This is a genomic window from Rhizobium sp. M10, assembly GCF_002531955.1.
In the GTDB taxonomy this organism is placed as follows: Bacteria; Pseudomonadota; Alphaproteobacteria; order Rhizobiales; family Rhizobiaceae; genus Rhizobium; species Rhizobium etli_C.
Genome location: NZ_NWTA01000015.1, coordinates 1 through 206,642, shown reverse-complemented (window position 1 = coordinate 206,642; position 206,642 = coordinate 1). Strand labels below are relative to the sequence as shown.

The window sequence follows — 206,642 nt, the reverse complement described above, 5'->3', positions numbered from 1 at the left end:
CGCTCTCGAGCTTGATGCCGAGGTCTTCGGAGATCACGGTGCCGCCCGTCAGGATGGCGATGTCTTCGAGCATGGCCTTGCGGCGGTCGCCGAAGCCAGGAGCCTTGACGGCAGCGATCTTCAGGCCGCCGCGCAGCTTGTTGACGACGAGCGTTGCAAGGGCTTCGCCTTCGACGTCTTCGGCGATGATGAGGAGCGGCTTGCCGGACTGGACGACGGCTTCGAGGATCGGCAGCATCGATTGCAGGTTCGAGAGCTTCTTCTCGTGGATCAGGATATAGGGATCCTCGAACTCGACCCGCATCTTGTCGGCGTTGGTGACGAAATAGGGGCTGAGGTAACCGCGGTCGAACTGCATGCCTTCGACGACTTCGAGTTCGGTGTCGGCGGTCTTGGCTTCTTCAACCGTGATGACACCGTCATTGCCGACCTTTTCCATCGCCTCCGCCAGGAAGCGGCCGATTTCAGCATCGCCATTGGCGGAGATCGTGCCGACCTGGGCGATCTCGGAATTGTTGGAGATATTGCGGGCGTTGGCCTTCAGTTCCGCGACGATGGCGACGACGGCGAGATCGATGCCGCGCTTCAGGTCCATCGGGTTCATGCCTGAGGTAACGGCCTTGGCGCCCTCCTTGACGATCGCCTGGGCGAGGACCGTCGCAGTCGTGGTGCCGTCGCCGGCGATGTCGCTGGTCTTCGAAGCGACTTCGCGGACCATCTGGGCGCCCATGTTCTCGAACTTGTCTTCGAGTTCGATTTCCTTGGCGACCGAAACGCCGTCCTTGGTGATACGCGGCGCGCCGAAGGACTTGTCGATCACGACGTTACGGCCCTTCGGGCCAAGGGTCACCTTCACGGCGTTGGCCAGGATGTCGACGCCGCGCAACAGCTTCTCGCGGGCTTCGACGTTGAATTTGACTTCTTTAGCAGCCATGTCCTCACTCCTTCATAGGCAGCTAGCATTGACCACGTCCTGAGGGTTCAGGCGGCCTGCTTTCCTTCGCTCTGGGCTTCGATGATACCCATCACGTCGCTTTCCTTCATGATCAGCAGGTCTTCGCCGTTGATCTTGATTTCCGTGCCGGACCACTTGCCGAACAGGACGCGATCGCCGACCTTGACGTCGAGCGCCTGAATCTGGCCGGCATCGTTGCGGGCGCCGGGACCGACGGCGATGACCTCGCCTTCCTGCGGCTTTTCCTTGGCGGTGTCGGGAATGATGATGCCGCCCTTGGTCTTTTCCTCGGAATCGACGCGGCGGACGAGAATGCGGTCATGAAGCGGTCGGAACGACATGTCTTCCTCCATCGACAAACAATGATGACGTTGTTCGCCAGACCGGACCGGATGACGAGGTCCGGGTGGGTGCAAGGTCGCGCGCCTTGCGGGATTGATCTGGTTCGATGGTTTTTCGATTTCAAGGGGCGGCGCAGAAAAATTAGCACTCGCTGCCGGCGACTGCTAATGGCCCTGCGGGGAACAGAAGACCGGCTGCTGCGTTCGAACTAATGACGATGGTCGTCCCCTCGTCTTGAAGACGCGTTCAAAACTGTGCTCCGGCTTGAATCCGGATTTCGGCGTTCCTAGCTCTCAGGCGATCGAGGCTCGATGAGCTCGATCACCGTCACACGTTCTTTTAGGCCCACGTTCTTTTAGGCCCACGTTCTTTTAGGAGTGAGTGACATGGAAGAGAAGACCAATATAATCAAAGACCTCACTATCGAGGAACGCGAGGAAATCTTCGTCGACATCGCTCGTACGCTGGAGGATACGGCGCGCGAGGCCCTCGTCGAGGGCAATATGCACTTTGCTGTACTGTCGAACAACATGGCCGAAGCGATCCGCGTCAACGCCGACGAACTCGCCCGGGACGATCCCGAGAATGCCGAGCGCGTATTGCTCCAGGCGACGGCGATGATCTCGCAGTTCGAGGCCGTGCACCCTTATCGCATGGTAAGCATGGCCGTTCACTGATTGACCCGCTCAAATCAATCGCCGGCGTGCGGAACTCTCACAGCTGGCGAAGGTTAATGGATCACAGCATCGAGAGGTGATCCATGACGACTTCGAAAACCAACACACCACCCGAAAGCGGAACCGACGACGCGCGTTCCTTCGACACGCAACGGGCCGAGGTCTATCGCCAGAATGCATCGGACGCAGCCCGGCGCAATGCGAGTTCGACATCGGATCGCGACAGCGGCACCGAAACGCCAAGCCTGAAACTCGCGAAAGAGTATCTGAGCCTCGGCGGGCGCCGCCGGTCCAAGATCGACGACAACATCACCACTGTTCGCCAATGGGAGGTGGATCCGCCGGCGGCCGAACGCTTCTGGCAGGAGCGGGTGGAGACGCTTTCAAAGGCTGAGCGCAAGCAGGTGGAGGATTTTCTTCCCACCATCAACACGCCTTGAAACACGGCCGCTCGAGGCGAAACCAAACTGCGAGGTCTGGTCGGACCTGGAGAAGATCATGGCCACAGACAAACACGAACAGATACGCCGGCGGGCCTACGAAATCTGGGAGGCCGAAGGCCGCCCCGAAGGGGCGGACCTGCGTCATTGGATGCAAGCCTGCGACGAGCTGGCCGGCGAGGACGAGGATGAGACGCTGCAGGACCTGCTCGATCAAGACGACAGGGACGACGCGGCGCTGCTTCAAGGCGCCGGGGAAAGCGGCGATCTCGATCGGCCACGCCCCGGATTTGGTCAAGTGTCCGGGGCGACGCCGCCCGATATCGAGATAACCACGGGGGAGAAACCTTCCCGGCAAAAGATCAGAGAGACCGAAGGACCGTAATCGTCATGCAGCATCTCGACCACGCCATGCAGATCGCCATGGAGGCACATGACGGCCAGACGGACAAAACCGGACGGCCCTTCTTCGAGCACTGTCAGCGGGTCGCGCTTCTCGTGCCGGGCGACGAGGCGCGAACCGTCGCCTACCTTCACGACGTCGCCGAAAAAGGCAATGGCTGGACGCTCGACAGGTTGAAAGAGGAAGGCTTCCCGTCGGCGATCATCTCTGCGGTGGATGCATTGACCCGGCGGCCCGACGAGCCGGACGAGGAATTCGTCAGGCGTGCGGCAGCAAACTCGCTCGCTTTGCCTGTCAAGTGGGCCGATCTCGAAGACAATCTACGCCAAGCCGAACAGGCCGGCAAAGACAAGCAAAAATATCAAAGCGCCCTGGATCTGCTACGCGATATCGAGAACGGACAATAGTGTTCCCTTCCGGTGGCCGCAGCGAAGGTCCGGCCGGCAAGAGGCGTTCGTGTCGCTATTTCTGACGCGGCTGCCGCAAGCCGGCGCCGGCAGCGATCTGGCCGCCTTGGCGCCTGGCGGCAGCGGCTTCGTATAGCGTTCGCGCCGCATTGCGGATTTCCTCCTGCATCGCCTGGTCTTTCTCGTATGCCGCATGGCTTGTCGCGTAGGGTTCCCAGTAACCAATATAGCGGTCGATTTCGGCAAGCGGGCCTGCTGGTACAAGATCCATCGATCTCAGCCAGTCCGAAAGGTTCCTGCGGACACCTTCTGCACCTTCCGTGTCACCATGAACGACGACGGAAAACAGGCGGCCTTCCAGATGGCGGGGATAGGGCCATCCGTTCATCTCCAGCTGTTTTGCCTGGTCGGCATGTTTCCCATGGGTGCTCGTCGGATCCGGGTTGCCGCCGTCGGCACAGACAAGCCGGTCGATCATCAGCTTCAGGGATGACGGCGCCTGATACCAGTGCACCGGCGTGACGATCATGATGCCGTGCGCCTCGACCCACATCGGATAGATCTCGTTCATCCAGTCATGGATCTGTCCGAGCGAATAGTTGGGATAACAGGAACAGGGCCAGTGACAGAGAGCCGCCGCCGTGGAGAAGCAGGCTTTGCACGGATGGATCTGCCGGCCGTATTCCGAGGCGAGCCGGCTCAAGTCGAGGATCTCGATCTTCACATGGCGCTGCTGTTCCAGCACCTCCCTGGCGATGTCGACCATGCGGTAGCTCTTCGAAATCTCGCCCGGGCAGGTGTGTTCGCTGCGCGTCGAGCCGTTGACGAGAAGCAGACGGGTCGGCCCGTTCGGATCGTCATGCCGCTTTTGCGCGTCACGGATGGCATCGCGGGCCGCCAGCCAGTCTTCAGCCAGATCATAATCGGGATCGGCGAAGCCGGGGCCGGCCTTGCGGGTCTTCGGGCTTTTTCGCGAATTTGCGTAGGCTTCCCAGGCTGCCGACGCGAGTCGCGTAAGCTCTTCCTGCAATTTGCCGTAGGCCGGATCCCGAAATTGATTGAGAAAGCGCCGTTTGAATTCATGTTCGTCGAGCCGCGGGCTGGGACTGCCCTTGCGCGGTTCGAGATCGGAGGCTGAAGTGGCAACGTTGGCTGGCATTGGGACCTCCTGAAGCCGGTGCTTTGCTGAACGCACCGGCAGATACTGTGTTCCCGGCATGCCACCGATGGGCCGATGCAAGCGGAGCGTCGAGCGCTAAACTCTTCAGGATTTCAAGAAGTAGCCGCCACCCGCTAACCATTTCCTGACCATGAAACAGGCCACCATGGCATGCCGACCAGCGGTAAGTCGCTTATTAACTCATACGACCTATAGTCGCGGCCACTTGGGCGAACGGGGGAGTAGTCTTGTCCGACGAGCTGCACATGATCTCTGCAATGGGTGGTGCGTTGACGGGCCTGCCCGGACTTGGCGATTGCCTTGATCAACACGATATCGTGCTCAGCGTTCACCTCGATCGAGATGAATTTCACGAATGCGTCGCCAAGCGGCCGTTGCCCAACCTTATCCTGCTCGACGCCCTGTCGCCGGAGGGACGCGGTCTCGAAGACTGCCGGCGTCTCAAGGAAAACGCCGTAACGCGTGATATCCCGGTGATTATACTGGCCTCGCCGCAGGACGAGCAAAGCAAGATTGCGGGGTTTGCCGCCGGTGCGGTGGATTGTGTCTCCAACCGCGTGTCCGCCGCCGAGCTCGTCGCCCGCATCAAACGACATATCGAACTCGGCGCGGCGCAGGCGCGACTGCAGCGGCGCAACGAGCAACTCGACACCGCGCTTGCCAGCATGGGACAGGGCGTGTGCCTGTTTGACGAGGGCGGCCGGCTGCTCCTTTCGAACAATCGTTATGCTGAGGTTTACGGACTCGATTCCGCCGTCATCCATCCGGGGCAGTCCCTGGAAGACATCCTGAATCTGAGACATGAGGTCGGTGCCGTTCCCGCCACTTCGACGTCGGACTATCTCGCCTGGGCCGAAGCGACCAATATGGGCGACGTGCCCCAGGATTGGATCAAGGAACTCAAATCCGGCCGGATCATCCGCGGCTATCATCAGCGGACGCCGGGAGGCGGCTGGGTATCGACCCATGAGGATATCACACAGGCTTGGTTGGCGGAAAAAGCCCTTGCAGAGGCGCACGCCCAGGCCGAACGCGCCGAGCAGGAGGCGCGGGCGGCGCATGCCCGGCTTCTGGCAGCCTTCGAAGTCGTCCCGGAAGGCCTCGTCCTGTTCGACGCCGAAGACCGCTTCGTGCTGTGGAACCGACGATACGAACAGCTTTACGCCGAAAGCGGCGATATGCTTGTCAAAGGGATGCGCTTCAAAGACCGCCTGCGTGCAGGCCTCGAACGCGGCCAGTATCCGGAAGCGGTTGGGCGCGAAGAGGAATGGCTTGAGGAGCGGCTGGCCCATCATGCCGAGCCCACCAGCAAACACGAGCAGCGTCTGCCGGGAAACCGGTGGATCCGGATCGAGGAACGCCGGATTTCCGAAGGGGGCAGCGTCGGCATCCGAGTCGACATCACCGATCTCAAGATGCAGGAGGCGTCGTTCAGGCTGCTGTTCGAAGGCAACCCGATGCCGATGTGGGTGTATGACCGCGATACCCTGAAGTTCCTCCATGTCAACCAAGCCGCCATCGATCATTATGGCTATCGTCTGGAGCAGTTCCTGACGATGACGCTGCGTGACATCCAGGCGCCGCAGGACGCCGGACGGGTCACGTCTGCCGTCTTCGACGCCGAGGATCCAGCCGCCACGACCTGCTCCTCCCGCCACCGCAAGGGAGATGGCGGCACCATTGAAGTCACCGTCTATTCCACCTGCTTGAACTACAAGGGCAAGGCGGCATCGCTGATGGCCGTCGTCGACGTCACCGAGGCCAAGCGTGCCGAAAAGGCATTGCTGCAGCACCGCGATACGCTTGAGGAGATGGTGCGCTCCCGCACTGTCGAACTGGCGCGGCAGACGGAAGAACTCGAACGCATGCTCGAACAGGAAAAGCAGATCAACGAGTTGCAGCGCCAGTTCGTCTCGATGGCGTCGCATGAGTTCCGCACCCCGCTGGCGGTGATCGACGGCGCGGCGCAGCGGCTTATTCGCCGCAAAGAGGCGGCGACGCCGGAATTCCTGGCCGAAAAGGCCGACCAGATCCGCAGCTCGGTTTCCCGTATGCTCGAATTGATGGAAAGCATCCTTGCCGCCGGGCGGTTGGATCATGGCCGGATCACCATCGTACCCAAGCCGTGCTCAATTGCCGAAATCATCGAAACCTGCAGCGCGCGTCAGGAAAGCATCCGGCGATCCCATCGCTTTCTGCTCGAACTCGACCGGATTCCTCAGACCATTTATGGTGATCGCCCCGCGCTCGATCAGGTCTTCAGCAACCTGTTCTCAAATGCCGTGAAATACGCGCCGGAATCTCCCAATGTTCACGTCACAGGGTGGCAGGAAGGAGAAAGCGTCTGCATCACCGTCCGCGACGAAGGCATCGGCATCGACGCCGACGACCTCCCGAAGATGTTCCAGCGTTATTTCCGCGCCAGAAGCTCCACAGGCATTGCCGGCACCGGCATCGGTCTCAATCTCGTCAAACAGATCATCGAGCTTCACGGGGGCACGATCGAGGTGGCGAGCAGCCGCGGGAATGGCACGATGTTCACCCTCAGGATACCGATCGGTGCCGAGATGTCGGATGAATTGCGCGTCGCTACGCGATAGCAAGCCGGGCGGCCCGTCATAAAAAAACGTCAGGCGGTCGACTGCATTGCCTATCGCTTACCGTGCGGGAGAGGGGGTCCAAGATGAACGACCGGCACCCATTTGATCTCGAGACCTATCTGCGGGACATTGCAATCAGGCCGTGCTTTATCTGCGGCCTGGTCAAGGGTGATCCCGCTTTCTTTCATCATCGCATTTTCGAAGACGAAGAGACGATCATCTTCCTGAGTAAATATCCGACCCTGCCCGGTTACTGCCTTGTCTGTCCGAGGGAGCATCGCGAGGATCTGGCGCGGGATATGTCGACAGATGAATATCTTCGGCTGCAGGAGAAGGTGCACGTTCTGTCTCGCGCCCTTAAAAGCGTGTTCGACGCCGAGCGAATTTACGTCCTTTCACTCGGCAGCCAGCAGGCTAACAGCCATTTGCATTTTCACGTCGTTCCCTTGCCGCCGGGCGTACCTCTCGAGAGGCAGCAATACCACGCGCTGATGGCAGAACACGGCGTTTTGCAGATGCCGGACGATCAAATGGCGGAGTTAGCCCAGCGGATCGTTGCTGCGTATCGTTCGGAGCTGTCTGATCGCCGTTAGGCCTCACGCCGCGGGGAGGGCAAAGGCCGGTACGCGTTCGCCGTTCTCGCGGAAGCGCCGCTCCAGCTCGTCTAACTCCGGTTGAGCCGGCGGATTGCTCAGCGCCATCGCCCAATTCTCGCCGATCGGCAAGGCCATCGCTGTGGTTGCGAGTAGTGTGGTCCCCGGGGCGATTTCGCCGCGCAGCTGCGGCAGCACTGTCTTGGCATAAATGAGGTTGGTGTTTGGTATCGAGCTCATCGCATGCCCGACGCGGGGGGACGGCGACAGATCGATGATCGCGCTGACGTCGGTCTGGCCGTACCAGACGGCGCTGCCTTCCCTTGCATCGGACCGGTCGGCATTAAAATCGGCACGTTCGATCGCAAAGCCGCCTTCGATGGTGCTCAGCGCCCGCGGTGTGGTTATGCGGTGAATGCGGATGTGCCAGGGGTTTGCGGGGATGAGCCAAGTCTCGATGGCGACATCATTCCAGGGGCGCCAGCGCGAATAGAGCCGGTCGCCCGCTATCAGCGCTTCTTCGAGGGTTTCGCGCATGCGGAAATGAACGCCGTCGTCGGAGAGGCCGAGCATGCCGTCGAAGCTGGCGGCGGCAAAGTTCCGGTCGTCGGCCTCGATGTTGAAGGCATAGCGGGTGGAGTAGGCGAATTTCGAATATTTCTCGTTTGCACCGCGCATCTTGTCGTGCTGCTGGCCGGAGGAGAGCACGACGACATTTCCCGGCGTATGCATGGCGACCATGCCGGCCGGCTTCAAAGCCACCGGCTCTGAGAATTCCGGCTGCGGCGCTTCTTCGGCGGCCCAGAAGGGGTGATCGTGGGGAAGGGCGAGCGGCAGGAAGAATTTCAGCGCCCAATAAGGCGAGCCGGGAGAGTTATAGCTCTCGCTCATCAGAAGGTTCGGGTAGCCGTAGCCGATGGAGAGAACGCCATCGCGGTCGGCAATCGGCAGCGCCGACCACCAGCGGATATGGCGCATGTAATAGCCCTTGATCTCCGCCCAGGGCAGTGCTTCGAGGCCGCCAAAGGCAAGCGCGCCCCAGAAGCCGCCGGCGGCGAAGCGGTAGGTCTGGCTGCGGCCGAAGGCAAGGGCAGCGCCATCGGGGCCGAACCAGTGGCGGATATCCCGGGCGAAGATTTCGGCGCGATGGCGGAAGCGCTGCTTGCGCGCCTCGTCGCCGGGCGCCAGCACGGTGTGGATCAGGCCGTAGAAATGCATGGCGAAGGGGATGTAGTGATCGACCCGCCGGACCGGCCCGTCGCGATACCAGCCGTCGCCGAGATCGAAGGCTTCCAGTTCGTCGAGATAGGCGACGGTTTTGCCGTGGTCGAACGCCACACCGACACGCTCCAGCCCGAGATCGATGAGGACGCGGAAGAATTTCCAGTTGTTGTCGATAAATTCCAGGTTCCGCGCGGCGACAAGATAGGCGGAGACCGTCTTCTTCTCGTTGTCAGCAAGCGGCTCCCAGATATGTTCGGGCACCAGCGCCAGCGCAAAGCCGACGGCGGCAAGCTCGACCAGCCGCTGGTTGCGATCGGCGAGATCACCCCAATATTCGGGATGGGCGGGATTGGTGCCGTTTGCGAGCCCCTGCCGATAGAGATCCCAATGCGGAAAATGGCCGCCGCCGGCGGCGAGCGGAACGATGCCCCAGAGCGGTCGTGCAAATCCCTCCAGATCCGCTGCCGCCCGGTCGAAGATCGCGCCAGCAGCGCCCAGGCGCACACGGGCGCCGCCTTCGGAGAAATAGGGCAGGAGCGGTTTGAAGAGGTCGATGACGGCCTTTGCCAGATCGTCGCGCGTCTTCAGGGGATTGCCGGAAAGCGGATTGGCCCGCGCAGGATCGTAGATCATCATCAACTCGGAATTTCGTAAAAACAGATTCGGCCGCGGGGCCGATGTTGACCCGCGGCCGTCGGTATCTTGTGAGGCTACTTGATGGCTTTCACGCCTTCAGTCATCTCCTTCAGACCGTCATCGACGGAGGTGTTGTCGGTCATGATCGCGTCATGGGCGCGGTTGAGCACAACCTCGATCTTCGCGGCGTTCGGATTGACGGCCATTTCCAGATAGGCTTTGGCCGGTATCAGCGCTTCCTTGCTGGCCTCATCCTGCGGGAAACCGGGCGTCGAGGCGATTTTTGCGCTGACATCGGCGGTCTTCAGCGCCGGGAAGGTGCCGGTCGCCGCGATGACGGCCGCGCCCTCCGGGCCGGTGACGAACTTGATGAAATCGAGCGCGGCATCCTTGTGGGCGGAATTGGCGTTAACAGCCAGCCCCGAGATCTGCGCAGCCGTCGTGCCGGCGGCCACACCGTCGGGATGCGGGAACTTCACGATGCCCCAGTTCTTGCTCTTCGATTCACCCGACTTGACCTTGGCGATCTGGGTGCCGACGAACCAGGTGCCCATCGGCAGCATGCCGATCGTGCCGTTGAAGAAGAGCGCCGAATAATGCGTATTCGATGTCTTCAGGAAGGCATAGGAGGGAATGGCGCCATCCTTCTGCAGGGTGAGCGCGCGCTCGTACCAGGGCTTCAGGAAGGCGTAGTCGCCATCAACAAGCGTATGTTTTCCGTCGAGGATGCCGGGCAGCTGGACGGTCGAACGCCAGGTGTGCAGCAGCGCGCCATAGGTCTTGTTGGTGCCCATGCCGCCTGCGAGCTTCTCGGCGGTCTCGTCGAACTGCGCCCAGGTCATGTCGTTGGTGGGGTAGGGGACGCCGGCTTTGTCGAAGATGTCCTTGTTGTAATAAACGATCCAGAAGTCGGAGCGGAACGGCAGCGAATAGATCTTGCCGTCGATGGTCAGCTCTTCGATCAGGCCGCCATAAGGCGCCGGATCGATCTTCTGATCCTTCACGAAGCCGCTGAGATCGGCGATGTTGCCGGCGCGCACCAGATTGGTATAGCCCGGCACGTCCTTGATGGTGACGATGTCGATATCTTTCGAGCCGCCGGTCAGCTGGGTCGAAATCATCTGCTGGTAGTCCTGCGAGCCGAGATCCATCGGCTCGAACTTCACGTTCGGATGCTTAGCCTGATAGGCCTCGATCAGCGGCTTGTAATAGGCGGTCTTGTCCCAGTCCCACAAAGCCCATTTGAGCGTCACGGCGTCCTGAGCAAGTGCTGCGCCGGCTGTCGTCGCGGCCAGAGTGAAACCTGCCACGGCAAGTTTCACCGTCCTCCCGAATTTGTCCAAATACATTCCTGTTCTCCTTCCCTGGATCGTCTCTGGATCAGTTATTTTATGAAGTGTCGGTGCGGCCGCATTGCCTCTGGCAGGTCCAGAACCAACACCACTGCCCGATGGACGCCGAATGCGACGGCGAACATTCCGAGTGAAAAATTCAAGGTCGCCGGCATGAACACGGAAACCGGATAGAAGAGGATGTGCGCCAGCCACAGGGCGGCGTTGACGGCGAGCGCGGCAAGCGCCGGGAGTGGGCGGGCGACGGAGGCGAGCGCGGCGAGGCGAAGGAGCCGCGGCACCGGCAGGTCGCGCATTACCATCAACACGATGAGATGGCAGGCGAGCACGGCGACGAAGGCGGTGGCAACAAGCGCGACCGCTAGCGGTGCGGCGAGCATCAGATTGTCACGCGCGCCGGCGCCATAGGTGACGATCGCATGGACGCCGATCGCAAGCGCGCCTGCCAATGCCAGGCCCCAGGCGGTGGCGCGCCAGAAATAGCGCAGGAATGCTTCGGTGTAGTCACGCAGGAGATAGGTGTTGCGATCTTCGACGAAGGCGACCGAGACGCGGGCCATGGCGGCGAGTGCTGCCGGCAGCGTCACCACGAAGAGCGAGGCCAGGATGAACAGAATGTTGAGCTTGACCATCTCCCACCATTCGCGGGCGAGGATATCGGCGAACAGGGCAAGGCCGGTCTTCGCAGGCGCATCCTTCGGAATGCCCGGCCCCTCTTTCGTCCACATGTCCCGCAACCACTGCATGGCCGTCTCCCCAGGCGCTCAGTAGAGAATCGATCGTTCGGTTTCCTTGTCGAACAGCTGCGCATTGCTCATGTCGGCGACCAGCGTCGCCTCCTCGCCGATATCGGGCCGGAAGCGCGGCGATACGCGCGCGATGAGATTGCGCCCGCCGGCCACCATGTTCAGATGCACTTCCGAGCCCATCGGCTCGGCAAGTTCCACCACCGCCTTCACAGGGGCCAGGTTCTCGGCCGGAATGTCGGCCGGCGGCAGTTCGTGGAAGTTTTCCGGGCGGATGCCGAGCACCAGTTCGCGGCCCTCGTAGGGAGCGATCCTGCTCTTGTCGAAATGCGCAGGCAGCGGCAATTCGCGGCCGTCGAAGATGGCGACGTAGCCGTCACCCCGGCGCTGAATGGTCGAGGGCAGCATGTTCATCTGCGGCGCGCCGATGAAGCCGGCGACGAACATGTTGACGGGGCGGTCGTAAAGGTTCTGCGGCGTGTCGACCTGCTGGATATGGCCGTCCTTCATGACGACGATGCGGTCGGCCATCGTCATGGCTTCCACCTGATCGTGAGTGACGTAGATGAAGGTGGCGTTGAGGCGCTTGTGCAGCTTGGTGATTTCTGAGCGCATCGTGCCGCGCAGCTTGGCGTCGAGATTGGACAGCGGCTCGTCGAGCAGGAAGACGGCCGGGTTGCGCACCATGGCGCGGCCGAGCGCGACGCGCTGGCGCTGCCCGCCCGAAAGCGCTTTCGGCTTGCGGTTCAGGAGATGGGTGATGTCGAGGATCTTGGCGGCATCCTGCACCTGCTTATCGATGAAATCGCGCGAGACTTTGCGCAGCTGCAGGCCGAAGGCCATGTTCTTGTAGACGGTCATATGCGGGTAGAGCGCATAGTTCTGGAAGACCATGGCGATGTCGCGGTCCTTGGAGGGGACGTCGTTCATGACGTCGCCGCCGATCCGGAGTTCGCCGCCGGAAATCTCCTCAAGCCCGGCGATCATCCTGAGCGTCGTGGATTTGCCGCAGCCGGAGGGGCCGACCAGGATGATGAATTCCTTATCGGCGATCTCAAGATCGATATCGTGGACGACGGTGAGCGCGCCGTAGGATTTGTTCAGCTCTTTAAGCGAAATGCTGGCCATCGGGTTCTCCTGACGTCACCAATAGGAAGACCAGCGGCGCGAAAGGCGCGTCAAAGCTTCCATGTAATAATAATCTCCCCAGGAGACGCACTCGTCGACGCCCTCGCCGCGGCAGGTGTTGAAGGGCGATTTCTTCGAATAGGTGGCGTGCAGCACCAGTCCGTTGGAGACGGTGGGATCCTTGACCGCATAGTGATCGGCAAGGCTCTTCACCATGCGCCGCGCCAGCATGCGGTAGCGCGCGGCGGTATCGGCATCGACGAGATCGGCCATCTCAAGCAGGCCGCAGGCGGTGATCGAGGCGGACGAGCTGTCGCGCGGCTCGCCGTCGCCATCGGAAAAGACGAGATCCCAATAGGGCACCATGTCGGCCGGCAGCCGGTTGAGATAGAAGGCAAGCAGCCGGTCGAAGGTCTGGCGGTATTCCTCGATCCGCTCATAGCGGTAGGAGAGCGCCATGCCCGCGATGCCCCAGGCCTGCCCGCGCGCCCAGAAACTGTCGTCCCGGTAGCCCTGCTTGGTGGCGCCGCGCACCGGTGCGCCGGTGACCGGGTCCATGTAGAAGGTGTGATAGGTGGAATCGTCCGGCCGCACCGAATGGGCGAGCGTGGTGCGGGCATGTGTGAGCGCGATCTCGCGGTATTTTGGGTCGCCCGTCTCGCTGCTGGCCCAATAGAGAAGCGGCAGGTTCAGCAGGCAGTCGATGATGTAGCGGTATTCTTCCGGTCTGCCCTTGCGGCCCCAGGCCTGGATGAACTGGCCGATCGGCTGAAAGCGCTCGATCAGCTGGTCGGCGGCCAGGATCGCGGCCTTGCGGCCGTCCTCGTCCCCGACGAGTTTCCAGGCGGCGATGCAGGAGGGCGAATACAGGAAGCCCATATCGTGATGATCGGTCTCGATGCGGTTGACGATCCGATGCAGGAAGGACTGGACCTGGATCTGCGCGGCATGCCGGAACACCGGATCGCCGCTATGCTCGAAGGCGAGCCACATCTCCCCCGGCCAGAAGCCGGCCGTCCACTGGTCGTTGGCAACGGCGGGATAGACATTGTTGACGCTCGAATGGTTCTGCGCAGCGTAAGTAAACTGAGGAAGGTTGCGCCTGACCTGCGCGACGGCGAGATCGAGCGCGGCGTTCACTTCCTTGTCGGTGATCGGCTGCGGGGCGACTGTTGAAACGGCATTCATGGCTTTAACCCTTCAGTCCCGTCGAGGCGATGCCCTCGACGAAGAAGCGCTGCAGAGCGAGGAAGACGATGAGAACGGGCACGAGGGCGACGACGGAGGCCGCCATGATCAGCCCGTATTCGGCCGAATATTGCGAGATGAACATGCGCAGGCCGATCTGGACGGTCTTCAGTTCGGTCTTGGTCAGATAGATCATCGGCCCGAGGAAATCGTTCCACGTGCTGACGAAGGTAAAGATCGTCAGTGTCGAGAGGGCGGGCTTCGAGAGCGGCAGCATGATGCGCGCCCAGATCTGATATTCGTTCATGCCGTCGATGCGTGCCGCCTCGCAGAGCTCGGTCGGGATCGACATGTAGAATTGCCGCATCAGGAAAACGCCGAAGGCGGTGAAGGCCTGCAGGCAGATCAGCGCCAGATGCGTGTTGTTGAGGCCGAATTCGCGCATCAGCAGGAATTGCGGCACCATATAGACCTGCCAGGGCATGGCGATGGTGGCGATATAGCCGAGGAACAGCGTGTTTTTGTAGGGGAAATTGAGCTTGGCGAAGGCGTAGGCGGCAAAGCTCGACGTCAGAAGCTGCAGCAGCGTGACGATGATCGTCAGTTTCGAGGTGTTGTAGATGAAGAGCGCAAGCGGGATCTTCGTCCAGATATCGACGTAGTTCTGCCATTGCGGCTGCGACGGTATCCATTCGATCGGGAAGGCGAAAACGTCGCGGCTGAGCTTCAGCGATGCCGAGAGCATCCAGGCGAAGGGCATCAGCATGACAACCGTCACCGTGATGACGATCGCATAGAGGAGGACCGTTTTGACGGTGATCTTGCGTCCGGCGATCCTCATGCCTCGTCCTCCCTCTGGCGGCGGAACTGGAAGACCGTGACCGCGAGCACGAGGAAGAACAGCACCAGCGAAATCATGCTGGAATAGCCGAGATCCCAGGAAATGAAGGCCTCGTTATAGATGTGGTAGACGAGGACGAGCGTCGAAGTGCCGGGGCCGCCCTGGGTGATCATGAAGATCTGGTCGAACACCTTGAAGGACTGGATCGTCAGCATGACGGTGACAAAGAAAGTGGTCGGTCCGAGCTGCGGCACGGTGACATGGATGAATTTCTGCCAGGAATTGGCGCCGTCGAGATCGGCGGCCTCGTAGAGTTCGGAATTGATGCCCTGCAGCCCGGCCAGGTAGATGACCATGTAATAGCCCATGTTCTTCCAGATGCCGAACAGGATCACCGTCACCATCGCCCAATGTCGGTCGGCCGCCCATCCCGGCATGTTCTTGGGGTCAAGGCCGAGCGTGTAGAGGATCATGTTCACCGGCCCCATCTCGGGGTTGAAGATCATGTTCCAGACGACGGCGACGGCGACCAGCGAGGCGACATAGGGGAAGAACATCGCCGTGCGGAAGAAATTGCGCCCGGCGATCTTCTGGTTGAGGAGGACGGCGAGGCCGAGCGCGCAGAGCAGCGTCGCCGGCACCGAGGCGACCGTATAGATGATGGTGTTCCAGAAGGCCGCGACGAAGGCCTTGTCGTCGAACAGCCGCCAGAAATTGTCCAGTCCGGCGAATGTGATCGCATTCGAGCCGTCCCAATGCATGAAGGCGAGCGCGAAGGCGAAGAGGATCGGGCCGAGCGTGAAGACGGCGAAGCCGATGAAATTCGGCGCGATGAAGGAATAGGCGACCAGCGCGCTGCGGATCTTGCGCTGGCGCTTGGACAGAACCGCGACCTTCCGGCGTGGAGTTGCCGGGGCGCCATCCCTAGCGATGACCGAATTCGATATGGACACCGATGCTTCCTCCTGGTCGGCATTCTGCAGCTGGCGGCTTCTGGGCTTCTCTAGCCTAAATCCAGAGCCGTTCGGGCGGATGGGTGCCGCCTGTTCTTCCTCCTGCCAAGGACATAGCACATCTCCGGTATTGGTCAAACAAGTTCTGAATAGATCATACAAATTTTATGGCAAGCGCCAAAAACATATGATAGGTGGGGTGAAGGCCAGACGCCCGTCGATACTTTTCCAGTGCGGGGAGGGACATGTTCAGCGAGATTTCAGGCGCGTTGCCGGACATCCTCGGCGATTTCACGCCGGGAGCCGTCTACTCCGATCGCGAGAGATGGAAAGCGGTGCCGCAGGCCGTGCGGGACGTGGTCGTCCGCGACGCCGAGGCCGCGCTTGCGCGCGCATGGTCTTTGATCACGGCCTCGGATTACCGGGAATATACGGCGACCGGCAATCGTTCGCGTTTCGAGGAGCTTTATTTCACCCGGCGGCGGATGCTCAACGATCTGGTGCTGGGTGAACTCGTCGAAGGGAGCGGGCGGTTCCTGCCCAGGATTGTCGACGGCGTCTTCCTGATCGCGGAGGAAAGCGGCTGGCAGCTTCCGGCGCATAATGCCTATGGGCGCGGCGGCCCGCGTCTGCCGCTGCCTGATACTTCGCAGCCGGTCGTCGATCTCTTCGCCGCCGAAACGTCAGCCCTTCTGGCAACGATCGTCGCCTTGCTCGGCGATGCGCTCGACGGCATCAGCCCGGAGATTGCGGCGCGTGTGAAACGCGAGATCGAGGCCCGCATCCTGACGCCCTATCTCAGCCGGCATTTCTGGTGGATGGGCAGCGGCGACGAGCGGATGAACAACTGGACCGCCTGGATAACCCAGAACATCCTGTTGACCACCTTCTCGCTGAAGACCGATCAGCCGACGCGCCGCGCCGTCATCGAAAGGGCGCTCGGCAGTCTCGACGCCTTCCTGAAGGACTATGCCGAGGACGGCGCCTGCGAGGAAGGCGTGGTCTATTACCGCCACGCCGCTCTCTGCCTGCACGGCGCGCTGACCGTGCTCGATAGCGTCGCGCCCGGCCTGTTCGACGGGATCTGGCGGCAGCCGAAGATCCGCAACATGGCCGAATATATCGCTCATATGCATGTGGCCGGCCGCCATTATTTCAACTTCGCGGATTCCTCCGCAGTGGTCGAACCCTGCAGCGCGCGCGAATATCTGTTCGGCAAGGCGGTCGGCTCCGAAATGCTGGCGGCCTTCGCCGCGGCCGACCGGGCTGACGCCGAGAGCCCGCACCTGCCGGGGGAATGGAACCTCTGGTATCGCGTGCAGGAATTGCTGACCGGGCCGGCAATTCCGAAGGCCGAGCCGAATGCCGCGTCCGGGCGGGATATCTTCTATCCCGGCATCGGCCTGTTCGTCGCGCGCGACGAGCAGTTTTCGCTGGCGGTCAAGGGCGGCAACAACGGCGAGGGCCACAATCACAACGATGTCGGCAGCGTGACGCTCTACAAGAACGGACGTCCGTTCCTCATCGATGTCGGCGTCGAGACCTATACGGCCAAGACCTTCTCGCCGCGGCGTTACGAGATCTGGACGATGCAGTCGGCCTATCACAACCTGCCGACTTTCTCCGGTGTCATGCAGTCCGCCGGCGAAGCCTTCGGCGCAAAGGATGTCGAGGTCGAATTCGCCGAGGCGAGCGCGCGCATATCCCTCGATATTGCAGGCGCCTATCCCGAGGAAGCGCAACTGCGCAGCTATCGGCGCGTGGTCTCCCTGCATCGGGACCGGCACGTGGAGATCGTCGATACCCATGACGGCGACCGGCCGGCGGTCCTGTCGCTGATGACGTGCCTCGCGCCTGTTGTCACCGAAAACAGGATCGATCTTGCCGATCTCGGCAGCATTTTTGTCGACGGCGCCGGGGAAATCGAAATCGACGAGATCGAGGTGAATGACATGAGGCTGAGATCGGCCTGGCCCGAGAAGCTCTACCGGCTGCGTCTGCCGCTTGCCGGCAAGCGCCTGAGATTGCGGATAAATTAAAAAGCTAGAGCATGATGTCGTCCGAAAACCGCTTACAGTTTTCGGCATCATGCTCTGAGGAGGTCGAGCATGGAATTGACGCTGAAGATCGTGGATGCCGATGGATTCGTGCGGGCAAGTTCCACAGGGCGGGACGAGACCTTCCTGGTCTATCGCCAGGATTATCGCGAGGGCGACTGTGTCGTCGTCGAGGCTTCCGAACCCGGACATCTCTTTCTCGCTTTGGACAGCGCAATCCACCCCGGTTTTGTCTACATCAGGGAAGGCGCCTACTCGCTCGCCGTGCCTTTCGGCGATAAGCGCAAGTCTTATTCGCCGAATGCCTTCAAGGGCGATATTCACCGGCTTTCGGCAAGAAAGGCGCGGCCCGACGAACTCGCCCAGCGGCGCAATCTCGCTCTAAATCCCTGGGACGATCATGCCAATCGGGCGCTCTTCCCTCATGCGCGCGCTAATGTCGAGACCCGCGGCGAAGCGGTCTTTGCCGCGCGCAACGCGATCGACGGCGAAAAGGCCAACGACAATCATGGATTCTGGCCTTACACCAGCTGGGGCATCAATCGCGATCCCGAAGCCGCGCTGACCGTGGAGTTCGGTCGGCCGGTGCGGATCGACGAGATCGTCTTCTACCTCCGCGCCGATTTCCCGCATGATTCCTGGTGGGAAGAGGCGAGCGTCACCTTCTCGGACGGCAGAACCTCTTCCTTTCCGCTGGTGAAATCCGGCACGGCGCAGCGTTTTTCCATCGAGCCCTGCACTGTCGAATGGGTGGAACTGCACGGGCTTATCAAGGCCGAGGACGGCTCGCCCTTTCCCGCACTGACGCAGATCGAAATCTGGGGGACGGAGGCGCTCGGCGTTGCAGCCGTTGCTGCCGAAGACGAGGCCGGGCCTGCCGCCCTTTCTCTTCCTCTATGAACCGAACGTCGGCCTCGGCCGTGCCGCGCTCGGCGGGCTCTCGTGCAGCCGATTCCATGCTCGGCGCAACTGTCGGGCAGAGCCGAAGCCTGAGCGCATCGCCACGGCCTCCATATCCAGCCGAGAGCCGGCGAGCATTTCGCGGGCGAGAGCCACGCGCATGCGGTTGACGAAATCCGTGACGCTCATGCCGGTCTGCTCGTTGAACAGCCGCGAGAGGTTCCGCGGACTGGCGCCGCTGAGGCGCGCAAGCGAGGCGACCGACCAGTCGCGAGTGGGATCGGCGGCAACCGCATCCTGTGCACGGTGAATGACCGGATGGATATGGTTACGGCCTTCGAGCCAGGGCGAAAGCTGCGGGTCCGCGCCGCCGCGCCTGAGATAGACGACGAGATATCGCGCCACCGCAAGCGCGCAGGCATGTCCCGCCGCTTCGGCGACGATATACAGCATGAGATCAATGCCGGCGGTGATGCCGGCGCTGGTGAGACGCTCGCCGTCCTCGACATAGAGCCGGTTGTCCCGGATGCGGGCGGTGGGCGCGAGCCTGGCCAGATCCTCCATGCAGCCGTGATGGGTGGTGCATTCGCGGCCATCGAGCATTCCGGCCTCGGCGGCGAGCAAGGCGCCGGAGCAGATCGAGACCAGCCGATTCCCCGGGCGGACGGCGCGCTTCAGCCATGCGACGATCGCAGCCTGCGCGGCGCGCTCCTGCTCGTCCCAGGGACGGTTGTTGTCCATGGGCGCGTCGGCGCTGCCGGCGATGACGACAAGCGCCTGATCTGGCAAGCGCTCCGGCAGAGCGGCGACACCGGTGACGGCGAGGCCGATCGAGCTGCCGACCGTTGCCGACGGGCCGATATAGGTGACGCCGAAGCGCACCGCCCGCTGTTCGATGTTCGCCTTGCGCAGCACTTCGATCGGACCAGCGACGTCGAGCAGCAGCACGCGCGGCGGCACGACGACGAAGACGGGGATATCGAAGGGCTGCGCGGCGTCAGTCATGCGGAGAGCAGCTCTGCGCGCCCTGCCAACGCCTGTTCGACGGTGGCGATCCTGGCGAAACGGCCCGACAGGACCAGTTCCGTGCGGCCCCGGATTTCTCCAGCGCTCCAGGTGCGTCCCCCCGCGTCGGTCATCGGGAAGGTGAGGGTCGATTCGCCGACATAATCGACCTGATAGCCGAGATCCGATGCGTGGCGGGTGGTGGTCTCGCAGCATTGTTCGGTGCGGATGCCTGAGACGATGATGCGACGCACGCCATTCTCGATCAGCCAGACGTCGAGCCCGGAGCCGACGAGAGCGCTGTGACGGCTCTTCCTGAAGGTCGCGTCGGCGGCGATCCTGAGCGGGGCGAGCGTTTTGACAAAGCCCGAGCTTTCCGAAAACGGCCCGCTTCCATCGACATGGAAGATCTGGATGACGGGTATTCCTTTGGCCACCGCGCCGTCGATCAGAGCCTGCTGGCGATCGATATAGGCGGATGCGAGGCTTTCATCCCAACAATCGCGCTGCCGGAAGGACTCCTGAGCGTCGATGACGAGAAGGATGGTTTCATGGTCGGACATTTCTTGCTCCGTGGATGTTGATCATGAAGCCATATTCGGCGATCCAAGGACAGAGGAAAATGCACGCGCCGGACAAATAGCGGACAATTCGCGCCAATGACGGCTGAGGACACTCTGATACTCGGAGCGGCAGGCGATGTCGAATGTAGCCGGTCTCCCATGCGCGCGCTTCCGCGAGCCCCTCCGCACGTGCTAAGGGGATCGGATGCGACTGCTTGTGGTGGAGGACAACAAGGATCTGGCGGCCTGGCTGGGCAAAGCCCTGCGGCAGGCGCAATATACGATCGACATTGCCTATGACGGCGAAGACGCGGAACATCTGCTCAAGGTGGCGGAATATTCGGCGATGATCCTCGACCTTTCGTTGCCGAAGCTTGACGGATTGACGCTTCTGAAGCGGTTGAGACAATCAGGCAATAAGCTCCCGATCATCATCCTGACCGCCAATGCAAGCCTGGACGGCCGCGTGGCGGGGCTCGACAGCGGCGCCGACGATTATCTCGCCAAACCCTTCGAAATCGCCGAACTCGAAGCCAGGATCCGCGCGGTGGTGCGCCGCGGGCAGGACCGGGCATCGTCCGAGATCACGGTCGGGAACCTGCGCTTTTCCGGCGGGACGCGGCAGTTCTTCGTGGAGGGCGAGCCGCTGCAATTGACGCCGCGCGAATATGCCGTTCTCGAGCAGTTGGTCATGAAGCTGGGCAATACGGTCTCGAAGGCCGCCCTTTCCGAAAGCGTCTTCGGTTTCGACGACGAGGCGGATCCGAGCGCCATCGAAATCTATGTCCACAGGCTTCGAAAGAAGCTCGAGGCCAGCTCGGTGCAGATCGCGACGTTGCGCGGCCTCGGCTATCTCCTCAGACATGTTCAATAGCGTCTATAGCAAGATCGGCGCCGCCTTCGGCCGGCTCAGCCAGAGCCTCAGGGTGCAATTGCTTTTCCTGGTGCTGCTGACGCTGTTCGGCGCGATCGGCTTCAATCTCTACGACAGCTTCTGGTCGGCCGATGCGACGGCGAAATTGGTGACGGACCGCACGCTCCTGGCCTCGGCCCGTGTCATTGCCGAGGCGGTGCGCGTCGATGAGGGCGGCAATGTCCAGGTCGATGTGCCGCCCGCAGCGCTCGAGATGTTCGATACGGGGTTCGGCGACCGCGTCTTTTACCAGGTCATCACCGTGTGGGGTAATCTGGTGAGTGGCTTTCCCGACCTGCCGCTGCCGGCCGCCCAGCGCGTCGGCGAGGATCGCGCCTTCCACGGTGCCGATGTGCGCGTCCTGATGCTCGACCATCCCGTCGTCGGGCTTCCCGAGGACGGCACGATCTCCGTGACCGTTGCCGTGACGCATAACAGCCAATATGCGATGCGCAGGCAGCTGTGGCTTTCGGATTTTTCGAAGCAGTTCGTGCTCGTCTTCCTGGCGAGCCTGGTGACCATCCTCGGGCTGCAGCGCGGCCTGGCGCCGGCTTTGAGATTGCGGGACGCGGTGCGAGCGCGCGGCCGCAAGCGTCTCGATCCGCTGCCGCCGGAGATGGTGCAGAGCGAGCTGCGCCCGCTCGTCCATGCGCTGAACGACCATATGGAGCGCGTCCAGAACCAAATGGCCGCGCAGCGGCGGTTCGTATCGAACGCGGCGCATCAGCTCAGAACGCCGCTGGCACTGATTTCGACGCAGGCGAGCGTGGCGGCCCGCGAAGGCGACGCGGCTCGTCGCGACGAGGCGCTGGCGGCGCTTCGCGCCAGCACCCGGCAGATTTCGCGCCTCGCCGGCCAGCTCCTGACCTTGTCGCGGGCTGAGCCGGGGAGCCGGCGCCCGCGCGGCGACGTGACCGATCTCAGCAAGGCCGCCCGCGAGATATTGGAAGCGCATGCCGAAGAGGCGCTGAGGCGTAATATCGATGTCGGCCTGGAAGCGGACGGCCCCGTCATCGTCGAAGGTGACGGCACCATGCTGCGCGAAATGCTGGTAAACCTCATCGACAACGCGATCCGCTATAGCGGTGCGGATGGACGAGTGACCGTCTCGGTCGGACAGGCTGACGGAAGCGCCGTCGTGACCGTGGAGGACAGCGGGCCAGGCATTCCCGAAGCCGAGCGTGAACAGGTCTTTGAACGCTTCTACCGGATCATGGGGACCGAAAGCGAGGGGAGTGGCCTCGGGCTTGCGATCGTCCGCGAGGTGGTCGAAGGCGCCGAAGGTTCGGTGTCGCTCAGCGATGCGGAAGGCGGCGGTCTGGTGGTGACCGTGCGGCTTCCGCTTGCTTAAAGGCGAAATGCTTCCATAAAAAGCGCCGGATCTGGCGCCCAGGAACTGGTTTATGGCACCCCTCGCTCTCTACCCGGCGTCATCCTCGGCCTTGTGCCGAGGATCTGCTGCCCTATCGACCGGAGCAGATGCTCGGCACAAGGCCGAGCATGACGAAGGGAAGTTGGCCGAGTTTGCCATCAAAAAACGAAGGCCGGGCTTTGCGCCCGGCCTTCCCTTCGATCTGCCTTGGGAGGGAGGCCGATCTGGTTACTGCGTATCGAGCTGCTGCTGCGGGCGCCATTTCGCCAGACGGTTCTCGATCAGCGTCATGATGTATTCGGCAACGAGTGTCACGACCATGACGAGGAGGATTGCCGCGAACATGCCGGCGGCGTCGAATGTGCCCTTGGCGATCGAGATCAGCTGGCCGATGCCGAAACGGGCGCCGACGAATTCGCCGACGATCGCGCCGATGATCGCGAAGCCGAAGGAGACGTGGAGGCTCGCGAAGATCCAGCTCATCGCCGAGGGAATGACCACCGTACGGGTGACCTGCCAGTCCGAAGCGCCGAGGATGCGGGCGTTGGCGATCATGTTGCGGTCTGCCTCGCGCACGCCCTGGAAGGCGTTGGCAAAGACGACGAAGAACACCATGATGAAGGCGAGCGCCACCTTGGACGGCAGGCCGAGACCCATGATCATGATGAAGATCGGCGCCAGCACCACGCGGGGGATCGAGTTGATCGCCTTGATGTAGACCGAGAAGATATCCGACAGGAAACGGTTGCGGCCGAGGCCGATGCCGACGAAGACGCCGGTGATCGAGCCGGCGAAGAAGCCGATCAGCGCCTCTTCCATCGTCACCCAGAGATTATACCAGAGCGAGCCTTCGGTGGTTCCCTCGGTCGCCCATTCGTAAAGGCGCTCGAGAACGCCGCTCGGGCTCGAATAGAAGAACGGGTCGATCCACTGCATGTTGGAAGCGAGCTCCCACATGCCGATGACGAAGACCAGGATGGCGATCTGCCAGAAGCGCACCAGCGTGTTGCGCCGGTGCATCGCCTTCAGCGCGGAGGCTTCGATTTCGGCATCTGACGTGCCCGGGCGAAAGAGAGCGGCCGAACCGGCCTCGAGCGTGATGTGTGCCATGATATCCTCCCTCAGGCCGCTTCGCTTGCGCGGCGGTAGCTGGTCTCGACCTCTTCGCGCAGGTCTTCCCAGATCGTCTTGCAGTAATCGATGAAACTCTGCTCGTAGCGGATCTCCGATACGATGCGCGGCCGGGGAAGATCGATCGTATAGACCGACTTGACCGTGGCCGGGCCGGCGGTCAGCACATAGACCTTGTCGGCAAGCGCCACTGCCTCTTCGAGATCGTGGGTGACGAACACCACCGAAGCCTTGCGCTCCGCCCAGAGCTTGAGGAGTTCCTCCTGCATGACGGTGCGGGTCTGCACGTCGAGCGCCGAGAAAGGCTCGTCCATCAGCAGGATCTCAGGCTCGTTGATGAAGGTCTGCGCCAGCGAGACGCGCTTGCGCATGCCGCCGGAGAGCTGATGCGGATAGTGGTGCAGAAACTTCGAGAGGCCGACGCGCGCCAGCCAGTCGCGGGCGCTCTTTTCCGCCTCGGCGCGCGGCTTGCCGCGGAACAGCGGCCCGGCCATGACGTTGTCGATGACATTCTTCCAGGGAAAGAGCGCGTCGGTCTGGAACGCGAAGCCGACACGCGGGTCGATGCCGGTGATCGGCCCGCCCATCAGGCGGACTTCGCCGGCGGAGGGGCGTGCGAGGCCGGTCACGAGGTTGAGCGTCGTCGACTTGCCGCATCCGGTAGGGCCGACGACGGCGACGAACTCGCCGCGGGCGACCGTCATGTTGAAATCCCGCAGTGCCGTGAGCGACTTGCCGGTCGGCGAGACGAAGCGGCGGCTGACATTGATCAGCTCGATCGCCGGGACCTGTCTGTTGTCCTGTTGCATGGTGATACCTGAGGCGTGCTTTCAGGGCGCGCACGCAATGCCCATGATCGATCGGAGGCCGCTCCCGCTTGGGAGCCGGGAGCGGCGCGGCTGACTTACTTGACGTTCTTGACGAATTCCGTCGTGTAGGTCTTTGAAAGATCGATCTGTTTGCCCTTGACGTTCTTGGAGAATTCCGACAGCACGGCGAGCACCGTCTTCGGGCCGTCTTCCGGCATGACGCCATCGGGCGTAAACATGCCCTTGCCCTCTTCGAGAGCCTTGATGTAGCCGTCCTTGTCGCCGACATAGAAATCCTTCGGCATCTTGTCGGCGATTTCGGCGGCGGAATGCGTATTGATGTATTTCAGCGTCTTGACGAAGGCGTTGGCGAGCTTCTGCGCCTCTTCCTTATGTTCGTCGACCCAGGACGTTTCCATGTAGAGCGAGGCGGCCGGATAGGTTCCGCCGAGCGCCTTGCGGGTCGCCTCGACCGTGCGCATGTCGACGAGAACGCTCGCTTCGCCTGTCTTGACCAGGCGCGAGATGGTCGGCTCGGTCGTCATGCCGGCCTGGATCTGATCCTGCTGCAACGCGGCGATGAAGGTGCCGCCGGCGCCGACGGGAATGGTGACGACATCGCCGGGCTTCAGGCCAGCCTTGGAGGCCATGAAGAGGGTCAGGAAATTGGTCGAGGAGCCGAGACCAGTGACGCCGAGGCTCTTGCCCTTGAAGTCGGCCGGCGACTTGATCTCCGGATGCTTGCTCGAGACCATCTCGACCTCGCCCGGCGCCTGGCTGAACTGGACGATGGATTCGACGAATTTGCCTTTGGCTTGCAGATCGACGCAATGGTCGTAGAAGCCGACGACGCCCTGGACGGCGCCTGCCAGCAGCTGATTTTCGGCATCGACGCCGGCCGCTTCGTTCAGAAGCTCGACATCGAGACCCTCGTCCTTGAAGTAGCCGAGGGATTCGGCGAGCTTGGCGGGCAGATAGATCTGCTTTTCATAGCCGCCGACCATGATGGTGATCTTGTCGGCCGCATGGGCAGCTGTTGAAGCAAAGGATGCCGCGGTCAGCAGCGCGGAAAAAGCGACGGTGTGAAAAAGGCTGCGTGAAGAACGCATGGAAAACTCCTCCTAATGGTTTACCCGCATCGTCGTCTCGCCACCTTTGACCCGTGTCTCCTCCACGATGCTGCCCTTTCCTATGACGCCGAAGCTTTCAACTAGCTTTCAGTTGCAGACGGGTAGACAGCCCGTCCGTGCCGTATGCGGATAAGGGCTGCGCAGTATCCGCCACAATAGACGCGGTGACGCAATCGGCCAGCAGATTCGCTTGCTGCGGCTGGATGAAGGATTACCTCGTGATGCCCAAAGAGCTTGCGGCGCTTGCCGCCGCCCTCAGCTGGTAAAGCTGCGCAGATCCTTCAGCAGGTTGCGATACCTCGCCTGGCTGCCGACCAGATGCTCGCGCATGGCGTTACGCGCGGCCTGATCGTCCCTGTCGGAGATCGCGACGATGATCGCTTCATGTTCGCGATGGATCAGCTTGCGGTAGGCGGTCTGCTCGGCGGTGCGGGTTTCCGGGACGAGCCGCGACTGCGGGATGATCGCCGAGCCCTGAGATTCCAGAAAGTGCTTGAACAGCGGATTGTTCGTCGCCTCGGCGATGGCGACGTGGAGTTCCAGGTCCGCCTCGCGGATGGATTGGTCCGTCTCGATGCAATGGAGGATTTTCCGGTGGCATTCGAAGATCGCCTCCTCCTGCGCCGGCGAGCGGCGGAGCGCGGCAAGTCCCGCTGCCTCGATTTCGACGGGCGTGCGGATCTCCAGCACTTCGAGATCGGAAGCGACGCGGGCCTTGTCGACCTTCCGGCCCGACAGCGCCGGGTCGGGGCTGATCACGAAAATTCCGGCACCCTGGCGCACCTCGACCAGCCCGTCGGATCGCAGCGCGGCCACGGCCTCGCGCACCACGGTTCGGCTGACGCTGTGCGTTTCGGTGAGTTCATGCTCGCTCGGAAGTTTGTCGCCGGCGGCATACTGGCCGCTCAAAATGGCTTGCCGAAGGCTTTCGCCGACCCGTGAGACCAGCGACCCCGAGCCTCTGCCGCGATCCTTCCCCTGCATAGCCACGCCTTCACCCCGCATCGGCCTTGATCCGGATGCCGGCGGCACTCCGAAATTTACGATTCATCACACATGTATGACAAATTTTCGGATCTTTCAATGGCGAGGGGCAAGTCTTCACAGCCGCCTGGTCGACTCCCCCCGCACGAATCTCGGCGTCAGGATGAAATCCCGCGGTGGTTCGGCGGCGGCCTCGGAGCTTGATATTCTTGCCAGCAGCCGCTGCGCCGCCAGTTCGCCGAGCTTTTGCGCATCCTGCACCACCATGGTGATGCGCGGCGTGATGACATTGCTCCAGGGCACGTCGTCGACCATCGCCAGGGATACGTCCTCTGGGCAGCGGAAGCCCATTTCCTGCATCACCTGCAGCGTCGCGAGCCCCATCATGTTGTTGGCGCCGATGATGGCGGTCGGCCGGTCGCGGCGGGTGAGCAGCCGCATCGCCTGCGTATGGCCGCCCGTCCTGGTATAGCCGCCCTCGGTGACCAGCGAAGGATCGACATCGACGCCGGCGGCCGCCATCGTATCCATGAAGCCCTTGAGCCGTTCGTCGGCGGTGTGCAGGCCGCTCGGGCCGGAGATGAAGGCGATGCGCCGGTGGCCGAGCTGCAGCAGGTGCTCGGTCAGGATGGTCGTCGTCAGCGGATTGTCGGAGCCGACGAAATCGCGCTCTGCACCTTCCACCTTCTGGTCGAACATCACGATCGGCGTCTTGAAGTCGCGCAGGAAGGCTGCGTATTCCGCGCCGTGGCCGTTTGTCGCCAGCGCAATACCGGCGATCTTTTGCGCTTCCATCCGCTCCAGCAGCGCCCGTTCGAGGTCGGCGCGGCCGGAGGAGTCGGCGATCAGGACGAAATAGCCGTGGTCGAGCGCCTGATGCTCGATCTCGCGGCGGATATCGCCGAAGAACATATTGCTGAGATTGGCCGACACGAAACCGATGAGCGAGCTGCGCCCGCGCGCCAGCGTCTGGGCCACCGGATCGATGCGGTAGCCGGTCGATTTGATCGCCTGCTGGATGCGGTCGAGCGTCTCGGCGCCGACCCGCTTCGGGCTGTTGAGCGCAAGCGAGACGGTCGAGATCGAAACCCCCGCCAGGCGCGCGACATCTCGTATGGTCGTCATATCTATCGAACCGGTTCTAAAGCTTTCCTTTTGTCAGATTTCTTTCGTCTGCGCAACTTATCCTCCATGATTAGCCAGAATGTGTGTCGATTACAATGGGTTTCACGATTTCAGAAATTCGGCTTGACAGGCAAGGGATCAAGCAAGATGATCAATTACCGAACCGGTTCGATATGATGTCGAGCCGGAAAACAGGGAGGAGAAACCTGTGACGAGTTCGGAACGCTGGCCGGAAAAGCCTGAATCGTTAGGGGCGGGCAAGCACGCCTGGTTCAGCCATGATCGCCTTGGCATGTTCATCCATTGGGGGCTTTATGCTCTGGGGGCGCGGCATGAGTGGTTGAAGAACCGCGAAGAGCTGAACGACGACCATTATCAGCGCTATTTCGAGAATTTCGATCCCGATCTCTACGATCCCAAGGCCTGGGCGCGCCGCGCCCGGCTTGCGGGCATGAAATATGTCGTGGTGACGACCAAGCATCACGAAGGCTTCTGCCTCTGGGATAGCAAGGTCACCGATTACAAGGCGCCGAACACGCCCTGCGGCAAGGATTTGCTGACGCCGCTGGTCGAAGCGTTTCGCGCCGAAGGGCTGAAGATCGGCTTCTATTATTCGCTGCTCGACTGGCACCATCCCGACTTTCCGATCGACGTCCACCACCCCTTGCGCAACCATCCCGATGCCGAGGCGCTGAATTCAGGGCGCAACATCGCCAATTACGCCGCCTATATGCGCGAACAGGTGCGCGAGCTTCTGACCGGCTTCGGCCGCGTCGACATCATCTGGTTCGATTTCAGCTATCCCGGCCGCGAATATCGCGGCCTGCCCGGAAAGGGGCGCGCGGACTGGGAGAGCGAGCGGCTGCTGGAACTGGTGCGTGAGCTGCAGCCCGAAATCATCGTCAACAACCGACTCGACCTGCCGCCGGGCAAGCTGCCCGACGTGACGACGCCGGAGCAATATACGCCGCGCGTGGCGCCTGCCATCGCCAGCCAGGGGGTGCTCTGGGAGGCCTGCCATACCTTCAGCGGCTCCTGGGGTTATCACCGCGATGAGGACAGCTGGAAGAGCCCGGAACAGATCATCCAACTGCTGATCGATTCCGTTGCGCTCGGCGGCAACCTCCTGATGAATGTCGGCCCGACCGGGCGGGGCACGTTCGATGCCCGCGCCGTCGCGGCCCTCGAGGTCTACCAGAAATGGATGGAGGTCAATGGGCGCTCGATCTACGGCGCCGGTCCCTCCCAATTTCCGGTGCCGGCCGGCTGCCGCTACACCCAGCGCGGCAACCGCCTCTACCTGCACGTCTACAACTGGCCCTATCGCCACATTCATATCGAAGGCCTCGCCGACAGGATCGCCTATGCGCAGTTCCTGCACGATGCCAGCGAAGTGCGCTGGCTCAGCCAGACGAAAGACGTGGATTCCAATATCGGCGTGATGGTGCCGGAGGGCATGATCACGCTCGAACTGCCGGTCCGGCGACCCGACGTTACCGTCCCGGTGATCGAGATCGTCCTCAAGGCGTGAACTCGGTCGCACTCGCGTGTTCATTGCGTCATGGAGGGAGGAGAAACCCATGAAGGTTCTGAAGAAAACGCTTTTGCTTGCCGCAATCGGCGGCAGCCTCTTTGCCACAACAGCATCGGCCGAGCAGGTCAACCTGACCTGGCAGATGTGGACCGGTTCCGATGCCGACACCAAGGGCTGGCAGCACCTGGCCGATATGGTGACCGCCAAATATCCCGATATCAAGGTAACGCTGACGACGACCGGCTGGGTCGACTACTGGACCCGCCTGCCGGTGCTGGCGGCGTCGGGGCAGCTCGCCGACATCGTTTCCATGCAGTCGCTGCGCATGCCGAATTTCTATTCGCTGCTCGAGCCTCTGAACGACCGGATCGCGGCCGACAAGTTCGACGTCGGCGCCTTCACGCCCTCGATCATCGGCGGCATGTCCGTCGACAAGCAGCTCTACGGCCTGCCTTACGATGTCGGTCCATGGGTCATCTATTATAACCAGGATGCGCTCGAAGCCGCCGGCGTTCCGCTGCCGAAGCCGGGCTGGACGCTCGCCGAATTTACCGATGCCGCCAAGAAGCTGACCAAGGACGGCAAATACGGTTTCGGCATCACGCCCCAGAACTATTCGGTCCTGGCCTCGGCCTGGGGTGACAAATATGTCAATGATTCAGGAGAGCTCGACCTTACCAATCCGAGCGCCATCGCCGCTGCCGACCGGGTGATCGGCTTTGCCGCCAAGGACAAGATCGCACCGCTGGTGCCGTCGAGCGCCGATGCCGGCACGGTCATCCAGGGGCGGTTCAATTCGGGCAATGTCGCCATGTATGTCGATGGTCCCTGGTCGATCATCGGCATGAAGGACAAGGCGAAGTTCAAGATCGGCCTCACCACCCTGCCGCGCGATGATGCCAAGGACCTTGCTGCCGTCACGGCCGGTTCCGGCTTCGGCATCGCCACGACGAGCAAGAACAAGGATGCGGCCTGGAAGGCGATCCAGGTGCTGACCAGCCCCGAGGCGCTGCAATATCTCGCCGAACAGGGCCGCGCGCTGCCGGCCCGCACGGCCTCGCAATCCTCCTGGTACAAGGTGGCGGCCAAGGACATCACCAATGGCGGCGAGGCGCTCGATTATTCGCTGGCGCATTCGGTGCCCTATGTGATCACCAACAACTGGGCGGCGGTGGAAAACCTGTTCAACCAGTATTTCCCGCCGGCCTTCGGCGGCAGCGCCGACGCCAAGCAGACGATGGAGTCCATCCAAAGCCTCGCGCAGCAATAGAGCGCGGCGGCAGGAATTGCCGCGCATGGAGGAAGAGATGTCGGAAAGCGCCGTTGCCGAAATCAGCCTGCAGCCCGGTCGGCCTCGGCGCTTCCTGAAGCCGGAAACGCAGACGGCCATGCTGTTCCTGCTGCCGAGCTTCCTCGGCTTCATGATCTTCATGGCCCTGCCGATCCTGGCGTCGCTGGCGCTGTCCTTCACCAACTGGCAGCTGCTGACGACGCCGTCCTTCGTCGGCTTTCAGAATTATATCAAGCTCTTCACCGTCGATCCGGCCTTCTACACCATCCTCGGCAATACGCTGTTCTTCGCGGTCGAATACCTGGCGGTGAATATCATCGTCTCGCTGACGCTGGCGGTGTGGATATCGAGCCTCAAGCGCGGCAAGGCGATCTTCCGGGTGATCTTCTTCCTGCCGACCTTCACGCCGACGATCGCGGCCTCCGTGGTGTGGCTGCTGATCTTCACGCCGGATGGGCTGGCCGACAGCATCATCCGGTCACTCGGCCTCGGCCTGCCGAATTTCCTGCTGAGTTCGAGCTGGGCCATGCAGGCGGTCGTGCTCGTCACGCTCTGGGCCAATGTCGGCTACAACGTCGTGATGTTCAACGCCGCGCTCGACCTGGTGCCGAAGCACTATCTCGAGGCGGCGATGATCGATGGGGCAGGGCCGTGGCGGCGCTTCTGGCGTATCCGCCTGCCGCTTATCTCGCCGACGGTCTTCTTCGCCACCGTCATGACGGCCATCACCTCGCTGCAGGTTTTCGACGAGATCTTCGCCATGACGCGCGGCGGCCCGGGCTCGGCGACCGCCACTCTCGGCTTCGCCATCTACCAGAAGGGCTTCACCAATTTCCAGATGGGCTATGCCTCGGCGCTCGCCTGGGTGATGTTCGTCATGATCATGGCGCTCACCATCCTGCAGTTCCACATGCAGCGCAAATGGGTGCATTATGACGATTGACGCGACCTCACGGCATCCGCACTCCCAGTCCCGGAACCGGCACCGCATCCTGCGGCGCATCGGCACCTTCTTCAGCTATGCCGGCCTTTCGCTGGTCGCGCTGCTCTTCCTCTTTCCGTTCTTCTGGATGGTGTCGAATGCGGTGCGCTCCAATACCGAAGTGCTGGCCGTGCCGGTGCGCATCCTGCCTGAGGAATATCAGTGGGGCAATTTCGTCGAGGCGCTGGTTTCGCTGCCCTTCGGCACCTTCCTAATGAATTCCTTCATCGTCGCCTGCGGTGTGACCGCGATCGTACTCGTGGTTTCCTGCCTCTCGGCCTATGCTTTCGCGCGCCTGCGGTTTCCCGGACGGGAAGGGCTGCTGCTCACCTATCTCAGCACGCTGATGATCCCGCAGGTGATGCTGGTCATCCCGCTCTTCCTGGTCGTCAGCAAGCTCGGCTGGATCAACACCTATCACGGGATGATCCTGCCGGTCGCCTTCTCCTCTTTCGGCACCTTCCTGCTGCGGCAGTTCATCCTCGGCATTCCAAAGGATCTCGACGAGGCGGCGATGATGGACGGGGCGTCGCGCCTGCGCATCCTGGTCACCGTCATCGTGCCGCTCGCCATGCCGGCGATCGGCCTGCTCTCGCTCTTCACTTTCATCGCCCAGTGGAAGAGCTTCCTCTGGCCGCTGATCGCCACCAGCGGCCTCGACAAAGCCACGCTGCCGCTCGGGCTCACCTTGTTCCAGACGCAGCAAGGCACCTCCTGGAATTACATCATGGCCGGCGCGACAATATCCATGGTGCCGGGCGTCATTCTTGCCATCGTGCTGCAGAGGGTGATCTACAAGGGCATCACCGTCGGCTCCGGTTTCGGCGGACGCTGATATTTAAAAACAAAGACTTGATGCCGTCACTTCAAATCCGGCTTGACCTGTTTCAAGTCCAGCCGTGCGCCGCTGCAAGATTCCTATTCCCCGCGTTACTTCTCGTTTCCGCGCGCAAAGTAAAATTTAACCATGATTTGAAATAACGCATTCATATCCGAATCGCATAGGGGATTTCATGAAAACCGCGACGCTTGCATCCATCGCCTTGGCGATATCGGTCTCTGTTGCCAATGCGCAGACGATCGGGGTTTCGATGACCAATCTCGACAAGTTCAGAGAGATGCTTGTGAACGGCGTCGTCTCGCACGGGAAGACGATATCAGGCCTCAAGCTCGTCACCCAGAATGCCAATGGCGACAATGAGCTGCAGAAGAAGCAGGTTCAGCAGTTCGTCGCCGACAAGGTCGATGCCATTATCATGATGCTGTCTGATGGCGATCTCGGGCCGCAAATGACCAAGATCGCAGCGGATGCCGGCATTCCGCTGATCTACATCAACACGACACCCTCCAATCTCTTGGACTTGCCGGACAATCAGGTCGTTGTCGCCTCCGATGAGAAAGACTCCGGTACGCTGGAGACGAAGCAAGTATGCTCTCTCCTCAAGGGCAAGGGCCGCGTCGTCGTACTGATGGGCGAGGTTTTCCATGTGGCCGCCCGCACCCGCACCCAGGACATCGCCGATGTCATCGCGACGCCGGAATGCAAAGGCCTTGAGATCGTCGAGCAACAGGCGGCCTATTGGTCGCGCGATTATGCCGATCAGCAGATGCAGGAATGGCTGGCGGCCGGCGTCAAGTTCGACGCCGTCATCGCCAACAATGACGAGATGGCGCTCGGTGCGATCCGCGCCATGAAGAAGGCCAATATCCCGATGAAGGACGTCGTCGTCGCCGGCGTCGACGCCACCGACGATGCACTCGCCGCGATGGTGGCCGGCGATCTCGACGTGACCATTCTCCAGAGCGCCGTCGGGCAGGGTGCCGCCGCCGTCGAGGCTGCCGTCAAGCTCGTCAAGAAGGAGAAGGTGCCGCGCGAAAACAACGTGCCCTTCGAGCTCGTCACCCCTGAGAACATTGCGCAATACCTGCCGAAGAGCCAGTGAGCATAAGAGGCCTATGATGTTGCATTTCTGGAATAAATTCGGCATTCGCGCGCAGATCACCGCAGGCTTCGTGCCGTTGATCCTGCTGATGAGCCTGCTGACCGTCAGCGCGATCTCCGGCATGAACGGGCTCGCCGCGATCTTCGCCTCCTATCGCGCAACGGCCGGTCAGAGCCTCGCCATCTCGGATTACAGCGAGAAACTGCACGAGATCCAGATGTCGGCGGAAGCCTTCCGCACCACGCCGACGCAGGCCGTCGTCGACAACTTCCGCGCCGGTGTGAAGGCATTCGAGGCGGACGATCCGCGTTTTGCCGGCAACAAGGACCTGCAATCCGGTCTTGCGGTCATCCGCCAGGATATCGCCGCCTATGGCAAGGCCTTCGAGCAGATCGTTTCCCTTCAGGCCCGTCGCGACCTGCTGATCTCCAAGGTCACCGAATTCGGTCCCTGGACCAGCATCGCGCTCAACGATGTCATGCGCAGCGCCTGGCGGCAGAACGATGTCGCCTTGCTGCACATGACGGGAGCGACGCTGGAAGCCCTGAACCGCAGCCTCTATTTCTCCGAACGCTTCGTGCATTCCGAGGATTTTGCCGCTTACGAAACGGCTCAGGCAGCACTCGCCAAAGCCGTGGCACTCAACGATGCCGCCGCCAAGGCCGCGAAGGACGAGCTGCAGAAGAAGCGCTTGATGGGCGCCGGCCAGCTCATGCAGAATTACACCGCCCGTCTCGGCGACATGAAGGAAGTGCTGCAGGCTTCCGGCAATATCCGCCAGACGCAGCTTGGCGTGCTCGCCCCGAAAATATCAGGCGAATTTAGGGATTTGCAGGCCACCGTGACCGGCGCCCAGAAGAATCTCGACGGTTCGGTCGAAGCAACCGTTGCCTCCGCGACGAGCGCGACGCTGGTCATCAGCGGCTTGCTGATCGTCATCGGGCTCGTGCTCTCCTATTTTGTCGGCCGCTTGATTTCCTCGGCGGTGCGCGGGATGGCGCAGTCCATGGAGCAGCTCGCCCGTGGCGACGATGCGATCGTCATCACCGGCGTCGAGCATCGCCACGAGCTTGGGGCCATGGCGCGTTCGCTGAAGGTTTTCCAGGAGACCGGACGCGCCAAGCTGATCGCCGAAGCCAATGCCGAACGCGCCCGCCTCGCTGCCGAAGAAGAGCGGCTGCGCCAGGAAGCCGAGCGGCTCAGCGATGCGCAGGTGATGGAGCATGCGTTCCGGCAGATTTCCGTCGGCCTCGACGCGCTGTCGAAGGGCGATCTCACCGTCCGCGTCGGCGAAGTCGACCATCGCTATGTCAGGATCAGGGATCACTTCAACAATTCGGTCGCGAGCCTCGAGGAAGCGGTCGACTCCGTCATTCGCGCGGTTGCCACCATCCGGTCCGGCCTTGCGGAAATCTCCACTGCTTCCAACGATCTTGCCCGCCGCACCGAGCAGCAGGCAGCGTCGCTGGAGGAAACGGTCGCGGCGCTGGGTGACGTGACCCGCGGCGTCAACGGCACGGCCGAGGGCGCCAGCCGCGCTCAGGCTGTCGTGGCGACGGCCCGCACTAACGCCGAAAAGGGCGGCGAGATCGTCTCGCGCGCCATTGCCGCGATGACGGAAATCCAGAACTCATCGTCGAAGATCGGCAACATCATCAGCGTCATCGACGAGATCGCCTTCCAGACCAACCTGCTGGCGCTGAATGCCGGCGTCGAAGCGGCGCGCGCCGGCGAGGCCGGCAAGGGCTTTGCCGTCGTCGCCCAGGAAGTCCGCGAGCTCGCCCAGCGCTCCGCCAACGCGGCACGGGAGATCAAGGAACTGATCTCCACCTCCTCGGCGCAGGTCAAGACCGGCGTTGAACTGGTCGGCGAATCCGGCCTCTCGCTCGAACAGATCGTCGAGCAGGTCACCGCCATGAACGCGACCGTGGCCGAGATCGCCGTTGCCGCCCGCGAGCAGGCCACCAGCCTGCGCGAGGTCTCGGCCGCCGGCGACCAGATGGACAAGGTGACGCAGCAGAACGCCGCGATGGTCGAGGAAACCACGGCCGCCGCCCAGAGCCTGACGCACGAGACCGAAAGCCTCGCCGAGCTGCTGCGCCGGTTCAGGACCAGCAGCGGCCGGGCATCGGACCACCACCGCCATTACGCCATGGCGTCCTGACCGCCGGAGCTATCATCATAGCCAACGGCTCAATGCGAACGTTCTCCGGAGGCGGCGACGCCTTCGGACATCGCTTCAAAGTGTTCCGAACTGCACCTGCAGCTTCCCGGACCGGCCGGCGCGGTAGAGGCCGGCGACGGCTTCAGGCAGCTTCTCGAAACCCTCCACGAGGTTGGTGACCGGTTTCAGTCTTCCTGCGAACATCAGCCGTGAAAGATCATCCTCGGCTTTCAGGCGTTCATGGGCGAAGTCGGTGACCATCCAGGCTTCGGCCTTGATATTGCGCCGGAGCAAGATTTCTTCGACCCCTTCCGAAATGCCCATCATCCGGCGTATCGAAGGCGCAGGCGCTCCGGCTGCCGGACTTTCGCCGTAGAGCGAGGCCGCCGAGCCGTAGGAGAACATGCGGCCGTTCATGTTCAGCCGTTTGAGGACGGCCTCGGTGACGCGCCCGCCGACCCCGTCCGAGAAGAAGTCGATGCCTTGAGGGAAGCGGCTTTGCAGCTCGGCATCAAGATCATCGGCCTTGTAGTCGATGCAGTCGTCGATCTCCAGCGTATCAACGATCCAGCCGCACCGGTCTGCCCCACCCGCGAAGCCGATGACCCGTGAGCCTGCAATTTTCGCCAGCTGCGCCGCGATTGATCCCACCGAGCCACTCGTGCCCGCTACGGCGACCTGATCGCGCGGCATTAGCGGCCCGCATTCGCGCAGGCCGAAATAGGCAGTCAGGCCTGATGTGCCGAGCACATTCATCAGTACCGAGGGCGACCACATTTTGACGAGTGCGGGCCTGAATGCATAAAGGAAGGGCGAGCTGGTGCCGTTGGCTGTTTTCACCAGCTCGCTGACCGCAGGGTAGCCGACCGCAGCGTCAGTGCTCGATACCGGCTGGTATTCTTGCCACCCGGCCTGGCAATGGATCACGTCGCCTTCGTTGAACACCGGATCGCGCGACTTCACGACGACGGCGCAGGCGAAGTTCGTGGAGTCGGTCGAACCGACTTTCGTGCCACCGGCAGCCATACGTTTGCGTGTGGCGGAATGGATGTTGGCAAGCAGGACCCGCACAAGCGCCTGTCCTGGCGCTGGCTCGGGTAGAGGTACCTCCCGCAGCTCGAAGTGGCTCGGCTCAAGCGATCCTTCAAGCGGTTTTGCAAGCACCCACTGGCGAAATGTCTCGGCCAAATCTGATCTCTTTTGTTACTGCGTTTCTGAATTGCGGCAGCAGGTCCGCATGCCACGAGAAACGAGGATGCTCGTTCGAAGCGGTGAATGGGGGGAGCGTAGCGGGTGCTATATTTTGCGTCTAATGAATGATACGCATTAGCGTTATGCAGAAAACGGATTTTCGTAATGTCGACCTGAACCACCTTGTCGTGCTGCGTCTGCTGCTGGAAACACGCAGCGTGACCCTCACCGCCAGGCGGCTCAATATGAGCCAGCCGGCCGTAAGCCGTGCACTGGCAAGGCTTCGCATGCTGCTCGGTGACAAGATTCTGCTGAAAGGAAAGTCCGGAATGACGCCGACGGCTCGGGCCGAAAGCCTGATTGATCCGCTCGCGAGCTTGCTCAATCAGTTAGAGAGCTTCGTTGCGCCATCTGCGTTCGATCCCGGAACCACGCAGCGCCTGTTTCGCATTGCCATGACGGATCACGCCGCGATCATCATGCTTCCCAGCCTGATGTCCATGTTCGCTCAGGAGGCGCCGAATGCGGTCATCGAGATCGTGCCGTTCACAAACGACACGTTCGTGCAGCTCGGAAGCGGACATATCGACCTTATCCTCTATACCGATCATCCGGTCCCGGAGGGGCTGATGACCCGCTCGCTGTTTGAAGAAAGACTGATCTGCTTGATGAGCACACGCCACCCGCTGCTTGCCGGGCGCGAGAACGGATCGCAGCGGAGTTTGACCCCCGAGGAGTTTCTCGCCTACCCGCACGCACTTGTGAGCGTTCCGGGCCTGCCCAGGAGCCATGTGGATGAGGTGCTTGCCAGGCAAGGCCTGGAGCGGCGTATCGCTCTCAGGCTCCCTTATTTCGCTACCGCCGCGTTCGTCTGCGCGGCGTCCGACCTTATCGTCGTGCTGCCGAGCCGGGTAGCATCCACGCTCGCAGCCGGCAGAGACCTGACACTTGTCGAGCCACCGCTGGAATTACGCGAATTCGGCTACCGGATGGTGTGGCACAGGCGCGTCCACGAAGACCCCGGAGCGATTTGGTTGCGGGACCTCATAGCAGCAAGCGTTCGAAGTTTGTAAGGTTCACGGATGCGATCACAGCATGCGCTGGGGGCGACATCGAAATCTTCAGGACTGGGAGGATGCATCCTGTCATGAAGGTGCTTTCGCACAAGAAGCGGCGGCAGGGGGCACAGGCGCAAGCGGTTGACGTCGCGTCAGTGGCTTCCGGATGTCGGAGCGTGCGGCGTGCCGGCGATGCTTCTGCGGACATGGCGAACCGCGGTCCAGACGGCGAAGAGCACGAGTGGGATGGCGCCGAGAACGGCGAGTTTCGTCACATGAGGGTCGACACCCAAGGCAGAGATGCTTTCGAGGCTGATCTTCGCCAGGCCAATAGTATAATAGGTGATGGCGATGACCGAAAAGCCTTCGACCGCCTGCTGGATATGCACCTGGATGCGCGCCCGCTCTTCCATCGAGGTCAGCAATGAGGCGTTCTGATCTTCGAGCTGAACCTGCACGGTGGTCCTGAGCAGGTCTCCGGCCAGGCTGACGCGTTCGGCCAGTTCGTCGAGGCGCCGTTCTGCCGCATAGACCGAGCGGACAGCCGGTTGGAAGCGCCGGTCGATGAACGTACCCAGCCTCTGCCTTTGTTCGACCCGCTCTTCTCGAAGCTCCGACAGCCTGCTCGCCACGATCTCGGCATAGGCTTTCGTCGCGCCGAAGCGGTGGCGGGCAAGTGCGGAGAAGTTGAGCACATCGGAGGAGAGCCTCGTCACCTCCGATAACAGCGCCTTGTCGACTTTGACGGCGCTCTGCATATGGACGATCAGGAGATCGAGGCGCTGGTCGAAGGCGGAAAGCTTCGACACGGTCTCGCGCGCCATCGGCAACGCCAGCAGCGCCATCATCCGATATGTCTCGATTTCCAGGAAACGCCGGACCATGCGGCCGGTGCGATAGGCGTTGAGGTTGCGGTTGAAGAACAGGAACTCGAGGAAGCCGCTGTCGGTCAGTCGAAAGTTCGAATGCACCTCGGCGTCGCCGCCGCCGACCCGCGAAGCGACATAGTCGAGCTTGGGTTTTTCCAGGATGCGCCCGTCCTTTTCGTCGCGCACCAGCACGCGCACGGCCGCGATGACCTTGCCGCCAATCTGGCTGCAGCAGGCTCGAAAGGCTTCCGGCGGGTTGCTGCCGGGTTCGGCCGATGCCGGCACGACGAAGGTGAGGGTCAGAAACTCGGTATGGGCTTCCCATTTCAGCCGGCCGTCGCCGACGCGGCCGATGCCGTGGTTGCCCTCGCCGGTCGTGGTCACATCTTCCAATCCCGGCAGGGAACCGGGCAGCGAGGGAGGGCCGTTCTCGCCGACGATGGCGACGTGCCAGACATCGGTGTCGCCATCGAAATAAAGCGACGGGCGCGCATGGAGCTCGTTGTGAAGTTCCCTTCGCAGCGGATGCTCGGAGCCGAGTGGCATGGAGATGCACCTCAATGGGCTGGACTGCCGCCGGTTTGCCGGCTTCAGTAAGTTGAGCCTGACGCCGGCGCGCCGCGCAGGCCGACACGCCTATAGCCGCTCGCGAAGTCCGTGTCACGACACCAAAGAACCATCCCTCCTATCCGCGCCGATCTGCCGCGGCGGCTAGCTGATCGAAAGAGGCGGCCAAAAACGATCAGCCACGGCCTGTTGCGAGGCCGTGGCTGATGCAGCGCGCAATCTGTGGGAGACAGGCGCGGCCGGTTACTTGTTGGCGGCGAGCGCCACGTTGACCTTGTCGACGTCCGCGCTCATCGCCTTGAACGTGTCTTCAAGGGAAAGTTCGCCGACGATCAGCTGGCTCATCCGCTGGACGATGAGCTGATAGATGGCGGACGAGCCCTTGAGGCGTTCGAGGTCGCGGGCTGCCTTCGGCGCGCTGTTGCGGGCCGAAAGGAAGACGGCCATGGCATCCTTGGCATTCTGGCTCTCGAGCTTGTACTGCGGATCCTTGATGTCGGCGCCGGTCAGGATGACGTAGTTTTCGGCGATTTCACGCTGGATCTTTTCAGAGCCGAGGAACTCGATGAAAGCGGCGACAGCCTCAGGATGCTTGGTGCGCTTGAAGCCGACGATCGCGGTGCCACCCGGCATCGCATAGCAGCCGGCATCGCCGCAGGGCGCGCTGATCGCCGTCCAGTCGAAGGCGTCGGCGATCTTCTTCTGGAACGGATTGACCATCCAGTTGCCGGCGAGATAGGTCACGACATTGCCGTTGACGAACTCGTCACCCATGTTCTTGTACTGGGTTCCGCCGGCAGCCCCCCACATTTCCTTCGGGAAGGAGCCGTCCTTCGTCCAGTTGTAGAGATCGGTGATGTAGTGCTTGGCGGCATCGTCCGGGAACGAGAACTTGCCGTCCTTGACGTAATTCGAGCCGTAGGAGAAGGCCGCGCCGGAGAAGCGGTGGCCCGAGCGGTCCATCGTGAAGGGGATCTGGGCGCCGGTCGCCTTGGCGACGCGAGCGGAAGCTTCGACGATGTCCTTCAGCGTGGCGGTCGGCTTCGGAAGCGGTTCTTTCGCCTGCTCGAACAGCGTCTTGTTGACGAAGGGCAGGTTGAAGGTCTGCGACGCGACATAGCCGTTGATCGAATTCGGATCGTTGACGCCGGGGAAGCGAAGCGTGTTCAGGCTGTCGCCGTGCAGCTTGGCGAAGCCGTCGGGATCTTTCATCAGCGGGCGCATGTCGAGGTAATAGGGCGCCAGCTGCCAGTCGGTGATCTTGGCGATGTCGGGACCTTCGCCGATGGCGAGCTGCACCGGCAGCTGCTTGGCGACGGCATCATAACCCGACGAGACGAAGTTCACCTTGATGTCGGGATGCGCGGTCTCGAATTCCTTGCTCAGCGCTTCCATCCGCTCGACGTAAGCCTGGTCGTCGTCGGTGAAGAGAAAGGTGATCGTCTGGGTTTCGGCCATGGCCACGCTGGACCAGGCGAAAGAAACGGTGGCCAGCGCCAGTGCGAAAGCCCCTGAGAGATAGGTTTTCATTTTCATCCTCCCATGAAAACATTTTCATCAATCGCGGCATCAGCCATCGATAAGTGAATTTCATATACTTGACATTCGTCCCGTCAAGCTATTTTCTAAGCGAATAGCGATGTTTTTGAGCAATTTTCAGAAATAACGCGCCAAAATCACCTAATGAAAATATTTTCATAGGATTGCGGAGGAGGCGATCTGTGAAAACGGAAAGCATCAAGCAGCCGGACGACATGGCGCCAGCATACGGCGTGGCCGAGGGGCAGACGATCACGGCATGGGCCGTTTCCGCCCTCATCGAGCGCTATTTTCCCGGCGAACCGGCCCCGGCCGAAGATCGCGTGAACTATCGTTTCATCAACGGTTTCGTCGATGTCGGCGACCTGCCGTGCCGCAAGGCCTTCTGGTCCAGCATGGTCGGGCGGGCGCTGGAGCCGGACACGTCCTGGCCGACCGAAAGCCTCTATCTTCCCGGTTCGAACCGCCGCGTCGAGTTTACCAGCTTCTGGCATGTGCCGACCCATGTGCAGCGATGGCTGAAGGGCACGTTCAGGACGGAAGCCCCGCGCACACTCAAGCTCGCGCTCAAGACCTGCGGCGGTGTCCGCATCTGGGTCAACGGGCAGGAAGCCGTGCGTTTCGAGCCCTTCAAGCGCAACGTCGAGAGCGCAACCGAGATAGCGCTGCGGCTGGACGCCGGCGACAACGAAATTCTCGTCCATACCGAAGATCTGGCCGAACGCGATACGACGTGGTTCTTCGAGCTCGAAATGCTGGACAAGGAACCGCTCTGCGTGCTGCTGCCGGTAGCACTCGATCAGGACGAGGTGCGCGAACTGGAAGCGCTTTCGCGTGGGGTGCGCCCGGCGCGCGACGTCTTCGTCAACCAGCCGCTGGAGATCATCTTCGACACGGCGCCCGAGCGCGACCTGCCGGTCGAACTCAAGGTCGTCGGCCATGGCCATGAGCGGCCCGTTCTCGTCCATTCGAAACTAACGCTGCGTGCCCATCAGGGCCGGCTGATCGCGGAGGATGTCTGCGGCATTGCGGATGGTTATCACGGCATCCACATGACGATCGGCTCCGGGCCAGGCTCGGTCACCCGCGTCATCGATGCCGCCTTCATGAGTAGCCTTTCGCCATTGCCGGCAGAGGCATCGCTTGCCGCCCGCAAGCGCCAGGCGCTGGAATATAGCGCCCGCTTCGGCGCCAACCGCGCTGGGCGGCTGATCGCGATGATGGAAACCGGCCATCTCGATCCGGAAAGCTTCGACCGCATCGTCGACGCGACGCTCGCCTCCATCGATGCGCGCGAGGATTGCTCCGATTTCATCATGGTGCCGCTCCTGTGGCTGCTCGGCGCCTATGGCGACCGGATGCCGGAGGCGACGGTCGAACGCATCCGCCGTTCGGTCCTCTCCTACCGCTACTGGGTCGACGAGCCTGGCAATGACGCGATGTGGTTCTGGAGCGAGAACCATGTGCTCTGCTTTCATACCAGCCAGCTTTTGGCCGGGCTTCTCTTGCCGGACGCGATCTTTTCGGCCTCGGGGCGCACGGGACGGCAGCAGGCGGAACTCGCCGTCGAGCGGCTCGGGCGCTGGTTCGACAGCGTCGAGGCGCATGGCCTGGCGGAGTGGAATTCGGCCGCCTATTATCCGATCGATTTCATCGGTCTCCTGGCGCTGGAGCGCTGGGCAGAGAGCGGGATTGCCGATCGCGCCCGCGGTCAGATCGACCTCATCTTCCGCATGATCGCCCTTCATACACTGGCCGGCGTTCCGGCCGGCTCCCAGGGGCGCGCTTACGACAAGGAGCTGCGCGCCGGCCCGCTGACCGAGCTTGCCCCCTTCGCCCAGGTGGCCTTCGGCACCGGCTGGCTCAACAACGGCGTTGCGGCACTGACGATGTTCTGCGCCGGCGATTATGAGCCGCCGGCCGATCTCGCCGAGCTGGCTTCGCTGTCGCGGGGGAGAAGCGTCGAGGCGCGCTACAGCCAGGGGCTGGAGAGCGGAAAGCTCGTGCTCTTCAAGAACGAGGCGGCGCACCTTTCGACGGTCGTAGATCACAAGACCGGCCGGAAGGGGCACCAGCAGCACGTCCTCGACATCAAGCTGGCCGGCCATCCGATGGCGAGGCTATGGGTCAATCATCCCGGCGAGGACGATCCGTGGGGCAATCAAAGGCCGTCCTACTGGGCCGGCAACGGCATCCTGCCGCGGGTTGCCCAGCATCGCGATATCGCCCTGCTGATCGAGGACACAAGCGACGCGCGGCATGCATGGACGCATGCCTATATCGGCCGCGACGGTCTCGACGATCTCATCGTCGAAGACAAATGGCTGATCGCCCGGTCGGGCAGGGGATTTGCAGCCCTCTGGGCGTCTAACGGCCTGGAACTGATCGCCGATGGGCCGACCGCCGGCCGCGAGGCGCGCTCCTACGGGCCGCTCGGCGGCTGGGCGGCCATCGTCGGATGCGGCAATGGCGACGCCTTCAAGGCCTTCCTCGAACGCCTTTGCCAGACAACGGTTGCCTTCGACCCTGCGCGCCGCCTGCTGACGCTGACGCCGCCGGGTGGCGCGGCGCTCTCTCTTTCCTATGCCGACGGCCTTTCCATCGGCGGCAAGCCCCGGCCGTTCACCCATGATCAGCCGCACCCGATCCTCACCCACGACAGTGCTGCCTCCGGCGCCGGCACTGACGGACCCTTCTATTCCTGAAACATAGGTCTCCAGCATGAACACAGCATCTGTCGATAACGCCGCCCTCCTGACGACGATTGATCGCGTGGCAACGGCTTTCAGCCGGCTCCGAGGCATCAAGGAAGGTCTCGTCAGTGGAAGCGCCACCTCCGGAATCCAGTTCGACGAGTGGGACTGGGAAGTCGGTGTCGGCCTTTACGGCTTTCTCCGACGCGCAATCTCCACCAATGACCAGAAGGCGCTACAGGAGCTCGTCGTCTGGTACAGCGGCCAGATCGAGCGCGGCCTGCCGCCGCGCCAGATCAACAGCACGGCGCCGATGCTGCCGCTCGCGATCCTTGTCGAGCATGTCGATCGTCCGGACTTTCGCGCCCTCGTCGAGGACTGGGCCGAATGGCTCGTCAAGGAATTGCCGAAGACGGAGGAGGGCGGCTTCCAGCACGTCGTCAAGGAACGCCTCAACGACGGCGAATTGTGGGACGACACGCTGTTCATGGCCTGCCTGTTCCTTGCGCGCGCCGGCGTGCTCTGCAGGCGCAACGACTGGATCGACGAGGCCGTCTACCAGTTCGTCATCCACACCCGCTATCTCTCCGATCCCGTCAGCGGGCTCTGGTATCACGGCTGGACCTTCAACGGCCGGCACAATTTCGCCAATGCCTTCTGGGCCCGCGGCAATGCCTGGATCACCGTCGCCATTCCCGAACTCTTCGATCTCGTGCCGACGCTCGGCGAGAAGGACCGGCGGTTCCTGTCGAACGTCCTCGTCAGCCAGGTGCGTTCCCTGAAAGCATATCAGCGGCCGGACGGCATGTTCACGACGCTGCTCGACGATCCCTCTTCGCCGCTGGAAACCTCGGCCACGGCGGGCATCGCCTACGGCATTTTGCGCGCCATCGATGCCGGCATTCTCGGCGAGAGCGACAAGGTCCATGCAGAGCGCGCGCTGAAGGCCGTGCTGGCCCAGATCGACGAGGAGGGCGTCGTCCACGGCGTTTCGGACGGCACGCCGATGGGCCATGACCTCGACTTCTACCGGCGCATTCCGAACCTGCCGACCCCTTATGGCCAGGCGCTGACCATGCTGCTGCTGACCGAAGTCCTTATCGAGAGCGGCCGACGCCAATGAGTGCCACCTCCCTCGTCACGATCGAGGCATTCGACGGCGACAACACCGATCGCCTGCAGACGGCAATCGACACTCTTTCAGCTTCCGGCGGCGGACGCCTGGAGCTCCTGGCTGGCATCCACCTCTGCCAGGGGCTCCGGCTCCGCTCTGGCGTCGATCTGCACCTGGCGGCCGGCGCCATCCTGCGTCCCATCCCCGACTATGCGGCCTATGCGCATACGACCGTTTCGGTGATCGCCGAAAAATCCGATCGCGGCATGATCGTCGCCAAGGATGCGCGGCGGATCGGCCTGACGGGGGAGGGACGCATCGAAGCCGGCTGCGAGAGCTTCATCATCGGAGACGACGAGAGCGTCGGCACCTTCATTCCGGCCGAATTCCGTCCGCGCGTCGTCGTCTTCGAAGGCTGCGACGAGGTCGAGATCAGTTCCATCACCATCAGCCGCTCGCCGATGTGGACGCTACATTTCGTCGGCTGCGCCGATCTTGCCGTCCGCAACGTCACGATCGAAAACGACCGTCGTCTTCCCAATACCGATGGCATCGTGCTCGACGCCTGCCGCGGCGCCGTCATCGAAGATTGCAGCATATCGACGGCCGACGACGGCATCTGCCTGAAGACCAGCATCGGGCCTGACGGTGTGGCCATCGGGCGATGCGAGAACATTCTTGTGCGCCGCTGCGCTGTTCAGAGCCTCAGCTGCGCGCTGAAGATCGGCACGGAAACGCATGGAGATGTCAGCAATGTCGTATTCGAGGACTGCAGCGTTTCGTCTTCCAACAGGGCGCTCGGCATCTTCTCCCGCGACGGCGGCCGAATATCGAATGTGAGGTTTTCCCGGATTGCCGTAGAGTGCGTGGAAACACCGGATGGTTTCTGGGGTTCGGGCGAGGCGCTGACCGTCAACGTCGTCGATCGTATCGCCGAGCGGCCTGCGGGCGCCGTCGAAAATCTCATCGTCGAAGACGTGACCGGCCGCATGGAAGGGGCGATCACCATCATCGCGGCCGCGCCGGCAGGCATCCGCAATGTGTCGCTCGCCCGGATCGCCATCGATCAGCAGCCCGGGCAACTCGGCACCGGGCGGAGCTACGACCTGCGTCCGACCAATGCCGATCTCGCGCCGAAGGCCGATGGCGGCGGACGGGCCAATGCCTGGACCCGCGGTGCGGACGGCCGCGTGATCGGCCTGCAGGACTATCCCGGCGGTATGCCGGCCGCCTACGTGGCCGGCGTTGCCGGGATCTTAATGAAAGAGGTGCGGATCAATAGGCCGACACCGCTGCCGCAAGGCTGGAACGCAATCGACGTCGTCTTCGAAACGGCGGCACCCGATGGGAGTGGGGCATGGCAGAACTGAAACTTTCCACCGTCAACAAGTCGTATGGCTCCGTCAAAGTGCTGCATGACGTCGAACTCGATATCAAGGACGGCGAGTTCGTCGTCTTCGTCGGCCCGTCGGGATGCGGCAAGTCGACCCTGCTGCGCGTCATCGCCGGCCTTGAAGAGGTCACGTCGGGCGGAATCGCGATCGGCGGCCGGGACGTCAGCGCCCTTTCGCCGGCCGAGCGCAAGATCGCCATGGTCTTCCAGTCCTACGCGCTCTATCCGCATATGAGCGTCCGCAAGAACCTCGCTTTCGGCCTGGAGAATCTGAAGTTCAAGCGCGCCGAAATCGAGGCGCGGATCGCCGAAGCCGCCAGGATGCTGGCGATCGAACCCTATCTCGACCGGCGGCCGAAGCAGCTTTCCGGCGGCCAGCGCCAGCGCGTGGCGATCGGCCGGGCGATCGTGCGCGAGCCTGACATTTTCCTGTTCGACGAGCCGCTTTCCAACCTCGACGCGGCGCTGCGCGTCCAGACCCGGGCGGAGATCACCAAGCTCCACCGCGAGATCAAGACGACGATGATCTATGTCACCCACGACCAGGTCGAGGCGATGACCATGGCCGACAAGATCGTCGTGCTGCGCGCCGGGCGGGTCGAGCAGGTCGGCGCACCGCTCGAACTCTTCGACCACCCGCGTAATCTCTTCGTCGCCGGCTTCCTCGGCTCGCCGCGCATGAACATCATCAAGGGCAAGGTCGCCGCCATCGGCGAGAGCGGTGTCGTCATCGATGTCGTCAGCGGCGGCAGGATCGTCAGCGATGTCGATCCCAAGGGCATCGCCGTCGGGCAGGATGTGCTGGCCGGCATAAGGCCCGCGCATTTCTCCCGTTCCAGCGAGAGCGGTCTGCCGTTCGTCGTCCAATATCACGAAGGCCTCGGCACCGAGACCTATGTCTACGGCAATCTTGCCGGGCAGGAGGAGCAGATCATCATCCATGAAGCCGGCCATTTCGCACCTGTTCAGGGCGACCGGATCATGATCGATGCCGATCCGGCCCGCGTTCATCTGTTCGATCCCGAAAGTGGCCTGGCTTTTGCCCGCCGATCGGGGCAGGGGAGGCGCTGACCATGGCTGCTGCTGCATTGTTCTCCCAGGCGGGCGACACGGCGATGAAGGTGGTCGAGGCGCCGATGAATGCGTTCGAGCGCCTCTTCGGCCGCAAGCGCATGCCTTGGCTGTTCCTGGCGCCGAACCTTATTCTGTTCGCCATCTTCACATTCCTTCCGATCGCCATCGCGGTCGGTTACGCCTTCACCGGCGGCACCAATCTTTTCGTCTCGGAGCGGCCCTTCGTCGGCTTCGACAACTTCCGCGCCCTGCTTTCCTGCGGCAATTACCTGCAGCCGGGAACCTGCCAGGAATCGCTGTTCTGGACGGCGGTGTGGAATACGCTCTGGTTCGTCGCATTGAACGTCACCGCCACTTTGCTGGTGGCGCTGATCACGGCGCTGATCCTCAACCGGGCGATCTTTGCGCGCGGCTTCTTCCGGGCGATGTTCTTCTACCCCGTTCTGCTGTCGCCCGTCGTCATCGGCCTGATCTGGAAATGGTTCCTCGATCGCAACGGACTGCTGAACGCCTTCTTCCAGATGCTCGGCGTTCCCCCGGAGATCTTTCTGCTCGATGTCGGCTGGTCGCGGTTCTTCGTGGTGGTGGTCTCGGTCTGGTTCCACATGGGCTTTTACACCCTGATCCTGCTCGCCGGTCTCCAGGCGATCCCGAAGGAGCTCTACGAGGCAGCCTCCATCGACGCCGCGTCGCCGCGCCGCACCCTCTTCAGGATCACGCTGCCGCTGCTGGCGCCGAACCTGCTCGTCGTCTTCATCCTTCTGATGATCAAGTCCGTGCAGATCTTTGACGAAGCTTGGGTTCTGACGAATGGCGGCGGCCCGGGCACGGCCAACAGCTTCATCGTCCAATATATCTACCAGATGGCCTTCAGCAGCGATCTTCGCCTCTTCGGCCTTGCCTCGGCCGCATCGGTTCTCATGGGGCTGGTGCTTCTGGTTCTCACCCTCATACAGCTGCGCCTCGGCAAGCGAATGGAGTCCTGAGATGAACAGCTCTATGAACCCGATCCGCTTCATGACGCGCACGCGCCGGGCCGGACGCATCGACATCACCGATATCCTGTCGTGGGTTTGGCTGATCGGCGGCACGCTCGCCGTGCTCGTTCCCGTCCTCTGGGCTGGTCTCTCCTCGCTGAAGCCGGCGGCCGAAATCACCCGCTTTCCGCCGACGCTGCTGCCGCGCGCCGCGGTGGAGCAAACCGTGCCCGGCTTCGACAAGCCGCTCAGCATCTGGCAGGTGACGATCGACGGCCAGGCGCGTGAAATGGCGATGGTCCGGCGCATCGGCCTCAAGGCGCAGATGGTCGATCCCGCCAATCCGGGACAGCCGGTCAGCGTCGACGTGAAGGGGATCACCCCGGTGCAGCACATGACCGTCGCCACCGAGAACTACACCGATCCGCTGACGCGCTTCAACTTCCTGACCTTCCTCAAGAACTCGGTGTTCGTCACCGTCGTTGCGACGCTTTTGACGCTTGTTGTCAACGCCATGGCGGCCTTTGCCCTGTCGAAATACAAATTTCGCGGCGACACGACGGTTTTCGTCATCATCATCTCGACGCTGATGATCCCGCTCGCCGTGGTCATGGTCCCTGCCTATCTCGTCATCGTCGGGGTGGGGCTTGCCGACAATCTCTGGGGCGTCATCCTGCCGACGATCGCCTCGCCGACCGCCGTCTTCCTGCTGCGGCAATATATGCTAACGATACCGGACGAGTTGATCGAGGCGGCGCGCGTCGATGCGGCGAGCGAATTCTGCATCTTCTGGCGCATCATCCTGCCCCTGACGGCGCCGGCCCTCGCGGTTCTCGCGATCTTCTCCGTGCTCTGGCGCTGGAACGACTTCCTCTGGCCGCTCATCGTGCTCAACAGCCGCGAGAATTTCACGCTGCAGGTGGGCCTCAACGCCTTCCAGGGCGAGTTTTCGGTGCAGTGGCACTATATCCTGGCGATGACCTTCCTCAGCCTGCTGCCTGTCACCGTCGTGTTCCTGTTCCTGCAGAAATACATCACGACGGGCATTGCCGGAACGGGGATGAAGTAGGCGAAGCTGGCGCATAACCCCGACCAGGGGTTGAGGCGGGAGACCCTCCCGAGCGTTGCAGCTGCAGCGCTCGCCGGCGAGGCAGATCGCCTTCGGGCCGGATTCGACATCGCACCATTGCGCGGGTAGGGCTGTGGCCTCCCGCTTTCGACAGGAGCGGTTCAGGCTCGATCGCCTGAGCCGCTTCAATGTCGTGTGAGGCAATGCCCGCAACCAGCACCCTGCTGCGGGCGAAAAATCACAAAACGGTTTCGAAGAGCGGGATCAAGGCCGCACCGATGGCGCCGGGGGCATCGATGATCTGCGCCACGGCAAGCCGCGGAACGTCGCGCAATGCGCCGTGCCGAGGCAGATTATTGAATTCGGTCCGTTCGATCAGCATTCTTGCAAGTGAATGCGGAAGCTCGCCGCCCAGCACGATCAAGGCCGGGTCGAAGATCGCGCAGATCGCGTTGATGGCCCGATTGTGGGCCGGCGTGACACGGTCGATCCACTCCTCGACGCCGTCCCAATCCACCAGATTTTCGTTCTTCAGGTCCTTCAGGGTCAGCCCCAGCCGCCCCTTGGTGCGAAGATGTTCGAGCAGTTGGTTGAGGGCGGGTCGGTCGTCGTAATCCTGACGTCCGAAGAGAACGGAGAATTCCCCGGCGTTTCCGAAGCTGCCGCGAAATGGCATGCCTCCGCAAACCAGGCCGCCGCCATAGCCATGAAGGTGGGCGATATAGGCGAAATCGGCGACATCACGGCCGACGCCGAAGATTGCTTCCGCCAAGGCAGCGGTCCTGGCGACATTGTCAGCCCAGACCGGCAGACCAAGGCGCTCTCCAAGTACGGGCGCCAGATCGATCAGCGACCAATGGGCGAGCGGCAGCGGACAGTTGAATGCCGTCTCCAGCATGCGATGGCCGGCGACCGCCAGGCCGACGCCGAGAACATCGCGCCGCCCGGCGCCACGCCGGGCAAGAATGTCTTCGACCGCCGCTTCGATTCGGTCCATCTCCAGGGATAGCGAGGAGCCGGTCTGCGGAATTTCCATATTCTCCAACGGCTCGCCGAAACCCATGAGGCAAAGGCTGATGGAGCCGACGTTGACGGAGATGCCGAGCGTCAGACACCAATCCTTTCGGAGCGTCAGCTCCGGACTCGGCGGTCCGGCGCGCCGGTTCTCCGACTGGGAAAAGACGAGCATTCCTCGCTCGTGAAGGCGTCCGACGATCCTGTGCAGCGATTGCTGGGTCAGATCGAGCGGCTCGGTCAGGTCGGAGCGCTCAATGCCGGGTGACTTCCAGATCAACCGCAAGACGTCCCGTTCATTGCGAGAAGCCACCCGCGTTGGTTGTGTGTCTTGCAGGAAATGAGGGGCGACATGGTCCAGAGGAACGTACTTCATTTTCCGATCATTTTGATTTACACTGTGAGTGTGAAGCAGGTGAAGGGGACGCTTTGCTTCTGCGGGGCAAGGAAGTCATCCGTGGTTTCGCCGGTCCTGCTTACCTCATCGAGATTGGTCATACCAGTCGAGATGACATGTCATGTGGCAAGGAAAAGAATCGAGTTGCATGAGATCATTGAGACCTGAGAATACGGCCCGCGCTCCTGAGCATGAGGGTTACGGTTTTGTGCCGACGCATGAAGGTGCGAACTTCGAATCGATGGTTCAGGCCTTTTCGACAGGCTATGGGGTTTTCGGCGGACAGCCGCTGAGTAACGACCGGAGTTTTGCCTGGGCGGCAGATCTGAGACGGACTGAGGCATTCACGATGTTTCATTCCGTATATCAGAGTTCCTGGACAATCCGAACGCTCGACGAAAGCCCGCAACATCTTGCGTTTTACATGCCGTATACAGGTTCCTTTCGCTTGTCCGTCGGCAAGAGAACGGTCGAAAGCGGGGCCGGACACCTTCTCATGGCCAATAACCATGAGGCCGGTGATCGCGTGATCCAGGGTGGCCCGCATCGCTCGGATGTCCTCTTCCTGGACTGGAAAGTCGTAAAGCGAGCGCTCTCTTCGCTGGTGGAGACGCCGCTCTCCGAGTCGCTCGACCTCGAGCCCGTCCTGGATCTCTCCACTCAGCCCGGGCAGCTCATCGGCAATCTGGCCCGGACGGTTGTGCAGGGCATGCGCGAAAGCGGCCCGCTTCTATCTTCCCCCCTTGCCGCAGCGGCGATGAGCGAGACCCTCGCTCACCTGGTGATCCGATTTGCCCGACACCGTCTTTCAGACCATCTGGAAAAAAAGAAAGTGTCGCTGATTGCACCTTGGCATGTCCGACGGGCGATCGACTACATGCATGCCAATATCGCGGAACCTCTCACCATGACGATGGTTGCCGATGATGTCGGTGTTTCCCTGCGCGCGCTGCAGACGGGCTTCAAAGCTTTCCGGGGGACGTCGCCGGCCGGTTACCTCCGCACGATCCGGCTGCAGGCCGCTCGCGAGCAGTTGCGGGATCCGACGAACCAGCAATCCGTCCGGGAAATCTGCGCGATATGGGGTTTTGCCCATGCGGGCAGGTTCTCCATTGTTTACCGCAGCACCTTTGGTGAGAGCCCGCGGGATACCCGGCTGCGGGCCGAACGTTTGCGCTGATCTGAGCTTTGGAGTTCGAGTCCCGGTCCTCCCGGCGGTTTAACCAGGCGGTGCGACGCTGCCGCGCAGGACGAGATGGCATCCGAGCTCCAGGCGATGGGCCGGCCGTTGGGGGTCGTTGGCGATCAGCCTCTGTTCGATAAGCGCGAGCGCCGCGGCGCCGAGCTTGTCGGTGGGCACGCGGACCGTCGAAAGCGGCGGGCGGCTGAATTCGCCGGGAACGATGTCGTCGAAGCCGAGGACCGAGATCGCCTCGGGCACGCGGATGTCGCGATCGGCCAGTGCTTTCAGGCAGCCGAGCGCCAGGTTGTCGGCGGCGCAGAAGACGGCGGTGGCGCCTTTCATCGTCGGATCGCGATCGAGCAGCGCATTGATGGCAGCTTCGCCATGCCGGGGCTCATATCCCTCGGCCTCGACGAGCATCTCCTCGGGCACCGGAAGCTGAGCGGCGAAATAGGCATCGGAGAAGCCGTCATATCGGCGCTGGATGGTCGTGCGCCCCTTCCAGGTCAGGTGCAGGATGCGGCGATGTCCGAGCGCCAGCAGGTGCTCGATGCCGAGCCGGGCGCCGAAGCGGTTTTCGGGTGTCACCGTATCGACCAGCATGGTCGGATCCTCGCCGTTGACGATGACGACGGGCATATCGGCCGAAGCGAGACTGCGGATCAGTTCCGGCTGATCGTCGTTCAGGACCACGATGCCGTCGGCGTGCTCCGCAAGCGCGATCTGCCGGACCTCAGCGCCGTCGATGCGCCGGCCGGTGCTGACGAAAGGCACGATTCGGATGCCGCGGCGCTCGCACTCCTTTCTAAGGCCGTTGAGGATTGTCCAGCTCACCAGGTTGAGGTCGCTCTCCGGAGCAGCATCGCCCGGTATGGCGAGAAGCAACACACGCAAGGCGGCAATCGTCGCCTTCGTTCTTCGGCGGTCGAGGTAACCCAGGCGTTTGGCCGAATCCAGAACCCTTTCGCGCACTTCGATGGTCAGCGGCGCGGTTCCGTTCAGCGCGTGCGAGGCCGTGCTCAGCGATACATCAGCGTCGCGCGCGACATCCTTGAGATTGACTTTGCGTTCCACTTTCTTCCGTCGCGAATTGAGGTGGCGCCTTTGAAGGCGCTAGCTAACTCGATGTTTTCACATAAAAACTTCAGAAAATCTACGTGCCTCGCAGCCTATTTTTCCGCTTTCGGCGAAAACCGGCTGCAGCGCTGCCGCAAACGAACGACGAATGCGGGCGCCGGGAGCCATTGCCGATCAGTGAGGCTTGGCGAGCAGACCGTTGAACAGCAGGTCGAAATAGGTCCGCAGGAAGGCCTCCTTGTTGGGAGTGGGCACGCGGCGGTCGTCGAATATCAGCCGCAGAACCGTCGTTGTCAGAATGGGCGCGACCACGATGTCGGAGAATTCCACCGGAATGGGGCGAAACTCGCCCGACGCCACGCCCTCGAGGATCAGGGCGTCGATCTTGGCGATGATCGGCGCAATGAACTGATCGTGGTGGCGATCGATCAGGTCGGGGAAACGCTGCCCCTCCGAGATGACCAACCGCGTCAACTCACGCGTTGCGCGGTCCTCGGGAATTTGTTCGTAGAAGAGGCCGAGAATGGAAATCAGCCTGTCGGTAGCGCTGCCGCTGAGCCGATCGGCGATCGCCAGCAGTTCCTGAAACGGCACGGAGAAGTGGTTGATCATGGCTTCGAAGAGCTTTTCCTTCGTCTCGAAGTAGACATAGACCGTGCCCTTGGTGACGCCGACCCTGTCGGCGATGTCTTCCACGCGCGTGCCGGCGAAACCGCTTCTGACGAATTCCTCGAAGGCCGCATCCAGAATCTGGACGGGCCGCAGGGCCTTCTGTTCCGCCCGCGTGAGCTTCTTCTGAGTTGCCATTTCCTGCCTCCCCTTTGTTGCGTGCGCCCTCTTCCCCGCGGCGCAAAGTTTCATTGACTAATGCGTCAGTCAATTATATAGGAGCTGCCGTTGAGAGCAAGAGGTCAACTATGAGAACCATTCTGATCGCCACAGCGATCGTATGCGCCATCGGTCTCGGATCATGCAGCGATGAGAGCGGGCCGACCGAACCGAGCCCGCGGCAGGTCGGTGTCGTCGTCGCCAAGCCTGAGCCGCTGGTTCAGGGCGGTGCGATCACGGGAGAGGTGCGGGCGCGTGTCCAGACCGATCTGTCCTTCCGCGTCAGCGGCAAGATCATCGAGCGGCTGGTCGAGGTCGGACAGTCCGTGAAAGCGGGGCAGCTTCTCGCGCGCATCGATCCGCAAGAGCAGAAGGCCGACCTGGATGTAGCCGCGGCCAATCTTCAGTCGGCCGAGGCGCAGCAGACCCAGGCGCAGCTTGCATTCGACCGCCAGCAGAGCCTGTTTCGAACGCAGGTGACGACCCGTGCGGCGCTCGACCAGGCACAGGAGGCGCTTCTGACGGCGCAGGCATCGACGAAATCGGCGCAGGCGCTCTTCGAAACCGCCCAGGACAGCCTGTCCTACACCGAGCTGAAGGCGGACGCCGACGGGGTAATCACCGCCCGCAATGCCGAGGTCGGGCAGGTGGCGCAGGCCGCCCAGGTCGTCTTCACCCTTGCCCATGATGGCGACCGCGATGCCGTCTTCGAGGTGGTGGAAAGCGCCTTCCTGCGTCCGATCGATGGTGACGGCACGGTAACTCTGTTGTCGGATCCGACACAGAAGATCACGGCGAAAGTGCGTGAGATCTCGCCGACGATCGATTCCGCCACCGGCACCATCAAGGTCAAGGTCGCGATATCGAGCGATGCTCCCATTCCGCTGGGCGCTCCCGTCGTCGGGCGGTTCAACTACCTCTCGCAGGACGTCATCCAGCTGCCCTGGTCGGCAATGACCTCGAAGGACCGCAAGCCGGCCGTCTGGATCGTCGATCCGGCATCCTCCGTCGTTTCGGCCAGGGCGATCGACGTCGCCGGCTACGAGACCGGCAGCTTCGTCGTGAAGTCGGGCCTGTCGGCAGGAGAGGTCGTGGTGACCGACGGCACCAAGTTCCTCAGGCCCGGTGAGATCGTGTCTTACGTTAAGGAAGCTTCCAAGTGAGTATTCGTCTAAAGATAGTCGCACTTATGCTAGGCACGGCCCTCATCTCCTCCTGCGCGCCGAAGGCAGAAGAGAGGGCGGACACGCCTCGTCCGGTGCTGTCGACGACAGTCAGGCAGACGCCGGCCACGAGCCTCAGCCTGACTGGAACGATCGAACCGACGATCGAGACCGAACTCGGCTTCCGGATTCTCGGGCGAATGATTGCCCGCAACGTCAATGTCGGCGATATCGTCAAGAAGGGTGACGTCGTGGCCGCCATCGATCCGGTGGCGCTGGAGCTTGCCGTGCGCAGCGCCCAGTCCGATGTGGAAAACAGCGATGCCCAGCTTAGAAACGCGGTGACCACCGAGCAGCGCCAGCGCGCGCTGGTGGAAACGCGCTCGGGCACGGCAGCCTCGCTCGAAGAGGCCGAGCAGGCGAGGCGGACGGCCGCGGCCGCCGTCGCCAAGGCACAGGCCAATCTCGACAAGGCCAAGGAGCAGCTGGGCTATGCGCAGCTGCGGGCGGAATTCGATGGGGTTGTGACGGCGACGTCGGCCGAGGTCGGGCAGGTCGTGTCGGCCGGCCAGACGGTGGTGACCATCGCCCGGCCGGACAAACGCGACGCCGTCGTCGACGTGCCGCAGGCAGCCGCTCAGAAACTGAAGATCGGCGCGCCCTTCGAAGTGACGCTGCAGCTCGATCCGACAATCCGCACCTCGGGGGTCGTGCGCGAGATCGCGCCGGAGGCGGAGACCGCCACCCGCACCAGCAGAACCAAAATCGCGCTCGCCGATCCGCCTGAAGCGTTCCGGCTCGGCTCGGTTATCACTGCCGCTGCAACCATCGCGGCGGAGCCGGAGATCGTGCTGCCGTCCTCGGCCATCCTTGCCGGCAGCGACGGCCCGAGCGTCTGGATCGTCGATGTGCCCGGCAAGAAGGTGTCGCTGCGCCGCGTGAAGATCGCGGGCGACGTCGTCGACGGCGGCACCGTCCGCGTCACGGAAGGGCTTGTCCCCGGAGACAGGGTGGTCGTGGCCGGCGTGCATAAACTTGAAGATGGCCAGGCCATCAGGATCGACCAGGAGATCAGCCAGTGAAGTCCTTCAATCTTTCCGACTGGGCGCTCGAACACCGTTCGCTCGTCTGGTACCTCATGATCGTCTTCATTCTCGCAGGCGCCTTTTCCTACCTGAACCTCGGCCGTGAAGAAGATCCGAATTTCACGATCAAGACGATGGTGATCACCGCCCAGTGGCCCGGCGCTTCCGCAGAGGAGGTGACGCGGCAGGTGACCGACCGGATCGAGAAGAAGCTGCAGGAGCTGGAATCGCTCGACTACACCAAGAGCCAGACCGTTGCCGGCCAGACGACCGTCTTCGTCGAACTGCTGCCGACGACCAAAGCAAAAGATGTCGCGCCGACCTGGCTGCGCATCCGCAACATGATCGCCGACATCAAGGGCGATTTCCCGAGCGGCGTCGTCGGGCCCTTCTACAACGATCGTTTCGGCGACGTGTTCGGCAACATTTATGCCTTCACCAGCGACGGGCTGACCCAGCGCCAGCTTCGCGATCTGGTGGAAAACGCCCGCTCCGAAGTCCTGACCGTGCCCGATGTCGGCAAGGTCGACGTGATCGGCGCGCAGGACGAGGCGATTTATCTGGAATTCTCCACCCGCCAGATCGCAGCGCTTGGCATCGACCAGCAGTCGGTCATCCAGACCCTGCAGGCCCAGAATGCCGTCACGCAGTCCGGCTTCGTCGATGCCGGTCCGGAGCGCATCGCCTTGCGGGTGAGCGGACAGTTCACATCTGAGGAAAGCCTGCGGTCGATCAACCTGCGCATCAACGACCGCTTCTTCCCGCTGACCGACGTCGCCACGATCACGCGCGGCTACGTCGATCCGCCGTCAGCGCTGTTCCGCTTCAACGGCGAGCCGGCGATCGGGCTTGCCATCGGCATGAAGCAGGGCGCCAATCTTCTGGAATTCGGCGAGGGGCTCGACGCGCAGATGAAACGCGTCGTTGCCGATCTTCCGATCGGCGTCGATGTCCACCGCGTATCCGACCAGCCGCATGTCGTCGACGAAGCCGTTTCGGGCTTCACCCGCGCGCTCTTCGAAGCGATCGTCATCGTTCTCGTCATCAGCTTCATCAGCCTCGGCCTGCGCGCCGGCATGGTGGTGGCGATCTCCATCCCCCTCGTGCTCGCCATCACCTTCGTGGTGATGGAATATTCCGGCATCTCGCTGCAGCGCATCTCGCTCGGCGCACTCATCATTGCGCTCGGGCTGCTCGTCGACGACGCCATGATCGCCGTGGAGATGATGGTGGCACGCCTGGAGGCGGGCGACGATCTCAGGAAGGCGGCGACCCACGTCTATACATCGACGGCTTTTCCGATGCTGACGGGAACGCTCGTCACCGTCGCGGGCTTCATCCCCGTCGGTCTCAACAACAGCGCCGCCGGCGAATTCACCTTCACGCTGTTCGTGGTGATTGCGGTTTCGCTGGTCGTTTCCTGGATCGTGGCGGTGCTGTTCACGCCGCTCCTCGGCGTCACCATCCTGCCGAAGACGATGAAGTCGCATCACGAGAAGAAGGGGCGCTTCGCCGCCATCTTCTCCTGGCTGCTGAAGCTCGCCATGCGCTGGCGCTGGATCACCATCGTGCTGACGGTCGGCGTCTTCGCCCTTTCGGTCGGCGGCATGGGCCTGGTGCAACAGCAGTTCTTCCCGAATTCGGACAGAACCGAGCTCGTCATCGACTGGAATCTGCCGCACAACAGCTCGATCGCCGAGACCAACCGGCAGATGGCCAAGTTCGAGAAGGATATGCTGGCCGGCAACAAGGACATCGACCACTGGACGACCTATGTCGGCCAGGGCGCGCCGCGCTTCATCCTGTCCTTCGACGTGCAGACGCCGGATGTGTCGTTCGGGCAGACGGTGATCGTCACCAAGGGGCTCGAGGTGCGCGACAAGGTGCGGGCCGATCTGCAGGCCTATCTGACAAAGACCTTCCCCGGCACCGACGCCTTCGTCAAGCTTCTCGACATCGGCCCGCCGGTGGGCAAGCCGGTTCAGTACCGCATCAGCGGCCCCGACATTCAGAAGGTGCGCGACATTTCCCAGCAGTTTGCCGGCGTCGTCGGTTCACATCCGCTGCTGTCGAATATGGTCCTGGACTGGAACGAGCCCTCCCGCGTGGTGAAGGTCGATGTCCTGCAGGACAAGGCGCGCCAGCTCGGCGTCTCCTCCGAGGACATCGCAACCGCTCTCAACGGCATCGTCGAAGGCTCGACGGCAACGCAGATCCGTGACGACATCTACCTGGTCAACGTCGTCGGGCGGGCCAGGGCATCCGAGCGCGACTCCATCCAGACGTTGCAGAACCTGCAGCTCTCCACCTCCAACGGCAAGGTCGTGCCTCTGTCGGCGGTGGCGAACTTCCGCTACGAGCTCGAGCAGCCGACGATCTGGCGTCGCGACCGGCAACCGACCATCACCCTCAAGGCAGCCGTCATCGGTTCGACGCAGCCGGCCACGATCGTCGAGCAGCTGAAACCGAAGGTCGAAGAGTTCCAGAAGAACCTTCCCGTCGGATACAAGGTGGAAGTCGGCGGCGCGGTCGAATCCAGCGCCGAAGCCCAGGGGCCGATCGCGGCCGTGGCACCGCTGATGCTGTTTACGATGGCGACGATCCTGATGATCCAGCTGCAGAGCTTCAGCCGCCTCTTCCTGGTCTTCGCGGTGGCGCCGACGGCGCTGATCGGCGTGGTCGCGGCGCTCCTGCTGAGCAATGCCCCCATGGGCTTCGTCGCGATCCTCGGCATTTTGGCGCTGATCGGCATCCTGATCCGCAACTCGGTCATCCTGGTCGTGCAGATCGAACATCTGCGCGCCGAAGGTGTTGCGGCGTGGCAGGCGGTCATCGAGGCGACGGAACACCGGATGCGGCCGATCATGTTGACGGCGGCGGCCGCAACCCTCGCGCTGATCCCGATCTCGCGCGAGATCTTCTGGGGGCCGATGGCCTACGCCATGATGGGCGGCATCGTCATCGGAACCGCGCTGACCCTGCTGTTCCTGCCGGCGCTCTACGTCGCCTGGTTCAGAATCCCGAGGGATGAGGGGGTTCGGGCCGACGCCGCGGCGGAAGCATGAGGACGGGCTTTGACGGCTTTCAAATGCAGCCGCCGCGTCGGCGGCTGCATCGCTCGGTTTCCAGGGGAACAAATCGATGAGGGAATGGTACTGTCAAAGGCTGCCAAAGGCCGGCTCTGCCATTATAGTCGCGATCGGCCTGGCGGTGCTTGCAGGCTGCGCCACGAGACCATCGCCTGAAGTCTTGAAGCCCGTTCATCTCAGTGAGCCTGTTCATGCCGAAACGGTTCCGGATCGGGTGAACGTCCTTGCCGCGACCAACAGAGCGCCCGATAGCGTACGGGGCGGATTTGGCGGCACATGGGCCGCGAACATGACATACGAGCAATACACGTTTTCGGTTCCGCCCGGCAGGAAGGATACCGCCATCGTCTACCCGACGGCGAAGCCGGATCCGGAACGGCAATTTGCCGTCGTCGAGCGCAAGCCGTTGCCGAAGGACGCCTTCGTGAAGCAGGCGCTGGGCTCCGTGCAACCCGACGGCACCATCGGCATCTTCGTGCACGGCTACAACTACAGTTATCAGGAGGCGCTTTATCGCACCGCCCAGATCGCCGCGGACGCCAAGATACCGGGCGCCCCGATCCTGTTTTCCTGGCCTTCGGCCGCATCCGTCGCGGGATATGTCGCCGACCGCGATGCCGCGCTTTCCTCGCGCAGCGAACTCGACTCTCTCGTCACGTCGCTTTCGGCCTCGGGCAAGGTGAAGCGCATCATCCTGTTCGGACACAGCATGGGCGGATTCCTGGTGATGGAAACGGTACGGCAGCTCAAGCTGCAGCATCGCGACGAGGTCGTCGGTAAGCTGGCCGTGGTGCTCGCCGCCCCCGATATCGACGTCGACGTGTTCCGTTCCCAGCTCACGGATATCGGCCAGATGCCGATCCCGATCTCCCTTCTTGTTTCGAAGGATGATCGGGCGCTCGTGGCATCGAGCTTCATCGCGGGAGAGCGCCCGCGCGTCGGGCGTCTCGATATCAATGATCCCGTCATCGAGGAGGCTGCCATGAAGGAAAGGCTTCGGGTCATCGACATCACGTCGATCGAGGCATCCGACGGGCTGGGGCACGATCGCTATGCATCGCTTGCCAAGTTCGGCGCCCAGCTCGCCTCCTTCGAGAGCGGCCGACGCCAGAGCGCCGGCGACGTCGGCGCCTTCGTCTTCGATGCTGCCGGGGCGGCGGTCGCAAGTCCGTTTCGACTGGCCGGACGGGTCGCCGCCGCTCGATAGGCGGCGGCCCACCGCTTGTCCGCGGCGCTGCCCGGAGGCATCTGTACAGTATGGTCATCAGCATTGTGTACAATGTGACTATTAAATTGTCAGATGCCTAAATGAAGCGCAGACTTCCTCCCGTGGTCGAGTCGCCACAGGGGATATGGGAGGGCATTCATGAGCATTCGAGATCCGTCTCCCTCGTTGTATAACGAGGACCTTGCACCCGCCGCGGAGCGCAAATGGGGTGCATTCAGCATCTTCAACGTCTGGACGTCTGATGTCCACAGCCTGTGGGGCTATTATCTGGCGGCGAGCCTGTTCCTGCTGTGCGGCAGCTTCGTCAATTTCGTCATCGCCATCGGCATCGGCTCCCTGGTGATCTTCTTTCTGATGAGTCTGGTCGGCAATGCCGGCGTGCGCACCGGCGTACCCTTTCCGGTTCTGGCGCGGGCCTCCTTCGGTACCTTCGGCGCCAATGTTCCGGCACTGGTCCGGGCGGTGGTCGCCTGCTTCTGGTACGGAGCGCAGACCGCCGCCGCATCCGGCGCGATCGTCGCCCTCCTGATCAGGAACGAGAGCCTGCTCGCCTTCCATCAGAACAGCCACATGCTCGGCCACTCGACCCTCGAACTCATCTGCTACGTCATCGTCTGGGCGCTGCAGCTGCTGATCATTCAGCGGGGGATGGAAACGGTTCGCAAATTCCAGGATTGGGCCGGCCCCGCCGTCTGGATCATGATGCTGATCCTGGCCGTCTATCTGGTCGTCAAGTCGGGCACCTTCTCGTTCGGTTCGGAAATCCCGCGCGATGTGCTGATCGAAAAGACCAAGGATGCCGGCGTGCCGGGCGAGCCCGGCTCGTTTGCGGCGCTTGCCGCGGTGGCCGCCACCTGGATCACCTATTTCGCAGCGCTCTACCTAAACTTCTGCGATTTCTCGCGTTATGCGACGAGCGAAAAGGCGCTCAGGAAAGGCAATCTCTGGGGGCTGCCGATCAATCTCCTGGCCTTCTGCCTTGTTGCGGGTGTCACGACCACGGCGGCCTTCACCGTCTATGGCGAGGTGCTGCTGCATCCGGAAATGATATCGGCGAAATTTGATAGCTGGTTCCTGGCGCTGCTTGCCGCGTTGACATTCGCGGTCGCCACGCTCGGCATCAACGTCGTGGCGAACTTCGTGTCGCCGGCCTTCGATTTCGCCAATGTCTTCCCGCGTCAGATCAACTTCAAACGCGGGGGATACATCGCCGCGCTGATCGCGCTCGTGCTCTATCCGTTTGCTCCCTGGGAGACGGGTGCGGCGCATTTCGTCAATTTCATCGGATCGACGATGGGGCCGATTTTCGGCATCATGATGGTAGATTACTACCTCATCCGAAAGAGCCAGCTGAACGTCGAAGCGCTCTACCACGAGAATGGCGAATTCCGGTTCCAGAATGGATGGCACGGCAATGCCTTCATCGCATTTGCGGTGGGCGCACTGTTTTCCTCGATCCTGCCGACCTTCACCTCGATCCTGCCGGACTGGTGGGGCACCTATGGCTGGTTCTTCGGCGTCGCCATCGGCGGAGCGATCTATTTCGTGCTGAGAATGGGCGCGCGGCGCAATCCGGCCTTCGCGTCATGACGAAAGGAAGGCGCCCGGTACTGGCCGGGCGCCTTCATATTATGTTTGCGTGAGCTGCCGTCAGGGCAGGGATCCGTCATTCGCCCCTGTTCAGCGGCGTGCCGCCACCGCATGGATGGCCGCGCGGGCTGTCGGTTGCGCCATCGTCCTCGCCGTCGAGCGAAGAGCTGCCGACTGGCCGTGGGCCGCATCGTCGAGCCTGAACTGGGCGATCAACTCGCGAAGCTTCTGGGCTTCCTGCGCGAGCGAGTCGGATGCTGCCGTCGACTGTTCCACCATCGCTGCGTTCTGTTGTGTGGTCTGGTCCATCTGATTGACCGCGACGTTCACTTCGCTCAATCCGATCGACTGCTCTTTCGCAGACGTGGCGATCGAATCCATATGATGATTGATCTGGGTGATGAAGCCGCCGATGGTCTTCAAGGCCTGGCCGGTATCGCGCACCAGCTTGACGCCGCTTTCCACCTCCTTTGAGGAGTTCTGGATCAGGCCCTTGATTTCCTTGGCAGCGCTCGCGGAGCGCTGGGCGAGTTCGCGCACTTCCTGGGCAACGACGGCAAAACCCTTGCCGGCCTCACCGGCTCTCGCCGCCTCGACGCCGGCATTCAGGGCCAGAAGGTTGGTCTGGAATGCGATTTCGTCGATGACGCTGATAATGTTGGAAATCTGCTGCGACGAGGTCTCGATGCGTTCCATCGCTTCCTCTGCATGGGAGACGACTTCTGCGGAGATCCCGGCGCTGCGATTTGCTTCTGTGGCGACCGTGCGCGTCTCCTCGGTCCGCTTGCTGGAATTCGACACGTTCGCGGTGATCTGTTCCAGCGCGGCGGCCGTCTCCTCGAGCGAGGCTGCCTGCTGCTCCGTGCGCTTGGAAAGATCGCTGGCGCCGGAAGAAATTTCTCGCGTGCCTTCGTCGATCGTGCCGATGCTTTCGGAAATTGCTCTCAACGTCGCGCCGAGCTGTGCTACCGACTGGTTGAAGTCGTGGCGCAGCGCCTCGAAATCGGGAGCGAAGGCCTCGTTGAGCTGGAAGGCGAGGTCGCCCGCGGCGAGCCGCTTCAAACCGGCGGCAAGACCCGAGGTGGCAATGCGCAGCCGCTCCGAAGCGTCTTCTTCCGCCTGCTTTTGGGCGGCAACGCAATCGGCCTCCGCCTTGTTGCGGTTTTCTTCGGATTCCAGCGCCAGCCGCTTGTTCGTGATCGCCGCTCGACGGAAGATCTCTACTGCCGCAGCCATCGAGCCGACCTCATCGGCGCGGTCGGCAAAGGGGATTTCCGAGCCGGTGTCCCCCTCGGCCAGGCGCCGCATCGAGACGGTGATGCCGGTGATCGGGTTGGCGATGCTCTTCAGCACGAAGGCGACTGCGCCGAGAACGAGCAATCCCGCAAATCCGATCGCGGCAAGAAGGTAGAATTCTATCGAGGCGAAGGTTTCCTTGCTGAGTTCGGCAGCCTTGTTGCTGCCGCTGACATCCAGCTCGACGAGGCTCGCCGTCGCTTCCTTCAGCGTGTCCGAGTAGGAGCGCATCCCAGCGCCCAGATATTGCCCGGCTTCCTCGGTCTTGTTGGCGCGCGAAAGGGCGAGCAATTGCGAGCTGCTGGCGATGTAGCCCTCAACGCTCTCCTTGATCGTCTTGATCAGCTCGCGCTCGTGGTCGGACGAAGCAAGCGGAAGGTAGGCGTCCACCGATCTGCGAATGGCATTCTCGGCGACGGCAATGGACTCTTCGCGCGTCTTTTTCTCCGCCTCGGTCTGCGCGATGACGTGATCGCGGTAGGCGAGGCGCAAATTCGTCATGTTGAGATTGATCGCCTGCGAAGCCTGCACGCTCGGCAGCCAGCGGGTGGCGATTTCCTCGGTGGAACCGTTGGTATTTCGAAGACCATCGACGGCGAGATAAGCGACAAGACCGAAAAGGAGGGCGATGCCGCTGAAGATCAACAGCAAACTCGTTTTTATGTTTGGACGACGCATTAAAGTCCTCATCGAACGGTCCCGGCGTCATACCGGCTTGACGTTATCCCTTTGTAACGAAAAAAATTTAACGATGTGTTCCGGAAGGTAACAGGGCCGTTTACCAGTTTTCCGGAAACTCGCCGCCCCTTGCGTGTTCATGATCTCGCTCAGACAGGAAAACGCCTATCGATAGTCGTCAGGGATGACAGGAGCCAGTAATGATGAAGCGCATATTTTCAGTCCTTCTTGCATTGATCCTTCCGGTGCAGGCGGCCGTTTCTCAAGCCCCGGACGAGGCGCAGGCCCGCAAAGCCCGGTCTATCGCCCAGCTTCAGTCGGAAGGCGTGCCGACCATCGATCATCTGCCGACGATCGAGGCCGAGAGCGCCAGCCGCCGCCGTGATAACAAAGCTGTCGTTCAGCGTGCTATCGCGCTTGCTATCGTTGCCGTGAAAGGCGAGACCGGCGATCACGCGATGGGCCAGACCCTCATTCGGCAGTTCGATGCGGCAAGTTTCTTGACCCCCAAGGAACGAGCGTTCATGGACGATCCCGATCCATCGGAGCAGGATCGGGTGAACTTCACCTGGCGCTACGAAGGCGTGCATGTCATGTTGTGGGCGCTCGGCATAACGCCTGAGCTCGAACGTCCGGACCATATTTGCGATGTTCCGTTGATCGCGAACACGCTCCGTGAACTGGGAACAGACGGGCTGATGCGCCGCGCCAAGCTGCGCCCGCAGAAAGAGCTGCTTGACGCTGCCGACCTGATCTACCGCTACGACTGGGCTGCGGTGAACGCGCGGCTGAAGGGCGAGGAGCCGCCGGCGGGATTGAACAAGGGCGTCGTTTACGAACGCCACTACACCCTCAATTGGCTGATCGGCTACATGGATCAAGACTGGGACGATATTTCCACCGATACTTGATGCCGTCCTGCGCCGAATGGGCTTCCACCAAGGCGGATGCATATTGGGTGAAATAGCATTATGATCGCCACGACGCGGATCGGCGAGGAGGCCGGCCGTGGCGGGGCCATGTCTGGAAATGGAGGACGGCAGGATTTGGAACGGTTGAAGGATCCGGACAGTGTTTCCCCGCAGGCCGGCAGCGGCTCTGCATCGCCGCGGCATGAGCGGCGGGGCGTGGTGGCTGCCGCCGTATACCAGCACGGGCAGCGCATTCGCGACATCAGGATAGAAGAAGCCGGCGAATGGCGCAGCCGGGAGAATGCCATCGTCTGGATCGGCCTGCATGAGCCGGATGAAGTGCTGCTGCACCAGGTGCAGGCCGAGTTCAATCTCCATCCGCTGGCGATCGAGGATGCGGCGCAGCCCCATCAGCGCCCGAAGCTGGAGATTTACGGGGATGCGATGTTCATCGTCGCCCGTACCGCCCATATGAAGGATGGCGAGATCATCTTCGGCGAAACGCATCTGTTCGTCGGCCGCGGCTATGTCGTCTCGGTTCGCCATGGAGAGTCCTCTTCCTACCTGGCAGTCAGGCAGCGATGCGAGGCGACGCCTACCGCACTTGCCCATGGCGAGAACTACATCCTTTATTCCATCCTCGATTTCATCGTCGACAACTACATGCCGGTCATCGAGGTCGTGCAGGAGGAGGTCGAGAAGCTCGAGGATCTGGTGCTGCGCGAACAGTTGGAAAAATCCGACATCGAACGGCTTTACCTGTTGCGGCGCAAGCTCTTGCGGCTGCGCAACGCCGTGGTGCCACTGGTGGATGTCTGCCGGCGATACGAGCACATCGACCTTCCCGGCATGGATCCGACGCTGCAGTCGCTGTTTCGCGATGTGACCGATCATGTGCGTCGGGTGCAGGAAGATATCGACGCGCTGCGCGAGGTGCTGGCCTTCGCCTTCGAGGCGAGCGTCATGATCGGCCAGACGGAACAGACCGCGATTGCCCGCAAGCTCGCCGCCTGGGCGGCGATCCTCGCCGTTCCGACCGCGATCGCCGGCATCTACGGCATGAATTTTGACGACATGCCGGAACTGAAATTCCAGTACGGCTATTTCGCGGTGCTCGGCGTCATCGGCGTCCTTTGCCTCAGCCTGTTCACCTTCTTCCGCCGGAGGAAGTGGCTTTAAAACATGTCGCTCAAAAGTGTGCAGCGGTTTTTCCAGGCAAAGCGCAAAGCGCTTTTGCCGCAACGACATGCGCGAAAATAAAGAGCTAAAGCGCAAGCAGCGAATCTGAAAGATCGCGACGCGCTTTAGTCAGGACAGCCTTTTCAAAAGCCGATCCCGGTGCATGCCGACATAGCCGATGTCGTTCAGATAGAGGCGTGCGTCTCCCGCCGCGACATCCTCGGCAAAGGTCTCGTCTCCGGCTGCGGCACTTGCCAGCATGAAGTCGACGAGGGCTTGAAGCCGCCTGCAGATCATCTCCGGAAGCCGGCGCCGTTCTTCCACCGTCGCTCCATAGGCGGTGCAGAAGATTTCCGCCCGCCGCAACTGCTCGTCGAGGCCGAAGGCGACCGCCGGATTGGCGGGATCGGAGAGGGGCGCCCAGCGATAGACTGCATAGGCGAGATCCCACAGGCGCGGCGCGGGATGAGCGGTGTCGAAGTCGATGATCCCGACAGCCTCGTGATCTACGGTGGCGACGTTATAGGGCGCAAAGTCTGCATGGCAGACGATCTCCCGCGGCTCCCGCGGCGGCAGCATCCATGCCTTGATCTCGCCATCCGCTTCCAGAAAACCTTCGGAGGCAGAATGAAACTCGCGCAGAAGCCTCGCTGCCGATATCAGCATGCGCTCCGATCCGACAAAGGGATCGCTGAGGTCTTCGCAGACGCGCCCGGCGACGTAGCTGACGACTTCCTCGCCTTCGGCTGATATCGCGATGGGTTCCGGCGCTGCCCGGAAGCCTCTATTCCTGAGATGGCGCAAAAACCGATGCACCGTCGGCGTCCATGCGCCTGATGGTCGGATCACGCTATTGCCGTCGCGCCAGATCTGCCCGGTCCGCCCGCCCTCCAACAACTTCACGTCATGGCCTCCCTAGGCGACAGATCTATGCGGATTTCCGTTTTTCGATATGAGCCTGAACCGTGGCGCCGAGATTTGTCTCATGGCAGTTCCGGTAGAACACCAAAGTATCTGAAGGCATGTCGTCCGGAATGGCAACGAAGTCTTCGAGCCTGAACCCGCTTGCACTGCCGAGTTGAGTGTCCGCGAGCCGGCTCTCGCTCAAGGATCCGACACGATCGGCCAGGGTCTCGAAATAGGCGAGGTTCTCATCGACCGTCGAAGGGGAGGACGTCCTGCCGTGCGCAGGGATGACCAGCCTCGCATCAAGGTCGCGGATACGCTCGAGCGAGGAGCGGATCAGGCGAAGATCATCTGCACTTCTGCTCCAGACCTCGGGAATGGGATATTCCACCGCGTCGACGGCCAGGCAGATGCGCAATTCGGGAATCCAGACGGCGAGGTGGTCGGGCGTGTGTCCCGGCGTGTGAATGAGTTCCAGCGTCAGATCGCCGCCATTCAGAACCATCGAGCCGGAGAAAGTGATGTCGGGACCGATGAGCTGCACATCGCGAAACCGCGATTCCTCGCCGGCCTTGTCCGTCAGGATCTGCTGTGTCGCGGGATCGCGCAGACGGTCGAGTGCTGCGGCATGTGCGATGATGGGAGCACGCCCTGCAATGGCGGCGTTTCCCCAGAAGTGATCCCAATCCATATGCGAATTGACGACGATCAGCGGGCGGGGCGCGGGTTTTTCCTCAAGCAGATCCAGCGCCGTCCGGCAAAGCTCAGGGGTACCGAGCGTATCGATCAGGACGTTGAACCTCTCGGTTCTGACAAACACGGCATCCACCTCGTCTCCTGCCCTGACGATCACGATCCGCTCGTCGAGTCCGGGATAGGAGCACAATTCTATCGGTGGGTTCACGTCCGGTGGCCTTTGTATAATCGCGAGAATTTCATCAATATCTCAAATGTTAGCCTGCTTCCTCTACGGGCGGGCAGGTTTCCGCTCCACCGGTACATGCACATCCCACCGCTTCATCACGCCGTTCGGCACGGCGGCTGAGCATATCACCGTCACACTGGCTTTCGAGCGGCCGAGGCTTTTCGGCATCCATTGAGCCAGAAGCGGCACCGCGCAGCGAGGAACCAGCACCTTCGCGTTGGGTTCCAGCACGTCCCACTGCTCAAGTCTTTTGGCGTTCTCCTGCGCGATAAAGCGTCTGGCCTCCTCACGGATTTCGAACAGGCCGTGCTTGTCTGGTGTCGAGCGATCGGTCTCGATGCTCCAGGAGGCGAGGCATGCGGCGCAAGCCGACAGTGCGATCGTGAGGAGTATGGATCGAAGCATTGATGCGCTCTCAACCGCCCGATAGGTTCCGGATTTGAAACAGTCAGGGAATCTTTTAGCGCATGGCGGCAATATCTCTACCGGCAAATCGTGAGGCCCTTTTTCTCTCCTTGTACGAAACCGATCTGCCTGATGGCGTCATATTCCGTCTCGCCGCGCAGGCGCGACCCGCCATTCTCCTGGCCACGGCCGAGAGCGACGAGGATGCGATTTCGCTCGGAGCATCCAAGATCGGCGGTCGGCCCGATCTGCCGCGCGGGAGCGCGTGGCCGACAAGACCGCCTTATCCGGATGCAGGTCAGAGAGCCGAGGGACATCGCAAGGAAGCCGACCGTCTTCTCGCGGATTCCAGAAAGCCACGCTCCTGGATGACGCCGGAACAGGGCGACCGCTTCAGCCGCGAATACAAGGCGAGGGCCGATTCCATCGAAGCGGAATTCCCGCTGGCCTTCTTTGCTCAGGTCGATCTTTTCGAACTCAGCAAGGAAGAAGGGTTCGACCCGGCCTTTCCCAGCGAAGGCCGCCTGCTGGTATTTTATGATTTCTGGGAGCAGCCGGAAGATTTCACCCCCGAGGCTTCGGTGGGGTGGCAGGTAATATGGGACAAGACGCCCCATGCCGAACTCGTCCGGGTGCCATTCCCCGCGGCGCTGTCTTCGATTTCTTCCGATGAATGGACATGCATTTTTCGAGCCGCGCGCATATCGGCCCGAACCGTTCTGACGCCGATCCCGCCCAACGATAAATCGTGGGATGCCTTTCCGCTCGATGACGACGAGGCGCTCGAAGCCTATCAGGAATGGCTGGAGCAGTTCGGCACGCCCGATGCGATCGATCGCGACAATCATCAACTCGGCGGCTTCCCACAGACGCTGCAGAACGGCCTCCAGGCCTGCAGTCAGCTGGCCGCCAATGGTGTGAACTGTGGCAGGGGGGAGGCCTGGGAAACGGATGCCGCAAAGGAGCTGTTGAAATCCGCCGGCGATTGGCAGCTTGTCCTGCAGATCGGCGTCGACCGCCATGCGGGCATCCCGCAACCGGGCGCCTATTACGTGATCATGCGCAAGGAAGATATCGCCGCGCGCCGGTTCGATAGGGCGCGCGTAACCTACCAATGTGATTGAGCGGAACCTGGCATCCGATGCCGGCCGCGACGCCCATACAGCCGTGAATTGACGTGTTGAGTGGAACAACCTCCGCCAAAGGAAGTTTGCCTCAAAAGCAAACGCGAGGCGGCGGCCGATGTTACTCTCTGTGAAACAGGGTGCACTCAGCACCCCACCCCGGATTTATTATGTCAATCCGCTGCTCCTCCAAGGGGCCGATGCATGGCGCGAGGTTTTCGACCATGCGGCGGATATCGGTTTCGACCATGTGCTGACGGCGCCCCTTTTTAACAGGGGCGGGGAATGCAGCGTCTTTTCCTCTCAAGTTTTTGATCGCCTCGATCCTGAACTGCAGCTCGAAAGCGCGGTTGCGGATGGAGTGTCGCGGCTGGCGGAGGTCGCCGGCAAGAGCGGCGTCGGCTTGATGATGGACCTGATGCTCGACGGGAAAGCGCGGGACCCACAATCGAGCTATCGCCCCGTCGACCCCCGGCGCTCGCCGTTCGACCCGCCGGAGCCGATGACCACGGCGGGGGCGGAGCAGCAGTCGCAGCTGCTGGTGGAATGGACCGAGCGGCTGCAGCGCCTGTCCGACGCCGGCCTCTCCGGGTATAGGGTGCTCGGGATCGATCGGGCGGCACCGGCCTTTTTCAAATCGCTGATTGCGGGCGTGCGAGAGAAGGCCGAGGTGCAATTCTTCGCCTGGACGCCCGGCACCGATTTTGCGGTGAGAAGCGCCATCGCCGATGCGGGCTTCGCGGGATGTTTTTCATCGATGGCCTGGTGGGATCTCGACGAGAGATGGTTCGTCGAGGAGCATCGTATCCAGGAGCCGCTCGGCTGGCAGATCGCCTTTCCCGAGCCGCCTTTCGCCAAGCGTATCGCGCATGGGACCGAGAGCCGCGAAATCCTCGAGCGGCGCGCCATCAGAGCGCTGCGGCTTGCCGCTTCGCTCGGCGGCGGCCTCATGGTTCCCATGGGTTTCGAATATGGTGCGGCGACGCCGCTTGATCCGACGCATGGCGATGGCTCGGGCTTGCGCAAGCTGCGTCATGATCTCGCCTTCGACATCTCATCCGAGATCCGTCTTGCCAACAGCGAGATCGTCAAGGCCGGCAAGACACGGGCTCCGTCGCTTCGCCTGATCCGCAATGCCAGCGGGCCGGTTTCGGTGCTTGTCCAATCCGAGGCGCAGGATCTTCGCAGCGCGTCCGATGTGCGCTTCATCCTGCTCAACCGGGACCTCAGGCGAAGCGCGCCTGCGCCGGTGACGGCGCTTCGCGAGGCCGCCTCCGGTTTTCTACCCGTCGCAGCCGATGGCGCGGCCCTGCGTCTGCGGGCAGGCGAGACCCGGGTGATTGAAGGCAAGGCGCCGGAGCCGATCACATCCAGGCCCGCCCTCGAGGTCGAGCAGGCGACGGCGTCGGCGCGGCTTGCTATCGAAAACATCGTGCCGCGGGTTGATGACGGACGCTTTCCTGTCAAACGCGTGGTCGGCGAGACTGTCACCGTCGAGGCGGATATATTCGCCGATGGTCACGACCCGCTTGCAGCCGTCCTGCTCTGGCGGCCGCATGAGGCCATGGCGGAGTGGAACGAGACGCCGATGCAACTGGTCGAGAACGACCGCTGGCGGGCCGAATTCCTGCTGGAGCGCATGGGGCGTTACGAATTCGCCGTCGAGGCGTGGAAGAACCCGTTCGCAATCTTCCGTTACGAGCTGACCAAGAAGAACGATGCGAGACTGGACCTGAAGCTGGAGCTCCAGGAGGGATTGAACCTCGTTCGCGCCGCGAAGGCGCAAGCGCCGGCAGCGCTCGGCGCCGGATTGCAGGCTCTGATCGACAATCTCGAAAAGGCTTCCGATCCCGAGCGCACGGCGATCCTGCTCGCCCCCGAGACATCCGAGCTGATGAACCGGGCTGACAGGCGGCCGTTCCGGCTTCGCTCCACGACGAGCGCTGTCGATGCCGAACGCAAGGAAGCGGCCTTCGCCAGCTGGTATCAGATCTTCCCGCGTTCGCAGAGCGGCGATCCGAACCGGCATGGCACCTTCGACGACGTTATTCCGAGACTGGCCGATATTCGCGGCATGGGCTTCGACGTGCTCTACTTCCCGCCCATTCATCCGATCGGCTCGACCAACCGCAAGGGGCGCAACAACAGCCTGAAGGCCGCACCCGGCGATCCCGGCAGCCCCTATGCCATCGGCTCGGAAGATGGCGGGCACGACGCCATCCATCCCGAACTCGGCGATTTCGAGGATTTCGGCCGGCTGGTCGAGGAGGCGGGCCGGCATGGGCTGGAGATTGCGCTGGACCTCGCCATCCAGGCCTCGCCGGATCATCCCTGGCTGACGGAGCATCCCGGCTGGTTCGACTGGCGCCCCGACGGCACGATCAAATATGCCGAGAACCCGCCGAAGAAATACGAAGATATCGTCAATGTCGATTTCTACACGAAGGACGCCTTGCCTTCCCTATGGGTGGAGCTGCGGGATATCGTCCAGCTCTGGGTCGACCAAGGCGTCAAGCTGTTTCGCGTCGACAATCCGCACACCAAGCCTTTTCCGTTCTGGGAATGGCTGATCGGCGATATCAGGGCGCGCCATCCCGATGTCGTCTTCCTGTCGGAAGCCTTCACCAAACCGAAGGTGATGTACCGGTTGGCGAAGATCGGCTTCTCCCAGTCCTACACCTACTTCACCTGGCGCAACGCCAAGTGGGAGCTCGAGCAATATATGCGCGAGCTGACCGAGACCGCGCCGAAGGAATTCTTCCGCCCGCATTTTTTCGTCAACACCCATGACATCAACCCGGATTTTCTGCAGAACGCGCCGCGCCCGGCCTTCCTGATCCGTGCCGCACTCGCCGCCACCCTGTCGGGATTGTGGGGTGTCTATAACGGTTTCGAACTGTGCGAGGGGCGCCCCGACGCCAAGCGCAAGGAATATGCCGACAGCGAGAAATACGAAATCCGAGCCTGGGACTACGACCGGCCGGGCAACATCATTGCCGAAATCAGGATGCTCAACCGCATCCGGAACGAAAACATCGCGCTGCATTCGCATCTCGGGCTGACGCTGCTCCCCGCCTGGAATGACAACATCCTGTTCTTCGAGAAGGCGAGCCGTGCGCGCGACAATGTATTGCTGATCGCGATCAACCTCGACCCCCATAATTTCCAGCAAAGCGACGTCGAGCTGCCGCTCTGGAAGTGGTCGCTCGGGGACGGCGGCGCGCTCGACGTCGAGGATCTGGTCGGCGGGCATCGTTTCAGGTGGAACGGCAAACGGCAGACTATCAGTCTCAATCCTCACATTCTGCCCTTTGCGATCTGGCGCGTTCGCGCCGCGGAGGCATGAATGGACACGATGAACACCGGTAACACCGAGCCGCTGCTCTGGTACAAGGATGCGATCATCTACCAGCTGCACATCAAGTCGTTCTATGACGCCAATGGCGATGGCGTCGGTGATTTTGCCGGTCTGCACGCCAAGCTCGATCATATCGCGGCGCTCGGCGTCAATGCCATCTGGCTTCTGCCTTTCTTTCCCTCGCCGCGCCGCGACGACGGCTATGACATCGCCGACTACGGCAATGTCAGCTCCGACTATGGGACGCTGGAGGATTTCAGGGCCTTCGTTGACGCCGCCCACCAGCGCAACATCCGCGTCATCATCGAACTCGTCATCAACCACACCTCGGACCAGCATCCCTGGTTCCAGCGCGCCCGCCAGGCGCCGGCGGGTTCACCCGAGCGCGATTTCTATGTCTGGTCGGATAACGATCAGAAATTCCCGGAAACGCGCATCATCTTCCTCGACACGGAAAAATCGAATTGGACATGGGATGCGGTGGCCGGCGCCTATTACTGGCACCGCTTCTATTCCCACCAGCCGGATCTCAACTTCGACAGCCCGCTTGTCATGGAGGAACTGCTGAAGGTGATGCGCTTCTGGCTGGAGACCGGCATTGACGGTTTTCGTCTTGACGCGATCCCCTATCTCGTCGAGCGCGAGGCGACAATCAACGAAAACCTGCCGGAAACCCATGGAATCCTCAAGCGCATCCGCGCCGCCCTCGATGCCACTCATCCCGGCGTGATGCTGCTGGCCGAGGCCAACCAGTGGCCGGAGGATACGCGCGAATATTTCGGCGACGGCGACGAATGCCATATGGCCTTCCACTTCCCGCTGATGCCGCGCATGTACATGGCGATCGCCAAGGAGGATCGGTTCCCGATCACAGATATCCTGCGCCAGACGCCGGAGATTCCCGAGAATTGCCAGTGGGCGATCTTCCTGCGCAACCACGACGAGCTGACGCTCGAAATGGTGACCGATGCCGAGCGCGACTATCTCTGGGAGACCTATGCCTCCGACAAGCGCGCCCGCATCAATCTCGGTATCAGGCGTCGCCTGGCGCCGCTGATGGAGCGCGACCGCCGCCGCATCGAGCTGATGAACGCGCTTCTTCTCTCGATGCCGGGAACGCCCGTCATCTATTACGGCGACGAGATCGGCATGGGCGACAATATCTATCTCGGCGACCGGGATGGGGTGCGGACGCCGATGCAATGGTCGCCGGACCGCAATGGCGGATTTTCCCGGACGGACCCGGCGCGCCTCGTGCTGCCGCTGATCGCCGATCCGCTCTACGGCTTCGAGGCCGTCAACGTCGAGGCGCAGAGCACCGACGCGCATTCGCTGCTCAACTGGACGCGCAAGATGCTGGCGTTGCGCGGCCGCCATCCGGCCTTCGGGCGCGGCTCGCTGCGCTTCCTCTCGCCGGAGAACCGCAAGATCCTCGCCTATCTCAGGGAATATCAAGGCGAGACGCTGATGTGCGTCGCAAACCTCTCGCGGCTGCCGCAGGCGGTCGAGCTCGACCTGTCGAGCTTTGAAGGCCGCGTGCCGATCGAACTGACCGGCATGTCGCCATTTCCGCCGATCGGCCAATTGACCTATCTCCTGACGCTGCCGCCCTATGGCTTCTTCTGGTTCCAGCTGGAGGCCGATGCCGATCCGCCGGCCTGGCGCACGGCGCCACCCGAACAGCTTCCCGATTTCGTGACGATGGTCATTCGCCGCGGCTTGCTCGATCTCGTCGACGAGCCCGGGCATGCGCGCGTCCTCAGCAATGAAATCCTGCCCGCCTATCTCACCAGGCGGCGCTGGTTCGGGGCGAAGGACCAGCCGCTGCAGACGGCGAGGCTGATCTCGGCGACGCCGATCCCCTTTGCCGACGGCGTCGTACTCGGCGAGCTGGAGGTCGTGCTGCCGAACCACAGCGAATCCTATCAGCTGCCGCTGACGGTCGCCTGGGATGATGCACAGCCGTCGGCGCTGACCCAGCAGCTGGCGCTTGCGCGCGTGCGCCAGGGCAGGCGCGTCGGCTTCCTGACGGATGGATTCGCCGTCGAGCCGATGGCGCGCGGCATCCTGCGCGGGCTTGCCGACCGTTCGCGCATCACCGGGCGCACCGGCACGCTGGAATTTTTCGGCACGGAACGGCTGGACCGCCTCGCCATAACCGACGATCTGCCGGTCCATTGGCTCTCGGCCGAACAATCGAACAGCTCGCTGATCGTCGGCGACGTCGCGATGATCAAGCTGATCAGACACATCTTTCCCGGCATCCATCCGGAGGTCGAGATGACCCGCTTTCTCACCCGTGCCGGCTACGACCACACGGCGCCGCTGCTCGGCGAGGTTGCGCATACCGATTCCAGCGGGCGCCGCTCGACATTGATCATCGTCCAGGGCGCGATCCGCAACCAGGGCGACGCCTGGAATTGGATGCTGAACAATCTGCGTCGTGCCGCCGACGAGCTCGTACTGAACGACCCGGCCGTCCAGCCGGGCGACGACGTCTTCCGCCCGCTGATCAGCTTCGTTGCGATGGTGGGCCTGAGACTGGGCGAGTTGCATGTCGTGCTTGCCGGGGAAAATGCAGATGAGGCCTTCAGCCCGGTCGTCGCCGGCGATGGTGAAGTCGAGGCGATCAAAAAGGCAGTTGCCGGCGAGGTCTCCTATGCGCTGTCGAAGCTCGCCGAACGCGCGGTGGGAGCGGATCCGGCGATCGACCTGCTCGCGGCCCCGCTTCTCGAGCGCCGCTCCGAACTGGTCGAGCTTGCCGCGACACTGGCGGACAGCGCCCGCCATGCGCTGATGACGCGCACCCATGGCGACTTCCATCTCGGCCAGATCCTGGTCAGCGAGGGCGATGCCGTCATCATCGACTTCGAGGGCGAGCCGGCGAAAAATCTGGCCGAGCGCCGTGCCAAGACGGTTCCCTTGCGCGACGTCGCCGGCCTTCTCAGGTCGCTGAGCTATCTCGTCGCCACCGCCCAGCTCGATAATGACGCTGTCACCGAACATGAAAACGAGGTCCGCCGCGACGCCATCGCCCGTTTCGGACGCAACGCCGAGGCGGCCTTTATCGATGCCTATTGGCAGGCGGTGTCGGCGTCGAAGGCGCTTGCCATGCCGCCCGATCAACGACGGAGGCTTCTTGATGCCTTTCTTCTCGAAAAGGCCGCCTACGAGATCGCCTATGAGGCCCGCAACAGGCCGAAATGGCTGCCGATCCCGCTCGCCGGCCTTACCGAAATCGTATCGCGCTTAGCGGGGGTCAATGCATGAATATCGAACGTTCGGAACTTCTCTCAGGCATCGGACACGATGCGCTTTGGGCCTTGATCGAGGGGCGCCATGGCGATCCATTCTCGATCCTCGGACCGCACGAGAGTGGCGGGATGACGATCGTGCGCGTCTATCTGCCAGGCGCCGAAGCGATCGATCTCATCGAGGCGGCGAGCGGCAGGGTGGTAACGCCTTTCAGCATCGCTCACCCCTCCGGCCTGTTCGCAGCGACGACGGGTTCGAGAATGGGATACCGGTTGCGGATCCAATGGCCGGATGGGGAGCAGGTCACGGAGGATCCTTACAGCTTCGGTCTTCTGCTCGGTGAGCTCGACCTTCACCTGATATCCGAGGGGACCCATTACAGCCTGAGCCGGACGCTCGGCGCCGTGGCGATGTCGATTGACGACATACCGGGCGTTCGTTTCGCCGTCTGGGCGCCGAATGCGCGGCGTGTCTCGGTCGTCGGCGACTTCAACGCTTGGGATGGCCGGCGCAACCCGATGCGGCTCAGGCAATCGGCCGGCGTATGGGAGCTGTTCGTCCCACGTCTAGCCCCCGGCGAAAGATACAAGTTCGAGATCGTCGACGCGCAAGGGACCTGCCTGCCGCAAAAGGCCGATCCTGTCGCGCGGGCAAGCGAGGCCGCCCCGTCCACCGCCTCCATCGTTGCATCGTCGACGCCGTTTCGATGGACCGATGACGGTTGGATGAAAGGCCGCGACCGGCAGGCCAGGCTCGAAGGCGCGATCTCCGTATACGAGGTGCATGCCGGCTCCTGGCTTCGCGACCGGCAGGACGGCAACAGCTATCTCGATTGGGCCGAGCTCAGCCAGCGGCTTGTTCCCTATGTCCGCGACATGGGATTTACCCATATCGAATTGCTGCCGATCATGGAGCATCCCTTCGGCGGCTCCTGGGGATACCAGCCGCTCGGGCTGTTTGCCCCGACCGGCCGATACGGAACGCCGGAAGATTTCGCCTATTTCGTCGACCGATGTCATGGCGCCGGTATCGGTGTCATCCTCGATTGGGTGCCGGCTCACTTTCCCACCGACGTCTGGGGCCTTGCCCGCTTCGACGGCAGTGCGCTCTACGAGCACGAGGACCCGCGCGAAGGTTTTCATCGCGACTGGAATACGATGATCTACAATCTCGGCCGCAACGAGGTGAAGGGCTTCCTGATCGCCAGCGCGCTGGAATGGCTCGAGCGCTACCACGTCGACGGCTTGCGCGTCGACGCCGTCGCCTCGATGCTCTACCGCGATTACAGCCGCAACGAGGGGGAGTGGATCCCAAATCAATATGGCGGGCGCGAGAATCTGGAGGCGGTGGAGTTCTTCAAGCACCTCAACAGCATCGTTCACGAGCGTTGCCCGCATGCCATGACCATCGCCGAGGAATCGACGGCCTGGCCGGGTGTGACCAAGCCGCCGGAGGAGGGCGGGCTCGGCTTCGATATCAAATGGAACATGGGCTGGATGCACGACAGCCTGAGTTATATCGAAAAGGACCCCGTCTACCGGAGCTATCACCACGGCACGATGACCTTCGGCATGATCTATGCCTATTCCGAGCGTTTCATCCTGCCGATTTCCCATGATGAGGTGGTCTACGGGAAAGGCTCGCTGCTGACGAAGATGCCGGGCGACGACTGGCAGAAATTCGCCAATCTGCGCAGCTATCTCGCCTTCATGTGGGGCCATCCCGGCAAGAAGCTGCTGTTCATGGGAAGCGAAGTCGCCCAGCCGGGCGAATGGAACCACGATGCTTCGGTGAGCTGGGATGTGCTGGACCGGCCGGCTCATGTCGGCATCCAGCGTCTGGTGAAGGATCTGAACAGCCTCTACGGCGAAGAGCCGGCACTGCAGTTCGGCGATTTTCACCCCGAGGGCTTCGAATGGGCGGCGGCCGACGATGCCGTCAATTCCGTTCTCGGCATGCTGCGTTATGCTCCTGACCGCTCTTCATCCGTCCTCGTCGTCTCGAACTTCACGCCGGTGCCGCGTTACGGCTACAGGATCGGCGTGCCGCATGATGGCGTGTGGATCGAGCGCATAACGACGGATGCGCGCGAATATGGCGGCTCCGGGCTCGTCAATGGTGCAGTCTCGAGCGAACCCATCCCCGCCCACGGCAGGCCCGTCTCCGTCTCGCTGACGCTGCCGCCGCTGGCGACGGTCTTCCTTAGGGGGCCGTCGCCATGACAGGCTTCATTCGGCGTGTGGTGCCGGATGAATGAAGGGCCAGGGGCTCGCCTCGGATCCTTTTTCGATCGGAACCTCGATGAGCACGGGTTCATTGAGCGAGAGGGCCTTATGCAATACCTCTCTCAATTCGCCGGGACTGGTCGCCTTAAAGGATTTGACGCCGAAGCTCTCGCCAAGAGCGACGAAATCCGGATTGGTGAGTTCCGAGCCGAGATAGCGGCCTTTGTAGGCCTGCTTCTGGTCGCGCAACACATTGCCATAGGCCGAATTGTTGAAGACGATGGCGATGACGGCGATCTTGTGCTGGATGGCTGTGGCAAGTTCCTGAACGCCGAACATGAAGCCGCCGTCACCGGAAACGGAGATAACGGCTTTATCGGGGTTGGCGACCTTTACGCCGAGGGCGGTGTTGAAGCCGAAACCGAGATTGTCCTGATAGCCGCATGTCACATATTGGCGCGGGCCGTAGACCGGGAAGGCAAATCGGGCGGTGAAGCCCATCTGGCTGATTTCCTCGACGAAGAAGCCGTCTCGCGGCAGAGCCTCGCGAATGACATCGAGATAGGCGAGCTGCGGCTGCACCGCCGAAAAACGAGATCTCGCCTCTTCATTCAGTTCGGCGAATTCGCGCGCGCGATCCTCGCGGCTGGCACCTGCCAACGCAGCGGTCAGTGCCTGCGTTCCATCGCTCGCATCAGCGACGATGCCGACATCGGGCTTGAGGCGGACCATCTCGGTCGGATCGATATCGATGCGGATGATCTTGAGGCTTTTGGGCAGCCACTTCCACCGCATGAACTGCAATTCGAGCCGGCTGCCGATCCCGATCAGCACGTCGACCTTCTTCCAGTATTCGTAGGCGGCGACGAAATTCAGATAGTTCGGATGGTCGTCGGCGACGATGCCCTTGCCGGAGCGGTGGGAGGTGACCGGCGCCTGCAAGAGCTCCGCAAGTGCTGCGATGTCGGCGCCGGCATCCGCGGCGCCGCCGCCGACCATGATCATCGGATTCCGAGCGCCTGAAATCAGCGCCGCCGCGGCGGCGATCTGATCGGGATTGACGGCCGGATGAGCGGCTCTCGTGCCAAGGGGGAGATCGGTTTCCGGGCCGGATTGTCCGAATACATCCCACGGTGCTTCGACTGCTCCCGGGCCTTGGCGTCCGGAGAGCATTTTGCCGATGATCTCTGATATGACCGGACCGGCCTCGGACTGGTGGTTGATGCGCTCCGCCGTCTTTGTGATCCCGCGCATCGTCGCAAGCTGGTCCGGCAGTTCGTGGAGCTGTCCTCTGCCTTGCCCGATCAGGTGGGACATGATGTTGCCGGTGATGCAGAGCACCGGCGCATTGGCGCCATAAGCGGTGCAGAGAGCCGCGCCGGAATTGAGGACGCCCGGGCCGGGGACAACGGTATAGGCACCAATCCGGCCGGTAGACTTGGCATAGCCGTAGGCCATATAGCCGGCACCCTGTTCATGCCTGGTATGGATGAAGCGAAGCTTGTCACCGGCGCCGTAAAGCGCGTCATTGAAGTCATACATGTGGGCGCCCGGAATGCCGAAGACCGTGTCGATTCCATGGGCGACAAGCGATCGGGCGATCGCCTGGCCGGTCGTTTCTTTCCTGTTCATTTGGAAATCCAATGACTTGAGTTCGGTTATGTCACTATTGCTTCAAGTAACCTTCGGCTCGAAGTGCGGCGACGATGGCGCCGGCGTCGGCCGGCTGCATGCCGGCAAGATTCATTCGCCCGGAATCGGCCATGTAGATGCCGTGCCTGGCTCGCAGCGCCGCCGCCATATCCTTTGACATGGCGAGATTGGAGAACAGGCCGCGCTGGCGGCTGATGAAAGCGAGATCGGGCGCGGCGGCGGCAAGTGCCGCGCGATTGCCGTTGACGCGCCCGCACATTTCTTCGAGCTCGGCGCGCCACATCGCCGACATTTCGGCGCTTTCGAGAATGGTCCGGACGATGGCGGCGCCATGATCCGGCGGCATGGACCAGTTCACCCGGGCGAGCGCGGCCATGTTGCTTTCGGCTTTCCCTATGTCATCGGCATTGCGGGTCATGACATAGAGCGCGCCGACGCGCTCGCGATAGAGGCCGAAATTCTTGTCGCAGGAATAGGCGATCAGCGCCTCGTCGACCGCATCGAGGATCATGCGCGTCGGCGCTGCATCCTGTTCGAGACCGTCACCGAGCCCCTGATAGGCAAGATCGATGAAGGGCACGAGCTTGTGGGCGACGAGCAGTTCGGCAATTCGGCGCCACTCTTCCATGGTGAAATCGATGCCGGTCGGATTGTGGCAGCAGCCGTGAAGAAGCACGACATTGCCTTCATTGGCGGAAGACAGGGCCTCGACCACGCTTTCGAATTTCACCTGTTGCGAGGAGAGATCGACGAAGGAATATTCCTTTACGGTGAGGCGCGCCGCACCGAAAATCGGCGCATGGTTGGGCCAGCTCGGCGTGCCGAGCAAAACCTTCGCCGATGGATTTGCCGTCTGAATGAGTTCCGCGCCGAGACGCAGCGCGCCGCTGCCGCCCGGCGTCTGGATGCCGACAAGACGCTCACCGAAGGCCGGCGATTGCCCGAAAATGATCGGCTGCAGCAGACGGACAAAGTGCAGATCGCCTTCCGGGCCGAGATATTTCTTGCTGTCCTGCGTCTCCAGAAGAAACTGCTCCGCCGCCTTCACGGCCCGCATGACCGGCGTGCGGCCCATGGCGTCGCGATAGACGCCGACGCCGAGGTCGATCTTTCCGGTTCGTTCGTCGGCCTGGAAGGCCTTGATGAGGGCAAGCAGGCTGTCGGCCGGCCGGCTATTCAGTTCTTCAAACACAGGTCCACCTCCGTTTTTATCTGTTGTTTGGAGATTAGCTGAAGTTTCGCGGCGAAATTCTGCGATTTTCTGCCTGTTTCAATGTACACATGCAGACATTCTGCGTCATATGGCTATACTATGCCGAAATTCCCCTCACCTCGGGTGATCCATGCTTGACCAGTTCGATATCAAATTGCTCGCCGCGCTTCAGCAGAACAGCGAAATGACTCAGGGCGAGCTGTCGCAGAAGGTCAATCTCTCCGCCACCCAATGCGCGCGCCGTTTGGAACGGCTGCGCAAGGAGCAATATATCCAGAGCGTCGTCGCCATCCTCAATCCCGCAAAACTGGGTTTCAGCGTCGTCGCCCATACGCTCGTCAGTCTGCGCGCGCATACGGAAGGCGGAAACGAGCGGCTCCATCGCTTCATCGAGACCGCGCCGGAGATCCTGGAATGTTATTCGCAGACCGGTGACGCCGATTTTCTGATGAAGGTGATGACGCGCGATCTCGACCATCTCAGCCAGTTTCTCGAACGAATGATCCGGGTCACCGACAATCTGGCCTCGGTCAAATCGAGCATCGTCCTGAGGACGATCAAGAAGACCACCGCTCTGCCGCTGCAGATCGTGACATGAGCGTGTCACTAGGTGTGTAGTCCCTGAGTGTGATGGTGCATCATTGATCCTGAGTCGTCAGGAAGAGGATGCACTATGGGAAGTATTCTTCACTGCAGCGCATGGAGGTTGCCCCAGCAAGCGGAGCGACACGCATACGGAACTTGCCAACGCCTACCAAGACCCGATAGCCATCTCTGCGTATTGATACCGGGAGAACTCTCAAATGGTATTCGAGTGGCGGCTTTTTTGGCTCGCTCTGATCGTGGCTGTGCTTTCCTGGCCGGCCTGGATCGCCTGGCAGTGGCACGCCGAACATCGGATCTACGCCGATCCAGAAGACCCTGCGCTGACCATCACACCTCAGCACATCGAGGCATTGCGGAAACTGCAGTTTGCGTGGAACACTTCGATCGAAAGCGGGGGGGCTGTTGTCAATCCACTCGCTCCATATGGCAGCGACGATGTGGCCGCTGACCTCGGCCCGATCATCGGCACGAGTGATCGAATTGCTATCGCCCGATTTCACCGCGAAGTCTCGACGCTGCTGACTTGGGCTCTTGCGAATTGCGGGCTAGCGGACGGACAATATCACCTCGACCATCTCGATAATGCGACGATGCAACACCGGCTTCGGAACGATCTCGCTGGATTGCCGGGCGCACGGATTAGTTCATATCTGGCAGAAATGCCACGCCTTGAGCCAGATGGCTATTTTCAATTCACCCGCCAGCATCTCCAACTCCTGCACCACCTGAGATTCGAATGGCCGGACAGCCAGATCATCTCGATCGTCGCCGGTGAAGGCTATCCCGCGCCCGTGGTCGATTTCAAGCGACCGTTCGGCGACATGAGCGCGTTTGAAATCGATATGGCCGCGATTATGGGCCAGCCTCACCCCGTTCTCGACCATGTTAATCCAGCGCTGAATCGTTACTATTGGGAAATGTGGCCAGCACTGCAGGTATTCGTGCAGAACGTTCGCCTAGACGCGGCAAAATCGACCTGCGTGGACAAATGAACCCCGCAATATGCGTCGTTGTTAGCTATGATGCCGGCACCGCCGTCTAGAGCATGATGCCGAAAAGTGTGAGCGGTTTTCGGACGACATTCAGACTTTAGGCCAACCGGGCCTAAAATCATCCTGTTCTAACTGCTCTCACTTGAGATAGTGGATGTGCGGGCGGGAATGATAGGGCGAGGCTTCGACGCGCGCCTCGATCGAGAAGACCTCGCGCAGGAGCTTTTCGCTCAGCACGTCCTCAGGCGCGCCGGAGGCGACGATCCTGCCCTGCTGCATGATGACAAGCTCATCGCAGAACATGGCGGCATGGTTGAGATCGTGCAAAGCGACAATGCTGGTGATCGGCAGGCCGGAGACGAGCCGCATCAGGCCGATCTGGTGCTGGATATCGAGATGGTTGGTGGGTTCGTCAAGGATCAGCTCCTGCGGCGACTGGGCGAGCGCCCTGGCGATATGGGTACGCTGCTTTTCGCCGCCCGACAGGCTCTGCCAGCGGTCGTCGCGCTTGTCCGCCATGCCGGCGCGGGCGAGTGCCGCTTCGACCGCCTCTTCGTCAGCCTTGGTCCAGCCGGAAAACATGGAGCGGTGCGGAAACCTTCCGAGCTTGACGACGTCGACGACCTTCAGATTGGCGTTGGTCGTGGCGTGCTGTTCGACGAAGGCGATGCGCCGGGCGATCGAGCGACGGCTGATCTTGCCGATATCGCTGCGGTCGAGCGTGACGCGGCCGGAATGCGGCCGCTTCAGGCCGGCGAGAAGCCGCAGTAGCGAGGTCTTGCCGGAGCCGTTCGGCCCGAGCAGTCCGAGCATCCGGCCAGGCTGCGCCTCCATGGAAACGCCGTCCAGAATGGTCTTCCTGCCAATTTTCCAGGTGAGGTTGTCGGCCTTGATGCTCATGACGCGCGCTGAAACCGGTAGAGGATGATCGAGAAGAAGGGAACGCCGACCAAGGCGGTGACGACGCCGATCGGCAAGATCTGGCCGGGAATGAGGGCGCGGGCGGCGATATCGGCGAACACCATGAAGATCGCCCCTGCAATGGCACAGGCCGGCAGGAGGCGGATATGAAGCGGCCCGACGATGAAGCGGGCGACATGCGGCACGACAAGCCCGACGAAGCCGATCGAGCCGACCATGCTGACGATCGTCGCCGTCATCATTGCGGTCAGCGCGAAGAGTGCCATTCGCGCGCGGCCGACATTGACGCCGAGCGAGGAGGCCGCCTCGTCGCCGAAAGCGAAGGCGTCAAGCACGCGGGCGTAGAACAGACAGGCGGCGAGACCGATGCCAACGACGATCGAGACCAGCGCGAACTCCGGCCAGCGCACGCCGCCGAAACTGCCGAGCAGCCAGAACATGACGTCGCGGGCCTGCTGCGCATTGGCCGAAGTGGTGACGATATAGGAGGTCGATGCGTTGAAGAGCTGCGATGCGGCGACACCGGCGAGGATGGTGCGGTCCGCGCCGCCGCGCGTGCCGTTCGAGAGCAGCGCCACGAAGAAGAAGGCTGCGAATGCGCCGGCAAAGGCGCCGGCCGACAGCGACACCGCGCCGGCGCCGAGCCCCAGGATGACGATTGCGACGGCGCCGGTGGAAGCCCCGGCGGAGATGCCGAGCACATAGGGTTCGGCAAGCGGGTTGCGCAGCAGCGACTGCATGATAGCGCCCGACAGGGCCAGCCCCGCGCCGCAGAAGGCGGCGACGAGTGCCCGGCTCAGGCGATAGTCCCAGATGACAGTCTCGTGGATGCGATTGAGCTCGACCGCGGTCCAACCGAGCCGGTTGGTGACGGCGGAAAATGTGGTCGCGAGCGGAATCGGCAGATCGCCGATTCCGACGCTGACGCCGATGGCGACAGCGATGAGGCAGAGGGAAGCCAGAAGCAGTGCGGTGACCGCTCCCAGTTGCCGGAAGAGACGTCCCGCCTCGGTCACTTCAGCAGACCGAGGGCCTTCAACTGTTCGGCCACCTGTTCGGCGCCGTAGATCGTGCGGATGGTCGGGTTCATCGCCTGGCCGTCCATGACGAGCAGCGCCTTGTTCTTGACGGCAGGGATCTGGCTGACGGCAGGATCGGTGTTCAGGAACTTGATCTTGGCCTCAGGCTTGTCGAGCTCCCAGCGGTTGCGATCGAGGCTGGCGACGACAATGACATCGGGATTGGAGGCGATGATGCCTTCCCAGCCGATGGTCGGCCATTCCGCTGCCGCGTCGATCGCATTGCGTCCACCGAGCAGGTCGGCGATGAAGCCGGAGGCGCTGTTCTTGCCGCCGACATAGGCATCGGCCGACGGGCTGGGGCTGGAGAACCAGAAGACGTAGGACAGTTTCTGCCCGTCCTTGGCAGCGCTTCCGCGCAGCTTGGCTTCACGCGCCTTGAAATCGGCGATCAGGGCCTCACCGCGGTCGGCGACGTCGAAGATCTGCGAGAGCTCGTCGATCTCCTTGTAGAGAAGATCCATGTTCCACAGCTCGCCGCGGCTGCCGTACTGGTCCTTGACATCCTTGGTGCTGAGGCAGGTGCTGGGCGAGAGATAGGTGGCGACGCCGACCTTGTCGAAATCCTCGCGCTTGGCGACCTTGCTGTTCGGCCCGACCAGGCTCGGCAGCGCCGCCGCGACGAAATCGGGATTTTCGGCAAGCATCGATTCAAAGGTCGGCATCTCAACGGTCAGAAGCTTGACCTTGGCATTGGCCTCGGCGAGCTGTGGCAGCACCTTGCTCGGCCAGAAGGCGGTGCCGACCATCTTGTCCTGAAGGCCGAGCAGCAGCAGGATTTCCGCGCTGTTCTGGCCGAGGCCGATCGCCCGCTCGGGTGCCTTCTTGAACGTCACCTCTGCGCCGCAGTTTTCCAGCGTCAGCGGATAGGTGGTCGAACCCGCCAGAGACGGCGTTGCGGCAAGGCCGATCAGGGCGGAGAGGCCGGAGGCGGCCAGGAGCGATTTGAGGTTGGTCACGAAGAAATCCCCGGTGCGTGAGTATATGCGGCCGGGGTATAGCCACAGGAGCAGCCGGAAAACAAGACCGATTAAATCAACTTATCGCAAAAATCGACGGCACCGACATGCGGCGGGCGCAGGCGCCGTTCCGGAGGCAGGCGGTCGCTCATCCTCAGCTTGCCTCCTGGGTTTCGATCCGTGCGGCCTTGCGCGTGGCATGGAGGAAGGCTCCGATAAAGACGATCGCGAACAGAAGTACGATGGTCGGGGCCGGCGCGCTGTCAATAAAGAAGGAGAGATAGACGCCTGCAAAAGCCGTGATCACCGCGATTGCGACCGAAAAAACGAGCATCGTACTGAAGCGGCGCGTCAGCAGATAGGCGATGGAGCCTGGTGCAATCAGCAGCGAGATGGCGAGAATGATGCCGACCGACCGAAGCGCTGCCACGATCGTCAATGAAATCAGGCAGAGCAGGCCGTAGTGAAGCAGGTTCACCCTCAGCCCGACCGCTCTCGCTTGCGCCGGGTCGAACGCGTGCAGCAGCAGGTCACGCCACTTGATGGCGACGATGGCGGCGGTCAGCAGCGCAACGGCTCCCGTTTCCACGATGTCGGGAAAGCCGATGCCGAGCATGTCGCCGAAGAGGATGTGATCGAGATGCACCTCGGACTGGATCTTCACATAGAGAACCAGGCCGAACCCGAACATGCCCGAAAATACGATGCCCATCACCGTGTCCTGCTTGATGCGGCTGTTATCCTTGAGGAAACCGGTGGCAAGCGCGCAGACCATCCCGGCCGCAAAGGCGCCGATCGCGAAAGGAAAGCCGGCGATATAGGCAATCACCACGCCCGGGAATACGGCATGGCTCATGGCGTCGCCCATCAACGCCCAGCCCTTGAGCACGAGAAAGCAGGAGAGCAGCGCTGTCGGGATGGCGATCAGCACCGAGATGATCAGGGCGTTGATCATAAAATCGAACTGGAACGGCACTAGCAAGGCGGCGAGACCGTTCATGGAGATGTCTCCAGCGCTTGAGCAGCCCTGCGCCGGCTCGCCAGCATTCCGTGCTTGGGCGCCAGGAAGAAGGCGGCAAGGAAGATCAACGTCTGGAAAACGATGATGATGCCGCCGGTCGCGCCGTCGAGGAAATAGCTCACATAGGCGCCGACGAAGCTGGTCGCTGTCCCGATCGCTACGGCGATGACGAGCAGCCGCGGGAAACGATCCGTCAGGAGGTAAGCCGTTGCGCCCGGCGTCACCACCATACAGATGACGAGAAAGGCGCCGACGGTCTGGAGGGCCGCGACCGTCGAGGCCGACAGCAGCGTGAAAAACATGATCTTGAGCCGCGTTGGATTGAGCCCGATTGAACGGGCGTGGGTCTCGTCGAAGAAGACGACCATCAGGTCCTTCCATTTCACCAGCAGGATGGCGAGCGAAACGAAGCCGATGATGGCAAGCTGGAGCGTGTCCTCGGGCGTGATTGCGAGGATGTTGCCGAGCACGATCGTCTGGATGTTCACTGCTGTCGGTCTCAGCGATACCATGAACAGGCCAAGCCCGAAGAAGGAGGAGAAGATCAGGCCGATGATGGCGTCTTCCTTCAGTTTGGTGCGCTGGTTGAGGAAGAGCATCGCCGCGGCGGCAAGGCCGCCGGAGAAGAATGCGCCGATCGAGAAGGGAAGTCCGATCATATAGGCGCCGGCGACACCCGGCACGATAGAATGCGAGAGCGCGTCGCCGATCAGCGACCAGCCCTTGAGCATCAGATAACAGGAGAGGAAGGCGCAGACACCGCCGACTAGAGCCGAGACCCACATGGCATTCAGCATGTAGTCATAGGTGAAAGGTTCGAGAATGGCGGCCATCAGCCTTGATCCCCGCTTTCGTCCGCCTGGACATGCGCGAGCAGTTTGCCCTCCCGCAGGACCAGCGGCCGCTCGTCGTCGGTGAGGATGCCGACGGGATATGGCTTGCCGCCTGAGCCATTCAACACGAGATGGCGAAGCACGCCGCCGAAGGTTTTCTCGAGGTTTTCCTGTGTAAAGGTCTCGTCTGTGGAGCCGTGGGCCAGTACCGTACCTTTGATCAGCACCGTGCGGTCGCAGAATTCCGGCACGCTGCCGAGATTATGCGTCGAGACCAGCATCACCCGGCCTTCGTCGCGTAGCGAGCGGAGCAATTTGACGATGGCCTCTTCGGTCTTGACGTCGACGCCGGTGAAGGGTTCGTCGAGCAGGATGACGCGACCGTCCTGCGCCAGCGCGCGAGCGAGGAAAACGCGTTTCTTCTGGCCGCCGGAAAGCTCGCCGATCTGGCGCTTGCGGAATTCGCTCATGTTGACGCGGGCAAGCGCCTTGGACACAGCGTCGTGGTCGGCCGCTTTCGGAATGCGCATCATCCCCATATGGCCGTAGCGCCCCATCATGACGACGTCCTCGACCAGCACCGGAAAATTCCAGTCGACCTCTTCCGATTGCGGCACATAGGCGACGAGATTTTTCCGCAGCGCTTGTTCGACCGGCATGCCGAGCACCGAAATCTCGCCCCTGGCGAGGCGCACGAAGCCCATGATCGCCTTGAACAGGGTCGACTTGCCGGAACCATTGACGCCGACAAGCGCGGTGATGGTGCCGGTGGGGGTCTGGAAGCTGGCGTCGCGCAGCGCCGTGTGGCCGTTGCGATAGGTGACCGTGGCGTCCGTCACGGCAATGCCGGCCCCCGCATCCGAAGATGCGGGGAAAACAGGGGAAACGATCGCGTTCATTGCGACAGGCCTTCGGCAAGGCCCTTGACGATGGTATCGGAGGTGACGCGCAGCAGGTCGATATAGGTCGGCGTGGGGCCGTCGGCTTCACTTAAGGAGTCGACATAGAGCACGCCGCCATAATGGGCGCCGGTTTCACGGGCGACCTGCCGGGCCGGCTTGTCCGACACCGTGCTCTCGCTGAACACGGCAGGGATCTTATTGGCCCTGACGGCATCGACGACTTTGCGGACCTGTTGCGGCGTGCCCTGCTGATCGGCATTGATCGGCCATAGATAGAGTTCCTTCAAGCCGAAGTCGCGAGCGAGATAAGAGAAGGCCCCTTCGCTCGATACAAGCCAGCGCTTATCCTCGGGGATGGTACCCAGCTTCTGGCGGATCGGCGCAACGGTCGCCTCGATCTCCTTCTTGTAGGCCTCCGCATTGGCCTTGTAGACCTCGGCATTCTCAGGATCGTATTTGACGAAGGCATCGCGGATGTTGTCGACATAAATGATCGCGTTCTTCGGCGACATCCAGGCATGCGGATTCGGTTTGCCGCTATAGGGGCCTTCGCTGATGCCCATCGGCTCGACGCCTGTGGAGACCACGACGTCGGGAACATCTTTCAGGTTCCGGAAAAATTTCTGAAACCACAGCTCGAGATTGAGGCCGTTCGACAAGAGGATCTGGGCGCCCTGCGCCCGCTGGATATCACCCGGCGTCGGCTGATAGCCGTGGATCTCGGCCCCGGGCTTGGTGATCGATTCCACGATCGCGGCATCGCCGGCAACGTTCTTTGCCATGTCGGCAATGACGGTGAAGGTGGTCACCGCTTTGAATTTCTCCTGCGCGGCGGCACCGCCGGCCATCAGGCCGAGTGCGGCAACGGCCACCATTCCGGTTATGACTCTGCGTCTTAGGCAACTAAGCATGAATATTCCCTTCTTTTGCCCCATCAACCGTTCGGCACGCACAGCGACGGCCGATAACAAGTTCACCGATGTAAATGCGACGCATTTGCAATTATTGCTGATGAGCCTCGTATCTATCTATTCTGCAATTGCGACTGAATTGCAACAAGGATTTTCGAAGAGGTCAGGCTGCCACGGTCAGGACCGGCCCCGTGATGGGTCCGCAGCCGGCCTGGGCTCGACGTCGACAGCCTCAAGGGTAAATCCCTCGAACACGCTCAGCTCAGCTTTCCCACGAGCTTGGCATAGTCCGAAAAAGTCCGCTGCTCGCCCTTTCCGGCGGCCTGCTCGGCAACCTGCAAGACACGGATAGGAAACAGGATCGCAGCGCGGTTGGCGTCCGAAAGCTCATGATCGTCGTCTTCCTCGATGGCCTTCATGGCTTTCGACAGCGCGACATTGAGCTCCTGGCGGGTGAGCAGTTCTTTCTCGACGATCGCGTCGCATATGGACGCCATCGCCATGATCAGGCCCTTGAGCTGCAGATTGGCGGTATTCATGAGAACTCCAATGAAAGAGGCGGGCTCTAATCCGGTTCAACCGACCGGATCGTGTCGACCGAGACCGTACCCTCCAGGATGCCGCGTTTGATATCGCGCCTGTTCCGGTCGATCTCGATGACAGTATAGAGCTTGTCATCGCGGAAGGCACTGGCATTGGCCGTCGTCACATCCTCGGCGGGCGCCGCATCCACTTCCATGAAATCGAGTTCGCGCGCCGCGGCGACGATCCTGGCATCGCCAGGCGTTCTGGCGGCGACGACAACGATGCCATGGCCGGGGGCATTGTCCCATCTCGGATCGTCGGGGGCGGCGATCGGTTCCAGCCGGTAGATGTTGAGCATTTCATCGCCGGCATCGGGCGAGGCTTCCGCCGCCGCATCCTGGATTTGCGCCTGGCTTTCGACCGATTTTCCAAAGGTGGTCGGGCTGGTCGCGTTGTTGATCTCTTCCTTGCCGGTCCTCGAGACGTTCGACATGTCGCTCTCCATTGTCAGGACGGAAACGACGGCCGGCGGAGAACGGTTCCAGCCTGCGCGAAAAACGGCAAAGCCGGCTTCGTACAGGGCTTTGGGTTTATGCAGCTATTAAGTTCATTTTGAATAACAAACCATGATAAGCTCTACCGGGGATGGCCCATACCATTTTCCAAGTTGAGCACTAAATTACCAGTCTTCGAAGAGGGGGATTTTCGTGAGCAACCAAACCAGCGAATTCGCGCGTGACAACGCTGCGGTAGAGAGCCTCAATGGGCACGATCACAAAACCATGGCGTTCGATGACGCCAGCGCTCTTCTCGAGGTTCTGGTCGCGGTCAGGCGCGGTGATTTCTCCGTGCGGATGCGCTCTGATCTCACCGGCGTCACCGGCAAGATCGCCGACGCCCTCAACGACATTATTGCCGCCAACCAGCGCATGGCCCAGCAGCTCGAACATGTCGGCCAGGTCGTCGGCCGCGACGGGCGAACGAGCACACGGGTGCGCTTCGGCCTTTCCGATGGGTCTTGGTCCGAGATGGAAGGATCGATCAACGGCCTGATCGACGATCTCCTGTGGCCGACGACGGCGGTGACGCGCACGATCACCGCGGTCGCCAAGGGTGACCTGCTGCAGACCGTGCCGCTCGACGTCGACGGCCGGCCGCTCAAGGGCGAATTCTTGCGCTCGGCGGATATCGTCAACACGATGATCAAGCAGCTGAGCGTCTTCACCTCGGAGGTGACGCGCGTCGCCCGCGAGGTCGGCACCGACGGAAAACTCGGCGGCCAGGCGCAGGTGTCCGAGGTGACCGGCGTCTGGAAGGACTTGACCGAAAGCGTCAACTCGATGGCGTCGAACCTGACGGCGCAGGTGCGCAACATCGCCGAAGTGACGATCGCCGTTGCCAACGGCGACCTTTCCAAGAAGATCACCGTCGACGTGCGCGGCGAAATCCTGCAGCTGAAGGAAGCGATCAACACCATGGTCGACCAGCTGCGCTCCTTCGCTTCGGAAGTGACGCGCGTGGCCCGCGAGGTCGGCACCGAAGGCAAGCTTGGCGGCCAGGCGCTGGTGCCGGGTGTGGCCGGCACCTGGAAGGATCTGACCGACAGCGTCAACGCCATGTGCGGCAATCTGACGGCCCAGGTGCGCAACATCGCCCAAGTGACGACGGCCGTGGCGCGCGGCGATCTGTCGCGCAAGATCACCGTCGACGTCTCGGGCGAAATCCTGGAGCTCAAGGAAACCATCAACACCATGGTCGATCAGCTCAACGGCTTCGCCGGTGAGGTGACGCGCGTCGCCCGCGAGGTCGGTACCGAGGGTCGGCTCGGCGGTCAGGCGCAGGTGCCAGGCGTCGCCGGCACCTGGAAGGACCTGACCGACAACGTCAATTCGATGGCCTCGAACCTGACGGCGCAGGTGCGCAACATCGCCGAAGTCTCGACCGCCATCGCCAATGGCGACCTGTCGAAGAAGATCACTGTTTCGGTCTCGGGCGAAATCCTGGAGCTGAAGGAAACCATCAATACGATGGTCGACCAGCTGAACGCCTTTGCTTCGGAAGTGACGCGCGTCGCCCGCGAAGTCGGCACGGAAGGCCGGCTCGGCGGCCAGGCCAATGTGCGCGGCGTCGCCGGCACCTGGAAGGACCTGACCGAAAACGTCAACTCGATGGCCGGCAACCTGACGGCGCAGGTGCGCAACATCGCCGAGGTTTCGACCGCGATCGCCAATGGCGACCTGTCGAAGAAGATCACCGTCCCGGTTTCGGGCGAAATCCTGGAACTGAAGGAAACCATCAACACGATGGTCGACCAGTTGAACGGTTTTGCCGGCGAGGTGACGCGCGTCGCCCGTGAAGTCGGCACGGAAGGCCGGCTCGGCGGCCAGGCCAATGTGCGCGGTGTCGCCGGCACCTGGAAGGACCTGACCGACAGCGTCAATTCCATGGCCTCCAACCTGACCGGCCAGGTGCGTAACATTGCCGAAGTCGCGACCGCGGTTGCTCAGGGCGACCTGTCGAAGAAGATTACCGTCCCGGTTTCGGGCGAAATCCTGGAGCTGAAGGAGACCATCAACACCATGGTCGATCAGCTGAACGGCTTTGCCGGCGAGGTGACGCGCGTCGCCCGCGAGGTCGGCACCGAGGGGCGGCTCGGCGGCCAGGCGAATGTGCTCGGCGTCGCCGGCACCTGGAAGGACCTGACCGACAGCGTCAACTCGATGGCGGGCAATCTGACGGCGCAGGTGCGCAACATCGCCGAAGTCTCGACCGCCATCGCCAATGGCGACCTGTCGAAGAAGATCACAGTGTCGGTCTCGGGCGAAATCCTCGAGCTCAAGGAAACGCTGAACACCATGGTGGATCAGCTGAACCGCTTCGCCTCGGAAGTGACGCGCGTCGCCCGCGAAGTCGGTACCGAAGGCAAGCTCGGCGGCCAGGCGCAGGTGCCGGGTGTCGCTGGCACCTGGAAGGATCTGACCGAAAACGTCAATTCCATGGCTTCCAACCTGACCGGCCAGGTTCGCAACATTGCCGAAGTGACGACAGCCGTGGCGCGCGGCGACCTGTCACGCAAGATCACCGTCGACGTGAAGGGGGAAATCCTCGAACTGAAGAACACCATCAACACGATGGTCGATCAGCTCAACGCCTTCGCCGGTGAAGTCACCCGTGTGGCCCGCGAAGTCGGCACCGAAGGCAAGCTTGGCGGTCAGGCGCAGGTCTCCGGTGTGGCCGGCACCTGGAAGGATCTGACCGACAGCGTCAACTCGATGGCCGGCAACCTGACGGCACAGGTGCGCAACATCGCCGAGGTGGCGACCGCGATCGCCAATGGCGACTTGTCGCGCAAGATCACCGTCGACGTGCGCGGCGAAATCCTGCTGCTGAAGGACACGCTGAATACCATGGTCGACCAGCTGCGTTCCTTCGCCGGCGAAGTGACGCGTGTGGCCCGTGAAGTCGGCACCGATGGCCGCCTTGGCGGCCAGGCCGTCGTTCCCGGCGTCGCCGGTACGTGGAAGGACCTGACCGACAACGTCAACCTGCTCGCCGCCAATCTGACGACCCAGGTTCGAAACATCGCCGAGGTGACGACGGCCGTGGCGCGCGGCGACCTGTCGCGCAAGATCACCGTCGACGTGAAGGGTGAAATCCTCGAGCTGAAGAACACCATCAACACGATGGTGGACCAACTGAACGCTTTCGCCGGCGAAGTGACGCGCGTTGCCCGCGAAGTCGGCACCGAGGGCAAGCTCGGCGGCCAGGCGCAGGTGCCGGGCGTCGCCGGCACCTGGAAGGACCTGACTGATACCGTCAACGTCATGGCCGCCAACCTGACCGAGCAGGTGCGCGGCATCGTCAAGGTGGTGACGGCGGTGGCGAACGGCGACTTGAAGCAGAACCTCACCGTCGCCTCCAAGGGCGAAGTGGCGGCCCTTGCCGAAACCATCAACAACATGACCAACACGCTTGCCACCTTCGCCGACCAGGTGACCACGGTGGCGCGCGAAGTGGGCGTCGAGGGCCGCCTCGGCGGCCAGGCGAACGTGCCGGGCACGGCCGGCACCTGGAAGGATCTGACGGGCAACGTCAACTTGCTCGCCGCCAACCTGACGACACAGGTGCGCGCCATCGCCGAAGTGGCGACCGCCGTCACCAAGGGTGACCTGACACGCTCGATCAAGGTCGATGCGCGCGGCGAAGTGGCCGAGCTCAAGGACAACATCAACACGATGATCGACAACCTGCGTCTCACGACCGAGCGCAACACCGAGCAGGACTGGCTGAAGACCAACCTCGCGCGCTTCACCAACATGCTGCAGGGGCAGCGCGACCTGACGCTGGTCGGCAAGATGCTGCTGTCGGAGCTGGCGCCGCTGGTCGGCGCCCATCAAGGCGTCATCTACCAGGTGGATGCCGACGAGAGCCAACCGTTCCTGTCGCTGCTGTCGGTCTATGCGCAAGGCGGCGAGGCAGCGCATCCGCCGCGGCTCGACCTCGGCCAGGGCCTCGTTGGCCAGTGCGCGAGCGATGCCCGCCGCATCCTCGTCACCGATCTGCCCGACAATGTCGTACCGATCAGCTCCGGCGTGTTCACCACTCTGCCGAGGAGCGCGATCGTGCTGCCGGTGCATTTCGAGGGCCAGGTGAAGGCGGTTATCGAACTCGCCTCCGCAGGCGAATTCACCGAGCTGCAGCTCTCTTTCCTCGACCAGCTGACGACCTCGATCGGCATCGTTCTCAACTCGATCGAAGCGACAATGCAGACCGAAGGCCTGCTGAAGCAATCCCAGCAGCTCGCCGCCGAACTGCAAACGCAGCAGCGCGAACTGCAGCAGACCAACGAACAGCTCGGGCAGAAGGCGCAGCAGCTCGAGGAACGCAACGTCGAAGTCGAGGCCAAGAACCAGGAGATCGAGCAGGCGCGGCGCGCGCTGGAAGAAAAGGCGACCGAACTGGCGCTGACCTCGAAATACAAATCCGAATTCCTCGCCAATATGTCGCATGAGCTGCGCACGCCGCTGAACTCCATCCTCATCCTTGGCCAGCAGCTCGGAGAAAACCCCGACGGCAACCTGTCGGGCAAGCAGGTCGAGTTCGCAAAGACGATCCACGGCGCCGGCACCGATCTGCTCAATCTCATCAGCGATATTCTCGATCTCTCCAAGATCGAGTCCGGAACGGTCTCGGTCGATGCCGAGGAGATCTTCGTCAACAATCTGCTCGAAGTGATGGCGCGACCGTTCCGGCACGAAGCGGAAACGCGGAACCTGTCCTTCGCGGTCGAGGTCGGCGCCGACGTCACAAAGAGCATTATCACCGACTCGAAGCGGCTCCAGCAGATCCTCAAGAACCTGTTGTCGAATGCCTTCAAGTTCACCGCGCAGGGCGGCGTGACACTTCGCGTCGCATCGGCGACGAGCGGCTGGTCGTCGGATCACCCCTCGCTCCGGCACGCGCCGTCGGTGATCGCCTTTGAAGTCGTCGATACCGGCATCGGTATCCCGCCGGAAAAACAGCGTATCATCTTCGAGGCATTCCAGCAGGCGGACGCCTCGACGAGCCGCAAATATGGCGGCACCGGCCTCGGGCTGGCGATCAGCCGCGAACTGGCAAACCTGCTCGGCGGCGAGATCCAGCTGCGCAGCACGCCCGGCGTCGGCAGCACCTTCGTCCTCTACCTGCCGCTGACCTATGTCGGCGCCGGTGCGGTTGCACCCAGGCCGGTTTCGCCGCCGGCGAATGTCGTGGAATTCGCCGAGGCGGCGGCAAGCCGCCGCGCCGAGAAGCCCACCGAACATGTCGCAGACGATCGACACCGGATCGCGACGGGTGACTCGGTGCTGCTGGTCGTCGAGGACGACGCGCATTACGCCCGCGTCCTGGTCGATCTCGCCCGCGACAATGGTTTCAAGGTGCTGGTGGCGATGCGCGGCAGCGACGCGCTGACGCTGGCGCAGGATTACAAGCCATCGGCGATCTCGCTCGATATCTTCCTGCCCGATATGCTCGGCTGGACGGTGCTGAGCCAGCTCAAGCAGAACCCGCAGACGCGGCATATCCCGGTGCAGATCATCAGTCTGGACGAGGATCGGCAGCATGGGCTTACGCGCGGGGCTTTCGCCTTCATGAGCAAGCCGACGACGCCGGAAGGTCTCGGCAAGGCGCTGTCGCGCCTGAAGGCCTATGCCGAGCCGCGCCGCAAGCAGTTGCTGCTCGTGGAGGACGACGAGGCGGAGCGCTTGAGCGTCACTGCGCTGCTCGGACATGACGATATCGACATCACCAGCGTCGGCTCGGGATCCGAGGCGCTTGCCGCTTTGCGGCGCAATTCCGCCGACTGCGTGGTGCTCGATCTTTCTCTTCCCGATATGTCGGGCTTCGACGTGCTGGAGCAGATACGCGACGATGCCGAGATCGGCGAGGTGCCGGTGGTCGTCTTCACCGGCAGGGAGCTCTCTGCGGAGGAGGATGCGACGCTCCACAGCATGGCCCGCAGCGTCGTGGTCAAGGGTGTGGAGTCCCCCGAGCGGCTTCTCGACGAGACGGCGTTGTTCCTGCACCGGGTGGTCGCCGATCTTCCGGCGGCAAAGCAGGCGACGCTGCAGGAACTGCACAGCTCGGACGAGGATCTCGTCGGCGAGACCGTGCTGCTCGTCGATGACGACGCCCGCAACATCTTCGCCCTCAGCAGCGTGCTGGAGCGCCGCGGCATGAGGGTGCTGACGGCGACGACCGGCAGCGAAGCCATTGACGTCATCAACAACGAACCCTCCGTTGCGATCGTGCTGATGGACATCATGATGCCCGGGATGGACGGCTATGAGACGATGCAGGTCATTCGCTCGGAGCCCCGCTTCCGGCGGTTGCCGATCCTGGCGCTGACGGCCAAGGCGATGAAGGGTGACAGGGAGAAATGCCTGGAGGCGGGTGCGTCGGATTACCTGGCGAAACCCGTCAACACCGAGCAGCTCCTGTCGGCACTGCGCATGTGGCTGCACCGCTGAGGATCCGGCCATGAACCCCGTCAACATCCTCCTCGTCGACGACCAGCCCGCGAAGCTCCTGAGCTACGAAGTCATTCTCGAAGAGCTCGAGGAAAACCTCATCAAGGCGCAATCGGCCCGCGAAGCCTTCGAGCACCTGCTGCGCACCGAAATCGCCGTGATCCTCGTGGACGTCTGCATGCCTGAACAGGACGGCTTCGAGCTCGTCAGCATGATCCGGCAGCATCCGCGCTATCAGAATACGCCGATCATCTTCGTCTCCGCCGTTATGCTGGCCGAACCGGACCGGCTGCGCGGCTATGCGGTCGGCGCCGTCGATTACGTCTCCGTCCCGATCGTGCCCGAAGTGCTGAGGGCCAAGGTCAGGGTTTTTGCCGATCTTTACAGGAAGACGCGGGAGCTCGAACGCCTGAATGCCGAGCTGGAGGCGAGGGTGCACCAGCGCACCGCCGAGCTCGAAACCTCGGCGGCGCAATTGCGTCAGCTGAATGAAGAACTCGAGCACCGGATCGATCAGCGGACGCGCGAGCGCGAGGAGGCGCTGGCGCAGCTCTTCGAAGCGCAGAAGCTCGACACGATCGGCCATTTGACCGGCGGCGTGGCGCACGACTTCAACAATCTTCTCATGGCGGTGCTCGGCAGCCTCAGCCTGCTGAAGAAGCGGCTGCCGGCCGATGAACGCAGCGAACGCCTGGTGACGAACGCGATCCAGGCGGCCGAGCGCGGCACGGCGCTTACCCAGCGCCTGCTCGCCTTCGCCCGCCGGCAGGAGCTGAAGCCGCAGGCGGTCGACTTCCTCAGGCTGTTCGAAAACGTCGAGGATCTGCTCGCTAAGGCTGTGGGGCCGCGCGTCGAGATTCGAAAGCGCATCCCGGCGGATTTGGAGCCGCTGCTGGTGGACAGCAACCAGCTGGAGCTGGCGCTGCTCAACCTCTTCGTCAATGCGCGCGATGCGCTCGAAAGCGGCGGCGCGGTGACGGTCGCCGCGGCGGCGGAAGAAGCACGGCCGACCGGCCTTGCGGGCGGGAATTACATCAAGATATCGGTCTCGGACGATGGCGAGGGGATGGACGAGGCGACGGTTCTGCGTGCTGCCGAGCCATTTTTCACCACCAAGGGGATCGGCAAGGGCACCGGCCTCGGCCTGTCGATGGTGCACGGCCTGGCAGCGCAATCGGGCGGCTCGATCCAGATTTCGAGCGCGAGAGGCAAGGGCACCACCGTCTCCCTCTGGCTGCCCGTCGCCGAGAGCTTCACCAAGGCGCAGCCGGCGATCGTGCCGGCGGCCGCGGAACCCGTCAAGCCAGTGTCGCGATCGCTTGCCATTCTTGTCGTCGACGATGATGCACTCGTCAGGACCGGAACCGTGGCGATGCTGGAGGACCTTGGACACCTGCCGCGGGAAGCGGCGTCTGCTTCCCAGGCTCTGGAATTCTTCGCCGGCGGACAGGAGTGCGATCTGGTTATCACCGATCACGCCATGCCGGGCATGACCGGCGCAGAGCTCGCGCGCCACCTTCGTGCAGCTTTCCCCAACCTGCCCGTGATCCTCGCTTCCGGCTATGTCGAGCTTGCCGAGGACCAGGGCCTCGGCCGGATGCTCAGGATGACGAAGCCGTTCACCCAGGAGCAGCTTCAGGCGGCCATGGACGAAGCGCTCCGGGACAAGGTCGCGGCGGCGTGATCAATCAAGTGTGGCCACCAAGGATCGCCTGCTGATTGTGACCACCCATCTGGCCGGTGCTGCGCTGCCCGTCGCGTGGAAGCGCCCCGACAACATGCTCTCACAGATCATTCATCTGTTTATTCGCAGATGCCACGTTGATCTGGCTTTACGGGGCTTTCATCCGCAAAACACCCGTATCACCTTAGACTTCGGATCAGTCACGGACTGGACCGCAGTGCCGCTATGGACGAAATTCAAGCGCGTAGGTGTATCGGTAGCGACCCGTTCTTCACTTCCATAATGTCGCGAATCTGCGGGTATTTTTAGCCCGCTTGTCGCAGAAGAGGGACCTCCTACCAGCTTTTGATATCGAGAGGCGCCACAAGCATCAGAGGTTGGACCTAGTACCGAGTTGGGTGATGACGAAGTTGCACATGCGCTTAGAGAAAATAGGGCTAAAAATACAGGCGCGGTTAGTAAAAGTTTCAAGGTTTCCCCCATCAGGCTGCTAACTATCCAGAACTCTGGCAGGCCAGAGTGGAACTGGTATCGGAGGCTATCTACTACCTCAATAGGTTGCAAGCTGACAATTTCAGGCGGCATCGCAAAAGGAGCGAGAAGGGCGCCCTCGCGTCGTAATGTCTGCTGGTTCAAGCAGTGAGCACATAAAAAGGTAGGTTCGTAAGCGTGTTTTCTATTCTAAATCGGGAGCCATAGAGCGCGGTTTCTCGCAAAGGGTGAGCAGCCCATCACGTCTGGAAATCAAATCCCACTCTCTCTCAGCCGACACGCTGCTGGCATCGCAGCTTCCCACGTCTGCTTGCAGACGAAACTTTTTGCTCCCGCGAAAGTTACCCGGGTTACGTCCATTCATCAAAGGCGCTCTCCTTGACCAAAATGACGTTCGGCCCCGCCTTCAGCGAAGACGGCATTCTGTTCCGCCTCTGGGCTCCCCTGCATGAGAGCGTGTCCTTGAAGATCGAAGGTTCCGATCCGCGTCCGACGCAGGCGACTGAAGATGGCTGGCATCGCTGCCTGGTCGCCGATGCCGGAGCCGGCACGCGCTACCGTTTCGTGCTGCCCGATGGTCTCGAAGTTCCGGATCCCGCCTCGCGCTTCCAGCCGCTGGATGTGCATGGCCCGAGCGAAGTGGTCGACCTTTCTTCCTATCGCTGGAACACCAGCGAATGGACCGGCCGGCCTTGGGAAGAGATGGTCATCTACGAACTGCATATCGGCTGCTTCACGACGGAGGGTACTTTCAAGGCTGCGATCGACCGGCTCGACCATCTGCAGGCACTGGGCGTGACGGCGCTGCAGATCATGCCGGTCGCCGAATTCCCGGGCCGCTATAGCTGGGGCTATGACGGCGTGCTTCCCTATGCGCCCGACAGCAGCTACGGCCGGCCGGACGATCTCATGGCGCTGGTGGACGCCGCGCACGAGCGCGGCATCTCGGTCTTCCTCGACGCGGTCTATAATCACTTCGGCCCGGACGGGAACTATATCCCGTCCTACGCGCCGCTCTTTACCGATCATCACAAGACGCCCTGGGGCCACGGCGTCAACTACGATGGCGACGGGTCGGAGATGATCCGCGAATTCATCATCCAGAACGCCATCTACTGGATTAGCGAGTTCAGGCTCGATGGTTTTCGCTTCGATGCCGTCCATGCGATTAAGGACGACAGCAGGGAGCATCTTCTGCATGCGCTCGCCCGTCGTGTCAGGGCAGCGGCCGGCGACCGGCAGGTTCACCTGATCGTTGAGAACGAGGAGAACGACAGCGACCTGCTGCAGCGCGATGACAGCGGCGCGGCGCGGCTGTTCACGGCCCAGTGGAACGACGACCTGCACCATGCGCTGCATATCGCGGCGACCGGCGAGACCTTCGGCTATTATGCCGACTACGCCGGTGATGCCGATAAGCTCGGCCGCGCGCTGGCGGAAGGTTTCGTGTTTCAGGGCGAGCATATGCCCTATCGCGGTGGGAGCCGGGGCAGGCCGAGCGGCCACTTGCCGCCGACCGCCTTCGTGTCCTTCATCCAGAACCATGACCAGATCGGCAACCGGGCGCTCGGCGACCGCATCATGGCCGCGAGCCCGGCCGATGTCATCAAGGCCGTCACATCAATCTACCTGCTGGCGCCCGAGATCCCGATGCTGTTCATGGGCGAGGAATGGGGTGCGAAAGAGCCTTTTCCGTTTTTCTGCGATTTCGACGAGGATCTGAACGACAAAGTCCGCAAAGGCCGGCGCCAGGAACTGTCACGCCTGCCGGGCTTCGATGCCGACGAGCTTCTCGACCCGACGGCGCCGTCGACCTTCGCTGCCGCCAAGCTCGACTGGTCGAAACTTGCCTCCTCGGAGACCCTTGATTTCTACAGGACGCTTCTCGATCTGCGACGTCGAAGAATCATTCCCTTGCTGAAAGGCGGCGCCGGACATGCGGCTTACCGGTCGGCCGGCACTGCGGTGGCGGTGGATTGGACGTTTGCCGACAACCGGCGCCTTCACCTCAGCGCCAATCTCAGTGACGAGGCCGCGACGCTCGGCCCTCAGCATGAGGACGGCGAGACGATCTTCCGTCTCGGCCGCAATGACGATGGCGATCTTGCGTCTTGGACCGTGATCTGGAGCATCAGCAAAGCGTAAGGGGGCTGAGATGAAGGCGATCGAACCATGAGGCCCTGGGAGATCGAAAGGCTCGCCCGCCGGCACGGCATCAGCCCGACAAGGCCCAGTCCCGACAATCGGGAAGTGGCGATCTCCAGCGACACCAAGCGCAAGCTACTTTCGGCACTGAAGGTCGACTTGTCGGCAGCGGCTGATCGCGAGACGGCCGGGACGCGGCAGCAGCCGAAGCCGACGTTCAAGGAGATCCCAAGGTCATACCTCCCGGATTTTCTGTCCGGCACGCGCGTCTGGGGCATCAGCCTGCAGCTTTACGAGCTTCGCTCGGCGCGCAACTGGGGCATTGGGGACTTCGAGGATCTGTCCGCTATGACAGATCTGGCGGGATCGCTTGGCGCCGATTTCATCGGTCTCAACCCGCTTCACGCGCCCTTTCTCGCCGATCCCGAGCGCTGCAGCCCCTATGAGCCCTCGAGCCGCCAGCATCTCAACCCGCTCCAGATTGCCGTCGACCGGGTGCCGGGCTTTACCGGCAATGCCGACCTCGAGCGGCAATTGCAACGCCTTCGCCGAACCGAGCTCGTGGATTACGCCGGCGTCGCACGAACCAAGCTTCAAGCGCTGCGGGATCTCTGGCCGGAGTGGCGGGCGCGAGCGGCGACCGACAAGGCCTATGATCCACGGGATTTCGACGCCTTCGTCGCGCAAGGCGGCGACAGCCTGCGGCGGCACGCTCTTTTCGAATGCCTGTCGCTTTCCATGGCGGCTCGTGGCGCAGGCGCCGGCTGGCAGAAATGGCCGTCCGATTTACAGCGCCGCGACAGCGCTGCCGTCGCCGAATTCGAGCGCGAACATGAAGACGATGTGCGTTTCCATATGTGGCTGCAATGGCTCGCCCACCGGCAGCTGATGCAAGCGGCCGCGCGGGCGCTGAAGGCCGGCATGCGGATCGGGCTCTATCTCGATCTTGCCGTCGGCGAGGCAGTCGACGGCTCAGCGACATGGAGCGAGCCGGATGTCTATATTTCCGAGGCCACCGTCGGCAGTCCTCCCGATCCCTTCGCCGTCGACGGGCAGGACTGGCATCTTGCCGGCTATCTGCCTTCCATGATCGCATCGGGGAAAACGTCTCCCTTTCGTCGTATGGTGAGCTCTGCCATGCGCTATGCGGGCGCCATCCGCATCGACCATGTCCCGGCGCTTCGCCGCCTCTTTCTGGTGCCGCTCGGCGCCAGCCCGGAGGGCGGCGGCTATGTCCGCTATCCCCAGGATCGGCTCCTGCAGATCCTTGCCGAGACGTCCGCCGAGCATCGATGCCTCGTCATCGGCGAAGCCTTGGGGATGATCCCTGAAGACCTGCCGGATGATCTGGCGGCGGCCCGAATTCTCTCTTATCGGATCCTTTCCTATGAACAGGACGACGACGGCTTCAAGCCGGCGGATGCCTATCCCATTCTTGCCTTGGCGTGCATTTCGACGCACGATCATCAGACCCTGGCCGGCTGGTGGCGCGGCGCCGACATTCAGGACCGGCGCGAGCACGGCATCGTGCCGCCGGATCTCACCAAAAAGCATCTCGAACACCGCAAGCGCGAGCGGCGACGCCTGAAGGCGGCGCTCAGGGCCGCCGGTTTCGGCCTGCCGCAGCGTCTTGACGCAAGGGCAAGTCGGGAGGCGCTGAGGCAGCTGAGTGTCAGCGCCTATCGCTTCATCGCCAGAACCCCATCCCTTCTCGTCGCGGTTCGCCTTGCCGATCTCACGGATGAGAAAAACCCGACCAATATTCCCGGCACCAGTGGCAGCTATCCGAATTGGAAGCCGAAGCTGTCGGTTTCGCTCGAGGACATGACGTCGAGCCCGCTCGTCCAGCGCGTAACGGAGGCGATGCGCAAGGAAAGGCCGCAAAATCAAGTGGCAAGGGAACGAATAGGACGCCGGCGGATTCTGAATAGATAGGGAAAAGGATCGCCGAGATGGTTTCCAAGAAACAACTGGTCGAAGTCGCGGTGGATACCGAAGAAGGGCGTGTCCCTCTCGGCATCATGAATGCCCGGCAGGCGCTCGCGCTTCCCGATGATCTCGATGTCGAAATATCGCATCCCGATCACGAGCCGGGCAATACCGACCGCTTCATCCAGAAGCACGAGTTGCGACGGCATCTCGACGTCAGCAGCAAGGGCGCGGGCAAGCCGGTGAAGACCAGAGCAGAAGACGCCGCGATGGCAAGCGGCGGCGGTGGCGGCGAGCATGATCGCCACCATGGCCACGACCCGCGGCGGAGGTGAGGGGCAGACTGGCGGCGGACTGACCAGTCGAAGGGATGAGGTCCGTCGTTTCATAGGATCAACATGATGGAAGACAGACCATGACGACCGCATTCATCCTTGTTGCATTGGCTCTCATCGTCATCTACGCCGGCCCGACACTGCTGTTTATCTGCGTCGGTTATGCCGACTACATGCTGGAGCGGCGCAGACACTTGTTGGCTTTGAAGCACGCGGTAAGGCGCCGCAGCGACGAGCTTTAGGCGTCCGGCAATATCATTGAGGCGCGAGCGCGAGGCAGGCTGCGCGGTGTGGCGACATGCGCTGTCAATCGATCATCAAAACAGGTTTCATGGCGGGACCGCGAGGTCGGAACGTTGATTTTGGGAGATGTGAAAATGCCGCGGCGCAAGAACAGTGAGACGACTACCCTCGATACCCGCGGAGCCAAGCTCGGCGAACCGGTGCCGAAAGCCATTATCGATACCAACACCGCATCCGTCGGCATCCCCCGGCAGCCCGAGGAGGACCTGCGCGTGGAATTGATTACATTGCGGAAACAGATCGACATGCTCCAGCAGCAGGTGCTGGAGGCCGGGCGAGCGGCGAAGGACAGTGCTGGAAAAGCGATCCATCAGACCGAGGCCGTGGTCAAACATCATCCGCTTGCAACGGTTATGCTCGTGGCTGCTGTCGCGGGTGTGTTTGCCTTTGCCTCACATCACGTCTCCTCGCCGCGTCGCGAGCCATCCGCCTTGCGAGACGTCAGGGACTTCTACGACAGGATGCGCCAGCGGATCTGACAAGATTTCAGGATTGTCAGCACCCCGATTTTGCCCGAGGCTCTGTCACGCAACAAGGGAAAACCGGATGCTCGACATCATTATACGCAGCGCTCTCGCTATCGTCGGGCGGACGGAACGCTTGATCGAAGCGGCGAGGCGGCTGCTTGACGGAGATGACCTCGACGAGGCGGAGGTGTATGAACTCGATCGTGAGATCGAACGGTTGAGGGACGTGATTTTTGGGATGGACGAGGCGGTCCGCTCGCTCGCACTCACCGTCGAATGCTGGCCGCAGGCCGCTCACGCCCATGCGTTAGAGAAAACATTGCACTGACCGCGTGACTTTAGCAGCACATTGTGATTTCCTAAGTTGCTGTTATAAAACAGGTTTTTTAACGCGAATCGGCATGTCACGCCGATGTCACGCGACCGTGGAGGCAATATGTGCTTGATTGGGGCGTTCGGCGCTGCCGATTTCCAGGCCGGATGCGCTTGGAACGCGGAAAATGAGGGGCAGGGGCGCTATTATCGTTGGGGCATGGGCGATGACTTTGGAGACCTCCGGGCCGATATCCGAGCCCGACGAATTCATATTTCCGGTTCACACCCGGACGATCGCGCAGATACGCTATGATATTCGTGGCCAGGTCATGACGGTCGTCTATCATGATGGCCGTTCGCGCACCACGACCGGCATACAGGGCTCGGCGATGCTGAGAATCCTCGCCCAGCGTCCGCTGGAGCGTTCCCCGTTTCTGTTGCGAACGGTCATCTGACAGAAAATCGGCGCATCCGCAGCTAAATCGTCCTCATGGTGCATCCATTTCCCGGGAGCTGCGTTCATCCTCGATAGCCAGTCTATGGAGGGAAGACGATGACCTTTCCACGGCCGAAAGCCGAAGCTCCCGCTCAGCGCTTCCAAGAAGCGAGCGCTGCTGCACGCGACGCTTTGGAAAAGCTGATTGCCGCCGCCAACGAAGCCGGATGGGGGACCGAGGAAATATCGGTCGCATTCCTCGAGGCCGCGCGGTTTTTGAACGAGGTCAACAAAAAAGATCCCGATCCTGCCGACGATCCGATCATCAGCGAGGTGCCAGGCAAGCGGGAGCAAATTGGACACGGCGAGCTTTTTGATTAAGGCATGTCGCGCAAAACTGTGCAGCGGTTTGCGGCAGCGACATGCGCAGGCCCGCAGGGCCAGGTCGGCGAGTGGGATCAATTTGAGCCATCGGGCGTTCTGCGGTGAGGAAACACGGGAGACGCATCATGTTCAAGAACGAATCCGGCACTGGCGCCGACAACAGGCTCGACGACGCCGGCATCCCGCTCGCAAATAAAGAAGAGGCGGACATCAATCCTGACCTCATCAGGCGCGAGGGTTTCGCGAGCGAGGCCGAATACCGCGCCTATCTCGCCACGCTTGGCGGGGAGATTCCGTTCGACGCCTATGTGGCGGAAACCGTCGAGACCTCCGAAGGACATGCTCTGGAAGGCCATCTCAGGGAGTTGCGGGAAGAGCTCGAAAACCTCCAGGCCCGTCTGCAGGTGATCCGGCGGCAGGCCGCAACCGTCTTGACCGAAAATGCTCGCTGGGCCGATGCCAGCGCCCATGCCCAACTCGGTGACCGGCCATGGCTCAAGCTGGCGGGCGCGATGGCGGCAGCCTTCGTCGTCACCAGGGGGCTCCGGCGTTTGCCTCTCGGGACTGTGGCAACCGCGGCGCTGCCCCTGGCCGCCGCCGCGATCAACCGGAAGCTTGCCAGAGATTGATGTGCGAAGGCCAGAGCATGATGCCGAAAAATGTGAGCGGTTTTCGGACGACATCATGCTCTAATTCTTTAATTTAGAACAGGATTCAGATTTTAGGCCGACCGGGCCTAAAATCATCCTGTTCTAGGCTGGAATGAGCGCCATCTTCTCGCCGAAGTGTTCGCGCCATCTTACGGTCTGGAAGGGAGATGAACATGGCTGGACATGACGACCGCTATATCGAGATCACGACGCGTCTTCGCTCGATGCGGTCGTTCTGCGACTTCCTCTCGCAGGGCGGTACCGTCCGCGTCGCCTTGTCGGACGGCGAGCCCTTTAATGACGTCACCGCCCTTCTGCTGGAACGGAATCGCCGGGAGGCGGAAGCGCTCGCCCGCACCCGCAGGCAGCTTTATCCCGATCTCGCAGACGAAGATGTGACGCCGCCGCTCTACAGCCGTCACTGACTCCTCAGGCAGCGGCCACGCCACGCCTGTCCGTTTCTTCCAGCTGGAACTGGTCGATCAGCTGCAGAAGCGTCCGCGTCTCGTCGGCCAGCTCCTTCGTCGCCGCGCTCGTTTCCTCGACCATGGCCGCGTTCTGCTGCGTCATCTGGTCCATCCGGTTGACGGAGGAATTTACCTCGTGCAGCGCGTTGTACTGCTCTCGGCTCGAGCGGGCGATGACATCCATCTGCTCGGATGCAGTAACCACTTTTGCGGAAATGCTTTCGAGGACTTCGCTGGTTTCGCGCACGACCCGCGCCCCGTTGGTAATCTCCGCGCGCGAGCGTCCGATGAGCTGCTTGATCCGCTGACCGGCCTCGGCGGAGCGCTGGGCGAGATCGCGGACTTCCTGGGCGACGACCGCAAAGCCTTTGCCGGCTTCACCGGCGCGGGCCGCTTCGATGCCGGCATTGAGCGCGAGCAGGTTCGTTTGAAAGGCGATGTCGTCGATGACGCCGATGATCTGCACGATCTCGTCCGAAGCGGCTTCGATCTTGCTCATCGCCTCGATGGCGCTGGCGACGACACCGGATGAGGAATCCGCCGTCTTCTTGGTGTCGGTGATGATCTCGCGGGCATCGTCGGCGCAGGCTGCCGACGAGCGAACCGTGGTGGTGATCTCCTCGATAGCCGCGGCGATTTCCTCGAGTGCGACGGCCTGCTGCTCGGTGCGCTTGGCGAGGTTGCTCGCCGACAGATCCATCTGGCCGGCATTGCCTTCGATCATGCGGGTGTTGGTGCGGATCTGGTCGATCGTTGCCTGCAGGCGCAGCAGCGACGCATTGAAATCATCGCGGAGCTGCTCCAACCGGCCGAAGAAAGGCGTGGCGATCGTCTGCGAAATATCGCCGCGCGCCAGGCGTCCGAGACCCTCGGCCAGCGCCCTCACGGCAAAATCGATCTGCTGTTCGACCGCGCGCTTTTCCTCGTCGTTGTGATGCCGTTCCTCCTCGGCCCGCGTCCGCTCGATCTCGCTGCGCTCCTCGATTTCGACCTTGGCGATGGCGTTGTTCTTGAAGACGCCGAGCGCGCGGGCCATGTCGCCGATTTCATCGGCCCGGCTTTCGCCGACGATCGCCGTTTCGAGCTTGCCGTCGGCGAGCCGCCGCATGGCCGAGGTGATCTGGGTGATCGGACCTTTGAGCGTCACAGTCAGCCCGACGCCGGCGAGGATAGCGATCACCACGCCGAGGATCGTCGTTCCCAGCGACATGGAATTGGCTTCGGTGCGTTCTGCGGCCGCGTTCTGCCGCTGCATTTCGGCGAAAGCCGTCAGCTGCGACCACATGCCGTCCACATCGGCGGCGGCGGCGCGGAATTCGTCCTGGCGCTGCGCGCTGATGCGGACGAGATCGCTGGCGGCCTTCTGCATCTTATCCAGCGCCGGCAGGAGCTTCGGTTTGAGATTGTCGAATTGGGTAACGCCGCCGGCATTGGAAATCAGCATGTCCAGCCCTTTTCTGACAGCGGTAATTTCCTGCGAAAGCCGCTGGAGATTGGCGTCCGTCGGGGCCAGCGTCAGCTTCGCCAGGACGATCTGGATCACATAGGCCGAGGTCGTCAGCTTCTGGCCGTCTCTCTGGCTGGTCTTGGCGCGCTCGACCGTCTTGGCCGTTTCAGCCGCCTTATCCGTCACGGTCTTCAACCGCCGCGTGGCGATGACCTGCAACTCGGGCAGCCTGCCGACGATCTGGGCCGTTGCATCCCGAAGGCCGACTGCGCGCTCCTCGGTCTGGCCGGAAGCTTCGACGAGCGGCTTCAGGGCAGCGATGGCATCGTCGATCGCCTTTTTGGCGTCCGGCGCCTCGCCGCCGAGCGCCATGCCGACGATGCGCTGTTGCCGGGCGAGTTCTTCCAAATCGGGGCCGCCGATCGGCCCGGCGGCCTGGGCCTTGTCGTTCAGCGATTGGGTGAAGGACGCGAAATCCGAAATGCGCCGCGCATCGGCGAGCGTGTTGCGGGATTCATCTTCCTGCAGGTCGGCGGCACGCTGGAGAGCCTTGGTGCCTTCGACGATATCCGTCTGGGACGATACGACAACGCTCTGCGCCTTTTGGAGATCGGCGAGCAATGCTGCCCGGTTCTCCTGAAGTTGCCACAATAAATCCATGCGCGCCGAAATTCCGTCGATGGAAGCGAGCGCCTGCTCCAGTTCCTGCTGGCCGCTGCGATCGGCGGCGAGCCTGTCGAGGCCGGATTTCAGAAGGCTGCGTTGATCGGCAAGCCTGGCGGTGACGGCGTCGCGGTTTTCCTGCGTGGCATTGGCAAGGAACTCGGCCATTGCCGCCGACAGATTGCGAAAGCCGCTCAAGGATTGGAGTACGGAGTTGGAAATATCCATCCGCCCCTGAAGCAGGCTCGATGCATAAAAGCCCACGGCGCCCACGGCCATGATGCTCAAGATGAACGGAACGATGAATACCATCACCTGTGTCTGAATGCGCACACGTGACAACAGCCTGCCCAACATCAACCCCTCCTTCCCCGAGAGAACAATCGGTTTCGAGTGAAGGTCTCCTCACCGCTCGAGCCGATTGCCTATCCGTTCCCGCTCGGACATATGACGGAGCGGCGGAATGAATATTCCATATCACATTATTCGTGAAATATTCGTTTCAATGTCGTTGAGGGTAGGGTGGATGTCGTTTTTCCACCGATATCCGGCCGCGAGGTTGTCCGGATGTGCCACGCCGACGATCAGGCGAAACCGATTTCCGCAAACAGAGGCAGGTGGTCCGAGGCGATCCGCGTCAGCCGATTTTGCAGGACGGTGGCCTTTTTGACGACGAGATCGTCGGTGACGAAGATGTGGTCGAGACGCATCAGCGGGTAGAGGGAGGGAAAGGTCGGTTTCGCGGCGGCCTTGCCCGCGAGCTGGGCGTCCTTCAACGACCGCGCGGCAAGTCGGTACGTCGCCGATGATGGAATGGCATTGAAATCGCCGCAGAGAATGCAGGGAAGAGGTTCGTTCGCCGCGCCGCGCAGCCAGCCCGCGTTGAGCAGCGTCGTCATCTGCCGGATGCGCTCGCGCCCGCGAAGGCCGAGATGGGTGTTGATCACCAGGAGCTTCCTGTCGCCGACCAGGATTTCGACGGAAAGCGCGCCGCGCTGTTCGCCGATGGAGGGCAGAGGGCCGGCCTTGACCGCGCCTGTCGGCAGCGCGGTGATGATCGCATCGCCATACTGCTCCTCGGCAACCGACAGCGCCGGATGGAAATGCGCCTGCATCTTCAGCAGCGAGGCGATCGCATGGGCCTGATCGACGCCGCCGGTCCGACGTCTCAGGACATCGACTTCCTGCAGGGCGACGATATCGGCTCCAGCCTCGGCAATGACCGACGCGATGCGGCCGGGGTCGAGCTTCCGGTCGTTGCCGATGCAGCTGTGCACGTTATAGGTCAGGAGTTTGATCGATCTATCCGGCATAGGCCCGCTAAAGCTGGTCTCCCCTCGAGAGACAGGGTTCGTTCTCCCCGAGGGGAACACAAAACTCTTTTGATCGTTCCAGATGATCGAGCCATGGTGCTCGCACCTCGAAACGGACAATCGATGAGTCTGAAAAACGCAATCTGGAATGGACTGCTCGTTGCCGCCCTTTGTATCGCGGGCTTTCTTCTCTATCGGATCTTCCGCCAGTACAGCCTGGAGCAGATTGTTCAATCGGTCCGCAGCATACCTTTTCCGAGCTTCTGCACAGCACTGCTGTTTGCGGCGGCATCCTATCTATGCCTGAGCTGTTTCGACTTGCTGGCGATCCGCTCGCTCGGCAAATCCCTGCCTTACCGGAAGATCGTGCTCGCCTCCTTCATCAGCCTTTCGCTCGGCCACAATATCGGATTTGCGGGGTTGAGCAGCGGCGCCTTCCGCTATCGCTACTATTCCCGCTGGGGCCTGACGGCCGTGGACGTGGCGAAGATCATCCTGTTCTGCGGCGTCACCGTCGGCCTCGGGTTGATCACGCTCGGCGGCCTTGCCCTGATCGTCAATCCCGGCGATGCCGCGCGTCTGCTGCGCATCGACCCGGCGAGCACCCGCCTTTTCGGTCTGCTGGCGCTCGTCGTGCCGGTCGTCTATGCGGGGCTGGCGTTTTTCATCCGCGGCAGGCTGCGGCTCTGGCACTGGTCGTTTCAGCTGCCGCGATTTTCGATCGCGCTCGCCCAGATCGGGGTCGGGACGACCAATTTCATGCTGGTGTCCGCCTGCCTGCACCAGATGCTCTCGGTCTTCGGCGACGTTGCCTTCTTCAAATCGGTGACGGCTTACGTGCTCGCCAATTCCGCGATCCTTGCGACGCATGTCCCCGGCGGTCTCGGCGTACTCGAGGCGACGGTCTCCTATGTCGTGCCGCAGGAGGCCTCGATCGGCGCGCTGATTGCATTCCGCTGCAGCTATTTTTTCATTCCGCTGGCGCTCGGCACCACGCTTCTCATCGTCAGCGAACTGATCTTCCGGCGCCGGTCACGCGGAGCGGACCAGGAGACGGAAGAGCGCGCCGAGGCCCAGTCGGTCTAGGAGCCTGAAAGGCCGGGCCGGATCGAAGAACCAGGTGCCTCTTATCGGCGAAATACTGCCCGACAGATCGACGGCAAATTCCCGTAAGCCCCGAGGCCCATCATTGAGCGTATCGATTGCCCGGATGATCGAGCCGCTCCGTGCAAAGGCCGCGGCGAAGGTCTCCGGGGTCGTTCCGAGATATTCGGCCAGCAGGCGATCGCGCAAGTCCGCGATTCGGCGGCGATGTTCGTCATTGTCGGCCTCGAGCAGCATGTCGCATTCCGAATCCAATCCCTCCGAGCGGTTGTTGAGATTGGAGGAGCCGATGCGGATCAGTTCGTCGTCGGCAATGATCAGCTTGGAATGGATGAGCACCTCCACCCCGTCGTCCTTTCCGGGCATTGGCGGCCCGGGCACGACGGGATAATAAACCCTGAACCGATCGGCGCGATCGGCGCGCTTGAGGCGGCGGATGACGCGGTCGCGATTGCCGCCCATGAAGAGCTTTTCGATCAGGCCGTGCGAACGGCGCGTGCAGATGACCACGATCTCGGGGCCATCTTCCTCCTGCAGCCGCGCGGCAAGGGCGTCGGCGATGCGGAAGGAGGCGAGATATTGCGCTTCGATGTAAAGCTGCCGCCGCGCCCGGGCGATGATATCGAGTGTCGAGGCGATTCCGTCGCTGACCCCGGCGCGGAAAGTGGTCGCCGGCTCCGTCAGCACGAGGCTGATGGGGATCTGTTTCAGCGAAACGGCAAGATCGTCCGGCCATGTGAAAGGGTAGCTCTCGGCAAGCGGTCCATGGTTTTCGCCGGTGGCGTTTTCCCAGCGCCGCCGCGCGATGTCGCCGATCAGCTTGGCGGCGTCGCCGGTGACCATCGCCTGAACGTCATGCAGCGGATCGTAGGACACGCCTTCGGGGTCACGTCGCAGCGCCTCCCTGGCGCGATGGCGTCTCGTATCCCATCGCCGCGACGTCACGTCCATGCCGCCGATGAAGGCGACGGCATCGTCGATACAGACGAGTTTCTCATGATGGCAGCCGCGCACGGTGTTTTGAAGATCGAAGCGCAGATCGATCCTGGCATTCCTCGGGAAGTTTTTCTTCCGAAGCACCTGCAGGGATTTTCCCGAATAGATCGGTCCGAGCGTCCAGATGAGGATGCGTATCTCGATCGCCGGATTTGCCTCTGCCACGGCATGCAGCAGCTCGGCCAAGGTTTCGCCGGATTTTTCCGGCTCCATCGGAATATCAGGATTGAAATCCCATCCGACGATCCAGACCCTGCGCCGCGCCTGCCGCAGCGCCCGCGCCAGCTCGGCGAAATACCGGTTGCCATTGATCAGGAAGGCGGCTTTTTCGGCGTGGCCTTCCAGTTCCTGTTTTTCACCGCGGCCTGGCTGTTGCGCTTTTGTTCTAAGCAGGTAGGGTTGATTGAGCATGGTTTCTAACGCGGTCATGGTTGCCTCGGCCTTTCGACTGAAAGCAAACGCCCGGGACTTTCCCGAGTTCCCGATCGCAGCCGGCGATGGAAAATGTAAGGAAAAGAAATGTCACAGCGAGCAGGCAGCGCCGATCTTCCCCTTCATGGGGGACGCGTGCCGCATTGGCTCGGCGACCGGATGACGCGGCTCGGCACGCTGATCACCGAGGCGATCGTTCATCATTACGGTCGCGATGAGTTTCTGCGCCGGCTCGCTCACCCTTTCTGGTTCCAGTCCTTCGGCTCGGTCATGGGCATGGACTGGCATTCCTCCGGCATCACGACCAGCGTTCTCGGCGCCTTGAAGCGCGGGCTGAAACCGCGCGCCGGTGAACTCGGACTGCATGTCTGCGGCGGACGCGGCCAGCACTCGCGCAAGACACCGCAGGAGCTCGTCTCGATCGGCGAGCGCGTCGGTCTGGACGGGGAGGGGCTGGCGACGACGAGCCGTCTCATCGCCAAGGTCGACAGCGCCGCCCTTCAGGACGGCTTCGATCTCTACCTCCACGGCTTCATCGTCGCCGACGACGGCCATTGGGTGGTCGTGCAGCAGGGCATGAACGGCGACAGGCGGCAGGCCCGCCGCTACCACTGGCTTTCCGAAGGGCTCGAAAGTTTCGTCGACTCGCCGCATGCGGCAATCGAGGGACGGAGCCAGGGCGAGATCGTCAATCTCGCAGACCGGCGCGCCGAGCGCTCGCGGCGAGGGCAGCTCGATCTGCTGGCCACTCTCGGTCCTGACAGGATCGTCCGCGAGGCGGCGGCGCTGCAACGCGCTGAGCAACCGGTGCCCGAGCCCGCCGAACAGCCGATGCTGCCGCACCTGATCATGCCCGCCCATCACGATGTGCGCGAGAGCGATGTCAATATGCGCCGCCTGCATGGAAATCTGGCCGCCGCCGCCGATCGCGGGCCGGCGGATTTTCAAGAGCTGCTGCTCGTCCCCGGCGTCGGCGCGCGCACGGTGAAGGCGCTGGCGATGGTGGCGGAGGTCGTGCACGGTGCGCCCTGCCGTTTCTCCGACCCGGCGCGCTTCTCGATCGCCCATGGCGGCAAGGACCGTCACCCGTTCCCGGTCCCGCTCAAAGTCTATGACGAGACGATCGGCGTGATGAAATCGGCAGTGCTGAAGGGCAGGCTTGGACGGGAGGAGGAGTTGCAGGCGCTGAAGCGCCTCGACGAACAGTCCCGACAGATGGAACGCTACGTGACCGGCCCCGACCTCAAGGAAATCATCGCCGGCGAATTCCGCCAATCCGCCGATTTCGGCGGCCGCAGCGTCTTCGGCTGGGAGGCGCCGCCGGCCCCGGACGATTGATTTCAGTGCCCGTCGGGCGGGACGGCTTCGGCCGGCACCGTCTCCTTCAGGTTCTTCCGATGGAAGATGAAGAGACCGGCAAAGACGATGATGGCGGCGCCGATGACGATCTGCATGTCGGGAATATCGTTGAAGAAGATGTAGCCGAGCACGATCGCCCAGAGCAGCAGCGTATATTGCATCGGTGCCAGCAGCGATGCCGGTGCAAGCTTCAGCGAGCGCGTGATGAGCAGATGCGCGCAGGTCGCGACAACGCCGAGCAGCAGCATGCCCGACCAGTCGACGAGTGTGGCCGGCTGCCAGTTGCCGATGCTCAAGCCGATGCCGGTGACGAGGGCGGCGACCGTCTGCCACGTCACCAGCGTCGTGTCGCTGGTGGAGCGCAGATATCGGCTCATGACAAGCGAGAGCGCAAAGGCGAAGCTGCCGGCAAGGCCGAAGAAGGATGGAAGCGACAGCATCGCCGTGGAGGGCCGAAGCGCAATGACGACGCCGGCGAAGCCGACCAGCACGGCAAGCCAGCGCCGCCAGCCGATCTTTTCCCCGAGAAAGAAATGCGAGAGCGCGGCGATATAGATCGGTCCGGCCATATAGAAGGTCATCACATCGGCGAGCGGCAGATAGGCGACGGCTGCGTAGAACAGGGCGACATCGCCGGTCGCCATGGCGACGCGCATGAACTGGAGGCCTTTCTGCTCGACGCGGAACAAGGCCATCGGCCCTTGCCGTGCGATCATCGGTCCGAGCACGATGAAAGCGCCGACCGAGCGGATCACCAGCACCTGGCCGACGGCAAAGCTTGTCATCAACCACTTGCCCATTGCATCGTTCAGCGCAAACAGCAGATCGCCGAGCAGCATCAGCACGACGCCCGTCATGATCAGGTTTCCTGTATTGGCGACGGCCGTCTTGGTCTTCATTCCCCGAATCCTCGCAAAAACGGCCGCGCATGCGCGGCCGGATGCGGCTTCGGCCTTAACAAGGCCGATGTCAAGTGTTCACTAGTGTACAGACGGCGGGCGGCCGGTGTGGAACGAGCGTACCAAGCTGAACCGCTGGCGGTCATCGTCGAGCGAAGCGGTCGTTGCTGGGACTGCAAGCCGTCTTTTGGCTGGAGGGGGCTAACCCCTGCCGTACATCCTGCTCGCCCGCAGCAGGCGCTGCGAATAGGGATGTTCGACCGCGCCTCTTCGCAAGGCCTCGATATCGACCTGTTCGACGATCTCGCCGGCTTCCATGATCGCGACTCGGCTGCACATGTGGGAGACGACGGCGAGATCGTGGCTGACGAGGAGATAGGTGAGGCCGCGCTCCTTGCGCAGGTCCTGCAGCAGATTGAGGATTTCGGCCTGGACGGAGACGTCGAGTGCTGATGTCGGCTCGTCGAGGAGCAGGACGTCGGGGTTCAGCATCAGGGCGCGGGCGATCGCCACGCGCTGCCGCTGCCCGCCCGAGAGCTGGTGCGGAAAGCGGTAGCTGAGCGCTGGATCGAGGCCGACCGAACGCAGCACGGCGTTCACGTCGACGGAATTTCGGTCCAAGTCCTGGTTGCGCAGCGGCTCCTGCAGCTGCGAGCGGATGGTCTTGCGCGGGTGGAGTGAGCCGTAGGGGTCCTGGAACACCATCTGCACCCGCCGATAGAACGGCCGGCTGCGCTGGCGCTCCAGCGCCTCGCCGTTGAGGACGATGCGGCCGTCATAGTTGGCGTTGAGGCCGGAAAGCGCCCGGAGAACGGTGGACTTGCCGCAGCCGGATTCGCCGACCAAGCCGAACGCCGTGCCGCTCTCGATGGCAAGGTTTACGTCTTTGACGACCGGCCGCTGGCCGTGTCCGAAGCGGATGGTGAGATTGTCGATCCGGATCATCGCGTCGCCTCCGCGAGGTCATTCAGCCAGGCGGGATCGCGCTTCAGGATCGGCAGCCGGGCGGGCGGATCCTCGATCGTCGGCAGCGATGCCAGCAGGCCTTGCGTATAGGGGTGTCTGGCCTTGTCGAGATCGCGTGCCTCCAGCACTTCCACGACGCGGCCGGCATACATGATGAGGACGCGGTCGCAGAAATTGCGGATGAGGTTGAGATCGTGGCTGATGAAGATCAGGCCGAGATTGCGGCGTGAAACGAGTTCGTCGAGCAGCCCCAGGATCTCGAGCCTTACGGTTACGTCAAGCGCCGAGGTCGGCTCGTCGGCGATCAGCACTTCCGGTTCGGCAATCAGCATCATGGCGGTCATCACGCGCTGACCCATCCCGCCGGATATCTCGTGCGGATAGAGGCGGGCGACGCGCTCGGGATCGCGGATCTGGACGGCTTCGAGCATGTCGAGCGCCTGGGCGTAGGTCTTTTTCGCGCTCTCCTTGGGATGATGGAAGCGGTAGGTCTCGGCGATCTGTTCGCCGATCCGCATAACGGGATTGAGCGAATATTTCGGGTCCTGCAGGATGAGGCCGATCCGCCGCCCGCGGATGGTCATCATCGTCCGCTCGCTCGCCTTGAGGAGATCCAGGTCGTGAAAGCGCATCCGCTCGGCGCTGATCATGGCGGTCGGCGGCAGCAGTTTCATGATCGCCCGGCCGACGGTGGATTTGCCCGATCCGGATTCGCCGACGATGCCGAGCTTTTCCTGGCCGAGCGTAAAGCTCACGCCGCGCACTGCGCGCATGTGGCCGTCGCCATAGGCGATTTCGAGGTTGCGGATATCGATCAGGGGCTCTGTCATTCCGAGCCTCTCGGGTCGAGCACGTCGCGTAGCGCATCGCCGACGAGATTGAAGGCGAGGCTGACGAGCGCGATGGCGATGCCGGGCGCGGCGATCACCCAGGGGCTGTCGAGCATGAATTCGCGGCCGCTGGCGGCCATCGAACCCCATTCCGGCCATGGCGGCTGTGCGCCGAGGCCGAGAAAGCCGAGACCCGCGGCCGTGATGATGATGCCGGCCATATTGAGCGTGACGCGCACGATCACCGAGGGAATGCACATGGGCAGGATGTGGCGGGTGATGATCGCGATTGATGTCGCGCCCTGCAGGCGCACGGCGGCGATATAATCCGCCTTGCGCAGGCTGAGCGTTTCGGCGCGCGCCAGTCGCGCGATCGGCGGCCAAGCCGTCAGCGAAATGGCGATGATCGCATTGGTGATGCCGGGGCCGAGAGCGGCGGCAAAGCCGAGCGCCAGCACCAGCCCGGGGAAGGAGAGGAAGATATCGGTGATGCGCATCAGGATCTCGTCGACGATGCCGCCGAAATAGCCGGAGAAAGTGCCGATCAGCAGGCCGAGGGGGGCGACGATGATCGTCACCAGCATGATGATGTAGAGCGTCGTGCGGGCGCCGTAGATCACCCTGGAAAAGACGTCGCGGCCGAAATTGTCCGTGCCGAGCCAATGTTCGGCGGAAGGCGGCGCAAGCCGCCCTGCCATGTCCTGAACGATCGGATCGTAGCTCGTCAGCAGGGGAGCCGCCGTCGCCACGACGATCAGCAGCACGATGATGACGAGGCCGGCAAGGCCGAGCGGGTGAAGGCTGAATTTCTGCCAACCCTGATGGATCTGCTGCGCCGACGACTGGAACCAGCCCTGAGGCTCGGGCGCGTGCAGCCAGTTGCGAAAGCCGCCGGCATGGGTGGTGTCTGCGTCTTCGGTGGAGATCGTCATGGCGTCACCGTGTTCTCGGATCAAGGATGCGATAGAGGACGTCGGACAGGATGTTGATCGTCAGGAAGACGGCGCCGATCGTCAGCACCGAGCCCATCACGACGTTCATGTCGTTCATCTGCAGCCCGCGGGTGAGGTATTGGCCAAGCCCCGGCCAGCCGAAAACCGTCTCGATCAGCACCGCGCCTTCAAGCAGGCCGCCGAAGGTCAGCGCCAGGATCGTCAGGAGCTGCACGCGGATATTGCGGAAGGCATGGCGCCAGACGACCTTGCGGGTGCCGAGCCCCTTTGCCCGGGCGGTGATGATGTATTCCTGGCTCAGCTGCTCCAGCATGAAGCTTCGCGACATGCGGCTGATATAGGCGACGGAGTAATAGCCGAGGATTGCCGCCGGCAGGATGATATGGCCGAGCGCATTGTGGAACACGTCCCATTGGCCCTCGATCGCCGCATCGATCAAGAGAAAACCGGTCATGGGCGTGACGAGGCCTTCATAGAAGACGTCGACCCGGCCCGACGCGCCGACGAGCTTCAGCTTGGCGTAGAAGATGAAGAGCGCCATCAGGCCGGTCCAGAAGATCGGGATGGAATGGCCGGCAAGGGCGACGATGCGGGCGATGTGGTCGATGATCGTCCCGCGCCGGACCGCAGCGGTGATGCCTAAGGGAATGCCGACGATCGCTCCGATGATCATCGCGATGATGGCAAGCTCGATGGTGGCAGGAAAGATCGTCATCAGATCGGTCAGGATCGGCTGGCCTGTCGTCGCCGACATGCCGAGATCGCCGGTGGCGATCTTCCCGACATAGGAGAGGAACTGCATCCAGATCGGCTGCCCGAGGCCGAGCTCATTGTAGACGCGGTCGTAGACCTCCTTGCTGACTTCCGCCCCGGTGATAGCAAGCACCGGGTCGGCAGGCAGCAGGCGACCCATCGAGAAGGTCAGGAAGAGCAGGCCGAGCAGCGTCGTCACGACGGCGACCACGCGTCCCGCCAGCCGCCGCAGCAGGCTCAGCAGAGGGTGCGGGGCCGCCTCGGCGAACCCGCTCCCTCCCGGCTGGCGGCCCTCCCGCTTCGATGTCAGATCGGCGCTCGCCACGCGCTCTACTCCTTGGTCACATCATGCCAGCGCGTCGACCATGTCGTGTGCCCGTGATAATTCTTCACGTTGGCGCGCATGACATAGGGGTCGGTTCGCTGGAAGAAGATGACGAGCGGCGAAGCCATGCCGGCATAGATGCCGTCCATCTTCTTGAAGATGTCGGTGCGCTTTTCTGTGTCGCGCTCCCGCATCGACTGGTCGATGAGCGTGTTGAGCTCGTCCACCTTCATGCCCGTGCGCCAGAGATAATAGCTGCCGAGGCGCGCCTCGTCGCTATTGTCGGGGTTGAAGGCATATTGCGTGGCGACAGCGAAGGGATCGGGCAGGCGGGCGCCGGAATTGCCGAGCAGCACCTCGAATTTGCGCTCGCGGAAGGCGGGCGTGAACTCGCCGGGCACGAGATCAAGGTCGAAACCGGCGGCCCGCGCACTTGCCTGCAGCGCCTCCGCGAAGGGCAAGGTCGGGGCCCCTGAAGGGTTGAGCACCTTCTTCAGGCCGTTGGGATATCCGGCCTCCGCCAGCAGCTGCTTGGCCTTGGCGGGATCGTAATCATAGCGCACGGCCGCCTCCTCGGGCGCGCCGATCATCCCGCGCGGGATCATCGACTGCCAGGGAAAGCCGGTATAACGCATGATATTGCCGGAGATCGCCTTCCAGTCGAAGGCATGCTGGAAGGCCTCGCGAACCTTCGGCTTCTGCAGATCGGGGTCCTTCTGGTTGAGGGCGATATAGTAGAAGCCGAGGCCCGGGACGTTCTCGATCACCACGTCCTTGTTGGTGGCGAGCGCATCGAGATCGCCGCTTGCCACATACTGGCCGACATCGACGTCGCCGGCTTCGAGCTGGAGCCGGAGGTTGCCGGACTCCGGGATGTGGCGGGCGACGACGCGCGCCATAGCCGGCTTGCCGCCCCAGTATTTCGGCTGCGCATTGAAGATCGCCACATCGTTCGGACGCCACTGCGCCAGGCTGAACGGACCGCTGCCGGCGGAATTCGCCGAAAGCCAGGCGCCGCCGAAATCGCCGTTCGCCTCATGCGACAGGACCGTCTTCTTGTCGACGATGCCGATCGACGAGCCGGCCAGCGAATAGAGCACGAGGTCGGTATTGACGGTCTGCGGCAGCTCGATCTCCAGCGTGTGCTCGTCCTTGGCGCGAACGAGCTTCTCGACGTTGTCTGAAGTAAAGCCCCAGAGTGCGACGTCGGTGGAGCCGACTTGGCCCATCTTGATGACGCGCTGGATCGACCAGGCCGCATCCTCCGCGGTGACCTTGTTGCCGCTCTGGAAGACCGCGTCGTCGCGCAAGGTCAGCGTGATGAGCTTGCCGTCGGCCGAGACCTCCCATTTCGTCGCAAGCATCGGCTTCAGCGTCTTGAGGTCGTCGGGCGAGAGCTGCACGAGGTTGTCGTAAAGATTCGAGATCAGCTCGGACACCGTGCGGGCGTTGTTCTGAGCCGGATCGAGTGTGCGGATGCCGGTGAGGTTGGTGCCGATGACCAGCATGTTGGGCGGCGACGCCGCCGAAGCGGGTTGCGCTGCCATCAGGGCACCGGTGATTGCGATCGTCGTCAGTACTTGTCTCAGCATTTCAAGACCTCCCAATCCTGTCGCTTGTCAAAATCGTGTCGAACTCAAAGCATGGTGCCGAAAAGCGTGAGCGCGTGGTCCGGCGCCATGCCTAACTCTTTAATCTGGAACGGCATTTAGACCGATCGGCCTAAATCGCCTTATTCTAGCCGGCCGCCTTCGCGTCCTGCCGGCCCGGGTCGGATCGAATGTCGCCGTCGGCCTCCCAGCCTTCCAGCAATCGATGAAGCTCCTCGCGGTCATGTTGGTCGAGCCGCGGCAGCCCCGGCACGCGCACCGGCCCGACGTCGAGGCCGGCATAGGTGACGGCCTCCTTCACAACGGTCACGTTCGCACCGTTGCGGAATTTGGTCCGCATCCGCTCGAAGGGTTCGAGCTTGTTGACGATCGCCCTTGCACGGCCGAAATCGCCTTTTTCAAGCGCATCATGGACCGCAAGCGAGAGCTTCGGTGCGACATTGACGAGGCCGGAAGTGAAGCCGCGCGCGCCAGCGGCGGTGAAGGTCGGCGCCCAGCTCTCCGCCAGGCCGCAGACGAAGAGCGCACCGTTCGGATCGGCTGCCGGGATCGCGCGCGACAGCAGCATCAGGTCGGTTGTGGCAAATTTGATGCCGGCAATGTTGCCGTGGTTTGCGAGGCGGACGATATCGGCGACCGCAAAGCCGTCGGCCCTGACATAGGCAATAAGCGGCAGGGTGCAGGCATCGGCGAGATTGCAGAAATAATCGATCTGAGCCGAAGGTGCGGCGAAGGGATCGACGGGCTGGTGCGACATGACAGCGGAGGCGCCGATCGCCGCCGCATCCCTCGCCATGCCGATCGCCTCGCGCAGCGACCGGCCGATCGCCGCCGTCACCGGCGCCCTGCCGTCGACGCCCGATACCGCCGCCTCGTGGACGATCCGGATCTCTTGCGGCGTCAGCGCATAGAATTCCCCGGTATTGCCGGCGGCGACGATGTTGTGAATGCCGGCCGCCGCCACCCGCCCATAGACCTGCGCGGTGATACGCGGTTCGACGTCGCCTTTTCCGTCATAGGCCGTGACGGGAACGCCCGACACGCCTGTCAGCGCCTTGCGCATGATTGCGATGCTCATTCTTCTCCCCGTTCGCTTTCCATCAAAATGAGTGATTGCCGAAGCGGAAGGGCGCCAAGCCCTCCGCATCCACGTCGAAGGCGATGACCGTGCCGGCCTCGAAATGTCCGGTACGGTCCGTCGACAGGCTGGTGACGAAGAGCGTCCTGAAATCGGGCCCTCCGAAACATGGCATGGTCGGCGCCGCCACCGGCAGATGATAGATTTCGACGATCTCGCCGTCGCTCGATATCCGGTTGAGCCGGCCGGCAGAGACGCCGGCGCTCCAGTAAAACCCATCGCGATCTGTGGCCGCGCCGTCCGGCCGCCCCTCTTCCTCGGTGAAGCTGCGAAGCCGGCGTGCTTCGCCGAGCTCGCCCGTCGCCGGATCGAAGTCGAAGGACTGCAGGAAGCATTGCCGGCTGTCGGAGTGGTACATCCGCCGGCCGTCCGGCGACCAGGCGAGGCCGTTGGAACTCGTTAGACCAGTCGAGACGGCGCGCGCGCTGCCGTCGGCTCCCACGCGAAAAAGTGCGGCGTCATTCACCTGCGGCTTGGCTTCGCTGATCGAGCCGACCCAGAAGTGTCCGTCGGGTCCGACCTTGCCGTCGTTGAGGCGGCCGTTGACGTGGCGCCCGGTCGGATCGCAAAGAAACTCGATATCGCCGGAGACGGGATCGAAAAGATGGACGCCGGTCTGAAGACCGACGACGATCCTGTTGTCACGGCAAAGCCCGAGGCAGCCGACCGCAGCCGGCATTGCGAAGCGGTCGACCGTGCCTTCCGGGGAAAGCCGCAGGACTGCCGGCGCCAGGATGTCGACAAGCCAGAGAGCACCGGTCTCTTCGTCCCATACGGGCGATTCACCGACCGTCAGCGGCTGCTGCAGCACCGAACGGATCTTCGGTTCAATGATGCGCGGCGCCGTCACGAGACCGTCTCCGGGTTTTTGGCGAGACCCTCGCCATCGCGCATGCGAATGGTGCCGTCGTGATTGAATTCGCAAAAACCGCCGCCCTGGAATGCGCGGGCGACGGCTCCCTCCGCGCCATCCTCGATATGGGCGTGATCGCGTGGCCGGTCCTGCGGCTGATAGCCGAGTCTCGCCGCCAGACCGTTCTCCCACCATTTCTCGTCCGTATCGGAGACGCCGTAGACGACCGTTGCGGCGATCGCAGGATGGCTGAACCCGATCCACACAAGTTGCGCCAGATCCCGCGCGCTGATCCAGATCGCGATCGATCGCTCGCTGTTCGGATAGGTGCCGGCATTGCCGATGCGGATAGATAGAGAACGGATGCCCGAAGTGTCATAATAGAGCCCCGCCACCAGCTCGCCCCAGCATTTGGAAAGCCCGTAGGGGCTGTCCGGCCGCATGGGATCGAGTGGCGAGATGATCTGGCCGCGCGGATAAAAACCGGTCGCATGGTTGCTGGAGGCGTAGACCACCCGCTCGACCTTGTTGATCCGGGCGGCCTCGTAAAGATTGTAGGTGCCGAGGACATTCGCCTGCAAGATCGCGTTCATGTCGACACCGCCTGCAAGACCGGCGAGATGAACGATGCCCTCGATGCCAGCCAGAGCCGCCGTCGCCTCATCGAGCTTTGACAGATCGGCGCCGACAAAGCTTTCGTTCTCGGCCAAATCCGCAGGTTCATGAATGTCGATCAAGCGAAGATGCTCGACATGCTGCCGAAGAAACGGGCGCAGCAGCGTCCCGACGCGTCCGGCAGCACCCGTCATGGCGATCCGTCTCATCGTTCCTCCCATTGTCGCTCAAACCCCCTGAAACATGCGGGCGCGCGCATTCAGTATGTGTTTCTTCATCGCGTCATGCGCTTCGGCCTCCCGCCGCGCGAAGATCGCCTCCACGATCACGGCATGCTCGTCCTGGACGCTGCGGATCTGCTCCGGCGTCCGTTTCAGGCTCAGGCTTCGCGTCACGGAATGGCCTATGGCGAAATGCGGCTTGAACCATTCGCGAACGGTGATGTGAAACTGGTTGCCTGTCGCCGCCGCAATTGCGTCGTGGAGGGCCTGGTCCTCCTCGGCGCCGAGCTCGCCGTTGCGCAGGCATTGCTCGAGCGAGAGAAGTGCGGCCGTTATCCGCTCCTTGTCGGCCGGCTGCCAGTTGCGTGCCGCAAGCTCGGCCGCCTCGGCTTCGAGGCCGGCGCGGAATTCGAAGAACCGCTGGACGTCGGCGAGCGAACCGACCGGAACCATTGTCAGCATCGATGAATCCGGCCGCTGCCGAACGTAAGAGCCCGAACCCTTGCGCGAGACGACGAGACCGTCGGTTCTGAGCCGCTCCAGCGCTTCGCGCACGACGGGTCTCGACGCGCCGAAATCGCCGGCGAGCTTCGTCTCCGAAGGCAGCCGCTCGTTTATGGGAAATGTGCCGTCCGCGATCATCCCTACGATCTTCTCGTAGATGATGTCGCTGAAGCGCGTTGCGCCTCTGCTGGAAACGGCATCGACAGCGACGGTCATTATCGTCCTTTTCTCCTCCGCTAAGCGGCAGTCAGTTGTTGCTCTTTCGAGCCGGCAGGCTGGCTCCGAATATGTCTCTCGCCCATGCGCCGAAATGGCGCCACGCTGTTCCCGGCCGCAAGGTGGCAGGCGTACAGCATATGACAGATCGGCGGCCTTTTCATTCCATAATCCGCCTCGGAAGGCGCCGGAGCGTGGCGTTTGATACTGCATCGCTATCGAATCTGTAATTATCTGTCAACTCTTGTAATCATCTGGGAACGTGGCTATGGTTTCGTCCGTAGCGCCGAGGAGGGCGTGAGGCGGCAGGTTGGGAGACCGCCGCACAAGCCGGTACAAGAGCTGCGCCGGTCTAAAACAGGGAGGAACTCGATGCCCAATGAAATTCTGTCGCGCGGTGTCACCCGCCGCGCCGTGCTTGGCGGTATGGCCGGCGTCGCAGCGCTGTCTGTCACCGGTCGCGCTTTCGCTGCTCCGGGAGGTGAAGCGCCGGCATTGGCGCAGCTCGTCAAGGACGGAAAACTGCCGCCGCTAGCCGAGCGCCTGCCGAAAAAGCCGATGGTGGTGACGCCGTTCGAAAAGGTCGGCACCTATGGCGGTTCGCTGCGGCGCGGCCTGCGCGGTTCATCGGACCATAACGGCATCCTGCGCATGGTCGGCAACCAGAGCCTCGTGCGCTGGAACCTGGAATTCACCGCCGTCCAGCCGAACCTGGCAGAACGCTGGGAGGTCAGCGACGACGCGACGCAATTCACCTTCCATCTCATCGAAGGTGTGCGCTGGTCCGACGGTCATCCCTTCACCGCCGACGATATCGTTTTCGCGATCGAAGACTGCGTCAAGAATACCGAGCTCTATAGCGCTACGCCGGCGCAGCTTGCCGTCGCCGGCAAGCCGGTCACCGTCGAGAAGATCGACGATTACACGGTGAAGTTCACCTTTGCGGCGGCCAACGCGCTTTATCTGGAAAATCTCGCCACGCCGCTCGGCCAGCACCCGACGCTCTTTCCGAAGCATTACTGCAGCCAGTTCCTGCCGAAATATAATCCCAACATCGAGGCCGATGTGAAGAAGGCGGGTGTCACCAGCTGGACGGAACTGTTTCGCAGCCGCTGCGGCGACATCGAAATTCCGACGCGCTGGGGCAACGTCGACAAACCGACGCTCGATCCCTGGGTCGTCAAGGAGCCCTATGTTGGCGGCGCGACCCGCGTCGTCATGGCCCGCAACCCCTATTTCTGGCAGGTCGATACATCAAGCAACCAGCTTCCCTATATCGACGAGGTCAACTTCAGCATCTCGCAGGACGTCGAATCGCTGATGCTGAACGTCATCTCCGGCAAGATCGACATCCAGGAGCGCCACATCAGCGTGCTGGCCAACAAGCCGACCCTGTCGCAGAACATGCAGAAGGGCGATTATCGCCTGCTGACGCTCGTGCCGTCAGCCGCGCAACAGTGCCAGATCTATTTCAACATGACCCACAAAGATCCTGCCATGCGCAAGATGTTTGCGGACAAGTCGTTCCGGCAGGCGCTTTCGATCGGCATCAATCGTCCCGAGATCATCGACATCGTCTATTTCGGACAGAGCGAGCCCTACCAGGCCGGGCCGCGTCCGACCCATCCCTGGTACAACGAGAAGTACGCGCGCCAGTTCACCGAATATGACGCCGACAAGGCAGGTGCGATGCTCGACCAAGCCGGCTACAAAAAGGGCGGCGACGGCTTCCGCCTTCGGCCGGACGGCCAGAAAGTGTTCTTCTCGATCGACGTCATTCCGACCCTCAATCCCGACCTCGTCGACGCGCTCGAACTGGTCAAGGGGCATTGGGCGCAGATCGGCGTCGACATGAAGGTCAACACCATCGAGCGGGCGCTCTATTATACCCGCGGCGACGACAATGCCCATGACGCTCAGGTATGGCCGGGGCCGGGCGGTCTCGATCCGATGCTCGACCCGCGCGACTTTTTCGCCTTCCATCCGCAGGGCTCGCGTTATGCCATTCCTTGGACGCTCTGGTACACGTCCAACGGCGCGCGCGGCGAGGAGCCGCCGGAAAGCCAGAAGAAGCGCATGAAGCTTTTCGACGAGGCGCGTTCGACGGCCGATCTCGACAAGCGCGGCGCGATCATGAAGCAGATCTTCGACATCGCGGCGGAGGAATTCGAGACTGTGGGCCTTTGCCTTGCAGTCGGCGGCTTCGGCATCATCCGCAACAATCTGCGCAATGTTCCCGAGAAGGAGCCGGACAGCTGGTCCTGGCCCAATCCGGGGCCGGCGATGCCGCAGCAGTTCACCTTCACGAGCTGATTTTGATCGAGCGCCGTACCGACGGTACGGCGCTTTTTTCGGTTCGCCTTCCCCCTTGCCGGCCGTGATGGCCGGCGAGGCCCGGCTGGCAACGTTAATGCAAGAGGCGCCTTATGCTGGTCTTCATCGCCAAACGCTTGCTATGGATGATCCCATCGCTCTTCGCCGTCAGCTTCCTTGCTTTCGTGCTGATCCAGCTGCCGCCGGGCGATTATGTCACCACCTATATCGCGACGCTGGCAGCCTCCAATGAGATTGTCGACCAGAACACGGCGGCGCAATTGCGCGAGCGCTTCGGCCTCGACGATCCGATGCTCGTCCAATATTTCAAATGGATGTGGGGCATTCTCTCACGCGGCGATTTCGGCATTTCCTTCGAGTGGCAGCAGCCGGTCTCCGACCTGATCTGGGAGCGCATGGCGCTGACCCTCGTCCTGGCGCTGTCGACATTGATCGCCACCTGGGCGATCGCGTTGCCGATCGGCGTCTTTTCCGCCGTGCGCAAATATTCGATCGGCGACTACTTCTTCACCGCCTTCACCTTCTTCGGCCTCGCCATTCCATCCTTCCTGCTGGCGCTGGTGCTGATGTATGTCGCGGCGGTCGAATTCGGCCAGGATGTCGGCGGGTTGTTTTCGCCGCAATACGAGAACGCGCCCTGGAGTTTCGCCAAGATGGTCGATCTCTTCTCGCATCTCTGGCTTCCCGTCATCATCCTTGCCGTCTCCTCGACGGCGAGCCTCATCCGCGTCATGCGCGCCAACATGCTCGACGAACTGCCGAAGCCCTACGTGACGACGGCACGGGCAAAGGGGCTCTCGGAGTTCCGTCTGCTGATGAAGTATCCTTTGATGATCGCGCTCAATCCGTTCATCTCGACGATCGCCTGGCTGCTGCCCAATCTCATTTCCGGCTCGGTCGTTGTCGCCATCGTTCTCAACCTGCCGACGGCAGCACCACTGCTGCTGCAGGCGCTGATGGCTCAGGACATGTATCTGGCCGGCGCCTTCGTTCTGCTGATCTGCGCCCTGACGCTGATAGGCTCCCTGATCAGCGACATCCTGCTTGCGCTGGTCGATCCCCGCATCCGGTTGGAATAGGAGCCTGATATGGCCGACATCACCGTGACAAACATTCAGCCGGACCGCGCCGCCGTCGCATCGCAGTGGCAGCTCATCTGGTGGGCTTTCCGCCGGCATCGGCTGGCCATGGTGGCGCTCGTCGTCACCGTGCTGATGTATATCGTTGCCCTGGTTCCGGGTTTCTTTGCCATCAACGATCCGTACCTGCAGAATGCCCGGGCGACCTTTCACCCGCCGCAGAAATTGCATCTGATCGATACCGAGAACGGGTTCTCCTTCGGCCCGCACTATTATCCGATGAAGCTGACCCGCGATCCGGAAACCCTGGCGGCGATCTTCAAGGAAGACACGACGAAGCGTGTCGACGTCCAATTTTTCGGGCGCGGCTACGAATATTCGGTATTTGGCCTGTTCAATACCAACATCCATCTGATCGCTTCGCCCGACAAGACCACGCCGCTGCTTCTCTTCGGTGCCGACCGGCTTGGGCGCGATGTCTTCAGCCGAACGGTGCAAGGTTCGCAGGTTTCGCTGTCGATCGGTCTTGTCGGCGTCTTCCTGTCGTTGATGCTCGGCATCGTGATCGGCGGCATCTCGGGATATTACGGCGGCCGCATCGATTTCTTCATGCAGCGCGTGATCGATTTCGTGCTGTCGCTGCCGACGATCCCGATCTGGCTCGCCATGGCTGCGGCCCTGCCGCAGGACTGGCCGGCGACGCTGCAATATATGATGATCACGATCATCCTGTCGCTGACCGGCTGGGCGCAGCTCGCCCGCGTGGTTCGCGGCCGCTTCCTGTCCCTGCGCACCGAGGAGTTCGTCGCCGCCGCCAGGCTGGACGGCGTGCGCGAAAGACGCATCATCTTTCGCCACATGCTGCCGAGTTTTGCGAGCCACATCATCGCATCGATCACCCTTGCGGTGCCGGCGATGATCCTTGCCGAAACCTCTCTCTCCTTCCTGGGGCTCGGGCTGCAGCCGCCGACCATCTCCTGGGGCGTGCTGCTGCGCGAGGCCCAGAACATTCGCTCGATCGCCACCGCACCCTGGCTGTTCATGCCGGGCTGCGCCGTCGTGGTCGCCGTAATGGCGCTCAACCTTCTCGGCGATGGCCTGCGCGATGCGGCCGATCCCTACAACAAATGAGGCCGGCATGACCGATATCGTATCCCTTGCCGGCAAGCCGCTGCTCCAGGTGAAAAACCTGACGGTCGAGTTCCCGTTGCGCACCGGCGTCTTTCGCGCCGTCAACGATCTGTCTTTCGCGATCGAACCGGGCAAGACGCTCTGTGTCGTCGGCGAAAGCGGATCCGGCAAGTCGGTGACGGCCCGTTCGATCCTGCAGATCGTCGATGCGCCCGGTCGCATTGCTGCCGGATCGATCGTCCTGAACGATCCGCACGGCGGCTCGACCGATCTGACCAGCCTCAATCCGCGCGGACGCCAGATCCGGGCGATCCGCGGCCGCGACATCGCCATGATCTTCCAGGAGCCGATGTCGTCATTGTCGCCGATCCACACGGTCGGCAACCAGATCGTCGAGGCGCTTCGTCTGCACACAAGGATGAGCAAGGCGGAGGCGCGGGCGGAGGCCATATCGCTGCTGAAGCAGGTCGAGATTCCCTTCCCGGAAAAAGCGCTGGATCGCTATGCCTTCCAATATTCCGGCGGCATGCGCCAGCGTGCGATGATTGCCATGGCGCTTGCCTGCAAACCGCAGCTGCTGATCGCCGACGAACCGACCACGGCCCTCGACGTGACGACGCAGGCCGAAATTCTCGACCTGATCGCCCGGCTGCAGAAGGCGAACGGCATGGCCGTTCTCTTCATCACGCATGACATGGGCGTCGTGGCGCAGATCGCCGACGACGTGCTCGTGATGCACAACGGCGTGGCGAAGGAATATGGACCGGTCGAGCAGATCTTTCATACGCCGAAAGACGACTATACCCGCATGCTGATCGGTTCGGTGCTGAAGCTGGAGCAGAAGGCGGAAATCCGGCTGGCGCGCGCACCGCTCGACAGGACCGCGGCGCCGATCCTCGAACTGCGCAATCTGTCGATGAATTTCGGCGAATTGAAAGCGCTGGACGATGTTTCCATTTCGCTGCTGCCGGGCGAGACGCTCGGCATTGTCGGCGAAAGCGGGTCCGGCAAGACGACGATGGGCCGTTCGATCATGCGGCTGCTCGATCCGACTGCCGGCGAGATCCTCTACCGCCGCGCCGGCGGCGAGGTCATCGATCTGGCAACGGCAAAGGGCCAGACGCTCGCCGCCGCACGGCGCGAATTGCGCATGGTGTTTCAGGATCCGTTCGGCTCCCTCAACCCGCGCATGACCGTTTCCCAGATCATCGGCGAGCCGTTGCTGGTCAACGGCGTTGCAAAGGGGCGGGCGCTGGACGAGCGCGTCTGCCATCTCATGGAGCAAGTCGGCCTCGATCCGAGGGCGCGCGAACGCTATCCGCATGCATTCTCCGGCGGCCAGCGCCAGCGCATCGGCATTGCCCGCGCCATCACGCTCAATCCGCGTGTCATCGTTGCCGATGAGGCGACCTCGGCGCTCGATGTCTCCGTGCGCTCGCAGGTTCTCGATCTGCTGATGCGCCTGCAGGACGAACTCGGCCTGGCCTATATCTTCATCAGCCATGACATCGGCGTCATCCGCTACATGTGCGACCGGGTCGGCGTCATGTACAAAGGCCAGCTCGTCGAAATCGGCGATGCGGAGAAGGTCTGCCGCACACCCGAGCACGCCTACACCCAGGCGCTGATATCGGCGATCCCGCGCCCCGATCCGCGTGACCGCGATCGTTCCGGGCGTTTCCGCTATGTCGCGCCGGATAATCTGAAGCCCGACAGTCTGAAGAATGGAAGTTCTCAGAGATGAAAATCACCGGAATCCGCACGTTTCTCATGCATGTCGGCCAGCCCGATCCCGCCAACTGGGCGTCCGACCAGCCTTCCGGCGATCGCACCCCCAAGCAATTCGGCGGCACCAGAAACTGGCTCTTTCTGAAAATCGATACCGATGAGGGCATCACCGGCATCGGCGAATGCTCGGGCTGGCCGCGCGTCGTCGAAACGGCGGTCCATGACCTTGCATCGCTGCTCATCGGCGAGGATCCGGCGCATATCGAACGGCTGTGGCAGAAGATGCATACCGCGATGATGGGCCATGGCATGCTCGGAACGGTCGGCGGCGGTGCGATGACCGGCATCGACATGGCGCTCTGGGACATCAAGGGCAAGGCGCTCGGTGTGCCGGTCTGGATGTTGCTCGGCGGCAAGGTGCGGGATCGGATCCCGATCTATTCCCATGCCAATACGCCCGAGCGCGCGCTTGCACTCAAGGAGCGCGGCATCAAGGCGATCAAGTGCGGCGGCGTCGCCGATCCCGTACGCAAGGTCGCGGCGCTGCGCGATGCCGTCGGCAACGATATGGACATTGCCATCGATCTGCATGGACCGCCTTGGCTGACGCCCGCCGATGCCTGCCGGCTGGTGCGGGCGCTCGAACCCTATGAACTGATGTGGGTGGAAGATCCGATCGCGCCGGAGAATTTCGACGGCTACCGGCGCATCCGCGACGCCGCTTATGTGCCGCTTGCGGCCGGCGAACGCTCGGCGACCATTTTCGGCGAGCGTGAGCTGATCGAAAGAGAGCTGGTCGACGTGATCCAGCCGGATACCGGCCGGGCCGGCGGCATCACGCAGATGAAGAAGATCGCGGCCATGGCCGAGGCCCACCATATCCAGATGGCGCCGCATTCGGGCTCGCTCGGACCGGTGGCCGAATATGCCGCCTTGCACCTGCTTGCGGCGATCCCGAACGCGCTGATCCTCGAGCGGCTCGACGATGACTGGGACGGTCGCCGTCAGACCATCGTGCCGCATCCCGAGCAGGTCGACGGACTGATCGCGGTTCCCGATGGTCCGGGGCTGGGCTGCGATATCGACGAGGAATTCGTCGCCCGCTTCCCCAGCGCCGGCAATGTCTCGGTGCCGCAAGCCGCCGGCGCCTACAATCCCGGAACCGACAACGAGCATGTCTACGTGCAGACGCGCGTGGCGCGCCGCAGCTATTTCAATCGCTAGAAGGACAGAATGATGAAGATCGACCGCATGCGGGTGTTCATGACCCGCGACAAGGACCGTCCGCGCGTGATCGTCGCGCTCGATACCGATGACGGGCTGACAGGCTGGGGCGAATGCTACAATCACGGCCCCGACAAGGCGCTGCCGCCGCTGCTCGATTATCTCTACGGCTTTCTCTCCGGCCAGGACCCGACACGCGTCGAATATCTGGTCAATCTGCTGATTCAGCAAAGCCGCTTCCCGCCGGGCGCGCTCGGCCTAGCGGCAATCTCCGCCCTCGATCACTGCCTGTGGGATCTGGCGGCCAAGGCCGCGAACGTGCCGGTTTACAAGCTGCTCGGCGGCGAGGTGCGCGACCGGATCAAGGTCTATGCCGGGGTCTACACCGCGCCCGATGCGCCGGCCGCCCGTGAGGAATTCGACCGCCTGAAGGAGGAATGGGGTTTCACCGCCTTCAAGCTCAGCCCCTGGCGGATCGACATGCACTCCAATCGCTGGGGCAATGTCGTGAAGGCCTCGGCGGATTATTTCCGCTCGCTGCGGGAAACGGTCAACGACGAATACGAGATCGCCTTCGACGCGCATGCGAAGATCTTCGAGCCGATCGCCGCAAGGCAGCTCGGCAATGCGCTGGCGCCTTACGATCCGCTGTTTTTCGAGGAGCCGCTGCGTCCCGAGAATATCGAGGCCTGGGGCGACCTGAAACAGGGCCTCAACTGCACGCTTGCGACCGGCGAGTCGCTCTACAACAGGAACGAATTCCTGCGTCTGCTGCAGGTCAAGGGCGCCGATCTCATCCAGCCGGATATCTGCGTCGTCGGCGGCATCAGCGAGATGCGCCGCATCGCCACACTTGCCGAAGCCTATTTCGTCGGTGTCGCGCCCCACAATCCGATGGGGCCGCTGGCGACGGCGGTCAATGTGCATTTTTCGGCCGCGGCGCAGAATTTCCGCATCCTCGAATACCGGCTGCCGAAGGGCCAGGCCTATGTCTATGGCGGCCTCGATGTCGAGAAGCGCCAGGGAGAGACCCGCTACGTCGTCGATCCTTATCTGCCGAAGGACGGCTATCTCGAACTGCGTCCCGACCGGCCCGGCTGGGGCGTGGAAATGGACGAGAAAGCGATGGAAGAGGAAGGCTACATCCACTGGCAGCGGCGGGTGCCGAAGCGGCCGGACGGCTCCTACGCCTTCGCTTAAAAAAGCTTGAAAACCGAAAACTGGCCGCTGCGGCATGGAGCGGCCAGTTTCTTTTATGCTCTATAGCGCGTCGCATCAAATTTGATGCGACGCGCTTTAACCCTTTGTTTTTATGCATGTCGTTGTCCCGGAACCCCCTGTACACTTCCGGGCACCATGCATTAAGCATCTTTCGGCAGCACCGAGCGAACCCTTGCGATGAAGACGTGGAAGTCCTGCATGAACTTGCGCAGGAAGTCGGCAGTGGCCTCGTTCGTGACCTCGCCGTCATCGGTGATCAGCCCCGGTGTGAACTGGATGTAGGCTTCCGGGGCGTTCATCTGGGGCGAGTTGCAGAAACTGAGCACGCTGCGCAAATTCTGCTGGGCGATTGCGGTGCCGATCGCGCCCGGCGAGGTGCCGATGACCGCTGACGGCTTGCGTGTGAACGAGTTGGTGCCGTAGGGGCGGCTTGCCCAGTCGATGGCGTTTTTCAACCCGCCGGGTATGGATCGATTATATTCGGGCGTGACGAACAACACGGCGTCGACCGCCGCGATTGCCGCCTTGAATGCCTTGCCGGCCGGAGGGTAGTCGGCGTCATAGTCGTAACTGTAGAGCGGCAGATCCTTGAAGGATATCTCCGACATTTCAAGTTCCGGCGGGGCGAGCCGCACCAGCGCCTTGGCGAGCTTGCGATTGATCGAGCCCTTGGCGAGGCTGCCGATGAGATAACCGACTTTATGCGTGGTCATGGCGTTCTCCAATATCGCGGATGATCAGGACCTATCATACGCAGGAAGCATGGAAGGGGTCTCTTGTTCCTTGAGCGCAGATATTACTCGTCGACGAAAGTGACCGTCTCGGCGAGGGGCGCGCGGCCCGTCCGGGCAAAAGTGACTGCGGGATCCTCGTACCCGATCGACATGCCGCAGAAGAGGATGAGCCCGTCCGGCGGTGACAGGGCTTCCGCAACCGTCTCGCGAACCTGTGACCATGCCATTTGCGGGCAACTGTGCAGTCCTTCGGCGCGCAGCAGCAGCATGACGGTCTGCAGATACATGCCGACATCGGCCCATTGGGGTGGGCCCAGGTCACGGTCGATGTAGCAGAACAGGGCGGCCGGCGCGCCGAAGCAGTTCCAGTTGGCGATTGCTGCCCGCTGGCGCGCCTCCCAGTCCTCGCGGGTAATGCCGAGAGCGCTGTAGCGCTCCCTGCCGAAGGCGGATCGGCGCTCTCCGTACGGGGACTTGAGCGCGGCCGGGTACATCTCGTACTGCCGCTTGTCCCAGGGGTCGCCGTGGGCCACGCGCTCGATGGCTGATGTCTTGAGTTCGGCCAGCGACGCGCCGGTCATCACGTAAGTGTTCCACGGCTGGATGTTCGATCCTGACGGCGACCAAGCGGCGGCGGACAGCACGCGCTCGAGTGTGTCCCTCGCCACAGGCTTGTCTTTGAATCCACGCACCGACCGTCGGCTTGTGACTGCCTCATAGACGTCCATGATCGCCTTCTCCTGACCCTTCCGTTGCTGATGTGGTTCATTATCTCCATTCGTAATGGAGGCGTAACCACACCCTGGTCTAGGAGGCGTACATCAAACGTTCATCAGGGATTGAGCGGCAAGAGCAACATGGTCATTTCGTCAGCTGCCCGGCTCGGACGCGTTCTCCCGCGGAGTGACGGCGCGATCCGAAGATATCGGCGAGCGTATCGAGCATTGTCCTCGCGGTGTCGGATTGAAGGGAATAATAGATCGTCTGGGCAGCCCTTCGCGTCTGCACGAGTCCGTGTTCTCGAAGAATTGCCAAATGCTGGGAAGTCGAAGATTGGCTCAATCCCACTTCATCCGCCAGATCTGTCACCGACACTTCTCCCTCGGTCAACAGATGCAGAATGTGGAGTCGTTTGGCGTTCCCCATGGCCGACAAGAAGGTTGCTTCGATGTCGAAGGCGTTGGTTTTTGGGGAAGGCGTGGCTGACGATCGATTGTTCAGGCGCGATCTCCTTATGGAATCAAGCCGGACATGAGGTCATATCCTTGAGCTTTAATTTAGAGATAACGCATGGGTGCGAAGCCGAAACCCATTGCCGGCTCCGCGGCGTCTTTTTCAACGCGAATCGGATACGACGCGCATGAAATGGACAGGCGGATCGTGTGTGAGGCCGGTATTCGGCTTCATTGGACAGCGCCAGGCAGAGCTAACGTGAGCCGGCCTGCCGCATTTGCGCCGGCAGCGTTTCCCAGGCCCGGATCAGTTCACCGATCGAGGCAGCCTCCATCTTGTGCATCACATTGCTTCGATGCAGCTTGACCGTCACTTCGCTGATGCCGAGATCGAAGGCGATCTGCTTGTTGAGGCGTCCGCGCGCCACTTCGTGCAGAACTTCGCGCTCGCGCTGTGTCAACGTCTCCAGGCGTTTGACATTGCGCTTGGCGATTGCGGCTTCGGCCCGTCGTTCGGCATCCATCGCAATGGCCGCAGTGACCGCGTCGAGCAGCGTTTGATCCCGCACCGGCTTGGTGAGAAAATCCACGGCACCCGCCTTCATTGCCTGGACGGTCATCGGAATGTCGCCGTGGCCGGTCAGAAAAATGATCGGCTTGGAAATGCCGTTCTCGGCCAGTTGGCTCTGCAGGTGAAGGCCGCTTGCCCCCGGCATGCGCACATCGAGGATCAGGCAGCCGGGGTTTTCCAATATGTCGGCGTCAAGCAATTCTCGGGTCGAGGCAAAACTGACCGGCTGAAAACCCGCCGACAGGATCAGCTCGGACAGGGCCTCGCGCACCGATGCGTCGTCATCGACGATAATGACGAGCGGCTGGTCCTCTTGATATCTGCACTGCAATGATAACGGCGCCGATCTCCGCAGCAACGGCTGGTCAACTCTCATGTCACCCTCCATCTCTCGATTGACGTAAAGCATTGGCGATAGCCGTCAGCAGGGCCTGCGCATCGAAGGGCTTGCGGAAGAATCCGCCGCCTCCCTGAGCGCGGCCTTGATCGGCGATCTCGTGGCGGCCCGTGATCAGGAACACCGGCAAGTCGGGACGCGATTTTCTCACCAGGTCACGAAGCTCGAAGCCGTCGATGCCAGGCATTCCAATATCGGTGATGAGCAGGTCGAGGTCCGACAGCCCGCTGACGAGCAGCGAGCCCGCCGACGGGAAACCGCGGGCCACGTAACCGGCCGATTCCAGAAGGTCGCCCATCGATTCCAGCAGTCTTGGATCGTCATCAACAATTGCGACGACATGTCTTGTCTCGTTCATGTTCAATTCCCCCCCACCCGGCGCGAGTGGGTAATCGGTATTTCCAGTTTCTCCGCGATCCGCACGAGATCGGCGAGCGAGGCCGCCGCCATCTTCTGCATCACATTTCTTCGATGGATCTGCAGGGTGACTTCGCTGATCCCGAGTTCGGCTGCCGCCTGCTTGTTGAGAAGACCGCTGACCACGAGCGGCAGCACCTCCCGCTCGCGCGGCGTCAGGTCGAGATAGTGTCGTTTCAGCATGTCGAGCTCGGCGCGTCCCGATCGCTTTTCCCGATCCTCGGCGAGTGCCGCATGGATTGCCTTCAAGAGGTCAGCGTCACTGAACGGTTTGGTCAGAAAATCCACTGCACCATGCTTGATCGCGCGCACGGAGGAGGGAATGTCGCCATGCCCGGTGATGAAGACGATCGGCGGATGGTCCCTGTCGGCGATCTGCCTCTGCAGATCGAGGCCGTTGATGTCGGGCAGCTCGATATCGAGGATGAGGCAGGCGGGCACATCGGGCTTGTCGGCTCTCACATAGTCGCCGGCCGATTCAAAGGCAACGGCGCGCATGCCGTGCGAATCCAGCAGTTCGCCGAGGGCTTCGCGGATGCGTTCATCGTCATCGACGATGAAGACGATATGGTCATCGGCCGTCATGATGCCGCCTTCGTTTCTATCGGCAAGGTGAAGATCAACGTTGCTCCGTGCGGATTGTTCTTCTCTGCCCACAATCGTCCGCCATGCAGCTCGACGATCGAGCGGCAGATCGCCAGACCCATGCCCATGCCGTGTTCCTTGGTCGTGAAGAACGGCTCGAACATCTTCTCCGGAAACTCGATCCCCCGGCCGCGATCGCTGATTTCGGTCTGGATGGCATTGCCCACATGGTGCACGCGCATCTCGATCACCTTGTCGCCGGCAATGGAGTCCATCGCCTCGATGCCGTTGCGGATGAGATTGATCAGAACCTGCTGGATCTGGATGCGATCGACGGCGATGAGCGGAAGGTTGCCATCGACCGCGACCTCGATCCGGGCGCGCCGGCGCACCGCTTCGTCCGCCATCAGGTTGCGCGCCTCGTTGATGACTCCTGAAAGCGCCGTATGAACCCTCCTGTCTGCGGATTGTTTGAACAGGGCGCGGATACGGCTGACGACCTCCGCCGCCGAGTTGGCGTCGCGGATGATGCGCTCGACCGTCCTCTGCGCTCGCTCCATATTCGGAGGATCGGCCATCAGCCAGCGCTGGCAGGCATGCGAGTTTGCGACGACGGCGGCGAGCGGCTGGTTCACCTCGTGGGCGATCGAGGCCGAAAGCTCGGCAAGGCTCGCCACCTGGCTCGCCCGCGCAAGGCCCTCTCGCGCCTGACGCAGATCTTCCTCCGCCCGAACTTCGCCGTCGATATCGAGGCAGATGACATTCCACTGGACGATGACGCCCTCGGCATTGCGCATCGGCGCAGCGCGTGTCTCGACCCAGCGATATTCGCCATCGAACCGCCGCAGACGATGCCGGCGCGCATAGGGCTCGCCGGTGCGCAATGAATGGGCATAATCCAGTTTGACGCTCGCCACGTCGTCGGGATGAACGCCGGCATCGAGGGTGCCGTCCAGCCGGGTTTTTCCCGTTCCATCAAGCTCCTCGAGCTTATATCCAAGGAAATCGCGGAGCTGAGGATTACGGTATACCGGTTCCCCATCCGGAGCCGCGCAATCGATCATTGCCGGCAGGGTTTCGACGATCTGCCAGAGCGATCGTTCCCTCTCGCGCAGCTCCTCCTCGATGCGCAATTGATCGTCGATGTCATGCGTCAGGCCGTACCATTGAATGATCCGCCCGTTCTCGTCCCTCAGCGGCTCGGCGCTGCCTCTGACCCAGCGATAGACGCCATCGGCGCGCCGCAGGCGATATTGCTTGGAGAAGCGTTCGCCGGTGGCGAGGGAATGGTGGAGTGCTTCGGTAAGGCCGGCGGCATCGTCAGGATGGACGGCGGCCTCGATCAGGGCCGCAAGCCGGCTCACGCCCGGCGTTTCCATATCGATGATATCGAGACCGAGGAAATCGATCAGGCGCTGGTTGAAGAAGGTCGGCGTGCCGTCCGGATCGAGCCGCCAGAGCAGGCTCGGAACCATGTCCACCAGTTGCGAGAGCTCGCGCTCGCGCTCGCGCAACGCCTCCTGCGCGCGCATCTCATCGTCGATATCGACTGAGATGACGTACCATTGCGTGATCGTGCCGTTCTGGTCCCGCAGCGGCTCGGCGCGGCCGTCGACCCAGCGATAGGCTCCGTCGAAGCGGCGCATGCGGTATTTGATCGAGAAGGGATCGCCGCTGACGAGAGAGCGGTGAACCGTCTGAAGCAGCCTCGGTGCATCATCGGGATGAACCAGGGTATGAATGACGGCCGACAGACGGCTCACGCCCGGCTGATCCATGTCGCCGACGTCGAGGCCGAAGAAGTCGATCAGGCGCTTGTTGAAGAAGACAGGCTCGCCTGTCGGTGTCAGCCGTCTGATCTGGGCCGGGACCATGTCGACGAGTTGTGAGAGCTCGCGTTCCCGCTCGCGCAATGCCTCCACGCTTTGGCGCAGCGAAAGCACTGCCAGTTGATGCTGGCGGGATATGGCGGCGACAATGAGCGCCGAAAGCGCCGAGATGGCCAGAAAAAGCTGCAGCATGATCTGCTTGTGTTTCTGGGCCTCCGGATCGCCTGCGAATTGGCTGGCGCCCGTTATCGTGAAGATTGCCGTTATCAGCGCCAGCAGCACGAGTGACACCGCCGCGCCCTTGAACTCGAAGCGGACCGCGGCCCACAGAAGCGGCGGCATGATGATATAGGCGAAAGGCAGGTAGCCACTCAGCGAAAGAGCGGCAATGGCTAGAAATATCAGGCCGAGAACGCAGGCTTCCATCCACTGTGTGGTCGAAAGTTGCGGTCTGCCCCGCCAGTTGTGGAGCACGACCAGCGCCAGCGGCGCCACGATGAGGACGCCAGTGGCATCGCCGATCCACCACAGAGGCCATGCCGTCAAGAAGGATTGCGACAGGATGCTGAACCAGGCAAGCGTCGCACTTCCCACAGTCGCGCTGACGATCGGCGCAACCCCGGCGCCCAGCGCGACGAAAGCAAGGACTTCCTGCAGGCTTTCCAGCCGCACCGGCCGTGTCAGGACGCGGTTCACGAGCCAGGCTCCTACCAGCGCTTCCAGGGCGTTGCCGACATAAATCAGAAAGGCGGCGACTGGTGGGCTGTGAAACCACAAGTCATTGCTGAACATCTCCGCCAGGCAGCCGCCCAGCACCCACCACGGCCAGCTGTAGCCGGAGCTGAGAATAAGCGTCGCGATGAAAAGCCCGCTCGCCGGCCAGATGGAAATGCCGGTTCCGGGCACGATCGCCAGAGATTGAGCAAAGCCGCAGGCAAGCACATAAGCCGCAACAAAGAGGCCCAGATGCAAAAGCTTCGGACGGTGCGACCAGACGCTCATCATCAGCTGCTCCTGCCGGACGGAAATAACCGCGGGGTCGTCAGCATTTGCGGTGGTTGTTTTTGATTTTGGGGCCGGCGAGCTCATAATCGAACGCTAATCCTGTAACACCACAACCGCAACTCATGGAAACCCATGCATTGCGCGGGGATGTAGCCGGATATTGGAGCGAAGAGGGATGCGGGAGTCCGCTTTATCCGATGGCGCACCCTATACCGGAGGCTGGCTCCCCTATGCCCAAGGGCTAGGACGCCGGACCTCAGGCACGATGGAAGGTCTCTCACCTTCCGGTCATTGTCGGCCCAAGCGCGGCCATTGGGCTGAGATAGAGAGGTGCCGATATGAAGATCATGGTAGCGGGGGCAAGCGGCGTTGTCGGAACGCAACTCACGGCGAAGTTGCGCCGGGCAGGCCACGATGTCACGGCCGCATCCTTATCGCTTGGCGTCGATACGGTGACGGGCAGGGGCTTCGAAGCGGCGATGGCGGGGAACGAAATCGTCATCGATGTCACCAATGCCGCATCATTCGGCGACAGTTCGGCGTTTGATTTCTTCAGGACATCGACGAAGAACCTGCTAGCCGCTGCGGCCGGAGCCAACGTCAGGCATTATCTCGCGCTTTCCGTCGTCGGCACGCCCTACCTCGTCGAAAGCGATTATTTCCGCGCCAAAATGGTGCAGGAAAATCTCATCCGTGCTTCCGGCCGACCCTATACGATCCTCCGCTCGACGCAGTTTTACGAATTCATCAACGGGTTGATCGATATCGGTGCCGATGGCGACGTCCTTCGGTTGCCGCCGGCGGCGATGAGGCCGGTCGCGGCCGGTGACGTCGCCACGTTTCTGATGGAACTGGCAGCGGGAGCTCCCGTCGGCGATATTGTCGAGATCGGCGGCCCGGAACAGTTCGGCATCGACGAGATCGCGCGGATCTATCTCGCCGCCAACGAAGACCAACGGCCGGTGACGACCGATCCGTCCGTTTCCTATTTCGACGTCGAATTGACCGGCGATGTACTGCTTCCCGGTGCCGGCGCCCGCACGGCGAGCCAGACTGTCTCCGACTGGCTTTTCCAATCGATGGCCGCCTAACGGCCGGCTTGAAATTTGCAGCGCGAGGTAATACCCTTCGAAAAGAGAGTATTACAGAGGTGCCAGAATGGCCACGACCGTTACTGCGAAGGGGCAGGTAACCATTCCGAAGCCGGTCCGGGACATGCTCGGCATCGTTCCCGGCAGCAAGGTCGATTTTCATCGCGCTGCCGATGGCAGCGTGGTTCTCGTGCGCGCCGACAAGAAACGCCCGGCCAGCCGCTTCGAGAAGCTGCGCGGCCATGCCGGACAAGGCCTCGATACAGATGCCATCATGGCGTTGACGCGCGGCGAACCGTGACGCTTATCGATACCAATGTTCTTCTGGATCTCGTGACGGACGACCCGGAACGGGCAGACTGGTCGATAGCCCAGCTCGAGACGGCGAGCATAGAAGGCCCCTTGCTGGTCAACGACGTCATCTATGCCGAACTTGCGGTGCGCTACGACAGGATCGAAGCTTTGGAAGCTTTTATCGAGGAGGCCGGCCTCGAGATGGCGCCGATGCCGAAGGCCGCCCTGTTCCTTGCCGGTAAAGTCTTCACGCAATATCGGAAGGCAGGCGGATCACGCACCGGTGTGCTGCCCGATTTCTTCATCGGCGCTCACGCAGCCGTGCAGCAACTGCCGCTCTTGACGCGGGATGTCGGGCGCTACCGCAGTTATTTCCCCTCGCTGAAATTGATATCGCCCGATTTTTAGCCGGCGCTTTGCGGCATGCGGCACATTCAATAAATCTTCATGAAGCCCAGGGTTGAAAAGCTCCGGTCCAGCTCCAAATCCCGCCGGCGGTCGCCGAAACGGCAGGGGAGGGGCGCATGGGCAATAGGGACATCGAGCGGATTGGTGGGATCAAATCGATCTTGGAACTCGTTGTTGTCCTCCTCTGCCTATTCTCCTGCCCGCAGGCGTTTGCCGCGCCCGCCGATATTGGCGGGCTGACGGTGACGCTGCCCGATGATGCTTCTGGCTGGAGGAAGGCCGGCAAGGGCGATCTTTTCATGCTGCAGAAGGATTTTGCCGACACCGGGGATGACAAGCGCGGCAGCGCTCTGATCCAGATATCCAAGCCGCTTGCGGGAGGGCGCAATTCCCTTCCGGCCGGGGTGAAGACCTTTGTCGCAACGCTGCCCGAGATGGCGAAGGAAGATATCCTGATTAAGTATTATGGCGTCACGATAAACGGCCACGATATCCGCGTGGAGGAACGCTGCTGCGTCCAGCAGAAGAATGTCAGCATCAGCCAGATCGTCGTCGGCATCGCCAATGACGAGCGGCAGGCCTATCTGCAGCTCGTGCTCTTGAACCTCGGAGGCGACAGAAGCCAAAGCGCCGAGGCCGAGTTCGAGGCTCTCGTGCGTTCGGTGAAGCTTGACCCTTCGGACAAGGATTTCGATCTCGCTCCCGCGAGCGACGACGGCGGGCTCGACGGCGTCTTCACCCATCTCGATACCGGTGTCCGCCCGAATCTCTTCGGCGGCGTGGATTTCTATTCCGATAGCGAGATCACCATGTTCGATCCGAAGGGCCTGTTCAGCACGGAACTGCCGAAGGGCGGCCGCAGCATGACCGAGCACTGCACGGAAAACCCCTCCGACTGCGGCCTTTATAAACTCACCGGCGGCGGCTTCTTCTCCTCCGCCGGATCGATCGAAACGCGCAGCGTCACCTCCGCCTACGGCACGATCGAGATCGAGACGAAGCCATTTTCCAAAAAAGGCGACGACCTGGTGATCGACGAAGACGAGTATCGTGCGGTGCCGCCGTTCGAGGATGGCGCCACGCTTGACGGCGAATGGGTCTACAACTTCGCTTCAAGCGGCATGACTGCGACCTCGTCGGGATCGGTTGCCTCCAGCAATACGCTGACACTGCGTAACAACGGCACTTTCGAACGCAGCCGCTGGTCCGGCGCCTCAATGACGAACGAAATCGGCGAGTCGCGGACGGGTGTGACCGCGTCAGGCGATCGGCCCGGCTCCAGCGGCCGTTATAGGCTTTCCGGCTATCGCCTCGATCTGACCGACGCGACCGGTAAGACGGAGAGCCTGAGCATTTTCGAGCCGGACAAGGGTTCGGATGGACTTCTGGTGATCAACGGCAACAACTATCTGAAGGACGACGGGCAGTAGTCGGCGCGGGCCTTTCCATTCCGCCTGCGGCCTCGCAAAAATTTCATGAATTTCATGTGCATAACCGATGGCATAGGCCTTGCCCTTCAGCCCTCGCACGGATGCGAATCACCCGCCGATCCGTCCGCGCATTTGCCGGGTTCCGGAACCCGTTTGGTGTGCGTCGAGGCGTGGTTTGGTTAAGCATTTGTAATTCGGTCACGAATCGCGGCATATAGTAACTGCGCAACTGAAGCGCTTTCGTTCAAAATTGCGCAGTTACCTGGGAAAACGATCATGCAGCCGAGTCTTGCTCTTCAAGACGATCAAGAGCATCTCCCGTCGCTTCTGGCAACAGATGCGAAGGAGTTGTCCTATCAACTTCAGCAGCATCAGGCGAAAATCTTTCCGCCGCTTTCCCAGAAGACGATCAGGACCTTCTCGCCGGCGGAAGCCGCAGCCTTCATCGGCATCGGTGAAGGTTATCTCAGGCAGGTCGCTGCGGATGGCCACGGGCCCGATCCGCTCGCAAACGGACGTCGGCTTTACAGCGCAATCGACATGGACCGGATCCGCCGAGTTCTCGACGAGCGAAACGGGACGCCGAAATATGTGCCGGCCCGCAGGCCTGGAGAAAAGCTCCAGATCGTCTCCGTCATGAATTTCAAGGGCGGCTCGGGCAAGACCACCACGGCGGCACATCTGGCGCAGTTCATGGCTCTCCGCGGCTATCGCGTGCTTGCCGTCGACCTCGATCCGCAGGCGTCCTTATCTGCCTTGTTCGGCCATCAGCCAGAGTTCGACGTCGGCGAAGGCGAGACGATTTACGGGGCGATCCGATACGAGGCACCACGCCCGATCGCGGATATCGTGCGCGCCACCTACACGCCCAATCTGCATCTCATTCCGGGAAATCTCGAATTGATGGAATTCGAGCACGAGACGCCGAAGGCGATGGCGTCGGGGACGGCGGAGACGATGTTCTTTGCCCGTATCGGCGAGGTGTTGACGGAGATAGAAAGCCTTTATGATGTCGTCGTCATCGACTGCCCGCCGCAGCTGGGATTCCTGACGATGTCGGCGCTCTGCGCCGCAACCTCCGTTTTGATCACGGTCCACCCGCAGATGCTCGACGTCATGTCGATGTCGCAGTTCCTGACGATGACGAGCGAGCTGATGTCGGTCGTCGAGAAGGCCGGCGGCCGCACCAGCTACGACTGGATGCGCTATCTCGTGACGCGGTTCGAGCCGAATGACGGCCCGCAGAGCCAGATGACCGGCTTCATGCGGGCGATCTTCGGCAATCGCATGCTCCACAACGCCATGGTGAAATCGACGGCGGTCTCCGACGCCGGCGTCACCAAGCAGACCCTCTATGAGGTCGAGCGGTCGCAATTCACGCGCGGAACCTATGACCGGGCGCTGGAGTCGCTGAACCTCGTGAATGGCGAGATCGAAGCGCATATTCGCTCCACCTGGGGAAGGAGATAGAAATGGCGCGCAAGAATCTCATCGAAATCTCCGCTCCGAGCCCGGCAAGGGTGGAAGCGGTCGCGCCACGCGACAATCGTCCGATCGCCGGCTTCGTGCCGCAGGAGCGTGTCGGCGCGCCGGTCGGCGGCATTACCAAGACGCTCGGCAACATCACCGAGAAAATGGAACGGGCGAGCGAGCTGGAACGGCAGCTTGCGGCGGGCCAGATGATCGTCGAGCTTGATCCCGGCCTGATCGACGCTTCCTTCGTCAGCGACCGTCTGGCGATCGACGCGGCCGAACTGGCCGAGCTTGTCGAGCAGATCCGCGAACACGGGCAGCAGGTTCCGATCCTGGTGCGTCCGCATCCCGAGACGAAGGGGCGCTATCAGGTTGCCTACGGCCATCGCCGTCTGGCAGCCACCAGAGAGATCGGCATCCGCGTGCGCGCGGTGGTTCGCGATCTCACCGACGGCCAGCTGGTTGTCAGCCAGGGACAAGAAAACAGCGCCCGGACCAACCTTTCCTATATCGAGCGCGCGCTCTTCGCGTGGCGGCTCGAGGAACGCGGCTTCGGGCGCGACACCATCATGGCCGCTCTCAGCGTGGATAAAGCGGCGCTGTCGAGAATGCTGATCGTCATGCGGCAGGTGCCCTTGGAACTGATCAACGCCATTGGCGCTGCACCCGATATCGGTCGCCGGCGGTGGCTGGAGTTCGGAGAGCGGCTCGAAGGCGCCGATATCGGCAAGATCATCGCCGAGTTGTCCGCGGACGACGCCCGCAAGATGTCGAGCGACGAGCGGTTTCACCGGGCGTTCGCTTTGGCGACGAAGAAGACGCCGGCGCCGAAGCCGGCGGCGGCCAAATCCGAAGTCAGCGGCGTGCCTGTGATGATCAAGAAGACAGCATCCGGCGCCACTTTCGTCTTCGACGGCAAGACCGCGCCCGGCTTCGATCAATTCGTCCAGGAAAGGCTGCAGGGCCTGTTCCTGGAGTTCAAAAAGCACAGAGGAGCGTAGCGCGCAAAAGAAAAAGGCCCCCAACGACGCCGTCGTGGAAGCCCTTCTCAGATCTTAAGCACATCGAGAATCGCATTTCCACGAATCACAGTCAAGCGTCTTAGGCACCAAATTGGTGGATGGTTTTCTTTTGCCTGAACGAAGGTGAAGGCAAATGGAGAGTGGATATGTGACGACGCCCTTTGGGCGGCGGCCGATGTCGCTTGGCATGCTGGCAAGCCAGCAGCTGGCCGAGACGATCGAGCCGGGGATGAAGCGCAGCAAGTGGAAGCTGTTTCGGGCGATCTGCGAGGCGCGCCCGGCGCTTGGCGTGACCGATCGGGCGCTGACGGTGCTCGACGCGCTGCTGACCTTCTATCCCGATGATGAAATCTCCGAGGAGAAAGGCCTGATCGTCTTTCCCTCGAATGCACAGCTTTCGCTGCGCGCTCGCGGCATGACGCCGGCGACGCTGCGGCGGCATCTGGCCGTCTTGGTCGAGGCCGGTCTGATTGTGCGCAAGGACAGCCCGAATGGAAAGCGCTATGCCCGCCGCGACAGGGCAGGGGCGATCGGCGAGGCCTTCGGTTTCAGTGTCGCGCCGCTTCTCGCCCGCGCCGTCGAAATTGAAAGCCTCGCGGCCCAGGCGACCGCCGACCGGGAGCTGCTCCGGGCGACGAGAGAACGCTTGACGCTCTGCCGGCGCGATATTTCCAAGCTGATTTCGGCGGCCATCGACGAAGCGGTTCCCGGCGACTGGGAGCAGATGACGATGATGTTTCGCGATCTTGTCTCCAGGATTCCGCGGATGGCGGGCATCGAAGAACTGACCGCGTTGCTCGACGAGATGGAGCTGCTGCGCGACGAAGCCGTCAACCTGCTGGAAAAGCACATTAAAAGAGAAAAAATAGACGCCAATGAGTCTCAAATTGAGCGTCACAAACAGAATTCAAACCCCAACTCCAATAATGAACTTGAACCAAGCTTCGAACCGAAGCAGGGCGAAAAGGCAGTGACAACCAACGACGGGATGACCGAGCCGTCGGATGAGCCAAGGCTGAAACCGCCGAGACCTTCCGCCCGACCGAGTGGCAAGACGCCGGGTGCGGCCAATCCTGTTGCCGGCCACAGCCTGAAATCCTTCCCGCTCGGCCTTGTCCTGCAGGCCTGCCCCGCCATTCTTGACTACGGTCCCGGCGGAACGATCGGCAATTGGCGCGACCTGATGTCGGCCGCCGTCGTCGTGCGCTCGATGCTCGGCGTCAGCCCCTCGGCTTATGAGGAAGCCTGTGCCGGCATGGGGCCGGAAAACGCCGCCACTGTGATCGCCTGCATCCTGGAACGAGGAGGCCATATCAACTCGCCCGGCGGTTATCTTCGCGATCTCACCCGCAGGACCGAAAGGGGCGAATTTGCGATCGGCCCGATGTTGATGGCGCTCGTCAGGGCGAATGGCGGGGTAAGGCGAAATGCCGGCTAATGGACTTCGGCGACAACGCAGTCGGTTGGCCCGTCCGGCAAACCTTACTCTAATCGCCGGCTTGTTCGCAGATCTGGTGCGAGAGGTGCCGCGCGCGTTGCCATCTCCCGCTGAAGCGGAGTTCCGCATTTGTCAGCGCGGGGCCGCAGTGCTTTCTCGGAGGATCAGTTCGACCGGCCATAATTCGTGGATCTCCTCGGCGGCGCGTCCCGCAATAAGCTGCAGCGTCAGCTCGGCGCAACGTGTGCCCGCAGCACGCATGGAGGATCGCGTTGTCGAGAGTGACGGCACCATATTTTCGGCCGTCAGATAAGGGAAGACGTCGTCATGGGCGATAACGGAGACGTCCCGCCCGACCGTCATCCCAAGCGAGCGGATGGCGCGGTAAACGCCAAGCGCCGTCATCGTGGAGCCGGCGACGATGGCGGTCGGTGCATTCGCTCTCTCGAGGAAGGAGCGGGCATGGCGAAAGCCGCTCTCGTCGGAGAATTTATCGCAGACCATCATGTTGGGATCGGCGATGAGTCCATGCTCCTGATGGGCAATCCGAAAACCCTGTTCGCGATGGATGGAATAGGTCTTGCCCCTGAGGCCATTGATCATGGCGATGCGGCGGTGCCCGAGATCGAGCAGGTGTTCGGTGGACCTGCGCACGGCACCTTCATTATCGATGTCGAGCCAAGCATGAACGTGCTCGGTCTCCGAGCGGCCGTGAACCAGGAAAGGCACGCCGAGGCTGTTCAGCATCTCGATCCGAGGGTCCTGGGGGCGTGGCGAATGAATGATCACTGCATCCACCCGGCGGCTTTCGACCAGGCGTCGATAGGCCTGGATCTCGTCGTCATCATTGTGTGCGGTGATGGGTGTGATGAGAATATCCGTATCGGCCGTTTCCAGGCGCTGCGCCATTCCCGACACGAATTCAGCGAAATGAATTTCTCCCGAACGTCCCATCATAACGCCTATCGCTCCGGCTCGTCCGGTCTTCAGGCGCACGGCATTGATGTCGGGACGATAGCCGAGCCGCATTGCTTCGCTTGCAACCCGGGCGCGCGTGGCTTCGCTCACCTCCGGGTAGCCGCTGAGCGCACGGCTGACCGTCGTCGGAGAAAGCCCAAGCTGCTTTGCGAATTCACGAAGTTTCATCGGTGTCTTCTTTATCTGGGCAATCAATGGACGATGTGTTGGCGGTACGCAACGGGCAAATATCCAATTCAAGTATGATTGAAATCGATTTCAAATTTGGCGGCTGGATGCGTCGCGTGCAAAGGCCATAGGTTTTCTTTTAAAGTGTATATAGTGTTGGAATTCGCGTAATCTGCAACTGAAAAGTGTTCAATTGGCGTATTGACGCGGCCAAGGCCTTCTGCAATGTTCTACGAGCCAAATCGATTTCAATTTCTGGGAGGAGATCATGAAACAGTTTGCATTAGGCTTTTCCGCGCTCGCAGTCGCCATCGCAGTCGCCGGTCCGATCCGTGCCGCCGAGATTTCATTTGCCGCCAACACGACGGGGAAAAACGTCGAATTCCTCAACAAGCAACTCGCAATTTTCGAGAAGGAGACCGGCAATCAGGTCAAGCTCGTCACTATGCCGTCCTCGAGCAGCGAGCAGTTCTCCCAATATCGCCTGTGGCTCGCCGCTGGAAACAAGGACATCGACGTCTATCAGACCGACGTCATCTGGGCGCCGCAGCTTGCCGATCAGTTCATCGATCTGAAGGAGGCCACCAAAGATGTGGCCGGCCAGTTTTTCCCGTCGATTATTGCGTCGCAGACCGTCAATGGCCGGCTGGTGGCGCTGCCGCTGTTTACCGATGCGCCGGCGCTGTTTTACCGAAAGGACCTTCTCGAAAAATACGGCAAGCAGCCGCCGAAGACCTGGGACGAGATGGCCGCAACCGCCAAGGAGGTTCAGGACAAGGAACGCCAGGCCGGACAGAAGGATCTCTGGGGTTATGTGTTCCAGGGCAATTCCTATGAAGGACTGACCTGCAATGCGCTGGAATGGGTGAAGTCGTCGGGCGGCGGCCAGATCGTCGAGCCGGACGGGACGATCTCGATCAACAACGAGAAGGCGGCAGCAGCGCTTGACCGCGCCAAGAGCTGGATCGGCACGATCTCACCGCCCGGCGTGCTCGCCTATCAGGAAGAAGAATCGCGCGGCGTCTGGCAGACCGGCAACGCCGTCTTCATGCGCAACTGGCCCTATGCCTATTCCCTCGGCAATGGCGCCGACAGCGCCGTGAAGGGTAAGTTCGACGTCATGACGCTGCCGGTCGCGGCCGCGGGCGACAAGCCGTCCTCGACGCTTGGCGGCTGGAATCTTGCGGTTTCGAAATATTCCGAAAAGCAGGACGCAGCCATTGCGCTCGTCAAATTCCTGGCGTCGAAGGACGTCCAAAAGGCGCGTGCCGTCGAGCTGTCCAACCTGCCGACGCTGACCGACCTTTACGATGACAAGGACATTGCCGCCGCACAGCCCTTCATGCCGAACTGGAAACCCATTTTCCAGGACGCCGTGCCGCGTCCTTCGGCGACCGCCAAGGTGAAGTACAACGAGGTGTCTTCGAAGTTCTGGACGGCGGCACATAACACGCTGTCCGGCAGCGGTTCGGCTGCCGAGAACCTCGAGCTTCTCGAAGCCGACCTAACGACCCTCAAGGGCGACGCTTGGTGAGGTCTCCGACCGGCGGCCTCAGGCCCGCCGGTCCAGTCTTCGGACGAGCGAACGGGGGTAGGCGTTTCATGACCGAAATCGTAGTTCCGCAAGCAGTTGAACCAAGGGTTTCTATTCTCAGAGCCTCTACGGAGCTGCGATCCGAGCGCATTCGATCGGCCTGGCTGTTTCTGGCGCCGACGCTGCTGATCCTGGCAATCGTCGCCGGATGGCCGCTGTTCAGAACGATCTATTTCAGCTTTACGAATGCGTCGCTCAACGATCTTGGCAACGCTCGGTTCGTCGGCTTTGACAACTATCTGTCGTGGGTGACGCTGAAGAGCGGCAGGACCGTCTATCGCGGGCTGCTCGCCGATCCGGTGTGGTGGAAAGCCGTCTGGAACACTGCCAAGTTCACCCTCCTCTCGGTCGTGATCGAGACCGTGCTCGGGCTGATCGTCGCCCTGGTGCTAAATGCACGGTTCGTCGGGCGCGGCATTGTTCGAGCCGCAATCCTCATTCCCTGGGCGATCCCAACGATCGTCTCGGCCAAGATGTGGGCCTGGATGCTCAACGACCAGTTCGGTATCCTGAACGACATCCTGCTCGGCTTCGGCCTTATCACTGAGAAGATTGCCTGGACCGCCAATCCTGAGACAGCGATGGTCGCGGTGCTGATCGTCGACGTCTGGAAGACGACGCCCTTCATGGCACTGCTGATCCTTGCCGGACTGCAGATGGTTCCCGGAGACATTTATGAAGCTGCCAAGATCGACGGCGTCAATCCGGTCAAGGTTTTCTGGCGTCTGACGCTGCCGCTGATCCGGCCGGCCATCATGGTTGCCGTGATCTTCCGGATGCTGGATGCGATGCGGATCTTCGATTTGATTTATGTCCTGACGCCGAACAATGCACAGACGAAGACCATGTCGGTCATGGCGCGCGAGAACCTGTTCGACTTCGACAAGTTCGCCTATGGCGCCACCGCATCGACGGTGCTCTTCCTGATCATTGCCTCCGTCACCGTCTTCTATATCTGGCTCGGCCGCGTCAGGCTCGGCGGGGAGGAACGCTGATGCTGCTGTCGATCGCCAAGAATACGCTCTTCTACCTGCTCGTCATGGTCATCGTCATCATCGCGGTCTTTCCGTTCTACTATGCGATCCTCACGAGCCTGAAGACCGGCACGGCCCTTTTCAAAGTTGATTATTGGCCGACTTCGATCTCGTTCGGCAACTATACTTCCGTAATGGGCCAAGGCGGGTTCGTCCGCAGTCTTGCAAATTCCGCGATGATCGCCTGCGTCGTGGTTTCAGCGTCGCTCCTGCTTTCGGTCACCGCCTCCTTCGCCTTGGCACGGGTGCACTTCCGCGGACGTGCGCTGTTGATGCTGACTATCCTCTCGGTATCGATGTTTCCGCAGATTGCCGTCCTTGCCGGCCTCTTCGAGCTCATTCGCTGGATCGGCATCTTCAACACGCCCTTCGCGCTGATCTTCTCCTACATGATCTTCACGCTGCCCTTCACCGTCTGGGTGCTGACGACGTTCATGCGCGAATTGCCGATCGAGATCGAGGAGGCGGCGATCGTCGACGGCGCTTCGCCATGGGTCATTGTTACCCAGGTGTTCATGCCGTTGATGTGGCCGGCGCTGGTGACAACAGGGCTGCTCGCCTTCATCACCGCGTGGAACGAGTTCCTTTTTGCGCTGACCTTCACGTCGTCGGATACGCAGAGAACCGTCCCGGTCGCCATCGCCCTGCTTTCGGGCAACAGCGAGTTCGAAATCCCCTGGGGCAACATCATGGCAGCTTCGGTGATCGTCACCGTGCCGGTTGTGGTGCTCGTTTTGATATTCCAGCGCCGGATCATTTCGGGGCTGACCGCCGGCGGCGTCAAGGGTTGAGGGAGTAGGACATGGCAGAGATACGACTGGAGAACATCCGCAAGAGCTTCGGCGCTTTCGAGGTGATCAAGGGCGTGACGATGGACATCCGCCGCGGCGAGTTCATGGTCTTCGTGGGTCCGTCGGGATGCGGCAAGTCGACGCTGCTCAGGCTTATCTCCGGCCTCGAGGACATCACATCGGGAGCGCTCTCCTTCGACAACGTGATGGTGAACCAGCACGCGCCCTCGAAGAGAGGGATCGCCATGGTATTCCAGTCCTACGCGCTCTATCCGCATATGACGGTTTTCGACAATATGGCGTTCGGCATGAAACTGTCGGGACGCACCAAGGACGAATGCCGGAAGCGTGTCGAACAGGCGGCCGGCATGCTGCAGCTCTCATCTTACCTGGAGCGGCTGCCGCGGCAGCTTTCCGGCGGACAGCGTCAGCGCGTCGCAATCGGCCGGGCGATCGTTCGCGACCCCAAAGTCTTTCTTTTCGACGAGCCGCTGTCCAATCTCGATGCGGCCCTCCGCGTCGCAACGAGGCTGGAAATCGCCAAGCTTCATCGCAGCATGCACAACACGACGATGATCTATGTGACGCATGATCAGGTCGAGGCGATGACGCTGGCTGACCGGATCTGCGTGCTGCGGGACGGCGTCGTGGAGCAGATCGGCACGCCGCTGGAGCTTTATGAAAGCCCCAACTCGCTCTTCGTGGCCGGCTTCATCGGCTCGCCGAAAATGAACTTTCTGTCGGGCGAAATGGCGCAGCCCTATGGCAGCCATACGATCGGCGTGCGCGCCGAGCATGTTCGCATCGCGCCCGAGTCGCCGGTTTGGAGGGGCACGGTCATCCATTCGGAAATCCTCGGCTCCGACAGCTTCGTCTATGTGGATATCGGGGCGGACGAGCCGCTGATCGTGCGCGAGGCCGGTGTCTCCCGTCACGAGCCGGGCCAGACGCTCGGCCTTGCCCCGCTTGCCGGCCACATCCACCGCTTCGATCGTTCGGGCCGGGCGCTCGAGCGTCAATCCATGCAGGCTGCCTGACCTTCCCAGGATCGATGTTCCTCCCAAGACTCGATCCGTTTTAACGACAAGGAGAAAACGACGTGACCATTCGCACCGTTGTGTGGGGTGAAAACATCCACGAGAATACCAATGAGATCGTCCGCGGCATCTACCCCGAGGGCATGCACACGGCGATTGCCAATGCGCTGAATGCCGATCCGGCCATCTCGGCGACGACGGCGACGCTGCAGGAACCGGAGCATGGCCTCAGCGAGGCCCGGCTTGCCGAAACCGATGTGCTGACCTGGTGGGGTCACAAGGATCATGGCGCCGTCTCCGACGTGGTCGTCGAGCGTGTCGCCAGGCGCGTCTGGGAAGGCATGGGCCTGCTCGTGCTGCATTCCGGCCATTTCTCCAAAATCTTCAAGCGGCTGATGGGCACACCCTGCGCGCTGAAGTGGCGCGAGGCGGGCGAACGCGAGCGGTTGTGGACGATCAATCCGCGCCATCCGATCGCCGCCGGCATCGGCGAGCATTTCGAACTCGAGAACGAGGAAATGTACGGCGAGCAGTTCTCGGTGCCGGAGCCGCTGGAAACGGTGTTCATCTCCTGGTTCCAGGGCGGCGAAGTGTTCCGCTCGGGCCTGACCTGGCGGCGCGGCGCCGGCAACATCTTCTACTTCCGCCCCGGCCACGAGACCTATCCGACCTATCACGACGCCAATGTCCAGAAGGTGCTGATCAACGGCGTCAAATGGGCCTACAACCCGCAAGCGGCGTTGACTGCTATCACCGACGCTCCAAATGTGCCGGTAGAAAAGGCGCTGGAGCCGATCGTCGAACGCGGTCCGAAACTGCATCAGGCCGGCGAAGCCGGTTATCGATAAGAGATGAGACGCCGTGGGCGCGGGCGCCGCGTTCGGCGGCCCCCGCAAGACGCCGCGATGATCTCGCTGCCGCTCACGCATCGATGAACAACCATGAGGACAAAAGAATGCGCTTGATCATTCTCGGAACCGGAGGATGGGCAAACACCCATGCCATGCATTTTTCCGAAATCACCGGCGTCAAAATTGTCGCTGCCGTTGATACCGACGAGGTCCGGCTGCGGGCTTTCGCGCTCAGGCACGATATCCCGCTGACTTTCACGTCGCTTGATGACGCCCTTGCCTGGGGCGAGTTTGATGCCGTCACCAATGTGACGCCGGATCGCGCCCATTATTCCACCACGATGAAGTTACTCGGCGCCGGCAAACATGTGCTCTGCGAGAAGCCGCTGGCGGTCAACTACCGCGAAGCCAAAGAGATGGCCGACGCCGCGGCGGCATCCGGCAAGGTCACGATGGTAAACCTCACCTATCGCAACGTGGCGCCGCTTCAGGCAGCGCGCAAGATGGTGCTGGACGGGCGTCTCGGCGCGATCCGCCACTTCGAAGCGTCCTATCTCCAGAGCTGGCTGGTCTCGAAGGCTTGGGGCGACTGGACCAAGGAATCGCAATGGCTCTGGCGGCTGTCGACAAAGCATGGCTCGAATGGCGTGCTGGGCGATGTCGGTATCCACATCCTCGACTTCGCGGTTTTTGCCGCGGGAAGCGACGTCAAGGCGGCGACATCGCACCTCAAGGTGTTCGACAAGAGCCCCGGAAACCGGATCGGCGAGTACGACCTCGACGCAAATGACAGTTTCCTGATGATGGCCGAACTCGAAAACGGTGCGGCCGGGGTCATCCATGCGACGCGCTGGGCAACCGGCCATCTGAACGAGCTGCGGCTGCGCCTGCATGGGGACAAGGGCGCCCTTGAGGTGGTGCATACGCCTGAGGGTTCGACCCTCAGGGTCTGCGAAGGCGCCGATGCCGACAAGGCGATCTGGCGCACGATCGAGGTCGAACCGGTCATCACCAACTTCCAGCGCTTTGCAAAGGCCGTGCGAAAGGGGCAGCCGGATGAGCCGGGTTTTGGCCACGCCGCCAAGCTGCAATTTGTTCTCGACCACGCCGTGAAGACTGCTGGTGCTCTGACCGAGCTTTAGTGCATGTCGCCCGGAAGTGTGCAGCGGTTCCGGGACAACGACATGCACAAAAACCAAGGGCTAAAGCGCGTCGCATGAATCAAATTTGATGCGACGCGCTTTAGAGGACAGCAGTCCACATTGCTCGGCGTCTCGGGGCGCGAACGCCGGCTGCGTCACATGCGGCGGTTCAGTTCCTCTTCGCTCACACCGAAGTGGTCGAGGATGATGCCGACGTTCCGGCGGTGAGACTTGAAATAGACGTCGAAGAGATCGCCGATCAGGGGAACCGTGCCGCAGGCGGCGTCGACGCCGAGATTGACTGCCATGCGGGCGAGCTTGTGGGCGGGAAGGCCAAGGCGCCGTGCCTCGTCGATAATGAAAAGGCCGATGAGGGACCCGGCAACGTCGCCGACCGCCGGGATGAGGCCGAGGACCGAGTCCGCGCCGATCCGTACGCCGATGAAAGGCAGTCGGACTGCGGTGTCCATCAGCCGTGCAATGCCCACAGCACGGCGAATCTTTTCGAGTTCGGCAGGGGTCAGGTATGTCGTCTTGGCAGCCGGCATCAGAAACCTTCTGGCGCGACCGGCGGTTTCGCCCCCCTCAAGGCGGCAGAAACGCCCCAGATTGCCTGGCGCAACGAATGGCCGATGTGATCGCAACGATTGTCCATGGCCGTGAAACGCCGATACGCCGATAAGGTTCGCCAGCGGCGCGATCGGAATCTCGCCTTATCCTCGGTCGGGCACCACGACCAATTTGCCCACGAAATTCTTCGCCATGAACTCGCTATGGGCGCGATGGAATTCAGACAGCGGATAGACACCGCCGACGAGAGGCCGGATCTTCCGGCTTTCGATATAGCCGACGAGGCGGCGGAAGTCGGCGCGGCTTCCCTGGCTCGATCCGTGCAGCTCCAATTGTTTCAGATACATGGTCCTGAGATCGAGCTGGACGACCGGGCCGGCAATGGCGCCGGCCGTTGTATAGCGGCCTTCGGACCGCAGGATCTTCAGGAGATCGTTGAACAGCGGCCCGCCGACGAGGTCGGCAACGACATCGATCGGTTGTCCGCGGCTGGCGGAATGAACGGCTTCGACCAGATCGCTCCTGCCGCGCGTTACGACCGCTTCGGCGCCGATATCGAGCATCGCCGCCTCCTTGCCAGGTCCGGCGACGGCGATTGGGATGGCGCCGCGGGCGCGCGCGAGCTGGATGATCGCCGAGCCGACACCGCCTGAGGCCCCGGTGACGAGGACGCGTTCGCCGGCGGCAAGCCGAGCCCGTTCCAGCATGCGCTCGCCGGTCAGATAGGCGCAGCAGAAGGTGGCGAGCTCGATATCGGTCAGATCGGTTGCAACGACATGGGCGTTTTCGGCCGGCAGCGCCATATATTCGGCGTAGCCGCCGTCGCGCCCATGACCCATGTAGTCGATGTCGGCGAGACTGTCGTCGTCGCGATTATAGATCGAGAAGTCGACCATGACGCGTTCGCCGCTGCGCGCGGGGTCGATACCGCGGCCAACGCCGACAATGTGGCCAACCGTATCGGTGCCCTGAATGCGCGGAAATGTCAGCGTATTGCCCTGCCTGCGCCAGGTCGAGACGGCGGAGGGGTCGTCCTCGGTGCCATAGGCGCCTTGGCGGACCCAGACGTCGGTGTTGTTCATGCCGCAGGCGGTGACGCGGATCAGCACCTCGCCCTCCGCCGGCGCCGGAACGGGGACGTCGGTGCGGTAGACGAGCTTCTCCAATCCGCCATGGCCGGTGAGCAAAACGGCTGCCATTTTTTCCGGGATCGTCATGCGGCCTCTCCTCAGATGTCCTTGAAGACGCTTTCGATCGCATCCGCTGTCGCCTTGACGACAATGTCCGCCTCCTCACGCGTCAGGCAGAGCGGCGGCGCAAAGCCGAGGATGTCGCCCTGTGGCATCGCGCGGCCGATGACGCCGCGTTCGAGAAGGGCGGAAGCGACCTGCGGACCGATTTTGCGGCCGGGATCGAAAAATTTCCGATCATCCCTGTCCTCGACGAATTCGACGGCTGCCATCAGGCCGTCGCCGCGGACGTCACCGACGTTGCGATGGCTGCCCACTGCCTTCTCCAGTTCCAAGCGGAAATAGGCGCCGGTCTTACCGGCATTTTCGACGATCTCCATTTCGTCGATCAGTTCGAGGTTGGCGATGCCGGCGGCGGCGCAGATCGGATGGGCGGAATAGGTCCAGCCGTGGCCGATCGCTCCCAATTCATCGGAACCCTGCACCAGCACCTGCCACATCTTGGATGAAACGATGCTGCCGGAAAGCGGGGCATAGGCGGAGGTCAGGCCCTTGGCGATGGTGATCAGATCCGGCTTCATCCCATAGTGATCCGAGCCGAACATCGTGCCGAGACGGCCGAAGCCGGTGACGACTTCGTCGGCAACAAGCAGGATGTCGTATTTGTCGAGCACGGCCTGGATCTTCTGCCAGTAACCTTGCGGCGGCGGCACGATGCCGCCGGTGCCGAGGATCGGTTCGCCGATGAAGGCGGCGATGGTATCGGGGCCTTCGGCGAGGATCATCTCCTCCAGTCTGTCGGCGCAATATTGCGAGAACTGTTCCTCGTCCATCGACCGGTCGGGGCGGCGGAAATAATAGGGCGCCTCGGTGTGAAGGATGGGCGCACGCGGCAGGTCGAAGGCATTGTGGAAGAGTGCAAGACCGGTGAGGCTGCCGGTCATGACGCCGGAGCCGTGATAACCGCGCCAGCGGGAGATGATCTTCTTTTTCTCCGGGCGGCCGAGGATGTTGTTGTAATACCAGATAAGCTTGATGTTGGTCTCGTTGGCATCCGAGCCGGAAAGACCGAAATAGACGCGGCTCATGCCGGCGGGCGCGCGGTCGATGATCATCTTCGACAGCGTGATCGACGCTTCCGTGCCGTGGCCGACATAGGCGTGGTAATAGGCGAGGTTCTTCGCCTGTTCGGCGATCGCATCGGTGATCTTCTGGCGGCCGTAGCCGACATTGACGCAATAGAGCCCGGCAAAGGCATCGAGGCTTTTGCGGCCGCTCGTATCGGTGATGTAGACGCCTTCGCCGCCTGCGACGACGCGGGTCGGCGTCTCGCCGCGCGCATGCATGCCCATGTGGGTGGAGGGATGGAAGAAATGATCACGGTCCCAGGCGGTGAGTTCGTTGCTTTTCTCGAGCATGTCCTGTCCTCTTCTTGAAATGGCGCTCAGGCGGCGGTGTCGATGCAGAGATATTTGAGCTCGGTGAAGGCCTCGAGTCCGTGGCGGGAACCCTCGCGCCCAAGGCCGGACTGCTTCCAGCCGCCGAAGGGAATGGGGCCGCCGGTGATCTTCACGCGGTTGACCGCCACCATGCCATATTCCAGCGCGCGGCCGAGACGCATCTGACGGGCGCCGTTCTCGGTAACCACATAGGCGACGAGGCCGTATTCGCTATCATTGGCGCGGGCAACGACCTCTTCTTCGGTGTCGAAGGTGGTCAGCGCCGCCAGAGGCCCGAAAGTTTCCTCGCGCATGATCAGCGCATTCGCCGGCACATCCGTCAAAAGCGTCGGCTGATAGAAGAGCCGGCCGGCCTTGTGGCGGCTGCCGCCGATGACGAGCCGGGCGCCCTGCGCCAGCGCGTCGGCGACCTGCTGCTCGACCTTGACGACGGCCCGTTCATGCATCAGCGGCCCGATCTCGCTTCCATCCTCAAGCCCTGCGCCGACCTTCAGCTCGCCGATGCGGGCGGCAAAGGCCTTGGCGAAGGCATCGGCGATGCGCCGCTGGACGAAGATGCGGTTGGCAGCAAGGCAATCCTGGCCGGATGTGGCGAACTTGGCGTCGACGGCGATCTCGACCGCTTTTGCGACATCGGCATCGTCGAAGACGATCAGCGGCGCGTGGCCGCCGAGCTCCATCACCAGCCGCTTCATCGTTGGCGCGCATTGCGCGGCGATTAGGCGGCCGACCTCGGTGGAGCCGGTGAAGCTCATCGCGCGCAGGCGGACATCGCTGCACATGCGTCCGACGATCGTTGCAGCATGGCCGGTGACGACGTTGAAGACACCGGCGGGAATGCCGGCGCGTTCACCGAGTTCGGCAAGCGCGAGCGCAGAAAGCGGCGTTTCCGAGGAGGGGTGGGCGACGACGGTGCAGCCGGCAGCAAGTGCCGCGGCCGCCTTTCGGGTGAGCATGGCGGAAGGAAAGTTCCACGGCGTGACGATGCCGACGACGCCGAGCGCCTCGCGCCGGACGATCATTTCCGCCCCGGCCAGATGGCTGGTGACGCTTTCGGCGTTCAGCCGCTTGCCTTCCTCGGCATACCACTCGATGAAGGAGGCGGCGTAGTCGATCTCGCCGCGCGCTTCGGCAAGCGGTTTGCCCTGTTCCAGCGTCATGATCAGCGCCAGATCCTCTTTCGCCGCAAGCATCAGCGCGTGCCATCTGCGCAGGATCGCCGCACGGTTCTGCGGCAGCATCGCGCGCCAGGCGGCAAGGGCCTCCGACGCCGCATCGATCGCCATTGCCGTCTCTTCGGCACCGAGGCTCGCAACCCAGGTGAGCGTCGCCGAAGAAGCCGGGTCTGTGACGGCGAAGCTCTTGCCCGTGGTCCCGGCGATCCACCGGCCGCCGACATAGGCGAGATCGCGCAGGAGATGACGATCGGCGAGCCGCGACAGCGCGTCGTGATAGGCGGGGCGGGCAAAAACGGCAGTCATGTCCAATCTCCTCGTTGCGGTGACGTGAAGTCTTCCACAGGAGCGGACGAGAGATTGTCCTTTGGCGATGGCGAAAAGAGAGAAACGGGCTAAAGCACAGCCGCCGGATAGAGAGATTGTCTAGAGCATGATGCCGAAAAGTGTGAGCGGTTTTCGGACGACATCATGCTCTAACTCTTTAACTTAGAACAGGATTCAGATTTTAGACCGGGTCGGCCAAAAATCTGAATCCTGTTCTAGGAAGCGCTTTCCTCATCGCCGGATGCGGCGAAGGAAGAGACCGGAACGACTGTTTCCTCCTTCACCGTCTTGGTGACGATATAGGTGAAGTAGCGGTCGATGCCGAGTTCGCGGTCGAGAAGCCCATCGACCAGTCGCTGGTAGGCGTCGATATTGGCCGTCATGATCTTCAGAATGTAATCGACGCCGCCACCCACCGACCAGCAGGCGACGACCTCCGGGATTGCGGCGATGGTACGTTCGAAGCGTTCGAAATCGGCCTGGCGATGATTGGCGAGGGTCACTTCCATCATCACGCTGGCAACCGGCGCGATGCGCCGCGGGGCGATGCGGGCGTGGTAGCCGGTGATCACGCCTGCCTTTTCGAGCTTGCGCAGCCGCATCCAGCACGGCGTCGGCGACAGTCCGGCCTTTTCGGCCAGCGCCAGCTTGGTGATGCGGCCGTCGCGCTGGACGGCGTCGAGAATGCGCAGGTCGATGGCGTCGAGCTTCATGGTGCTTTCTTCAAAAAGAAATCATTTCAAACGCAGCGAAAAGACAATGAAAGCGCATTTTGGCATTGTCAATTGAACTGATTTTCAGCACTGTTGATATCATGACAAATTGGCGCCCCGATCCCTCGCAACTCCGCCGGCCGGCCTATCTTTCACTCGCCGAGCAGATCGCCAATGCGATCACCGACGGCAAGCTCTCCGACGGGGTGCAATTGCCGCCGCATCGCAAGCTGGCGGATGATCTGCATCTTTCCGTGCAGACGGTCAGCCGCGCCTATGACGAGCTGAGCCGCCGCGGGCTGATCTCAGGCGAGATCGGCCGCGGCAGTTTCGTGCAGACGCGGCCGCCTGAGCCGGAGCCGCCCTATCTGCCGGAACGGCTGGGTGAGGTGATCGATCTGTCGATCCTGAAGCCGGTCTGCGAGCAGATCCATCTGGAAAAAATGCGCCAGGCCTTCGGCTGGCTTTCCGAAAACCTGCCTTCCAGCTCGGCCCTGTCGTTCCGACCGAATATGGTGTTTCCGCGTCACCGCGTCGTCGCCACCGAATGGCTGGCGCGCTGCGGGCTCGACGTGTCGCCGCTGAACATCAGCCTGACGAATGGCGCGACCTCCGGCATGACGGTGGCGCTGATGAGCGTCGCACCGCCCGGCTCGACGATTGCGACCGAAGCGGTCAGCCACCATACGCTGGTGCCGCTCTGCGGCTATCTCGGCCTGCACCTCGAAGGGTTGGCGATCGACGAGGAAGGCATGATCCCCGGGGCGCTGGACGAGGCCTGCCGGACCGGGCCGATCCGGGCAATTTTCCTGCAGCCCTCGGTGATCAATCCGATGGCGGCGCTGATGAGCGCCGAACGCCGGCAGGCGCTTGCCGCCGTCGCCGCCAAGCATGACATAGCGATCATCGAAAACGACATTCTCGGGCCGATGGTCGAGGACCGGGCGCCGCCGATGGCGGCCTTCGCGCCGGAGCGCACGCTCTACGTCACGAGCTTTACGAAGATCACCGTTCCAGGCCTCAGGATCGGCTACCTCGTCGCGCCCGACCGCTATGTCGCCGCCGTCGCCAACCGGCATCTCGTCTCGAGCTGGATGGCGACGCCTGCCATGGCCGAGATCGCCAGCCGCTGGGTCAGCGACGGTACGGCGATGGAACTCGTCAACTGGCAGCGCCGCGCCCTTGTCGGACGCCACGCGATCGCGGCGGAGATGCTGGCCGGCCTGTCCTATCGAACGCACCCGCAAAGCCTGCATATATGGCTGCCGCTGTCCGGCAGCCATACGGAGGATGGTTTCGTGTCGCAGGCAAGGCTGCGCGGCGTAGCGATCGCGCCGGGCAAATCCTTCCACACCACCGATCACGGCTGGACGCCGGCGGTGCGCATCTCGCTCGGCTCGACGACGGAAGGCGAGCTGCGGACAGGGCTCGGGATCGTTGCCTCGCTGGCGCAGGGAAATCCGGAGGAACTGCTGCTTGCGATTTGACGCTGCCGCCGCATTTGCCGGCAGGCGCAGAATAATTGTCATGATATTATTTTACGAATTGACATGATTTTCATGGGCCGTCATCGTTAGGTCATTGCTTGTCTCAACAAGGAGAGACATGAATGCCTGCGCCCATCATCCGCATCGACAACATCGTCAAGAGATACGGTCCGCTGACCGTGCTCGACGGCCTGTCGATGAATGTCATGCCGGGCGAGAAACTGGCGCTGATCGGGCCGTCCGGCTCCGGCAAGACGACGATCCTGCGCATCCTGATGACGCTGGAGACGATCAGCGGCGGCCATATCGAGGTCGACGGCGAGCAGCTCTACCACATGCCTGGTGGCAGCGGGCTGGTGGCGGCCGATGAGCGGCACCTGCATCGCATGCGGGAAAAGATCGGCATGGTCTTCCAGCACTTCAACCTGTTTCCGCATAAATGCGTCCTCGACAACGTGACGCTGGCACCGATGCTGACCAAGGGCATCAAGCGGCCGCAAGCCGAGAAGCGGGCGATGGAGCTTCTCGATATGGTCGGCCTTGCCGACAAGGCGAAAAGCGTGCCGGCGCAGCTTTCCGGCGGGCAGAAGCAGCGCGTCGCCATTGCCCGGGCCTTAGCGCTGTCGCCGAAGATCATGCTGTTCGACGAGGTGACCTCGGCACTCGACCCGGAGCTGGTCGAGGAGGTGCTGAACGTCATGCGGAAGCTCGCCTCCGAGACCGATATGACGATGCTTCTCGTCACCCACGAAATGGGCTTTGCCCACGACTTTGCCGACCGCGTGCTGTTCTTCGATCGCGGCAGGATCGTCGAGGAAGGCAGGCCCGGCGACATCTTCCGCAATCCGACGCAGGAAAGGACGCAGACCTTCCTGCGCAAGATCATCGCGGCAGGGCACCGCGTCTGACGTCAGACATTGGCCCGCAAAGAACAAAACGCAAAGAGAAAAACAGAGGAGTTGGGAACGATGAAAGCAGGATATGTTTTGAGCGCCGTCAGCCTGTCGGTGCTTCTGGTTACGGCCGCCGCTCCGGCATCCGCCGCCGATGACAAGCTCGAACAGCTGAAGGAACAGGGTTTTGCCCGCATCGCCATCGCCAACGAGCCGCCATTCACGGCCGTCGGTGCCGACGGCAAGGTTTCTGGCGCTGCCCCCGACGTGGCGCGCGTGATCTTCGAAAAGCTCGGCGTCAAGGAAGTGGTCGCCTCGATCTCGGAATACGGCGCGATGATCCCCGGCCTGCAGGCCGGCCGCCATGACGCGATTACGGCGGGCCTTTTCATGAAACCGGAACGTTGCAGCGCCGTTGCCTATTCCGAACCGATCCTCTGCGATGCCGAAGCCTTCGCTCTCAAGAAGGGCAACCCGCTGAAGCTGACGAGCTACAAGGATATCGCCGACAATCCGAACGCCAAGATCGGCGCGCCGGGCGGCGGCACGGAGGAGAAGCTGGCGCTGGAAGCCGGCGTGCCGCGTGACCGCGTCATCGTGGTTCCGGATGGGCAGAGCGGCATCAAGATGCTGCAGGACGGCCGCATCGACGTCTATTCGCTGCCGGTCCTGTCGATCCACGATCTGATGGCGAAGGCGAAGGATCCGAACCTCGAAACCGTCGCCCCCGTCGTCAATGCACCGGTTTATTGCGACGGCGCCGCTTTCCGCAAGCAGGACGTCGCGCTGCGCGATGCCTTCGACGTCGAGCTGAAGAAGCTGAAGGAATCGGGCGAATTCGCCAAGATCATCGAGCCCTACGGCTTCTCGGCCAAGGCGGCGATGTCGACGAGCCGCGAAAAGCTCTGCGCCGCAGCCAAGTAACCTGATGTGAGCACACCGGCCATGCGCCCTGCCATGGCCGGTCCGACCCGCACGATCTCCAGAGAAGTGAGTTGCCGATGTCGGTATGGTCCGGCTATCTGACACTGATCCTTCAGGGCGCCCTGGTGACGCTCGAACTGACGGTCATGGGATCGGCGCTGGCGCTCGTCATGGCCTTCCTGGCCGGCCTCGGCCGCCTGTCGCGCTTCTTTGCCGTCCGGGCTCTGGCGACCGCCTATATCGAATTCTTTCGCGGCACCTCGATCTTCGTCCAGCTCTTCTGGGTCTATTTCGTCCTGCCTTTTGCCGGTCTGACGCTGACGCCGTTGCAGGCCGGCGTGCTGGCGCTCGGGCTGAATGTCGGGGCCTATGGCGCGGAGGTGGTGCGCGGCGCCGTCAAGGCCGTCGGGCGCGAACAGTCGGAAGCCTGCATCGCGCTCAACCTGTCGCGCTACCAGCGCATGCGCCACGTCATCCTGCCGCAGGCGCTGCCGCTGATGCTGCCGACCTTCTGCAACAACGCGATCGAGCTCTTGAAGGGCACGGCCGTCGTGTCGTTGATCTCGCTGACGGACATGACCTTCCAGGCGCAGGTGGTGCGGGCGCAGACGGGCAATACGCTGGTGCCTTTTGCGGCGATCCTCATCCTCTATTTCCTCATGGCTTCCGCCATCTCGGCGGCGATGCGCCTGCTGGAGCGGCGGATGACACGCGGCCTCGACGGCATGAGGACCTGATCATATGGAATGGGATTGGGAGTTCGTCTGGCAGATCATGCCGACCCTTCTCGAAGGGTTCAAGATCACTATTCTTGCCACCATCCTCGGCGCTGCGGTCGCCATGGTCGCCGGGCTGGGACTTGCCATCGCGCGGCGATCCCCGGTTGTCGCCATTTCCCGGACGGTCGGCTTCGTCTCGGAATTCATTCGCGGCACGCCGCTGCTCGTACAGCTCTACTTCATCTTCTATGTGCTGCCCGATATCGGCATCCGGCTGTCGCCGCTCACCGCCGGCGTCATCGGCATCGGCATTCACTATGCCACCTATACCGCGGAGGTCTATCGCGCCGGCATCGAGAACGTCTCGCGCGGACAATGGGAAGCGGCCAAGGCGACCAATCTGACGACGCGCCAAGCCTGGATCCACGTAATCTTGCCGCAGGCGATCCCGCCGATGATCCCCGCACTCGCCAATTATTTCATCGCCATGTTCAAGGAAACGCCGCTGCTTTCGGCGATCACCGTGCTGGAATTGATGAACCAGGCCAAAAGCATCGCCAACAGCAACTATCGCTATATCGAACCGATGACGCTCGTCGGCGTCTTCTTCCTCGTCATCAGCCTAGTCTCGGTCGTGGGCTTGCGCTGGCTCGAGGAGCGCTACGCCAGGATGGATGATTGATATGACCTCAGGAATCCAGATCATTCCCGCCGGCCGGCGGCCGCGACTGGACGACCGGCCGTTGGAAAAGCGCATCGGCCTCGTCATCCTGGCGACCGACCACACGACCGAAGTCGATTTCCGGCGCATGGTCGCCGGCGACCGCATCGGCGTCTATGTCAGCCGCATCGGCTATGCCAATCCGGTGACACCGGAAAACCTCTTGAAGATGCAGCCATCGCTGACGGAAGCCGCCGGGCTGATCCTGCCGGATGAGGCGCTGGATGCGATCATGTATTCCTGCACCTCGGCCTCGGTCGTCATCGGCGACCGCAATATCGAGGCGGCGATCCATGCGGCCAAGCCGGGTGTTTCAGTGGTGACGCCGACGGCGGCGGCGGTGAAGGGCCTGAAGGCGCTCGGCGCCCGCCGGATTTCGGTGCTGACGCCTTATACGATCGAGACCAGCCGGCCGATGGCGGATTATTTCACGGATCTCGGCTTTGCGATCGACCGCTTCACCTGCCTCGGCCTCAGCGACGATCGCGAGATGGCGCGGATCGCGCCGGATGAGATCGCGGCCTTCGCGCGTGAGGCGCTGGCGCCGCAGTCCGACGCGCTGTTCATCTCCTGCACTGCTCTGCGCGCCGCCGAGGTCGCCGCCCGCATCGAAGGCGAGACCGGCAAGCCGGTGGTGACCAGCAATCTCGCAACCGCCTGGGCCTGCCTGAGGCTTTGCGGCGATGATCGGGTGCGGCCCGAGCTCGGCCGGCTGATGACCATGCCCTATGGGGAAGGCTGAGATCATGGTGAGCGCCTTGCCGGTTTCGCTGGAGGATATTCGCGCAGCGGCGCGGCGGATCGTCGGCCGGGTCGTCGAAACACCGATGGTGCAGTCGGCATCGCTTGCCGAGATTGCCGGCGTTCCGGTCTGGCTGAAGCTCGAACATCACCAGACGACGGGCAGCTTCAAGCTGCGCGGGGCGACCAACGCGGTACTGTCATTGTCACCGGTAGAACGGGCGCGCGGGGTCGTCGCCGCCTCGACCGGAAATCACGGCCGGGCGCTTGCCCATGCCGCGAAGGCGCAAGGCGCGGTCGCGACGATCTGCATGTCGCAGCTGGTGCCGGAGAACAAGGTTGCGGAAATCCGCCGCCTCGGCGCCGATGCGCGCATCGTCGGCCGATCGCAGGACGAGGCGCAGCAGGAAGTCGACCGGCTGGTGCGAGAGGAGGGGCTGGTGATGATCCCGCCTTTCGACCATCCCGACGTCGTCGCCGGGCAGGGGACACTCGGGCTCGAAATCGTCGACGCATTGCCGGAGGCGGCGATCGTTCTCGTGCCGCTGTCAGGCGGCGGCCTTGCGGCGGGTGTCGCCGCCGCGGTCAAGGGCGTCAGTCCGAAGGTGAGAGTGATCGGCCTGACGATGGAACAGGGTGCGGCGATGAAGGCGAGCCTCGATGCCGGACGGCCGGTGCAGGTCGAGGAAAAGCCGAGCCTTGCCGACTCGCTTGGCGGCGGCATTGGCCTCGACAATCGCGTGACTTTCGCCATGTGCCGCGCACTTCTCGATGACGTCATCCTGCTGACCGAGGCCGAAATCGCAGCCGGCATGCGCCATGCCTATGCCTGCGAGAGCGAGGTCGTCGAGGGGGCTGGAGCGGTCGGAATTGCAGCGCTGCTGGCCGGAAAGATCCGCTCCGGCGGCCCAGTCGTTGCGATCCTTTCGGGGCGGAATGTCGACATGGAACAGCACCGTCGCGTGATCAACGGCGAGGGTGCGGCGTTCGCGGAGGATAACCCATGAGCCGCATGATCATTCTGACGGAAGCGGAATTGCGAGAGATCGTCGGGCTCGATGCCGACGCGGTCGCTTGCGTCGAGCAGGCCTTCGCCGCGCTTGCGACGAAGGCGGTCGCCATGCCGCCGATCCTGCGGCTCGACATTCCAGAGTATCGGGGTGAGGTCGATGTGAAGACCGCCTACGTGCCCGGCATCGAGGGTTTCGCGATCAAGATCAGCCCCGGCTTCTTCGACAATCCAAAGATCGGCCTGCCGAGCACCAACGGCATGATGGTGCTGCTGTCGAGCCGGACCGGCCTGGTGCAGGCGCTGCTGCTCGACAACGGCTATCTCACCGACGTGCGCACCGCCGCGGCCGGCGCCGTCGCGGCAAAATATCTGTCGCGGCAAAATTCCAGCGTGGCGGCGATCTTCGGCGCCGGCATGCAGGCGCGGCTGCAGCTGGAAGCGCTGACGCTGGTGCGGCCGATCCGTGACGCCAGGATATGGGCGCGGGATGCGGCCAAGGCTAAGGGCGTGGCTGCGGAACTGGCGGCAAGGCTCGGCTTTCCCGTCAAGGCGATATCCGACCCGCGGCAAGCAATGTCCGGCGCCGACATCATCGTGACCACCACGCCGGCGGAAAAACCGATCATCGACGCCGGCTGGCTCGAACCCGGGCAGCATCTGACGGCCATGGGATCGGATGCCGAGCACAAGAACGAGATCGATCCCGCGGCCATCGCCGGCGCCGGCCTCTATGTCGCCGACAGCCTGAAGCAGACGCGCCGGCTGGGCGAGTTGCACCATGCGATCGAAGCGGGCCTCGTCGAAAGGGATGCCGATTTCGCCGAACTCGGCCGGATCGTCGCCGGGCGGATGCCGGGCAGGACGAGCCGCGACCAGATCACCATCGCCGACCTCACGGGAACCGGCATTCAGGACACCGCCATCGCCACGCTCGCCTTTGCCCGCGCCGGCGCGGCGAATGCCGGCACCACATTCGAAAGCTGACCGGCGCGGCGCCGGACAAGAAGGGAAGAGATATGACCCAGCCCCATCTGAAGTTCTCGCTCGGCGAATATGCCGCGCGCCTGGAAAAGACACGGCGTGCCATGGAGGCGAAGGGCGTCGATCTGCTTATTGTCAGCGACCCCTCGAACATGGCCTGGCTGACCGGTTATGACGGCTGGTCCTTCTACGTGCATCAGGCGGTGATCGTGCCGCCGCAGGGCGAGCCGATCTGGTTCGGCCGCGGCCAGGACGCCAACGGCGCCAAGCTCACCGCCTATCTCAGCCACGACAATATCGTCGGTTACCCCGATCATTATGTGCAGTCGACCGAGCGCCACCCAATGGATTACCTCTCCGGCATCCTGACGGAGCGCGGCTTCGGCAAGCTGACGATCGGCGTCGAGATGGACAATTACTGGTTCTCCGCCGCCGCTTTCGCCGCGCTGCAAAAGCACCTGCCGAATGCGCGTTTCGCCGATGCGACCGCGCTGGTCAACTGGCAGCGCGCGGTCAAGAGCGAGACCGAGATCCAGTACATGCGCAATGCGGCCCGCATCGTCGAAGCGATGCATGCCCGCATCTTCGACAAGATCGAGGTCGGCATGCGCAAGTGCGATCTGGTGGCGGAAATCTATGACGCCGGCACTCGCGGCGTCGACGGCATCGGCGGCGACTATCCGGCGATCGTGCCGCTGCTGCCGTCCGGCGTCGAAGCATCGGCACCGCATCTGACCTGGGACGACCGGCCGTTGAAGAAGGGCGAGGGTACCTTTTTCGAAATCGCCGGCTGCTACAATCGCTATCACCTGCCGCTGTCGCGCACCGTCTTCCTCGGCAAGCCGACGCAGGCGTTTCTCGATGCCGAAAAAGCGACGCTGGAAGGCATGGCAGCCGGTCTTGCGGTCGCCAAGCCCGGCAACACCTGCGAGGATATTGCCAACGCCTTCTTCGCGGTCTTGAAGAAATACGGCATCGTCAAGGACAACCGCACGGGTTACCCGATCGGCCTTTCCTATCCGCCGGACTGGGGCGAGCGCACCATGAGCCTGCGGCCGGGCGACCGGACGGAATTGAAGCCCGGCATGACCTTCCATTTCATGACCGGCCTCTGGCTCGACGACATGGGGTTCGAGACGACGGAAAGCATCCTCATCACCGACAGCGGTGTCGAGTGCCTCGCCAACGTGCCGCGCAAGCTGATGGTCAAGGATTGAGGCTGTCATGACAGAGACCCGTTTGCGGCCGTCGCCGATCAGCGCGACGGTGGATTTCGCCGCCGAGGGCGTCCAGCACGGTTTCCTCAGGCTGCCCTACAGCCGCGACGATTCCGCCTGGGGATCGGTGATGATCCCGATAACGGTCGTCAGGAACGGCAAGGGGCCGACGGCGCTTCTGACCGGCGGCAACCACGGCGACGAGTATGAGGGACCGATCGCGCTCTTCGATCTCGCCCGCTCGCTGAAGCCTGAGGAGGTGAGCGGCGCCGTCATCATCGTGCCGGCGATGAATTATCCGGCATTCCTGGCGGGCACCAGGACGTCGCCGATCGACAGGGGCAACATGAACCGCAGTTTCCCCGGCCGGCCGGACGGCACGGTGACCGAGAAGATCGCCGACTATTTCAGCCGTGTGCTTCTGCCGATGGCGGATATCGTCCTCGACTTCCATTCCGGCGGCAAGACGCTCGATTTTCTGCCCTTCTGCGCCGCGCACATTCTGCCCAACAAGCAGCAGGAGCAAAAAGCCTTCGACTTCGTGACGGCGTTTGCCGCACCCTATTCGATGAAGATGCTGGAGATCGATGCGGTCGGCATGTACGACACGGCGGCCGAGGAAATGGGCAAGATCTTCATCACCACCGAACTCGGCGGCGGCGGCACCGCGACCGCCAAGAGTGCGGCGATCGCCAAACGCGGCGTGACAAACGTGCTGCGACATGCGGGGATCGTCGCCGGCGCCGTCGATACCGGTCCGACGACCTGGCTGGACATGCCGGATGGCCGCTGTTTCTCCTTCGCGGAGGAGGGTGGATTGATCGAAGCCGTCATCGACCTCGGTGACGTCGTCACCGAGGGTGCGGTCATCGCTCGCATCTACCCGACCGGGCGGACGGGTGAGGCGCCGCGCGAGATCCGCGCCGCCATGGACGGTATTCTCTGCGCCCGGCATTTTCCGGGGCTTGTCAAACCAGGCGACTGCGTTGCGGTGATGGCGACCGTGACGAGCTGAGATGACGGGCAGGCGCGGCATGCGTTTCGCCGGCCGGCCATCTCAAGCCGCTTTCGGCGATCTCGACCCGGCAGCTGCCGCATCGATCTGGAAGCGGCTGACAACGCCTTCCAGCGTCTGCGTCTGGCCGCCGAGCGCGCGGCAGGCCGAGACGGTTTCCGCAGCCATGGCTGCGTTGCGCTGCGTGACCTCATCGAGCGCATTGACGGAGGCGTTGATTTCCCCGATCGCCACGGCCTGCTCGGACGATACCGAAACGATGCGGGCGATCAGGCCGGCGACCTGTTCGACCTGGCCTTCGATTTCCATAAGCGCCTTGCCGGTGCGGTTGACGAGCTCCACGCCGGTGGAAACCTCAGACGATGACGTGGAAATCAGAGATCGGATCTCCTTGGCGGCGTTGGCCGAACGGAGGGCGAGCTCACGCACTTCCTGCGCCACGACGGCGAAACCCTTGCCGGCTTCGCCGGCGCGGGCGGCCTCGACGCCGGCATTGAGCGCCAAGAGGTTGGTCTGGAAGGCGATCTCGTCGATGACGTTGACGATCGCGCCGATCTGGGCGGACGAGCCTTCGATCTTTTGCATGGCGGCGATCGCATCGCGCACGACGGCGGCCGAATGTTCGGCGCTGCTGCGGGTCTCGGCCATCATGCCGGTCGCCTTGCCGGCATGATTGGAAGCGTCCTTGGCCTTGGCATTCATTTCGCCGAGCGCGGCGGTCGCCTCTTCGAGCATTGCGGCCTGCTGTTCGGTGCGTAGTGCCAGGCTGTCGGCGGCATTGGTGATGCCGGCAGAGGAACTGCCCACCTGTCTGGACGTGTGGGCAATCTGCGCCATCGAGGCGCCAAGCGCATTCATGCTGTCGTTGAACTTGGCCCGCAACATTTCGTAGGCAGGGGCGAAGGCGGTCGTGATCCGGCAATCGAGATTGCCGTGCGACAGCTGGTCCAGGCCGTAAGTCAGCTGATCGATGACCGTCTCGCGTGTCTGTTCCTCGGCCGCCTTTTCGGCCATCTGGTTGCGTTCACGTTCGAATTCGGCATCGCGAAGCGCGGTCTCGCGCTTCTGCGCGTCTTGCCGTTCCAGCGCGTTGCGGCGGAACACCGCCACCGCCTTGGACATCGCGCCTATCTCGTCGGAGCGGTCGGAATAGGGAACCTCGGTCGAAAAATCGCCTTCGGCGAGATTGCCCATATAGGCCTTCATGCCATCCAGCGGCACGATGGCCCGGCGGCGCAGAAGATAAAGCCCAACCAGCAGAAGGGCCAAGGAGCCGAAGCCTGCGGCGCCGGCATAGATCGTCCACGTGACAATCTCCGAGGCTGCATTGCTCTCTTCGCCCTTCAGGAAAGCGTCGGAATTTGCGACGAGCTTCTCGACCGCATCCTGATGTGCATGGAAGGCGATGCGCAATTGCCCGATCGCACCATGCGCCTTGTCTTCGTCCTTGGCGTTCAGGGCTGGGATGATCGCTCGGTTCATCACCTCCCAGAAGACATCGCCCTTGGCGAGCACATCGTTCTCGAGCTCGTCCTTCAAAGACTGCGGCAGCCGCGTCGATTTCCAATAGGCGCGCCGGTCGTCGTAGGCGGCCTTGAGATTTGCGATTTTGGCAAGATTGGTCTCGGTCAGTTCGGGAAATTTACTGGCTTCGAAAGAGAGCATGTAGGATTCGACCACGAACAGCGGCGGCGGCAGAATATCGGCGATCAGATCCTTGCCGTAAACCACCTGCTCGTAAACCGGACCGTTGACCTTCAGCCGTTCGAGCGCCGATTGCTGCAACCCGATCGATACGAGAAGGCCGGTCGAAACAGCAACGCCAAAGGCCACCAAACTGCGGGCAATAGTAAATGCCAAGATCGTCTCCAAATAACTTTGCGGCGTCTCTTCTTCGAGATGCCTGATGTACGTGGGTCATTATTTCGCAAGAACGCTGCTATATGGTTAATTCTTTTAGATCTCAGTTACCCGGCGAACTATTTACGGACCCTGTCAACTGTCCAAAATTGGGTCTATTTTTCCTCAATGCGATGGCAAGCCATTAGCTGCCATCTTGATGGCAGAAACGCCGGGGTTTATATTGATTGCGAAGGAGATCTGAGCCATGGCCGAACCACAGCTTTCTGTACGAAGCGCAAAGGCGCGGGATCTCGCACACCGGCTTGCCCGCCGTGAAAATCGCTCGATAGCCGACATTGTCGAGCGGGCTCTTGAATCCTATGAAATACGCGAAGCCGGGCGAGAGCCGGCTGTGTCCTTCTATAACAGGCTGACGCAACAAAGCGGGACGGACATCGACCTTGAAGCCGTCATCAAGGAGGGCAGGCAGGTTCATAAGGGCATCGAGCTTTGATTTTTCTCGATACCAACGTCGTTTCGGAAACTTTGAGAAAATCTCCCAGCGAAGCCGTAATCGCCTGGCTCATCCGTCATGATTCCGAATTGGCGCTGCCGACGGTGACGATTGCCGAGATCGCTTTTGGTATCCAGAAGATCCGGCCCGATCAGCGCGCCGAACGCCTGGAGCAGGCACTCTCCGACTGGCGCCGCCGCTTCGCGGACCGAATTTTTGGTCTGACCGAAGAAGCCGCTCTTGCCTATGGCGACATCATGGGCGCCGCCGCGCGTCAAGGACGTGGAATGTCGGCACCGGATGGTATGATCGCGGCAATTGCGCGGGTCAATGGCGGTCGGCTGGCAACACGAAATCTGGGCGACTTTGCCGTGACAGGCCTTGATTTGATCTCCCCTTGGGAATTCTGACGTCCTTCATCAGACGGTTTGCAGCATCGGCGCCTTTCAGGCCAATCGCATCAACATTTCATTCAGGTCGCCGATGTCCCGCAGCAGTTCGACCAGCCTGTCCGTGTCGACCTGGCTGAGCCGGCCCATTCCGCCGCTCTTGTTCCAGAGGTCCTGAAGTTCCTGGCTCATGCCGCGGGCGCTACGCATAATGTCGATGATTTGCGCGCGGTTTTCCCAAGTTGCAACGACGGCCGATCCGTCCGTCTCCATCGATATGCGTTCCAGCAAAAGCAATGTCTGTTTCCTCTTGGGCGAAGCGAGTTTTGGTTCGGATGCGACATCGGGCAGACGAAGGGCCTTTACGGCGCGGTCCTCTGCAACGCGGTATTGACGGTCGCAAGCGACAGGAAATCAACGATTGGCTAGCGGGTGTGGGGCGAACCCGTTAGCCAATCGGCAAGCCCTTCGTCGGAATCACCCGAAGCAGGGATCGCAACAACAATAAATGGGAAATTTTCCCATATGTCAATTGGGTTTGATGACGCGCTCAGGGCTGGCCGGGAAAATCCGGCGGCGGCCCGGGCGGTGGGCCGTCATTCGGTGGCGGGCCGCCGGGCCGGTTCGGACCTGGAGAATCTCCGCCATGCCCACCTCTGCCGAACGGCGAGTGGTCCGGCCGCGGCCCATCTCCGCGACCGTCCGGCGAGCGAAGGCCGAAGCCATCGGGACCGCGCCCTCCGGGAAATCCCGTCATGCGGCTCGAATCCCGAACGCCGAAATCGACGAAGCCATGACCATCCGGAGATGGCGGCGCCGATCCGTAACGTCCCGAACCTGTCCCGTCTCTGTCCGTCGGCCGGAAGGTCTCGACGTTGACGACGCCGCGTTTCAGGCCCGGCACCACGGGCTCGGCCTGGATGCGCGTAATGACCAATCGATCGGCGGTCGCCTTCAGGCGCACCAGCGTCTGCTTGCCGGCGAGATACCCGTGCGTGGTGCCAAGCGAAAGGCCGCCGATCAGAACGCGGTTGCCGCGCTTGGCGGGCACGCCGCGGACGTGGGCGCCATCAGAAGCGGAGCGGGGTTCGATGCGCCGGGCAAGGATTGTACCGTCAGGCTTGCGGATGCCGAACACGGCGACCCGCTTGCCCTTCCGCAGGCCTTTCGTCGCCAAGCCCGATGTGTCGACGGTTTGCGACAGGATTCTTATCCCGCCCTTGGCAATCTGGTCGATGCGGCCCTGGACCTCGCTGACGATCGTTATGCGGGCGGCGCGCTTTCCTGTGAGCAGCACCCGGGCGACATGGCCGACCTTCATGGCACTCGCAGGGACGCGGCGCCCGTCGATCTCGACCGGCGTCGCCTGGCTGAACGGGATGTGGATGTTGTTGACGATAATGCTGCCGAAACCCTGGATGGTCCCGACGATGCCGGTGCCGCCGATGCCGTGATCCTCGTTCTCTCCACCTCCCAGAATGGAAAGACCGGACCCGCCGATGCCGTGATCGCTCGTCCCTGTCGGTTGGGCGGCGGCAAACTCCGGTCTCAACACCTGAAGCGCTATGCCGCCCAGCAGAAACTGCCTTCTGGAGATCATCGACGGGCTCATTCGTCCGTCTCCGTCTCGGGAGCGGCGTCTGCCTCCTCGGTCATGACATACAGTCCCGCGATCCAGCGGCTGTTGCCGCCGGGATCGTCCTTAAGGGTTTGATGCGCGATTTTGTTGAGCTTGAGAAGCAATGCCATGCCTTCCTCGCGAGCGATCTCGTCGAGGCGGCTGGCCAGCGCTTGTGAGATCCCGTCATAATGAACGGCGCGTTCGAAGTAGGGAGGAGGGTCGTTCATCAGGTTCATGACCGACGCCTGCACATGGTCGCGAAGGTTGCGGGTAAAATAATGTCGGCGGGCGTCGTCGCCGGCATTCGGGACGATCGAGGAAAGATTGAGCCGGACCCAGCCATTGTCGTCGACAACGACGAGACCCCTGTCCAGCCACTCGTCGAGGATGGAACGGGGATGGACGTCCTTGGTGATGTCAGTCACCAGGCTTTCAAACGACGGGCCGCCATCGCCGGACGTCCGGGGCAGGGCGCTCGGCTTGTCCTCGGCATCACAATACAGCGGATCGGCAAGCCACCGGGCGAGAATGCGGCTTGTCTGCGAGACGCCCACGGTCAGGAATGATGGATCAAGCGCCTGCCCGCGCAGCCGGTTGACGTCCTTGCGGTGGATGCCGGTCAGAAGCGAGATGCGGCTATCGGTCTGATGCTTGTTCGGCAGCGCGAATTCTTTCTCGGCGACTTCGATATAAAGCCGGCGAAGAACGGCCGAAAAAGCGGTGAAGTTGAAACCGGAGGCAAGAGCGAGCCTGACCAGCGGGCGCAGCACGCGGATCAGCATCGCCTGCAAGGTCTCTTCGGAGAAGGGTAGCTTCGCGCGCGGCTTCGACATCAAGAACACTCGGTCTCTGAAGACCATTGCCGGCAGACCTTCGACGATCGCCTTCGATCTCCCTATGGCAAAGTCCAGGTTGGCGCAACGCGATGGCTACATGCAAGACCGGTCTATGCCGTGCCCCCCGCCGATGCGGCCGTGGCCGCACTGCGATTGGAAAGATTATTTTACGCGGTCTGTCAATGCGTTACCGGATGCGGTTCGGGTGACAGCACCGCGCCATGGCTCCAGTCGATCAACCGGTCGATGCGCGCAATCTTGTGGAAAACTTCGAAGACGTCGAATGATGTGCCCCTCTCGATATGGCCTGCCAGGAGCTCGCAAAGCTCGAATATCTCGGGCGGCGTGCCGGTCATCTCGATGCCGTCGTCGGTGAAGACACCGGATCGCGGCCAGGCCCGAGCCTGCTGTTCGTCGAGCTTGCAGCCGATGAAGGGGATGGTGTCGATAATGCCGGAGGCCAGCGCGAAGGCTGCCTCCGCGACGATTTCCGAGCACGACGTATTCGGCTCTTTGCTTAAGGCCGGTATTTGCAGCTTGAATTCCCGCATTTTCAATCCGTCAGAGGTAGTTGACCAGGCTCAGGCTCTGGAGTTTGGAGACGAGCGTGTAGGCCGTTTCCAGCTGCGTCTGCAGCTGGTTGACGAGCGTCGACGCCTCGTAGGTGTCGACGCCCTGGAGATCGACAAGCTTTCCCTGCAGCAGGCTCGATTGGGCATCGAGGGCGTCATCGGCCTTTTCGAGCCGCTCTTGCGAGAGGCCGAGCTGGCTCTGCTGCGTGACGATGCCGGACGTCGCCTGGGCGGCATAACCGATCGCTTTTGATGCGACCGTACTCTTGGCGTCGTCGCTGAGATCCTGGCCGAAGAGGGCGGAGACGACGACGGAGGCAAGGGCGAGATAACGCATGCCGTCGGAATTGGCGTTGGTCGAGGAGGTAATGGTCTCCGATCCGCTGATCCGGCTGGTCATATCGGTACTGGATGCCGTCGACCAACCTGACGAAGCATCGGTCCAGGCGCTCTCCGAGAACATCGGCTCGACGGTGTCGGTGATGAAGCTGCCGATCTCCTCGCCGGTCAACTCATTCACGTCTTTTCCGAGACCGGTTGCGTAATCGGTGAGCGCTGTGACGATCGTATCGGAAACCGTGGAGGATTGATCGGTCAGCGGCTGGTTGTCGAGGTTGGTGCCGCCAAACAGAAACTCGCCGTTGACAGAGGTATTGGCCGTCGAGATCAGCTGCGAAATCGTGGCACTTGCCGTCTGCAGGGCGACGGCAATGCTGGTCGTATCCTGGCTCGCCTGGAGCGCCGTCAGGTTCGAGACCAGGCTGTCGCCGGCATCCTTGAGGCTTGAAAGCGCGGTTTGCGATGCTTCCATGCGCAATGCGACCACGGCGTTGCCCGCTTTGAACGAGGCGGCCTGGTCGATGGCGCTGGTGAGGTTGATCGTCTTCGCGGCGCCGGCGCCGAGCGATACGCCGATATCGGCGTAGGTTCCCGTCGTCGCCTCCGTCGAGGCCTGCTGCAGCTTGGTCTGCGACTGGCTGATGGTGAGCCTGAGAACGTTCTGCATCGCCGATGATGAAACGAATGATGCCTTCATGACTAGCTCGCTATGTCGAGGAGCGACTGGAACATCTCGTCGATGACGTTCAGGATCTTCGTCGCTGCCTTGTAGGATTGTTCGATGTCGAGGAGGAGCGTCAGCTCCTCGTCGAGGTTCACGCCTGTTTCGTTGGAATAGGCCTCGTCGGAGCGCGACAGGGCCGCGGCCGTCGTTTCGGAAGCCGATGTCGCGTCGCTGCGATATTGTTCGAGCCAGCCGATGGAGGCGCTGGCATAGTCCGTCAGGCTCTGCGTCGTGGAGAGGCCGGCATCCGAAGAGAACGAGCGCTGTTCCATCAGTGCCGTGTAGAGAGCATCGAGATTATCGGAGAAGCCGCTGTCCCCTGATGTGTTGAGATCGGTGATGCCGCTGATCGATCCATCGCGCAGCTTCGTCGCATCGCCGCCCTCGCTGGTGATGACGGCTGTGTTGATCGAGATGGTCGAGGCGATCCCCGTGGTATCGTCCGAGGAGGACGGCGTTCCCCCGGTTGCGCCCGCGGACGTGGTCCAGACGAACAGCCCGGGCGCGCTGGTGCTGCCGTCGGTTTCCGAGAAGACCTGAACGAGGGCCTTGGCGACTTCGTCGAGCTGAGCCTGGAATGTCGGGGCGATTTCGTCGCGAAGCTGCAGCAGCGCCTGCAGGCTGCCGGAGGCGCTCGTCGTCGATCCTTCGCCGGCATCGAGTGCAACGCCGTCGATATAGATGGCATTGCCTTCCGTTCCCGCGATGTAAGTCGCCGTCGAAGCGAAGGTGACGGTGCGCGGTACGGTCTCGAACAGCACGGTGCCATCGGAGGTGTAGAGCGCCATATCGTTATTGTTACGCACGACGGAATTGACGCCGACGATCGAGGAGATCTGCTTCAAAAGCTTCTCACGCTCGTCGAGCGCCGAAGACGTATCCGTGCCGGTGGCCGTTGCCAGCTTGACCGCATTGTTGGCCGCTTCGAACTGCGACAGCAGCGTGTTCAGCGTGGAGACCTGCGTGGCGATCTCCGCGTCTGCCTCGGCCCTGATCGACTGGACGCCGTCACTTGCCGTATTCAGCGAATTGGCGAGATCCTGCGCAGCGGTGACGGCCGATTGCGCTGATGTCGTGCTGCTCGGCGAGGTCGCGAATGTCTGCAGCGCCTCCTGGAATGCCGAGAGATAGGTGCTCGGGGAGGTCTCGTAGTCGTTGCCGCCCACCAGCGACTTCAGGCTTTCAAGTCCGGTCACCAGCGTCTGCTGGGCGCTGTCCTTGGCATTCGACTGCAGATACTGGGCCAGCAGCGCAGTTTCCTGCGCCCGGCTGATGCTGACGACCTGAGCGCCGGAAAGAGACGTCGTGATCGACGCCTCCCGCCTGACATAGTCGGAATTTCCGACATTGGCGATATTGGTCGAGACGACGCTGCTTTGCTGTCCGGTATTGTTGAAAATACTTTGGACGCTGTTCAAGGCGGAGGTGAGCGACATCCAGGCGCTCCCTCTATCGTTTCAGGTTGACGAGGACATCCATAATGTCGGAGCCCGTTTGAAACACCTTCGAATTGGCGGTGTAGCTGCGCTGCGCCTCGATCATCTCAGTCAGTTCGCCGGCGAGATCGACATTCGAGCTTTCCAGGGCGCCGGACTGGATGGAGCCGAGCCCGTTCGTCTGCGGAAAGCCGGTGACCGTGACGCCGGACTGGCCGTTGGCGGTATAGACGTTGCCGCTGAGCAGCGTCAGATTGTCGGGGCTTGCGACGTTCGCGAGCGGGATCTGGTAGAGCGCCTTCGTCGTGCCGTTCGCATAGGAAACCGAGACGACGCCGTCGGTATCGATCGACACCGAGCTCACCGAACTTGCGGCCTGACCGTCCGCCGAGCCTGTCGCCGAGAAATCGGAGGCAAGCTGGGTGAAATCGGAATAATCCATGGTGATCGTCTTGGCCGTCACCGGATCGACGATGTCGGTATCGGTCGCAGAGGTCAGCTGGCCGTTGGCATCGAAGGAGAGCGTCGCGACGCTGACGGCGCTGGAGGAATAGGGGAAGGACGTCGTGCCGCCGGTCGCCGCATCGGCATTGCGATAGACCGCGACTTCCCAGGTGCTGCCGGTGACCGCGCCGCTCGCATCCGTCGTCACGCCGGTCTTGGTGAAGTAATAGTCGTACTGGACGGTGGCGCCGAGGCTGTCATAGGCGACCAGCGACATCTTCTGCGTATCGTCGGTGACAGCAGACGTGTTGGCGCTCGGCAGCGTCGTCGTATCGGTAACGACGGTCGCTTCGGAGTTGAGGTTGCCGCTGAAATAGGCGCTGGTCGAAGCGATGGCGCTTAAGCCCGATTGGGCGACGTTGACCGGCACCAGCCCGTCGAAACCGTTGACGACCACGGCCGGCACGCCTGAATCATAGGAATATCCCATCAGCGTGTAGCCAGCGCTGTTGACGAGATTGCCGTCGCTATCGACCGAGAAGTCGCCGGCGCGGGTCAGCACCGGCGTGCCGTCGGCGCTTTCCACGATGAAGAAACCGTCTCCCGAAATCGCGAGATCGTAAGCCGAGGTTGTGTAGGAAATGTCGCCCTGCTGGGAAATCGCCTGGCGCACCGATGTCTGAACGCCGCCGGAATTGTAATTGCCCGAGGAAGAGGGCAGGACCAGCGACGAAAACGAGGTGGAAACGGCCTTGTAGCCGGTGGTGTTGGCATTGGCGATATTGTCGGAAACCGTGCTCAGCCGGTTTGCCTGGGCGCTCATGCCGGAGACGGCGGTTTTCATGCTTCCAAAAATGCTCATGGCTCGATCCTTTAAGGTTTGGGAACATGCCATGTGACGAAAGGCTTCCAGGGCCGGATTGCGGGCGCGCGCCATCTCTCGCGCCCGGACGAAGGCCGGCGCCGGTCGATGATTTGCGTGTCTGGATTGCCTCGTGATGGCGATAGGCGCTGCGGCTCATCCGTGCGCTGGCGTCGTGCGCCCGTTACGGCGCACCATTCGTGAAGAAGCGGCCCGGCAGAAAGCTCTGCCGGCTCAACTGCCGGGCCGCTTTCGGACCGTCGCCTTGCAGCTTCTCCAGCAACTGCAAGGCGACGAGCCCGTATCGATCGTCAGCTCGCGGACTGGACGGACAGCGAACCGGTGCCTGAGCTATCGAGCAGAGCAAAGAGCTGGCTCGCCTGGCTTTCGGTGAAGTCATCAGGCTTGCCGGCCATGAACTCTTCCAACGACACCAGCCCGTCCCCGTTCGTGTCGAGATCGGAGAGCAGGGATGCAGACTGATCATCGTCGGCTGACGGGGGCGGGGGCGGTGGTCCGTCGGCACGGTCGGATTGTTGCGCGGACATGGCTTCGGTCAGCGAGTCGACCGAGAGCGAGCCTGCGCCTTCGCTGTCGAAGCTGTCGAACAGCGTGCCGGCCTGATCCTCCGTCACATCCGACGGCCGGCCTGCGACGAATTCGGCTTTGCTAATCAGCCCGTCTCCGTCGGTATCGAGATCGGAGAGCATGGACGACAGCTCGTCATCATCGGCAGGCGGCGGCGGTGGCGGTCCGTCGGCACGTTCCGATTGCTGGGCGGACATGGTTTCGGCGAGCGCATCGACCGAGAGCGAGCCGGTGCCTTCGCTGTCGAAACTGTCGAACAGCGTTCCGGCCTGGTCCTCCGTGACATCGGACGGCCGGGCTGCGACGAATTCGGCCTTGCTGACATAGCCGTCGCCATCGGTATCCAATTGGGAGACATCCATGCCCTCGCCGCCATCCTGCTCGCCGCCGGAGCCGGATTGATCCGAGAAGCGGTTCATCGACAGCGTCATCAGCTGCGACAAAAGTTTGTCGGCGCTGCTGGAGGCGTCTTCGTCGGACTGCTGGGTTGTGGTTGATTTTTTTGCTGAAACCGTATTACACGAAAGGATGTCCTCGGATGCGGACGTCGAGCTCCTGCTATAAGAATAGGAAGAGATTGATGTTGCAGCAGAAATGGTCGTCATAAGCGCTCCATCGCTATGGGGGTGGGGATGCAACGCATTACAGAACTGATGAGTTCTCTAAATCGAAATCGCTAATGCTACAACCGAAGAAATTATCCCTCAGAAATCGTAGTGCGTTTTCTCAGGTCGTCGGCATGCGCTTCGGCAGGGCGGCTTAGACGATCATGAAAGTTATTGATGAGCCCGCAGACGAGCCGCGCAGACGAGGCCGGCCGAAAGTCTCCACCGACGAAGACAAGCGGCTGCAGATCGTCGAAGTCGCCCGCCAGGTTTTTGTGAAATATGGATATGCCGGAAGCACGACCGCGGTCGTCGCCTCCGAAGCGGGCGTTTCCAAGCAGACGCTCTACCGCCTGTTTGAGAGCAAGGAAGAGCTGTTCGCCGCCGTCGTCGCTGCCCATCGGCGCCTGATGCTTGATCTGCCGCGGCCCGCCGAAGATTGTTCGATCGCCGAAAGCCTTGAACGGATCTTCATGATCGACATGGACGAGGACAAAGATGCGGACCGCGCCGGTTTCCTGCAGCTCGTCTTCCGTGAAGCCGCGCAATTTCCCGAGCTGGTCGATATCCTGCAACGGGAAGGCATGCTTGCCAGCCGACAGGAACTGGCCGACTGGCTGAGCGATCGCCGGGCCGAGGGCCGGCTCACCCTGGACGATCCGGTAAGCGGAGCCCGGATGCTGATGGACATGATCTTCGGGGGCATGGGACCGCCGGAGGGCCGTGCCCAGGCCTGGCCCGATCGGGCAGCCCTGCTTGCCCATCTTCGCCGCTCAATTGCGATTTTTGCCGCCGGCATAAGCGCCGCCTGAGCGAACCAGAGACATTTCTCACACTCCTGGCTTCCAATTCACGATTGGATGAATTATAGAACTACTTAGTTCTATTAAGTTGATTCGGCCACATGTCAGTGGCTGTGCCTCGCCATGACCGGCGACGATATTCCCGCAGAGATGAGAAGTTTCAATCGTGACGGCCGCAGGCTTTCGCGCGGCATCGCCGCGCCGGGCAAGCCAGCGAAACGCGTGGCGGTCTTGCATAAACAAGTGTGAGAGGGACAGACGTTGGTTTCCGCCTATGTAAGCTATCTCGCGGTCGCGCGAAATCTGAGCGCCAGTCTCTCGAACGTGGCTTCCCAGGCAACGGTCGCCCGCGACAGCGCCTATTACAAGGAAAACATCGACAAGGTCACGACGGTCGACGAGTTCATGGGCGATTACAAGCTCTACTCCTATGCCATGAAGGCCTATGGCCTTGAGGACATGACCTATGCCAAGGCCTTCATGAAGAAGGTGCTGGAGAGCGACCTCAGCGATTCATCGAGCTTCGCCAACTCCTTGAGCGACGGCCGTTGTGCCGAGTTCGCCGCTGCCTTCAAATTTTCCGGCGAGACGAAGACCGCCCAATCGGATGTGCAGCGCGATAGCCTGCTGGATGCCTATGAGGAGTCCTTCGAGACCGAGGCGGACGCCATCGAAGACGAGACCGATTATTTCGAGGAAAACATCGCGTCGATCACCTCGGTCGACGATTTCCTGTCGAGTTCGCGGCTGAAGAACTATGTGCTGACGGCCTTCGGCCTCAGCACCGAATACACGTCGACCAGCTTCCTGAAGGACGTTCTGACGAGCGACCTCGACGATGCCGACAGTTTCGTCAACCAGCTCGGCGACGACGTCTATGTCAGCCTCGCAAAGGCCTTCAACTTCAACGAGGACGGCTCGGTCGACGGCGATCTGATGTCGGAAGACCAGATTTTGCTCGTGACCAGTGCTTATGCGGTGGCCTCGGCGACAATTGCTTCTTCCGAAACCGGAGAGGCTTACGACACCTATTTCGCCGCGGAAATCGGCAACATCACCTCGGTCGATCAGTTGATGAGCGATGACAAGCTGGTGTCCTATCTGAGGACGGCTTACGGCCTTACCGACGACGAGTCCGACACCTTCATTTCCGCAGCATTGAAAAGCGCCGACATCGCCGATGCGATCGGCCTGTCCGATCTGCACGACGCCTTCAATTTCGACGAGGACGGCGCGCTTGCCGATGGCGACACGGCCCAGACGTCGGACCAGACCGCCGCGACCACGGCGGCCTTCGATGAGAATTATCAGGTGCTGATCGCCAACACCGACACGGAAGATGCCGTCGACAATTATACGACGCGCATTGCCAGCGTCACTTCGATCGACGATTTCCTCGTGTCGAATGCCGATGACGACGATGATGACAACGACGATCTCCCGGAAATGTGGGAGATGGCGTTGCGCGCCTTTGACATAGATCCGGACAGCGTTTCGAGAAGCGAGGTACGAAAAATTCTCGAAAGCGATCCCACGGATGCCAAAAGCTATGTCAACAGCCTGGACGACGATCGCTTCGTCGCCTTTCGCAAAGCATTCAATTTCGACAGCGATGGCGACGTTACCGTTCCCTTGCAGGCCATGTCGGAATCGGTCGTCGACGACTACGCCGCCTATTACAAACAGAACAAGATTCGATACCTCGAGGGCGACGAGCTGACCGAGGCGACCGATGCGGCGGATGACGAGATCACCTATTTTCGCGAGCAGATGGCGACGATCACCACGGCGAGCGAATTTCTGGCCGATGATCGCCTCGTTGCGTTCGTGCTCGAGGCAAAGGGGCTCGACCCGGACGATGTCACGTCGGACCAACTCGAGAAGATGTTTTCGTCCGATCTCGACGATGAAGATAGTTACGTCAACAAGCTCGACGACAATCGTTTCGCCGAACTCGTCGGCGCGTTCAATTTCGACCAGGACGGCAATATATCCGCGGATCCCACCGGTACGGTGCAGCAGCGCGGCGATGTGCTTGAGACGGTCGATGCCTATGTCAGGCTGACGCTCGAGGATGATCAGGGTGACAGCAACACCGGCGTGCGCCTTGCCCTCTATTTCGAACGCAAAGCGCCGGAGATCTCGAGTGCCTACGACATTCTGGGCGACAGCGCGCTCTTCGAATTCTTCACGACGAGCTTCAACCTTTCCAGTTACGTCTCGAACATGGACGTCGAGAAGCAGGCCGAGATGGTCGAAAATTTCATCGACATCGAGGATCTGTCGGATCCCGACAAAGTCGACGATCCGATCAAGCGCTTCACCGCCATGTATGACATGGCCAACGGCACCGGCACCACATCGACAGCGCTTTCAATTCTGACCGGTTCGGCGGCGATGAGCGCCGATACGCTGCTAGCAGTGGCGCAATTAAAAAGCGGGTAAGTGATCCTGCTCCGTTCCTGAGGCCGCCTACCACCGCCCAACGTCGTTCGGCGGCCGCCACCCCGGGACCGATCGGGAACACTTCTTGTAGGAGAGCTCTCCAGAAGTCGCTTGGGCGACCTCTTTGGCGTCCACATAATCGCCGTGCATTTTGCTTCGACTATCTTGGCAACCCCGAGCGGTCAGAACGCCAGCCAGTGGTCCGCTCGGAAGCGGTCGAAAATGCTGCACTGCCAAAAAAATCACCACGCGCACTGCTGCGCGTTTTTTCGGCATGACCCATTGACAATTCATCCTTGATGGCACTTGATACATTATTCCAGTAAAACAGACATGCGTCCATTATACTGGAACAATGGGAACCATCCATAAGGGGAACGCCATGACCATTTCCTTTCGCACCGGTGTGATATCGCTGGTCGCCGCCGCTTTGTTGTCCACGCCTGCGCTCGCCGAGGGCAGCAAGCTCGATGAAGTGCTGGCCCGCGGCCATCTCGTTCTCGGCACGGGCAGCACCAATGCGCCCTGGCACTTCAAGAGCGCGGACGACAAGCTTCAGGGCTTCGATGTCGACATGGGCCGTATCATCGCCAAGGCCCTGTTCGGCGATCCGGAGAAGATTGAATATGTCAACCAATCCTCCGACGCCCGCATCCCGAACATCACCACTGACAAGGTCGACATCACCTGCCAGTTCATGACCGTTACGGGCGAACGCGCCCAGCAGGTGGCCTTTACCATTCCCTATTATCGCGAGGGTGTCGGCCTGATGCTCAAGGCGGACGGAAAATATGCCGACTATGCCGCTCTGAAGGCGGCAGGCTCCTCGGTCACCATCTCGGTTCTGCAGAATGTCTATGCCGAGGCGATGGTGCATGCGGCATTGCCGGAGGCGACCGTCGACCAGTACGAATCCGTCGACCTGATCTATCAGGCACTGGAGTCGGCGCGCGCCGATGCCGTCGCCACGGACCAGTCGTCGCTCGCCTGGTACATGACGCAGAACCCGGGTCGCTACAAGGACGCCGGCTACGGCTGGAACCCGCAGACCTATGCCTGCGCCGTCAAACGCGGTGATCAGGACTGGCTGAACTTCGTCAACACCGCGCTTCACGAAGCCATGACAGGCGTCGAATTCGACTTCTACGCCAAGTCCTTCAAGACCTGGTTCGGCAAAGACCTGACGCCGCCGCAGATCGGCTTTCCCGTCGAATTCAAGTGACGGTCATGCGAGGCGGGACCTCAAGCCCGCTCCGCTGGAACAGGATGATCTTAGGCCTGGTTCGGCCTAAGATCGGAATCCGGTTCTGAATCGAAGAGTTGGAGCATGACGTCGTCCGGACCGCTCGCGCGTTCGGCATCAGTTCTGGTCTGAAAGGACCCGCATGGGTTACACGCTGAATTTCGCTGCCGTCTGGCGCAACTTCGACTTTCTCTTAAGCGGGCTTGCCCTCAGCCTCGGGCTTGCGGTGATCTCGATCCTGATCGGGGCCGCAATCGGTCTTGTCGTGGCCTTCGCGCTGACATCCAGGAGCCGCTTCGCAATCGTGCCGGCGCGCGTCTATGTCACTGTCATTCGCAACCTGCCTATTCTCGTCCTGGTGCTTTTCGCCTTTTTCGCGCTGCCGCAGATGGGCTTGCGCCTCGACAAGATGAAAAGCTTCGTTCTGGTTCTCTCCCTCTATTCCGGCGCCTATCTGGCCGAAGTGTTCCGTGCCGGCCTGCTGTCGATTCCGAGAGGACTGACCGAAGCGGGTCTCGCCATCGGCCTGACCGGGATGCAGATCCGCAGTTCCATCATTGCTCCGCTGATGCTGCGCAACGTGCTGCCGTCGCTCTCCTCGACGATCATCTCGCTCTTCAAGGACACCTCGCTCGCCGCCGCCATCGCCGTGCCTGAGCTGACGTTCGCCGCCCGCAAGATCAATGTCGAGAGTTTTCGCGTCATCGAAACCTGGATGGTCACTTCAGCCCTCTATGTCGCGACCTGTTTCCTCATCGCCGCCTTGATGCGCCTTGTCGAGCGCCGTCTGGCCCTGCCGAGATAGTCCCGATGTCCCACACTTTTCTCGAACAACTCTGGATCGCCCGATACGTCATCATGAATGGCGTCGCCATGACGGTGTCGATCTCTCTGCTGGCCATTCTCGCAGGCTCCGTCCTCGGCGTCTTCGTCGGTCTGGCGCTCGTTTACGGCGGCGTGGTTTTACGCCTCCTCGTACGCGCTTATACGGATATCATCCGCGGCACGCCGGTGCTCGTGCTCGTGCTGGCAAGCTATTACGTCTCCGCCGCGGTCGGTCTCGATCTGGGGCCGTTTTCCGCCGGCGTGCTCGCTCTTGCGATCTTCTGTTCTTCCCATGTCGGCGAAATCGTGCGCGGAGCGCTTCAGGCCATCCCGAGGGGGCAGACCGAAGCCGCCAAGGCGATCGGCCTGACCTTTATCCAGACCTTCACCTCGGTGCTGTGGCCGCAGGCCATGCGCCAGTGCCTGCCGGCCTGGGTGAATACGGCGGCGGAGATGGTGAAGGCCTCGACGCTGCTCTCGGTCATCGGCGTCGCCGAGCTTCTCCTGCGCACGCAAGAGATCATTTCCCGGAATTTCATGAGCCTCCAGTTCTATTTTCTGGCCGGTGGACTCTATTTCATCGTCAACTACGGCATCGAGCACTTCGGCAAATATGTCGAGCGCAAGACCGCCCTGCCGTCCTGAGGAGACTTCCCGATGGCCAAGATCATTCTCGACATTAAGGGTCTGCGCAAGACTTACGGCATCCATGAGGTTCTCAAGGGCGTCGATTGCGCCGTAGAGGAAGGCGAGGTCATTTCGATCATCGGCTCGTCCGGCTCCGGCAAGACCACCTTGCTGCGCTGCGTCAACATGCTCGAGGAATTCCAGGGCGGCACGATCAGCCTCGACGGCGAAGAGATCGGCTATCGCATCGACGGCGCGAGCCGGCGGCGCAAGAGCGAGAAGGAGATTGCCCGCCAGCGTGCGCTGACCGGCATGGCTTTTCAGCAGTTCAATCTCTTCCCGCATATGAGTGCCGCCGAAAACGTCATGCTCGGCCTTATCAAGGTGAAGAAGATGACCAAGCCGGAGGCCCGCGTCATCGCCGAAAAATGGCTCGACCGCGTCGGCCTCGCCGCCCGCACCAACCATTATCCCGGTCAGCTCTCCGGCGGCCAGCAGCAGCGCGTCGCAATTGCCCGCGCCATCGCCATGTCGCCGCGGCTGATGCTGTTCGATGAGGTGACCTCGGCGCTCGACCCGGAACTGGTGGGCGAAGTGCTGCAGGTGATCAAGGGGCTTGCCGCCGACGGCATGACCATGCTGCTCGTCACCCATGAGATGCGTTTTGCCTACGAGGTTTCGTCCCGCGTCATCTTCATGAACCAGGGCGTCATCTGCGAGGAGGGCGATCCGAAGGAAATGTTCGTGCGTCCGAAGACCGAACGGTTGGCCGAATTTCTCAAAACCTCGAGCTTTAACTAAGACGGGGCGAAGCGTGCGGCAGGTCGGCGAGGGGGCCGCGCTCGCTTAAATTACGTTCAGTCTGCATTCCCGGCAGGCATATTTTCCGCAAAGCATCCGAGACATGCCGAAAATCCTGAGCACAGGATTTTGGCATGCGCTTTGCTTTCTGTCTTGTATGCAAGATAGCCACACATCCGAGACCAACCAGAAATCCATCGAGGCGACGATCGTCTCCGGCATCCTGTCCGCCAAGATCAGGCCCGGTACGCGGCTTGGCGAAAACCAGCTCGCGGCACTCTTCGGCGTGTCCCGGACCCGCGTCCGTGAAGCCATGATGCGCCTGGAGACGCGCGGTATCGTGCATGTCAGCCCCCGGCGGGGCTGGTTTGTCGTCGAGCCGTCCGCCGAAGATGCGATCGCGGTTTATGAGGCAAGGCGTATCGTCGAGGCCGGATTGCTGCGCAGCATGCGCATGCTGACGGAGGAGGGGCGCAAGGCTCTCGACGCCCATCTGAACGAGGAGAGGAATGCGATGGCGGCGGGCGACCGCCAGCGCCTGACCTATCTGATGGGCGATTTCCATATACGCGTCGCGGAACTGAGCGGTAACGCCATCATCGTCGATATCCTGCGCGACCTGACCGCGAGGACCATCCTCATTTCGATGCTCTATCAATCCGAATTTCATGCGGCGCAATCCCATGAGGGGCACTGCCGCATTTTCGAGGCTATGCAGGCAGGCGATTTCGGCAGAGCTGCGGCCCTTTCCGTCGAACATCTTGATGAAGTCGAAATGGGCCTCGACCTCACGGCGCGCCCGGATCCGCTTTCGGATCTGCGCAATTCCCTGTCGCTGCCGCCCAAGGCCGCCTCCGCCGTCTCCCGACAGTCAGACTTGAAAACCACAACCTCAAAGGAGCAATGAACACATGCTGACAAGACGAGTCTTCTTCGCAATCGCGACCCTGGCCGCGACCTTCGGCTTCAACGCGCCGTCGCACGCCGATGCCCTCGCCGATATTACGGCGCGCGGGACGCTGCGCGTCGCTGTCCCGCAGGATTTCCCGCCCTTCGGCAGCGTCGGCACCGATATGGCGCCGATGGGCTATGATATCGACGTGGCCAATCTCATAGCCGAAAAGCTGGGCGTCAAAGCCGAGCTTGTGCCGGTCACGAGTGCCAACCGCGTCCCCTATCTGCAGACGAACAAGGTCGATCTCGTCATATCAAGCCTCGGCAAGAATCCGGAGCGCGAAAAGGTGATCGATTTCTCGGTCGCCTATGCGCCCTTCTTCAACGGTGTGTTCGGACCGGCCGATCTTGCGGTCGCCAAGGCGGAAGATCTCGCGGGCAAGAGCATCGGTGTCACGCGCGGCGCCGTCGAAGATCTCGAGCTGACGAAGATCGCGCCAACCGATGCGACGATCAAGCGTTACGAGGACAATAACGGCACCATCTCGGCGTTCCTCTCCGGCCAGGTCGACATCATTGCCACCGGCAACGTCGTGGCGGCTGCGATCCTCGCCAAGAATCCTCCCAAGCGCCCTGAGCTGAAGTTCCTCATCAAGAACTCGCCCTGCTACATCGGCCTCAGCAAGGAACAGTCCGGCCTGCTGGAGAAGGTGAACGGCGTTATCGCCGCCGCCAAGACCGACGGCACGCTGAACGCGATATCGCAGAAGTGGCTCGGCGCCGGTCTGCCGTCCGATCTGTAAGCAAACCTGGATCTTGCGCATGTCTCCCGCGCGCCCCGCGGGATGACATGCGCTCCGTCACCGCAAGAGGGGACATTCCTTGAGCTACCATTTCGAATTCGGCTGGCTGCTTCAATATTACCCTGACATCATCAAGGGCATATTCGTCACCTTGGAGCTTATCGCGGTCGGCGGAGTGCTCGGCATTTCGCTCGGCATTTTCTGCGCCTGGGTGCGGGCACTCGGCCCGGCCTGGCTGAAGCCGGTCGTTGCGGCCTATGTCGAGCTGATCCGCAACACGCCCTTCCTGATCCAGCTCTTTTTCATCTTTTTCGGTCTGCCGTCGCTCGGCCTCCATCTTTCCGAACTGACGGCGGCCAACCTTGCAATGGTTGTCAACCTCGGCGCCTATAGCTGCGAGATTATCCGTGCCGGTATCCAGGCAACGCCCAAGGGCCAGTTCGAGGCGGGCGAGAGCCTGGCGATGACGCGCTTCGAAACCTTCCGGCATGTGGTTCTCGTGCCTTCGCTGCAGCGCATCTGGCCGGCGCTGTCGTCGCAAGTCGTCATCGTCATGCTCGGCTCATCGGTCGTGTCGCAGATCGCCGCCGAGGATCTGACCTTCGCCGCAAACTTCATACAGTCGCGAACCTTCCGCGCCTTCGAGGCCTACTTCGTATCGACGGCCATCTATCTCGCGCTGGCGATCCTGCTCCGGCAGGTCCTGGCGGTCGTCGGCGGGTTGATTTTTTCAAGGAGAGCGGCGCGATGATCGAGTTCACCCTCTGGGATATACTGCGCAACCTGCTGCTCGCCACCCGCTGGACGATCCTTCTTTCGCTCGTCTCCTTCATCGGCGGCGGCGCGGTCGGGCTGGTGTTGCTGTTCCTGCGCATCAGCAAGAACAAGGCGTTCAGGATATTCGCGAAGTATTATATCGAGCTCTTCCAGGGCACGCCGTTGCTGATGCAGCTCTTCATCGCCTTTTTCGGTCTCGGTCTTTTCGGCATCGATGTGCCGGCCTGGCTTGCCGCGGGCTTGGCGCTCATCCTGTGGACCGCGGCCTTTCTCGCCGAAATATGGCGAGGCTGCGTCGAATCGGTCGCCAGAGGCCAATGGGAGGCCTCCGCCAGCCTTGCTATGGGGCGGTTGCAGCAGATGCGTTACGTCATCCTCCCGCAGGCGCTGAGGGTCGCCATACCGCCCACGGTCGGCTTTTCCGTGCAGATCGTCAAGGGAACGGCGCTGACCTCGATCATCGGCTTCGTCGAACTGTCGAAAGCCGGCACCGTGGTCACTAACGCCACTTTCCAGCCCTTCACCGTCTATGGGCTCGTCGCCCTCATCTACTTCGCGCTTTGCTGGCCCTTGTCGAAAAGCAGCCAGATCCTGGAGAGGAAGCTCAATGTCGCTCATCGAAATCACTGAAGTCCGCAAAAGCTTTGGCGCCACCGAAGTGCTGAAAGGCATCAATCTCGATGTCGAGGTGGGGGAGGTCATCGCCATTATCGGCAAGAGCGGTTCGGGCAAATCGACCCTGCTTCGTTGCATCAATGGACTGGAGACCATCACCAGCGGCTCGATCTCCGTGGCCGGTGCGCAGCTCCTCGACGACGAGGTGCATCTCAAGGCGCTGCGTCTCAGGGTCGGCATGATCTTTCAGCAATTCAACCTTTTCCCGCACTTAAGCGCCGGCGGCAATGTCATGCTGTCGCAAACCGTGGTCAAGAAGACCCCGAAGGCCGAGGCAGAAGCCATCGCCCGCAAGATGCTGGAGCGGGTGGGGCTCGGCCACAAGTTCGACGCTTATCCCGATGAGCTCTCGGGCGGCCAGCAACAGCGCGTCGCCATCGCCCGCGCGCTCGCCATGCAGCCGAGCGCGCTCCTCTGTGACGAGATTACCTCAGCGCTTGATCCGGAGCTGGTTGCCGAAGTTCTGGCCGTCGTGCGCGAGCTTGCCGCCGAGGGAATGACGCTGCTGATGGTCACGCATGAGATGAAGTTCGCCCGCGACGTCTGCAGCCGTGTCGTCTTCATGCATCAGGGCAGGGTCCACGAAGCAGGCCGGCCGGAGGATGTCTTCGCCAATCCGCAGACTGCCGAGCTCAGGCAGTTTCTCGGTGTCGGCTAAAGCGCGTCGCATCAAATTTGATTCATGCGACGCGCTTTAGCTCTTTGTTTTTATGCATGTCGTTGTCCCGGAACCGCTGCACACTTCCGGGCGACATGCATGAGAGTCGTCATGGTGGCCGCGTGATTGGGCGGCGAACAGCTACCGCCATCTTTTGGTGAGAAATCCCGACGGACCTTGAACGGGATCGCTGTGGGGGAGGGGTACGGACGCGATTTTTGCCAGCATGTCGCTGGATGCAGCCGAAGTCTGAATGTCGGCATGCTGTCCCTTGGGATAAGCGCCGACGACCTGGAAGTCCGACGTGCAGCCGAGATTTTGGTGCCCTGTCCCGGCCGGAAGCACCAAGCAGTCGCCCGCCGCGACCTTTATGGCTTGACCACGGGGACCGCCAATCAGAAGGGTGGCGCTACCCCGTGCAACTCCGAGCACCTCATGTGCGCCGGCATGGTAGTGCTGATAATCGAAGACACCGTTTGTCCAGATGCCTGTCCAACCGCTTGCCGCGAAGCGATCTTCGAAATCACAAGCCCCGTCGTCGCCAACAAGCCCCTTGTAAAGCAGCACGGGAAGGCGCTGATTGTTCGGGACCCAGTCGCTCGGCTCGAAAATTGTCGTTTCGACGTGCATGTTGAATCCCCAGGTTGTCATCGATTGCCGCGGCGCGAGCAGCGCGGAGCCGTTGCAGCTGTTCACACCGATCCTTTGAGGCGCTCTTCGCCGAAGGCATCCGCGCCGGCGGCGGCAAAAACCAAACTTTGGTGATTGCCAAAGGTTCCTCGACGCGCCCGGCAGGAGGCTGCCTGATGCTCCGCGCTCCGAGCCAACACAAGAGGGCGCTCTGCGCGCCCCCGATCCGGCGACGTGCGGTCGCCTCGGTCGTCAGTGTGCCAGCATCTCCTCGGCGATCTGCTTGCCGTTCAGGTTCGCGGGGTAGTAGGTCGGCCAGTTGGTGACCTCATTCAACAGCGCGGCGCGGTCATTGCCCCAGTAAAGATGGTAGTGGTCGGCCTTTTCGGGGGCGACGATGTGGTCGCTGAACTGGATGAACCGAGGTGCGGCGTCATCACCGGTGCTTTTCCTGAAGACGAAACGAACCCCTCGATTGCCCTTCTTGTAGGTGAGGATTTCGTGCCCATCCGCCTCGTAGTCTCCGGTCACGGAGTCCTTGCCGCGGAAAAACGTAACCTTCTTTCCGTTGATGACGATCCGGCCAACGTCGGTCTTGTATCCCGTGTCATAGTAGGCACGATATTCCCCGGCGCTCTTGTCGCCATGTTTCGCCTTGTCGGCCATCACCGGATCCAAGGTTCCGTCGACAAGATAGGGGTAGACCGACTGCCAGTCGCCTTCCCAATCCGACAGTTCACGCGCCTTTACCTGATCGTCATCGAAATACCCATCATGCACCGACCCCTTCTTATCGTGGGAATGGCTGTGGCCGTGATTGTTCCCCGAAGATGTCTGGGCGCCTGCCGTTCCCGCAAACGTCAATGTTGCGGATACAGCCAGGGCGTAGCTGAGTGTGGTGATCGCCTTGTTCATTCACTGAAACCTTTCGATTGGCCGGCACGGCTCGTGCTCGATCTGTCATGTAATAACATTACAGATGCCAAGTAGCGTGCTTTGGCTGCAAGCGCAAGGTGGGACCCGTTGATGCGCGTCGCTTGGTGATCACCATTCAAACGCATTGCATCCAAGCCAATTCAGGAGGCGCCCATCGCCGCAAAAGCTCCGGTCTTCATGCACCACGGCGTCATCGGCGAGGAGGGCGATCCGAAGGAAAGTTCGTGCGTCCGACGCAAATAGCCACCTTGGCCTTATGGACTTCGCTCTCGCGGCCGGCGTCTGCTGATTCCTGCGGCAAAGCTGCCGCGGCGACGCCCGTCGGTCATCTCCTGCTTTCCGGCATGAGCGCCAATTGCAAAATCCGCATCAACAGCCGCATGGATTCATCGGATGGTCCACCGGCGCGGAAATTGTGCTTGATGCCATCCATCGCAGCCGCAATCAGCGCCGCGAGGTCAGCAGGTCGGCCTCCTGATGCTGCCAGATCGATTTCCCCTCGCTCTCGGGCTTCCCCCAGGGCCTCTGACAACAGCGCGATGAGCTTCGATCGGGCGGCAATCGTTATGTCCTCGGCGAGCTCCATGTTCGTCTCGAACAGTTCCTTGGCGTTTTCGCTGTTGCCGAACGGGGCGATCAACCCTTGCTGGAAGGCGGAGATGGCAGCCGCGATACGATCGATCACATCTCCCGTCCGATTAAGGACCGCTTCCACCTCGGCCATCGTCAATCGGTGTGCACGGGCGGAACCGGCTCGAAACAGCTCTTCCTTGCTGTTGAAAGCAAGATAGAGCGAAGCGCGCGATATCCCTGCCGTGCGCGCAATATCCGCCATAGTGGTTTTCTGAAAGCCGTACCGGGCGAACACTGGGAGCGCGGAATCCAGAATGTGGGCTGATTTGCGATCTTCATTTTTCATATGGACACATTGACACTGCTTGTCTGAGCTGTCAAAAGTCAGATAGACAAATTGAGTCTAATTGTCTAATTTGACCATCGCTTGGGAGCAGGATGATGAACCGGACGAAACTACCGAAGGACACCACGGTCCTTGTCACAGGTATCAGTGGTTTCCTGGGCGGGCATGTGGCGCTGCAGTTGCTGCAACAAGGTTATCGCGTTCGTGGAAGCATGCGAAGGCTGCATTCAGCGCCGGAAATCGGCTCGCGCTTTCAGCCTTTCGCTAAAAATCTGAGCTTCGTCGAAGCCGACCTCGATCAAGATCTCTGCTGGGCGGACGCGGTTGAGGGCTGCGATTACGTCATCCATACGGCGTCTCCATTTCCAAGCGGCGCGGTGCGCGATGCGGCAGGGCTCATCCGGACAGCGCGGGAGGGTACTCTCCGCGTATTGCGCGCGGCCCATTCCGGGAAAGTGCAAAAGGTCGTCCTTACCTCATCCATCGCCGCCACCAACCATGGTGGCGGACGCGCTCCATTCAGCGAGACGGACTGGACCGACCCGGAGAGCAAACGGGCAACCGCTTACTACAAATCCAAGACATTGGCCGAACGCGCCGCATGGGCGTTCGCGGAAGAATACGACCTTCCTCTCGCCGTGATAAATCCGGGCCTCATCCTTGGCCCCTTAATGGGCAATGACTGCGGCACATCGGTCGGACTGATCAAGCATTTGATGAGCGGCAGATTCACGAGGCTCCCGCGTTACGGCTGCGCAATCGCTGACGTTCGCGATGTCGCCCTTGCCCATGTCCGCGCGATGATCCAGCCTGAAGCTGCCGGACACAGATTCATCGTTGGAGGACGCGTCTTCTGGATGAAAGACCTGGCGCGCGTTCTTGCCCAATCCTTTCCAGATTACGCATCACAATTGCCATCCGCTGAACTTCCGAACTGGGTCGTCCGAATTCTGGCGCTCGTCGACGCCGACGCTCGGATGATCGTTCATGAGCTTGGACGGGACCTGCGCGTCAACACCGCCAAGGCAGAAGCGATGCTGCAATGGCAGCCGCGCCCTGAGGAGGAAACAATCCGCGCCTGCGGTCAGAGCCTGATTGACAACGGCCTGGTGACCGCCGGTCGTCAAAATTGACCTGCGCGGCGAAGAGCAAATGCATCCAGGAGATGAGAATGACAAGCAATGATCAAACTGCAGCAGATCACATCCGTGAAATCGAGCGCACCCGGCTGCGTGCACTGGTCGCGGCCGATATGTCCGCGGCCAGACCTCTTCACGCCGATGATTTTCAATTGATCACGCCAATCGGTGTAGCCCTCTCGCGCGAGGAATATCTAGGCGCTATCGCAGCCGGGCACATCAAGTATCGGGCTTGGGAGCCGGGTGACATTGCCGTCCGCCTCAATGGCTCCGCTGCCGTGATACGTTATCGTGCGCGCCTCGAAGTCATCTTCAACGGGCACGCCGTGCCGCCCGGGGAGTATTGGCACACAGATACTTATGAACTCCGCGACGGCGAATGGATGGTTGTCTGGTCGCAGGCAACAGCCGTCGGCCGCCAATAGCCGCGAGATCGGCGCCCCCCGCGGTGCAAAGAGATCTTCGCCTTTGCGAGATCCACCGAAGTTCCACGTGCGGCCGCTCCGTCTTCGGGAATAAATATCCCGACGGGCGGCCGCTCCGGGAATTATCGGTCCTTGTTGCCGGCAGGGGCGGGCAGCAAGACCGGCTCGGCCGAGCGTGTCGGCGCCATCAGCTGTGCAAGGACGTCGTCGGCCGACTGGCTCGAACTGCCGATGCCGGCCTCGCGCAGCTGGCGGTCGAGATCGCTGCCGTTTTCCAGCGCGGCCAGTTCCGCCCCGGCTTCGATACGGCCGGCGGTGATTTCCTGGCGTTTCTTGATGCGTTCGAGACTTTCCACGGCGCTGCCGAGACGGGTGTTGATGCCCGACTGGTTATGGGCGATCGCCGATTGGGCGCGCAGCAGCGACTCGTTGGCTTTGACGTTCTCTACCTCGCGCTTCATCTGCGCGATGCGCGACTCGGTTTCCTGGATCGTGCGCAGCATCTGCTGCTGGCGGGGCAGCAGCCGATCGAGCTCTTCCTGGTCTCGCTGCACTTCGGCGCGACTATTGGCAATGCGCTGCGCCAGACCCTGCGCGAGATCCGTACGGCCCGCGGAGATCGCAGCGCGGGCGCTGTCGGTATCCTTGGTTTCCTTTGCGCGGTTTTCTTCAAGCCGGCGCATGACGCTCTTGTTCGATGCCATGATGCCGGCCAGATCGGATCGCGCCCGGCGCAGCGACTGTTCGGCGTCGCGAATTTCCTGGTCGAGAATGCGCATGGATTGGCTGTCGGCGGCTGCTTCTGCTGCCTCGTTGATGCCGCCGCGAATGGCGGTAAAAATCTTTCCCCAGGTGCTCACGCTTCAATCTCCCCGCTTTTCCATTCTTCAATCATATGCGCTGCATCGACGGCGTTGGCAGCCAGAATGGCGACTTCCTCGACGACGGTCTCGGCCGGCGAGCGTGCTGAAAGCGAGCCAAACAATTCGTACCATTCCTCACCGTCGATCGTGGTGATGCCGAAACTGGAGAGTGGCACGAACTTGTGCGTCTTCAGAACCATGCGTTCGAAGGCCTCTCGGTTGGGCACCTCCTTGCATGGTACCAGAACAACGCTGACGAGGATGTCGCGCTCGCCGCTCACCGTGACGAAAACGTCAAGATCGCCTCTTTCCTTCAGCGTTACGCACAAGACGTCCCCGTGTTCGGGTACGGCTACATCAACATCGCCGAGCGCCTCCGGATCGGCGGCGAACAGGCGCGTTAAAGTGGTGAGGTTCCAGGTCTCCAAAAAGTCCTCCATCGGTTAGAGCGTCAAAAATATCTGGGTAGTCGGTTTACAACTTAAAGGTCTGGCGCGCGAAATAAATTTCGGTAGGGTGCACGTTAGCAACGGGGGTGAATCGCTTGCCATTTATCGCTTCATTTCTGCGGCGTATATATCTTTCGCTCGGCGAATTGGCATGGTCAGCCGTTTTTCTTATCCTCGTTCTCCATCTGGTCGTGTCTTACCTGCTCTTTATCCTGGCGGGCGAGGGCGATCTCGTCGGCAACCCGGTCGACTTCCTTTATTACTATATGGTCACTGCAACGACTGTCGGCTATGGCGATCTTTCTCCAAAGTCGGCGCCCGGTCGGCTCATTACCGTCTTGGTCGTTCTTCCCGGTGGCATTGCCATCTTTACTGCAGTTCTTGGCAAGTTGTTGACAGCTATCGGTACGATCTGGAGGAATCGCATGCGCGGATTGGGTGATTACAGCGAACGCGCCGGCCATATCATCGTTGTCGGCTGGCAAGAGGGGCAGACATACCAGACGCTGCGGCTGCTGCATTCCGAACGCCATGCCAACGAGCCGATGAGCGTTCTGGTCGCCAAGGATCTGCCGGAAAACCCCGCCGCCGACTACGCCGACTATATCAGAAGCGATCGGCTTGCCGATGCCGACGCTCTGGTGCGGGCCGGTGTGGCCCAGGCGCGCGCGATCATCGCGCGCGGCGCCAATGACGACGAAACGCTGGCCGCAGTCCTAATTGCCGAGGATCACGCGCCCGATGCCCATATCGTGGCCTATTTCGCCGATGACCGCACGGCGCAGATGGTCAAACAGCTGCGGCCACGCGTCGAGGCGGTGGGTTCGCTCGCCGAGGAGCTTCTGTCGCGTTCGGCGCGTGACCCGGGCTCCTCGGAAATCGCCGCACGGCTGCTGTCGGCCGCCTCCACCGACACGGCCTTTTCCCTGCCGGTACCGCCTTTGCAAACGCCACTGCTCTATGGCGACGTATTTTTAAGGCTCAAGCGCCGGTACAATGTGACACTGGTGGGCATGCTGAGCGAGGGCATGACCGACCTGAATTGCCGAGACGAGACGCCGATGCGCGGCGGCGAGACTCTTTACTACATCAGCGGAATGCGGCTAGATCCCGCTGCCATTGCCTGGGCTAGAATGGGAGACGAAACATGATCGGCTGGTTCGGCGGAAACAAGGACGAAAAGCCCCTACCCAAAGAACTCGGTCCCTTGAACGTGGCCATCGGTGGGGCGTTCGAGATCGATTTCCTTTCCCTTGAAGCCGATGCTTTGGGCGGCGAGCCGGCTATGCCGCTGCCACGGAGCGGGCCGTTCATCATTGCCGGCTACGGTGAGGTTTCGCTCGATGCCGCCACGGTTCTGTCGCGCTATTACGATGAAGAGAACCGGATGATTCAGGTGATGTCGGCCTCGGGCAAGCCGGGTGATGTGATCGACGATATCAGCTTCTATCAGCCGTGGGACAGCGTCGTGCCGGCCGGTCAGAGCGAATGGAGCCGCTGGACCGGTCCGGCCGGCCTGATCGGCCAGCCATCCTATGATGCCGACGGGATCCTCTATAACCGATTCTGGGGCGACGGCCCGGAACGCGCCCAACTGGTGGAATTTACCGAAAAGGTCGACGACGGCGAAGCGCAGCGCGCCATTCACCAGACCTGCATGTTGTATTACCGCCCACTTGGCTCGACGCGCGAAATGCTTCTGATCAATGTCGAGCGCGACCTCGACCTCGGCCAGAGCCAGGCGGGCAGTTCAGTGGAATTTCTGATCGGTTACGGTCTGGCTCCAGCCGACGTTCGCCGCGTCTGATGGACCCTATCAATTTTAACGGAGGATTTTATCGATGCTCGATTATGTGGCAGGCCTGCCTGCCTTCCTTGGCTATTTCGCCATCGGTCTGGGCGCCTACGCTGTTTTCGCGGTGATTTATACCTGGCTGACGCCGCAACAGGAGGTTCAACTCATCCGCGCCGGCAATCTTGCGGCCGTTACGGCATTCTTGGGCGCGCTTGTCGGTTTCAGCCTGCCTCTGGCTTCGGCGGCAGCCAATTCGGTCAGCATCGTCGACTACGTCATCTGGGCGGTGATCGGCATTCTGGCGCAGATCCTCGCTTTTTATATTGCGAACTTCACCATGAAGGATCTGCATGAAAAGATCACCGCCGACAATATCGCCGCCGGCATATGGGGCGGCGGTATCGCCCTCGTCGTCGGTATTCTCAACGCCGCCTGCATGACCTATTGAGGGAGGAAAAGATGCGCAGACGCATGAGCGGGCACAGGCGACCTTTCCTGGCCCTTGGCACCATCGCTGCCTCGACCCTGGCACTGTCCGGCTGCGGCGATGACACTCCTTCGGAGATAATGTTCACGTCGGTCGATCAATGCGTGACCGCCGGGATGGACCGGCAGGTCTGCCAGGCCAGCTATCAGGATGCGATGCGCGCCCACCTCGCCGCCGCGCCGCGTTTCGACGGCATGGCCGCCTGCGAAGCCGAATATGGCAAGGGCCAGTGCACGGAACAAGCGGCCAACGCTCTGCCCAACAATACCGGCGGGAGCGGCAGCGTCTTTATGCCGTTCCTCGCAGGCTACATGCTGTCTTCGGCATTGAACAACGTCAGCGATTATTACGATTATCGCCGGCGCCAGGAAGCGGCCGGTTACTACTACGGCTCGACGCCGATCTATCGCAATCGCTCGGGGCAGACAGTGACGACCACCGTTGGCTCGGGCGGCATGCGCAGCGACAGCGTGACGGCGCCTTCGCGCCAGAGCGTCAAGCCGGTCAACGTCAATACCCGCACCGTCGCCCGGCAGGGCTTCGGTGGCCGGTCGTCCTTCAGTTTCGGCGGCTGACATGAAGCGCATCACTCTTCCCGCGCGTCCTGATTGGCGTGACAAGGCGCGCGCCGTCGGCTTCGGATTTCACGTCATGTATGGCGAGCCCTACTGGCTCGACGATGCTGCCTATACGTTCACGCTCGATGAGATCGAGACGAAGATCGAAGAACCGAGCCAGGAACTGCACGACATGTGCATGGATCTGGTCGGTGATATCGTCGGCAGCGAAGAGTCGCTCGACAGGCTGGCCATTCCGGAGGACCTGCGCGATGTGGTGCAGCGCTCCTGGCAGCGTCGCGACCGGCACCTTTACGGCCGTTTCGATCTTGCTTACGACGGCAGCGGCCCGGCCAAGCTGCTCGAATACAACGCCGATACTCCCACCTCCGTATTCGAGACCGCCTATTTTCAGTTCAACTGGCTGACCGATCAGATCGCTTTGGGTGTTCTGCCGAAGGAAGCGGACCAGTATAATTTCCTGCAGGAGAGCCTTGTCGAGGCGTTCGACCAGTTTCCCAAGGAGCCGATCTTCCACTTCGCGGCGATAACCGACAACGAGGAGGATCGCGGCACGACCGTCTATCTCATGGACTGTGCGGTGCAGGCCGGCCATCGCGTCGAGCTTCTCGACATTCGCGAGATCGGCATCGACGCTGAGGGCCGCTACACCGATCTCAAGGATCGGGTGATCGACCGCTGCTTCAAGCTGTATCCATGGGAATTCATGCTGCGCGAGCCGTTTGCCCGCGAACTCGCGCGCTCGGGCGATGTTTTCGTCGAGCCCGCCTGGAAGGCCGTGCTTTCCAACAAGGGGCTTCTGCCTTTGCTCTGGCAGCGCCACCCCAATCACCCCAATCTTTTGCCGAGCTATTTCACCGATGACCCGGCGGCTTCCACCCTGACCGACTATGTGCGCAAACCACTGTTGTCGCGAGAGGGTGAGAACGTCACGATATTTCGACAGGGACGGGAACTGGTTTCTGCTCCGGGCGATTACGGCGACGAAGGTTTCATCATCCAGGCCTACGCCCCGCTTTTCGAAAGCGACGGCGGCTTCGCCGTGCTCGGCAGCTGGGTCGCCGGTGATCGCGCTTGCGGTCTTGCGGTTCGCGAAGATCGGACACAGATAACGGCCAATCTATCACGTTTCGTGCCACACGTTATAATAGAGTAAGATGTAGTTATTCCCGCATTGAGAGCAAAAGTGGCGTAAGATAGCTTATGGAACTCAGGCCAGCGTCTACCTTGTACCAACTGCTAACATGCCGCATGGAGGTGGCTATTCTCGATGAAATAGCAGCGCACACTGGTCATGATGAGACTACTAAGTCCCTGTCGAACAAAATACGCAAACTCCGAGACGCCTGGCGTTCCGCAGACCTCGGTCTGCCTGAATGGCGGGATCTTCTGAAACCGCGCATTGGGAAGCCGGGCTGTGCCCGGCACTTGAAGATCAAGCCGGCAGAGCGCCGCTCCTTTTCGCCGTCCAAGTGGCGATATAATCCATCAGCCCGGGAGACAGGCAATCGTAAGGTTCGAGGCCCAGTTCGTGAAGACGGGCACGGACACCGTCCATTTGAGCCGGCTCGAAACCGTTCTCGATGATCGAGGACACGAAAGCCGCAAAACCGGGCTCTGCCCAGCCGTCCTCCTCGAAGCGCTCCGGATGCAGGAACGAGAGCCCCTGGAACGGGTGGTCGCGCTCGATGGGTCCGTGCATGTGGACGCCGCATTCCCTGCAGGCATGCCGCTGGATGAGAGCATTGGCATCGACGACGACAAGCTTGTCGCCATTCTCGATCACCTCAACGCTTTCAGAGGGAGCAACGGCAACGATCGAGAAGGCAGCGCCCTCCGGCTTCCAGCACTTGGTGCAGCCGCAGGCGTGATTATGAGCGATATCGCTTTTGATCTTCACTTTCACCGGATTTGTGGCGCATTCACAGACCAGCGTCCCGCCCACAAAGGTCGCCGCACCCTTCTTCAATCCCCCATCGAGATGGGGATGTATGCCGATATGAGCCATTGCTTCTTCCTTCGATTTTGCCGGGCACCATGCCCGGCCTTCTGACGGCATTGCGGCAGATCAGCGGTTGAGCCGCTCAGCGTGCCACTTCAAATGGTCTTCCATGAAAGTCGAAATGAAATAGTAGGAGTGGCCATAGCCCTCCTGCATCCGAAGGTTCAGCCGGATGCCGGCTTTTTCGCAGGCTCTCTGCAGTTCAGAGGGATGCAGTCCGTCCTCGATGAACGCGTCGGCCGTTCCCTGGTCGACAAGGAGCTCGGGGAATCGGAAGCCATCTTCTATGAGCGCACAACTGTCATATTGCCGCCAGGCGCCTTCGTCGGTGCCGAGATAGCGCTCGAAGGCCGGGCGGGACCAACCAGCCAATGTGGGCCGCGCGATCGGCGCGAATGCAGAGCAGCTGCGGAAGCGGTCGGGGTGCTTCAGGGCAAGCGTGATCGCGCCGTGGCCGCCCATGGAATGTCCGAACACGCCCTGGCGTGCCATGTCCGCCGGGAATTCCGAGGCAATAAGACGGGCAAGCTCCTCCGAGACATAGGAATACATGCGGTAGTTCACATCGAACGGTGGGCAGGTCGCGTCGAGGTAAAATCCAGCGCCGCTTCCAAACTGCCAGTTGTCGGAATCGTCCGGCACATCGGCACCTCTGGGGCTTGTATCGGGACACACGACAATCAACCCCAAGAGTGCGGCGGCCCGCCGATACTCACCCTTTTCCATGACATTGGCATGGGAGCAGGTCAGTCCCGACAGATACCAGACCACTGGGCACGGACGCTCTTGTGCTTGTGGCGGCAGATAGACGGCGAAAGTCATGTCGCAGTTGCAGATGTTGGAGCGGTGGGCGTAGACACCTTGGGTTCCGCCATACGACCGTTCGAGCGAAATTGTCTTCATCTTATTATCCTCGATTGCCTCCCGGTTGCGCCGCAGTCGGAACGGCTGCGGCGTCAGCGTTTCAGGGATTTCATGAAGCTGCCGATGTGCGGGAACAGTTCTTTGAAAGGCGTATCCGCTCGGTGTCTCATGAGAACCTCTGTGAACAGCTTCAATCCAACGGTGAACTCTGCTGCCTCATCGTCAGGCAGCAGCTGCTTTTGGCGAACGGCCGAGAGGATTTTGAACAGATCGTCGTGGTTGGTGGTTTGGAAAATGAGAGCTTCGTCGGCAGCCGAAGGGACGCCGCCCTCCAGCCGCTCCACAGTGACCCGGTAGTTGTGAGCCATTGGCGCTTCTTTACAGTTCGATGGCGTAATAGGTGAACCCGCCCTCGTCCTTGCCGACGCCGGAGATGGCATCATTGATCTTCTCCAACGGCCACACCATTGGCGACATGACCGACATGTCGATGATTCCAGCCTCGACCATGGCAGCGATTTCCATGCCTTCAGCGGCGGTGAACCAGACCGAGCCGATCAATTCCATCTGCTCGTCCATCCACCATTTGACGTCGACAGGCAAAGCTCCGGACGTTCCGCCGATGTTGACGATGCGACCGCCGCGTTTGACGCCGCCCATGGCGTCCAGCATGGAATCCAGGGGGGCCTTTGCGCCGAGCGTATCGAGCATGAGGTCGGCGCCGCTTCCGTTGGTCTGCTCTTTGACGAAGCTTCCCGACGATCCATTGACATTCGAAAAAGTGACGATCCGGTCGGGAGCGATCGCCTTAAGCCGCTTAAGCAGCGTCTCGCCCCTGGCGACGGCATAGATTTTTGCGACGCCCATGGCCAGCGCAAACAGCGTGGCCCCCAGCCCTAGCGTGCCGGTCGCACCGTTGATGATCAGGCTCTTGCCCATCAGCGGCCCGCATTTCTTGAGGGCGGCGTAGGAGGTGCCAAGATAACCAAGGCGAGAGCCTTGGACGAAACTCATCCTATCGGGGATCTTGATAACCTGCGCCTGCGGGGCGAGCATGAATTCGCCGAAGCCACCGTAAGGATAGCGCGCGAACATCTCCAGGCTTTTCTGATTGTAGCCGAAGTAGCCGCCGAGGGTCCAATGTTCGCAAGCCTGCGGTTTGCCCGACGAACAATGGTGGCAAGCGCCGCAGAATCGACCGGGGTTCACGTACACCCTGTCGCCCGGCTTGAGGTTGACGACCTGGGGGCCGACCTCATGGACGATCCCGCTCGGATCGAGGCCATGGATTGCCGGGCGCGGCGGGAGCGGCATCTGCGGATACCAGGTTTCCCAGTTGGCCAGGACGTTCGCCAAATTCGGGACCATTCCGCAGGCTTTCACGCGGACGACGACATCGCTTCCGGTCGCCTTCGGCCGCTCGACTTCGTCAATCCTCATCGGTTGACCAACGGCATGCAGGCGCGCAGCACGCATCATTTCCATAAGCTTTACCCTCCCAAACTCAGAGATCGCGTCGTATTGACATCCTATCTGGATTGTGAATACCGTTTAGTATCTGAAAAGGCAAGCGAGGATTGCCAATTATCCTCGCGAACGCGGCCGGAGGCCGCGTCAGGGAGGAGACATGGACTTCGTGTTGATTGACTGGCTCCGCATTCTTTGCGGGGCCTGGCTTGTTCCCCATCTCATCGGCAAGGGGCTGCATTATGAGAAGGCCGGTGGAACATTCGAGGCGGCAGGCTTCAGGCCCGGGAAGCTGTTCGTTGGCCTCACGATGGTTGCAGAAGCCTGCGCGGCCGTGGGGCTGATTTTCTCGATATACCCCCGGGTTGCAGCTCTTGTCGGTGCTCTGGTGCTACTTGGCGCGGGCTACGCAGTTGTGAAAATCAACGGCAAGAATTGGCGCTGGCAGAAGATGGGTCCCGAGTATCCGATTTTCTGGGCACTCGTTTGTCTTCTAACGGCTCTTGTGTGATCACCTCGTTTTGAGGTACGCCTCGGTGTCTGGATACGCACGAAACGGATTTGCGAATGGCACGGCTGACACGTGAGCAAAGTCAGGCTCGCACAAAGGAAAAGCTTTTGGCGTCCGCTTACGAAGTCATGGCACGCTACGGCTATGCCGGGGCTTCGATCGAACGCATCGCCGAAGAGGCGGGCTACTCGAAGGGGGCGTTTTATTCAAATTTTGCCAATAAGGAAGATATCTTCCTGCAACTCCTTGCCGGTAACGCGGGTGGCGACGTCGTTCAGCTGACCGAGCTCCTCGGAAAACACGATGACCCAATGGGACTGATCGATGTTTTGGCAGGGTGGGCAAACGATCGCGGCGACGATCGCAGATGGGGTATGCTGGCGATAGAGCTTCTTCGGATGGCCCAGCATGACCACACGCTCGGAGACCGGCATATAAAACTATTCAGGGATCAGTGGGAAGGCGTCGGCAAGATCCTTATCGACAAGCTGAACCTTGTTCTGCAGCCGCCGGCGAGCCCATTTTATATCGGCGGTATCGTGCTCGAGCTGACTTATGGCGGTATTTCGAGCTTCCTCAAGGACGGCGCTCCTGGGGACATGGTCCGGGTCGTGCTGAGGGAAATGTACCGGTCCTCACGCGCGTCGACGCCCGCCAAAGCGGCTACAGTATAACCAAAATCATCCACCATCTGATCATGTGAAGTGCGCGCCGCGGCCGGGCGCGCGCGCTTGAGCATGAGCAATAGCGCGGCTCATGTCGAAAGGACTTGCCAAGCGCGGGAAAGCAAATCTTTCCGCGCAAATCGGCTTGACATCGTGAAATTCAAAGACTAGCTTTCATCCAGAAACTGTTTGGTATGTGAAAACCAAATGGTATTTGGGATGGGAACGGCGACCGCTGTTGAGGAGCATGCGGGTTATGGGGGGATCATGGACAAAGTCATAATCGTGACGACCTGTCGAAGTGCACGAGCCGCAGGATAAGACACCACCTGGTCGTGCCCGTCAGCGGCACGTCGTGGATTGGCAATTCGGAAAATCACTACATGCTTGGATTTGGCAACTCCCCTCAGGAGACGCTGGTCGCGTCCCTGCTCGTCATGACGCTTGTTGGCTTTCTCGGATCGGGCCTGATGCGTTGGCGCGGCTTGGCTCGGCTGACCGACCTCCTGATGCCCGCAGCATTGCTGGCAGCCTATTGGCTCACCTACAACAAAGTTCCGACGTTTCCGCCCGTCGGTGCGGTCAATAAGGTATTTTACGTGATCGTTGTCGGAACGGCGATCGGCTTTGCCGCCGAGATAGCGGCCCCACGCGCGGTGCGCCTCCTCGCGCTTCTGCAGCCGGTCGCGGCCGCATTCTATGTCGGTTCGCCGCGATTGGGGGCAGCGTCCTGGGAAGTGGCGCTCGCCGCGGTTGCCGGAATGGCGATCATGGCGATGGTCATGTGGCGCGGAGCAACAGGTGCAGAGGACGACGTGAAGCGAGGCGGCGTCGTTGCCGTACTTGCGACCGGCTTTGCACCGATTGCCCTTCTCGGCGCCTCATCTTCCTCGTTTCAGCTCTGCCTGATGTTTGCGGCTGGATGCTTCGGAATTCTAATTGTTCACGCAGCAAAGCCGGCCTTCCGTTTTGGCGGCGCCTCGTCCCTCGGCGCCTTGGGCGGCCTCATCGCCATCGCCGATACCGTCGTGCTGATCACGCGCAAAGCCGATCTCATCGCACTTGCGGTACTCGCTCTCTGCGCTGTGCTGCCGGCGCTCTCGGAACGTATCTGCCTGAAGCTCGGCCTTTCTCGGCCGTTTCCACGCCTTTTCGTCCATGCCGCCTTGGCTGCACTGCCGGCTGCAGCGGCGTTTGCCGTCGCGTTCGTCGATTATGGATCGAGCTTTCCAGTTTAACAGGAGGAGGAGAATGAAAATGAAATACAGATTAGCAGCATTGCTACTTTCGATGACGGCGCTCGCCGGCGTGGTGTCGCCCGCCTCGGCCGCGAAATTCGACATCGATCCGGTGCATTCGGGTATTGCGTTCTACACCGACCATCTTGGCTTCTCAAAGGTGATCGGAGTCGCGCAAGAGTTCTCCGGCACGTTCGATTTCGACGCTTCCAAGCCGGACGCCAGCAGTCTCGATGTCAAGGTCACCGTTGCGTCGATCTCGACGAATAACAAACAGCGTGATGGCGACATCCAGGGCGCCGACTGGTTCAACGCCACGGAATTTCCGGACATCACATTTGTCGGCAAGGAGTTCAAAAAGACGAGCGACAACACCGGCCAGGTCGTCGGAGATCTGACGATAGCGGGAGTGACGAAACCCATGACCTTGGACGTCACGTTCAACAAGGAAGGGCAGAACCCTTGGGATAAGAGCCACGTTGTCGGTTTCAGCGCCACGACCAAAGTCAAACGCAGCGATTTCGGCATGAAGGCCGCGCTCGGCATGATCGGCGATGAGGTCGATCTCGTGATCCAAGTGGAAGGCCGCGAACACAAGGGGTGATACGAGACCGTCAGGTCGCCTCCCGAAACGGCGCCGTCGTGTTATCGCGACGGCGCCATTTCTGTTCAAGATGCCCCAGGCTGCTCTCGGCCGGCTCCGCCGAGCCGGCGATCGCGTCCGCTACTCCGTCACCGACAGCAGCTGCGGATTTGGCGATCAGTCCCTTGATTTCCATCGCCGATTTCGCTGAGCGCTGTGAAGGTTCGTGAGGCATGCCCGAGCGATCCGCAATCGTTCGAAGCATCTCAGATACTTTTTAGTATGCAGATGCTATTTGGTATGTTAACGAAGATCCAGTGCGGCTGGCGGTGAAGACGTTGCTGCGCCGAACTGAGGGAGGGCTACGATTTCTACGATTGCGATCTCGGTCACGGGGGCTCTCCGCATCCTTTGCCTGGACGCGGCTAGCCCACTTCATTCCCTGGTTCCTCCGGCATCGGACATTGATCACTGCTCCATCGAAGCAGGCTTGGTTTTCATTGAAAGGAAATTCTAAATGGACGTACGCGCAGCCGTGGCCACGCAGGCCGGCAAACCGCTGGAAGTGATGACCGTGCAGCTGGAGGGGCCGAGAGCCGGCGAAGTGCTGGTCGAGGTCAAGGCGACCGGCATCTGCCACACCGACGATTTCACCCTGTCGGGCGCCGATCCGGAAGGCCTCTTCCCGGCCATTCTCGGCCATGAGGGTGCCGGCATCGTCGTCGATGTCGGCCCGGGTGTGACTTCGGTCAAGAAGGGTGACCACGTCATTCCGCTCTACACGCCGGAATGCCGCGAATGTTATTCCTGCCTGTCGCGCAAGACCAATCTCTGCACCGCCATCCGCTCGACCCAGGGCCAGGGTCTGATGCCGGACGGCACCTCGCGCTTTTCGATCGGCAAGGACAAGATCCACCATTATATGGGCTGCTCGACCTTCGCCAATTACACGGTGCTGCCGGAGATTGCGCTCGCCAAGGTCAATCCC

General features: G+C 61.8%; 189 protein-coding genes and 1 pseudogene. 107 read left to right on the top strand and 83 right to left on the bottom strand.

Annotation, left to right across the window (positions count from 1 at the left end):
* Both groEL and groES read right to left on the bottom strand, forming a co-directional pair.
* On the bottom strand, positions 1-934 hold a 934-nt coding region (gene groEL / locus CO671_RS22510; RefSeq protein ID WP_141514482.1), incomplete at its 3' end, for a chaperonin GroEL.
* 47 nt (positions 935-981) lie between these two features.
* Complete coding sequence (groES, locus tag CO671_RS22505; RefSeq protein ID WP_010029452.1) at positions 982-1,296, bottom strand: co-chaperone GroES; 315 nt, start codon at positions 1,294-1,296, stop codon at positions 982-984.
* A 387-nt stretch (positions 1,297-1,683) separates the two neighbouring features.
* Here groES and CO671_RS22500 point away from each other — a divergent pair, with 387 nt between their 5' ends.
* The 4 genes from CO671_RS22500 to CO671_RS22485 all read left to right on the top strand — a co-directional run bounded on the left by CO671_RS22500 (position 1,684) and on the right by CO671_RS22485 (position 3,224).
* On the top strand, positions 1,684-1,974 hold the full coding sequence (locus CO671_RS22500) for a hypothetical protein (RefSeq protein ID WP_010032737.1): 291 nt from the start codon (positions 1,684-1,686) through the stop codon (positions 1,972-1,974).
* Between the two features lie 83 nt (positions 1,975-2,057).
* Positions 2,058-2,414, top strand: a complete 357-nt coding sequence (locus CO671_RS22495) for a hypothetical protein (RefSeq protein ID WP_097607799.1) — start codon at positions 2,058-2,060, stop codon at positions 2,412-2,414.
* Positions 2,415-2,472: 58 nt separating this feature from the next.
* Positions 2,473-2,799: a DUF2934 domain-containing protein gene (locus tag CO671_RS22490; RefSeq protein ID WP_097607798.1), complete on the top strand. Its 327-nt coding sequence runs from the start codon at positions 2,473-2,475 to the stop codon at positions 2,797-2,799.
* A gap of 5 nt (positions 2,800-2,804) precedes the next feature.
* Positions 2,805-3,224, top strand: coding sequence for an HD domain-containing protein (locus tag CO671_RS22485; RefSeq protein WP_097607797.1), 420 nt, complete (start codon positions 2,805-2,807; stop codon positions 3,222-3,224).
* A gap of 55 nt (positions 3,225-3,279) precedes the next feature.
* Here the strand turns inward: CO671_RS22485 and CO671_RS22480 are convergent, their stop codons facing one another.
* Positions 3,280-4,383, bottom strand: coding sequence for a flavodoxin family protein (locus tag CO671_RS22480; protein ID WP_097607796.1), 1,104 nt, complete (start codon positions 4,381-4,383; stop codon positions 3,280-3,282).
* Between the two features lie 278 nt (positions 4,384-4,661).
* On the opposite strand from CO671_RS22480, the gene CO671_RS22475 reads away from it, so the two are divergent.
* Positions 4,662-7,004, top strand: coding sequence for a PAS-domain containing protein (locus CO671_RS22475; RefSeq protein ID WP_097607810.1), 2,343 nt, complete (start codon positions 4,662-4,664; stop codon positions 7,002-7,004).
* A gap of 83 nt (positions 7,005-7,087) precedes the next feature.
* Positions 7,088-7,597, top strand: a complete 510-nt coding sequence (locus CO671_RS22470; protein ID WP_097607795.1) for an HIT domain-containing protein — start codon at positions 7,088-7,090, stop codon at positions 7,595-7,597.
* Positions 7,598-7,600: 3 nt separating this feature from the next.
* Here the strand turns inward: CO671_RS22470 and CO671_RS22465 are convergent, their stop codons facing one another.
* The 7 genes from CO671_RS22465 to CO671_RS22435 form a co-directional block, all read right to left on the bottom strand.
* Positions 7,601-9,454: a DUF2264 domain-containing protein gene (locus CO671_RS22465; protein WP_097607809.1), complete on the bottom strand. Its 1,854-nt coding sequence runs from the start codon at positions 9,452-9,454 to the stop codon at positions 7,601-7,603.
* Between the two features lie 77 nt (positions 9,455-9,531).
* Positions 9,532-10,806 carry a sugar ABC transporter substrate-binding protein gene (locus CO671_RS22460; protein WP_097607794.1) on the bottom strand — a complete coding sequence of 425 codons (1,275 nt, stop codon included), beginning with the start codon at positions 10,804-10,806 and terminating at the stop codon, positions 9,532-9,534.
* Positions 10,807-10,841: 35 nt separating this feature from the next.
* Positions 10,842-11,555: a YesL family protein gene (locus tag CO671_RS22455; RefSeq protein WP_097607793.1), complete on the bottom strand. Its 714-nt coding sequence runs from the start codon at positions 11,553-11,555 to the stop codon at positions 10,842-10,844.
* An 18-nt stretch (positions 11,556-11,573) separates the two neighbouring features.
* Complete coding sequence (gene ugpC / locus CO671_RS22450; RefSeq protein WP_097607792.1) at positions 11,574-12,683, bottom strand: sn-glycerol-3-phosphate ABC transporter ATP-binding protein UgpC; 1,110 nt, start codon at positions 12,681-12,683, stop codon at positions 11,574-11,576.
* Positions 12,684-12,698: 15 nt separating this feature from the next.
* Positions 12,699-13,871, bottom strand: a complete 1,173-nt coding sequence (locus tag CO671_RS22445) for a glycoside hydrolase family 88 protein (protein ID WP_097607791.1) — start codon at positions 13,869-13,871, stop codon at positions 12,699-12,701.
* 4 nt (positions 13,872-13,875) lie between these two features.
* Positions 13,876-14,712, bottom strand: a complete 837-nt coding sequence (locus CO671_RS22440) for a carbohydrate ABC transporter permease (protein ID WP_037145706.1) — start codon at positions 14,710-14,712, stop codon at positions 13,876-13,878.
* Positions 14,709-15,665, bottom strand: a complete 957-nt coding sequence (locus tag CO671_RS22435) for a sugar ABC transporter permease (protein ID WP_097607790.1) — start codon at positions 15,663-15,665, stop codon at positions 14,709-14,711. Before CO671_RS22435 ends, CO671_RS22440 begins: the two co-directional genes overlap by 4 nt.
* A gap of 245 nt (positions 15,666-15,910) precedes the next feature.
* On the opposite strand from CO671_RS22435, the gene CO671_RS22430 reads away from it, so the two are divergent.
* Positions 15,911-17,704: a heparinase II/III family protein gene (locus CO671_RS22430; protein ID WP_097607789.1), complete on the top strand. Its 1,794-nt coding sequence runs from the start codon at positions 15,911-15,913 to the stop codon at positions 17,702-17,704.
* Between the two features lie 69 nt (positions 17,705-17,773).
* Positions 17,774-18,622, top strand: coding sequence for a carbohydrate-binding protein (locus tag CO671_RS22425; RefSeq protein WP_097607788.1), 849 nt, complete (start codon positions 17,774-17,776; stop codon positions 18,620-18,622).
* Here the strand turns inward: CO671_RS22425 and CO671_RS22420 are convergent.
* Together CO671_RS22420 and CO671_RS22415 are read right to left on the bottom strand one after the other, a co-directional pair.
* Positions 18,617-19,627, bottom strand: a complete 1,011-nt coding sequence (locus CO671_RS22420; RefSeq protein WP_097607787.1) for a helix-turn-helix domain-containing protein — start codon at positions 19,625-19,627, stop codon at positions 18,617-18,619. The two genes, CO671_RS22425 and CO671_RS22420, sit on opposite strands and share 6 nt — an antisense overlap.
* Positions 19,624-20,190, bottom strand: a complete 567-nt coding sequence (locus CO671_RS22415; RefSeq protein WP_097607786.1) for an isochorismatase family protein — start codon at positions 20,188-20,190, stop codon at positions 19,624-19,626. The genes CO671_RS22420 and CO671_RS22415 overlap by 4 nt, the downstream gene beginning before the upstream one ends.
* A gap of 205 nt (positions 20,191-20,395) precedes the next feature.
* Between CO671_RS22415 and CO671_RS22410 the strand changes: the two genes are divergently transcribed.
* Entirely contained in the window at positions 20,396-21,064 is a 669-nt protein-coding gene (locus tag CO671_RS22410; protein ID WP_010032667.1) for a response regulator, read from the top strand.
* Complete coding sequence (locus tag CO671_RS22405) at positions 21,054-22,454, top strand: sensor histidine kinase (RefSeq protein ID WP_097607785.1); 1,401 nt, start codon at positions 21,054-21,056, stop codon at positions 22,452-22,454. The genes CO671_RS22410 and CO671_RS22405 overlap by 11 nt, the downstream gene beginning before the upstream one ends.
* Positions 22,455-22,703: 249 nt before the next feature.
* On the opposite strand, the gene CO671_RS22400 is transcribed toward CO671_RS22405, so the two are convergent.
* From CO671_RS22400 to CO671_RS22380, 5 genes are all read right to left on the bottom strand, one after another.
* Positions 22,704-23,585 (bottom strand): ABC transporter permease, encoded by an 882-nt coding sequence (locus CO671_RS22400; RefSeq protein WP_097607784.1) that lies wholly within the window; start codon positions 23,583-23,585, stop codon positions 22,704-22,706.
* A gap of 11 nt (positions 23,586-23,596) precedes the next feature.
* Positions 23,597-24,415, bottom strand: a complete 819-nt coding sequence (locus tag CO671_RS22395; RefSeq protein ID WP_097607783.1) for an ABC transporter ATP-binding protein — start codon at positions 24,413-24,415, stop codon at positions 23,597-23,599.
* Positions 24,416-24,510: 95 nt separating this feature from the next.
* Entirely contained in the window at positions 24,511-25,524 is a 1,014-nt protein-coding gene (locus tag CO671_RS22390) for an ABC transporter substrate-binding protein (RefSeq protein ID WP_097607782.1), read from the bottom strand.
* Between the two features lie 276 nt (positions 25,525-25,800).
* Entirely contained in the window at positions 25,801-26,529 is a 729-nt protein-coding gene (locus CO671_RS22385) for a FadR/GntR family transcriptional regulator (RefSeq protein WP_088675663.1), read from the bottom strand.
* 117 nt (positions 26,530-26,646) lie between these two features.
* Complete coding sequence (locus tag CO671_RS22380; RefSeq protein ID WP_010030799.1) at positions 26,647-27,654, bottom strand: LacI family DNA-binding transcriptional regulator; 1,008 nt, start codon at positions 27,652-27,654, stop codon at positions 26,647-26,649.
* Positions 27,655-27,862: 208 nt separating this feature from the next.
* Between CO671_RS22380 and CO671_RS22375 the strand changes: the two genes are divergently transcribed.
* From CO671_RS22375 to CO671_RS22350, 6 genes are all read left to right on the top strand, one after another.
* A complete protein-coding gene (locus tag CO671_RS22375; RefSeq protein ID WP_097607781.1) occupies positions 27,863-29,185 on the top strand; it encodes an alpha-L-fucosidase in 1,323 nt (440 codons plus the stop codon).
* A 49-nt stretch (positions 29,186-29,234) separates the two neighbouring features.
* A complete protein-coding gene (locus CO671_RS22370; RefSeq protein WP_097607780.1) occupies positions 29,235-30,458 on the top strand; it encodes a sugar ABC transporter substrate-binding protein in 1,224 nt (407 codons plus the stop codon).
* Positions 30,459-30,495: 37 nt separating this feature from the next.
* Positions 30,496-31,422 (top strand): sugar ABC transporter permease, encoded by a 927-nt coding sequence (locus CO671_RS22365; RefSeq protein ID WP_097607779.1) that lies wholly within the window; start codon positions 30,496-30,498, stop codon positions 31,420-31,422.
* On the top strand, positions 31,412-32,296 hold the full coding sequence (locus CO671_RS22360; protein ID WP_010032110.1) for a carbohydrate ABC transporter permease: 885 nt from the start codon (positions 31,412-31,414) through the stop codon (positions 32,294-32,296). The genes CO671_RS22365 and CO671_RS22360 overlap by 11 nt, the downstream gene beginning before the upstream one ends.
* 178 nt (positions 32,297-32,474) lie before the next feature.
* Positions 32,475-33,404: a substrate-binding domain-containing protein gene (locus CO671_RS22355; protein ID WP_097607778.1), complete on the top strand. Its 930-nt coding sequence runs from the start codon at positions 32,475-32,477 to the stop codon at positions 33,402-33,404.
* Positions 33,405-33,420: 16 nt separating this feature from the next.
* On the top strand, positions 33,421-35,568 hold the full coding sequence (locus CO671_RS22350; protein ID WP_097607808.1) for a methyl-accepting chemotaxis protein: 2,148 nt from the start codon (positions 33,421-33,423) through the stop codon (positions 35,566-35,568).
* A 75-nt stretch (positions 35,569-35,643) separates the two neighbouring features.
* Here CO671_RS22350 and CO671_RS22345 read toward each other — a convergent pair whose 3' ends face one another.
* Positions 35,644-36,756: an NADP-dependent oxidoreductase gene (locus CO671_RS22345; RefSeq protein WP_097607777.1), complete on the bottom strand. Its 1,113-nt coding sequence runs from the start codon at positions 36,754-36,756 to the stop codon at positions 35,644-35,646.
* Positions 36,757-36,902: 146 nt separating this feature from the next.
* Between CO671_RS22345 and CO671_RS22340 the strand changes: the two genes are divergently transcribed.
* Positions 36,903-37,832, top strand: coding sequence for a LysR family transcriptional regulator (locus CO671_RS22340; protein WP_170965029.1), 930 nt, complete (start codon positions 36,903-36,905; stop codon positions 37,830-37,832).
* Positions 37,833-37,969: 137 nt separating this feature from the next.
* Here CO671_RS22340 and CO671_RS22335 read toward each other — a convergent pair whose 3' ends face one another.
* A complete protein-coding gene (locus tag CO671_RS22335; protein WP_097607775.1) occupies positions 37,970-39,232 on the bottom strand; it encodes a DUF3422 domain-containing protein in 1,263 nt (420 codons plus the stop codon).
* A 264-nt stretch (positions 39,233-39,496) separates the two neighbouring features.
* Positions 39,497-40,783, bottom strand: a complete 1,287-nt coding sequence (locus CO671_RS22330) for an ABC transporter substrate-binding protein (RefSeq protein WP_097607774.1) — start codon at positions 40,781-40,783, stop codon at positions 39,497-39,499.
* Between the two features lie 191 nt (positions 40,784-40,974).
* Here CO671_RS22330 and CO671_RS22325 point away from each other — a divergent pair, with 191 nt between their 5' ends.
* From CO671_RS22325 to CO671_RS22300, 6 genes are read left to right on the top strand one after another with little or no spacing between them, the layout of a single operon-like run.
* The gene (locus tag CO671_RS22325; RefSeq protein WP_097607773.1) at positions 40,975-43,497 is read left to right on the top strand and encodes a hypothetical protein; all 2,523 of its coding nucleotides are present in this window, start codon (positions 40,975-40,977) and stop codon (positions 43,495-43,497) included.
* A 16-nt stretch (positions 43,498-43,513) separates the two neighbouring features.
* Positions 43,514-44,608 carry a glycoside hydrolase family 88 protein gene (locus CO671_RS22320; protein WP_097607772.1) on the top strand — a complete coding sequence of 365 codons (1,095 nt, stop codon included), beginning with the start codon at positions 43,514-43,516 and terminating at the stop codon, positions 44,606-44,608.
* Positions 44,605-45,969: a glycoside hydrolase family 28 protein gene (locus tag CO671_RS22315; protein ID WP_097607771.1), complete on the top strand. Its 1,365-nt coding sequence runs from the start codon at positions 44,605-44,607 to the stop codon at positions 45,967-45,969. The genes CO671_RS22320 and CO671_RS22315 overlap by 4 nt, the downstream gene beginning before the upstream one ends.
* Positions 45,957-47,063: a sn-glycerol-3-phosphate ABC transporter ATP-binding protein UgpC gene (gene ugpC / locus CO671_RS22310; protein ID WP_097607770.1), complete on the top strand. Its 1,107-nt coding sequence runs from the start codon at positions 45,957-45,959 to the stop codon at positions 47,061-47,063. Before CO671_RS22315 ends, ugpC (CO671_RS22310) begins: the two co-directional genes overlap by 13 nt.
* 2 nt (positions 47,064-47,065) lie before the next feature.
* A complete protein-coding gene (locus CO671_RS22305) occupies positions 47,066-48,052 on the top strand; it encodes a sugar ABC transporter permease (RefSeq protein WP_097607769.1) in 987 nt (328 codons plus the stop codon).
* 13 nt (positions 48,053-48,065) lie between these two features.
* Positions 48,066-49,112, top strand: coding sequence for a carbohydrate ABC transporter permease (locus CO671_RS22300; RefSeq protein ID WP_170965030.1), 1,047 nt, complete (start codon positions 48,066-48,068; stop codon positions 49,110-49,112).
* A gap of 238 nt (positions 49,113-49,350) precedes the next feature.
* Here CO671_RS22300 and CO671_RS22295 read toward each other — a convergent pair whose 3' ends face one another.
* Entirely contained in the window at positions 49,351-50,502 is a 1,152-nt protein-coding gene (locus tag CO671_RS22295) for an ROK family transcriptional regulator (RefSeq protein WP_097607767.1), read from the bottom strand.
* 169 nt (positions 50,503-50,671) lie between these two features.
* Between CO671_RS22295 and CO671_RS22290 the strand changes: the two genes are divergently transcribed.
* Positions 50,672-51,703 carry a helix-turn-helix domain-containing protein gene (locus tag CO671_RS22290; RefSeq protein WP_097607766.1) on the top strand — a complete coding sequence of 344 codons (1,032 nt, stop codon included), beginning with the start codon at positions 50,672-50,674 and terminating at the stop codon, positions 51,701-51,703.
* 39 nt (positions 51,704-51,742) lie between these two features.
* Here the strand turns inward: CO671_RS22290 and CO671_RS22285 are convergent, their stop codons facing one another.
* Both CO671_RS22285 and CO671_RS22280 read right to left on the bottom strand, forming a co-directional pair.
* Positions 51,743-52,780, bottom strand: coding sequence for a LacI family DNA-binding transcriptional regulator (locus tag CO671_RS22285; RefSeq protein ID WP_097607765.1), 1,038 nt, complete (start codon positions 52,778-52,780; stop codon positions 51,743-51,745).
* 177 nt (positions 52,781-52,957) lie between these two features.
* The gene (locus tag CO671_RS22280; protein ID WP_097607764.1) at positions 52,958-53,590 is read right to left on the bottom strand and encodes a TetR/AcrR family transcriptional regulator; all 633 of its coding nucleotides are present in this window, start codon (positions 53,588-53,590) and stop codon (positions 52,958-52,960) included.
* A 110-nt stretch (positions 53,591-53,700) separates the two neighbouring features.
* Between CO671_RS22280 and CO671_RS22275 the strand changes: the two genes are divergently transcribed.
* From CO671_RS22275 to CO671_RS22255, 5 genes are all read left to right on the top strand, one after another.
* Positions 53,701-54,774, top strand: coding sequence for an efflux RND transporter periplasmic adaptor subunit (locus CO671_RS22275; RefSeq protein WP_097607763.1), 1,074 nt, complete (start codon positions 53,701-53,703; stop codon positions 54,772-54,774).
* Complete coding sequence (locus CO671_RS22270; protein ID WP_097607762.1) at positions 54,771-55,856, top strand: efflux RND transporter periplasmic adaptor subunit; 1,086 nt, start codon at positions 54,771-54,773, stop codon at positions 55,854-55,856. Before CO671_RS22275 ends, CO671_RS22270 begins: the two co-directional genes overlap by 4 nt.
* Complete coding sequence (locus tag CO671_RS22265) at positions 55,853-58,924, top strand: efflux RND transporter permease subunit (protein WP_097607761.1); 3,072 nt, start codon at positions 55,853-55,855, stop codon at positions 58,922-58,924. The genes CO671_RS22270 and CO671_RS22265 overlap by 4 nt, the downstream gene beginning before the upstream one ends.
* A gap of 76 nt (positions 58,925-59,000) precedes the next feature.
* On the top strand, positions 59,001-60,155 hold the full coding sequence (locus CO671_RS22260; protein ID WP_097607760.1) for an alpha/beta fold hydrolase: 1,155 nt from the start codon (positions 59,001-59,003) through the stop codon (positions 60,153-60,155).
* Positions 60,156-60,314: 159 nt separating this feature from the next.
* Positions 60,315-61,766: an NCS1 family nucleobase:cation symporter-1 gene (locus CO671_RS22255; protein ID WP_097607759.1), complete on the top strand. Its 1,452-nt coding sequence runs from the start codon at positions 60,315-60,317 to the stop codon at positions 61,764-61,766.
* Positions 61,767-61,856: 90 nt separating this feature from the next.
* Here the strand turns inward: CO671_RS22255 and CO671_RS22250 are convergent, their stop codons facing one another.
* A complete protein-coding gene (locus CO671_RS22250) occupies positions 61,857-63,740 on the bottom strand; it encodes a HAMP domain-containing methyl-accepting chemotaxis protein (RefSeq protein ID WP_097607758.1) in 1,884 nt (627 codons plus the stop codon).
* Between the two features lie 200 nt (positions 63,741-63,940).
* On the opposite strand from CO671_RS22250, the gene CO671_RS22245 reads away from it, so the two are divergent.
* Both CO671_RS22245 and CO671_RS22240 read left to right on the top strand, forming a co-directional pair.
* Positions 63,941-64,651 carry a DUF4272 domain-containing protein gene (locus CO671_RS22245; RefSeq protein WP_097607757.1) on the top strand — a complete coding sequence of 237 codons (711 nt, stop codon included), beginning with the start codon at positions 63,941-63,943 and terminating at the stop codon, positions 64,649-64,651.
* 135 nt (positions 64,652-64,786) lie between these two features.
* Positions 64,787-65,830: a magnesium and cobalt transport protein CorA gene (locus CO671_RS22240; protein WP_097607807.1), complete on the top strand. Its 1,044-nt coding sequence runs from the start codon at positions 64,787-64,789 to the stop codon at positions 65,828-65,830.
* Between the two features lie 129 nt (positions 65,831-65,959).
* Here CO671_RS22240 and CO671_RS22235 read toward each other — a convergent pair whose 3' ends face one another.
* From CO671_RS22235 to CO671_RS22225, 3 genes are all read right to left on the bottom strand, one after another.
* On the bottom strand, positions 65,960-66,733 hold the full coding sequence (locus CO671_RS22235) for an aminoglycoside phosphotransferase family protein (protein ID WP_097607756.1): 774 nt from the start codon (positions 66,731-66,733) through the stop codon (positions 65,960-65,962).
* A gap of 25 nt (positions 66,734-66,758) precedes the next feature.
* Positions 66,759-67,640, bottom strand: a complete 882-nt coding sequence (locus tag CO671_RS22230; protein ID WP_097607755.1) for an MBL fold metallo-hydrolase — start codon at positions 67,638-67,640, stop codon at positions 66,759-66,761.
* Between the two features lie 63 nt (positions 67,641-67,703).
* On the bottom strand, positions 67,704-68,066 hold the full coding sequence (locus tag CO671_RS22225; RefSeq protein ID WP_097607754.1) for a hypothetical protein: 363 nt from the start codon (positions 68,064-68,066) through the stop codon (positions 67,704-67,706).
* A gap of 62 nt (positions 68,067-68,128) precedes the next feature.
* Between CO671_RS22225 and CO671_RS22220 the strand changes: the two genes are divergently transcribed.
* From CO671_RS22220 to glgB, 4 genes are all read left to right on the top strand, one after another.
* Positions 68,129-69,190: a DUF1963 domain-containing protein gene (locus CO671_RS22220; protein WP_097607753.1), complete on the top strand. Its 1,062-nt coding sequence runs from the start codon at positions 68,129-68,131 to the stop codon at positions 69,188-69,190.
* A gap of 118 nt (positions 69,191-69,308) precedes the next feature.
* Positions 69,309-72,536, top strand: coding sequence for an alpha-1,4-glucan--maltose-1-phosphate maltosyltransferase (locus CO671_RS22215; RefSeq protein WP_097607752.1), 3,228 nt, complete (start codon positions 69,309-69,311; stop codon positions 72,534-72,536).
* Positions 72,537-75,818, top strand: coding sequence for a maltose alpha-D-glucosyltransferase (gene treS, locus CO671_RS22210; RefSeq protein ID WP_097607751.1), 3,282 nt, complete (start codon positions 72,537-72,539; stop codon positions 75,816-75,818). It abuts the gene before it with no gap.
* Positions 75,815-78,025, top strand: coding sequence for a 1,4-alpha-glucan branching protein GlgB (glgB, locus tag CO671_RS22205; protein ID WP_097607750.1), 2,211 nt, complete (start codon positions 75,815-75,817; stop codon positions 78,023-78,025). The genes treS and glgB overlap by 4 nt, the downstream gene beginning before the upstream one ends.
* 6 nt (positions 78,026-78,031) lie before the next feature.
* Here glgB and CO671_RS22200 read toward each other — a convergent pair whose 3' ends face one another.
* Complete coding sequence (locus CO671_RS22200; RefSeq protein WP_097607749.1) at positions 78,032-79,660, bottom strand: thiamine pyrophosphate-dependent enzyme; 1,629 nt, start codon at positions 79,658-79,660, stop codon at positions 78,032-78,034.
* Between the two features lie 34 nt (positions 79,661-79,694).
* Positions 79,695-80,873, bottom strand: coding sequence for an amino acid aminotransferase (locus CO671_RS22195; RefSeq protein ID WP_097607748.1), 1,179 nt, complete (start codon positions 80,871-80,873; stop codon positions 79,695-79,697).
* A gap of 151 nt (positions 80,874-81,024) precedes the next feature.
* Between CO671_RS22195 and CO671_RS22190 the strand changes: the two genes are divergently transcribed.
* Both CO671_RS22190 and CO671_RS22185 read left to right on the top strand, forming a co-directional pair.
* The gene (locus CO671_RS22190) at positions 81,025-81,492 is read left to right on the top strand and encodes an Lrp/AsnC family transcriptional regulator (protein WP_097607747.1); all 468 of its coding nucleotides are present in this window, start codon (positions 81,025-81,027) and stop codon (positions 81,490-81,492) included.
* Positions 81,493-81,697: 205 nt separating this feature from the next.
* Entirely contained in the window at positions 81,698-82,492 is a 795-nt protein-coding gene (locus CO671_RS22185; protein ID WP_097607746.1) for a hypothetical protein, read from the top strand.
* 138 nt (positions 82,493-82,630) lie between these two features.
* Here the strand turns inward: CO671_RS22185 and CO671_RS22180 are convergent, their stop codons facing one another.
* The 9 genes from CO671_RS22180 to CO671_RS22140 form a co-directional block, all read right to left on the bottom strand.
* Complete coding sequence (locus CO671_RS22180; protein WP_097607745.1) at positions 82,631-83,392, bottom strand: ABC transporter ATP-binding protein; 762 nt, start codon at positions 83,390-83,392, stop codon at positions 82,631-82,633.
* Positions 83,389-84,429 (bottom strand): iron chelate uptake ABC transporter family permease subunit, encoded by a 1,041-nt coding sequence (locus CO671_RS22175; protein ID WP_097607744.1) that lies wholly within the window; start codon positions 84,427-84,429, stop codon positions 83,389-83,391. The genes CO671_RS22180 and CO671_RS22175 overlap by 4 nt, the downstream gene beginning before the upstream one ends.
* Positions 84,426-85,451, bottom strand: a complete 1,026-nt coding sequence (locus CO671_RS22170) for an ABC transporter substrate-binding protein (protein WP_097607743.1) — start codon at positions 85,449-85,451, stop codon at positions 84,426-84,428. Before CO671_RS22170 ends, CO671_RS22175 begins: the two co-directional genes overlap by 4 nt.
* A gap of 154 nt (positions 85,452-85,605) precedes the next feature.
* Positions 85,606-86,451: a metal ABC transporter permease gene (locus tag CO671_RS22165; protein ID WP_097607742.1), complete on the bottom strand. Its 846-nt coding sequence runs from the start codon at positions 86,449-86,451 to the stop codon at positions 85,606-85,608.
* A complete protein-coding gene (locus tag CO671_RS22160) occupies positions 86,448-87,308 on the bottom strand; it encodes a metal ABC transporter permease (protein ID WP_280953347.1) in 861 nt (286 codons plus the stop codon). Before CO671_RS22160 ends, CO671_RS22165 begins: the two co-directional genes overlap by 4 nt.
* The gene (locus CO671_RS22155) at positions 87,305-88,204 is read right to left on the bottom strand and encodes a manganese/iron ABC transporter ATP-binding protein (protein ID WP_097607740.1); all 900 of its coding nucleotides are present in this window, start codon (positions 88,202-88,204) and stop codon (positions 87,305-87,307) included. Before CO671_RS22155 ends, CO671_RS22160 begins: the two co-directional genes overlap by 4 nt.
* A complete protein-coding gene (locus CO671_RS22150; RefSeq protein ID WP_097607739.1) occupies positions 88,201-89,118 on the bottom strand; it encodes a metal ABC transporter substrate-binding protein in 918 nt (305 codons plus the stop codon). The genes CO671_RS22155 and CO671_RS22150 overlap by 4 nt, the downstream gene beginning before the upstream one ends.
* A 257-nt stretch (positions 89,119-89,375) precedes the next feature.
* Complete coding sequence (locus CO671_RS22145; RefSeq protein WP_097607738.1) at positions 89,376-89,657, bottom strand: hypothetical protein; 282 nt, start codon at positions 89,655-89,657, stop codon at positions 89,376-89,378.
* Positions 89,658-89,683: 26 nt separating this feature from the next.
* Positions 89,684-90,148 carry a hypothetical protein gene (locus CO671_RS22140; protein ID WP_170965028.1) on the bottom strand — a complete coding sequence of 155 codons (465 nt, stop codon included), beginning with the start codon at positions 90,146-90,148 and terminating at the stop codon, positions 89,684-89,686.
* Between the two features lie 202 nt (positions 90,149-90,350).
* Between CO671_RS22140 and CO671_RS22135 the strand changes: the two genes are divergently transcribed.
* The 13 genes and pseudogenes from CO671_RS22135 to CO671_RS22085 all read left to right on the top strand — a co-directional run bounded on the left by CO671_RS22135 (position 90,351) and on the right by CO671_RS22085 (position 106,218).
* The gene (locus tag CO671_RS22135; protein WP_097607736.1) at positions 90,351-96,653 is read left to right on the top strand and encodes a HAMP domain-containing protein; all 6,303 of its coding nucleotides are present in this window, start codon (positions 90,351-90,353) and stop codon (positions 96,651-96,653) included.
* Positions 96,654-96,663: 10 nt separating this feature from the next.
* Positions 96,664-98,337: a response regulator gene (locus CO671_RS22130; protein ID WP_097607735.1), complete on the top strand. Its 1,674-nt coding sequence runs from the start codon at positions 96,664-96,666 to the stop codon at positions 98,335-98,337.
* A 10-nt stretch (positions 98,338-98,347) separates the two neighbouring features.
* Positions 98,348-98,620 carry a hypothetical protein gene (locus tag CO671_RS33405; RefSeq protein ID WP_141514481.1) on the top strand — a complete coding sequence of 91 codons (273 nt, stop codon included), beginning with the start codon at positions 98,348-98,350 and terminating at the stop codon, positions 98,618-98,620.
* A 596-nt stretch (positions 98,621-99,216) separates the two neighbouring features.
* Positions 99,217-100,974, top strand: a complete 1,758-nt coding sequence (gene treZ / locus CO671_RS22125) for a malto-oligosyltrehalose trehalohydrolase (RefSeq protein WP_245425016.1) — start codon at positions 99,217-99,219, stop codon at positions 100,972-100,974.
* A 27-nt stretch (positions 100,975-101,001) separates the two neighbouring features.
* Positions 101,002-102,909 carry a 4-alpha-glucanotransferase gene (malQ, locus tag CO671_RS22120; RefSeq protein ID WP_097607733.1) on the top strand — a complete coding sequence of 636 codons (1,908 nt, stop codon included), beginning with the start codon at positions 101,002-101,004 and terminating at the stop codon, positions 102,907-102,909.
* Positions 102,910-102,926: 17 nt separating this feature from the next.
* Positions 102,927-103,115 (top strand): annotated as a pseudogene (locus CO671_RS22115) (hypothetical protein); the annotation flags it as partial.
* Between the two features lie 203 nt (positions 103,116-103,318).
* The gene (locus tag CO671_RS33810; protein ID WP_170964797.1) at positions 103,319-103,480 is read left to right on the top strand and encodes a hypothetical protein; all 162 of its coding nucleotides are present in this window, start codon (positions 103,319-103,321) and stop codon (positions 103,478-103,480) included.
* A gap of 135 nt (positions 103,481-103,615) precedes the next feature.
* Positions 103,616-104,020: a hypothetical protein gene (locus tag CO671_RS22110; protein ID WP_097607732.1), complete on the top strand. Its 405-nt coding sequence runs from the start codon at positions 103,616-103,618 to the stop codon at positions 104,018-104,020.
* A 67-nt stretch (positions 104,021-104,087) separates the two neighbouring features.
* A complete protein-coding gene (locus CO671_RS22105; RefSeq protein ID WP_097607731.1) occupies positions 104,088-104,336 on the top strand; it encodes a hypothetical protein in 249 nt (82 codons plus the stop codon).
* Positions 104,337-104,547: 211 nt separating this feature from the next.
* The gene (locus CO671_RS22100; RefSeq protein WP_097607730.1) at positions 104,548-104,778 is read left to right on the top strand and encodes a hypothetical protein; all 231 of its coding nucleotides are present in this window, start codon (positions 104,548-104,550) and stop codon (positions 104,776-104,778) included.
* Between the two features lie 98 nt (positions 104,779-104,876).
* Positions 104,877-105,140, top strand: a complete 264-nt coding sequence (locus tag CO671_RS22095; protein WP_097607729.1) for a hypothetical protein — start codon at positions 104,877-104,879, stop codon at positions 105,138-105,140.
* A gap of 128 nt (positions 105,141-105,268) precedes the next feature.
* Entirely contained in the window at positions 105,269-105,772 is a 504-nt protein-coding gene (locus tag CO671_RS22090) for a hypothetical protein (protein WP_097607728.1), read from the top strand.
* A gap of 194 nt (positions 105,773-105,966) precedes the next feature.
* Positions 105,967-106,218, top strand: coding sequence for a hypothetical protein (locus CO671_RS22085; RefSeq protein WP_097607727.1), 252 nt, complete (start codon positions 105,967-105,969; stop codon positions 106,216-106,218).
* A 4-nt stretch (positions 106,219-106,222) separates the two neighbouring features.
* Here CO671_RS22085 and CO671_RS22080 read toward each other — a convergent pair whose 3' ends face one another.
* Together CO671_RS22080 and CO671_RS22075 are read right to left on the bottom strand one after the other, a co-directional pair.
* Positions 106,223-108,727, bottom strand: a complete 2,505-nt coding sequence (locus tag CO671_RS22080) for a methyl-accepting chemotaxis protein (RefSeq protein ID WP_097607726.1) — start codon at positions 108,725-108,727, stop codon at positions 106,223-106,225.
* 227 nt (positions 108,728-108,954) lie between these two features.
* Positions 108,955-109,683 (bottom strand): endonuclease/exonuclease/phosphatase family protein, encoded by a 729-nt coding sequence (locus tag CO671_RS22075; RefSeq protein WP_097607725.1) that lies wholly within the window; start codon positions 109,681-109,683, stop codon positions 108,955-108,957.
* 123 nt (positions 109,684-109,806) lie between these two features.
* Here CO671_RS22075 and CO671_RS22070 point away from each other — a divergent pair, with 123 nt between their 5' ends.
* The gene (locus CO671_RS22070; protein ID WP_097607724.1) at positions 109,807-110,769 is read left to right on the top strand and encodes a lysylphosphatidylglycerol synthase domain-containing protein; all 963 of its coding nucleotides are present in this window, start codon (positions 109,807-109,809) and stop codon (positions 110,767-110,769) included.
* Here CO671_RS22070 and CO671_RS22065 read toward each other — a convergent pair.
* Positions 110,716-112,212, bottom strand: a complete 1,497-nt coding sequence (locus CO671_RS22065; RefSeq protein WP_097607723.1) for a phospholipase D-like domain-containing protein — start codon at positions 112,210-112,212, stop codon at positions 110,716-110,718. The two genes, CO671_RS22070 and CO671_RS22065, sit on opposite strands and share 54 nt — an antisense overlap.
* A 90-nt stretch (positions 112,213-112,302) precedes the next feature.
* On the opposite strand from CO671_RS22065, the gene CO671_RS22060 reads away from it, so the two are divergent.
* Positions 112,303-113,553 (top strand): DUF763 domain-containing protein, encoded by a 1,251-nt coding sequence (locus tag CO671_RS22060; protein WP_097607722.1) that lies wholly within the window; start codon positions 112,303-112,305, stop codon positions 113,551-113,553.
* Positions 113,554-113,555: 2 nt separating this feature from the next.
* Here the strand turns inward: CO671_RS22060 and CO671_RS22055 are convergent, their stop codons facing one another.
* The 10 genes from CO671_RS22055 to CO671_RS22010 all read right to left on the bottom strand — a co-directional run bounded on the left by CO671_RS22055 (position 113,556) and on the right by CO671_RS22010 (position 123,457).
* A complete protein-coding gene (locus CO671_RS22055) occupies positions 113,556-114,473 on the bottom strand; it encodes a DMT family transporter (protein ID WP_097607721.1) in 918 nt (305 codons plus the stop codon).
* A 201-nt stretch (positions 114,474-114,674) separates the two neighbouring features.
* The gene (locus CO671_RS22050; protein WP_097607720.1) at positions 114,675-115,418 is read right to left on the bottom strand and encodes an ABC transporter ATP-binding protein; all 744 of its coding nucleotides are present in this window, start codon (positions 115,416-115,418) and stop codon (positions 114,675-114,677) included.
* Positions 115,415-116,269 (bottom strand): ABC transporter ATP-binding protein, encoded by an 855-nt coding sequence (locus CO671_RS22045; protein ID WP_097607719.1) that lies wholly within the window; start codon positions 116,267-116,269, stop codon positions 115,415-115,417. The genes CO671_RS22050 and CO671_RS22045 overlap by 4 nt, the downstream gene beginning before the upstream one ends.
* On the bottom strand, positions 116,266-117,201 hold the full coding sequence (locus CO671_RS22040; RefSeq protein ID WP_097607718.1) for an ABC transporter permease: 936 nt from the start codon (positions 117,199-117,201) through the stop codon (positions 116,266-116,268). Before CO671_RS22040 ends, CO671_RS22045 begins: the two co-directional genes overlap by 4 nt.
* Positions 117,202-117,205: 4 nt before the next feature.
* Complete coding sequence (locus tag CO671_RS22035) at positions 117,206-118,300, bottom strand: ABC transporter permease (protein ID WP_097607717.1); 1,095 nt, start codon at positions 118,298-118,300, stop codon at positions 117,206-117,208.
* Between the two features lie 5 nt (positions 118,301-118,305).
* Complete coding sequence (locus CO671_RS22030) at positions 118,306-119,892, bottom strand: ABC transporter substrate-binding protein (protein WP_097607716.1); 1,587 nt, start codon at positions 119,890-119,892, stop codon at positions 118,306-118,308.
* Between the two features lie 145 nt (positions 119,893-120,037).
* Complete coding sequence (locus CO671_RS22025) at positions 120,038-120,988, bottom strand: dihydrodipicolinate synthase family protein (RefSeq protein WP_097607715.1); 951 nt, start codon at positions 120,986-120,988, stop codon at positions 120,038-120,040.
* Positions 120,989-121,010: 22 nt separating this feature from the next.
* Complete coding sequence (locus tag CO671_RS22020) at positions 121,011-121,898, bottom strand: SMP-30/gluconolactonase/LRE family protein (protein WP_097607714.1); 888 nt, start codon at positions 121,896-121,898, stop codon at positions 121,011-121,013.
* Positions 121,895-122,725: an NAD(P)-dependent oxidoreductase gene (locus CO671_RS22015; protein WP_097607713.1), complete on the bottom strand. Its 831-nt coding sequence runs from the start codon at positions 122,723-122,725 to the stop codon at positions 121,895-121,897. The genes CO671_RS22020 and CO671_RS22015 overlap by 4 nt, the downstream gene beginning before the upstream one ends.
* An 18-nt stretch (positions 122,726-122,743) precedes the next feature.
* Entirely contained in the window at positions 122,744-123,457 is a 714-nt protein-coding gene (locus CO671_RS22010; RefSeq protein ID WP_010033012.1) for a FadR/GntR family transcriptional regulator, read from the bottom strand.
* Between the two features lie 372 nt (positions 123,458-123,829).
* Here CO671_RS22010 and CO671_RS22005 point away from each other — a divergent pair, with 372 nt between their 5' ends.
* From CO671_RS22005 to CO671_RS21980, 6 genes are all read left to right on the top strand, one after another.
* The gene (locus CO671_RS22005; RefSeq protein ID WP_097607712.1) at positions 123,830-125,770 is read left to right on the top strand and encodes an ABC transporter substrate-binding protein; all 1,941 of its coding nucleotides are present in this window, start codon (positions 123,830-123,832) and stop codon (positions 125,768-125,770) included.
* Between the two features lie 113 nt (positions 125,771-125,883).
* Positions 125,884-126,870 carry an ABC transporter permease gene (locus CO671_RS22000; RefSeq protein WP_097607711.1) on the top strand — a complete coding sequence of 329 codons (987 nt, stop codon included), beginning with the start codon at positions 125,884-125,886 and terminating at the stop codon, positions 126,868-126,870.
* Positions 126,871-126,879: 9 nt separating this feature from the next.
* A complete protein-coding gene (locus CO671_RS21995) occupies positions 126,880-128,001 on the top strand; it encodes an ABC transporter permease (protein ID WP_097607710.1) in 1,122 nt (373 codons plus the stop codon).
* Between the two features lie 7 nt (positions 128,002-128,008).
* Positions 128,009-129,745, top strand: a complete 1,737-nt coding sequence (locus tag CO671_RS21990) for an ABC transporter ATP-binding protein (RefSeq protein ID WP_097607709.1) — start codon at positions 128,009-128,011, stop codon at positions 129,743-129,745.
* Entirely contained in the window at positions 129,742-130,953 is a 1,212-nt protein-coding gene (locus CO671_RS21985; RefSeq protein ID WP_097607708.1) for a mandelate racemase/muconate lactonizing enzyme family protein, read from the top strand. Before CO671_RS21990 ends, CO671_RS21985 begins: the two co-directional genes overlap by 4 nt.
* A 12-nt stretch (positions 130,954-130,965) precedes the next feature.
* A complete protein-coding gene (locus CO671_RS21980; protein ID WP_097607806.1) occupies positions 130,966-132,153 on the top strand; it encodes a galactarate dehydratase in 1,188 nt (395 codons plus the stop codon).
* Positions 132,154-132,314: 161 nt separating this feature from the next.
* On the opposite strand, the gene CO671_RS21975 is transcribed toward CO671_RS21980, so the two are convergent.
* From CO671_RS21975 to CO671_RS21945, 7 genes are all read right to left on the bottom strand, one after another.
* Positions 132,315-132,887 carry an NADPH-dependent FMN reductase gene (locus tag CO671_RS21975; RefSeq protein WP_097607707.1) on the bottom strand — a complete coding sequence of 191 codons (573 nt, stop codon included), beginning with the start codon at positions 132,885-132,887 and terminating at the stop codon, positions 132,315-132,317.
* An 83-nt stretch (positions 132,888-132,970) separates the two neighbouring features.
* Entirely contained in the window at positions 132,971-133,636 is a 666-nt protein-coding gene (locus tag CO671_RS21970; RefSeq protein ID WP_097607706.1) for a nitroreductase, read from the bottom strand.
* Between the two features lie 133 nt (positions 133,637-133,769).
* Positions 133,770-134,129, bottom strand: coding sequence for a metalloregulator ArsR/SmtB family transcription factor (locus tag CO671_RS21965; RefSeq protein ID WP_097607705.1), 360 nt, complete (start codon positions 134,127-134,129; stop codon positions 133,770-133,772).
* Between the two features lie 205 nt (positions 134,130-134,334).
* Positions 134,335-135,027 carry a response regulator transcription factor gene (locus CO671_RS21960; RefSeq protein ID WP_097580911.1) on the bottom strand — a complete coding sequence of 231 codons (693 nt, stop codon included), beginning with the start codon at positions 135,025-135,027 and terminating at the stop codon, positions 134,335-134,337.
* Between the two features lies 1 nt (position 135,028).
* The gene (locus CO671_RS21955; RefSeq protein ID WP_097607704.1) at positions 135,029-135,406 is read right to left on the bottom strand and encodes a response regulator; all 378 of its coding nucleotides are present in this window, start codon (positions 135,404-135,406) and stop codon (positions 135,029-135,031) included.
* Between the two features lie 2 nt (positions 135,407-135,408).
* A complete protein-coding gene (locus CO671_RS21950; RefSeq protein WP_064685592.1) occupies positions 135,409-136,050 on the bottom strand; it encodes a response regulator in 642 nt (213 codons plus the stop codon).
* A complete protein-coding gene (locus CO671_RS21945) occupies positions 136,047-138,884 on the bottom strand; it encodes an MASE1 domain-containing protein (protein ID WP_097607703.1) in 2,838 nt (945 codons plus the stop codon). Before CO671_RS21945 ends, CO671_RS21950 begins: the two co-directional genes overlap by 4 nt.
* A 338-nt stretch (positions 138,885-139,222) precedes the next feature.
* On the opposite strand from CO671_RS21945, the gene CO671_RS21940 reads away from it, so the two are divergent.
* The 7 genes from CO671_RS21940 (at position 139,223) to repC (ending at position 146,040) form a co-directional block, all read left to right on the top strand.
* Positions 139,223-139,975: an NAD(P)H-binding protein gene (locus CO671_RS21940; RefSeq protein WP_097607702.1), complete on the top strand. Its 753-nt coding sequence runs from the start codon at positions 139,223-139,225 to the stop codon at positions 139,973-139,975.
* 67 nt (positions 139,976-140,042) lie between these two features.
* Complete coding sequence (locus tag CO671_RS21935; RefSeq protein WP_010028283.1) at positions 140,043-140,276, top strand: AbrB/MazE/SpoVT family DNA-binding domain-containing protein; 234 nt, start codon at positions 140,043-140,045, stop codon at positions 140,274-140,276.
* Positions 140,273-140,677, top strand: coding sequence for a type II toxin-antitoxin system VapC family toxin (locus CO671_RS21930; protein ID WP_097607701.1), 405 nt, complete (start codon positions 140,273-140,275; stop codon positions 140,675-140,677). The genes CO671_RS21935 and CO671_RS21930 overlap by 4 nt, the downstream gene beginning before the upstream one ends.
* A gap of 116 nt (positions 140,678-140,793) precedes the next feature.
* Entirely contained in the window at positions 140,794-142,107 is a 1,314-nt protein-coding gene (locus tag CO671_RS21925; RefSeq protein WP_097607700.1) for a hypothetical protein, read from the top strand.
* 276 nt (positions 142,108-142,383) lie between these two features.
* Positions 142,384-143,577 (top strand): plasmid partitioning protein RepA, encoded by a 1,194-nt coding sequence (gene repA, locus CO671_RS21920; protein WP_040112154.1) that lies wholly within the window; start codon positions 142,384-142,386, stop codon positions 143,575-143,577.
* A gap of 2 nt (positions 143,578-143,579) precedes the next feature.
* A complete protein-coding gene (gene repB, locus CO671_RS21915) occupies positions 143,580-144,581 on the top strand; it encodes a plasmid partitioning protein RepB (RefSeq protein WP_097607699.1) in 1,002 nt (333 codons plus the stop codon).
* 154 nt (positions 144,582-144,735) lie between these two features.
* Complete coding sequence (repC, locus tag CO671_RS21910) at positions 144,736-146,040, top strand: plasmid replication protein RepC (RefSeq protein ID WP_097607698.1); 1,305 nt, start codon at positions 144,736-144,738, stop codon at positions 146,038-146,040.
* 132 nt (positions 146,041-146,172) lie between these two features.
* On the opposite strand, the gene CO671_RS21905 is transcribed toward repC, so the two are convergent.
* A complete protein-coding gene (locus CO671_RS21905; RefSeq protein WP_097607697.1) occupies positions 146,173-147,186 on the bottom strand; it encodes a substrate-binding domain-containing protein in 1,014 nt (337 codons plus the stop codon).
* Positions 147,187-147,454: 268 nt separating this feature from the next.
* On the opposite strand from CO671_RS21905, the gene CO671_RS21900 reads away from it, so the two are divergent.
* The 6 genes from CO671_RS21900 to CO671_RS21875 all read left to right on the top strand — a co-directional run bounded on the left by CO671_RS21900 (position 147,455) and on the right by CO671_RS21875 (position 153,635).
* Positions 147,455-148,720, top strand: a complete 1,266-nt coding sequence (locus CO671_RS21900) for an ABC transporter substrate-binding protein (protein WP_097607696.1) — start codon at positions 147,455-147,457, stop codon at positions 148,718-148,720.
* 68 nt (positions 148,721-148,788) lie between these two features.
* Positions 148,789-149,775 carry a sugar ABC transporter permease gene (locus CO671_RS21895; RefSeq protein WP_097607695.1) on the top strand — a complete coding sequence of 329 codons (987 nt, stop codon included), beginning with the start codon at positions 148,789-148,791 and terminating at the stop codon, positions 149,773-149,775.
* Positions 149,775-150,605 (top strand): carbohydrate ABC transporter permease, encoded by an 831-nt coding sequence (locus CO671_RS21890; protein WP_097607694.1) that lies wholly within the window; start codon positions 149,775-149,777, stop codon positions 150,603-150,605. Before CO671_RS21895 ends, CO671_RS21890 begins: the two co-directional genes overlap by 1 nt.
* Before the next feature lie 11 nt (positions 150,606-150,616).
* Positions 150,617-151,642: an ATP-binding cassette domain-containing protein gene (locus tag CO671_RS21885; RefSeq protein WP_097607693.1), complete on the top strand. Its 1,026-nt coding sequence runs from the start codon at positions 150,617-150,619 to the stop codon at positions 151,640-151,642.
* Between the two features lie 62 nt (positions 151,643-151,704).
* Positions 151,705-152,490 carry a ThuA domain-containing protein gene (locus tag CO671_RS21880; RefSeq protein WP_097607692.1) on the top strand — a complete coding sequence of 262 codons (786 nt, stop codon included), beginning with the start codon at positions 151,705-151,707 and terminating at the stop codon, positions 152,488-152,490.
* A 107-nt stretch (positions 152,491-152,597) separates the two neighbouring features.
* Entirely contained in the window at positions 152,598-153,635 is a 1,038-nt protein-coding gene (locus CO671_RS21875) for a Gfo/Idh/MocA family oxidoreductase (RefSeq protein ID WP_097607691.1), read from the top strand.
* Between the two features lie 155 nt (positions 153,636-153,790).
* Here CO671_RS21875 and CO671_RS21870 read toward each other — a convergent pair whose 3' ends face one another.
* The 5 genes from CO671_RS21870 to CO671_RS21850 form a co-directional block, all read right to left on the bottom strand.
* Entirely contained in the window at positions 153,791-154,183 is a 393-nt protein-coding gene (locus CO671_RS21870; RefSeq protein WP_097607690.1) for a DUF4112 domain-containing protein, read from the bottom strand.
* A 165-nt stretch (positions 154,184-154,348) separates the two neighbouring features.
* Entirely contained in the window at positions 154,349-155,422 is a 1,074-nt protein-coding gene (locus tag CO671_RS21865; protein ID WP_097607689.1) for an alcohol dehydrogenase family protein, read from the bottom strand.
* Positions 155,423-155,433: 11 nt separating this feature from the next.
* A complete protein-coding gene (locus CO671_RS21860; protein ID WP_097607688.1) occupies positions 155,434-156,813 on the bottom strand; it encodes an aspartate aminotransferase family protein in 1,380 nt (459 codons plus the stop codon).
* Between the two features lie 26 nt (positions 156,814-156,839).
* Positions 156,840-158,336 carry an NAD-dependent succinate-semialdehyde dehydrogenase gene (locus CO671_RS21855; protein WP_097607687.1) on the bottom strand — a complete coding sequence of 499 codons (1,497 nt, stop codon included), beginning with the start codon at positions 158,334-158,336 and terminating at the stop codon, positions 156,840-156,842.
* A 236-nt stretch (positions 158,337-158,572) separates the two neighbouring features.
* The gene (locus CO671_RS21850) at positions 158,573-159,070 is read right to left on the bottom strand and encodes an Lrp/AsnC family transcriptional regulator (protein ID WP_097607686.1); all 498 of its coding nucleotides are present in this window, start codon (positions 159,068-159,070) and stop codon (positions 158,573-158,575) included.
* A 101-nt stretch (positions 159,071-159,171) separates the two neighbouring features.
* Here CO671_RS21850 and CO671_RS21845 point away from each other — a divergent pair, with 101 nt between their 5' ends.
* The 10 genes from CO671_RS21845 (at position 159,172) to doeB (ending at position 168,780) form a co-directional block, all read left to right on the top strand.
* Positions 159,172-160,557, top strand: coding sequence for a PLP-dependent aminotransferase family protein (locus CO671_RS21845; RefSeq protein WP_097607805.1), 1,386 nt, complete (start codon positions 159,172-159,174; stop codon positions 160,555-160,557).
* Between the two features lie 122 nt (positions 160,558-160,679).
* Positions 160,680-161,465 (top strand): ectoine/hydroxyectoine ABC transporter ATP-binding protein EhuA, encoded by a 786-nt coding sequence (gene ehuA / locus CO671_RS21840; protein WP_020919732.1) that lies wholly within the window; start codon positions 160,680-160,682, stop codon positions 161,463-161,465.
* 60 nt (positions 161,466-161,525) lie between these two features.
* Complete coding sequence (gene ehuB / locus CO671_RS21835) at positions 161,526-162,374, top strand: ectoine/hydroxyectoine ABC transporter substrate-binding protein EhuB (RefSeq protein WP_097607685.1); 849 nt, start codon at positions 161,526-161,528, stop codon at positions 162,372-162,374.
* 77 nt (positions 162,375-162,451) lie between these two features.
* The gene (ehuC, locus tag CO671_RS21830) at positions 162,452-163,111 is read left to right on the top strand and encodes an ectoine/hydroxyectoine ABC transporter permease subunit EhuC (protein ID WP_097607684.1); all 660 of its coding nucleotides are present in this window, start codon (positions 162,452-162,454) and stop codon (positions 163,109-163,111) included.
* Positions 163,112-163,115: 4 nt separating this feature from the next.
* Positions 163,116-163,775 carry an ectoine/hydroxyectoine ABC transporter permease subunit EhuD gene (gene ehuD, locus CO671_RS21825; RefSeq protein ID WP_097607683.1) on the top strand — a complete coding sequence of 220 codons (660 nt, stop codon included), beginning with the start codon at positions 163,116-163,118 and terminating at the stop codon, positions 163,773-163,775.
* Between the two features lies 1 nt (position 163,776).
* Positions 163,777-164,556 (top strand): ectoine utilization protein EutA, encoded by a 780-nt coding sequence (gene eutA / locus CO671_RS21820; RefSeq protein ID WP_097607682.1) that lies wholly within the window; start codon positions 163,777-163,779, stop codon positions 164,554-164,556.
* A gap of 4 nt (positions 164,557-164,560) precedes the next feature.
* Entirely contained in the window at positions 164,561-165,562 is a 1,002-nt protein-coding gene (gene eutB / locus CO671_RS21815; protein WP_097607681.1) for a hydroxyectoine utilization dehydratase EutB, read from the top strand.
* A complete protein-coding gene (gene eutC, locus CO671_RS21810) occupies positions 165,559-166,551 on the top strand; it encodes an ectoine utilization protein EutC (protein ID WP_097607680.1) in 993 nt (330 codons plus the stop codon). Before eutB ends, eutC begins: the two co-directional genes overlap by 4 nt.
* 32 nt (positions 166,552-166,583) lie before the next feature.
* Positions 166,584-167,765 carry an ectoine hydrolase DoeA gene (gene doeA, locus CO671_RS21805; RefSeq protein ID WP_097607679.1) on the top strand — a complete coding sequence of 394 codons (1,182 nt, stop codon included), beginning with the start codon at positions 166,584-166,586 and terminating at the stop codon, positions 167,763-167,765.
* Positions 167,766-167,772: 7 nt separating this feature from the next.
* Entirely contained in the window at positions 167,773-168,780 is a 1,008-nt protein-coding gene (gene doeB / locus CO671_RS21800) for a N(2)-acetyl-L-2,4-diaminobutanoate deacetylase DoeB (protein ID WP_097607678.1), read from the top strand.
* 42 nt (positions 168,781-168,822) lie between these two features.
* Here the strand turns inward: doeB and CO671_RS21795 are convergent, their stop codons facing one another.
* Positions 168,823-170,640: a methyl-accepting chemotaxis protein gene (locus CO671_RS21795; RefSeq protein WP_097607804.1), complete on the bottom strand. Its 1,818-nt coding sequence runs from the start codon at positions 170,638-170,640 to the stop codon at positions 168,823-168,825.
* A gap of 247 nt (positions 170,641-170,887) precedes the next feature.
* On the opposite strand from CO671_RS21795, the gene CO671_RS21790 reads away from it, so the two are divergent.
* The gene (locus tag CO671_RS21790; protein WP_010032286.1) at positions 170,888-171,136 is read left to right on the top strand and encodes a type II toxin-antitoxin system VapB family antitoxin; all 249 of its coding nucleotides are present in this window, start codon (positions 170,888-170,890) and stop codon (positions 171,134-171,136) included.
* Positions 171,133-171,546 carry a type II toxin-antitoxin system VapC family toxin gene (locus CO671_RS21785; RefSeq protein WP_010032283.1) on the top strand — a complete coding sequence of 138 codons (414 nt, stop codon included), beginning with the start codon at positions 171,133-171,135 and terminating at the stop codon, positions 171,544-171,546. Before CO671_RS21790 ends, CO671_RS21785 begins: the two co-directional genes overlap by 4 nt.
* A gap of 36 nt (positions 171,547-171,582) precedes the next feature.
* Here CO671_RS21785 and CO671_RS21780 read toward each other — a convergent pair whose 3' ends face one another.
* The 8 genes from CO671_RS21780 to CO671_RS21745 form a co-directional block, all read right to left on the bottom strand.
* Positions 171,583-171,822, bottom strand: a complete 240-nt coding sequence (locus tag CO671_RS21780; RefSeq protein ID WP_010032282.1) for a hypothetical protein — start codon at positions 171,820-171,822, stop codon at positions 171,583-171,585.
* A 253-nt stretch (positions 171,823-172,075) separates the two neighbouring features.
* Positions 172,076-173,137, bottom strand: a complete 1,062-nt coding sequence (locus CO671_RS21775; protein ID WP_097607677.1) for a DUF5666 domain-containing protein — start codon at positions 173,135-173,137, stop codon at positions 172,076-172,078.
* Complete coding sequence (locus CO671_RS21770) at positions 173,134-174,006, bottom strand: DUF6502 family protein (RefSeq protein ID WP_010032277.1); 873 nt, start codon at positions 174,004-174,006, stop codon at positions 173,134-173,136. Before CO671_RS21770 ends, CO671_RS21775 begins: the two co-directional genes overlap by 4 nt.
* Positions 174,007-174,161: 155 nt before the next feature.
* Positions 174,162-174,533 (bottom strand): hypothetical protein, encoded by a 372-nt coding sequence (locus CO671_RS21765; RefSeq protein WP_010032274.1) that lies wholly within the window; start codon positions 174,531-174,533, stop codon positions 174,162-174,164.
* A 10-nt stretch (positions 174,534-174,543) separates the two neighbouring features.
* Entirely contained in the window at positions 174,544-175,590 is a 1,047-nt protein-coding gene (locus CO671_RS21760) for a flagellar hook-associated family protein (RefSeq protein ID WP_097607676.1), read from the bottom strand.
* Between the two features lie 2 nt (positions 175,591-175,592).
* Positions 175,593-177,053: a flagellar hook-associated protein FlgK gene (flgK, locus tag CO671_RS21755; RefSeq protein WP_097607675.1), complete on the bottom strand. Its 1,461-nt coding sequence runs from the start codon at positions 177,051-177,053 to the stop codon at positions 175,593-175,595.
* A gap of 13 nt (positions 177,054-177,066) precedes the next feature.
* Positions 177,067-178,359 carry a flagellar hook protein FlgE gene (locus CO671_RS21750; RefSeq protein WP_097607674.1) on the bottom strand — a complete coding sequence of 431 codons (1,293 nt, stop codon included), beginning with the start codon at positions 178,357-178,359 and terminating at the stop codon, positions 177,067-177,069.
* Between the two features lie 311 nt (positions 178,360-178,670).
* Complete coding sequence (locus tag CO671_RS21745) at positions 178,671-179,552, bottom strand: EF-hand domain-containing protein (protein ID WP_097607673.1); 882 nt, start codon at positions 179,550-179,552, stop codon at positions 178,671-178,673.
* 164 nt (positions 179,553-179,716) lie between these two features.
* Here CO671_RS21745 and CO671_RS21740 point away from each other — a divergent pair, with 164 nt between their 5' ends.
* The 12 genes from CO671_RS21740 to CO671_RS21690 all read left to right on the top strand — a co-directional run bounded on the left by CO671_RS21740 (position 179,717) and on the right by CO671_RS21690 (position 190,103).
* Entirely contained in the window at positions 179,717-180,364 is a 648-nt protein-coding gene (locus tag CO671_RS21740) for a TetR/AcrR family transcriptional regulator (RefSeq protein WP_010032615.1), read from the top strand.
* 114 nt (positions 180,365-180,478) lie between these two features.
* On the top strand, positions 180,479-180,604 hold the full coding sequence (locus CO671_RS34520) for a hypothetical protein (RefSeq protein ID WP_010032617.1): 126 nt from the start codon (positions 180,479-180,481) through the stop codon (positions 180,602-180,604).
* A 12-nt stretch (positions 180,605-180,616) separates the two neighbouring features.
* The gene (locus CO671_RS21735) at positions 180,617-182,800 is read left to right on the top strand and encodes a DUF1217 domain-containing protein (RefSeq protein ID WP_097607672.1); all 2,184 of its coding nucleotides are present in this window, start codon (positions 180,617-180,619) and stop codon (positions 182,798-182,800) included.
* 382 nt (positions 182,801-183,182) lie between these two features.
* A complete protein-coding gene (locus CO671_RS21730; RefSeq protein ID WP_097607671.1) occupies positions 183,183-184,022 on the top strand; it encodes a transporter substrate-binding domain-containing protein in 840 nt (279 codons plus the stop codon).
* A gap of 163 nt (positions 184,023-184,185) precedes the next feature.
* Complete coding sequence (locus CO671_RS21725) at positions 184,186-184,848, top strand: amino acid ABC transporter permease (RefSeq protein WP_097581502.1); 663 nt, start codon at positions 184,186-184,188, stop codon at positions 184,846-184,848.
* A gap of 5 nt (positions 184,849-184,853) precedes the next feature.
* Positions 184,854-185,513: an amino acid ABC transporter permease gene (locus tag CO671_RS34020; RefSeq protein ID WP_097607670.1), complete on the top strand. Its 660-nt coding sequence runs from the start codon at positions 184,854-184,856 to the stop codon at positions 185,511-185,513.
* 12 nt (positions 185,514-185,525) lie between these two features.
* Positions 185,526-186,296, top strand: coding sequence for an amino acid ABC transporter ATP-binding protein (locus tag CO671_RS34015; protein ID WP_097607669.1), 771 nt, complete (start codon positions 185,526-185,528; stop codon positions 186,294-186,296).
* 157 nt (positions 186,297-186,453) lie between these two features.
* Positions 186,454-187,203, top strand: a complete 750-nt coding sequence (locus CO671_RS21710; protein ID WP_097607668.1) for a GntR family transcriptional regulator — start codon at positions 186,454-186,456, stop codon at positions 187,201-187,203.
* 4 nt (positions 187,204-187,207) lie between these two features.
* Positions 187,208-187,993, top strand: a complete 786-nt coding sequence (locus CO671_RS21705; RefSeq protein ID WP_097607667.1) for a transporter substrate-binding domain-containing protein — start codon at positions 187,208-187,210, stop codon at positions 187,991-187,993.
* A 79-nt stretch (positions 187,994-188,072) separates the two neighbouring features.
* Positions 188,073-188,744 carry an amino acid ABC transporter permease gene (locus CO671_RS21700; RefSeq protein WP_010033609.1) on the top strand — a complete coding sequence of 224 codons (672 nt, stop codon included), beginning with the start codon at positions 188,073-188,075 and terminating at the stop codon, positions 188,742-188,744.
* Positions 188,741-189,400, top strand: a complete 660-nt coding sequence (locus tag CO671_RS21695) for an amino acid ABC transporter permease (protein ID WP_010033606.1) — start codon at positions 188,741-188,743, stop codon at positions 189,398-189,400. Before CO671_RS21700 ends, CO671_RS21695 begins: the two co-directional genes overlap by 4 nt.
* Entirely contained in the window at positions 189,378-190,103 is a 726-nt protein-coding gene (locus tag CO671_RS21690) for an ATP-binding cassette domain-containing protein (protein WP_010033594.1), read from the top strand. The genes CO671_RS21695 and CO671_RS21690 overlap by 23 nt, the downstream gene beginning before the upstream one ends.
* 141 nt (positions 190,104-190,244) lie before the next feature.
* Here the strand turns inward: CO671_RS21690 and CO671_RS21685 are convergent, their stop codons facing one another.
* The 3 genes from CO671_RS21685 to CO671_RS21675 all read right to left on the bottom strand — a co-directional run bounded on the left by CO671_RS21685 (position 190,245) and on the right by CO671_RS21675 (position 192,588).
* The gene (locus CO671_RS21685; RefSeq protein WP_097607803.1) at positions 190,245-190,733 is read right to left on the bottom strand and encodes a cupin; all 489 of its coding nucleotides are present in this window, start codon (positions 190,731-190,733) and stop codon (positions 190,245-190,247) included.
* A gap of 252 nt (positions 190,734-190,985) precedes the next feature.
* Positions 190,986-191,648: a metal-binding protein ZinT gene (locus CO671_RS21680; RefSeq protein ID WP_097607666.1), complete on the bottom strand. Its 663-nt coding sequence runs from the start codon at positions 191,646-191,648 to the stop codon at positions 190,986-190,988.
* A 346-nt stretch (positions 191,649-191,994) separates the two neighbouring features.
* Entirely contained in the window at positions 191,995-192,588 is a 594-nt protein-coding gene (locus CO671_RS21675; protein ID WP_097607665.1) for a TetR/AcrR family transcriptional regulator, read from the bottom strand.
* Positions 192,589-192,683: 95 nt separating this feature from the next.
* Here CO671_RS21675 and CO671_RS21670 point away from each other — a divergent pair, with 95 nt between their 5' ends.
* Positions 192,684-193,721, top strand: a complete 1,038-nt coding sequence (locus tag CO671_RS21670) for an aldehyde reductase (protein WP_245423941.1) — start codon at positions 192,684-192,686, stop codon at positions 193,719-193,721.
* Positions 193,722-193,759: 38 nt separating this feature from the next.
* Entirely contained in the window at positions 193,760-194,152 is a 393-nt protein-coding gene (locus tag CO671_RS21665; protein WP_245425015.1) for a nuclear transport factor 2 family protein, read from the top strand.
* A gap of 122 nt (positions 194,153-194,274) precedes the next feature.
* On the opposite strand, the gene CO671_RS21660 is transcribed toward CO671_RS21665, so the two are convergent.
* Both CO671_RS21660 and CO671_RS21655 read right to left on the bottom strand, forming a co-directional pair.
* Positions 194,275-195,012, bottom strand: a complete 738-nt coding sequence (locus CO671_RS21660; RefSeq protein WP_097581494.1) for a PspA/IM30 family protein — start codon at positions 195,010-195,012, stop codon at positions 194,275-194,277.
* On the bottom strand, positions 195,009-195,455 hold the full coding sequence (locus tag CO671_RS21655) for a YjfI family protein (protein ID WP_097607663.1): 447 nt from the start codon (positions 195,453-195,455) through the stop codon (positions 195,009-195,011). Before CO671_RS21655 ends, CO671_RS21660 begins: the two co-directional genes overlap by 4 nt.
* Before the next feature lie 104 nt (positions 195,456-195,559).
* Here CO671_RS21655 and CO671_RS21650 point away from each other — a divergent pair, with 104 nt between their 5' ends.
* From CO671_RS21650 to CO671_RS21630, 5 genes are read left to right on the top strand one after another with little or no spacing between them, the layout of a single operon-like run.
* Positions 195,560-196,615: an ion channel gene (locus CO671_RS21650; RefSeq protein WP_097607801.1), complete on the top strand. Its 1,056-nt coding sequence runs from the start codon at positions 195,560-195,562 to the stop codon at positions 196,613-196,615.
* Entirely contained in the window at positions 196,612-197,271 is a 660-nt protein-coding gene (locus CO671_RS21645; RefSeq protein WP_097607662.1) for a YjfK family protein, read from the top strand. The genes CO671_RS21650 and CO671_RS21645 overlap by 4 nt, the downstream gene beginning before the upstream one ends.
* A gap of 34 nt (positions 197,272-197,305) precedes the next feature.
* Complete coding sequence (locus CO671_RS21640) at positions 197,306-197,707, top strand: DUF350 domain-containing protein (protein ID WP_097607661.1); 402 nt, start codon at positions 197,306-197,308, stop codon at positions 197,705-197,707.
* Between the two features lie 11 nt (positions 197,708-197,718).
* Positions 197,719-198,321, top strand: coding sequence for a DUF1190 domain-containing protein (locus CO671_RS21635; RefSeq protein WP_097607660.1), 603 nt, complete (start codon positions 197,719-197,721; stop codon positions 198,319-198,321).
* A gap of 1 nt (position 198,322) precedes the next feature.
* The gene (locus CO671_RS21630) at positions 198,323-199,480 is read left to right on the top strand and encodes a glutathionylspermidine synthase family protein (protein WP_097607659.1); all 1,158 of its coding nucleotides are present in this window, start codon (positions 198,323-198,325) and stop codon (positions 199,478-199,480) included.
* Positions 199,481-199,759: 279 nt separating this feature from the next.
* On the opposite strand, the gene gfa is transcribed toward CO671_RS21630, so the two are convergent.
* From gfa to CO671_RS21610, 4 genes are read right to left on the bottom strand one after another with little or no spacing between them, the layout of a single operon-like run.
* Positions 199,760-200,332 carry an S-(hydroxymethyl)glutathione synthase gene (gene gfa, locus CO671_RS21625; protein ID WP_097607658.1) on the bottom strand — a complete coding sequence of 191 codons (573 nt, stop codon included), beginning with the start codon at positions 200,330-200,332 and terminating at the stop codon, positions 199,760-199,762.
* A 60-nt stretch (positions 200,333-200,392) separates the two neighbouring features.
* Complete coding sequence (gene fghA, locus CO671_RS21620; RefSeq protein ID WP_097607657.1) at positions 200,393-201,229, bottom strand: S-formylglutathione hydrolase; 837 nt, start codon at positions 201,227-201,229, stop codon at positions 200,393-200,395.
* Between the two features lie 53 nt (positions 201,230-201,282).
* Positions 201,283-201,558 (bottom strand): DUF3861 domain-containing protein, encoded by a 276-nt coding sequence (locus tag CO671_RS21615; RefSeq protein WP_010033299.1) that lies wholly within the window; start codon positions 201,556-201,558, stop codon positions 201,283-201,285.
* Between the two features lie 10 nt (positions 201,559-201,568).
* Positions 201,569-202,675 carry an alcohol dehydrogenase catalytic domain-containing protein gene (locus tag CO671_RS21610; protein ID WP_097607656.1) on the bottom strand — a complete coding sequence of 369 codons (1,107 nt, stop codon included), beginning with the start codon at positions 202,673-202,675 and terminating at the stop codon, positions 201,569-201,571.
* Between the two features lie 142 nt (positions 202,676-202,817).
* On the opposite strand from CO671_RS21610, the gene CO671_RS21605 reads away from it, so the two are divergent.
* The 4 genes from CO671_RS21605 (at position 202,818) to CO671_RS21590 (ending at position 205,675) form a co-directional block, all read left to right on the top strand.
* Positions 202,818-203,168: a DoxX family protein gene (locus CO671_RS21605; RefSeq protein ID WP_010033309.1), complete on the top strand. Its 351-nt coding sequence runs from the start codon at positions 202,818-202,820 to the stop codon at positions 203,166-203,168.
* 56 nt (positions 203,169-203,224) lie between these two features.
* On the top strand, positions 203,225-203,842 hold the full coding sequence (locus CO671_RS21600; RefSeq protein WP_170964809.1) for a TetR/AcrR family transcriptional regulator: 618 nt from the start codon (positions 203,225-203,227) through the stop codon (positions 203,840-203,842).
* A 374-nt stretch (positions 203,843-204,216) separates the two neighbouring features.
* A complete protein-coding gene (locus CO671_RS21595) occupies positions 204,217-205,071 on the top strand; it encodes a hypothetical protein (RefSeq protein WP_097607655.1) in 855 nt (284 codons plus the stop codon).
* A gap of 13 nt (positions 205,072-205,084) precedes the next feature.
* The gene (locus CO671_RS21590; RefSeq protein WP_245425014.1) at positions 205,085-205,675 is read left to right on the top strand and encodes a YceI family protein; all 591 of its coding nucleotides are present in this window, start codon (positions 205,085-205,087) and stop codon (positions 205,673-205,675) included.
* Between the two features lie 10 nt (positions 205,676-205,685).
* Here the strand turns inward: CO671_RS21590 and CO671_RS33800 are convergent, their stop codons facing one another.
* The gene (locus CO671_RS33800; RefSeq protein WP_170965027.1) at positions 205,686-205,850 is read right to left on the bottom strand and encodes a hypothetical protein; all 165 of its coding nucleotides are present in this window, start codon (positions 205,848-205,850) and stop codon (positions 205,686-205,688) included.
* 321 nt (positions 205,851-206,171) lie between these two features.
* Here CO671_RS33800 and CO671_RS21585 point away from each other — a divergent pair.
* Positions 206,172-206,642 (top strand): alcohol dehydrogenase catalytic domain-containing protein (locus tag CO671_RS21585; protein WP_170965026.1); only part of this gene is annotated, 471 nt, incomplete at its 3' end.

What these genes read in the sequence shown, in the direction of transcription:
- groES (WP_010029452.1), bottom strand. Translation starts at nt 1,296, where the DNA reads ATGTCGTTCCGACCGCTTCATGACCGCATTCTCGTCCGCCGCGTCGAT.
- CO671_RS22500 (WP_010032737.1), top strand. Translation starts at nt 1,684, where the DNA reads ATGGAAGAGAAGACCAATATAATCAAAGACCTCACTATCGAGGAACGC.
- CO671_RS22495 (WP_097607799.1), top strand. Translation starts at nt 2,058, where the DNA reads ATGACGACTTCGAAAACCAACACACCACCCGAAAGCGGAACCGACGAC.
- CO671_RS22490 (WP_097607798.1), top strand. Translation starts at nt 2,473, where the DNA reads ATGGCCACAGACAAACACGAACAGATACGCCGGCGGGCCTACGAAATC.
- CO671_RS22485 (WP_097607797.1), top strand. Translation starts at nt 2,805, where the DNA reads ATGCAGCATCTCGACCACGCCATGCAGATCGCCATGGAGGCACATGAC.
- CO671_RS22480 (WP_097607796.1), bottom strand. Translation starts at nt 4,383, where the DNA reads ATGCCAGCCAACGTTGCCACTTCAGCCTCCGATCTCGAACCGCGCAAG.
- CO671_RS22475 (WP_097607810.1), top strand. Translation starts at nt 4,662, where the DNA reads ATGGGTGGTGCGTTGACGGGCCTGCCCGGACTTGGCGATTGCCTTGAT.
- CO671_RS22470 (WP_097607795.1), top strand. Translation starts at nt 7,088, where the DNA reads ATGAACGACCGGCACCCATTTGATCTCGAGACCTATCTGCGGGACATT.
- CO671_RS22465 (WP_097607809.1), bottom strand. Translation starts at nt 9,454, where the DNA reads ATGATCTACGATCCTGCGCGGGCCAATCCGCTTTCCGGCAATCCCCTG.
- CO671_RS22460 (WP_097607794.1), bottom strand. Translation starts at nt 10,806, where the DNA reads ATGTATTTGGACAAATTCGGGAGGACGGTGAAACTTGCCGTGGCAGGT.
- CO671_RS22455 (WP_097607793.1), bottom strand. Translation starts at nt 11,555, where the DNA reads ATGCAGTGGTTGCGGGACATGTGGACGAAAGAGGGGCCGGGCATTCCG.
- ugpC (WP_097607792.1), bottom strand. Translation starts at nt 12,683, where the DNA reads ATGGCCAGCATTTCGCTTAAAGAGCTGAACAAATCCTACGGCGCGCTC.
- CO671_RS22445 (WP_097607791.1), bottom strand. Translation starts at nt 13,871, where the DNA reads ATGAATGCCGTTTCAACAGTCGCCCCGCAGCCGATCACCGACAAGGAA.
- CO671_RS22440 (WP_037145706.1), bottom strand. Translation starts at nt 14,712, where the DNA reads ATGAGGATCGCCGGACGCAAGATCACCGTCAAAACGGTCCTCCTCTAT.
- CO671_RS22430 (WP_097607789.1), top strand. Translation starts at nt 15,911, where the DNA reads ATGTTCAGCGAGATTTCAGGCGCGTTGCCGGACATCCTCGGCGATTTC.
- CO671_RS22425 (WP_097607788.1), top strand. Translation starts at nt 17,774, where the DNA reads ATGGAATTGACGCTGAAGATCGTGGATGCCGATGGATTCGTGCGGGCA.
- CO671_RS22420 (WP_097607787.1), bottom strand. Translation starts at nt 19,627, where the DNA reads ATGACTGACGCCGCGCAGCCCTTCGATATCCCCGTCTTCGTCGTCGTG.
- CO671_RS22415 (WP_097607786.1), bottom strand. Translation starts at nt 20,190, where the DNA reads ATGTCCGACCATGAAACCATCCTTCTCGTCATCGACGCTCAGGAGTCC.
- CO671_RS22410 (WP_010032667.1), top strand. Translation starts at nt 20,396, where the DNA reads ATGCGACTGCTTGTGGTGGAGGACAACAAGGATCTGGCGGCCTGGCTG.
- CO671_RS22405 (WP_097607785.1), top strand. Translation starts at nt 21,054, where the DNA reads ATGTTCAATAGCGTCTATAGCAAGATCGGCGCCGCCTTCGGCCGGCTC.
- CO671_RS22400 (WP_097607784.1), bottom strand. Translation starts at nt 23,585, where the DNA reads ATGGCACACATCACGCTCGAGGCCGGTTCGGCCGCTCTCTTTCGCCCG.
- CO671_RS22395 (WP_097607783.1), bottom strand. Translation starts at nt 24,415, where the DNA reads ATGCAACAGGACAACAGACAGGTCCCGGCGATCGAGCTGATCAATGTC.
- CO671_RS22390 (WP_097607782.1), bottom strand. Translation starts at nt 25,524, where the DNA reads ATGCGTTCTTCACGCAGCCTTTTTCACACCGTCGCTTTTTCCGCGCTG.
- CO671_RS22385 (WP_088675663.1), bottom strand. Translation starts at nt 26,529, where the DNA reads ATGCAGGGGAAGGATCGCGGCAGAGGCTCGGGGTCGCTGGTCTCACGG.
- CO671_RS22380 (WP_010030799.1), bottom strand. Translation starts at nt 27,654, where the DNA reads ATGACGACCATACGAGATGTCGCGCGCCTGGCGGGGGTTTCGATCTCG.
- CO671_RS22370 (WP_097607780.1), top strand. Translation starts at nt 29,235, where the DNA reads ATGAAGGTTCTGAAGAAAACGCTTTTGCTTGCCGCAATCGGCGGCAGC.
- CO671_RS22365 (WP_097607779.1), top strand. Translation starts at nt 30,496, where the DNA reads ATGTCGGAAAGCGCCGTTGCCGAAATCAGCCTGCAGCCCGGTCGGCCT.
- CO671_RS22360 (WP_010032110.1), top strand. Translation starts at nt 31,412, where the DNA reads ATGACGATTGACGCGACCTCACGGCATCCGCACTCCCAGTCCCGGAAC.
- CO671_RS22355 (WP_097607778.1), top strand. Translation starts at nt 32,475, where the DNA reads ATGAAAACCGCGACGCTTGCATCCATCGCCTTGGCGATATCGGTCTCT.
- CO671_RS22350 (WP_097607808.1), top strand. Translation starts at nt 33,421, where the DNA reads ATGTTGCATTTCTGGAATAAATTCGGCATTCGCGCGCAGATCACCGCA.
- CO671_RS22340 (WP_170965029.1), top strand. Translation starts at nt 36,903, where the DNA reads ATGCAGAAAACGGATTTTCGTAATGTCGACCTGAACCACCTTGTCGTG.
- CO671_RS22335 (WP_097607775.1), bottom strand. Translation starts at nt 39,232, where the DNA reads ATGCCACTCGGCTCCGAGCATCCGCTGCGAAGGGAACTTCACAACGAG.
- CO671_RS22330 (WP_097607774.1), bottom strand. Translation starts at nt 40,783, where the DNA reads ATGAAAACCTATCTCTCAGGGGCTTTCGCACTGGCGCTGGCCACCGTT.
- CO671_RS22320 (WP_097607772.1), top strand. Translation starts at nt 43,514, where the DNA reads ATGAACACAGCATCTGTCGATAACGCCGCCCTCCTGACGACGATTGAT.
- CO671_RS22315 (WP_097607771.1), top strand. Translation starts at nt 44,605, where the DNA reads ATGAGTGCCACCTCCCTCGTCACGATCGAGGCATTCGACGGCGACAAC.
- ugpC (WP_097607770.1), top strand. Translation starts at nt 45,957, where the DNA reads ATGGCAGAACTGAAACTTTCCACCGTCAACAAGTCGTATGGCTCCGTC.
- CO671_RS22305 (WP_097607769.1), top strand. Translation starts at nt 47,066, where the DNA reads ATGGCTGCTGCTGCATTGTTCTCCCAGGCGGGCGACACGGCGATGAAG.
- CO671_RS22300 (WP_170965030.1), top strand. Translation starts at nt 48,066, where the DNA reads ATGAACCCGATCCGCTTCATGACGCGCACGCGCCGGGCCGGACGCATC.
- CO671_RS22295 (WP_097607767.1), bottom strand. Translation starts at nt 50,502, where the DNA reads ATGAAGTACGTTCCTCTGGACCATGTCGCCCCTCATTTCCTGCAAGAC.
- CO671_RS22290 (WP_097607766.1), top strand. Translation starts at nt 50,672, where the DNA reads ATGAGATCATTGAGACCTGAGAATACGGCCCGCGCTCCTGAGCATGAG.
- CO671_RS22280 (WP_097607764.1), bottom strand. Translation starts at nt 53,590, where the DNA reads ATGGCAACTCAGAAGAAGCTCACGCGGGCGGAACAGAAGGCCCTGCGG.
- CO671_RS22275 (WP_097607763.1), top strand. Translation starts at nt 53,701, where the DNA reads ATGAGAACCATTCTGATCGCCACAGCGATCGTATGCGCCATCGGTCTC.
- CO671_RS22260 (WP_097607760.1), top strand. Translation starts at nt 59,001, where the DNA reads ATGAGGGAATGGTACTGTCAAAGGCTGCCAAAGGCCGGCTCTGCCATT.
- CO671_RS22255 (WP_097607759.1), top strand. Translation starts at nt 60,315, where the DNA reads ATGAGCATTCGAGATCCGTCTCCCTCGTTGTATAACGAGGACCTTGCA.
- CO671_RS22250 (WP_097607758.1), bottom strand. Translation starts at nt 63,740, where the DNA reads ATGCGTCGTCCAAACATAAAAACGAGTTTGCTGTTGATCTTCAGCGGC.
- CO671_RS22245 (WP_097607757.1), top strand. Translation starts at nt 63,941, where the DNA reads ATGATGAAGCGCATATTTTCAGTCCTTCTTGCATTGATCCTTCCGGTG.
- CO671_RS22225 (WP_097607754.1), bottom strand. Translation starts at nt 68,066, where the DNA reads ATGCTTCGATCCATACTCCTCACGATCGCACTGTCGGCTTGCGCCGCA.
- CO671_RS22220 (WP_097607753.1), top strand. Translation starts at nt 68,129, where the DNA reads ATGGCGGCAATATCTCTACCGGCAAATCGTGAGGCCCTTTTTCTCTCC.
- CO671_RS22215 (WP_097607752.1), top strand. Translation starts at nt 69,309, where the DNA reads ATGTTACTCTCTGTGAAACAGGGTGCACTCAGCACCCCACCCCGGATT.
- treS (WP_097607751.1), top strand. Translation starts at nt 72,537, where the DNA reads ATGGACACGATGAACACCGGTAACACCGAGCCGCTGCTCTGGTACAAG.
- glgB (WP_097607750.1), top strand. Translation starts at nt 75,815, where the DNA reads ATGAATATCGAACGTTCGGAACTTCTCTCAGGCATCGGACACGATGCG.
- CO671_RS22200 (WP_097607749.1), bottom strand. Translation starts at nt 79,660, where the DNA reads ATGAACAGGAAAGAAACGACCGGCCAGGCGATCGCCCGATCGCTTGTC.
- CO671_RS22190 (WP_097607747.1), top strand. Translation starts at nt 81,025, where the DNA reads ATGCTTGACCAGTTCGATATCAAATTGCTCGCCGCGCTTCAGCAGAAC.
- CO671_RS22185 (WP_097607746.1), top strand. Translation starts at nt 81,698, where the DNA reads ATGGTATTCGAGTGGCGGCTTTTTTGGCTCGCTCTGATCGTGGCTGTG.
- CO671_RS22180 (WP_097607745.1), bottom strand. Translation starts at nt 83,392, where the DNA reads ATGAGCATCAAGGCCGACAACCTCACCTGGAAAATTGGCAGGAAGACC.
- CO671_RS22165 (WP_097607742.1), bottom strand. Translation starts at nt 86,451, where the DNA reads ATGAACGGTCTCGCCGCCTTGCTAGTGCCGTTCCAGTTCGATTTTATG.
- CO671_RS22155 (WP_097607740.1), bottom strand. Translation starts at nt 88,204, where the DNA reads ATGAACGCGATCGTTTCCCCTGTTTTCCCCGCATCTTCGGATGCGGGG.
- CO671_RS22150 (WP_097607739.1), bottom strand. Translation starts at nt 89,118, where the DNA reads ATGCTTAGTTGCCTAAGACGCAGAGTCATAACCGGAATGGTGGCCGTT.
- CO671_RS22145 (WP_097607738.1), bottom strand. Translation starts at nt 89,657, where the DNA reads ATGAATACCGCCAATCTGCAGCTCAAGGGCCTGATCATGGCGATGGCG.
- CO671_RS22140 (WP_170965028.1), bottom strand. Translation starts at nt 90,148, where the DNA reads ATGGAGAGCGACATGTCGAACGTCTCGAGGACCGGCAAGGAAGAGATC.
- CO671_RS22130 (WP_097607735.1), top strand. Translation starts at nt 96,664, where the DNA reads ATGAACCCCGTCAACATCCTCCTCGTCGACGACCAGCCCGCGAAGCTC.
- treZ (WP_245425016.1), top strand. Translation starts at nt 99,217, where the DNA reads ATGACGTTCGGCCCCGCCTTCAGCGAAGACGGCATTCTGTTCCGCCTC.
- malQ (WP_097607733.1), top strand. Translation starts at nt 101,002, where the DNA reads ATGAGGCCCTGGGAGATCGAAAGGCTCGCCCGCCGGCACGGCATCAGC.
- CO671_RS33810 (WP_170964797.1), top strand. Translation starts at nt 103,319, where the DNA reads ATGACGACCGCATTCATCCTTGTTGCATTGGCTCTCATCGTCATCTAC.
- CO671_RS22110 (WP_097607732.1), top strand. Translation starts at nt 103,616, where the DNA reads ATGCCGCGGCGCAAGAACAGTGAGACGACTACCCTCGATACCCGCGGA.
- CO671_RS22105 (WP_097607731.1), top strand. Translation starts at nt 104,088, where the DNA reads ATGCTCGACATCATTATACGCAGCGCTCTCGCTATCGTCGGGCGGACG.
- CO671_RS22100 (WP_097607730.1), top strand. Translation starts at nt 104,548, where the DNA reads ATGACTTTGGAGACCTCCGGGCCGATATCCGAGCCCGACGAATTCATA.
- CO671_RS22095 (WP_097607729.1), top strand. Translation starts at nt 104,877, where the DNA reads ATGACCTTTCCACGGCCGAAAGCCGAAGCTCCCGCTCAGCGCTTCCAA.
- CO671_RS22090 (WP_097607728.1), top strand. Translation starts at nt 105,269, where the DNA reads ATGTTCAAGAACGAATCCGGCACTGGCGCCGACAACAGGCTCGACGAC.
- CO671_RS22085 (WP_097607727.1), top strand. Translation starts at nt 105,967, where the DNA reads ATGGCTGGACATGACGACCGCTATATCGAGATCACGACGCGTCTTCGC.
- CO671_RS22080 (WP_097607726.1), bottom strand. Translation starts at nt 108,727, where the DNA reads ATGTTGGGCAGGCTGTTGTCACGTGTGCGCATTCAGACACAGGTGATG.
- CO671_RS22075 (WP_097607725.1), bottom strand. Translation starts at nt 109,683, where the DNA reads ATGCCGGATAGATCGATCAAACTCCTGACCTATAACGTGCACAGCTGC.
- CO671_RS22070 (WP_097607724.1), top strand. Translation starts at nt 109,807, where the DNA reads ATGAGTCTGAAAAACGCAATCTGGAATGGACTGCTCGTTGCCGCCCTT.
- CO671_RS22065 (WP_097607723.1), bottom strand. Translation starts at nt 112,212, where the DNA reads ATGACCGCGTTAGAAACCATGCTCAATCAACCCTACCTGCTTAGAACA.
- CO671_RS22060 (WP_097607722.1), top strand. Translation starts at nt 112,303, where the DNA reads ATGTCACAGCGAGCAGGCAGCGCCGATCTTCCCCTTCATGGGGGACGC.
- CO671_RS22055 (WP_097607721.1), bottom strand. Translation starts at nt 114,473, where the DNA reads ATGAAGACCAAGACGGCCGTCGCCAATACAGGAAACCTGATCATGACG.
- CO671_RS22050 (WP_097607720.1), bottom strand. Translation starts at nt 115,418, where the DNA reads ATGATCCGGATCGACAATCTCACCATCCGCTTCGGACACGGCCAGCGG.
- CO671_RS22045 (WP_097607719.1), bottom strand. Translation starts at nt 116,269, where the DNA reads ATGACAGAGCCCCTGATCGATATCCGCAACCTCGAAATCGCCTATGGC.
- CO671_RS22040 (WP_097607718.1), bottom strand. Translation starts at nt 117,201, where the DNA reads ATGACGATCTCCACCGAAGACGCAGACACCACCCATGCCGGCGGCTTT.
- CO671_RS22030 (WP_097607716.1), bottom strand. Translation starts at nt 119,892, where the DNA reads ATGCTGAGACAAGTACTGACGACGATCGCAATCACCGGTGCCCTGATG.
- CO671_RS22025 (WP_097607715.1), bottom strand. Translation starts at nt 120,988, where the DNA reads ATGAGCATCGCAATCATGCGCAAGGCGCTGACAGGCGTGTCGGGCGTT.
- CO671_RS22015 (WP_097607713.1), bottom strand. Translation starts at nt 122,725, where the DNA reads ATGAGACGGATCGCCATGACGGGTGCTGCCGGACGCGTCGGGACGCTG.
- CO671_RS22010 (WP_010033012.1), bottom strand. Translation starts at nt 123,457, where the DNA reads ATGACCGTCGCTGTCGATGCCGTTTCCAGCAGAGGCGCAACGCGCTTC.
- CO671_RS22005 (WP_097607712.1), top strand. Translation starts at nt 123,830, where the DNA reads ATGCCCAATGAAATTCTGTCGCGCGGTGTCACCCGCCGCGCCGTGCTT.
- CO671_RS22000 (WP_097607711.1), top strand. Translation starts at nt 125,884, where the DNA reads ATGCTGGTCTTCATCGCCAAACGCTTGCTATGGATGATCCCATCGCTC.
- CO671_RS21995 (WP_097607710.1), top strand. Translation starts at nt 126,880, where the DNA reads ATGGCCGACATCACCGTGACAAACATTCAGCCGGACCGCGCCGCCGTC.
- CO671_RS21990 (WP_097607709.1), top strand. Translation starts at nt 128,009, where the DNA reads ATGACCGATATCGTATCCCTTGCCGGCAAGCCGCTGCTCCAGGTGAAA.
- CO671_RS21985 (WP_097607708.1), top strand. Translation starts at nt 129,742, where the DNA reads ATGAAAATCACCGGAATCCGCACGTTTCTCATGCATGTCGGCCAGCCC.
- CO671_RS21980 (WP_097607806.1), top strand. Translation starts at nt 130,966, where the DNA reads ATGAAGATCGACCGCATGCGGGTGTTCATGACCCGCGACAAGGACCGT.
- CO671_RS21975 (WP_097607707.1), bottom strand. Translation starts at nt 132,887, where the DNA reads ATGACCACGCATAAAGTCGGTTATCTCATCGGCAGCCTCGCCAAGGGC.
- CO671_RS21970 (WP_097607706.1), bottom strand. Translation starts at nt 133,636, where the DNA reads ATGGACGTCTATGAGGCAGTCACAAGCCGACGGTCGGTGCGTGGATTC.
- CO671_RS21960 (WP_097580911.1), bottom strand. Translation starts at nt 135,027, where the DNA reads ATGAGAGTTGACCAGCCGTTGCTGCGGAGATCGGCGCCGTTATCATTG.
- CO671_RS21955 (WP_097607704.1), bottom strand. Translation starts at nt 135,406, where the DNA reads ATGAACGAGACAAGACATGTCGTCGCAATTGTTGATGACGATCCAAGA.
- CO671_RS21950 (WP_064685592.1), bottom strand. Translation starts at nt 136,050, where the DNA reads ATGACGGCCGATGACCATATCGTCTTCATCGTCGATGACGATGAACGC.
- CO671_RS21945 (WP_097607703.1), bottom strand. Translation starts at nt 138,884, where the DNA reads ATGATGAGCGTCTGGTCGCACCGTCCGAAGCTTTTGCATCTGGGCCTC.
- CO671_RS21940 (WP_097607702.1), top strand. Translation starts at nt 139,223, where the DNA reads ATGAAGATCATGGTAGCGGGGGCAAGCGGCGTTGTCGGAACGCAACTC.
- CO671_RS21935 (WP_010028283.1), top strand. Translation starts at nt 140,043, where the DNA reads ATGGCCACGACCGTTACTGCGAAGGGGCAGGTAACCATTCCGAAGCCG.
- CO671_RS21925 (WP_097607700.1), top strand. Translation starts at nt 140,794, where the DNA reads ATGGGCAATAGGGACATCGAGCGGATTGGTGGGATCAAATCGATCTTG.
- repA (WP_040112154.1), top strand. Translation starts at nt 142,384, where the DNA reads ATGCAGCCGAGTCTTGCTCTTCAAGACGATCAAGAGCATCTCCCGTCG.
- repB (WP_097607699.1), top strand. Translation starts at nt 143,580, where the DNA reads ATGGCGCGCAAGAATCTCATCGAAATCTCCGCTCCGAGCCCGGCAAGG.
- repC (WP_097607698.1), top strand. Translation starts at nt 144,736, where the DNA reads ATGGAGAGTGGATATGTGACGACGCCCTTTGGGCGGCGGCCGATGTCG.
- CO671_RS21905 (WP_097607697.1), bottom strand. Translation starts at nt 147,186, where the DNA reads ATGAAACTTCGTGAATTCGCAAAGCAGCTTGGGCTTTCTCCGACGACG.
- CO671_RS21900 (WP_097607696.1), top strand. Translation starts at nt 147,455, where the DNA reads ATGAAACAGTTTGCATTAGGCTTTTCCGCGCTCGCAGTCGCCATCGCA.
- CO671_RS21895 (WP_097607695.1), top strand. Translation starts at nt 148,789, where the DNA reads ATGACCGAAATCGTAGTTCCGCAAGCAGTTGAACCAAGGGTTTCTATT.
- CO671_RS21890 (WP_097607694.1), top strand. Translation starts at nt 149,775, where the DNA reads ATGCTGCTGTCGATCGCCAAGAATACGCTCTTCTACCTGCTCGTCATG.
- CO671_RS21885 (WP_097607693.1), top strand. Translation starts at nt 150,617, where the DNA reads ATGGCAGAGATACGACTGGAGAACATCCGCAAGAGCTTCGGCGCTTTC.
- CO671_RS21875 (WP_097607691.1), top strand. Translation starts at nt 152,598, where the DNA reads ATGCGCTTGATCATTCTCGGAACCGGAGGATGGGCAAACACCCATGCC.
- CO671_RS21870 (WP_097607690.1), bottom strand. Translation starts at nt 154,183, where the DNA reads ATGCCGGCTGCCAAGACGACATACCTGACCCCTGCCGAACTCGAAAAG.
- CO671_RS21865 (WP_097607689.1), bottom strand. Translation starts at nt 155,422, where the DNA reads ATGACGATCCCGGAAAAAATGGCAGCCGTTTTGCTCACCGGCCATGGC.
- CO671_RS21860 (WP_097607688.1), bottom strand. Translation starts at nt 156,813, where the DNA reads ATGCTCGAGAAAAGCAACGAACTCACCGCCTGGGACCGTGATCATTTC.
- CO671_RS21855 (WP_097607687.1), bottom strand. Translation starts at nt 158,336, where the DNA reads ATGACTGCCGTTTTTGCCCGCCCCGCCTATCACGACGCGCTGTCGCGG.
- CO671_RS21850 (WP_097607686.1), bottom strand. Translation starts at nt 159,070, where the DNA reads ATGAAGCTCGACGCCATCGACCTGCGCATTCTCGACGCCGTCCAGCGC.
- CO671_RS21845 (WP_097607805.1), top strand. Translation starts at nt 159,172, where the DNA reads ATGACAAATTGGCGCCCCGATCCCTCGCAACTCCGCCGGCCGGCCTAT.
- ehuA (WP_020919732.1), top strand. Translation starts at nt 160,680, where the DNA reads ATGCCTGCGCCCATCATCCGCATCGACAACATCGTCAAGAGATACGGT.
- ehuB (WP_097607685.1), top strand. Translation starts at nt 161,526, where the DNA reads ATGAAAGCAGGATATGTTTTGAGCGCCGTCAGCCTGTCGGTGCTTCTG.
- ehuC (WP_097607684.1), top strand. Translation starts at nt 162,452, where the DNA reads ATGTCGGTATGGTCCGGCTATCTGACACTGATCCTTCAGGGCGCCCTG.
- ehuD (WP_097607683.1), top strand. Translation starts at nt 163,116, where the DNA reads ATGGAATGGGATTGGGAGTTCGTCTGGCAGATCATGCCGACCCTTCTC.
- eutA (WP_097607682.1), top strand. Translation starts at nt 163,777, where the DNA reads ATGACCTCAGGAATCCAGATCATTCCCGCCGGCCGGCGGCCGCGACTG.
- eutB (WP_097607681.1), top strand. Translation starts at nt 164,561, where the DNA reads ATGGTGAGCGCCTTGCCGGTTTCGCTGGAGGATATTCGCGCAGCGGCG.
- eutC (WP_097607680.1), top strand. Translation starts at nt 165,559, where the DNA reads ATGAGCCGCATGATCATTCTGACGGAAGCGGAATTGCGAGAGATCGTC.
- doeA (WP_097607679.1), top strand. Translation starts at nt 166,584, where the DNA reads ATGACCCAGCCCCATCTGAAGTTCTCGCTCGGCGAATATGCCGCGCGC.
- doeB (WP_097607678.1), top strand. Translation starts at nt 167,773, where the DNA reads ATGACAGAGACCCGTTTGCGGCCGTCGCCGATCAGCGCGACGGTGGAT.
- CO671_RS21790 (WP_010032286.1), top strand. Translation starts at nt 170,888, where the DNA reads ATGGCCGAACCACAGCTTTCTGTACGAAGCGCAAAGGCGCGGGATCTC.
- CO671_RS21775 (WP_097607677.1), bottom strand. Translation starts at nt 173,137, where the DNA reads ATGAGCCCGTCGATGATCTCCAGAAGGCAGTTTCTGCTGGGCGGCATA.
- CO671_RS21770 (WP_010032277.1), bottom strand. Translation starts at nt 174,006, where the DNA reads ATGGTCTTCAGAGACCGAGTGTTCTTGATGTCGAAGCCGCGCGCGAAG.
- CO671_RS21765 (WP_010032274.1), bottom strand. Translation starts at nt 174,533, where the DNA reads ATGCGGGAATTCAAGCTGCAAATACCGGCCTTAAGCAAAGAGCCGAAT.
- CO671_RS21760 (WP_097607676.1), bottom strand. Translation starts at nt 175,590, where the DNA reads ATGAAGGCATCATTCGTTTCATCATCGGCGATGCAGAACGTTCTCAGG.
- flgK (WP_097607675.1), bottom strand. Translation starts at nt 177,053, where the DNA reads ATGTCGCTCACCTCCGCCTTGAACAGCGTCCAAAGTATTTTCAACAAT.
- CO671_RS21750 (WP_097607674.1), bottom strand. Translation starts at nt 178,359, where the DNA reads ATGAGCATTTTTGGAAGCATGAAAACCGCCGTCTCCGGCATGAGCGCC.
- CO671_RS21745 (WP_097607673.1), bottom strand. Translation starts at nt 179,552, where the DNA reads ATGACGACCATTTCTGCTGCAACATCAATCTCTTCCTATTCTTATAGC.
- CO671_RS21740 (WP_010032615.1), top strand. Translation starts at nt 179,717, where the DNA reads ATGAAAGTTATTGATGAGCCCGCAGACGAGCCGCGCAGACGAGGCCGG.
- CO671_RS34520 (WP_010032617.1), top strand. Translation starts at nt 180,479, where the DNA reads ATGACCGGCGACGATATTCCCGCAGAGATGAGAAGTTTCAATCGTGAC.
- CO671_RS21730 (WP_097607671.1), top strand. Translation starts at nt 183,183, where the DNA reads ATGACCATTTCCTTTCGCACCGGTGTGATATCGCTGGTCGCCGCCGCT.
- CO671_RS21725 (WP_097581502.1), top strand. Translation starts at nt 184,186, where the DNA reads ATGGGTTACACGCTGAATTTCGCTGCCGTCTGGCGCAACTTCGACTTT.
- CO671_RS34020 (WP_097607670.1), top strand. Translation starts at nt 184,854, where the DNA reads ATGTCCCACACTTTTCTCGAACAACTCTGGATCGCCCGATACGTCATC.
- CO671_RS34015 (WP_097607669.1), top strand. Translation starts at nt 185,526, where the DNA reads ATGGCCAAGATCATTCTCGACATTAAGGGTCTGCGCAAGACTTACGGC.
- CO671_RS21710 (WP_097607668.1), top strand. Translation starts at nt 186,454, where the DNA reads ATGCAAGATAGCCACACATCCGAGACCAACCAGAAATCCATCGAGGCG.
- CO671_RS21705 (WP_097607667.1), top strand. Translation starts at nt 187,208, where the DNA reads ATGCTGACAAGACGAGTCTTCTTCGCAATCGCGACCCTGGCCGCGACC.
- CO671_RS21695 (WP_010033606.1), top strand. Translation starts at nt 188,741, where the DNA reads ATGATCGAGTTCACCCTCTGGGATATACTGCGCAACCTGCTGCTCGCC.
- CO671_RS21690 (WP_010033594.1), top strand. Translation starts at nt 189,378, where the DNA reads ATGTCGCTCATCGAAATCACTGAAGTCCGCAAAAGCTTTGGCGCCACC.
- CO671_RS21685 (WP_097607803.1), bottom strand. Translation starts at nt 190,733, where the DNA reads ATGCACGTCGAAACGACAATTTTCGAGCCGAGCGACTGGGTCCCGAAC.
- CO671_RS21680 (WP_097607666.1), bottom strand. Translation starts at nt 191,648, where the DNA reads ATGAACAAGGCGATCACCACACTCAGCTACGCCCTGGCTGTATCCGCA.
- CO671_RS21675 (WP_097607665.1), bottom strand. Translation starts at nt 192,588, where the DNA reads ATGAAAAATGAAGATCGCAAATCAGCCCACATTCTGGATTCCGCGCTC.
- CO671_RS21670 (WP_245423941.1), top strand. Translation starts at nt 192,684, where the DNA reads ATGAACCGGACGAAACTACCGAAGGACACCACGGTCCTTGTCACAGGT.
- CO671_RS21665 (WP_245425015.1), top strand. Translation starts at nt 193,760, where the DNA reads ATGACAAGCAATGATCAAACTGCAGCAGATCACATCCGTGAAATCGAG.
- CO671_RS21655 (WP_097607663.1), bottom strand. Translation starts at nt 195,455, where the DNA reads ATGGAGGACTTTTTGGAGACCTGGAACCTCACCACTTTAACGCGCCTG.
- CO671_RS21645 (WP_097607662.1), top strand. Translation starts at nt 196,612, where the DNA reads ATGATCGGCTGGTTCGGCGGAAACAAGGACGAAAAGCCCCTACCCAAA.
- CO671_RS21640 (WP_097607661.1), top strand. Translation starts at nt 197,306, where the DNA reads ATGCTCGATTATGTGGCAGGCCTGCCTGCCTTCCTTGGCTATTTCGCC.
- CO671_RS21635 (WP_097607660.1), top strand. Translation starts at nt 197,719, where the DNA reads ATGCGCAGACGCATGAGCGGGCACAGGCGACCTTTCCTGGCCCTTGGC.
- CO671_RS21630 (WP_097607659.1), top strand. Translation starts at nt 198,323, where the DNA reads ATGAAGCGCATCACTCTTCCCGCGCGTCCTGATTGGCGTGACAAGGCG.
- gfa (WP_097607658.1), bottom strand. Translation starts at nt 200,332, where the DNA reads ATGGCTCATATCGGCATACATCCCCATCTCGATGGGGGATTGAAGAAG.
- fghA (WP_097607657.1), bottom strand. Translation starts at nt 201,229, where the DNA reads ATGAAGACAATTTCGCTCGAACGGTCGTATGGCGGAACCCAAGGTGTC.
- CO671_RS21615 (WP_010033299.1), bottom strand. Translation starts at nt 201,558, where the DNA reads ATGGCTCACAACTACCGGGTCACTGTGGAGCGGCTGGAGGGCGGCGTC.
- CO671_RS21610 (WP_097607656.1), bottom strand. Translation starts at nt 202,675, where the DNA reads ATGGAAATGATGCGTGCTGCGCGCCTGCATGCCGTTGGTCAACCGATG.
- CO671_RS21605 (WP_010033309.1), top strand. Translation starts at nt 202,818, where the DNA reads ATGGACTTCGTGTTGATTGACTGGCTCCGCATTCTTTGCGGGGCCTGG.
- CO671_RS21600 (WP_170964809.1), top strand. Translation starts at nt 203,225, where the DNA reads ATGGCACGGCTGACACGTGAGCAAAGTCAGGCTCGCACAAAGGAAAAG.
- CO671_RS21595 (WP_097607655.1), top strand. Translation starts at nt 204,217, where the DNA reads ATGCTTGGATTTGGCAACTCCCCTCAGGAGACGCTGGTCGCGTCCCTG.
- CO671_RS21590 (WP_245425014.1), top strand. Translation starts at nt 205,085, where the DNA reads ATGAAAATGAAATACAGATTAGCAGCATTGCTACTTTCGATGACGGCG.
- CO671_RS33800 (WP_170965027.1), bottom strand. Translation starts at nt 205,850, where the DNA reads ATGGAAATCAAGGGACTGATCGCCAAATCCGCAGCTGCTGTCGGTGAC.